Source organism: Photobacterium sp. ABD4_091 (assembly GCF_056160145.1).
The window spans coordinates 1-230,686 of the sequence record NZ_JBSWWQ010000004.1; the positions used below are offsets into that span (position 1 = coordinate 1).

The following is a 230,686-nucleotide window of genomic DNA, read 5'->3' on the forward strand; positions in this document are numbered from 1 at the left end:
TGAGGGTTCTTTTAACATGTCGAGATATCCATATTTCGATATCTCTATTAGATCAAAGGCCTAGCTTAAAAGCCAGACCTTTGTCATCAGTCTGAGCACCGCTATGCGGTGCTTTTTTATCTCACACTTATCCTGCTTTTTTGCTAAAATCCCGCCTCTTTTGAATATTGTCGGTATTGTGCATGTCTTTCCAATCCCTGGGGCTTAATAGCCAACTCGTTGAAAATGTCTCTTCACTCGGTTTCGAAGTACCGACTCCGGTGCAGTCTCAGGCTATCCCAGAAATATTGGCCGGCCATGATGTATTGGCAGGTGCCCAAACCGGTACCGGAAAAACCGCTGCATTCGGGCTTCCATTGCTACACCGCCTATTGGAAGAGCAATCGGACGCTACAGAGGCCAAGCAGGTTAAAGCATTGATCCTGACCCCAACCCGAGAGCTTGCCCAGCAAGTGTTCGATAGCTTGAGCCTTTATGCCAAAGAGACTGGGTTGAAGGTTGCTGTTGCCTATGGTGGCACTAGCATGAAAGTACAGGTTAAGGCGCTGGAGTCTGGCGTTGATATCTTGGTAGCGACTCCAGGCCGACTGCTTGACCACGCCCATGTACGTACGGTTGATCTCCGCAACGTGAATTACTTGGTACTTGATGAAGCTGATCGTATGTTGGATATGGGCTTTATTGACGATATCAAGCGTATTCTTAAGCGAATGCATACCGAAAGGCAGACGTCTTTTTTCTCGGCAACATTCGGCAAGCAGGTGAAAAAGCTGGCATTTGATATTCTCGATGATCCCAAGCTGATTGAAGTGACACCGAGCAACAGCACGGCAGTAACCGTGGAACAGATGGTTTACCCGGTCGATAAACACCGTAAAAGTGAATTGCTTGCTTACTTGATTGGCTCTAGAAACTGGCAGCAAGTGCTGGTGTTTACCAAAACCAAGCAAGGCTCTGATGAGCTAGCTAAAGAGCTTGGCAAAGACGGCATCAAAGCGGTTTCAATTAACGGTGATAAAAGCCAAGGTGCTCGCCAGCGTGCTCTGGACGATTTTAAGTCGGGTAAGGCGAGGGTGCTGGTTGCCACTGATGTTGCAGCCCGTGGCATAGACATTGAGCAGCTGGAATACGTGGTGAACTACGAAATGCCTTTCAAGGCTGAAGACTATGTGCACCGCATCGGCCGTACAGGTCGCGCTGGCCAAACCGGGCATGCCATTTCCTTGATGAGCTTGGACGAAGAGTGGGCGTTGCGTGCCGTTGAAGAACTGTTAGATACCCGCCTGCCACAGCAGTGGTTGGAAGGTTATGAACCGGATCCTACGATTGAGCCACCAGAAAACCGCCGACGTGGACGATCCAGTGATAAAAGGCGTGCCAAGGCGAAATCTCAAATTCACAAAAACCGTGGACGCCATAGAGGCCGGAAATAGCCCTAAGCTATATTTTTCAATGATAAATAAGTGTCACTAATAGTGGCGCTTTTTTGTGTCAATAAGGTGAATTTATAGGGTTTGCACGTATAATATCGTGACTACTCACTGGTTTTTTAGTTATTATTTTTCTTCGCTAATTTAGGCTCTTGGTAAAGACTCTTCTGTTTGCTAATGTGTCTATGTATTTCCTTTTTAAAATCATGTTGCTGCCCGTGATTGGTATGATTGAGCATTCGTAGTCGTAGGTATTCTGTGGACAAATTAAGACGACGTATACGGGTAGCGGCTTATTTCCTGCTAACGTTTTCATTATTTACTTTTCTTTTTCATACTTTGGGCGGGTTCGATAAAGAACTTAGTATCAGTGTGAAGAATGCAACCTACTTGAATATCGATGACAGCGCACAGGACGGTAACAGCCAATCCTCTATTGACTACGATGGAAAGTCTATTGACTTAGATTGTGAGATTGGCGATCAAGGTAAATGGCCGTTTTGTGAAATCTCGATATCTCTGGGCAAAAACTCCAGAGGGCTGGACTTATCCTCTTACCATTCGGTCGGCATTGATGTCGATTATTACAGTTTGATTGAAGGTGAGCGCTTGCGGATTTACCTGCGCAACTTTGACCCGTCTTACTCACGTTCTGATGACCCTGTTTCTTATAAGTTCAATGCTATTGAATATGCGCCAGGTATAGGGAATGGGATGAAAGTGATTCCATTAAAATCGTTTCAGGTTCTCTCCTGGTGGATAGCAGATTATGAAGTGCCGATTGAAAATTCTGGCCCGCAGTTTGACAACATCGTTCAGATTGAAATAGCAACAGGTAGCAATATCAAGCCTGCACACTACTCAATCAAGCTTAACCACATAGTGTTTTATGGGCACTGGCTATCGGAAGCTACATTATTAAGAATCAATATTCTGATGTGGGGGTTGGCTGCTGTCTACTTTCTGATTGCAGAGCGCCGTCGACTTGCTGAGCAGGTGATTGAGATGGGGGCGAAAGCGGAATATCTCAAGCAAGCGAATCAGCACCTCTATCAGCAATCTTTGGCATTTGAGGAGTTGGCGTTTACCGATAACCTGACAGGAACGCAAAATCGCCATGCGGTGGATCGCTGGTTAAATGATATTGTTGATTTCTCACAGAGAAACTGCCACGCGCTCTCGCTAGTCTACATTGATATTGATCATTTCAAGAAAATCAATGACTCTCTGGGCCACCATGGTGGTGATGAGGTGCTAAAAGAGTTCGGCCGAGTCCTTAACTTACGCTCTCGTAAAACAGACGTAGTTGTGCGCTGGGGGGGGGAAGAATTCATTATATTCTGTCCAGCGACCAACTTGCGGGGCGCAAAAGAGTTTGCCGAAATGGTTAGGGTCATTGTGGAAAGCTACCAGTGGGCTAATGGACTTTACATTACTTGCAGTCTTGGTGTAGCTGAATATGTTCCAGGTGAGGATATAGAGGCATTTATCCAGCGGGCAGACAGCGCGTTATATAATGCGAAGTCGTTGGGGAGGAACCGTGTTGAAGAAGCCATGTCATAGAGCATTGTTGACCAAGCCTTGATGAAGAAGATTAAATACCAGCGAAGAATCCGCTGGTATTTTATTAGCTATATGGCAATTTATTTAGCGCAATGCTTAATGGCATCTTCTAGTAGCTCAGTCGCCGTTTGGTGGCACTCTGGCAATGAAATATCGGTTTCGTGTACAGGGGTGACACGTTGGCCCCATTTGATAACCGAAGCCCCCCAAGTCAGCCCCGCACCAAAAGCAGCAGACAAAATAGTATCCCCAGGTTTGATTCGCCCTTGTTCCACAGCTTCACATAACGCAATAGGAACGGTAGCTGCTGAGGTATTGCCGTATTGGTGGATATTAATAAAGGCTTTCTCTAAGGGGATCCCAGCGTGATCGCATAAGGCTTCAATAATGCGTTGGTTTGCCTGGTGGGGGATGACGACATCGATGTCATCCTGGCTTAAATTGGCACGCCGTAATACGGTATTGGCTGCCGTTCCCATTCCGCGTACGGCACGGCGGAAGATTTCTCGGCCAACAAAGTTGAAGGCAAAGTGTCCGGCGTCGGGATTGAAACGATCCATGGCGGTACCAAACTCTGGTATAGCGAGGACATCACGCCCTTCGGGATCGCAGCCTAACTGTGCATCAAGCAGCCCCGACATCTGTGTTGAACGGCTTAACACCGCAGCACCGGCTCCATCACCGAAAAGCACTGCTGTATCACGCTGGCTCCAATCAAGGTACCACGAAAGGCGTTCGGCACCGATAACCAGAACATGCTGGTAGTTTCCAGCCTGGATCATTTTAGTGGCTGTTTCCAGGCCATAAAGAAAACCTGTACAGGCGGCGTTCATATCAAAGGCAGCGGCTTTGGTCGCACCGAGATCGAGCTGTACTTTCGATGCGATATTGGGTACAAGGGTATCAGGAGAGCAAGTGGCGATAATAATTAAATCGAGCTCTGAGGCATCGACCCCTGCAGCGGCAAGCGCTCTTGCACCTGCAACACGGGCGAGCTCTGAGGTGTTCACATGACTAATGCGCCTTGATTCGATTCCGGTACGCGTTCGAATCCATTCATCTGAAGTATCAACAAATTGACTGAGCTCGTTATTGCTCAGCTCTGTGGGGGGAAGGCATTTGCCCCAACCAGTAATTTCCGCGTAATACATAGCTTCACTCGTGTTCATTTCGACATAATCAAAATAACCATAACCGACTGTTAACACAAGACATATACTCATTTACATGCGGATATTGTGGTTATGTCTACTATAAGTATTTGTTACACTGATGGTAGCTTATAACCACAAGGAAATGACCAATGATTCGTTTGGGTGTGATCGGTACAAACTGGATCACGGAGCGCTTTATCAGTGCGGCACTTTCAACTGGCCAGTATCAATTAACGGCGGTGTATTCCAGAACACAGGAAAAAGCAGCCGAATTTGCAAGCAAGTATGGGAAAATCGAATGTTTTGATTCATTGGATGATCTTGCAAACAGTGATGTGATTGATGCGGTATACATTGCCAGCCCTAATTCATTGCATGCCCCGCAAGCGAAGGTGTTCATTAACGCGGGTAAACATGTAATCGGTGAAAAACCGCTTGCTTCAAATATTACCGAAGTGCAGGAGCTAATCGAGCTTGCGGTTGAAAAGCAGGTACTTCTTTTTGAGGCAATGGTCGCAACGTATATGCCTAACTTTGAGGTCATTAAAAAAGCATTACCAAAGCTCGGGAGATTACGGAAAGTACATTTGACGTATTGCCAGTATTCTTCACGCTACCAGAAATATTTAAACGGCGAGAACCCAAATACGTTTAACCCTGAATTTTCCAACGGCTCTCTCATGGACATTGGGGTTTACCCGCTGAGCAGTGCCATTGCATTGTTTGGCGAACCAAGCAGTATGACTGCGCAAGGTACTTTGCTTGATTCTGGTGTTGATGCCCACGGAACTTTAGTGCTGCATTATAAAGACTTTGACGTCACTGTAACCCACTCAAAAGTCAGCGATGGTTTTGTTCCGAGCGAGATACAAGGCGAGCAGGGGACGTTGCTTATCGACTTTATCTCTCAGTGTCGAGGGGTAAAACTATGCCGTCGTGATGAACCTGAGGTGGAGTTGACGGTCGAGCAGGACGAAAATGCAATGCGCTATGAAGCAGAAGAGTTTGCCCGCTTATACCATGCCGGTGTGGTTAACCATGAAGGCCAGCTTCGCACCCAGATAGTGAGTGCCATTACTACCCAGGCTCGCAGTATTATTGGTGTTCGTTACCCAGCTGATGAAATCTAAATTAGTTTCATAAAAATACAAAAGGGTGGTCATTGACCACCCTTTTTATTGTTGGTTTACAAAGTGATGTTCTATTACCAGAACAGGTATGCCAGCGCAGAGAGAGCCGCGATACAAAGGATGTTCAAGTAAATGCCGACTTTCATCATGTCAGATTGTTTGATATGACCAGAACCAAACACGATGGCATTCGGTGGTGTTGCCACTGGCAGCATGAATGCGCAAGAAGCGGCAACGGCAATCAGGGCTGACAAAATAACAGGTGAGACGCCAAGTGCTTCAGCGACTGTCGCAAAGACAGGAACCAATAGTGCCGCACTTGCTGTATTACTCGCAAACTCAGTCAGGAATACTACGAAACCGGCGATAACCAAGATAGTGAAGAACAGGCCAGCTTGCTCAAGGAAACCACTCAGGCTGTGAGCGAGGAAGACGCTGGTGCCTGTCGCTTTTAGTACGTTACTCAGGCAGATACCGCCACCGAATAGTAGCAAGACACCCCAGTCTGTTGATTTCTCGATATCTTTCCACTGAACAACGCGAGATGCGCCTAGCATAACGATTGCCGACAGGGCGACGAGGGTATCGAAACTCTTGAACCCACCCAGCATGCCGTTGATTGGCTTGCTGAAAATCCACAACATTACAGTGATACCGAAGATAACCAATGTGGCTAATTTGCTGTTATTCCACTCTACAGGTTTATGATCCAACTCGAAGGTATGGTTAAGGTTAGGCTTTAGCATGAAGTAAAGCAGGGCAACGGTAATTGGCAGCAAAACAATGGATACAGGTAAACCAAATGCCATCCACTCAGTGAAGCTCAAGCCAACTTCTGCCGCTGCAATTGCGTTAGGGGGGCTACCTACCACTGTTGCGATACCGCCGATGCTGGCACAGTAAGCAATACCCAGAAGAACGAAGACATAAGTACTGCGTTCGCTTTTAGCGTTGACTTTATTAAGTACACCAAGCACAAGTGGCAGCATCATAGCAGTAGTTGCTGTATTACTGATCCACATTGACAGTGCCGCTGAAACACCAAATAGCATGAACACGGCAACAGACATTCTGCCTTGTGCAATAAGCAATACTTTGTCTGCGATTGCTTTATCTAGCTCTTGTTTGTGTAGCGCTGCAGCCAGTGCAAAGCCACCTAAGAACAGGAAGATGATAGGGTTAGCAAAGTTGCTTAGCGCCGCAGGGGTAGGGAATATATCGAAGCCGACAGCAAGGATGGGTACCAAAATCGCGGTAATACTCACATGCAGTGCTTCTGTCAGCCAAAGTACTGCAACGAAAGTAAGAATACTTAGACCAACAACCACATCTTTTTCAAAAGGTAATGTATTTAAAAGTAGGGTAAAAAGGGCGATGTCTGCCAGCAGAATAATACTGTTCCGGTCAAACAGCCACTTGCGTAGTGTCATAGTCAAGGCTGTCATAGTTGTTTCCTTTCATCTGATTATAGTTATCACATGCAATCTTTTGCACTAAGGTGACTCGAGATAAATGTTACCAATTGTTTTTGTATTGTTAATGCTTGAGTGTCTAATTGTTGTGCGTTTGGCGGTTTGATTTAATGAAGTGTGAGTTTGTGAAGAGTGAATGTGTGGAAAAGTACCCATTTTATTATGTGGTACATGGTAGAAAATAACCGCATTGCAGCTTGGTTCGACGAAAATCACTTAAGTTTGTGATGTCGCTCTAAATGATAGATTCCTTTACTCTGCGCCTGTTTTACTGCTCTTATGCTAGGGGTATCATATTTTCAGGATGTAATATGGCACAAAACTAGGTTTGGCAGGAATTATGAAACAGCAAGGGATTCAGAAGCGTGTTCGGCAGGATGCCCAGGTGCATTTACGAAATGTCAGGGCAAAATTTATCAAGTCGTTAGAAAGCACACCAAAGGGAAGCCAAGGACAACCCGCTGCTAAGTCTGCCATCTCGAAATAGCAGAGGTTGGCCAAATTACATTACGAAGTGTTTGTGCAGTGAGCTACCATCACTGGGGGAGCTCAGGGCCTTCCAGTTCAAGCTGCTGATTGGAAATAGGCTCTTTGGGGCCAGAGAAGCGTGGTTGCATATCCAAGATGAAAACATCAATCAAAGCTTTGATCCGTGCTAACACTTCCCTGGTACGGATCTTCAAACCAGCCAAACCTTTAGGCTCAGGAACTGCAACGCAGATTGCATCAATTTCATTTCTACCAGCAATAAATAGCGCACGTTCGCAATGAAAGCGTTGGGTAATGATAATGAAGTGGTTGGCGTCGAAAACACTTTTAGCCCTGACTACCGAGTCAAGTGTCCTAAAGCCAGCATAATCGAGAACAATGTCTTGCTCAGGAATACCGGCTTTGAGCAAGTCGCGCTTCATTGTCCATGGCTCATTGTACGAACGATGGGCATTGTCGCCACTAAGCAAAAAGATATTGATCTTTCCTTCGTTGTAGAGTTGAAGAGCCGCGTCCATACGGTATTGGTAATAAGGGTTAAGCGATTTGGCGATATATTTGCTGGTGCCAAGAACTAAACCAACGGAACGGGGTGGGGCAACCTGCGTGTTATCAAAAATACGAGAAGAAGCTTGATCGGAGAACCATCTGTCGATCAATAGAATGCATGAAACGATGAGAATGCAGCCAATTGCACTTAAGCGTATGATATTCAATAACTTCATAGCGTTCCGAACAGTGACTTGGCGGCTAAACTGGCCTGAGAGATAATGCTTCTCTGGCTAACGAAAAAGTACATGTGTTTCTTAATTCCCTTGTGTCGCTTGTAGCGAGAATACAATGCAGTGATGCGTTTCAGTAGTTTAACCTAATCGATTGAGTCTGTTGTGTAAAATCAGCGTCAAATGCGTCTTCATTTAGCAATACGTCAGGAATTGGATAGTGGGTCAGGTGGCAGGAAAGCAAAAACCTTTTGGTCGGACATACTGGATTCGAACCAGCGACCCCTACTCCCCCAGAGTAGTGCGCTACCAAACTGCGCTAATGTCCGCCAAAAGGCTTTATATTCATTGTGTTAGCAAGAATTTTCTAAATACTACAATACCAAGGTTATATTGCAATAGGGGTATTGACGGAAAAACCATACCTGTCTCTCATTATTCAACTTAACTTGAACTGATTGTTTTAAAAACACTCAATCTTCTACTTTTGCGTGGGCGGGTGGTACTCTCACTTTGACGTAGGGTAGTTTCTTATCAGCGTTAGGCTTTGGGTGTGATTGGTACCTAGGTATTGGGTACATTTTTTGAAGTGACAGGTAGACAGAGACTGAAAGTGCAACACATTGTAAGTCAAAAGGTTATAAAGCCAGTGACGCCATAGTATTGAAGTGATGAGCCTATATTATATATACCCAGCTACTTGAAGGTGCTGGTTGAGCAAGAATTTACAAGCTTACAGGCTTGGTATTGTTTTGAAGATCTAGTGACTCTATATCCAGAAACAATAACAGGGTATAGAAGCTTAGTTGCCAAAGTGTTATCCCTAGTCCACAATAAAAATATGCTACCAAACCTAGCTGATTGCTGAATATTTGATAATTTTCCTAAATTTGTGTTCACATGGATTCTAACAAGAGGTATTATCAGCCTATCTACCCTTAGTAGTCCCTAACTATTGCCACTCTTTGCTTCTGACAACCTATGTGCTGCAATGATTGTGGTTCAATATGAAAGAATGCTTTGCATTAAGTGCAAGGTAAAAACAATTTAAATGTTATTTGTTTATCATCATCACATCGCTTTTCCGTCTTATAAATAAGCCTGCGATTGTGGTGAATGGTATTCAGTTTAAGAGGTAATATAGATGGATAACTTTGCAGCTGCTGAAAAAGCATTATCCGCAATGCTAAATAGTGTTGAAGCGAAAACTGTTAAAGTTGATACAAAAACAGGTGTTGTAAAAGAAGAACGAGTTGATTACCGTCAAGTGCTTATCGATTTTGCTGATGAAGTACCTGGTCGCCAAAAGGCTGTGATTAAACGCATGCCGCTACACAAAATTAACAACCTTATTGCTGTTCTTCATGAGTTTAAAGAAGAAGCTCGCCAGGTTAGAATGATGGAAATTCTTGCCCTGATGGAAAAAGATGGTGTAGCTCCTGATGATTTGGTTGAACAAATCGAAGAATAACATCTCGTTTTAACTGTTTATTGTAGATATTAGCCTGCTATCGGTAAGTGCCGATAGGCTAGTTGAATCACTCTCTGAACATCTCTGTGCTTCAGAACTATTATTCTATTTATTGTAGAATAATCTCGTATACCTCTTAAATGTGCCAATTTAGCCATTGGCACATCTCTTTCTATATTTCATATGCAAGCTGTTACTTTGTAATGCGCAATGTCACCAAATACATATACCCGTATCCATATTAACGGTATTAGGGAGAATGTGATCCTGCTAGTATGCTTGGGTATATATGAGAAAAAACATTAGCTGAAAAGGTTAAATAGTGGATACGTTGGTTGAAGCACGACAGCTTGGAAAAACTTACGGTAAGTTTCGAGCGTTGATGGATATTAATATGACCATTCAACCGGGGCAGGTTTTGGGGATCCTCGGCCATAACGGTGCCGGTAAATCCTCGTTGATCAAATGCTTACTGGGTGCTCATGACTACGATGGCGCATTGAATGTCTTTGGATTGGAGCCAAGAAGTGAGCGGGTGAAGATAGTCCGTGACTTGGCTTATTTATCTGACGTGGCTGTACTCCCTGAGTGGATGACAGTGAAGCAGATTGTGAAATATAGTGCTGGGGTACACCCTAAATTCGATCTTGCACTAGCTAAGCAATATTTATCCCAAACCGAAATTCAGCTATCAACGAAGATTGGACGACTTTCGAAAGGAATGAAAGTACAACTTCATTTAGCTTTAGTTATGTCGGCTGATGTCCGGTTGCTGATATTGGACGAGCCGACACTTGGCCTTGATTTGATGTTCAGGGATCGTTTTTACAACCAGCTGATGGATTGGTTGAATCAAGGTGAGCGAGCCATGATTATTGCCAGCCATGAAGTTGACGAAGTATCCCACTTGTTGACAGATTTGCTGATTTTAAGAAAAGGTAAAGAGGTGGCAGCTGGAGCTGTTGGCGAGATCAAAGGTCGCTTCCAAAAGGTTTGTGTCAGCGAAGAGCACAAACGTCAAGCTAACATGGCGAGGCCCCTTTATATTCAACAGGGGGGAAAAGAATCGATGTATATTTATCAAAACGGTGATGCTGAGAAGTTATCTTTTTTCGGGGAGGTGAGTGAGCCTTCTCTGTCTGAAGTGTTTATTGCCCTGCAGCAGGAGGAAGCATGAGAGCCTGGCTTACCTTGCTGGAAAAAGAGCTGATCGAGCACCGTATTGTGATTCGCCTTCCTCTGTTATTGCTGGCTTTTGCCATCATTAATTTTGTTTTTGTTATGCAAGGCGATAATGTCTCATTCTCTGTTCAGTCGAGTGGGCAGGGCATCATTGACTGGGGTATTGCTCAAGGCACATTTGCAGGCCTCATCGGCAAGCTCAATGAAATTGTGGCAGGTATTGTCTATTTAGTATTGTTTTTTATTTACGTACCCAAAACGTTGCGTAAAGAGAAACAAGAGGGCAGCTTGCTATTTTGGCGCTCAATGCCGGTATCAGACTTTCAGGCCATTTCGGTGAAACTGGTGTTTGCTTTGGTGGTGATCCCACTCATTGCATCCATTCTAATGCTTGCTGCTGATTTCATTGTCTGGCTGCTAGCAACCATTTGGTTACCTCAAGACATGATGGCGAGCTGGGGAATTTCTTTTGCTAATTTAGCCTCTCATTGGTTTGATTTCCTTGGGCGACTGGCTTTGATGAGCATTGCACTTTTCCCCCTTGGTGCAGGTCTTATGGCATTGTCGCAACTGACTCGTTACCCTCTGCTTGCTGCTATCTTGGCAGTGATCTTGTTTAAGATCGCGATGTTCCAAGCGACAGGTTCAAGTGAAGTTGGAAATGTGCTTTCTGAGGTATATGGTCTACCTTTCTCCATTTTGACGGGCTCATCTGCCCTAAGTGAATTTACCGGTTTCGGTGTCATAGCCCACTTGGTGATGTTTAGTGTTGGTGTGGGGTTTTACCTGATGAGCTGCTGGTTGAGAGGGCGGGATGATATGTTGCGAATGACATAGTGATTTTGTAGCAAGTTAATCCGCTTGGGTAACAGATATAAAAAAACGGAGAATGAAATCATTCTCCGTTTTTTATAGGTTCAAGCGGGTTAACTATGCCGCAACTACAGTGTTCAGGTATTCTACTTCACGCTTGTACTTACGTACGTTGCGTGAAAGTGTACCTTTTGGCACATCGAAACGCTTCTCAGCTTCATAGCTAGATAGGCCTTCGAAAATTACAGCTTCAACAGCAATACGCTGGTTCTCAGATTTGAAGATGCGCTGTGCAATAATTTTATATTGTGAACGGTTCATGTGTTGTGTACTCGCTAGGCAAAAAACATTCCCAGAGGAAATCTCTAAGGAAGAAAAGTTAGTTCTCATTTATGATTGATGAGATTACCAGCTGAACCCTAACAGAACCTTAATCGATTAAGCGTAATCCTGTTGGTAGTGCATCACCGAATACGCGCTTAGTTTCACTCTCCGTCAGCACTTTGACGCTTGATACCATTTCTATCCAACTTTCTGGCGCTTTGCTCGATTTTAGCTTCATGATTACGTCATTTCGATTATTTTCATCAACGTCCAAAGTGCGGTCTCCGGTCATTCGACACATCATTACAGCGGCAAAAGCGATGTTCGGATCTTTACGCCAGTCGAAGTCCATAAGCTCTGGCAAGCAGTAGGCAACATGCTGCGGAGTGAGCAAATTATGTGCACTGCCATAAAATGGGCTGCGTGTTGCAATACGCCCAATTGCCCACCAGTGGGCCTGTGAATATTGCGATTTTTGTAGCCGACCAAAGATCCATTCAATCAGTTGAAGCTTTTTATCAAACGGAATATTTTCAAGGCTTGCCGCCAGGCGAACCATATCCTCATAGCTTCGCTCCTGAAGCTCTTTAGCCAGTTTGCTATTGCGGCTAGCGGCAGGATTGATGTATTTCGCAATATCCTTATAGATAACCAACTGCTGTTCCTGGCTTAACCCACCGGCGATACGGCGCCAGAACGTCCACCAATCGCTCCAGGTTTGTGCGCTGGTATTTGACTGTACACCGTGTTGGTAAAGCTGCCAGACTTGCTCCATTCGCCACTCATCTGATGGATAGCCAAAGCCCGGGCGCATGGCAAAGCCGGTTAGTTTCAACCAGTTCCTTTCATGAAGATCAGAGCGGCGGCGTCTTTTCTTACTCTCTAGCAACGCATTGGCCAACTCGCGAAGGCAAGGCGTTTCCCAGTTGTCTCGTTTGCCGAGGGTTTTCTCTAACTGGCTACGCAGCGTCTTGATGGTTTTAGGATCATTGTTTTTGGTGCTACCACCGTAAGCTTGTTTCACCAGTGAAATAGCGTCATCCATACGGGCCGGTAGCGCAGATTGTGCAAGGGTAGAGTCACCATCTTCGCGGCTGAGTTTGGCTAAATCTTTGCGGATCGCAAACTCGACTTTCCAGCGCTTGTTTTCATCATGGATACTGACACATTCCAACTGCAGTGTACCGACTTCAGTAAGATGGCACGCCAGGGTGACTTCTTCCCGATCTTTTTGGTTTGCGGCAAGTTCGGCACGATCACGGTCACTGTCCAGGGTTGCAATGAAAGGAGGCAAAGAGACAAAGCTCTCTTCGTCAATCGTGAAAATTTCGCCAGCTTGGGTATGGCTGTCATCGGTCGATGACACCAAGTTGAAACGCACTGGCTCACCCAGTGTAAGGGCGAATTTACGATCCTTGAGGCGAATCTCAGTGCTCTCATCAATGCCTTTTGGTAACAAGCATAGGCCCTGTTTTTCACGCTTCTTGTTCTCAAGTACCAAGAAGAAAGAGCGGGCTGAACCACCACCAATTTTGAGCTGTGCGCCATGGCGTGCTTTGGCATAAGCCGCCGCACCGTAAGCGACAGCCAAGTCAGGATGGGGGTTATCCAGCTGGGTGATACTGTCACCTTTCCAGTTCGAAAAAGTTTCGAGTACGCGGTTAGATAACAGCGGGCTGTTGAAAACACCACCGTTGAGTAGCACTGCAACCGGAATCGCGGGTTGATCGGCTGCAGGGGCTTGCGCGGTATCATTTAAGGATTCGCGGCAAACGGAATCATGCAAGGTAATGAACTGGGCAAGGTGCTTACTGATTGCCGGATCAGCAGCGTACGGTAGGCCAAATTCGATAACGGCAGCTTGGCGATGGCTAGGCTGATCGGTGAAGTCGGTTTGAGGGAAGAAGCCATCCAGCGCGATTTGGTGGACTTCATCTCTCGTCATATCAATGCTCTTTGAGCCACCAATCAAACGTGAGCCGCTACCAAGCATTGTGACTTTAGCGGTATCAGGCGCATTACCAGAGAGCAACTGTTCTTTGACTTTGCGTGTTTGCTGGATCAGCTTGAACAGTCCTGATGCACTTAATTTTTTGCTACCGCCATGTAGGCGTTGCTCGGCGATGTGGGCAAGGGCAAGGTCAATGTTATCACCACCTAACATGAGATGATCACCGACACCAATACGATCAAGGGTGAGTTTTTCATCCTTGGTACCAACTTTGATCAGGCTAAGGTCGGTAGTACCACCACCCACATCACACACCATCAACAGTGGAATATCTTTGAGTAACTCCTCGGCGTTTTCTTTGTTCTTGGCATACCAGTCGTAACAAACAGCCTGTGGCTCCTCAAGCAATAAGATATCGCCAAAACCAGCCAGCTTTGCGGCTTCCAGAGTCAGCGCACGGGCTCCCTCATCAAAAGATGCCGGAACAGTGATCACGACTTCTTGATCGCTAAGTTTGTCACTCGGGTGATGGTAATCCCACGCCTGACGAACATGGTTGAGGTAACTGGCACTGGCAATAACCGGAGAGACTTTCTCGACACTGCTATTTGATGACCAAGGCAGAATAGCTTCTGTTCTATCGACACCGGTATGCGATAACCAACTCTTTGCACTGACAACTTGGCGACCTTCAACCTTGGCCCCCATTTCCCGGGCAAGCTCACCAACGATGGCATGGGGTATATCACCGTCAACAGGCTCAATATCCCAAGGTAATACCATTAAAGCTGGATCGATTTCACCGTCAGCAGGGTGATAGCGGAATGAAGGAAGAAGAGGTTTACGTGCAACCTCGCCAGGGGCGATAAGTTGGTCAATTTCAAAAATCTCGATTGGGCTCGATTCAAGGTTATCTGAGATCGGCGTAAAGGCAACAACGGTATGTGTTGTACCGAGATCAATACCGACAAGGTAGCGAGGAGAAGTCATGCATTACTCCAGACGTGAGGTTTTAATACTTTTTAAGGTTTTCGATAGTATCCCAAAAGGACATAGAGTGCATTAATGAAGACGCCATCTTTGAGGATCAAATCTTTGATTTCAAAAAAATAATATACACTGTTCCATGATGGGGGAGAGGGATGTAAAAACGGCGCCTTAAGGCGCCGTTTTTGATAGCAATGTGTTACTTCTCTCGAACGTCGAATTCAACCTGCCATTTCTGACCGCCGTCGGTCGGAATGGCTTCAAGACACAGTGTACCCAGTTCAGTCACTCGTGAAGCAAGACGAACGGGAACAATTTCACCTGCGGTACGGCCTTCAGAAACAGGCAGAGTCACCTGAATGGCTGGAAGCTCTTCCAATTCTTCTGGCTGCCACCAATCCAGATGCGTACCCGCTGGGTCATCGCGACGGACTGTTGAACCGAAGAACTTGAACTGTACCGGTTGGCCAATAACCAAACCGAATTCACGGCTCGGTACATCAGAATGGGTACCTTCTTCCATACCAAATGGCGCGACACAAAGTGCTTCCAGTGGTGGCTCCATGCCAGGGATTGCAGGCATAGCGCTTTCGATACCCACGTAGTAGCTGCTTGCGATACCACCGCGGATACGAACACCTTTACCTTTACGGACTGAGCCGTAGTAGGACGCACCACTTGCAACAGCAAGATCAAGATCCAGACCTTCAAGTAACTTGGCTTCTGGGCTACCAGCGGCTGTTAGCCAGCTGTTGATAATGGAAAGCAGACGCTCAGAAAGCAGATCAGATTTCAGTACGCCACCGTTAAATAGGATAGCGGTAGGGCGGATAAAGCCCTCGTGCAGCTGATCGTATTTTTCAAACAGCTCATCAACCGCTGACGACTGGCGGCTTAAGAAACCTGCCACATGGCGTGAAACAGCAGCATCTTGCGCATATGGCAGACCCATCTGGGTCAGGGCGCCACGCTGCATTTCGACAGGATGTTGCTCGATAGTATTACGCGGGAAGAAACCTTCAACCAGCGTTTGCTGGACTTCTTCTTGAGTAAGCTCAGTTTGTAGCGTGCCGCCAAGCAGTTTAGAACCACGGCTTGGGACGACAATCGGCACAGCCTGAAGCTCAGCATCGCTTAGCAGGGCTTCTTTAGCATCACGACAAGCGTGGGTAATAGCTTGGATCTGCCAAGGCTGAAGCTGTTTGCCTTCTTGAGCAAGTTTCATCTTCAGGCGGTAAGCCAGAGCAAGGTCCATGTTGTCGCCGCCCAGCAAGATATGATCGCCGACAGCAACACGGTTAAGTGTTAGGTTACCGTCATCTTCAGTTACTGCAACCAAAGACAAGTCAGTCGTACCACCGCCGATATCGACGACCAGAATAACGTCACCCACAGATACCTGATCACGCCAGGTGTCATCGTTGTTCTTCAGCCAGCTGTATACTGCTGCTTGCGGCTCTTCAAGCAAGGTCATGTGCTTGAAGCCTACTTCACGAGCAGCTTCTGCTGTTAGATCTCGTGCTGCAGGGTCAAAGGACGCAGGTACAGTAATGGTTACGTCTTGCTCAAACAGTGGCGTTTCAGGGTGCTGATGATTCCACGCTTGTGCAAGGTGAGCAAGGTACTGGCGGGTTGCTTCAAGTGGTGAAGCCTTGATCACTTCGTCTGGGCTGTTCAAAGGCAGGAATGCATCACGGCGATTCACACCACCGTGGCAAAGCCAGCTTTTTGCACTTGCAATCAAACGGATAGGGGTCTTACTACCTAGATTGCGGGCCATCGCACCGACAATCGCGTTAGGCTGCGCAGACCATGGCAGTGCCGTGTCACCTTCTGCCAACTCAGATTCATGAGCTTGGTACATGAAAGAAGGCAGTTGGCTTTTCTCTTCGACATTACCCGGCGTAGTTAGCTGGGCAATAGGCATGACGTTAACGCTGGCGTCTTCGTCTTGTAAATCAACATACGATAATACGCAGTGCGTGGTACCGAGGTCGATACCAACACTGTAACGGTGTTCTTGAATTTCTTGCATCACAGTTCTACCTCAGCGGCGGCAACAATTTTTGCATCGTGACCTTCTGCCAGTTTAGGCAGTTTAATGTCAGTCACTTTCCAGCCACGGTGGATTAGGGTTCCGGTAAATGGCGCTTCGCCAACAACATTACCTGTTAGGCGAACTTCAGAAGCGTTGAAGCCTTTTGGTAATGTAATACGTGTTTCTTCTTCTTCGGCACGTACAGGGGCAAAGCTGAAGTATTCGGATAGTACTTTCTGACCGCCTTCATGAATTACGCGGGCAGCAGCACCGATTTCAGCATCGCTGAAACCTTTTAGGTCTTCTTGCATGAAGTCGATAAAACGTGCTTCTTGCTGAAGCAAAGAAAGAAGTTGCAGTGCCGCATCAGGTGTCGAAGTTTTTAGCTTAGGCTCAACTTCAATAATCTTCTCGACTACTTTTTCAACTTCTACAACCTTTTCGACTTCGACGATTTTCTCGACAGGTTTTTCAACCTCTACGATTTTCTCGACTTCTTTCTCAACAACTTTCTCGACTTCGACCGGTTTACCTTTTTTCGAGATATAAAGTACCAGCATGACGAGCACCAAACCGCCCAGCCAAGCATGTCCCATATCAATCGTTGTCGGCATCGCCGATAAGTCCACAGTTAATTCAGAAAAATCAAAAGCCATATGTCGTCTTCTCTATATAGTGAGAGTTTAATTCACAAATTAGGGCGAATATTATCATAATCAAGGTGCAATACATCTCAGAGGGGTATTTTTTTGCCCTCTATTAAGCATTTAGCTACCTTGTCGCTCAATTTAACACCAAATAAGGTTTACATTGCTCTGTCATTTGGTCGTTTATAAAATGATACACTGTTTTTGCTAAGCTTTTTGCATAAACGTAGTACCTATTTTTAACCCTGAGTGTTTCATTCAGTGAGACTATTCATGAATTTGCTATTGTTTAGCAGCACTGTATGGTGAAATCCTATAAACTACCGGCGAAATCAAATCAATCCTAGGTGAGAGAATGTCTTCTGATTTTTATGGCACCAGTGCCGCTTATGCCCGTAAAGAGCAGGGTTACCGAGAGAAAGCACTGAAACTATACCCTTGGGTATGTGGCCGCTGTACTCGCGAGTTCGTTTATTCCAATTTGCGCGAGCTAACGGTGCACCATGTGGATCATGACCACACTAACAACCCTGAAGATGGCAGTAACTGGGAACTGCTATGTTTGTTCTGCCATGACCATGAGCACGAAAAGTACACTGAGCACGATAATCAGATGGGTAGTGTGGTAAAAGCAGGTGACGATGATCATCAGGCTGCGACATTCAATCCATTTGCTGATCTTAAAGCGATGATGGAAAAGAAAAAGTAGCCCGTGATGGGTTAGCAGTGCTTAAGGGTAATTCAGTACCCGTTTAATTTCTGCAATATTCTCGGCGATCCACGTTTTGTTGATCGCCCCCCAATCTTCTATTTCATATCTCCCACTGCGATTACGTTCGCCTTTGGTTTGTTTGAAGGTACATACGATATCAAGGTCAGCAAGGCTTTTGATGGTATCTTGCGCCGTTCTTCGTGGCATGCCGGTGTATTCCAAAATACCTGGCACTGTAGCTATACCGGTGTCAATCAGGTGCGCGATATAGAGCCGTCGGTAAAAGCTTGACTTGGTTTTGCTGATAGTCATTCCATGACTCCTTTCTAAACAATCTCTTACCTCTCACACTATCATTAAACTCACTGGTGTTGCACTAATTAATCCCATATCAACTAATGCGACTCATTATCAATTAACGTTTTTAATCTCATCAAGTTATCAATTTCTCGGAAGCTAGCTAGAGTTATAGGTATCCAACAAATTTGGAGATTGAAATGAGTGATGCTAATCAGCACCGTTCTGAGTTAAAGGCTTTTCTGTTTATTACCGTTGTACTGTTTCCCATTCTTGCTGTTGCCGTTGTTGGTGGCTATGGGTTTTTTGTCTGGTTTTTACAGGTAGTGACAGGCTAGAAATAAGAATAATCAACAGCTTGTGTGATTGTCTTTACCGTGAAGCAATAGTTGAGTGAGAAAACAATGAAATGTTCCCGGCGTAAGTTTATCAAAGCACAGGCCGCGGCCAGTGCAGCCGCTGCTGCGGGTATATCCATACCTGTCGTAGCAAGTAATGTTGTTACGGATGCATCGAAAACCCAGATCAATTGGGAGAAAGCACCTTGCCGATTCTGTGGTGTGGGGTGCTCGGTGAATGTGGGTGTAAAAGATGACAAGGTGGTTGCTACCCACGGAGATATCAAGTCACCCGTTAACCGTGGCCTCAATTGTGTGAAAGGCTATTTCTTGTCGAAGATTATGTACGGTGATGATCGCCTGACCCAGCCGCTGCTAAGGATGAAAGACGGAAAATACGATAAAGAAGGTGACTTCACCCCGATCAGCTGGGATCAAGCTTTCGACATCATGACCGAAAAATGGAAGGCGGTGCTGAAAGAAAAAGGGCCAGAGGCCGTTGGTATGTTTGGCTCAGGCCAGTGGACTATCTACGAAGGCTATGCAGCTGCAAAGCTGATGAAAGCTGGCTTCCGTTCTAACAATATTGACCCAAATGCCCGACACTGTATGGCTTCGGCCGTAGTGGGTTTCATGCGGACCTTTGGTATCGATGAGCCGATGGGCTGTTATGATGATATCGAATCAGCAGATGCCTTCGTGCTCTGGGGCTCAAACATGGCAGAAATGCACCCGATACTCTGGACGAGGGTAACGGACCGCAGGCTGTCTAACCCTGATGTGAAAGTGTCAGTACTCTCTACTTTTGAACACCGCAGTTTTGAACTGGCCGACATCCCCATCATCTTCGAGCCGCAAACGGATTTGGCAATCCTCAATTTTATTGCCAATTACATCATAACCAACGACAAAGTGAATAAGGACTTTGTCGACAAGCATGTTAATTTCCGCCGTGGTGCAACCGATATTGGCTATGGGCTACGCCCTGAAAATCCTCTTCAGCAGCAGGCTAAGAACCCAGACAGCGGCGATTCTGACCCAATGACTTTTGAAGAGTTCAAAGAGTTTGTCTCAGAGTACACGGTTGAAAAAGCCAGTGAGATGTCAGGTGTTAAGCCTGAGCGACTCATCGAGCTTGCAGAACTCTATGCTGATCCTGATACCAGGGTAACTTCTTTCTGGACCATGGGCTTCAACCAGCACACCCGAGGGGTATGGTGTAATAACCTCGTTTATAACATCCACCTCCTTACCGGTAAAATCTCCACCCCGGGCAACAGCCCATTCTCGCTGACTGGTCAGCCATCAGCCTGTGGTACAGCTCGTGAGGTCGGTACTTTTGCTCACCGTCTGCCAGCCGATATGGTGGTGAATAACCCTGAGCACCGTAAAGTCGCCGAAAAAATCTGGAAACTGCCTGATGGCACTATTCCAGAGAAAGTCGGGGCACATGCGGTATTGCAAGCTCGAATGCTAAAAGACAGTAAGATCAATGCGTATTGGATCCAGGTCAACAATAACCTGCAAGCGGGTCCGAATATCAATGAAGAAATCTTGCCTGGCTACCGCAACCCGGACAATTTCATCGTTGTTTCTGACGCGTATCCAACAGCAACCGCACAGGCTGCCGATCTTATTTTGCCCACCGCAATGTGGGTAGAAAAAGAAGGCGCATATGGTAACGCAGAGCGTCGTACCCAGTTGTGGCACAAAATGGTCGATGCGCCGGGAGAGGCGATGTCTGATCTGTGGCAGTTGGTTGAGTTTTCAAAACGCTTTAAAACTGATGAAGTGTGGCCGAAAGAGCTGCTTGATGCTAACCCAGACTATAAAGACAAAACGTTATATGACGTGTTATTTGCCAACGGTCAGGTGAACCAGTTCCCACTGGAAGACATCACTGAAGGGCACAGCAACGACGAGTCAACCCAGTACGGTTATTACTTGCAAAAAGGGCTGTTTGAAGAATACGCCCAGTTTGGCCGTGGCCATGCCCATGATTTAGCGCCGTTTGAGGTTTACCACGAAGTACGGGGACTACGTTGGCCGGTTGTGGATGGCAAAGAAACCCTGTGGCGATTTAAAGAAGGCTATGACCCTTATGTCAAACCTGGCAGTGGTTATGAGTTTTACGGCAAACCCGATGGTCGAGCGGTTATTTTCGCGTTGCCTTTTGAGCCAGCAGCAGAAAGCCCGGATGAAGAATACGATCTGTGGCTATCTACTGGCCGGGTGCTAGAGCATTGGCATTCGGGATCAATGACCCGACGCGTGCCTGAGCTACATAAATCCTACCCTAATGCGCAGGTGTTCATGCATCCGGATGATGCAAAAGAGCGAGGAATGCGCCGTGGGGATGCGGTTAAAGTCGTTTCACGTCGTGGTGAGGTACTTACACGTGTTGAGACTCGTGGTAGGAACAAGCCGCCTAAAGGCTTGGTGTATGTTCCATGGTTTGATTCCAGCCAGTTGATCAACAAGGTGACGCTGGATGCGACTGACCCTCTTTCCAAACAGACAGACTTCAAAAAATGTGCTGTCAAAGTGGTAAAGGCATAGGAGTTTAGCCATGAATAAAATACTTGCTGTGCTGCTACTCATATTTACCACCGGTGTGGTCATCGCGGCGACAGGGGCTATTAAAGGGGACGAGCTAGCGACGACCCGGCAATATGCCCTTGACGGTGAGCCTAAACCGCCAATGATGAACAAAACCATTAACGACGATAGGATCCCTAAGCGTAACTACCCAATGCAGCCGCCAGTGATCCCACATAAGATCGATAATTACCAAGTAGATTTGAATGCGAACAAATGCATGGCTTGCCATGCGCGTAGTCGGGTGGAAGAGACCCAGGCGAGAATGATCAGTGTCACTCACTATATGGATAGAGACGGTAACTTCCTTGCGGAATTGTCACCACGGCGATACTTCTGCGAGCAGTGTCATGTGGTACAGACTGATGCTAAACCATTGGTTGGTACTTCATTTACCGATCTCGATACGCTGCTCGATCAAGAGAAGTAAGGGAGGAAGCGTATGTGGCAATGGTTGAAAAAATGGTGGACACTAATCCGTTCACCGGCAAAGTATTTTAGTCTTGGTTTTTTAACGCTCGGTGGCTTTATCGCTGGGGTGATTTTCTGGGGGGCGTTTAACACAGGTATGGAGTTTACTAACTCAGAGCCATTCTGCGTTAGTTGCCATGAGGATAATGTCTACCAGGAAATTCAGGGAACCATTCATTTCAATAACCGTACAGGCGTAAGGGCGATCTGTTCTGACTGTCATGTCCCCCATGACTGGACAGATAAAATGGCCCGTAAGATGCAGGCCTCTAAGGAAGTGTGGGCTTGGGTAACAGGCGCGATTTCTACACCTGAAAAATTTGAAGCACGCCGTTTACACATGGCGGAACGCGAATGGACAAGGATGAAGAAGAGTGACTCGCTAGAATGCCGTAACTGCCATGAGTTTAGTTATATGGACTTTACGCAGCAGTCACAACGTGCATCGGTACAACATTCAAGTTCGTTGGCTGACGGCTCTAAAACGTGTATTGACTGTCATAAAGGGATAGCTCATCGCTTACCTGATATGAAAGGTGTTGAGGGCTTTTAGAGGCTATATTTATCAATATCTATCGTTCTTGAACTTTTATCGTTACTAAGCGGATAAATTTGACACATTTCTTTCAATGTGATGAATTTTCCGCTTTTTTTATTTTAATGTGAAAAAGAAAACATCGTTCATTTTCATTGGTTTATGGCTGGTGTTTTGTTTTTGTTCGGTATGCTCATTAATTTTTAATTAACCATTAAAAAGCTGTGTTTTTCATGTTGGGCAGCGTATGATTGCCAAGGCAATTTACAGCTTTTAATCAACTGTAAATGAATCTTGGTCCCTACTTGTTGCGATAATATTTATGAGCAAATTTGCTGCACCTTGCTTCTCTTGGAAGTTTCTTAGCCCGCGTTATTGGCCGACATTATTACTCATACTGGTGATGTATCTGTTGAGCTTGCTCCCTTATGTGGTTCAACGCCGTTTAGGGCAGGGGGCTGGCCGTTTGGCTCTGGGGCTAATGAAGAAGCGCCGCTTTACGATTGAGCGCAACCTTGAGCTTTGCTTCCCAGAAATGGCTGAAAGCGAAAAGAAAGATATCATTAAGAAAAATATTGATAACTCGGGTTTAGCCTTGTTTGAAACCGGTATGGCATGGTTCTGGTCAGATGCGCGGGTTAAACGTCATGTTCGTATCGAAGGAATGGAGCATATCGAAAAGCTTGAGAAAGAAGGCAAAGGTGCGCTGTTTGTTGCCGTACACTCCTTGAACTTAGAGCTTGCGGCACGTGCGTTTGGGATTCACAAATCAGGTACAGGGATATACCGCCCGAATAATAACCCTTGCTTTGATTTTGTCCAATATCGAGGGCGAGCGCGTTCCAACCGTACATTGATTGACCGTAAAGATGTCAAAGGAATGTTGAAGGCGCTGAGTACTGGATCTCGTGTATGGTACGCTCCTGATCATGACTACGGTCGCCGGCGTTCTACGTTTGCCCCATTGTTTGCTGTTGAGAAAGCCTGCACGACGACGGGTACCAGCCTGTTAGTAGACAACAGTGGGTGTGAAGTGATGACATTTAGAATGGTGCGTGTAACCAATTCTGGTGATTATTTAATAACCATTGCACCGCTGCAGGAAGAATTCCCACGTAATGACCCAGAGCAGGCCGCTGTTGTCATTAATAGAGCAGTTGAAAATGCCATTCTAGCTGCACCGTGCCAATACATGTGGTTGCACCGTCGCTTTAAAACACGCCCGGAGGGAGAGCCTTGCCTCTATAAAAAAGAAGGGTCAGAGTTGCACGCTTCAGTCGCGTAATTTAGTTTTGAACTGTGTCTGATTGAATAGGATCCAGGTGGCTTCACTGAAGCCACCATCCTCAATGATATCGTATTTACCTCTTTCGTTTATCTCCCTTTAGCTCAAGCCCCATCCCTTTATATAGCCGCTGAATTTACAAGCGCTCGCTTCTTAACCCAAAGTTGCCTCTCATTTGTTCAAACATACCTAAGTTACCTTTAAGCCTCTTGGGTATACTTAACCTAAGCTGAAAAAAATAAGTACAAAACTTCATCCTCTTGCATAGCCTGTCACCACGCAATAGAATGCAATGTTTGATATAAATTCCGTCAATGGATTTTTCCTGGTTGTTTCTTGTTTAAATGAAATAGTGATGTGAAATAACAATAATAAAGGGATACCCTCGTTTATGAGCAAATTTACAGCGCCAACTTTCACGAAGTCTTTACTGCATCCAAGATATTGGCTTACCTTGTCAATGATTGGCTTGATGTATCTGATTAGTTGGTTGCCATACTTTATTCAGTTTCGTATGGGACAAGGGTTGGGGCGCCTAGGGATGCGAATTATCAAAAAGCGCAAGAAAACCATCGCCCGAAACTTAGAACTCTGCTTTCCTGACATGCCGCGAGAAGAACGCGATGAGTTGATGAAGAAAAATATCGACAATACAGGGCTGGCGCTGTTCGAAACCGGTATGGCATGGTTCTGGCCGGATATCCGTGTTGAACGCCATGTTGATTTTGAAGGTTTGGAGCATATTCATCAGCTGGAGGCAGAAGGGAAAGGCGTTTTGCTGGTGGCTGTCCATTCGTTGAACCTTGAACTTGGCGCACGAGCGTTTGGAATGAAAACGCCAGGTGTAGGTGTTTACCGCCCAAATAAAAACCCTTGTTTTGATTATTTCCAATTCAAAGGCCGTATCCGGTCAAACAAGTACATGATTGACCGCAAAGACGTAAAAGGCATGCTACGTGCTCTGAGAAAAGGTGAGCGTGTATGGTACGCCCCTGACCACGACTATGGAAAGCGCCGCTCGACGTTTGCGCCATTGTTTGCGGTAGACAAGGCATGTACAACAACAGGAACCAGTTTGTTGGTTGATGCTTCACATTGTGCGGTGGTTCCGTTTGCCATGGTGCGCATTACTGATTCCGGACGCTATACATTGAAAGTTTTCCCACCATTGGATGCGTTCCCACATAATGATCCTGATGCTGCGGCAGCCTATGTAAATAAAGCGGTTGAACGCTCTATTCTGGAAGCGCCGGAGCAATATATGTGGTTGCACCGCCGCTTTAAAACTCGCCCTGAAGGTGAACCATCGTTGTATGATTAACCGCTCAGTTTGATTTGATAAAAAGCTTCCTTGGGAAGCTTTTTTTATGCCTGACATAATGCGCTTTCCTTGCCTAATTAGGAGAGTTTCCTGCCACTCATCGAATTTAGTATTTATCTACATTGTTTATATCCATATCCATATCCATGTTGAAGTTATAGACAAGGCCGCCTATGTTTTTGTGATAAGTAAATAAAAATAGTGAGGATAAGGATGGATTCAATCGCGAATTTTGTCTCAGCCATAAACGGCTTCGTGTGGGGTGTTCCCATGCTGGTTCTTATCCTCGGGGTGGGGATATATCTTACTCTTGGCTTAAAGCTCATGCCGATTGCAAAAATTGGAGCCGGCTTTAAGTTGCTATGGACAGGCAGGATCCCCGAGAAAGAAGAGGAAGCCAAAGGGGAAATTAGCCCGTTCAATGCCTTAATGACCTCTCTTTCAGCAACTATCGGCACCGGTAATATTGCAGGGGTCGCAACAGCAATATTTTTAGGTGGCCCTGGCGCTTTATTTTGGATGTGGTGCACGGCATTAGTCGGCATGGCGACCAAGTTTGCTGAAGCGGTTTGTGCGGTGAAATACCGTGAGACGGATGCCAATGGCAATCACATCGGTGGCCCGATGTATTACATCAAAAATGGTCTTAGCAGTAAGTGGGCTTGGCTAGGAACGGCATTTGCCATTTTTGGCGGCTTAGCCGGGTTTGGTATCGGCAATACGGTACAGTCCAACTCTGTGGCAGCGGCGGTTGAATCAAGTTTTGGTATATCACCAATGATTTCCGGCTTGGTGATGATGATCTTGGTCGGGCTGGTACTCATGGGCGGGATCAAGCGTATAGCCGATGTGGCTGGTAAGCTAGTGCCATTGATGGCAGCGTTTTATATCGCCTCTGGCCTTATTGTTCTGATCATGAATATTTCTGAAATACCGGCCGCTTTTGGTCTGATTGTCAGTAGTGCCTTTACCCCAGTCGCTGCGCAAGGTGGTTTTGCTGGTGCTGCGGTATGGGCGGCGATTAGGTTTGGTGTGGCTCGAGGCATTTTTTCCAATGAGGCCGGGCTTGGCAGTGCCCCGATAGCCCATGCTGCCGCGCAAACGAAAAACCCCGTGGCACAAGGCCTGGTGGCAATGCTTGGTACTTTCATAGATACCATCGTTGTTTGTAGCATCACCGGTTTAGCCATTGTTGTCTCTGGGTCATGGTTAAGTGGAGAAACTGGCGCGGCACTGACATCTGCAGCTTTTGCTTCTGCACTACCGGGTATAGGCAATTACGTCGTTGCCATCGCATTGTCTATTTTTGCTTTTACCACCATATTGGGCTGGAGTTTTTATAGTGAAAAATGTATCCAATACTTATTTGGTGTAAAAGCGATAGTTCCTTTTAGGGTGCTATGGATCATTGCCGTACCGATTGGGGCGACCAGTTCGCTGGAGTTTATTTGGTTACTGGCAGATACCCTAAATGCCATGATGGCGATTCCAAATTTGATTGCACTATTGCTGCTAAGCCCTGTGGTATTCAAACTGACCAAAGAATATTTTGAATTGCTAGCGCAAGAGAAAATGAAAGGGTCTGATTCGGACTGATCATAAACTCATGCCGGCTTACACAGGGGATGTTGTAAGTCGGCAAAAGTTTCTACCAACGCATTTTATATCAACACACCTTAGATCAATGCATCTTATACCAATGAACCTTATACCAGTGTACCTTGTTGGTAATCTTGTATTGCTTGTTCAATCTCATCCATGCTGTTCATGACAAACGGGCCGTAATGCACCACCGGTTCGTTAATTGGTTGCCCAGATAGTAGCAACACGCCAGCTTGCTCATCAGCTGAAATGGCCAAGCCCTCCCCATTGCCAAGTATGGCAAGGTTTCCTGCACTGACTTCTTTCCCTTCAACACTGATAGAGCCCCTGTAGACATAGAGCATGGCTTGGAAATCAGGGTTTAGGCAGCTGTTGAGGCTAGCCGCTTGTTCAGCTTGCCAGTCTACGATGGTAACGGGAACACCTGTCTGCTGCAGTGGACCCGCAAGTGTCGTACCATTGATGGTTAAGTCACCGGCAATAACACGGATCAGGCTCCCATCTTCCTGCCGGTGCTGGGTGATCACATCCGATTGGAAATCATGGTAATCCGCAGGCTGCATTTTTTTTGCTGCCGGTAGGTTTATCCAAATCTGAAAGCCGTGCAGGTTGCCGTCTGTCATGATAGGCATTTCACTGTGGATCACTCCGCGGCCAGCGGACATCCATTGCGCGCCACCATCACTAAGCTCGCCCACATTGCCCATATGATCTTTGTGCTGAAAGTGGCCTTTAAGCATGTAGGTTAAGGTTTCTATGCCACGATGAGGGTGGGGGGGAAACCCGCCTACATAGTCAGCAGAGCTTTCTGATTTCAACTCATCAATCATCAAAAAAGGCGAAAACTGCGTGTTGTTGAAGCCATGAACACGCTGGATTTTAACCCCATCGCCATCAGAGGAAGGATGAGATTGAATAACTTGTTTGATATGTCGGATTGCCATAGTTGCCTCCCAATTACATTCTTTTCTGTAGTTTAGAAAGCAATGTGGGCTGTAAACAGGGGGTAAAAACGAACAGCTTGTTTGAAAAATTTGAACGACTATTAGGTAAAGGAGCGCGGAAACGCGACTGGACATCTAATCGAGTGACTTTTCAAAACTAAAGGTTATTCGTATTTTTCTAATTTAAGTGATTACTCTTGCAAGATAGTGCCTAAAGTGTATTAGTTCCGACTAGATCTGACACTTCAATTGAAATGAAGAGAGTTACCCACTTTGATTAAAGGTGCTGAATCCGTAATCAAAGACAATAAGAGGTAACTCTCATGCTTCATACTAGCAATCCAATCATCAAACACAAAGCTGGGCTTCTCAATCTTGCAGAAGAACTCGGTAATGTATCAAAAGCTTGTAAAGTCATGGGTGTCTCAAGAGACACTTTCTATCGTTATCAAGAGTTGGTAGAAACAGGTGGTATCGATGCTCTGATTAATCAAAGCCGCAGAACACCAAACTTAAAGAATCGTGTCGATAGTGAGACTGAGCAGGCTGTGCTCAAATACGCCATCAACTTCCCTGCGCATGGACAAGTCAGAACAAGCAATGAACTGCGTAAACTAGGCGTGTTTATCTCTCCAAGTGGCGTACGCTCAATCTGGCTCCGCAATGACCTAGAAAACTTCAAGAAACGTCTTATCGCACTGGAAAAACAGGTCGCAGAGGACGGTATAATCCTAACGGACGAGCAAGTCGCTGCCCTTGAGCGCAAGAAGCATGATGATGAGGCCTGTGGTGAGATAGAAACTGCACACCCAGGTTATCTCGGCTCTCAAGACACGTTCTATGTTGGCAATCTGAAAGGTGTTGGACGCATCTATCAGCAGACGTTCGTTGATACCTATAGCAAAGTTGCTTTCGCTAAGCTCTATACGACAAAAACACCTATCACCGCAGCAGATATGTTGAATGACAAGGTTCTACCGTTCTTCGAGACTCACGAGTTGCCAATGCTGCGAATCTTGACTGACCGGGGTACTGAATACTGCGGTCGAGTTGAGCAACATGACTACCAACTTTACTTAGCCATCAATGATATCGATCACACTAAAACTAAAGCCATGTCGCCACAGACAAACGGGATCTGCGAGCGCTTCCACAAGACCATATTGAATGAGTTCTACCAAGTGACGTTCAGAAAGAAACTGTATGGCTCAATGGATGAGTTGCAGAAAGATCTGGACGAATGGGTGGACTACTACAACAATCATCGTACCCATCAAGGAAAAATGTGCTGTGGCAGAACGCCCATAGAAACATTAGAGGATGGGAAATCAATCTGGGCCGAAAAGAATCTAGCCCAGATATAATCTGACAGGCACCAAGTCGAAAGTGGGTAACTGTCAGATCGGGTCTGAATTAGTACACCTAAAGGATTGTTGACTCGATTGGTAATACGGAAGTGCTTCATTTCGTGTTTATTACGATACCACTGCCAATCCGTTAAGAGCATGTTTGGGTAATCTTTTCTAAGCTGAATGTGGCTATAGTCGTCAGGCCTTACCAAATGGTGGCATTCGCAGGGACGATTGTGGTAAAGCCCCAATTTTTTCGCGTGGGGCTTTTACTTTTTGGGTTACCGGGTTACCACTTAATCGCAGAACCATCAAAGACGCGAAAACTGCCTGAAGTTTCTAACGTCATAGATTCAGCAACATTTATGATTCCGGCAACACTTTCTTGTGGTGTGAATGTCGCGTCTTTACCGCCCATATCGGTTTGTACCCAACCAGGGTGAATTGCCACTGTTTTAACGCCTTGCTCGACTAGGTTTTTCGCCGCCGATACTAGGATTTGATTAAGCGCCGCTTTTGATGTGCGGTAGCTGTACATGTTACCTGACCCGTTATCACCAATACTTGCTACGCGAGTCGAAATACCAACGATGGTTTTATGTTCACTTGCTGCTACATTTTCTCTTAACGCCTGAATAAGTAGAGCTGGTGCTACGGTGTTAACATTCAGAACTTCTAACCATTTTGATTGGGTCATTTCACCCAGTTTCGCACAGTCGTCACCCAGTACACCTGCATTTAGGATCAGGTGATCAATCGCTCTACCTTCAAGGGTTTTACCGAGTTCGTTGATGTCTTTCTCTGAAGTCACATCAAGCTTTACTAGCTCAACATGACCTACATTCGACAGCGCAATTAACTCGCTTGCTTGTTGCGGAGCACGACAAGCTGCCAGCACTTTCCAGCCTTTATCAAGGTACTGACGAACAAACTCTAAACCAAGACCACGATTTGCACCGGTAATTAGTACAGTAGACATTTTTCTTCCTCATCTATTTGGAAGGGGCAAGTGTAGAACGCCTTACTCTTAATGTTACTTAATGAAGAAGAATATCCAGCAAGATTCGACATTGTCGAATCTTGAGTTAGTTGGTGAGAGCAGAGTTACTTACTGAGGAATACGGAAGCAAAATGCTCAAGGTGAGGTTGATTTAGCTCGTTTGCATGCCCGCTAACACCCGCGACAGCGGCCAGACTACCATCAATGTATAGCGGGATTGCTAAGCAATTGAGGTTGGCTTCTGCTTGCTCTAAATCAAGTGCAAAACCCTGTTGTTTCACTTTAAGTAGTTCTTGTTCAAGCGGAATATCGATTTGTTCTTTGGTACGTAACTCACGCAGCAGATCGTCGTCGAACGCTAAGAACACTTTACCAATAGCAGAAGAGGTAAGCCCTTCACGCCGCCCTCGCGGGCTTCGTATGGTAAGTGGATTGTTTCGCTCTATGGCATCAATATACAAATACTCTTGTGCGCCACTTTTTACTGCTAGATAAGCGGTGTTATCGGTAAGGCTAGCCATACGTTGGAGTAGAGATGAGAAGTGGGTTCGAATTGCTTCATCGTTTTGTTCAAGCGGTTTAGATAGCTCACGTAAACGCAGACCCAGACTGTAACCTTGTTTGCTCTTTGTGACATACCCAAGCGAGCGTAGCGTTGCTAGTAGCCCATGAACCGTGGTCTTACTTAATTCTAATTGTTGACTGATATTTTGTAGAGAAAGGGGCTCATGATGCAAAGAGAGCATCTCGAGAATGGCAAAGGTGCGCTCGACAGACTGAATATTACGGTTTTTTGTCGCCATGTTGACTCTGTGTGTTGGATAGACACCTAGAGTATACCCTCGGTTATATGTACAAGCAGTATTTGAATAGTTGATGCTTCAGAGAAGATGATGCTTGGGCTTTTATAAAAAAGGCCATCAAATGATGGCCTTGAGAAGGTTTATACTGATTGGCTTACTGAGCCAAAGAGTAGAAGATCGCTGAGATAGAAATCAGGCCGATAACAACGATGAATACGTTGCTGATTGCACCTGAGTATTTGCGCATCGCCGGTACTTTCTTGATAGCGTACATCGGCATAATGAATAGCAGCATCGCGATGATTGGGCCGCCTAGGCTTTCAATCATACCCAGAATACTTGGGTTGATAGTGGCTACTGCCCAAGTTGTGATAAGCATGAAGCCAGCAGTGAATGCGTTTAGGGCTTTCGGGCCGATTTCTTTACCGCGGCTGCGCGATACCTTAACAACCAAACCGTTCAAACCTTCGCTTGCACCTAGGTAGTGGCCTAGGAAAGACTTAGTAATGGCAATAATCGCAACGATAGGCGCAGCGTAAGCAATCATTGGCGTTTGGAAGTGGTTAGACAGGTAAGTCAGGATAGACACGTTCTGTGCTTTCGCTTCTGCCAGGTTGGCAGGGGACAGAGACAGTACACAACTGAATACGAAGAACATAACGGTTACAACCATCATGATGTGCGCGCGCTGAAGTACACGGCGTGCCTGAGGCTCTGCGTTGTCGCCGTGTTCTTTCTGCATCGCTACCGCGAAAGAAGAGATCACAGGCGAGTGGTTAAATGAGAATACCATTACCGGTAGGATCAACCATACTGCCATGAATACAGATGTCATACCGCCTTCAGCAGGCATAACATGATTGAAGATCTCGCCGTTCCACTCAGGTACTAGGTATAGTGCAAGCGCTAGAAGAACTGCAACGAATGGGAATACCAGCATACTCATTGCTTTTACAATCAGCTCTTCACCCAGTCGAACAATCGCCATCAGGCCCACAATCAGTGCAAGAGCAAGAATCCAGCGAGCAGGAGGAGTGATGCTTAGCTGGTTGATCATAAAGCTTTCTACGGTGTTGGTTAGGGCAACACTGTAAACCAGTAGAATTGGGTAGATAGCAAAGAAGTAAAGTAGGGTGATCACTTTACCCATGCCAGCACCAAAGTGTTCTTCAACCACTTCTGTGATATCAGCGCCAGGGTTGGAGCTTGAAAGCACGAATCGAGTCATACCGCGGTGTGCGAAGTAGGTCATTGGCAGTGCAAGGACTGTCATTACCAATAACGGGATTAGGCCACCTACACCGGCGTTAATTGGCAGGAAAAGTGTACCTGCACCAACAGCGGTACCGAAAAGGCCAAGTACCCAAAGGGTATCGGCTTTTTTCCAGCCCAGCTTTGCTTTTGTGGTTGATTGAGAATGAACGGTATTGTTTTTCACAGTGTCCATTATGGACATCTCCTTTATAGGTATAGTTTATATAGCCTTCAAAGGGTTCTCTTCTGTGTATCTTCCCTGCTTTACTGATGGAACGTCAGTAAAGGAGCCAGAGCAGTTTTGCAAATAACTATTTGCAGTTCAGGTGAACAAAATAAGAAGCGTATTGTGGGGGAGGATCATTTCAAACGGGGAAAGTGATCATAGTGACGTCCTGGGTCTATAAGCGCTAATTCCATGCATGCACAATGCTACTTGGTAATGACTGCTCTAAATCTCTAAATTATTAAAACCTTTAATAATGACAATTGGAACCCTAAATAGGACGCGGGCAAGTATAGGGGATTATCCGTATCACAACTATGGTTTTTCGCTTTTAGGCGTCTGTTTGCACAATAATCAGACACTTGTTTATAACGATAAAATATCCAGTTATGGGTTTTTATGTCTAATGGTGAAAATGTATTAATTATTGTTAATGGTGATTGGTGGTAGACGTTTATATGATTGCTGGTTGTTTGTTATTTGAGCAGGAAAATGTGCATTGCTGCTGTTATTAGCCAATGGGATGCTCGAGGTGTGTTTTTGCCTAGTCAAAAAGGAGTAGTTTGATTGGCGATTAATTTAACAACGGAAATTAAGTGATATTGATTTATGAATAGCCAAACAGACGCAAGAGTTGCGGCATTAAAGAGCTTTGAAGGTGCACGATAATTTTATGAGAGTTATTAATAAAAAAACCGCCAGCTGGCTAACTCCTATCAATTAAGATGTACTAATTCAGACCCGATCTGACAGTTACCCACTTTCGACTTGGTGCCTGTCAGATTATATCTGGGCTAGATTCTTTTCGGCCCAGATTGATTTCCCATCCTCTAATGTTTCTATGGGCGTTCTGCCACAGCACATTTTTCCTTGATGGGTACGATGATTGTTGTAGTAGTCCACCCATTCGTCCAGATCTTTCTGCAACTCATCCATTGAGCCATACAGTTTCTTTCTGAACGTCACTTGGTAGAACTCATTCAATATGGTCTTGTGGAAGCGCTCGCAGATCCCGTTTGTCTGTGGCGACATGGCTTTAGTTTTAGTGTGATCGATATCATTGATGGCTAAGTAAAGTTGGTAGTCATGTTGCTCAACTCGACCGCAGTATTCAGTACCCCGGTCAGTCAAGATTCGCAGCATTGGCAACTCGTGAGTCTCGAAGAACGGTAGAACCTTGTCATTCAACATATCTGCTGCGGTGATAGGTGTTTTTGTCGTATAGAGCTTAGCGAAAGCAACTTTGCTATAGGTATCAACGAACGTCTGCTGATAGATGCGTCCAACACCTTTCAGATTGCCAACATAGAACGTGTCTTGAGAGCCGAGATAACCTGGGTGTGCAGTTTCTATCTCACCACAGGCCTCATCATCATGCTTCTTGCGCTCAAGGGCAGCGACTTGCTCGTCCGTTAGGATTATACCGTCCTCTGCGACCTGTTTTTCCAGTGCGATAAGACGTTTCTTGAAGTTTTCTAGGTCATTGCGGAGCCAGATTGAGCGTACGCCACTTGGAGAGATAAACACGCCTAGTTTACGCAGTTCATTGCTTGTTCTGACTTGTCCATGCGCAGGGAAGTTGATGGCGTATTTGAGCACAGCCTGCTCAGTCTCACTATCGACACGATTCTTTAAGTTTGGTGTTCTGCGGCTTTGATTAATCAGAGCATCGATACCACCTGTTTCTACCAACTCTTGATAACGATAGAAAGTGTCTCTTGAGACACCCATGACTTTACAAGCTTTTGATACATTACCGAGTTCTTCTGCAAGATTGAGAAGCCCAGCTTTGTGTTTGATGATTGGATTGCTAGTATGAAGCATGAGAGTTACCTCTTATTGTCTTTGATTACGGATTCAGCACCTTTAATCAAAGTGGGTAACTCTCTTCATTTCAATTGAAGTGTCAGATCTAGTCGGAACTAATACAATTAAGATGTTTGGAGCGAACCACATAGCGGGTTTTACTGATACGAACGGTCCTTGATTTGGGCCGTTTTTTTCGTTCCGGCAAAATATAACGTTTCACTCTTTCCCGCATTGCCCTTAACTTCTTGGGTATTGAACCGGGCGATGCGATTGCACACCACATTAGTTCATCCTGGATATCCCTCAACGCCATCATGAAACTGATCCGTAAAGGCGACACTTTAGCTTCTTTTGCTATCCTGCTTATTTCCAACCGGACTAGGTTATAAGCAATTAAAATGCCCCAGATCTCCTGCTCAACACCTTCGATTGATTGACTACGGAGTAGGATCTCATCTTCAAGCATGTCATGCTTTATCTCCCCATAACTGTTTTCGATTTCCCATCGTTCGAAGTAAACATCAAGTAAGGATTGCAGGTCATATTTTTTGTCTGTTAGGGACGTCAAAACCCCTTTTATATGATTGGGTTGCTCTTTTTCTGGATAAAGCGCAAGCCTAGCTTGCCACTTTTCAGGCAGATGAGGATCTTTTTTGCGAGCGTGTTGAGAAACATTCATTTCGACTATCAAGTCACGCCCGTCTTCATCTAACTGCTCTATGATTGTGTACTTTGTATTGGATTTTATGGGGGTCATCCAGTGGCTAGAACCATGTTGGTTTTGCCAGTTAATCATTAACTCCGCACCTAAATAACATCGGTCGAAAATAGTAAGAGAGTTGGCCGTTGCAGAGGAAATGAGTTGCTTGGCGTAGCTTTCTTCACCGTTGTAGCTAGGGCCAAAAGCGACATTATGGATTAGGCGACTTCGAAGGGAGCAAAGTGCACATAGCCTTACAACTGGGTATTCAGTATGGCGTGTTTTACTGTGCTTAACGTATTGAAAATGCTCTGCAAGAGCTGGGGTATCGTGGGTTCTAAATTGCGTACCATCAACAGAGAAAAGCTTTAATCCGAACCATGTATCATCACTATCTTCTGTTTGTGCCCAATGTTGTGCAGTTAATGTAAATAAAGCTTCGAGAGGCTTAGCCGTTAACCGTTTTCTTGCTTGGGGGATCGCACTTGGAGCAATGGATTCACCTAGAGAACTGGAAAGCTTCAGATCTAACTTATCAAGTACATCGGTAATCGGTCTATCGCGGTATAAACCAATCCCGACAACGAGCCAGACCACAAGCTCAGCCGGTAACTTCCGTCGCCTCAAGCTTGCTTTATTGGTGTCATCGAGTGCCTGCTGAATCCACTCAAGCGGCAACTCTTTCTGAAACAAAGAGAGTGAGTCAGGTGAAGCAAAATCATCAACATCTATAAGCCAATGTGCCAACATAAAAAATACCCCCAAACTTAATGTCTGGGGGTATTTTCACTCAACCGTAGGATCATTCAACTGATCAATGGCTTAACTGATCGGTGTTAGCCAGCTGGCGGTTTTTTTATTAGCGATCGGCGAGTGGCTTAGTCGCGGAAGTTATCGAATTGGAATGATTGGCCAAGCTCTGCACCACGTACCAGTGCCATTGCTGCTTGTAGGTCATCGCGTTTCTTGCCTGTTACACGAACCTTGTCGCCCTGGATAGAAGCTTGTACTTTTAGCTTCTCATCTTTGATCATTTTAACGATTTTCTTTGCAACGGTCGTATCTACGCCTTGCTTGAACTCAACATTACAAGCGAAAGACTTACCAGTGCGGGTCGTCTCTTTTTGATCCATAGATTGCGCATCAACATGGCGCTTAGCTAGGTTACCGCGCAAAATAGTGACCAACTGGCTTAGCTGGTAATCAGATTCCGTGGTGATTTTTACAACTTCTTTTTCTAGCTTGAAGCTAGCTTCGACACCACGGAAATCAAAACGAGTGTCTAGTTCACGAGATGAGTTTTCTACCGCATTTCGGATTTCAACGAAGTCGACTTCAGAAACAATGTCAAAAGATGGCATGTGCGTAATCCCAATTTGTATGTTGATGTAATTGTAATATAAGCGGGGCCGCGTTTGGCCCGGCTATTGATATTATTGTTGGCTGCCTACGGCTTCAGAAAGCATGTCCAGCATGGTCACGGTATCGTCCCAGTTAATGCATGGGTCGGTAATAGACTGGCCGTACGTTAGCGCGCATAAATTGTCGGTATCAACTGGCTGGTTGCCTTCCACAATAAAACTTTCCGCCATAATACCAGCAACGAACTTACTGCCAGCCTTAATTTGCTGGCAAATGTCGGCTGCAACATCAAGCTGGCGTTTGTGCTGCTTCTGGCAGTTTCCGTGACTGAAATCGACAACCAAGCGAGTTGGCAGGTCGAAGGGTGCCAACGTATCGCAAGACGCTTGGATATCTTCAGCATGGTAGTTAGGCATTTTGCCGCCACGAAGAATAACGTGGCCGTGCGGATTTCCCGATGTGCGGTAAATCGTCATTTCACCGCTTTTTGCTGGTGAGCAGAAAACGTGAGATGCACGGGTAGCACGGATTGCATCAATAGCAATTTTGATGTTGCCGTCAGTGCCGTTCTTGAAACCAACAGGACAAGACAGGGCAGATGCCATTTCACGGTGGATTTGAGACTCAGTAGTACGTGCCCCAATTGCGCCCCAGCTAATAAGATCAGCCAGGTATTGGCCAGTGATCATATCTAGGAATTCTGTCGCTGTTGGCATGCCCAGCGCGTTGATATCCACAAGTAATTTACGTGCTGTATGCAGGCCTTTTGCAAGATCCAAGCTACCGTCAAGGTTAGGGTCGGATACCAGACCTTTCCAGCCGACAACCGTACGCGGTTTTTCGAAGTAGGTACGCATAACAATGAATAGCGTATCTTTGTATTTTTCCTGAACGGCATGAAGGCGTTTAGCGTAGTCGATGGCTGCGTCAGGGTCGTGGACAGAGCAAGGACCAACGACAACAAGAAGACGGGAGTCCTGGCCCGTTAGAATCGCTTCAACTTGACGACGAGAGTGGGCGACATGCTCCGCAATTTCATCTGTGATTGGGTAAGCAGCTTCTACCGCAGCAGGCGTTGGCATTAGCCCAAGGCTAACGGTGCGGAGTTCATCTGTTTTCATTGGCATAGTGTTGCCTATCTCGGTATTACAAAAATTATTGACGCGTAAAGATAGCCCAAAAGTCGGCAGGAATAAACCAAACTTGTGATATCACTTAGATTTTTATTCTAGCGCTTTCTGTTTTACTTCGCCTTTTCACAAGATAGGTCAATGATTGCTGTCATTTTACGCAGTGACTAAAAGCAATGTCTTGCTGGTGTTTTGCTTTACTGGTGAATGGCTTTGTTTGTGAATTGTTTTGATCGTGAATAGTGACACAGCGGTTTGGAGAACCATGAGAGTCGACATGCTTAACCAGTCAAAGTGATAAAACTTTCTGGTTACCTACTTGCGTCGCGAGGGTTGAGTCAGTATGTTGGGACTACGTGAATATCTACCCAACGAATGTGGGTAATAATGGAAGTCGATATACAAACGGAATCACACGCCTTGGCGCTCGGATCTATCTCTATATTTTCTTCCTGATTGATTAAAACCAAGTTAAAGCAGTTATGGTGGTTTATGACAAACAGCGCTCAGTCAGGTCTTCAATTTTCTGAAATTCTTAAGTCTTCAACGCAGATTGCTAGTTTAGAGGCAGAAATCGGTTTGGTCTCTGTCGATGATCTTCTGCTCGAAGTTGGGGTTCACCCTTATGCAGCGGCGTACCCTGCAGAGCTTCCGGAAGGCATCCAGCAAAAGTTGTTAAAGAAAACTGACAACAACCCAGCCGAGTTTTTGGTTTCTGCTTTGGCAGAAAAGCTGATTTCTGCGGCTCAAAAAGCAGGGGATAAACCGCTCAAAGTCAGATTGGCTGGTGCGGATTCTCATCAAAGACTGACGTTACTTGGCTCAGAGCTTGAGAGCCAAGAGGTTAATCCACTGATTGGTAAGCGAGGTGTTTCTCGTTGGGCTGATAAAGCAGTGCGTAAAGCTTTTGAGCTGGAATGCGAAGCAATCAAACGCGCGCGTATTGCCGAGGGGATGACGAATATTGAGTTGGTCATTCCGTTTGTCCGTACATTTAGTGAGTCAGCGACAGCGATTGACCTGCTTGCAGAGCAAGGGCTGTGCCGAGGTGCGAACGGGCTTCGTGTCCACTTGATGGCTGAATTGCCAGCCAATGCGTTGATGGCTGAAAAGTTCCTGCAGTATTTTGATGGGCTGGTGGTCGATATTGATCAGCTGGCACAATTTGCGTTGGGGCTGGATCAGACTCACCCTTCCCTTGAATATCTTCACGATGATCAAAACGAAGCGGTGCTGGCACTCATCGACCATGCCCTGAAAGCGGCTTCTTCAGCGAAGAAACCCTGTGATTTGGTCAGCCATTACATCAACAAAGCGCCGAACTTACAGCTGTGGTTGCTTGAGCACAATGTGTCTACGGTGATCACGCAGTAATAAACGAAGGGATTACTGTCCTAAAAGAAACCCGGCACTCTGAGCAGAGTGCCGGGTTTCTTGTTATCTCAGGAGCCAATTCCTAAGCGGCGTTTTATCAATAAGTACGACTAAGCCGTAGCTAATGACACAGGTAAGAACAAATCGCAGAATATCATTGGCATAGCCAGAGAAGCCCATCATCGGCAATAGGCGCATGAGGTAGATAATAATCAGCAGGTGAATGAGGTAGATGCCCAAAACATGTTTGCTGATATTCAGGCTAACTATCGCCTGGCCAAACTGTGGCCGCTGCTTGAGCATGAAGAAGATGCCCGTTGCCCAAAGCGGCGTACCGGCTAAAAAGTCATGCATATTGAACGGTACATCGAAGCGGAGTAAATACGTTGCTTCAACTAAGTGCAACCCCATTCCCACTAAAGCGAGCAAGAAAGCTTTGCCAATACTCAGTTGCCAGCCTTGCTGCCTTATTAGGAAGCCTATGGTAAGCATCAGGGTACTCATGAAAGGCCCGTTACGGGTGAACAGCGGTGACTCGATGCCAGTGAGTGGCGCATAACTGCCAGCGGCTAAACCGAAAAGGTAGAGCGCAATAGCGACAGGCAGGAGTAGGCTGAGCTTCTTGGCATGGCAGCACAAGGCAATGATCAACAAGCCACAGATCAAACCTGGAATATACCACAGGTGGACTAAGCTGCCTTCAAACAGAGTATTGAGCGGTTGGGATAGCAAGAACTGCCAATAGCCGCTGCGCTCTGCAAGGTAGCCCGACTCCCACGCTAGCTGCAGGTTGAATGGCACGAGGAAAATGATCGCACTCCAAACCAACCAAACCTTCAGCAACGGTAAGCTGTATTGCTTGATGGTGTGTGTCGGTGTAGCCAACAGCTTCGGTGCAATGAAGTATCCCGCCATGATAAAAAACAAGGGAACGGCGAAGCGGCTAAGCTGATTGATAAGAAGCCCTAACCAAGGTTGATCATGGATTAAAGGGGCAGTCATAAAGAGTTGGCTGTGAATAGCGATGACGCCGAGAAGGGCAATAAGCCTACCGGCTTCGAAACTGGCAATGCGGTTGTTTGACATGGTTACTACTGCTAAAAACGTGTCGGACGACTTTACCAGAGATACCTACCGGAATTGATAGGTATCGTTTCCTAGGGGGAGAGTGTTTATTTGATTCGTGAACTATATCTCAATGCTTTTGCATCAAAAGCTAGGCTAAAAGTAGTTAATTGCTATGAAGAGCAGCTAATTTCCAGCTCTTTACCCCATTCAGGCGGGCGTGCAGCAAAGTGAGTTAACTCTGGGTGTTCATCAAAGGGGGCTTGCAGTACCGTTATGAGTTGCTCAATCATTGCGAAGTCACCTTCTTCTGCGTGCTCGATAGCTTGCTGGGCGAGGTAATTTCTCAAGATGAACTTAGGGTTGGTAGATCGCATCAGATCAAGTCGATCACTGTCAGCACAGGACTCTTTCTCAAGTCGCTGCGAATACATTGCAAGCCATGCCTCTAACGGAGCGCTATCCTCGACTATGTCTCTAAACAGGTGACCTGAGGTTTTTAGATCAGGGTGCGGTATTGAAGATAAGGCTCGAAAAAAAAGGGTGTAGTCGACGCTTTGGGATTTCAGCATATCAAACATCGCTGAAAATAGCGGGGTATCTTCTTCGAGCTTCTGCTTGAGGCCGAGTTTAGCACGCATTTTGGCACTGTAAGCTTTTTGCAGGGCAGGTTGGTATTGCTCAAGTGCTTTATCAAGCTGCTCTTTATCGAGTAATGGGGTAAGGGCGTAACCGAGTGCAGAGAGGTTCCACAACGCAATGCTAGGCTGCTGGTTAAATGCATAGCGCCCTGAATAATCGGAATGGTTACAGATAAAGCCGGGCTCGTAGTCATCAAGGAAGCCATATGGGCCGTAATCGAATGTCAGGCCCAGTACAGACATGTTATCGGTATTCATTACCCCGTGGGCAAATCCCACAGCTTGCCAGCAGGCAACCATCTCGGCGGTCAGGCCGATAATCTTGGTGAACATCTGGCTGTAGCGGCTTGCTTCATCCTGTTGTATGTCGATCTCAGGAAAATGGTGCTTGATGAGATAGTCGGCCAGCATTTTCAGTTCGGTGTGTTGCTGGGTATAGAAGAAATACTCGAAATGGCCAAAACGCAAATGACTTTCAGCAATACGGATCAGGGTTGCCCCTCGTTCGACGGTTTCCCTATAAACGGGGGTATTGCTAGAAAGTACTGCCAAAGCGTGGGTGGTTTTGATGCCAAGCCCAGCCATTGCGGTGCTGGCTAGATATTCACGTATAGATGAGCGCAATACCGCCCGGCCATCACCTTGGCGGGAGTAGGGGGTGAGGCCAGAGCCTTTTAAGTGTATATCCCACTTCTTGCCCGATGAGGTCTGTACTTCTCCCATCAGCAAACCACGACCGTCGCCCAAGTCGGGATTATATTGGCCGAATTGATGCCCTGTGTACTTCATGGCAAGGGGAGACATCGCAGGGTGGTCATCATTACCGGTGAATAGATCGATAAAGTACTGGGTGTGAGCCTGAGCGGGATCCAGCTCGAGCATTTCACTGACTTTTGGGTTCACACTGACCAGGAATGGGTTATCAAGCGGCTGGGGCTGGATAAAGGTACCAAAGCTTTTTGGCAAGGTGCTGTAGGTGTTGTTGAAAACAAGCTCGGACAGTTTTTTCATAAAGGGATCATCACAATGGCTTCCCTTTAAGCGTACCAACTGCCCGAGAGGTTACAACGGAGAGAGTGTAGGGTTATTCCCCGCTATAGGTCTCAATTGGCTCAATATCGACAATTTTCGAGCGGTTCATAATCACTTTCCAGCGCTGGATCGAGATGGTTTTATCATCCACTTTTTCGCGGGTTACTAGGTTGATCAAGTGGCGTTTTTCTACCGATTCCTTGGAGACTTGCCCGTCTTTAAGCTGGTAGATTTTCTGCGAGCCTTTTTCCATCAAGCGAGTGATCGTACGGAGATCCAGCATGATAGATTCACGGGTCTGCTCATAGCCGGTCAAGAACTTGGTCGGAGACATCCGGGTTGTGCTCTTGTAATGGAGTACTGTTTCCTCATGCTGGGAAACCTTGTGCTTGCGTATTTTTCTGATTTCCTTATCGAGGGTCTTAAAGGCACAGTATTCCATCCATTCAAGCTGGCGGCCAATTAACTGGTTGGAGTTAACATCGAAAAACTGCTTGCGCCACTTGGGCTTGCCCTTGCGCACCCAGCGCCAGAGTATCGTTTTCAAGTCATCCTTGAATACTTCACGCGCGGCATAGATAACTGACAGCACCAGGATGAAAGAGGCGGTAATATCGCCCAGAACACCTCGGGCTTTAATCAGCATCAAGGTGACGAAAATCATCACAAAGCCCGCCGCAAAACCAGTAACGATTTTGCGGGTGTTCTGGCCTAGCTCGCTGGTCTTCTCCTTCATGGTGACCGGGTATTCAATCAAGCGGCGCAAAAGGCGCATCTTGTTCGACATCCGGGTCGGATCTTCCATGGCTTTGGATGAGTTGTAGTTATGCTTACTGCGGTGCTCCGACTCTTTTTCACACACCTCAAAAAGCAGTGCTTTTATGTCACTATAGTCACTGCTTCGTGGCAGGTGGGCGACAAGCTCAAGCAACCGCTGCTCGGTAAACCAAGACAGGTAGTTATCGACATTCTCGTAGTACTTGAGCAGCTTCTTGTCTGTTGGAATGTTCCGGCGCAGTCGCTTGAGGATCCGCATCGTGAGCTGGGCAACTTCTTCGACTTCCTCTAGGGAGCGTTCCTCTTTGTCATCGAGGAGCTGCTGGGTCGTCTTCTCGAGTGCCAACGCATACTGGTAAGCATAAAGGCTCAAGCTCAAGCGGTACTGTTCAGTCGAGAGTTTTCCCCGGCTGGCAAGGCGGCTGTGAACCAGCGGCAAGTGGTTCACGTCACTGTAATAGGTACGCTTACCCTGGATGGCATTATGGAAGAACTCATCTTCGGCAATGATGTTGCTGTTGAGGCCCAGTTCGCCGGGAACAAAGATAAAGAGATCCAGTTGACGGTTGGTTGTTTCAGGGATGACGTGGGATATTTTAAGCTTATGCCCGTCTTTTTTTTCAACTGTGATCACTCTACTACATTACCTCTCAAGGGATAGGGAATTGAATATGCAACGCTGTAAACTTAGCGTTAACTATTGGAATTAAAATTAATTTTAGATGAATTAGCCTGTTAATAGCAGTGATAATTAGTAATTGCAGCTTTATTAGGGTGAAAAGTAAGCAAAAAATGAAAGATAGGTCAGGCGGTTTGGGTTAACATCACGTATAATGCGCCGCCTGATGTTACGAAGAAGGCATGGCGTATCAACGCATGCTGTCGGCTGTGAGATAAACAAGCCGTTTTATTTACCCAGAGAGTGTCGAAAGAATGATTAGAATTGGACAATACAACACGCTAGAGGTCGTCAAGCTGGTAGATTTTGGCGTATTCCTAGATGGTGGTGATGACTTTGGCAATATCCTACTGCCTAAAGCGTCTGTTCCTAGTGGCACTGAGCTGGGTGATAAGCTGGAAGTCTTTGTTTATTTCGACTCTGAAGATGACATTATTGCCACCACCAAGCAGCCTTATGCTGTAGTGGGTGACTTTGCCCTGCTACGCGTTGTCGGTATCTGTGGTGTGGGTGCATTCGTTGATTGGGGCCTAGAGAAAGATCTTCTGGTGCCTTTCAGTGAGCAGCGTCGCCGCCTGGAAGAAGGCCAGGATATCATGGTGCGTGTATACACCGACAAAGCTTCAGGCCGTATCGTAGGTTCTACCAAATTCAACCGCTTCCTGGACAAGACACCTGCTAATTACAAAGTGGGTGAAGAAGTGCAGGTGCAAATCGCCGAAATTACCGATTTGGGTTACAAGGCAGTGATTGAAGAACAACACTGGGGACTGCTGTTCAAGACTGAATCATTCGGTAAGCTATTCCCGGGCAAAAAGCTAAAAGCTTATATCAAAGAAATTCGCCCGGACGGTAAGATCAACCTGTCGCTACAAAAAGCGGGTAAGGCCAAGGTTGATGACTTGGCAGATAAAGTCCTAACGACGCTTGAGCGCAAGGGTGGTTTCGTGCCATTGAGTGATAAGTCATCACCGGACGCGATTTTCAAAGAGTTCCGTACCAGTAAAGCGACGTTCAAGAAGACCATTGGTGGCCTTTACAAGAAAGGGCTAATTATCATTGAGCGCGATGGAATTCGCCTGAATGATAGCTAACCAGTAAATGGTTATGATATTGATTCAAAAGCCGGAGTTTATCTCCGGCTTTTTTGTGAGCGGCAGCATATCAACCAAGTGAATATCTGTGTATGTTAAGAGCGGTTTAACCCTTTTACACCCATTTCATACACACATCACAAGGATAGATTATGCAAGGAAGTAAGCTAACAGTGATCGCCGCATCTGTCGCTCTGTTAACGGCAAGCCCTTCTTGGGCTGCAGATGTTCCCGCCAATGTGTCGTTAGCCAAAATGCAGGAGATAGTTCGTGGTAATGGCGATGAAGTTCCGACGTTAGACCCTTCTTATTCCTCAGATACCTCAAGTGCCCGTGTTATTGCCGATATGTTCGAAGGGCTAGTGACCCAAAGCCCTGATGGCGAAATCATTCCTGCGCTGGCTACGCATTGGGAGCAATCAGCAGACGGTAAAGTCTTCACCTTCCACCTGCGCGATAATATTAAATGGTCAAATGGTGAGCCGATTGTTGCGAGTGATTTTGAATACAGTTTCAAGCGAGTCGTTGCCCCTGAAACGGGTGCGCCTTATGCGTGGTATTTGAGTACCGCCCATATTCTTAATGCAGATAAAATCAATGAAGGAAAACTCCCGGTTGATGAACTTGGCGTAAAAGCGCTAGATGACAAAACCCTGCAGGTTACCCTTGATAAACCCGTGCCGTATTTCGTGAAAATGATGGTGCATGAGTCGACATTCCCTGTTTACCGACCAGCTATCGAAGCCCACGGTGACGCATGGACCAAGCCAGAAAACATTGTTACCAGCAGCGCGTATAAGCTTGCAAACTGGACGCTTAACGAGCGCATTGTATTAGAGCGTAATCCACAGTACTGGAATAATGAAAAAACAGTCATTAACCAAGTTACGTATTTGCCAATCGCAGATATGACAGCCGAGTACAACCGATTTAGAACCGGCGAAATTCATATCACCTCGTCATTCCCGCTAGAACAATACAATGCGATCAAAAAGCAGCGCCCGGACGAGTTGTTGACCATGCCATCACTCGGTACTTACTACTACTTATTCAATGTCAGCAAAGCACCATTTGATGACCCAAGGGTTCGTAAAGCTCTGGCGTATGCGATTGACCGTGACGTTGTCACCAAAGTGATCCTCGGCCAGGGCCAAGTACCGGCTTATGGGGTAACCCCTCCTTCAGTTGACGGCTTTGTACCGCCGAAACTGGCATGGGGACAGTTAAAGCAGAAGGAACGTGAGCAGAAAGCGAAAGAATTGCTTGCCGAGGCCGGTTTCGATAAATCCAACCCTCTGTCGTTTGAGTTGGTGTACAACACCTCTGAATCCCACAAGAAGCTGGCGATTGTGATGTCATCAATGTGGAACAAAACCCTGGGTGCCAAGGTTAACCTGGCTAACCAAGAGTGGAAGACGTTCTTGCAGAAACTTGGTCAGAAAGACTTTACGGTTGCCCGTTATGCATGGGTAGGGGATTACAACGAAGCGTCAACTTTCTTGTCATACTTCGAAAGTACGGGTATGAACTACTCGCGTTGGTCGAGTGATGCGTATGACGAAGCAATGGCGAAAGCGATTCAATCGCCAAGTAATGATGAGCGCAATAAGTATTACCAGCAGGCTGAGCAGGTATTCTCCGAAGAGATGCCAGCCATTCCGCTCTATCACTACACGCGCTCAGTACTGAAGAATACCAAAGTCGGTGGTTACTCGAAGACAAATGCGGCTGAAGCGCGTTATACGCGTGATCTCTATTTGATGCAGTAAGTTGCTTTGAATTAGCGTTCACTGAATATAAAGCCGGACGATGGTCCGGCTTTTTTATTGCTTATTGCTTAATATCTAGCGGTTATGAAAAACGGCTCTTTTGCTCAGCATTATCAATGAAGGTTTGCCTGCTTGGCATCACTGCAACCGCCGCCATCGACAGGCACATTACTCCGGCCAACAGCCAATACAAGGGTGAGAAATGGTTAGTGTGTTCACTATGGTTTGAATAGTTATAGGCAATCAACCAATAGGCTACGGGGCCTGTGGTGAAGCTCAGCATATACTTCACGGCGTAGACGGTTGAACGCCATTTATCTGAGGTGCTCCTGCCTATTAGCCAATCGTTAATCGGGATCTGAGCGTAGGTGCTGAAAACGAGTCCAGTTAAACAAAGTACGAGAGTCCATCCAGATGCTATTGAAGCCAATAATAGGAAGGATGCCTGGCCGCCGACTACACAGAATAAGAGTAGTTTTGCTGATACGCGATCGAGCAACTCGCCAATGATAAGCTGGGCGAAAGCCGCCAGTGTAAAAATACCTGTTGCGAGTAATCCAATTTGGCTCAGTGGCAAGGTAAAGGTGTCTTGCAGGATCTTTGGCAGTGCAGCCGTGATGGTTTGAAAAACGAGCCCGCCAAATGTGGCTATGATGGCAATCGCCAAGAGCAAACGAAGTAGTTTATTTTGGTTCGCTGATGTTTGTTGTGCTTTATTCGGCTGGTGGTAGGACACATTCTTTGACACCTTGATGTAGGCCACACCGGTGAGAACGCAAATGATGCCAGGGAAGAGAAAAGCAGCTTGCCAGCTAACCGTTTGGGTCAAATAAGCAGTCACCACAGCAGCGCAAGCAAGCCCGATATTGCCAGCCAGTCCATTGACGGCAATAGCTCGACCTGTTTTTTCGGTGGTGGCAAATACTAAGGCAATGCCAACCGGATGATAAATAGAAGCAAACAATCCAATGGCGATGATCCCGAGTGACAGTTGCATGGCGGTTTGCGCGAATGCCGTAAACATTGCAGCTAGCCCCATGCCGAAGAAAAACAGTACCATCATGGCTCTTTTGCTCCAGCGATCGCCCAGCCAACCGCTGGGTAAAGATCCAAGGCCATAAGCCAGCATGCCTAAACTGCCCAATCGAAGTAACTCGTCGTAAGGCATTCCCCAGTCTTGCTGGATCCCTAAAACTGCTGTCGGAAAAATCAGAATGAAGAAGTGGTTCAGTGCATGCCCAAGGTTCATGAGCTGGAAATGGTATTTGTGCATAAGCTTGTTTCTAACAGTGAATCGATAGAAAACAGTTTACAGAGCTAGGTTTTGTCTCATAGTCTGTATCAGGACGACTTATTGCTCATTTGAGACACGTGGCAGATGAAACGAGAGATCATTTTTCCACAATCAGATATACCTGTTGTGGTGGTACCGAAAACTTACCCCGATGGACATACCATCGATTGGCACAACCACGATTATTACCAATTAGTCTATGCCTGCAGCGGGGTGATGGTGGTCGAGGCGGAGCAAAGCATGTGGGTGATCCCACCGCAAAGGGCGGTATGGATACCGGCTGGAATTAGCCACAAGGTAGCAATGCATGGGCGTGCTGAAATGAGGAACGTATATCTTCAGTGCAATAGTTTGGCTCGACTTCCCAATAGCAGCACCGTAGTAAATGTGTCGAGCTTATTGGGTGAAATCATTGCGTTTATGGCCTCAAACCGTTTTGAACAAAGCAATACTGGCGAGAAAGAAAGGTTGATTGCCGTGCTGTTGGATCAGCTTAACATTGCCGATCAAGCCGAGCTTAGTTTGCCGCTCGCCAAAGATAAAAGGCTCGCAGCCGTGTGTGATTTGATAATGGCGCAACCAGCGGATAGCCAAACACTTAGTGAATGGTCAAACAGCCTGAACATTAGCAGTCGCACATTGAGCCGGTTATTCCGCCAGGAAATGGGCATGTCATTTGTTGAATACCGAAATCAGGTCAGGTTATTTGAAGCCTTGAAGCGCCTTGCAACGGGACAACCCGTTACAGCAGTGGCACTTGATGTTGGCTTTGTTAGCTCGAGTGCTTTTAATCGCTTGTTCAAAAGGCATTTTGGTAAAACGCCTGGCCACTATTTCGAGCGCAGTGGTTAGTTAGGGCCAAGCAGGCACAGGGCAAATAAGTAAATACTATTTTGCTAAACGCTATTTAGGCACTTGATTAAGCAGTTCTCTGGCATCATGTATGCCCTGAATACCCATCTGCATACCGATCACGGTAAGGATCAACCCCATTAGGCGGGTAACAATACTGATGCCATTCTCACCAAGCAGGCTCACCAGTTTCTGGCCATAAATAAAGCACACCAAGCTGATAAGGCACAACAGTGCAAAGGCTGAAATGGTAACCGCAATACTTAAAAAACCGCCTGCCGCGGAATAGTTCATTGCCGTTGCTATAGTACCGGGCCCCGCAAGGATAGGGAGAGCAAGCGGTGATATTGCCACGTCCTGACCATCTCCTGGTGCTGAATTTTTGCTGTCTCCCTCTGATTGTTCACTGTGCATTGAAGAGCTACTGCCTTGCAACATGTGGTAACCCACTAAGAACACCAAGATCCCCCCTGAAATGCGAAGTGCGGGTAGGGTAATTCCAAAGACCTGAAAAATCCCTTTTCCGAGCAAGCTGAAAGCAGCAACAATGCAGAAGGCAGTAAATAGCGCTTTGAACGCTGTTGCCTTTTGTTGCTGGTGGGTTTGGTTGCTGGTTAAGCCGATGAATACAGCAGTGTTAGCGATAGGGTTCATGATGGCAAAGAAACCCATAAAGACGGTAACGCTAACAGTCAGTATGTCGTGCATTGGAATGCCCTCTAAGCTTAAGTTTAACTTGTTGTTTTAGAAGCTTAGTTCGAATGCTGATGGGGTAAAGAAACTTGGTGATAAATGAGAGGGGTTTATCATTTCAGAGATAAGCTGGCGTTATGGCGCCAGCTTATATGGACAATTTACTGTCGGATTACGAATTCACATCAACGTTCTTCAAAATGAAGTCTGACTCATAAACAGGAAGGTTACTTTCAGCGGGCTTCTCGTTCATGCCGATCACCTCAACCATCACAGTGGTTTCTGAAATTGTGCTGCCGATACCGTATAGGAAATCGTTGCTTGAATAACCAATACCAGAGGAGCTGCCAGTCTGATCACGGAAGTTTTGCTCGCCACGAAGAGCAAAGTAAGGGTAGCCAGCACCCTGAGCGAGTTCTGCCGCTTTGTGAAGAAGGTAGTTTCTGGCTAGGGTACGGTCGGTGTTTTCGTTACCGATGAAGCTGATTTGCCAAGTATCTTGTGCAAGGGGAGTCACTTCAAAGCCTTTGCCGAATGACCAGAAAGAGTCACGATCGGTATCATACGGGGTTGCACAACCTGCAAGTAGCAATGCACTCAAACCACACGCGATTAGTCCCATTTTTTTCATTATATGCGCCCTATAAAACACTGTTCATTATGTTTTTGGGATAGTAGCACTAATTTAATATTATTCATTGCCCTGATCGGCAATCCATACAAAACCATACATTTGGTGAATGTCAGACGATGGGCTTAGATGTGTTAGCTCAGCCCAAAAGAATATAATATACCCAAGTGACTTCAAGTTGCTGAATTCAGAGCAAAACGATGAGTGGTTGATAATGGACAGTATCGAAAATATCTGGCACGAACTGAAACCTTATGCAAAGCGTATCGAGTTAAAGAAAAAAGAAACTGTTATCGAAGAGGGGGCAACAGCAAAATCTATCTATTTCATAGAGGATGGCTGCTTGCGTTCTTGGTTCAACCATGACGGAAAGGATGTTTCTTTCCAATTCTTTTTGGATGGTCAATTTGTGTCATCGTTTGAAAGCTTGATGTTCAATGAACCCAGTCCTTATACGGTTGAGTCTATTTTGCCATCCACAGTCTATGAGGTTTCGGTTGAGAACTTGAAGCGACAGCTTGACGTGTCAGGTCCGTTCAAGGATGCAATGTTCCAGTTGATGTCTGAACGGTTAAGGCACTATCAAAGGCTTTTTCTTTCTCGAATAAAAGATACGCCTCAGCAAAGATATCAGGAATTGGTCAAGCAATATCCTGAGCTGATACGAAAAGTACCGCAACACTATATAGCGTCTTATTTGGGTATTACCTCAGTGTCTTTAAGTCGGATACGGTGCCGAAAAGAGTAGATTGATAACATATGTTATCGTTGTTATCCCTTTAGCTCTCTTAACATAGCTGCAATTGCTATTGAAGAAGAGAGAGTACCATGCGTGTTTTAATTGTCTTTAACCACCCTTATGAAGGTAGCTTTTGTAATTCAATTTTGGAATCAGTGAAAAAAGGGCTGTTAAAAGGGCGCCACGATATTGATGTGATTCATCTTGATAAAGATGAGTTTGATCCTGTGATGAGAGCGAAAGATCTACAAGCCTTCACCTTGGCAAGAACCGAACCGCAGAGGGCTTACGGCATGCTTGATCAGCAAGTGTTGGATTACAAACAACGGATAGAGCAGGCAGATCATGTGGTGTTTATTTTCCCGATTTGGTGGGAGCTGATGCCGGCGTTGACGAAAGGATTCATCGATAAACTTATCTTCCCCGGTATTGCCTATGACTATAACGACAAGGGCACTCGAATGTTTAGTAAGCTGCCCAAGTTAAAAGGCGTTACCATGATCACCACCATGAATACACCGTCTTTGGCTTATCGTCTGTTGTTTGGCAATGCGATAGAAAAAGCGATGTTGTTGGGGACTTTTTGGAAAATAGGTATCAAGAACCGTAAATGGATTAATCTGACCTATGTGAAGTTTACCAATGATACTAAGCGGGCGAAGTGGCTTAGTGAGATTGAAGGTAATTTTGCCACGATTGGCTGAGGATAATCGCTCAATAGCGTGAATAACAAAGCCAGCCTGTTATCGGCTGGCTCAAAGAAATTAGTTACCACACACACTACAACTTGGTTGCTTACCCAGCTTCATTTCCCGCCAGCTCATGGTCATGGCATCGAGCATAAGGATTTTGCCTATTAACGGTTGTCCCATATTGGCGGCTACCTTAATGGCTTCCATTGCTTGTACCGCACCAACAATACCGACAACAGGTGACATGATCCCGGCTTCTACACAAGTCAGGGCCTGTTGGCCGAAAAGGGCGCTCAGGCACTGGTAGCAAGGCTCATCGTCTTGGTAGGTATAGACACTGATCTGGCCTTCCATACGGATGGCAGCACCAGAGATTAAAGGTGTTTTGGTCTCGAAACACAACCGGTTTAGCTGGTTTCGGGTATCCACGTTGTCACAGCAGTCCAGCACCATATCATGTTGCTCGATAAGGGCTTTCAATGCTTCGTCATCAAGGCGCTTGGCGACAGTGTCAATCGCTGTATTTGGGTTGATTGTCTGTAGGGCCTGCTTGGCAGAGTCGACTTTCAACATGCCGACCGTGCTGTCGTTGTGCAGAACCTGGCGTTGAAGGTTGGACACCTCAACGTTATCGTCATCAATCAAGGTTAATTTGCCTACACCTGCCGCAGCAAGGTATTGGCTAGACGCGCAACCTAATCCACCAGCGCCAAGGATAAGCATGGAAGTGGCTTTCAGTGCTTCCTGACCGTCAAAGTCAAATTGCCTAAGAATGATCTGGCGGTTGTAGCGCAGCATTTCAGCGTCGGTAAGTTCTACCACTTTGTATTCCTGTAGGGATTTCTATATTGAAGCAATGTGCATTGGAAAAAAGTGTCCGCCAAACACAGCGGACACGATTTTCGATATTAGTACATCGCGTGGTTGAAGAGTTCGATAGTGACGTCTTCGCCTGGCATTACACGGCCACGATCTTGCTCGAGTACCACAAAGCAGTTAGCTTGGTGCATCGAGCTAAATGCGCCTGAACCTTGGTTGCCCGTTGTTGCGACTTCTACTTGGCCATCGCTGTTGATTTGGTAAATGCCGCGTTGGTAATCAGCTCGGCCAGGGCGCTTTTTGAAAACCGAAGTTGCTTTGGCCTTCAGGCGTTGTGGTGGCTGGTATTGGCTGTGACCCGACAGTTTGGCAAGCATTGGTTGTACCAACTGGTAAAGCGTTACCATTGCCGAAACTGGGTTGCCCGGTAGTCCACAGAACCAAGTGTCTTTGATGGTGCCAAAGGCAAAAGGTTTGCCTGGTTTCATCGCAATCTTCCAAAAACCGATCTCACCCTGTTCATCCAGGATGTCTTTGGTGTAGTCTGCTTCACCAACGCTGACCCCGCCGGAAGTAACCAGCACATCAGCTGTAGTGGCTTTATCAAACGCTTCGCGCAGTTTTTCAGGGCTGTCTGGAATAATGCCTAGATCCATCACGTCACAGCCGAATTTTTCCAGTAGTGCTCGGATACCATAGCGGTTGCTGTCGTAGATCTGGCCAGCGTCCAATGGCTCACCCACAGGGCGAAGCTCATCGCCGGTAGAGAAAAATGCAACAACTGGGCGGCGGTAAACTGGTAGGGTGGCAATACCCAGTGAAGCCAGTAGTGGCATTTCGCGGGCAGTGATACGGTTACCTTTGGCAACAACCACATCTCCCTGGTGGACGTCATCACCAATAGGGCGGACATTTTCACCGTGGGAAGCTTTAGCCGTGAAGCGGATGTTGTCGCCGTCGACTTCGGTTTCTTCCTGCATGATAACGGTGTCGGCACCTTCTGGCATTTGGGCACCGGTCATAATGCGGATACATTCGCCTGGCTGGCATACACCGTCGAATGGAACCCCGGCAAACGACTTACCTGCCATACGCAAGGTATCGGTGTTTGCCAAATCTTCACTGCGCAGGGCATAGCCGTCCATTGCCGAGTTAGCGAAAGGGGGTACGTTAATTGGCGAGCAAATATCTTCAGCAAGCACCAAGCCCATGCCATCAGAAAGAGCAACTGATGTTACGTATTTCAATGGTTCCACTTGGTCAAGAATTTTAGTCAGTGCGGTTTCGACTGGCATTAAGCCTGGAGTGTCACAACATCCCATAATAGGTATCCGTCTATCGTCGTTATAGGTTTTAGTGGGGTAATTATGACAAAAAAAGGTCAGTAGCACTAATACCTGACTAGTTTTGTAGTGTAATTTTGATCAATTACGGGTATCCTTCCGTCTCAAAGTTTGCTGGCACTCGTATTTGGGCACGTTTTATACATATAAGTAACTAAGATTACTTGATGTTTGCCTTAAGCCCAGCCGGTTGGAGGAAAAGAATGACTGCATTTAGCGAATCTGCATTGAAGGTGCGCCAAGCACTGGTTGAGCGTGGCTTAGAAACCCCGATGACTGACAAGGTGGTAAGCCGCGAAGAGAAGAAAGAAAAAATCGAGTATCACATGCGTGAGATCCTCGAGCTTCTTTCACTGGATCTAACCGACGATAGCTTGGTTGAGACTCCCCATCGAATCGCGAAAATGTATGTTGATGAAGTGTTTTCTGGCCTAGACTACGCCAACTTCCCAAAGATCACTGTCATTGAAAACAAGATGAAGTGTGATGAAATGGTTCGTGTGAAAGATATCACCCTGACCAGTACCTGTGAGCACCACTTGGTGACTATCGATGGTACAGCGACCGTTGCCTACATTCCTCGCGGTAAGATTATTGGTCTGTCTAAGATAAACCGTATTGTCCGTTTCTTCGCCCAGCGCCCTCAGGTTCAGGAGCGAATGACACAGCAGATCCTCGTTGCCTTGCAGACATTGCTGGAAAGCGATGATGTGGCAGTGACGATGGACGCTACCCACTACTGTGTGAAAGCGCGCGGTGTGATGGATGCGACCAGTACGACAACGACGACAGCCCTGGGCGGTATTTTCAAGCGAAACCCTGCCACTCGCGCTGAATTTCTGCACGGCCTACGTTAATCTTTATTTGACGCCCATTCAGAATAATTTATTATGAAACAAGCCAGTAGATAATCTACTGGCTTTTTTGTCTCATCTGGATACTAAGGCTTATGGATTTAATCAAACTGTCCCGAATCAGCATGAAGCATCTCATCACACTGCATGTGATGCTAGACACGCTCAGTGTCACAGCCAGTGCTGAGCGGCTATGCCTTAGCCCATCTTCCGTTAGCAAAACTTTGACCCAGTTGCGGGAAAGCCTGAATGATGAGTTGTTCTACCGCCATGGTAACCAGCTTGTCGCCACGCCTCTTGCTCGCCGTCTGGGCCCGACCGTCCACCAGATGATCAATGAGATGAACCAGATGCTGACACAGGAGGCTTTTGATCCCGCGTCATACCAAGGGCGTTTTTCGTTGGCGATGCGTGAAAGTACCTTCGAGCTATTGGCTGCCAAACTCAGTGCCAGAGTGTTGGAGCAAGCGCCGGGTATGCGGTTGGAAATCTGGTCACGGGATAACATGGGATTTGATAGTCTAGCCAAAGGTCAGTTGGATTTTGTGATTTTGCCGCATGATAAAAGCCAACCGCCGAGCACCCAGAACAACCTGGTATGGGAAACCTTACTGGATGATGAAATGGTGTGCTTGATGAATCCCAATCACCCGTTGGCAGATAAAACCCTGACTATTGATGATTATTTGAGTTATGGCCATATCGGTATTACCGATAATGATTTGAATGTGCCTTTTTTCGAACTTCAGCTCGCCCAGCAACACCAGAAACGCAGAATTGCAGTCAATGTGCCGGATTTCGGTGGGGCGGCGCTAATGTGCCATCATAGCGACTTGCTGTTCACTTGCTCGCGTCAGTGGGCGGATGTCGCGTTGCAGGCCAAAGATTTGATCACCAAACCACTGCCTTTCAATTACGGTGAAGTCTCATACAGCCTTGTTTGGCACCAGCCGAGTATGAACGATCCCGCTCAGCGTTGGCTGTATGAGCAGATCGTTGCAGTATCCCATGAGTCCGAGTCAAAAGGCTAGGCTTTCAAGCCTGGCTATCCACACAATTAAGATTATCCCAATGGCTCCCGGTATAGGGTTTCTATCCCTCTGTGGCGCAGGGCACTCGCTAACGATTCAATTTGATCTTGGCTACATGTATTCCATTTCAACGCTTCACCGACCACACCATGATGCTGAAACGCATTGAGCCTTATTGATGTTCTTTCTGGCAGTGCTAACAGGTAATGGACTAGGGCATCAATCTCCTGGTCATAGTCGGTGATCCCCGGAATATGCAGCAATCTAACTTCTTCCAGTTTATCGTGTTTGCTAAGCCAATCTAAGCTTTGCATGACCCTATGGTGGCTGCGGCCTGTGAGCCACCGATGGGTCTCTTCCTGCCAAGCTTTCAAATCCACCATGGCGCCATCCAGAACGGGTAGTAGTTTTTCCCATCCGGTTTGGCTGAGACTTCCGTTGGTATCAACCACGCAAGTCAGATGCTGTAGCGCTGGATCAGCCTTAATGGCGCGGAACAACTCAACAATGAAAGGCAGCTGAAGCGTTGCCTCGCCACCGCTAACAGTGATACCCGATAAAAACAGCTGATGCTTGCGGACAAGTTGCAGTACATCCTCAACACCCATTTGCTGGACCTTGGGATTGGATTGGTTCGGACAAGCTTCCAAGCAGCGATCACAATGGGTACACAGCTCGGCATTCCAGCGTATTTTACCTTCGCTTATCGACAGTGCATTGGCTGGGCAAGGGGCTACGCAATCCCCGCAATGGTTGCAGTTACCAATGGTGTGCGGGTTATGGCAATTCTTGCACTGATAGTTACACCCTTGCAGAAAGATGACGAGCCTGTTGCCAGGCCCGTCGACACACGAGAAGTTGAGGATCTTACTGACTGTCGCAGTAGCGCGGCGCTTGCTCATGGCTCACAACTCGTGGTTTGCGATTAAGGATACCTGTGTTCGCTGCAGCTTCTGCACCCAGACCAGTGGTGTTGGTCCGAGAGCCTTGCTGTTTGAACTTGGCAATATCAGACAGTTTGATCATATAACCCGTCACGCGCACTAAGTCGTTGGAGTGTACGTTTGCGGTAAACTCGCGAAAGCCGATAGCCAGTGCTCCTTTGCAGAGCTGGTACATAGCTTCAGGGTTTGATTTGACGGTTTCATCAATAGTCAAAATATCGCTGATGCCCGATGTGTAGTACTGGTGATGTTCTGCTAGCGCTTGGATATGGCTAACCGGATCCGGTTCTGTGCCATAGGGGATACGCACACCTGGTGTGACACCGTCATCAAGGCTGATACCGCCTTGGGCGTGAAGCAGGGCACGGTCATGGTAGCCATATTTAACCGGTGTAGATGTGACGATGTCATTCAGGGTTTTGGAAATACGATGCCCTAGCTCATTCGCGGCTTGCTGATGGCCGTATTGACCATCAAGACCCTCTTTAGCAACCAAAATATTAACTGCTTCTGCCATGCCATAGATGCCGAACATAGGCGCGAAACGATCTTCAGCAATCAGACCTTCCTGAACCAAGAAACTGTTAAAGAAGCCAGACTCTTCATGTAGGTAAGCTGAGCGAGCTTCAATTAGCTCGTACATGGTTTGGCAGTAGTTCGGCAAGACTGTGCGAAAAAAGTCATCATTAGAAGAGGCTTTACTGGCGACTTCTTTAAGGTTCATGCGAACCAAGGTATTTGCACCGCCCGCTAAAGGCAGAGAGTTGTAGCAACTCACGATACCAAAGCCGCTGTTGTCATAAGCCTCAGCGTGGATTGGGTAGTTCGCAATATGCGGTTTACTGCACTCGCAGATATTGTGGCTCGCCTGGCGAAGTAGATCGTCTGGGGTGATCTCAGGATCATACATAAAGGTCAGGTTAGGGGCGACCTGCTTGAGCTCGGCATCCACACGCAAAATAGTTCGGCAGATAACATTATCGGTCGGGCCGATATTCACGTGCATAAAAGCATCTGGCAGGGTGCGGTCAAGCATGATCCAGAACAGACGCAACTTACGGTAAATGGTTTCTTCATCTAGGTCTTTTGCATAGGGCAGCAAGACATCATCGAGCTGGCCGAGGTAGACCGGGATATTGGTGACCGATGGCACATGATGGTAAATAATCGATAGATGGTTAAGTGCTTCGTCAAAGTCCTGTGCCGGTGGTAATTCAAGATATTCAGAGCCTTGTTGTAGAAACTTGGCGTAATCAGGTAGCACGTAGCGAGGCTTGAACGGGGCATTGCCTTCAAACATATCACACAAGATGTTGTCTTCGATGGCGGTTTTGACCGATTCCGACACGTCTAGATAGGGCAGGCTTGCGTCTGCTTCTAACGCTAGGTATTGGCTTTTCTGCTTAGGAGAAAGAGTGGGATCTGTGATGATCTGTCTGAATTTATCTTGAATGCTCATGCTATTAACCATGTTTGAATTATGGTTAATAGCATAAGGTGGGGCGCTGTTTTCTTGAAATGAAAAGAAATCAAAGGGTGGTTTCTTTAATGGAAATCCAATGCTTTAGATAACATCTGTCGCTTGAAATTGCGTGGGTAATACGGAGGCTTTTTCAGCTTTCGTATTTATTGTTCGAATTGTCATTTTTGGAACATGACTAAGTTGTCATTGTGTCATTATTTTGACTAGAAATAATAGTAGGTGGTTCAAACAGGACGATCTTTCCGCCACAAATTTCTCTCACGGACAGAGCTTGATTGTTGGTCTTCGACCTTAGCTCAGGATATAGCGATGACTTGTTCATATACCAAGCATTATCGATTAAAGGTAGCGGTTGCCATTGCTTCTATTGCCGTCAGTAGCCAGTCTTTGGCACAGGCAGTAGAAAATACAGGTTATGCCGCCCTTGTTGATTATGGAAATCATTCTGGTTACAGCCTGCAAAGCAGCTCTCTTGATTTGTCATTGCTGTCCAAAGTCGACTTGTCCAGCCACCAAGCGCTATGTGGTTTTGCTCAGTCAGGGCTCTGTTTCACCCTTGATGTACAGCGGATCTACGCAAGAAATGATTATATGCCTTTATGGAGAGAGGCTGAGTTACGTGAAGCATTAGATATTAGGCTTCGGACATTGGCACATTCAGGGTTGGTTCCCGGGCTTGAGCGCCGTATCAACGAGTTAGCAGAGCTGGAGAAGAAAGCGGATCAGCGTGCTTTCGATATGCTGTCGACAGACTCTTACCTGCTGTATGAAGCTTTGGCACATCAGTTATACAGTGAGCCGAGTATGATGTTTCGCCACCGCCAGTTATCCCTAGATTTTGATAGTGAAAATAGCGGCCTGCCTGGCACGGTGGCAGGGGCTGTGGTTAATGAAACTTTTTTATCTTCACGTCTTTTAGGAAAAGGCGACAGTTATTCGGTAGCCAAGCGTGTACTGGCTGAAGTAGAAAGATTTAAGCAGTTGCCACCTAACCGATATCAAACGCATGGTCGAAAATTAATAAAAACGGGCGAGCTTGTCCCCAATGGCTTGGCGATGATCGAAGTGCTCAATACCTATGGGGATCTGAGTGATGAAGCTTTTTACCGGCTAACGGCAGAGCGTTCGCTGTCTAACCAAGGTGAGCTGAACCAGGCGGTTAGGCGTTTTCAGCAACGAAACGGACTGGATGCGGATGGGATCATAGGCCCGGCGACAACCCGCCAGATGGCTTTGTCTTACAATGAGGTGGCTCGTTTATTGGCACTGAATCTGTATCGAAGTCAATTAGGGGCGTCGGGCGATGAGCGCCCGAGTATCCGGGTCAATATCCCCGATTACCGATTGCAGATCACCCACAAGGACGAAGTTGTCTTTGAGTCAAAAGTGATTGTTGGCCGTACAACAAGGCCGACTAACCTCTTTTCTTCCTCGATGAACATTATGGTGGTTAATCCACGCTGGAATGTACCGGAAACCATCAAGAAGAAAGATGTGATCCCGGGGATGAAGGCATCGCCGGATTATCTGCAGCAAAAGAACTTAACAATGATCCGTAGCTGGCGCGATCGTACCGAGATCTCACCCGATATGGTGGAGTGGAGCAACGTAAACCCCCATACGTTCCCCTATGAGTTTATGCAAAGGCCGGGCAGGGGAAATGCGCTGGGGAATGTGAAATTTCTCATGCCAAATGATTACTCGGTATACTTACATGACACGCCATCAAGAAGCCTATTCAACAAAGCCAAGCGTAATTTGAGCTCCGGGTGTGTGCGGGTAGAGAAGGCGGCAGAGTTGGCTGATTTTGTATTGGACTACCAGCAACGGCCAAGCTGGCGCAACTACCAGCAACTGGTTAGCGACAGAAGAACCGACACTATCACCTTGCCGCGCAGGATTGATGTTGATGTGACCTATGTGACGGCATGGCTTGATGACAATGATCAGTTGCAACTGCGCGAAGATATTTATGGCTACGACAGGCCAACCCGACGTCCTGTTGATCTGAAATATTCTACATTGAAAAACTACAGGCAATAGAGCCAGATCCCAAGCATTCCGGCACATGGGGGACCGAGGCGATGTTGAGCAACAGAGTTAACGAGTTAGTTGAAAGAGCCTTGTTAGAAGGCGATATCAAAGCAAAAGTTGCGATAGAGAAAATCAACCAGAAAGCCATGCTTGAGGTTGAGGCTCCCCCCATGGTTCCCCGTTCTCCATCTGAAGAAAAAATGATGTTGGATATCGAGATGCAATCAGAGCGGCTCAAAGAGAATGCAGTAAAAGTCGCTCGTGTCGTTGTAAGCCTTCCTTTTATCCTGTGTGTAATGAGTTTTGTTGGCTAGGGAATAGGCGAATCCTCCAGAGTTTATCGGACTAGTTGTTTTTGCTCATCTTTTATTTCACGTCTTGGTATACAATTTCTTATGCATTAATACCTATGTTGCCTCCCTGGCTATGCAACTGGAGTTGTAAGGCCGAAGATATGCTTCGAGAACCATCAGGGCCATCATAGGATACACGTAATAAAAGGAACTCTAATAAATGCCACTGCTGCAACGCATTAGTCTTACCATTGTTTTAATCACCTTTCTGCATGGTTGCGCATCGCTTTCCGATGAAGTTACTCACTCTTCAGAGCCGCCTGCTGTGGAGCAGGAGACGACTTTATCAACACTGGCTAATGCCCATCAGCCTGATAACGCTTTGCAAGCGGCAAGCGGGGTTGTGATGCAAGATACCGGTTGGGATGCATTGGCCCAACGGTTAGCCCTTGTCGAAACGGCTGAGCAAAGTATTGATATCCAGTACTATATTTGGAATTCAGACCGGTCAGGAAGATATCTAGCATCTCGTTTGATTACCGCAGCAAATCGTGGGGTAAAAGTGCGTATCATGCTTGATGATATCAATCTCAATGAACGAGAAGATATGCTGTCAGCGCTCGATGCTCACCCATTTATTGAAATACGCGTATATAACCCCATTCCTACTCGACGAGGCGTTGCTAAGTGGCTCAATGTTTTGGGGGATTTCTCTCGCTTGAATCGCCGTATGCACAACAAGTCCTTCACCGTTGATGGTGCGATGTCTGTTGTTGGCGGACGAAATATCGGTGATGAATACTTTGATCTTTCCGATGAAATCAACTTTCGTGACCGTGATGTGTTGGTTTCGGGGGCGGTAGTCAACGATATTCAAACCAGCTTTGCAGAATATTGGGACAGTCGCTGGTCTTATCCTGTCAGCATGTTGGGTGGGGAGGCGTCCATCGAACTGGCGGAATTAGACCGAATTTACCCTCCACGGTATAAGTACTATCCGGCATTGCCTGAAGGAAAAGAAGCTGCCCAGCGTTTTCTCGAGGCGTTGATGAGTGAGATCACTTGGGTCAAAGCGCGTTATGTGGCCGATCAGCCAGTTCCAGATGATTTGGCAAATACCGACACACCCAAGAAGACGGCAAGGGTGTTGGCGGATTTAGCCCTGCAGTCTGAACAAGAAATTGTCGTAGAATCGGCTTATCTGGTGTTCGATGACGGTCATTTGGATAGTCTTCAAGATCTAATGAATGATGGTGTTAAGGTAAGGGCACTGACCAACTCTATGGTCTCGAATGACCTTATCACCAACCATTCAGGCTATGCGGGGCGTCGTCAGGATATGCTCGAGCATGGCATGCAGTTGTTTGAGTTAAAACCAGAAACCAAGCTATGTGAGCAATCGACAAAAGATGCGGCTAAATGCGCACCGACAACACCTTATGGCCTGCATTCAAAGTCTGTTGTGTTTGACCGGCAAATCGCAGGGGTCGGCTCCTTCAATTTTAATCTGCGTTCAACCTATCTCAATACAGAATCTATTTTGGTGATAGAAGATGAAAGTGTTGCTGATGCATTGGCAGACGATATTGAGGTAGCGATGGAAGAGGAGAACAGTTGGCGGCTTGGTCTAGATGGCGGCAATGTCAAATGGTATTCCGGTACGCAAACTTGGGACAGCGAGCCCGATACGGGCAAGTGGGAGCGAGTGAAATCGCGTTTTTTACAGCTTTTTCCGATTGAAAAATACCTCTGAGTTAAGCTGAACAGCAAGGGTTCAGGATAAGATGGTAAAACTAAGGCAATCCAAAATAATAGGAATAACAATGAAAAAGACACTTCTGACTGCAGCGTTATTGATTTCAGCCCCACACGTTTTCGCAAGCGATAACGCTGAAATGTTCCCTGAAATGCCGGGCTTTACCAAGCACGTCATTCAGCTTGATGCGGTTGAGAACGAAAGCCTAGAGCGCCGCGTTCAACTTGTCGCTAACAGTGTTATGAAGGTAGATTGCAACATCAAAGCCCTGCCGATGGATATCGAGCGACGCTCGCTGGAAGGGTGGGGTTATTCTTACTACGTACTGGAAAAGCAAACTAACTATGCCAGCACTATGATGGCTTGCGAGAAAGAAGCTGCTGACACAGAGTTGCAGTTCCACAGTGATTTGCTGCGTTATAACTCAAAGCTTCCTTTGGTTGTTTATGCCCAGGAAGACGTAGAGGTTGATTACAAAGTCTGGGCACCTGTTGAGTAGTCGCCTTTAGCAGTATTAGACGCCAATACCCTAGGGGTATTGGCGTTATTGATTACATAAAAAACAATTCTTCTTTAACCCCGCCTCATATCCAAGATAGCCCCACATTCAATACAACCTTGGCTCTGACAACTTTCTATCCTCATAGCTGGTGTAAGAGGAGGTTGCTATGGCTAACCGTTCGTTTGACCTGCCAATTCAACTTACAGGTTTTGATTTTGATATTGCCGCTTTGTTTTTACTGGCGCTGAAAAACTACAATGGTAGTTCGGGTATCGTTCAATTTGGTGAATTTGCCCGTTGCCTGAGTGCAGATATCAGTCTTGACTACAAGCGGCAGCGGTTTGATGTTGCGCTTGATCGTATTACAAGCCAAATACTTGCAGGTAAGCATCATTGCCATCATCAGCCCGTTTTTTCCTCATTGTCTGTGGACATGTTTATCTCATCTGCACTGGGTCTAGACAGCAAGGCCACTATTACTTTCAATGACTTTATCGCCAGTGATATTGAAAATCATCGCCGAATGCTGCCAAGTTTATTGCCACTCATTCAAACAGATAGCGTTGGCTGTATCGCGCTATATTGTGAGCTCGTTAGCCGGCCAGATAATACCGATATAAAAACGGTTAAAAGGCTTAGATTGGAGCAAATATTGGTGGTCAACGGCGAGGCGTATTACAGCTGCATCAAACAGGAATACCTGATCCCTGCGCTTAAGTCGATTTTATCGGTAACCGGGCAGCGTTTTGAAATAGCGAGTGAAGTGAAATCTAACGACACGACGCAAGCTGTGGTGTTTAAAGAGATACGAGCCTGATGGTTCAGAACACTTATTCACTGATTTAAAAAGGGAATAAATTTGTTGTTTTAACTGGCTTTAATATTTTTTGGCGCGAATTGATAAATAACCAAAAGAGAGGGGAATTATTGTAATGGCATAGCCGAAAACGAAGAGGAGCTGTGCTATGTCTCATCAGTTTAACCAATACCGTCAATTACTTAACCAATCATTTGATCACGCTGTGGCTTACCTAGAGTCATTACCTGAGCGTCCGGTTGATAAGCATGTGACATCCGATACATTGCGCCAGTCCATCGGTGGTGAATTGCCTCTCACTTCAAGTTGCCCTGGTACCGTGCTTAACCAACTCGCTGTTAATGTGGAGCAAGGGTTGATTGGCTCAGGAGGATCGCGATTTTTTGGCTACGCCATTGGTAGTTCATTCCCGGTTTCCATGGCAGCCGATTGGTTGGTCAGCGCCTGGGATCAGAATGTCCCTTATTATGTTTCTAGCCCATCAATGGCCATTGTTGAAGAAACCGCAGCTGAGTGGGTATTGGAATTACTTGGCTTGTCCAAACACGCTGGCCTGGGCTTTACCTCTGGTGCACAAGAAGCCATCTATACCGCGTTAATTACTGCGCGTAATACCTTGTTGCAGCGTGCTGGCTGGGATGTGGCAAAACAAGGACTATATGGCGCTCCGCGTATTCAGGTTGTAGTAAGCGATCAGATCCACTCGACGATCAAGCGTGCCCTGTCGATGATCGGTGTTGGCCTTGAAGATATCCATACTATTCCAACCGACAACAACTTGAGGATCATCGCCGATCATATCCCTGACGTAATGTCTCGCTGCGATGGGCCAACTCTGGTTTGTGCGCAAGCCGGTTGTATCGACTCCGGTGCCTTTGACCCGTTTGATGCACTGGCAGATGCCGTTGAAAACCACCCTAATGCTTGGCTGCATGTAGATGGGGCTATTGGACTGTGGGCGGCAGCGAGTGACAAGCAAAAGCACCTTGTTAAGGGTATTGAGCGGGTGGATTCCATCGATACAGACGGCCACAAGTGGTTCAACATGCCTTATGACTGTGGCCTGGTGATTGTCAAAGATGCATCGGCGTTGGCACGTGCCATGGGTGGCAGCAACATGGGTGACTACCTCAATGATGCTATGGCCAAGCCGGATCGTAACGCGATTAACTTTGGTATTTCGGCATCACGACGTGCCCGTGGGGTGCCGGTCTATGCGGCAATTAAAGCCTTGGGTAAATCCGGTATTGCCCAGCATCTTGATAACTGTTGCGAGCTTGCCCAGCGCATGGCTGATAAGTTACGTGTAGTAGAGGGGATCACCATCCTTAATGATGTGGTATCTAACCGCTTCTCAGCACAATTCGGCACTGGCAATGAGGAACAACGCAATCAGCTCACTGAGCGTGTGGTGCACCGCTTGCAGCAGGAAGGCTTCTGTTACCCATCTACATCTGGCTATAAAGGGTTAAAAACCATGTTGTTCTCGGTGTTGAGTTGCCATACCGACCAGCAGGATATTGACCGCTCTGCCGAGCGGATCATCGCGGCATTTAACATTGAGCGTGGGCTTTTCAACCAAGAAAATCAGCGGGCACAAACTAAGGCGGTTGAGCATGCTGAATGCTGAATATCACTTGTAAATTGTGGGTTTTAATTGTCTGTGATGGGAAAAGAGATGAAAGTATTAGTTAAAAATGCCGCCTTGTTTGACGGTGAGAACGAAGCGTTACGCCATGAATGCAGCTTGCTGGTGGAAGATGGTGTAGTCACTAAAATTTACCAGTATGAAGCCGTGTTCGAAGAGGTTGATCAAACCATTGATGCCGCAGGCTACACGGTAATACCAGGGCTTATTGATGCCCATACGCATATTGCGCTGTCTGACAGCTTCGACAAGATAGACTTGATGAGCTCGGAAGAGGTCGCCATCCGCTCGACCGTGATTGCCAAGGAGATGCTTGAGCGTGGCTTTACTGCGGTGCGTGATGTCGGCAGCAATTGTTATGGCTTAAAGCAAAGCATTGATAATGGTTTTGTGCCGGGGCCGAGGATCTATCCGAGCTATGCAGGGATTTCCCAAACTTGTGGTCATGCGGACTACCGCCAGAACCGCGTGCAGCGCTCTAACTTCAACCAAGGGATTGAAGATTCCAGCTTTATGCGTCAGCAGCACCTGATCTTGGCTGATGGGGTGCCAGAATGCCTGAAGCGTACCCGTGATCAGATCTTCAAAGGTGCGTCGCAGATCAAAGTCTTCGGCGGAGGTGGCGCTTCATCTTTGTTTGACCCGCTAGATACGATCCAATATACCCGCGATGAGCTACGAGCCATCATAGAGACGGTAACCAACTACGGATCGTATGTTTGCAGCCATATCCATGCCCAGCCTGCGATGAAGATTGCGGTAGAAGAAGGGGTGAAGTCACTTGAGCATGCCACTTTTATGGATGACGAAGTCGCCAGCATGTGCCTTGATAAGGATGTATGGGTAGTGCCGCAATACGCGACTGCAGAGCTGATTGCCAATCGCAAGATCCCTTTGGGTAGCGAAATCTTATACCAGAAGACGGAACGTGTTGGTAAAGGTTTGCTCAAGCAGGCTGAGCTAGTGGATAAATACGGCCTGAAATGTGCTTTTGGTACCGATTTGGTAGGGACGCCGGAAGTTCATGCCAAGCAGAATATGGAGTTCTCGGCACGCAAGAAGTATTTCGGCTCGTTTAGGGGGATCAAGCAGGCTACATCAGATACTGGTGAGCTGCTGAAAATGTCCGGGCTGCTAGATCCGTACCCAGAGGGCAAGCTAGGAGTTCTGTGCCAAGGCGCATTTGCAGACATGCTATTTGTTGAGGGTAACCCAGTAGGTGACCTCGATATTTTGGCTAACCCTGACAACATCAAAGTGGTGATAAAAGGTGGGGTGGTATACAAAGACACTAGGGATCATGAGTTGAACAGATAAACGGCGTAAGGTTAAGCCGGTAAAGAAAACCGCTCACTATATTAGTGAGCGGTTTTTTGTTAGCTATATACCCAAGCTACTTCAAGATACCGGATTCAGAGGTAACTTGGATATAGCTATATTGTTATGACACTTTCAGCTCTCGGGTTTTCCATAGCGAGCCGACAATTGCCGCGCTGATGGCTAGCACGATCACACCCAGAGAAACCGGTGTTGGGATCGCGTAGCTGGTTTCCATCAACAGCATCTTGATACCGATGAAGCTCAAGATGAACGCCAATGCTGGGCGTAGGTAGCAGAAACGGGTCAGCATGCCTTCCAGTACAAAATACAGCGAACGCAGGCCAAGTAGCGCGAACACGTTAGCGGTCATCACCAGGAACGGCTCTTTGGTAACGGCGAAGATGGCCGGGATAGAATCCAGTGCGAACATCACATCGGTCAGCGCAATCACTGCGATCACAATCAACAGTGGCGTCGCGATCCAGCCCTTGCTGTCTTTGACGAAGAACTTATGGCCCTTGTATTCATCAGATACCCGGAAGCACTTTTTCACCAAGCGCACTGGCAGTGACTGGGAAAAGTCCTCTTGTTCTTCTTCGTCTTCACGCCATAGCTTGTAACCGGTGTACAACAGGAATGCTGCGAATACATACAAGATCCAGTGGAACTGGGTTAGCAGTTCTGCACCTACGGCAATCATAATTGCACGCAAGATAAGCGCACCCACAACACCAAGCATCAGCACCCTAGGGCGAATCGATTCAGGCACGGCAAATTGACTGAAAATCAGAGCAAAGACAAACAAGTTGTCGACACTCAAAGATTTTTCCAGCAAATAGCCGGTAAGGAAAGCCGTCGCTGCTTCGCTGTTGGTGTAGCTACTCTCTGGCGCCATCAGCGGCCAGTATAGGTAGATAACGACATTGAAGGCCAAAGCCAACACAACCCAGAACACACTCCAAAGTGCGGCTTTTTTAATGGTGACTTTGCCACCGCGGGTTTGGTATAAGTCCAACGCCAACATAAAGAGGGTTAGAACAGCGAAGCCTTCATAGCTTAAAAGGCTCATAGATTACTCCTTTCACGATCGAGTGCGCGAAAGGGACAGGATCAGGGGAGACCAGACCTTTCGCGCATTAATGTCACGGGCTACCTCGCTGCGGTTAGGCAAACAAAGATAACCCTGCACAGATGTGCATGATTAATGGCGTTGGTCTCGTCAGGATGGTGTAGGGTTGGTGCTACAAATCCACCCTCGGCTGCCGGAAGCGTAAGGCTTCGAGATGACGACAGACGAACAATTGGTGACTACTCCCCAAAGCAGGCGCATTCTAAAAGCAAATTTCTCAATGCGCTAGTGATAATTTACACCGATCACATAAAAAATAAATTCCTTATACAAAATAATCTTTAACGTATTGATTAAATGGCACTGATTGGGCTCTGGATAAAGGGGGTACCGGTCAAATTCACGTTTTTATCAAAACACATTAAATCAATCTGTTTGTCATAAAGCCTTCACAGACGGGCGCTAATTTATCGTCATTACTTTGGTCTATACCAAATTAGGTGGTGAATAATGCTCAAGGACAATGATAACTTCCAGCCATATTGGTTTGCCCAGGCGATGGGAGTTGAAGTATCAGCTCAACCCAATGTGCTACAAAATGATATCCAAACCGATGTCTGTATCGTCGGTGGCGGGTACACTGGTCTGTGGACTGCTATTAATCTCAAGCAACAGCAGCCAGACCTAGATGTTGTTGTGATCGACAAAGGGCTTTGTGGCAGTGGGGCTTCTGGCCGAAACGGTGGCTGTATGCTTACCTGGTCGACAAAATACCTATCGATGAAAAAGCTCTATGGTGAAGAGAAAGCTGCTAAGTTGGTAGCGGCCTCAGAGCAAGCCATCTATGAAATCGAAGCGTTCTGCAAAGAGCATGAGATAGATGCCCAGCTTCGTCGTCATGGCACCATATATACCGCGACCAATAGTGCCCAAGAAGGTTCGATGGAAGGTGTGCTCGCGGCATTGGACAAACAGGATATCAATAGCTGGCAAGCGTGGGAAAAAGACAAAGTCCAGCTTGATGCTGGCTCCTCTGTCCATAGCGAAGGCTATTATTCACCGGCTGCGGGTAGCGTTCAGCCTGCAATGCTTGCCCGGGGCCTTAAGCGTGTTGCCGAGCGGTTGGGGGTAAAGGTTTATGAAAACACCCCGATGGAAGATATCAACACCGAAATCCCCATCACTATAACCACCCCGCAAGCGGATATCTTTGCCAAGAAAGTGGTGCTGGCACTCAATGCGTGGATGCTAGAGCAGTTCCCTGAGTTCAAGCGCAGCGTGGTATTAGTCTCTTCTGATATGGCGATCACCAAACCTGTACCAGAAAAGTTAGACGCGATGGGGCTTAAAGACGGCAAGACAGTCGTCGATTCGCGTACCTTTGTCCATTACTACCGCTCTACGCCTGATGGCAGACTGATGCTGGGCAAAGGCGGCAACCATTTCTCATTTGCCAACCGTATTAGCAAGCTATTTGACCAGCCAAGCCGTTACCAGCCATTACTTCGGCGCTCATTCGACCGGTTCTTCCCGTCGTTGGCAGACCAATCATTTGCCACCACGTGGACGGGGGCGTCGGATCGCTCGGTGACCGGAATGCCGTTTTTCGGCCAGCTCAAGCAGAACAAAGACATTGTCTACGGCTTGGGGTATTCCGGGAACGGTGTTGCACAAACTTGGATTGGCGGAAAAATCCTATCTTCAATGGTGCTTGAGCAGCAAAACGAGTGGACTGAATGCGGTTTGGTATCAGGCCCGAAAGGGTACTTCCCGCCTGAGCCTATTCGCTGGACAGGTGCAATGATGGTACGCAATGCCATTCGCCGCAAAGAAGCCGCGGAAGATGCTGGCCAAAAACCATCATGGCTAGATAAACAGTTGGCTAAGTTTGCCGATGCAGCTGGTAAAGCCGACAAAGGGTAAGGCGGCTTGCACTTTCTCACCAGATGAAAATAGGTAAAGAGCCTGAGGGCTCTTTATTTGATCATAGCCAAGTAACTTGTTTAAAAAGACATAACTTGTAACACAACCTGCTATTTAACGCTTCCCAGTTTACAGTCGCAGATTATAATGTCCTGAGTGTCCATATTGGGTAAGTTGTATGTTGATTAGGCGTCTTTACACAATTTGTCTGCTTGTTTTATTGTGGTGTGCAAACACTGCGATAGCGCAGCCTATTGAGCCGTTTAATGACAAGGTGACAAGCCCGGCTGTTGTAACTGATTACATTGGTCATTCGAGCCATCTAGGTCACTTAAACCACTTAACCCAGCTAATAGGGGTTCCATGGCAGTGGCCAGTTCAAACCACAAATGTGGTAACCATTACTCAGGACGACGATCGCTCTGTCTTTGATGAAGGCCATGAGGCCTACTTCTTTAATGCGCTAAGGCGGATAAAAAGCGTTGACCACTATGCGGGGATGGGCGTCAAACCCGTTTTCTCCCTTGTATTTGAATTTCACTCTCCTTCCTACTTATCTCGCGCGTTGAAGCCAACGGCTTTACCCCCTCTGCAATCGCACTGGGTTGGGAACATCCCCCACAACCATAACCGTCTTTCCGGCTGGAAAGAGGGTAACTTGCTCTATAGCCACCGTTTCGGCTAAGTCGTTAGTTCATATCTAAATCTTGTTATTTGAATTTATCAGTAGCTGATCTTGCTTGGTCGCTACTGCGTGTTACAGGCTCTTTGAGATAAGAGCTTTAGAAAACAAAGGTATGACAATGGAACGTACTTGGACTTCTCAGCAGGTAATAAGTGCATTGTTGAACTGGTGGGTGATTGTCTTGGTTGCGATCGTCTCTCTACTTGTTCTTTTTAATTGGCCAGGCTCATCTATTAGCCATTCATCGGTGCTAGTCAATGACTACATCCACAACGTATTGGCTGAAATGCGAGTTAACCAAGAAGGGAACCTAGCTTCCCGGATGCTAGTGGATTTGATTTTTGGAAACGCTCGCCATTAACCAAAAAGCCAGTTTCGGTTTGTTTGTTCATAGGCAGTTTTTAGGCCGGGAAAGCCGGTAGTTACATGTTGGAGTAGTATATGCAAGAGATGTTATTGGCTATATGGCATCATGATTTTGAAACCCTTCAGCAAGTGAGTTCATTGCAATGGTTTTTGGTGTTGCTGACGCTTATCTTGCTTTTGGAGTCGAGCTTTGTGTTTTTACCGCTGCCCGGTGATGGGTTGGTGTTGTTCGCAGGCGGCATGATCGGGCTGGGGATTTTAGACTTCCCAACCACAGTCGCTGCATTGTGTTTTGCTGCCACCTTTGGTGGCTTTATGGGTTATCTACAAGGAAGGGTGCTACACCGGACTCGGTTCGTGGATTGGCTCGAGCGTATGCTGCCTGATGATGCACTGCCGAAAGCTAGGCGGTTACTCAATAAATACGGCTTTCTCTCGCTGTTCATTTCGCGCTTTGTGCCTTTTGTCAGGGTGCTAACGCCAATGCTAATGGGAATTGCCAAACTGAGTGCCTGGCGCATGGTGGTGATCAGTGCAATGAGTTCGCTGATCTGGTGTCTGATCTTGTTGCTGGCGGGCAAGTGGATAATGCTTAGCCCAATGCTGAGTGAATACCAAGAACTATTGACCAAAGGGCTAGTGATGCTGAGTTTTACTCTGATGATTTCGGCTATCGTTGGTCTGGTCTATCGCTATGCTAGGGCCAAAGTTGCTCCTAAGCAGGCATCTAAGGTTTAGCTATAGCGGAATGTAAAAGCACTGAAGATACTTAAGCCTGAATACCCTGATGAGTAAGTAGAACTATATCAGAGGTTATTCAGGCTTTTTTGTTTTGACTCTTAACCCAAGAAATTATTTTGACAGTTGGGCTACCGATTCAATACAAATTGCATCGTGGCGCCAATATTCCAAGTCACAGTCAATCACGTTGTCATGCTGGTCATAGTTGAGGCGCTCGACTAACATCGCAGGGCTTCCCGCGGTTGCCCTAAGGTGCTGCGCAGTGTCACCGAGCAGGGACGTGGTACTGACACGGTAACGGGTTTTGGAGTAGATCACACCGTACTCTTCACGGTAGAGGGTAGTGAGTGAAGAGGTGAAAGACTTTTCGAGCAAGTTCGGAAAATACTTCGGCAAGATGAAGTTGGTAACCACCACAACAGGGCGTTCATCGAGAAAACGCAGGCGATCGACACGGTATACTTCCGATAAGGGTGGCACTTTGAGTAGCGAGGCAGCCCGACGGCTGGCAGGCATTAGTTTGGCATCAATCAAATCGGTACGGGCAACACGCCCTTGCTCTTTGGCCATCTGAGGGAAGTTAGTGGTGTAGGTAGGGTCATAGCTCATAGGCGTCGGTGATACAAACCAACCCCGGCGATCTTCCCGGTATAGCTTCCCTTCTGCTTCCAATAATGCCAACGATTCTCGCAAGGTTACCCTTGTGGTATTGAATGATTCTGCGAGTTTACGTTCGGCAGGTAATTTGTTACCTGCGGCAAGAAGACCAGCATCAATCTGTTCGTTGATGGCTTCCATGATTTTTAGATATTGCACAATTGACCCTATGTAAAATGCAAATTCGATTACCTTTGAATCACTATCGCCGTTAAGGACAAAAGTAATCGGACTGACATTATATCGTTATGTTGTGGTGATAACAGCTATATCACAAAAACCAGTTCATAAGTTACTGTATAAAAAGAATAAACGGTAGTAGACGTTATAGTAGTTCTATTACCGTTTAGTGAAAGCCATCACATATATGAATGCTTAGGGGATTTCGTTTAGGGTGTTTCTGATTTTTAGCGCTTACGCCACGCCTGGGTGTATCGCTCGATGAGCTGGATAGTCCCGACATGAGTCAGTTTAACCAGCGCCGCGGTGAGCAAAATCATGACCGCCATTGCCGCTGCTGGGCCTGTTTGACCAGCATCGTCCATGTTAAGTACAGAAACCGAGGCTGGCATTGTGTTGGTCGCATACAGGAAGACAATCGCTGACGTGGTGGTCATGGCATTAACGAACATATAGACCGCAATCTCCAGCACTGCAGGTAGGCAAACAGGTAGGGTGACTTTGAAAAACACCTTGTACTGCGGCATTTTGATTGAGGCTGAAATTGCCTCAACTTCCGCGGGTAGCTGCTTGAGCGCCGTCAGTGCTGTCATATGGCCGACGGTGTAGTAGTGGATCACGGTGTTGAGCACCAAGATAGCCATCGTGCCGTATAGCACCGACATTGGGTTTGCTTGGTTGTTAAAGAAGAAGATGTAGCCAAGGCCAAGTACCATTCCTGGGACAGCCATTGGGATAATGGCAATCATCTGTAGCAGGTTACGGATTGGGGCAAATGCGCGGCCTTTTTCTACACAGTACGCACCAATGAAGATAACAACGGTACCAAATACTGCGACATAGCTGGCAAGCTGGATAGAGTTGAAATAAGGCGCCCAGCCATAAGTACTGAATTGACCGAAGTTATAGTTGTTCAGGCTCAAGGTAAGGTTCCAAGGCCAGAAGGTCACCAGTGAGCCATAGACAGCCATACCGATAACCGCCAAGATACACAGCGAGATAAGGCTGCAGAACAGGAAGCACAGGCCGTCACGCAGTTTGTTCGGTTCAGGTGTGTAGGCTACGGAGCGAGAATCAAACAGGCCTTGCTGCTTTTTTTTCACCCAGCGGTCAACCGTGAAAGCCAAGATAGCAGGAACAAGCAGGATCACACTGGTCACCGCACCCATAGAGAAGTTCTGTTGGCCGACAACTTGCTTGAAGATATCCGTTGCTAAGACGTTGTAGCTACCGCCGATGACTTTAGGTACACCAAAGTCACACACTACCAGGGTAAAGACCACAATCAGTGCACTGATCAAGCCGTATTTGGCCGCAGGTAATGTAACGATAAAGAAGGTCTTGAACGGTGAGGTATTCAGTGCTTTTGCTGCCTCGTAAAGGCGTGCATCGGATGTTTTCAGTGAGGTCGTCAGGATCATGACTGCATGCGGGAAGGTCCAGAAGATCAATCCGATCGCAATACCGATTGGGCCATATACCGAGTGGCCCATAAGCATGTCTTTAGCAATACCTTGGTTACCGAAAAGATAAATCAAGCTGATAGCCGGAAGCAGAGATGGCGCAAGAATCGGCGCAGCGCCTAGGACATTAAATAGCCCTTTGAACGGCATACAGCTTCGGGTCAGGGCATAAGCGTAACCAAAAGAAAGAAAGCCAACAAAGAAAGTCACGATCAAACCAATGTTGATGGTGTTCTTTAGTGATTGCCACAAAGCTGGGGAAGAGAAGTAGTTGGCAAAGTTCTGTAGGCCAACGAACTCGCCTTGGTTGTTCAGCACGCTTTTTTGCAGCATAGCGAACATTGGGCCAAGTACGAAGATCCCCATAATGATCAACAGCATCATGAGAATAACACCCAATGTGATGTTATCTCGGCTTAGCGAGTTCTTAAATATAGTGACGCGCTGCGCTAGGCTTAGTTTGTGCGCTGGCATTGCACGCTCTTCAGAAATAGCATTGGTGATTGCATTCATGTCAGTATCCATGCTCTTTATTGCGCTTGAAAGATATGGGTGTGTTTCTTGGACATGTTCACGTAATGGAAATGACCACGTTCTAGTTGGAGTTCACGGAGTTCACGGATGGGTACGTCAACCTTTAACATATTGCCTTGATATTCGCCTTGCAGCTTGCACTCAGCGCGGACAAAGGTACCTTGGAATTCCAACTCTTCAATTTGAACAGCAAAGCTTGATTCACTTTTCTTACCTACTTCCAAAAAGTGCAGATCTTCAGGGCGCAGACCTAGCTCGACTTGCTCACCACGTTTTAATGTATCGCTCGGTTTAGGTAGCAGTGATTCGCCAATACGGATTTGGCTGTCGCTCACCACAGAAGCCGGAATGAAGTTCATATTGCCAACAAAGTCTGCGACAAAGCGGGAGGCTGGGTTCTCGTAGATTTCTTGTGGTGTACCGACTTGCTCGATAACACCATGATTCATCACCACAATACGGTCTGCCATCGCCAGGGCTTCGTCCTGATCGTGTGTCACCATAATGGTAGTAATGCCAAGTTGGCGCTGTAGGCGGCGGATCTCTTCACGCAGGTGAGATCGCACTTTTGCATCCAAAGCAGACAGAGGTTCATCAAGCAGTAACAAACCTGGTGATAATGATAGGGCACGGGCAAGGGCAACACGCTGTTGCTGGCCGCCAGACAGCTGGTTCGGATATTTCACGCCGGAGTCTGGCAAGCCGATGACTTTCAGCCAATGGTTGACGGTATCGCTAACGGTTTTGTTGTCTTTCCCCTGGTTGCGCAGGCCAAGGCTGATATTTTCAGCAACGGTCAGGTTCGGGAATAGGGCGTAGGACTGAAAGACGATACCGAAGTCGCGCTTTTCCGGTGCAAGGTAAGTTGTTTCTTTTTCGCCCTGGGTGATCTTGCCTGAAGACGCCAGATCTAAGCCGGCAATGGCACGTAGCAAGGTGGTTTTACCGCAGCCCGATGGACCCAGGAAGCAAACAAATTCGCCTTTTTGGATATCAAGGGAAATGTCGTCCAGCGCGGTAAACTGTCCATATTGCTTGCTGACATTTTCAATCTTCAGATACGTTTCCATGGTTCTAACTCACTTGAATTGGTATATACCAAACATAGTTGCAGTCAGTTACAGTTAAATGACATGGATTTTACGAAAAAAAGAAACTTCATTTCTGGAAAAAAATTTCCGCTGGTTCATACTTAACCATTTCTGAATATCGCATTCTTTTGCCATGCTAAAAAAGAATTTGATTGGGATACCACTTTTTCATCTTGTCAAATTGATATTCTTATACCCAAGCTACCTCAAGATGCAGTTTCAGCGAGAATTTCTAAGCTTATAGACAAGGCATTGTTTTGAAGATCTAGTGGCTCTAAATCGAAAAACAATAACGCGGTATAGAAGCTTATAAAACTCGCCCTTCGGGAGGGTGTCAGCGCATTCACTCCCTCGTTGAAGCTATTTGAAAGGGAATGCCATTCCTGCATAGCTTCGCCTTGGATTGAATCCGCTGGTAACCCTCTGAGTTCTGCTTCTTGAGGTAACTTGGGTATAGATCTAGACTTTTATTCTATTCTTGTATTTTTTTGATTGAGGCAAAGCATCATGGAAAGAAAAATGTTGATCCGTAATATTTCTTATATGGAACGTGAGCTGTCAGAAATGAAAAAAGAACTGGCTAAGCTAGATGCTCAAAACGAGCAGCAAGAAGGGCTGGAAAGCCAAGAGAGAATGACATCTCGTCAACCTTATTTCCAGCTTTAATACCTTTAATTTAGATATATTGATACATCACATATTTAATTAGGTATAAAACAAAAATAGCGTGACAGTATTACCGTCACGCTTAGCGAATTACTTTTTTGTTCTATTCAATGAATGCTAATTAAGAGCGAGGCTCAGACTTAGCATCAAACTTATCAGACCAAGTCTTCAGGACATCTTCGCGGCTCACAGCCATCTTGCCGAAGTCCATATCAACCATCGCGTTTTCTACATCTGGGTAGTTCTTCACTTCTGCATTAATAGACTTGTGGCCAACAACAGGGTAGAACTCATTGTAAAGCTTGTTCGCTTGTTCAGAGATAGACCAGTCAACCAAGCGCTTGGCCGCATCAGACTCTGTGTTTACCAGGCCAACGGCTTCAGCTTCCCAGCCCACGCCACCTTTTGGCATGATGATATCGATTGGTGCGCCTTGGGTTTTCAGTGTTGCGCCACGGATAGCCATTGAAATACCGATAGCCACTTCGCCCATACCTGCCTGTACACAAGGCTTAGAGCCCGAGTGGGTGTAGTGTGCGATGTTGTCGTCCAGCTTTTCCATGTACTGCCAAGCTGCATCGTCACCCATAGATTGGATCCACGCTGATACTTGCATATAGCCAGTACCTGATGAAGCTGGGTTTGGCATTGCGATGTGGCCTTTGTACTCAGGCTTTAGCAGATCTTCCCAGCTTTCCGGCTTTGATAGGCCTTGTTGCTCAGCGACGATTTCGTTGAAACAGACGGCATTAAAGAAAGCATCGTTACCAAACCATGCTTTGTCATCTTGTGGGTCAACCAGGTTTGCACGGATTTGATCAAGACCTTCTGGCGTATATGGCTTCAGTACGCCTTCTTCTTTAAGGAGTGCCATTGAAGAACCCGCTAGGCCCCATACGACGTCAGCGTGTGGGTTACCTTTTTCTGCCAACAACTTAGCTGTCATAATACCGGTTGAGTCACGTACCCAGTTAATTTTGATATCTGGGTTAGCTTGCTCAAAACCGTTTTTGAATTTAGCCAGCATGTCAGTTTCGAAAGCGGTGTATACCGTTAGTTCCTCAGCAGCAAATGCAGAAGAAGCGGTAAGTGCAGCAATTGCAGTTAGAGGGGCAATCATCCAACGGTTTTTCATTTTGTCATCTCCATAAATATTTGGGTAACCAAACAAGAGTATTTAAGTAGGCTACTTGGTCTGTACCAGATTGTTTCGACATGGGAGATGCTAGGCACGAAATATGACACTTCAATGATTGTGATATTTCATTTTGCTAACAGTTTTGTTTGACCTTTTTGACAGTAAAAATTCAGACGTAAATAAAGGACAAGATAAAAAAGCAGAACAATATGAAGCTTTTGTTAATTGTTAGCTGAGGGGATTTACAGCGATCAGCCAAGATCGTTATAGTTCATCGCAACTGGTATAGTCCAAATTGGAATCAAGACAATGGAAAACTTGGATAATCAATATCTACTACTTACCCCAGGCCCGCTATCAACGAGCCGCACTGTTCGCGAAGCCATGTTAAAAGACTGGTGTACTTGGGATGACGAATACAACAAAGGCATTGTAGAAGTGATCCGCAAGCAGTTAGTGGAACTGGCTACAGATGTTGAAGGTTATACAAGTGTACTGATGCAAGGCAGTGGTACCGCATCAGTAGAAGCAACAATCGGTACTATTATTCCGCAAGGCGGCAAGCTGTTGGTGGTCAACAACGGTGCGTATGGCGAACGTATTGGCCAGATTGCACAGTACCTAAACATTGCACACACCATTATCGAGCTTGGTGAAGTTGCCCAGCCATCTGCTGTTCAAGTCGCAGAAATCCTAGACACTGATACAAGTATTACCCATGTGGCAATGGTGCACTGCGAAACCACAACAGGCATGTTGAATCCGGTCGAAGCGGTATGCGATGTGGTTAAGTCACGTAACAAGATCATGATCTTAGATGCTATGTCTAGCTTTGGCGGTATTCCTCTGGATATCGGTAAACTGGGGATCGACTTTATGATTAGCTCTGCCAACAAGTGTATTCAGGGTGTGCCTGGCTTTGGCTTTGTGATTGCCAAACAAGCTGAGCTGGAAAAGTGCGAAGGTCGTGCCCGCTCGCTGTCGCTGGATCTTTATGATCAGTGGCAGTGCATGGAGAAGAACCATGGCAAGTGGCGCTTTACTTCTCCAACCCACACCGTTCGTGCTTTCCACCAGGCAATGCAAGAGTTGCAAGAAGAAGGCGGTGTAGAAGCGCGCTACCAACGCTATGCATCAAACCAGCAGATTTTGGTCGCTGGAATGGAAAAGCTGGGCTTCAAATGCTTGCTGGATAAGTCGTTGCACTCGCCAATTATTACGTCTTTCTACTCGCCGGAAGCGGGGGAGTATGAGTTCAAGAAATTCTACAACCTTCTGAAAGAAAAAGGCTTTGTTATCTATCCAGGTAAAGTGTCGAACGCTGATTGCTTCCGTATCGGTAATATTGGTGATGTGCATAATGAAGATATGCATCGTTTGATTGATGCGATCGAATCTTCGATGTACTGGGCATAAGGGAAGTGTCATGACTGAGATTACGGCATCACAACAACACGGTTCAGCACTAACTGACCAATCTCTGCGTAGCGAAGGTGATACCAATATTACCCCAGCCCGTGTAGCTTGGACGAACAGCATTGCCGATCAAAAAACGCAGCAAATGCTGGAGGAAGACAGCAAGGTGTTTTTGCACCAGGCGATGTCGACGCCATGCTTGGATGCATTGGTTGGTGCCGATGGCATCTATATAGAAGATGCGGCTGGCAAGAAATACATGGATTTCCATGGCAACAATGTTCATCAGCTGGGTTATGGACATCCTCATGTTGTTGGCCGCATTCAACAACAGTTGGCGGAATTGCCGTTTTCGCCGCGCCGGTTTACCAACCAGACGGCAATTGATTGTGCCAAGAAGCTAACCGATATCGCTGGCGGTGATCTAGACCGAGTGCTTTTTGCCCCTGGCGGAACATCGGTGATTGGCATGGCGTTAAAGCTTGCTCGTTATGTCACCGGAAACTACAAGGTTGTGTCTTTGTGGGATTCATTCCACGGTGCGTCACTTGATGCCATTTCTGTCGGCGGCGAAGCATGTTTCCGTGAAGGCATGGGGCCATTGATGGCAGGTGTTGAGCGCATTCCCCCTGCGGTGAGCTATCGCGGTGCATTTCCATCGAATGACGGAAGCGATGTTCACTACGCTGATTACCTCGAATATGTGATCGAGAAAGAAGGGGGCATCGGTGCCTTTATTGCAGAGGGTATTCGCAATACCGATGTGCAGGTGCCGAGCAAGGCCTACTGGAAACGGATCCGTGAGATCTGCGATAAACACAATGTCATGCTGATCATCGATGATATCCCAAATGGCATGGGCCGTAGCGGGAACTGGTTCACCTACCAGGAGTTTGGTATTGAGCCGGACATTCTTTGTATCGGCAAAGGGCTTGGTGGTGGGGTAGTGCCGATTGCTGCCATGATCACCAAAGATAAATACAACACGGCATCACATGTTTCACTAGGTCACTACACGCATGAAAAGTCCCCGATAGGCTGTGCTGCTGCGCTGGCGACGATCGAAGTCATTGAACAGCAAAACTTGCTGGCCAAAGTGAAAGCTGATGAAGCGTACATGCGGGATCGTCTAGAAGGCATGAAACAGAAATACCCATTAATCGGTGACGTTCGCGGTGTTGGTTTGCTTTGGGGAGTAGAGTTGGTGACTTGTCGAGCTTCCAAAGAGCGGGCATTGAAGCAAGCCGAACAAGTTATGTATCGATGCCTTGAGTTAGGCATGAGTTTTAAAGTGTCACAGGGTAACGTATTGCAGCTAAGCCCGCCGTTGATCATAGAGCGCGAAGAGTTAGCACGTGCCATGGACATGGTCGAGCAAGCCATCAGTGAAGTACAAAGCCAATAGTTGAAGGCAATCAACCTCTATTAAACCATTATTGATATTCTGCTGGCCGCCAAACGTGTGCCAGCAGATAAATAGATTTAAAAGGAAGAGAAAAATGACTAAGCAAGTTCAGGCAGTGATCTTTGATTGGGCGGGTACCGTTGTCGATTTTGGCTCGTTTGCACCAACCACTATTTTTGTTGAAGCGTTCCGCCGTGAATATGATTTTGATATCTCATTGGCTGAAGCCCGTGTGCCTATGGGCCTAGGCAAGTGGGACCATATCAAAGCCGTTGGTGAGTTGCCTGAAGTGAGCAAGCGTTGGCAGGAAAAATTCGGCCAGACGATGCAAAAAGAAGACATCGATAAAATCTACCAAACATTCATGCCCCTTCAGATTGCCAAGGTCGGTGAACATGCCGATTTGATCCCAGGTGCTAAAGCGGTCATTGATGGCCTGCGCGAAGAAGGGGTCAAAATTGGTTCTTGTACGGGTTACCCGCGCGTTGTACTTGATGCGCTGATCCCAGCGGCGAAAGAAAAAGGCTACAGCCCAGACTGCTCAGTTGCAACGGATGATCTTGCTGTTGGCGGCCGTCCGGCACCTTACATGGTATTGCAAAACATGATTGAACTTGCAGTCACAGATGTAAAAGCCTGTATCAAAGTCGATGATTCAGTACCGGGGATTACCGAAGGTTTGAACGCAGGTATGTGGACAGTTGCACTACTGCTTTCTGGTAACGAGGCCGGTTTGACTCAAGCTGAGTTCGAGCAAGCTGACGAAGCGACACTAGCTGGTGCACGTGCAAAAGCTATCGATGCCTTTGCCCATTCTGGTGCACATTACCAAATCGATACCATTGCAGATTTACCTGAAGTGGTTGCTGATATCGAACGTCGTCTGGCGGCGGGTGAGCGCCCTTAACTGCGAATGTACAAAGTGTTCGCCAGAAAACAGCATTCATAACAATAACGAATTTGAACGAACAATACCTGAGAGACGCAAAATTGCTTGTGGTCATCTGGGGTATAAGTTGCCCTTTTGGTGCGGTCATACACCAAAAGGGCTTTTTTTGTGCAACGGTCTAAATTAACGCCCCATTTTAGTGCGATAAAGAAGAGGGAAACAAATAAATAAAAATTATTTTAATACTTTCAGTTGCTTATATTCATATATTTGTGGCGCATATATTGCTCATTACTTTTTGTCTGACATTGCGCTAGGGGGAGAGTATGAAAAAGGAAGCGATTACCGTTATTTTGGCTGGTGGAGTAGGTTCAAGGTTGTCACCATTAACTGACCACAGGGCCAAACCTGCTGTACCATTTGGCGGTAAATACCGCATCATCGACTTTACACTGACTAACTGCCTGCATTCTGGTTTACGAAGAGTGCTTGTGCTTACTCAGTATAAGTCTCATTCCTTGCAGAAACATTTGCGCGATGGTTGGTCGATCTTCAATCCTGAATTGGGCGAATACATTACTGCGGTACCGCCGCAGATGCGTACGGGTGAAAGTTGGTACCAAGGCACGGCAGATGCGATCTTTCAAAACCTCTACTTATTAACCCGCAGCGAAGCCAAATATGCTGTCGTGCTTTCTGGCGATCATATCTACCGGATGGACTACGAGCCAATGCTAAAGCAGCATGTTGAGAATGAAGCGGAATTAACTGTTGCTTGTATGGAAGTCCCCAAAGCGGAAGCCAATGCCTTTGGTGTCATGTCGATTGATGAATATCAAAGGGTCTATTCGTTTACCGAAAAACCTGAAAGCCCTCAGGCAATCCCCAATAATCCAGAGGCCTGTTTGGCTTCGATGGGTATCTATATTTTTTCAATGAAAGCATTGGAAGAAGCCTTGGAAAAAGATGCACTTAACCTGGAAAGCAGCCATGACTTCGGAAAAGATATTATCCCTGGCTTGATCGATGGTGAACGGGTGTATGCGTATCAGTTTGGCGGCTCGGCCGGCCGGGTTAGCCAAGATGCATACTGGCGTGATGTTGGAACCATTGACTCGTTCTATCAAGCAAATATGGACTTGCTGTCATACTACCCACCTATGGATTTGTACCAAAAAGAGTGGCCGATCCGTACGTATGAGCAGCAGTTACCGCCAGCGCGTACCGTATCATCCCCGGTGGGAAATGAAGGGATCTTCATCAACTCGATCATTTCCAATGGCGTCGCGATCAAAGGCGGATCAGCACAAAACTCAGTATTGTTCCCCAAAGTGAAAGTCGAGAATGCAGCCGTGGTGATAAACAGTATCGTTTTCGAGGGCGTCGTGATTGGTGAGGGAGCCCATGTTGAGAACTGTATTATTGATAAAGACGTTGTGATCCCTCCTGGAACTGAAATAGGGGTCAACCCTAAGCAGGATGCGGAGCGGTTTGTTATGTCTCCTAAAGGGGTTGTTGTTATTCCGTCAGATTATCAATTTTAATATCGATATTACATCAACAAATAAAGAAGCCGGCAAATATGCCGGTTTTTTTATGATGCGATAATGTTGCATTTATGTTTGCTGCAATTGGCTGTGGAAATAATTAATTCTGTCAATTATCACTATATGAAAATTATTTATTTATCAAGATAGTGATCACTATGTGCGGAACGTTTTATTGATGTTAATCAATTGTTTTGTGGTTATTTCCACCTTGATTTTTTGCTTGCAAAAAGCAGATCAAGGCCATATTTTCAGAAATTAGACATAGCTCATACTTAAGTTAGTCGTATAGTGGTTATTAGCTAACAGTATATTTAGCCAGATGCACATGAGTTATTAACAACAGTGGTAATGTTTCTAAAGGGATGAATATGGAAACATCAGTTGAATTCTCAAACCCAGATAATGTTGTATTTGATTACACAACATTTTTATCAGCATCATGCAAACAGAGAGTAACACTTGTCGATGCGCTTAAAGCGCTGATTCCAGCATTTGAAATTACATGGACTTCTTCAATGCCGCATGGAATGACAGACTCAGAGAAGTTGCAGTTGCAGGCACTTAAAGTGCTATCAACAAACATAAGTGACACGAACAACCTGATCCGTTTGCTGAGGCTTGCACGGGCAGAGCATATTGATGAGCTAATGATTAAGCTGCCTTATGCGCTAGAGGAAATTCAGCTCGTTGAGATTGAAAGCAAAGCTGCGTGCAAGATGATCAAGCTAGATGATGATGGAGAAGTACTTAGGGCGCATATGCTCTAAATCTTCAGTTGTTCAAGTTAAAGAACAAATCGTTCAGGTAAAAGAAAAGCCAGCGTAAGCTGGCTTTTGCATAGTTAAATCATGCCCTTCCAAAGCATTCCGACCGCAATACAAGCGGCTGCTGTCAGTAGGCTGGCTGCCGTCATTTCTTTGCCGACAAACGGGCGGGTTTGCTGCTCACGCTTAGCTTTTATATAAAAATACAGGCCTGGAAGATATAGCAAGGCAGAAAGGAGCAGGTAGTTAAGGCCAGATGCATATAACAGCCATAGACCGTACAAGCTGGCACAAAACCCGACAATAAACAGCGAGCCACGATCTTTACGTTCAATCGCTAGTTTCAGCGTGTAGGCCCCAACGAGGAAGTAAGGCACAAGGATCATCTCTGAAGCGATAGCCAGTAGGGTGTCATAGGTGCTGCCGGCAAACATGACAAAAATAAGGCTGACCTGAATACAGCCATTGGTCAGTAACAGTGAGTTGACTGGGCTGCCCGCATCATTTTGCTTGGCAAAGCTTTTAGGGAACATTTTATCCTTGGCGCCTAAGAAAGGTGCTTCAGAGGCGAGCACTGTCCAGCTGAGGAACGCACCACATACCGAAACTAGTAAGCCAGCACCGATAATGTATTTACCCCATGGGCCCAGGATCTCCGTTAGAACTTTGGCCATTGAAGGGTTCTGGTAGGTGGCGAGTTGCTCTGTACTTACCACGCCCATAGACAGCAAGGTCACGAATACATAGATAGTTAATGCAGTGAGCAGACCAAGAATCGTCGCACGACCGATATCTTTACGATTTCTAGCTCGGTTTGACACAACCACTGCACCTTCAATACCGATGAATACCCATACGGTGATCAACATGGTCCCTTTTACTTGGGATAGTAAATCGTGTTGCTTACCGAAATGCAGGCCTGTGAAATCAAACACGAAGGTATCCCAATGGAATGCGATAAGGGCAGAGAAAATAAACAGGAACAGCGGGATCAGCTTGGCACAGGTAGTGATCAAATTGATCATCGCAGCGGTTTGTACCCCGCGTAATACCAAGGCGTGAACCAGCCAAAGTAATACGGATGAGCCTATCACCGAAAGCCAGGTGTTACCGTCACCGAAAAGCACCATGTTTGGGCTATCGAACAGCATACCTAATGTACTGAATACGATGACTAAGTAAGAGACATTTGCCAGCATCGCACTAAGCCAATATCCCCAAGCCGAGCAGAAGCCGACAAAATCGCCAAAGCCAGCTTGGGCGTAGCCAAAGACACCGCTTTCGATTTCAGGCTTGAGTCGGGAAAGGTGCTGAAAGGATAAGGCAAGGAATATCATTCCGATACCTGTGATTGTCCAACCGATCATTACTGCTGCGGGGCTGGCAACAGCAGCCATATTCTGAGGAAGGCTGAATACACCTGCACCTATCATTGAGCCTATGACCAAGGCGGTTAGCGATCCTAATCCCAGTTTTTTATCCATTTTTACATCCGGTTATAACGACTGAATTTTTATAATTTTCAGGCGTATTATGATGGTTTTTTATGTTATTGCACGCTCAAAGTGATGTATCTCACGCAATTAATAGTTAATTACACCATTCATTGTACTGGATCAAAAAAGCCATCAGGCTTAATGATGGCTTTGTAAGTATAGGAAAGAATTACCTATTGGTTTCAGGGCATAAATCTGTGAGTGTGCTTGGTATTCAGTGATATGTGATACGTGATTTCTCATCACGGTTGATTACAAACGCAAAGCTTGCGCCCGCATCAGACGCATCGCGCATGGCATAACTTGCGAAGTGCTGGATATCACCTGTTGCTATAACTGCACTGCAGTTTCCACTGCGTAAAGCTTTTTCCATCAATTCCTGATCAGTCTTGCCTTTTTTGTTAGTTAGCACCAATACCTTGTTTAAATCAATGCCAGCACTTTTTAGCAAGTTTTTATCAACCACTGCATTCTGCCCAATGAACATGATCCAGCGGCTCTGTTGGCTTGCTTGCTTAAGGATTCGTAAGAAGTAGGCCAGTTGAGCTTGGCTCTCATCATTAAACGATACTTCAATCGGACAGCTTACTGTATGAGAAGCGGCATTGCCCTCGGCTGTAGCGTTAAATGTTGCTTTGTAGACCTGAGAAGCAGAAACCGTGTTTTGATGTTCAAAGTAAGCAGCCATAATCCATCATCCTCAAACAGTGTTTATTTATACATGCTGTATGTCTATACAGTAGTGTTAATCAGACGCTGTTGCAAGTGTTTTTATATTAAAAAATGAATATGGTGATGTGGTTGGACTCGGTTTATCGGTCAAATCGGTGTTAAATTATTGATTTTATAGTATTTATTGTTGTACTCAAAATGAGTTGCATGTTTTTCTAAAGAAGTAGAATTCGATTGGGGGTACAAAAATACAGCCATAACCAGTACTGTATACAGGTATTAACTACTGTATAAAGTCACTGGATATACAGTAGTAGGTAACAGATAAGAGAGTAATTGTGGAAGCTCACTTAGCAAGTTAGGTGAAAAATGAGTCAAAAGTGATGGATTTTTGCCACATTTCCTTGTTTGATGTGAAAACGACCGATTTTTCAATGTGATGGTGAAACAGCTCAAATAAATCATATAGATAAACAGGTATCATATCCCTGCAAGTAAAATAGCGCGTAAGAGGGTTAGGTCCTAACGGCGGTAGCGTGCCATTAGATCTTACCTAATGGGCTTTTGACGCCGCTGAAATGTGTGCCGACGACATGAGTATAAATTTGCGTTGTTTTTATATCTGAATGGCCGAGCAACTCTTGGATATTCCTTAGGTCTGTACCCGCTTCAAGCAAACGAGTTGCGAAAGAGTGCCTGAATGTATGGCAGTTCGCTTTCTTTAAAATTTTTGCTTTTTTGACCGCAGTGGCAATGTGCAGTTGAACACTGCGATCAGTTAGGTGGTGGCGCATCATTCTGCTTGAACGGGGATCTTTACTGATATTCTTTGCTGGGAAGAGATACTGCCAGCCTAGCGACTTTGCGTGATTAGGGTATTTAAGCTGTAAAGCGTAGGGCATGTATACTGCACCAAAAACATTCTTGATATCAAGTTGGTGTTGGACTGTAACTGATTCTATCTGTTGGTGAAGATCAGTCTGAATATGTGGTGATAATAAGGACTTTCTATCTTTATTCCCTTTACCGTTTCTTATAGTGACACTCAGACCATCAAAATTTATATCATTGATCCTAAGTCGAAGTGCTTCATTCACACGCAGTCCACTGCCGTACATTAATTGTGCAACAAGCCGATAAGGATATTGAAGCAAGCTAATGACTTCCATGGCTTCTTCATGGCTAAACACCTCTGGTAATTTTGTTGAGCGCTTCGAACGCTTGAAGTTTAATAAGCTTGTGTCTTGGTTGAGCATTTCTCTGCAGAGAAAGACTAATGCGTTCAAAGCTGTTTTTTGGGTGTTTGGGGCAACATTTTTAACTGTCACTAAGTGCTCAAGGAAAGGTTGGATGTCCTTCGCATTGATTTGGCTACGGTGTCGATATTTAGAGAAAAGGATAAAGCGCTTGATCCATCCTAGGTAGGCTTTTTCGGTTGAATAAGCCAGCCCCCTGGTACGAATGAAAGTGGTGACCTCGGTTAAAAATGGGCTTTTAATATTAGATAAAGGCTGTGGGATATCTCTCATATCATCATTGTGTTTATATACATGTATTCATGACTGTATGAACACATTTGGTACATGACTAAGAAATTTAGAAGAGAGTTCGCTTATTTGCTGCTGACATCACATTGCGTAGAAAATTTGTTGTTTGTTAGTATGTTAACTGAGATGGCTAGGGTGGGATATGCGAAATAACTTCGGAATAGAAGCGTACAAGGGATTGAAACGTCGTAACTTGTTGATTTACCTTTAGTTGGATAAGCGAAGTAATTACGTAAAATAAAATGTTATATTTAATTCGCATAGCAATTCTCAGGAAGAACGTTGAAAATTCTAAACATAATTATTCTCGGAATACTTATACTTACGTTACCCATAACTGCAATAGGAATACTTTTCGGGTTGGCGGGAAGTGCGTCCCATTTCATTATGATCATTTTGATTGGGTATATTGTAACAATTGTAACTGGTGTTCTAAGCTTTTTTTGGAAAGCATTCCGCTATTACCCACTAATCGGGTTGCTGTTAATTGCTATTGGTTTCAGCCTGGATCATCAATACTGGAAGCAACATAATATAGATTTGTGCTTAAAGCTAAGAGCAAACCCCTCTTGTATTGAAGATAATATCGGCTTCGATTGTTCGAACTTTGAAGGTCACAGTTTTTCGACTGGAAAAGGTATATGTAAGAATGTACCAGAAAAAATATAACAAATTACTTAACAGGGACTCCTAACGCTTGGCGACTTCAGTCGCAATTTTGGCTCTGTGTTTATGGCACAATATTCAAGTTGGGCGGAGCCGCGTTATCGCCCGTTAGTAAGGCGTTATATATATTTGGCTACGAATGGATATGTGAAATTATGGAATGTAAACAGTGTAGACTAGAAATTGATGAGCGGGCCAAGGTATGTCCGCATTGTCAAAGCCGTCAGGATTGGAGGTCACATTTACAATTTAGTAATGTGTTGCTAGCTTTATTAGTTGCCCTGATATCTGTTACTGGTGCAACCCTTCCGGTTGTAGCGGACTTTCTGTTGCCAAAGCGAGCTAACCCAGACATCTTACAACTTCACGTAAAAGATGATCGTTTGTCATTAATCGTAAGTAATAGTGGTTCTCTGGCAGCAGCTTTTAACGAAGCATATATAGAGTTAACAGTAGCGATTAACAATAATCCAAACACTACAAATACAATGACATTTCCTTTGAAAGTGCAAGATGGTTCGATAATCGTGCCTCCTGAAAATCTACATCAGCTAGACCTGATATTGCAGAACGATTTCCATGCATATGGCAACGATCGTACCGCTTTATATCGCGGCTATGTGATTTCTTGCGACTCGAAAATTAAGTTTGTTGGACTTGGCTCCGAGAATTTTGAGTTTGAGTACAAGGATCGCAAGCAGTGTAATAATATTTTGAATATGATTGAATCAAAATTCCCGTTTGAAGAGATAGTAAAATAAATATATATAACAAACTGTTTAAGAGTGATTCGCAACGCGTGGCATTTCTACTATGCGTTGGTTTTAGTGTTTAAGGTGGTATGCGGCGGCTTCGGTAATGCGTTGCTCACACCTTAACAGGGCGTTATGTTTACTTGTATTTCAAAGGCTTAAATGTCTTAGGCTCTAGTTCTTTGTCCCTTTGGCAATTTGTTCCGAGTAGACTCAGCAAATTCGCATTGTCGGCCTAAGCTCTTGAATCTCTCAGCCCGTAAAACATGCCAATGTTCGTGGGTTGCTTCATTGTCAGGTCGTGGCGGTCGGTTTCTTGTTTAACTGGCTCAAAGTCGCTTTTAGGTTCTTAGTCAATCAGCATTTCAACTTGGCAGTTGCCTCGGCAATTTTCTATTGTCTTGCGCTTTGGTTGGAAAGAAAGGGCGCTTGTTGAAAGAGAGCAGGGTTGCCTCATTGGGCAGGGAAGTGGAATTACTTGTTTTAGGTTGGTCGCCTTTGTCGGTCAAGTTGGTTTCACCCTTGTGGTTTGCTTCAGAAAACTAGTTAAAAATAGAAGTTCTTTCTCAAGTAAATCATATGTTTGTGGTAAAACATAACAAACAATTCAACAGTGATTCGCAACGCTTGGCGCTCTCACTTCGGGTTGAGCTTAGTGTTTACGGCGCAGTGGTTAAGTTCAGTGGCTGCGCTGCTCACACGTTAATTGGGCGTTATGGCTACAAATTGAGAATCAACGTATTCGAAACATATGATGAGCTATGTAAAGCTCATCATAGTTATTACATGATTAACCCTGAATAATTGTAACCTTACTATATTCTCTTAGTGCTCGACTTCCTTCTGAGCAGGTAAGGTTGATCAAGTAGTCATTAGTTGCTAGTAAATTTGCAGCTTCGGTCAGGCTATTAACAAGAGTTTTGTTTCTTGCTTTGTTGGTTGAGTTTCCATCAGTTGGAGAGCTGACTTTTTTATTGAGAACATATTGGCCTTCCGCATTGGCTTTTGCTGCAAACTCAAGCCCTTTGACTTTTCCACGAGTACCAATTGCGCTAATTTTTACAACATTTGTATATTTCATGTATGACCCACAACAGTTTTGGTTTCTGTTTGAGATCTTAGGGTTAGTTGTCTGCGTATTCAAATAAATATTATTTTATTACAATCAATGGTCTATGGCTGATGTTCAGGTTTTTATTTTTAAAATTAGTACTTTTTGTATGTAAATAGCGCCATTTTTCTCAAGCGAACGGTGGCGATGTGGCCATAACAAAAACATCAAGTTGACGCTTTTTACTGCGCATTTTTGGTATGGAGTTAGTTGCGCTTGGTGAGTTTAGTGGGGCGCAACTTATGTTAGGCGTTATGCCTCAAAGGAAAATCATGAAATCTAGCGACATAGTTGAAAACTGGAAACGTTTTGCTGCTGCAATCGACAAACTTGGTGGCGAAGTTCAATCACTATTTATAGATGAGCCAGCAACGAAGAAAGAAATAGCAATTCTTGAAGGTAAGCTTGGTTTCGAGTTGCCTCTATCTTTAAAGGAGGTATTACTTACCTTTTCAAAGAAAGTAGAGTTTCGTTGGTTCTTTCCTGATGGATATGAGCTTGATGGGGCTCTTTCACAAATATTCTCAGGTGATAGGCATTGGTCATTGGATTGGATAGTTCAGTTTAACGATGATAAGAACGGCTGGAAAGATGAAATGTTTCCAAACATGGATGATCCATATGATTTGGTTTGGCATAACAAGCTAGCTTTTCATGAGGTCGGTAATGGTGATTATTTAGCTATTGATTTGGCGCAGCCAGGTCGTGAACCAGTTATTTACTTGAGTCATGATGATGGCGAAGGGCATGGAATAGAACTAGCTGAAGATTTCAAAGAATTTCTCTTAGTATCTAGTCGCTTAGGCTGTGTGGGCGCAGAAGATTGGCAGTGGCTACCATTTACTGAAGCAAACAAGGGGTTCATAAATCCAGACTGTGAAAATGCAAAGAAATTCAGAGAGGCCTTGGGCGTTAAGGCATAACAAAACAATTAAGGTGATGCGTTACACTCGGCGGTTTTGGTATGGAGTTCAGTGCGCTTGGTTAGTTCAACGTGGCACACCTTATTGTAAGCGTTAAATGGATGGAAAAAATATTGAATAACGATGTTGGAATTGAAATTCTAGAATCATTGAAAGATATGAAGCCGGATCTCAATGAAAGAGATAATTTGTCTTTAATGCTTCACTTTGTAGTATTTGACACTCAACGAGCAATATTTGACTTAGTCAGGTTGAAGCACTTAGGTGCGGCGTCTGCCCTCCTGAGAGTTCTATTTGAAAGCCATATAAAAGCTGAGTGGTTAAAGGTGTGCGCTTCGGAAAAACAAGTAGAACAGTTTAAACGCGATAGTGTTAAATCAGCAAAAAATTCTAAGTATTCCATCAGCTTCCAAGAAATGATTGCCGATCTAGAGAATAAGAAACCACATCTCAAAGGTTCATTACAAGCTTTCAAAGATTATCATTGGAAAGGTCTAAATAGCTTTACACACTCAGGAAGTATGCAGTTGAACCAATTTCAACGGGGGCTTGCCGGAATAGAAGAAACGGGAAGTAATACAATTGATTTTGCTAACCGTTTTGCCATTAGCTCACTAGGCTCTGTTGGTGAACTACTGAAAGATACTAATGTACTTCAAAGACATATATCTTTGGCTGATCGCTTTCTGGGAATATCCATTTAACAAACAATTTAAGCAGATTAACAACGCTTGGCAATTTTGGTTTGAATTGGCTTTAGTGATTACGGCACAATGGTTTGGTTGGGTGGTAGCGTTGTTCACTACTTAATTGGGCGTTATGCATATAGTTGAAATGATCAGATTCTTGTACAGTTAAATTTGGAAGCAGGATATTTGTGAACCTCGTCCAGTTGTTCATTCGTGCTGTAAATTAAATCGATTGATACTTCGATGGCTCCACCAACTTGCTTGATCCTTAAGTTTCTTTGTTCTGTGCTAACATCTCCACTACTTAGTGTAGTGCTTCTTTGTAGCTTAATTTCGTAGTCAAGTTCACTACTGAAGGGATTCGCAATAAAGGCTTGCTCATCGATCGATATAATATCATATTCTGTATAGCTTGGCGTATATTGACCACTACCAACATTTCTCTTGAGCATTTTTTCACCTTGAAATATATAAGTGTCGATTAGTCCATTACTGTCTTTACAAGTAGTCATCCATGAAGCATGAGTAAAGGGAGAGAACAACAGTAAAAGTGTTAATAATCGCATAAATAGACACTAATTGAGGCTGAAAACCGCATTTTTACATCTAAAGTGTTCTATGGCAAAGATTCAATTGTAACCTGTTGTTAGCATAATAAGGCCATCAAGGGTGACGCATTACACTCGGCAGTTTTGGCTTGAAATTCAACTGGTTTGGTAAGCTCAGTGGGGCACACCTTAATGCGGATACATGGACTCCCCCGGTTGTCAACAACAGCGTCAGGTAATATAAGGTTTGGGACTGCCGCTCTACATTCGGTCTGTTTATTGGCTTTCTACGCCATGACCCTGATGACACTACGCGGTTGCGGTTCCTCATTCGTTAGAAGGCATCTACAGTGCCCGCCGCATTACCAGGTTTTCCCGCAAAAGGTCTGAACCTTACATCATCATTGGCTATTGCAATGACCCGGTGAAGTCAGCTATTCCGTTAGAAAACAATTTGGTTTTATAGTGGTTGATATTCGGTGTCGTTACTCAGTAGCGACCAGATAATTCGTGCGTTATTGGCTGCCAGAGCAACAATAGCACGCTTGAAGCCTCGCCGTTCGACTAGGTTTTTACACCATAAACTCAAGCGGTCGGTCTTGTTGCCGATGGCTGAAATAACTGCTCTAGCACCATGAACTAATAATGTCCGAAGGTATTTATCGCCTTTTTTGGTTATTCGGCCAAGTCTGGGTTTACCGCCGGTTGAGTATTGAGAAGGGACAAGCCCGAGCCAGGCAGCAAAATCGCGGCCTTTATCGAATTGCTCACCTTTACCAATACTGGCGATAACAGCAGTGGCAGTAATGGGGCCGATGCCAGCAACTTTCATTATTTTCTGCGCATTATGGCTACGAAAAACAAGCATGTTAAAGCAGTTTTCTTGGTCGGCAATACGTTGGTTGATGCTGAGTAAGTGATCGTAGCTATCGGAGAGGATAGCCCTTGCTAGATCAGGCAATTGATTTTCAGCATCTTCAAGTGCTTCTGGAATGGCGGTTTGTAACGCGTACCTGCCTTTAGGTGCGATGATGCCAAACTCGGCCAGCATTGCTCTTATTTGGTTAAGCAAGGCTGTTCGCTCATGAACCCAGTTATCACGAGCGCGATGTAGCAGCAGGATAGCTTGCTGCACAGGTGATTTGATTTTGACGAAGCGCGTTGAAGGGCGGGTGACAGCGACGCAAATAGCGACGGCATCGTTGAGATCGTTCTTGGCACCCGTCCTGAAAGGCGCCACATATTTGGATGCCATGATTCTCGTTGTATGGCCTAACTTGGCTAACTCACGCGCCCAATAGTGTGAAGCACCACAGGCCTCCATTCCTACAATAGCTGGCGATATATTGGCAAAGGTAGAAAGGACTTTTGACCGAGTTACTGTTTTATGGATCAGTCTCTTGCCATGCTCATCTTCGCCATGGATACTGAACGAATGTTTGGCTAAATCAATGTCATAAATTGATTGTGACATGGTGGCCTCCATGAAGTGTAGTCAGACTTACCAAGTGTGGCAGAGCCTGATGAGGGGGAGTCCATGTCATTCGTTATGGCGCAAGCCAGATTTTGAAGTCAGTCGCAGCGCTTTAATCACTATTCTCGATAAGTCGTGATATGGATTTGTAAACCTCCCCTATAAAGATGGTATCCCAAAGACTATCAGTGTGGGCAAGACCCACTCAACAGTACTGAGCAAAAGGAAAACGGTAACCTTGTATATTAGTGCTGATGGTGTTGTTGAAAAATCGTCTGAAGGAACATCTTCAAGCACTAAAAGAACAAAAAACAAGAACTAGTCGAACCTTACGGGCGATGTGTTTTTTGAAAGGAGAACAGTATGCGAGATTCTTTGCGAGAGCGAATAATATCAGTCTGCAGCAAGAAAATATCGCAGAAAGGAAACAATGTCGGTGTGTCTTTTTATGCTTTCTTTGCCAATAAGAATGATGATCCTGAATTGTTGATGGAGGCGGCGAATGGTGGATCCAGACACATGAACTCGATCACTTTGAAAAAGCAGTAAAAATTATGGCTATGGTTACTGATGGCAAGTAACTATGGTGAAGTTCCGTAGTTATTGAGGAGGAAATAACCTCTCTTCATCGTTTTTATTCCAGAGCGGGTATTGAGTCATCGCGATTGAATAAAGTGGGTTCTGGTAGTGAGAGGTTAACCAGCGCTGCAGGTTTGGGTAGGGCGCGTTTAAATACCACTTCTTATCTACACGAGAAAACTGGCGGATGAAGGGTAAAATGGCGTAATCAGCCAAACTTGGGCTATCAGCGATTAGGTATTCATGATCGTTTAAACGGCTTTCTAGTGTGGCTATAAATTGCTCGCATTGATTGCGGTGATATATTTCATTCTCATGGTGGTAACGGGCGGCGATTTTGTACCTATCTAGTTGTGGTACAAAGTTACTATCATTGCCACGTGCTAATGCCATCATAGCTAGTTGAATAGAGTAGGGGTGTCTGCGCAGTAGGAGATCATGCGGGTCGTTAATCTCAAGTGCCCACATCATTATATCTAGGCTTTCATCAATAACCGCTCCATCATTGCATACCAGTACAGGAACAGTACCTTTGGGGGAAGCAGTTAGCATTTCATCTGGAAAGTGGCTAGCGACGACATCACGCAACCTGACAGATTGATTGGCCATTATAATAGCGAGCCTTGCCCTTACGCAGTAGGGACACCGCCTAAGTGAGTAGAGTATAGGGAGTGACATGCAATATGCTCTGTGACTTGGATACCTTGTATAGATAAAGATTATAGCCGTTAAGTGCCATAGAGCTCTGCCTCAGTAAATAAGAGGCAGAGCTCTTGCCAGATTAATGGGCAATCTTGGCCTTTAGCTGGAGAAAAGTATCACTATGATGATCTTCCTTGCGGCAGATGCTGAGAAGATCGTCAATAAAGTGATAAAGCGCTCGCCGTTCGATCCTTTCGATTTGCTGTTGCTGCTGTGCGGTTAGCATGTGGTACATGCTTGCCGCACCAAAATCACCAAAAATAATGTTCCCCTCATCATCGAAGAGGGTGTTATGGGCATATAAGTCCCCATGACAGACTTGGTTTGTGTGCAAGTGCGTAAAAACCGCTTCCATTTGGGAAATGATTTTCTCAATTTCCTCAATACTTAGCGTGAAGCCTGGTGGAAAGGTGTCTCTAGTACAGCTTTTAAAGCAAGGGGGTAGCCCCAAGTTTTTGTAATGAGACGGGATCAGGTTCATGATTAGCGCTAGATAACTCTCTTCAACGACTTGCGCCAGAGACTGTACCAAATTGGGGTGGTTGCCCACTTTTAAACATGCTTGTAGTTCATCTTTTGGGTAGCCATCGCTGGTCACTTCGCCCTTGAAAACTTTCACTGCTATCTCATCAGGGAAGGCAGTTTGAGGTTGCTGCCATACCGCTTTAGAAATCACACCCGATGCGCCTTGCCCCAGCACTTGCTGTAATGAGAAGTCAGCAGACGAGACTGTTGGAACGGCTTGTATAGAGATATCCGTTTGACAGAATGGGTTGCCTGCAAAAGCAAACCAAGCAAGCTTGGGCAAGTTGAGCAACTGCTCAGGGCATTCTGTTAATGCATTGGCGGAAATACGCAATAGCTCCAGGTTATGTAACTGGGCCATGGTTTGCGGCAATGCCTTCAAGCGGTTGCCAGCCAATGCCAGTTTTTGCAGGCGTGGCCTTTCCCCTAGGGTGTCCGGTAGCGTTTCAATTTGGTTGCTGGTCAAGATCAGCCAGCGTAGCTTCGGGGGCAAAGAGTTGGCCGGAACGTGGCTAATCACATTGGATTTGAAGCCGATCATTTCCAAATTTGGACAGTGTCCAAGTACTTCAGGCAGGGATTCGAAGTTATTGTTGGAGGCAAAGAGAATTTTAAGCTTGTGCAGTTGGCTAAATTCATCAGGAAAAGCACTAAGCTGATTATCTGATAAATCGAGGATTTCTAAGCTATCTGCGAGCGTTAGGATTTCTTGTGGGAACTCGGTCAGGTTTTCGGCCAGTTTTAAGTGCTTGATACCTGCCAGTTCGCCTGATTTTAGCTGAGAAAGTGACTGCAAAATGATCAATCCATGCTGGGGTAGAAAGGAAAAAAGGCGAGTAGTCTACAAGAAAAGTGAATCCAATGGGTAGAGTTCACTTTTTTGGATCTAAATCAAGAAACAATAGCGCGGTATAGAAGCTTAGAAAACTCGTTCTCTGAATCCTGCACTTTGAGGTAACTTGGGTACATAGTTCACAAATAGCAAACGGGAAAAGAGTAGTTTCCCAATACTTGGCTTTACTGTATGTGTGTACGGAAAAGGAGTTTCCCGGTGACATTAGAAATATGGTTTTATTATGTGCTCGCTGTGTTGGTGTTAACCGCGTCGCCAGGCCCGAGTTCTTTGCTATGTATGACCAAGGGAGTGGTTTGTGGCTGGAGGGTGGGAGCTTATACCGCATTAGGTAGTTTGACTGCAATTACGGCTATCTTAACCCTGTCCTTTACAGGGTTAGGGATAATTATTTCCTCTTCTGAACTCATCTTTAATCTCATCAAATGGGTTGGGGCTGGTTATTTGGTTTATTTAGGAATAAAAGCCATATCATCCCAAGAACACAACATTGCAAGGCCATCCCTCACTGCCACAGAATCACCAAGTTTTGTCGCCCACTTTGTCAGTGGGTTTATCGTTGGGGCTAGCAACCCAAAAGCTATATTGTTTTTCACCGCTCTCTTTCCGCAATTTATCAACCCTTCAGAAGCGTTGTTTCTTCAATATACCGTTTTTGCTGCTACCTTCATTGTGTTCGAACTATCATGGTTATTGTTCTATGCGTATATGGGGGCAAAATCATCCAATTGGGTATTTGCATCGGGCAGAGCCAAACTCTTCAATCGTCTGACAGGCGGTGTTTTTATCGGAGCGGGTGCGTTACTTTCCACGACAAGTCGTACGTGATGATGACAATGTCACTATTATCGAGCCGGTTAATGTCTCTGGTTGCTCTCACTGCCAGCGCCAATAACTGAACCTTCGTCCTTTCACCTATAATGGAATTCTTCTGTATCTCTACGAAGGGTCCTATGAACACGTCTCTTGCTAGGGAGATGATGAAAGATATAACCGAAACAGGTATCTATGCGGGAAATCCTGCACGAAGTCTTAGAGAAACCCCATAGATTCACAGAAATTGGCTTGATAAAACAGCAGAGTACAAATACTGGCAATGACTTGAGGCGGTAATTTGTACTCTGAAGTTTTGTTTTACCCGTGGCTGGTTTCATAAGCGAAAGTAACTAGTTCACTTCTTCGACCTTCAGTGTTACATATCCTCGGTTATTACCATAGAACCCCCATGCATCATTGGGGAAACAATAGAGATATCCCGACTTCTTCACCTCTATCGTTGCTTCCGAACCGATACTGAATTGGCGGAGTGGGCAGTGTGTACCGTCTTTGTTGGGGTTGCCACCATTAGCGATTGCACCCATTAAGCAGAAGTAAGGCGCTTCTTCTACACGCTTAGTGAGAACAAAATTCGCATCTGGTTTATCGAGTAGCTTTTTATATAGCCTTTCTACAAAACCAAGGCCTTCACTGGCTATATGGGCGATTTCACCGAGGTAGAACCGGCCATCATTGGTTCCTGCTGGGCCGCAAGGAACACTTTTATCTACCCACTGACCAGTTGCTGTAAAGCGATAGCTTTTGCCTTCTTGCAGGTATATCCCAGTCCAAGACCATGGGTGTTTGGCATAGATATCAACTTCTATCGCGCTTCCTTCAGTGAAGGACTGTGTTAAGCGGTAGGGGCCTTGCTTAATCGGGGGCTTTGCACGTCTTTCAAGCGCTGACTCATGGAAGTCACGAGTTTGTTTTTCAAAGCACGGTATACTGCGAGGAGCTGTTACTAACACCTTCATAAATCCAACATGCGAATCATGAAGTTCCGCGGCATGGTTAGGCTGGATTTGTTTCAGCATGTCCTCGTGCCAAATAAGATCATCCGTAACATTTTTCAGTTCATTGATCATCCAGCTAAGGGCTGTATCTGAGAGCCCATCTTCTTTATATCCTCCCCCAATATCACTATGTACACCAGGGAACCATAATTGTTTCATTGATGGGTGGCTGTTGCCTTCCCATAACGTAGGGCTAAAGCTACCTCTTTGCTCATCTATGGCTACGGCATGTCTAGCATGCTCGACTCTTGAGCTGAGCTTAACATCATGGAACTGGTATTTCTTGGGGTTATCAAACAGATCAGCAACTGCTTTATCATTCGGCACGCCTAGTGCACCAACAGTATCCCAGACACCGAGGAAGAACACTGTGTTGGAATTATCATGAAACTCAATGTTATGGTGGGCTTTTAAAAAATCAGCCGATTCATCTTCTCTATATCCTTGGGTGTAAACCGTTTTTATTGTTTCGTCCCATTCTGCTTCATTGTGTTTGTGGAGTTTGACTATACCCAATTTGCAGATCATTCCAGCCAAGCTGCGTGCTGTGAAAGCGCCTCGGCTAAAGCCGGTTAAGATGATTTTATCGCCAACTTTATATTTGTCGGCTACCCATTGGTAGCAGTCACGAATGTCTTCTGAAATTCCGAAACCGAAAATACCACCAGTGAATTTATCTATTCCCCCCTCGGTACCGACACCAGCCTGGTAGCGCTTACGCTGAATGCCTGGCTTTTCAGATAGTACATCAAAGAGCTGTTTAACATTCGTTGGAGCAAGTTCTCCTTTGTCTCTGTTATCTGGATCATTCCAAGTGCCATCACAACACACAATTAAGTAAGCCATTTTACTCTCCTTGTTTTTGGGGGGAATGTACGGAAAGCTTAGTGGTTAAGATGTGCAACCGGTGTGATATTGGTTCAATATGTGATTTACAAGATTTGATGCAAATCAAAGCTAGGGTAGTTGTATCCCTGAATGATGATAAAAGTATTTATGTGGGAAGGGAGTACTTTCTTGAATAGGTAAGATTGGTGCGGAGGGAGGGACTTGAACCCTCACGTCCTTGCGGACACTAGCACCTGAAGCTAGCGCGTCTACCAATTCCGCCACCACCGCATGTCATCTTACTCATCAGTACCTATTTTAGCGCTGAGCGCTTGGAGCGAACAACGGGAATCGAACCCGTGTCATTAGCTTGGGAAGCTAAGGTAATACCATTATACGATGCTCGCGTATAAGTTACTGATTACAAACAAACGATAAGCTTGTATCGCTTTGCTCGCAATCTTATAAGATGAAATTTGCTACACCTATCACGCTTTGGTAGGCGTGATTAATGCGGTTGATTGTTTATTGAACAGCTCACATATTGTCAGCTAAATGCGCGTTACTCGTTAATGTGTTCGAGTAAATCAAAGGTATTTAACAAAAGATAGCGTTCTCATCGGGGGGATATACTGACTAACCTAGGCTAAGTTTACTTGGGTAGATCATTTCATTTTGATTCGGAGGGAGTGTGTATGGTTCGCCGTCATGCAACATCAATAGCGCTATTGCTGTTAAGTGGGGTTTTATTGGTTGGCTGTAATGATTCTGCTGAGCCAATGGCAGGAGCCGATGAAGATGAGCATGGGTGCAAAAGCTCCGCTGGATACCGTTGGTGTGCCAAAACAAAGCAATGTGAGCGCCCATGGGAATTAGCCGAACAACAGGGCTTTGATAACACCGAAGAAGCCTATGCGCTCTATTGTGCTGCTGAAGAGGAAAATGACTTTGGCTAACAAAATTAATAGGCTTTGTTATGACTATTTTTACAAATAAAAACGCCCTGCTAATGCGGGGCGTTTTTATTTGTAAAATAATCAGCAAGATTATGCCCTTCTATAAGTTTTGGTCTAATTATTTATATAGGTGTGCATGTGTATATGGATGTGCAAAAAATTAAACATTGCTGTTTAGGTATGGTTGTTTTGTAAATTCGGTCTTCGAATTTGCATGGAGATAGTTTGATATTGCTCTGTATTCTAAAAAAGAATTGTTACATTTGGTAATTTTTTGTGATTTATTGACTGGATTGTTATTTATTTTCGACTTTTTACGTGCACGACACAGGGAGATAAAAATGAGTCACTCAGAGACCGAACTAAAAAACCTCAATCGCCGGCAATTTTTGAAAACAACAACTGGGCTAGCGATTGCAGGGGCAGGCAGTGCAGTATTTAGTGGGCAGGCATTAGCTGCTGATGATTTAACCGACTGGCAGTCTCTAAAACTAAACAGCAAGGATGAAGAATTTTGGCGAGAAGTACGGCGTCAATTTATCCTCGACCGAAATTCAACTTATATGAACATTGGAACCACTGGCTCAATGCCGAAACCTGTTTTGCAGGCATTTCACGAAAATAACAAAACGGTAGCTAAGCATCCATGGGATATGGAAGGAAAGTTTGGGGGCTGGCCTTATGTTTCAGAAATGGTTGAAGATGTCGCAGCAGGTTTTGGCGCTGATCCTCATGAAATTATTTTAAGCCGCAATACCACAGATGGTATGTGTTCGATCATCAATGGCCTACACTTTGAGCCCGGAGATGTCATTCTCACTACACACCATGAACATGTTGCTGCCACATCACCATTGAATGTGGTCAAACAACGATTTGGCGTTGAAGTCGTTGAAATTGAGCTACCTGTTTATACCGGTACAGAAAAGGTCACAGAGCAAGATTATGTGAAAGCCTTCAGGGCAGCATTGAATGAGTATGACAATGTAAGGTTGATTACATTCTCTCATATTACCTATAAAACCGGTACACGGTTGCCGGCGAAGAAAATATGTAAGCTTGCGAGCGATTACAAGGTGCCTACGTTGGTCGATGGTGCTCATACCATAGGCATGATGGATCTAGACTTCCACGACATGGACTGTGATTTTTATGCGGGTTCTGGGCACAAGTGGCAGTGTGGACCTGGGGCGACAGGGATCTTGTATGTGCGCGACAATGCAAACCGTTTGGATGATTACTGGTCAGATCGAGAAAATCCGCTTTGGTATATCAATTCCTCGCTTTCTCATGCTGGCTACCTAGGTACCCAGCTGCAGATGCAATATATAGGCAATGACAATTATCCGGCAAAACAAGCCTTGGCTGATAGTTGCAAAATGTGGGATGAAATTGGTCGTCGCCGTATTGAATCGCGCATTCTGTCTTTGAGCAAGCTTTGCAAAGCCTTGCTATCAGAGGCATTACCCCAAGCACTGGTATTCTCCCCTGATGTTAAAGGGCTAGATAGCGGGCTTACGACGTTCAACCCGTTCCCATTTAACGCTAGCGATAGCGAGCGACTGACAGAGTTCAGGGACAGGCTGCGGGAAGAGTATGGATACATCATTCGTACTACTGACTTCAAGCTATATAAAGACGATGCAGAGTCTACCTATGCATTGCGTATATCAACTCACTTATTCCACAACGAGAGAGATGTAAAAGGGTTAGTGAAAGCGATTAAGCATCTATACGAAGTGATGGCTTAACGACAACGCCCAGTTTACTGGGCGTTTATCCCTAATCAAGAAAGAAGGTAGGGCTTAATGACACGTACAAAGCAATCTTTTAAGGCACTTGTAGCAGTTACGACGCTTGCTAGTGGGTTAGTTTTTAGTGGCTATGTTGCAGCTGAGGATCTTGCTGACATCAAGGAGCGTGGCGTTCTTAGGCATATCGGTGTGCCGTACGCGAATTTCGTTTCTTACATTAAAACAGATGATTTTGAATCCCTCAGTGGGCTGGATGTCGATATCGTGAAAGGGTTTGCGAAATCTCTAGGTGTTGATTATGAGTATATACCTGCCCAGTGGAACAGTGTGGTAGGAAAGCTGACAGGGCAAGATGTGCTTTATGCCAATAATCAATTCGAATGGGGGCAGATAAAGCCAATTGAAGGAGACATTATCGCCAATGGTGCAACAGTGCTAGATTGGCGAGAAGAGTTAGTCGATTTTTCTGATGACTATTTTCCTTCAGCGGTATGGCTGGTGGCTCGTGAAGACTCTTCTCTACAGCCCATTAAGCCAACGGGTAACATTGATGACGATATTCGGCTTGTAAAAAGCCTGATTGGAAACAAAGATGTGCTGGCAATGGAGTACTCTTGTCTTGATCCTAACTTGTACAAACTTTATGAAACCGGGGCAAATATCATTCTTCCTGAGCCTGGGCGAAAATTAAATGAGATGGTACCGGCGATTTTAAATAATGATGCGGAAACGACATTATTAGATGTGGCAGATACCTTAATTGCGTTAGAAAAATGGCCGGGAGAGATAAAAGTTATTGGGCCAATATCACAAGAACAGAGAATGGCAGCAGCTTTTAGGAAAGATAGCCCCGAGTTACGTCATGCATTTAACCAATACTTAACTAAGATTAGAAAAGATGGAACGTATCAGACCCTTATAGAAAAGCATTACCCATCGGTTTTCTATTTCTATGGCGATTATTTTCGGGAAAGCAATGAAGCTGATTTATGAAGAAATGGATACAAAAGCGATCAAGCAGTAATCTGATTATACTCGCCGCAGTATTGCTGGCGGCATACTTGATTTTGATACTAGCTGTGACCAACCTTGGTCAAACCAGGTTGAATGAATCGCAGCACCGCGAAATGACGCTTAAAGTAGAAAGCTATGCCAGCTTGCTGGAGTATTTCTTTACCGTCTCCAGTGAAGAGATTGCCGATTTTGCCTCGAATAGATCTATGTCGACGTTCTTTGCCAACCTTGCATCAGGCATGTCGATGGAATATGGCCTTGGGGCAAGCCTGTTGAAGCTCGACTATGAGCTGGATAAATTGATTGAAACCAAGTTAATCAATGGGGTACCTGTATATGAACGTTTTATCCTGAGCAGTTTTGACGGCTCAGTGATTGTCGATACAGCAGAAAAAATTAGTAAGCATATTGATACCAAGCGCTTTAATAACACTGGCGGAGTCGAGCATGTATTGCATGCGAGCCATGAGCCGAAAACCCCGCACATTGAAATATACAAAACTGTCTATTATTCTGGGCGTCCTGTTGGGTATTTAATTGCCGATGTAAATATATCGGTAATTATTGAGCAGCTAACTGCGCAGGAATATGAAGGCAGTAGAAGTAGAATGATGCTCTCTACGGAAAGTGATGACATATTGGTTTGGGACTCTATATCTAACGATGTTTTTGAAAGCTCAGATATTGTCTTTTTTGAAATACCGATAGAAAAAACACCCTATTATTTAAAAGGTTGGTTTTCCCCAGTTAATGAGAAAGATATTTTTACTTCTGGATGGTTCGTTGCAGGTATATCTTTTCTGGCTGTACCTGTGATTATCGGCGTTTTTTATACCTTTAATATAAATAGCGCAAATATTATTTTAAAAACGAAGTTTGAAGAATCGCACAAGCAACAGCGCTTACTCGCGGTACAGAATGAACGGTTGATGGAAGAGGTCGACCGGAGAAAAGCCTCTGAGCAGAAATTGGCCTATCAAGCCACCCATGATGTACTGACTGGTCTGCCTAACCGCAAATACGGTAATGAACAGCTAGAGCGTATTATCGCTAATGCTGCTAACCATGATCATAATGTGCTGGTAATGTTTATTGACCTCGATAATTTCAAGCAGATCAATGACACATTGGGGCATATGGCGGGTGATTATATCCTAACCGAAGGGAGCCAACGCCTATTGTCTGTGGTGGGCGAGTCAGCGGAGTTGGCAAGACTGGGAGGGGATGAGTTTTTACTGATTATTCCAAACCTGAGTAGTGAAGAATACGCGCAAGCTTTGTCCGCGGCGATACTCTCCTTGTTTGAGCGGCCGTTTATCTGGAATAACCAAGAGTTCTTTATTACTACCAGTATTGGGATGTCTATTTACCCATTGGACGGTGCCAACACCCACCAGTTGCTAGCTGCAGCAGATACAGCCATGTACCGGGTTAAACAGGATGGGCGTAATGCTTACCGATTCTATGATGCGAGTATGATGACGGATGTGCAGCGCTCATTAGATCTTGACGGTAGGCTTCGTCAAGCGATTAAGAATAACCAGATAGTCATGCATTACCAGCCGATATTTGATTTGAAGACAAATCAAATCGTCGGTGCCGAAGCATTGATGCGCTGGGAAGATGAGAAGTATGGCTTTGTTCCACCCGATGAATTCATTGTGCTGGCTGAGAAAAATGGTTTGATCCACCGGTTAGGTGAAATCGCTATTTCCCAGGCTTGTGAGAGTGCAGCGCGCTGGCAGAGTATTCTCCCTATCAATATGTCGATTAACTTCTCAAGTGTGCAGTTCAAGTACTGTGACAAGTTATCGGCTCAAATTGAAAAAGGACTAACCCGATCAGGGCTTCCGCCTAGTAAGCTCGATATAGAAGTGACAGAGAGCCTGCTTTTCGACCACACACAAGAGGCTGTGACTTTGCTGAATGCGCTTCGCCGTCGCGACGTAGAGTTAACCATCGATGACTTCGGAACGGGTTATTCAGCCTTGAGCTATTTGCAAAAGTTCCCTTTCGACAAACTAAAGATCGATAGGTCGTTCTTGGTCGATATTGATAACAATGCATCGAATCGCGAGCTGGTGAATGCGATTATCGCAATGGCGAAGGCGTTGAATATCCGTGTAGTTGCTGAAGGGGTCGAGACCCAATGGCACACAGAGTATCTGCTGGAGCATGGCTGTGATTACGGGCAAGGCTACTATTTCAGCAAGCCTTTACCTGCCGATGAGTTTGAGTCACTGCTGGCAAAGTCGCGCGTGCCTCAATCAGTGGCTTAAACTCGCTGCCTGCCAGAAATTCTATCAACGGCAGAGGGCATGGTGTGCTCTCTGCGCTGATAGGAGTTACCGTTATCGTGGCGGCTACCGCTATAGTTTTTCTACGTTACAGCTTTTCTAGTTTAAAGTGCTCACGAGGCTCAACAATTTCGCTTTGTGCTGCGATGGTTTGAAGCTCCCATTCGCCACGCTGTGAAGTTGTTTTCAATACGGCATAGCACGCATCGTTACAGTGGCTGAAAGCCTCTTCAGCATTGCCTTTGGCGAGGTATTGGCCGGTAAATAGCGCTGAAATTAAATCACCAACGCCAACAGGCTGTTTGTCGAATTCCAGGTGAGGACGTTGCGCTAACCAGCAGCCCTCTTGTGTCGCAAGCATCATTGAGAATTTTTCGCTTGAAACACTGTGAAGGTGTTTAACCAACACCATCTTAGGGCCTTTTTCCAAAGCAATCTGGCATGCCTTAATGGCATCGTCCAGGGAGTTTATTTCCATTCCAGCAAACTGACTTAGCTCAAACTGATTAGGCACAATGATGTCGGCCATAGGCATTAGGGTATTGATAAGATTATCCGCGATACCAGGGGCAACAATACAGCCTTTGTCTGGAGCGCCCATCACAGGATCACAAACATATAATGCACTTGGGTTGGCCGCTTTGACCTTGTTGACTGTTTCTTGAATAGCCAGGCACTGCTCAGCGCTACCTTGATAGCCGCTTAGAACAGCTTCGCAGTTCTCTAACTGACCAATCGCTTCCATGCCGGATACTAGGTTGGTGATGTCTTCTGCAGCGAAAGCACGCCCGGTCCAACCTTCTTTATATTGGGTATGGTTTGAAAATTGAACCGTGTGGATTGGCCAAACTTCAAACCCCATGCGCTGAAGTGGAAAAACGGCTGAGCTGTTTCCTGCGTGCCCATAAACGACATGTGACTGAACAGAAAGAATACCTTTCATTATTTTAATCCTGTTGGGGTATGTATACGAGGTCGATAATAATGTGACAAGCCGCTTATCACAATGTATTAATAAGAAAGCTTGGATAGAGGGTTGCTGGTTATCCTTGCTAGGTAAGCTATGTCATGTCAAATTGGTTTATATTTGAACAGCGTTATGGGCTGGAAGCGGAGGGAAGGAGTTTACATGGATGTTCAGGAAATAGTGACAACCGCAGAGGTTGAACAGGGCTTAATTGATATTTTAATTGAATGTGTAAATGACGGAGCCTCTATCGGTTTTTTACCTCCAATAAAGAAAGTGGAAGCCATTTCTTACTGGCACAATGTTGATGCTGAACTTACGAGGGGGGAGCGGCGCCTGTTTATAGCTACAGACGGTGATAAAGTGGTGGGTGTCGTACAATTAGCATTATGCCAAAAAGCCAATGGCATCCATCGGGCAGAAATTGAAAAGCTAATGGTACTGCCACAGCAAAGAGGTAAAGGATGTGGGCGAGCCTTAATGGCCGCTGTGGAAAATGCCGCTATTAAGTTAGGTAGGAGTTTATTGGTTTTAGATACCCGAAAAGGAGATGTGGCTTCAAAACTGTATGTTCAGATGGGGTTTGAGTTTGCGGGTGAAATTCCGAATTTTGCGATAAGTACCAATGGCGGCCTAGACGCAACGCTGCTTTTTTATAAGCAACTGCAATAGAGAATTTGAACTTATATAGAACAATCCCTCGGTATCTATTCTTAATGGCCAGCTATGCCTGTCCATACTGATTTCATGATAGATATGGCCTTGTCACTTCCTCTTGTCTATTCACCTTGTCACTACACCTCATCAATTCACTTTATTAAGGAGTTGTGGCTAATAAATAGCCACAACTCCTGTTGTATAAAATATTCATCATACAATACGGCCTGTTTGAGCAGTCCTAACCGTTATTAATGTCTTTATTATTTCTTTCTTAATCAGCTGCTTATTGGCGTTTTTATATCAATATCACATATATGCAAAAAAGTGCGTCAAGCATAGGTGGTTTGTTGAATAAGTTGCTTTTGATCATGAAATTTTAAGTTGTAAATTGCTAGTTTGTGCAGTGCATAATATTGAAGGAGTATAATATGCAAGACGCAAATTCTAGATTCCCTTTTATCGCTAGAGTTCTTATCTTAAGGCAGTTTCTCTGGGGTGCAGCATTCTACGGCACCTACGTACTACTGACGAAGTTTTTTCTTGATGAGCTAAATTATAGCGAAGCAGAAACCATTATGATGATGGGTGCTTTCGGCGCTGTGGGGCCGGTTTTTTCAGCTGTTGGCGGCTTTGTTGCTGACCGATACATTGGTTCATTTCGTGCGGTATATATTGGCTACACCACATACACCATAGGTTTCTTTATATTAGGTACAGGTGCAAGTTCGCTGAATGTGCCATTGAGTATTTTTGCTATTGCCCTAATCGGCTATGCAAGGGGACTTTCAGCTACTAGCCCAACAGTCCTATTGGGTAATTCCTATGCTGCGGATAACCGAGACTCGTTCCAGCAGGGTTTGACGGTTAACTATTCCATTAATAACTTAGGTTCTTTTTCATCAAAATACCTGTTCCCATTCATGGTGGCGTTTTTAGCGTATCAAGGAAACTTTTATATTGCGTCTGGGTTAATGTCTATTACCTTGGTTCTATTCGTGCTATTTCGTGATCGTTTGATTGCGGTGGGTAATGATATTGACCGTCGGCCTGTGTCTATGAAAGTGTGGGGGGCTTTTGTACTCGGCTCTGCAGTTATGCTGGGTTTAGTGTTCTGGGTATTCTCGAACCTCGATGAAGGTAAATACCTGCTGTATGCACTGGGTGCTGGCGCTATTGGTTATTTCATTTTTGAAATCACCCGAGCTAGCACCGCGTTCAAATACAAAATGTGCGGGGTGTTGATCCTTATTTTCATCATGATCGTGTTCTACTTCTACTACGGCCAGATGCTGACATCGATGAACATCTACGCGATTAACCTAATGGGTGACCACCTATTTGGCTTGATCCCAATTCGCCCTGAGTCCAATGCCGCGTTTAACCCACTATGGTGCTTTGTATTGGGTGGTCCGGTCATCTTCATTTATGGTTGGCTTGAGAAAAAAGGCATTTCTCCATCCATTCCAACTAAGTTCGCAGCGGCGTTTATTTTCAGTGCGATTGCGTTCTCATTGCTAGGTTTGTCTACTAGTTTTGTAGGTGAAAACGGTAAGATCTCTGCGGATTGGATCCTGTGGGTGCACTTCTTCCAGTCTTTGGCTGAGTTGATTGTTGGTGCTCTGGGTGCTGGCTTTATTTTCGAGATGGTGCCACGCTATTTGTCTGCATTCTCAATCGGTCTGCGTTCGGTCGCACTATCACTCAGTGGAATTTTAGCCGCGGTTATCTCCACCAAAATTGCACTGCCAAAAGATGTTGAGCTCACTCAAGAGCTAATCGAAAGTGTTTACGCGAGCTACTTCTTCAACCTTGCTATATTGGCTGTTGTTATGGCATTCGTAACCTTGGCGCTTTCCAAAGTGATCACCAAGCTGATCCGAAAAGGTGAAGAATTAGAGAAGGAAAAAGAAGCCAAATCACTGACACCTCAGCATTGATTCTGATATTGCGGAGTCCGATTTAGTAGAGGCTGAATGAGTACAGTCTGACTATTCGATAGAAGCTTTCTAAAAGCCAAAACGCCAGCTGATCGCTGGCGTTTTTTTGCTTAGGAGAGGGCGGCTACCTATTAAGCGTTTGAATAGGATTTTACCACTTGTACTATCAAGCGAATTGGTGTGATATTAATCGTATGAAAACACACGGGATAGTGGAGGGTGTGTGAAAAAAGTTATGCTAGCCGCAGTACTTGGTACTGTGATGTTGACGGGGTGTGGAGAGGAACTGGAAATTACCGCACAACCAGTCAAAAATGTTGATGATGTGAAATACCACGATGGAAATGTGGATGTGTATTGCCTGACTGGGATCTGCCAGTTTGAGTTATCGTCCAATAAAGATGTGGATTTGACCGTCACTATGCATTACAGCGAGTCACGCTCTTTTGACAAGATTGAAGGGGTCAGTGTGACTGGCCGCGGTGGTTCAACAGTACAGATGCAAGGCGGAAAAAGCTTTCAATTATCATTGGAAGGCAATCAAACACCCAGCGCTATTCAAGTCGTCGATTACTACCGTAATTAATTGACTATTGTTGATTTAGCTTGCGTTTGTGCCGATTAGAAGCATTCGGTGCCGGTTTTACTGGTACCGGCTTTTTGCCTGCCACTAAATGGCGAATAGCAAGGATAGGGTGGTGATAGAGCATTTTCGGGCCACTGTAGCGCATGATGGTGCGTGATTGCTCTTTGTAATCAGCCTTGTAGCAATGTATCGGGCACAATTTGCAAGTAGGTTTACCTTCCCCGTACGGGCAGCGATCAAGTTTTGTCAGTGCATAGGCTAAGAAGTCGACGCACTTTTCACATAAACCTGGTACTTTGTGATGATCGCGGCAGTAGATCTTCACCATCGCCTCAATCGTTTTATATTCTGTCTTTAGACTGCCGGTTAAGACAGTGGCGTCTATTTTGTGGTCATTCATGGTCACATCTCTTACTTCGAGCCAAGGCGAAATCAATAAAGTTACATTTAAAATGTAACTTATTGGCAAGGTGAAAAATATGACATAAGTCGTCATTTTCCTTATAAATGCCCTCAATCTTGTTAAGAGAACGAAAAAATTACAGATTTCTGCCAAGAATACCCCTTGGGTGGGTTGATTTCGGCGTGTATGAGCAGTAGTATCCGCACCTCTTTTTTTGTGGTGGTGTATATGAGCAGATTTGAGTGCCTAGAAAGAATCGTCGAAGAATATCGTAAGAAAGTTCGCGACGCGGAGTTTAATAAACAGAATGACAGTGAAGTCGCTAAAGTGTTGGTTCTGCTTGTTGGAAACTCTATGTTCAACTTGGCAGATGAATTTGCAGATTGGGTAAATCGTGGTGGTGACCGTAGCTACGGCGGTAAGTTTTTCGTATCTAAGCAGCTTATGACGTTGCTTGAGCCGGTAACTTTCCGTGGTGTAACTGTTCGCCGTGACTCGATTAAGCTATTCCGAATTTCATAATTCGCTAGCATTTATCGTTTATTCAATGACTCTCATAAAAGAAAATTGAAGAACAGATTTTATACCACGCTACATAAATCGTTGTTCGGCGTTACTGTTTAAAATGCTTGCTTGCCTCGGCAATGACAAATATTTTTCCGGCGTAACACCCAAACAGGGACTTATACCAGATTGGTATTAGCTGGGTTTGCCTTTGAAATCTAGCTAACGGGAAAAGGTGCTTCGGCACCTTTTTTTGTATTCAAAGCCTGTGTGTTTGTTGTGCGTTGTGTTCGTTTTCTGTGCTTCGCTGTGGCCGGTTATCTTTACTATCAATACCAAGGCTCGTGTTGTTAGGTAAACGCTCGTCTCAACGCTTTACAGGCCTATTTATCGCTCCGTTTATGGATGCACCGGTGGTATAAGTTGGATTAGCCATATCTAGCCAAGTCTGATATAAAGCCCACAGTCAGTTTAAAAAAGAGAAAATGATCAATGGATGCAGAGTTTTGGCATAGCCGCTGGGCGGAAAACCGAATTGGTTTCCACCTTGATGACACTAACCCAATGCTTGAGAAATACTGGCAAGAAGTACAACCTACTTATGAAGATTCGGTATTGGTACCTATGTGCGGTAAGTCAGTTGATTTGACCTGGCTTGCGACTAAGCACGAAAAAGTAGTGGGCATCGAGCTGAGTGAGATTGCCGTTCGTGCTTTCTTTGCTGAACACTTTTACACCCCGATGGTGATCCCTGTGGGGAACGGCCAATCAATCTATGAGTTTGATGAAATTACCATCCACTGTGGTGATTACTTTACTGCCAACGTCGATCCGGTCGATATCGTCTACGATCGTGCAGCACTGATCGCGATGCCCCAGGAAATGCGTCAAAGCTATGTGCAGAAGTTACTCTCAATGGTGAAGCCGGGCGGCCGTATTTTGCTTATCACCTTGGATTACCCACAGCACGAAATGGACGGCCCTCCATTCTCTGTCGTAAAAGATGAAATTGAAGCCCTTTTTTCCGGCTGTGAAATCCGCCACTTGGCCCGTGATGATGCTGATGAAACACACCCTCGCCGTAAGCGTGGACTGACGCGTTTTGCGGAAGAGGCGTGGTTGATCAAAGCTTCTTGATCAAAAAGCTTTCCTGATTAAAAAAGGAGCCATCAGGCTGTCTCTTGATCACATCTCATCAGAGGTAAAGGATTGGGCTATAAGGTATCCTTCTTGAATTGCTGCTAATTTATACCAGCCTCGCCATAGGGCGGCCCAACCGGGCCGCCCTGTTCGCTTACTGTCATACCATCCGCCTAGCCTTGCTAATGTAACTCGAGCCCATTTCAGATCTGGAGCTGTTGTTGGTAAGGGCTTATTTTCTTGTTTGACCCATAATAATTTCCAGCATATTCCGGGTAGAACAGACTCACAGCTACTGGTTTCTTGTCCGCGGCTTTCTGCTCTAAGTTGTAACAAGCGGATAGCGATAAACGCTTGAATGACGGCAACTCTCTCCAGGTTGTCCTTTGATTGAAGTTGCAGTGCTTCGACATCGGTTCCATCACTTTTCCACGCCTTGTGGAACTCTTCAACCAACCAGCGCTGTTCGTAGTAACTGATTATCTCCTGGGCTTTCGCTAACGTTGTCACTGGCTCTGAAGTCAGTAAGTGCCACTCCAATTTTTCGTTGTTGTCACCTCGCTCTTTACAACCAACATAATACAGAGAAAGTGACTTGCCACACTTATTGGCTGGAACCTTAATCGTAATAGGAGCAAAGCATACATCTAATGTTGCTTTACGCGCTTTGCGACCACCCCGTTGAGCAATATGGACAGTTCGTTGTCCCGATGGGGATAACTCCTTTGCATAATCATGGAGCTTATAACCACTTTCCTCAATGCAGCGACTATAGGTCGAGCGCACAACAAAACGCTGCTGGTTGGTCAGCTTGTAATGTAAGTATTCGTAGATGTCTGACTCCCTATCACACACTGAAATGACTCGGGCTTGGAGTTGACCTAAACGTTCAGACATTGCGGTTGATGCCTGTTGCCACTTGAAGGTCTCCTTCTCTTCATACGGTCGCTTGGCGAACTTATGTCCCCGGCCTCGAGTCGCAATATCCCTCGTCCACCGCTGTTGTTCGATTAGCCCCACAACCTTTTGCTCGCGTGGTGCAAACAACAGAACAGAGTGAGCTAGCATCCCCCGGGTTCGATTTCCCGAGTTCACGTGACCAAGTTCATCGGAGAGGCTTTTATGCGTGTAGGTTAGAGCGGTGGAGTCTTCAAGGGCAAGTAATAAGTCATGCGCTTCAGCCTCGTTAGTTGTTGCCACAAAACCGGCTTCAGCTATCGCATTGGCTTCAACATCAGGGTTACGGATGAGGCGATATGCCCCTTCAATAGAGGCGGGATTAGGGCAGGCTTGCACAATAGACACTCCAACATTAGATGCCATATCACTGGCTAATTGGACTAGTCGTTGTGTACGTCTAGAGTCGCCAAGCTTGGCATGCGAAAAGGTTTGTTGAGCCCATTCTAAAGTAGAATTCCCTATCATGATGATGACCTTTACTCATATTGTGTAAGATCGGATCGCAATAAAGAAAAAGAGTTCAAAAAAAGCCCCCGCCATGAGGCGGGGGACTTGTGTATAAGAGACAGCCATCAGGCTCCTTTTTTGTATCAGTTAACTAACCCAACAAGTGACTAGTACACAACCTTGATGTCAGCTGCTGTTGCAATGGCATCTTCAACTGCATTTTCAGTACTTTCACGGCGAGTTAGCGCAATACCCAAGCGGCGGCGGCCGTTGATTTCAGGTTTGCCGAACAGGCGGATCTGGGTATTCGGACGAGCCACGGCTGCCGCAATGTTGTCGAAACGAATATCCTTTGAAGTACCTTCACCCAGTACCACCGCAGAGGCTGATGGGCCATATTGATGAATAGTGTGAATCGGTAGGCCAAGGAAAGCACGAACGTGCAGGGCAAATTCTGATAGCTCCTGCGAAATCAGCGTAACCATGCCGGTATCATGCGGGCGAGGGGACACTTCATTGAAGATGACCTGGTCGCCTTTCACGAAAAGCTCGACACCGAAGATACCGTAACCACCCAGTGCATTGACCACTTTCCCTGCAGCGTGCTCAGCGGCTTTGATTGCTTCTTCTGACATCACTTGTGGCTGCCAAGATTCGCGGTAGTCACCATCTTGCTGGCGGTGGCCGATTGGCGCACAGAAATGGGTGCCGTCTACCGCACGAACGGTCAGAAGAGTGATCTCGTAATCGAAGTCGATGAAGCCTTCCACGATCACACGTCCTGCGCCGGTACGACCGCCTTCCTGGGCGTAATTCCAAGCTTTCTCGATATCTTCTTGTGATTTGATGACACTTTGGCCTTTGCCCGATGAGCTCATTACGGGTTTCACGACACAAGGGATCCCAACGTGCTCTACAGCGGCTTTGAAATCGTCGTAGTTGTCAGCAAAACGATAAGGAGAGGTAGTAAGCTCAAGCTCTTCTGCGGCAAGGCGACGGATACCTTCACGGTTCATGGTCAGCTTGGTGGCATTGGCTGTTGGCACAACATTCAAGCCTTCAGCTTCAAGCGCCACTAGCGTATCCGTTGCAATGGCTTCAATTTCAGGGACAACGTAATCAGGTTTTTCATCGGCAATCAGTTGCTTCAGGGCTTCACCGTCAAGCATGTCGATAACATGGCTACGGTGGGCAACATGCATAGCAGGTGCATCGGCATAACGGTCAACGGCAATAACTTCCAGGCCAAGGCGTTGGCATTCAATGGCGACTTCTTTGCCTAGCTCGCCAGAGCCAAGAAGAAGTACACGCGTTGCGTTCAAGCGGGTTGCAGATCCTAACATTGGAATTCCTTACTGGAGGTGACGTGAAACTAGTGCGGATCATACAGTAATTTTACTTTCGCGCAAACGTTTGCGCTTGGTTTTATTCAGACATTTATGCAATGTGCTGAGGAAGAAAAAAAGCATAATTTTAGAATCGTTTATAACAACATCGGGCTGGTGGTTTTATCGTCATCGAGCTTGATTTTGGCGTGACAACAAAATCACAGCAATATTCTGTCATGATTGTCAAAGTTATGTCATTAGTCAGTTGTCAGGGTCGAAATGGCTCGGCTTTGCGGTTAGATTAGCCGCAGTTTTGATTAGCCACGACAATGATTACATCATGAAAAAATATCTGCTAGCACTGGGACTGATGATTGCAGTTCCGTTTTCGGCTCACGCATCTCAAGCTGTCGGTATCTTCTTCGGTAGCCCGATGTCGGGTATCCAATACAAGCACAATGATCTGCGCTTCTCATTGGGTATTGACGATTTTGGCTTGGCTTTCGACAAAACCTTCAACCTAGGCTCGCTGACCCAAGATCCGGGTATGAACAACTTATACACCTTTGTGGGTGCACAGTACGTTGACAACAAGTACAACAAACTGGGTGTTCGCGGTGGTATTGGTTTCCAGGTACCGGTGAACAGCTTTGAATTCTACGGCGAAGTTGGCCCAACTTTGTATGTAGTTGAAGATGTCGACCTAGACCTTGAAGGCCAGCTAGGTTTCCGTATCCGCTTCTAATTAATAGCTAGATACTGTTTGCCCAAGTTGTTTGGGGAAAAAGCGAGGAGCATCGTTAAAACGGGCTCCTCGTTTTTGTTTGTGAAGGTTAATTCATTATTACTCTTCTATGAGCTTAGCTTCCAGGTAATATTTTCTTGCCCCATCGTGGAGTGGTGCGGTGAGGCCATCTTCGACCATTTGTTCTTTGGTGAGGATGGCAAAAGCCGGGTGAAGCTTTTTGAAGTTTTCGAAGTTATTGAACACCGACTTCACCACTTCATAAACGATGCTTTCATCCACTGCGGCCGATGAGACAAAGGTGGCGCCGACACCAAAGGTTTGCACGTCACCTTCATTGCCCCGATACATGCCCCCCGGTACAGTCGCTTTACGATAAAAGCTATTTTCTTCGACTAGCTTATCAACAACTGGGCCTGAGACGTTAACAATGACACTCTCACAGGCAGACGTCGCTTCTTTTATTGCTCCGCTCGGGTGGCCGACGGTATACACTATTGCATCGATTTTGTTATCACACAGGGCTTTGGATTGCTCAGAGGCTTTGAGCTCAGCCACCAATTCAAAATCATTCTCCTTCCAGCCATAGGCTTTCATCAGCACTTCCATTGTCCCGCGTTGACCTGATCCCGGATTACCGATATTCACCCGTTTGCCTTTGAGATCCTCGAAACTCTTGATACCGGAATCTGCCCGGGCGACCACAGTGAAAGGCTCTGGGTGAATAGAAAACAATGAGCGCAGTGATTTAAACGGTCCTTTGGCTTCGAATTTATTGGTGCCATTGTAAGCGTGGTACTGCCAGTCTGACTGGGCGATCCCCAAGTCTAAATCGCCCGCACGTATGCTGTTGATGTTGTAAATAGAGCCGCCGGTAGATTCAACTGAGCATCTCACGCCGTGTTTTTTCCTGTCTTTATTGACCAGACGGCATATGGCACCGCCTGTTGGATAGTAGACACCGGTTACACCACCGGTACCGATAGTGACAAAAGATTGGGCTTGCGACACTGAAGAGAGTGATAGCAGAGCGCCACCAAAAAACGAGAAAGCTAAAGCGCGCCAAGACATTCCGAAAACCTCACATCTGATTGGTTAGGGTGATTGTAGACGGTGGATAAATGAGATTTGTCGTGCGATTAAGACAACCCCCGGTTGCTTTAGCTATTAAAGCAACCGAGGATTGAGTTTGAATCAGGGGGGGATTTGGTTCAGCGATTTAACTTTCCGTCTATCGCGCTTTTTTGTTCTCCCACTGGGTAATGAAAGCAACAGAAGCAATAATAACCGCAGCGCCTAACCACAAGCGCCCTGGTGGCACCCAGTCAAAGACCAGCCAGCCGCCAAGGACATTGAGCGGTAATTTAGCGTGATCAAAAGGCTGTACAAATGAAGCGTCGGCGATGGCATAGGCTTTGGCGATAGCCCACTGTGCTAGCGCTGTTAGCAAGCCTGCTGCGCCAAGCAATAACCAAGTGAAACCGGTTTGCGGCAGAGTGAACTCCGGCACAGCAAGGAATAGGTTGTAAGGCGTGATAAGGATCAGCAGGTACACCACAATCGTTGTTGGTGATTCACTGGCCGACATCTTCTTGACCATCAACGAGTAGCATGCCCAGAAAAACGCAGCGGCTACTGGCAATAATGTTGCCCAGCTAAAGCTATCAGACCAAGGTTCGAGGATGATCATGGCACCACTGAATCCGGCAAGTGTCGCCAGCCAGCGTGCGGTACCGACGTTTTCTTTCAGGATTATGCCAGCACCAATGGTGGCAAATAGCGGCGAAGTCATGAGTAGGGCGATACCCTGCCAGATAGGCACAGGGTAGGCCAGTGCCCAAAGCCATAGCTGGATACCGATAACAGCCAGCAATACGCGAAAACAGTGCTGGCCGAAATGCTGGGTGCGCAGGGCGTTGCGAAGCCCTAGGGTTCTTAGCCAGGGAAATATAGCGACCAAAGCGATGAAATACTGGAACAGAGCAACAGTGGTTGATGGAATATGGAGGACCATACTCAGGTACTGTGCCAGGCTGTTGACGATGGCAAACGCCAAGCCAGCAGTGATCATCCAGCTGGCTCCTTGGATCGGGTTATGTTGATGCGACATGAAATAATGATTGATTGAGTTTATAACTTGAAAATCATACTCCTACCGGTAGCAAGAGAAAACCACTATGTAATAGAAAAGAATCAACAATGAAAAAAAGCACAGATATAAAAAAACCGCCAATTGACGGTTTTTTTAAGTTATCTGGTTTATACAGTCAGAAAAAGTTAAGCAGCAACATAAGACAGCGGAATATCCGGGTTCAACGCTTCCAGTGTGGTTTGCGTGTCAGAGAGGTGGCTGATAGTGCTGTCTGCTTTTTCTACCAATGCGGCTTCTTCAATCTCTGCCAGTGGGTAACCTGCCATGTTCATGTTAATCAAAGCAACCTGAAGCGGAGGAAGGCTAGGGTTAAACGCCGCGTTCTCGGCATACATACCGATGAAGGTTTTACCGTCTTTGGCTTTCAGTGCCACACCGCTGAAGTTCTTGGTGTAAGGGGCATGGGCACGGTTAGCTGCTTGGCAAGCAAGCTGAACAAGTTCTTCAGACGCTTCGGTTTCAATACCGTTGTCCACTTTGGTCAGCAGCGCATCGGTAATGTTCAAATCGGCAGGGCCAAAAGATTCCGGTAGGTATTCTTGCAACGATTTTGCTGCGCGCTCAGGGAGTTGTACAACTAGCTCTTTAGCCGTTGTTAGCTCGTTCATGAACTGACGGCAGTGACCACAAGGGCTGTAGTTAATGGTGATATCAGAAATACCGGTTTCACCTTTCACCCAAGCGTGGCTGATAGCAGATTGTTCGGCGTGAACCGTTTGAGAAAGGCAAGCACCAACAAATTCCATGTTAGCACCGAAGTAGAGCGTACCCGTTTCACCGCGTACAATTGCGCCAACATAGAAATTAGAAATAGGAGCAACAGAATAAGCAGCGGCAAGCGGAAGTAATGCAACACGCAATTCACTGTCAGTCATGTTGGTTGTCGACATTAACTGAGCAAACACCTCAGGGCTTAAGGTGGCATCGAAATTCTCGGCTTCTAACACAGGTTTGATGGCAGAAGCTAGATCAGCGGGTAGAGCGCCTAAAGCATCCATTACTTTAGTGTGCATGAGTTTTCACTCCGTCTTGTGTATGGAGAAACATTGTAGGCTTGGTAATTGTATATTTGAGTGATCTTGATCACATTTATCAATGTATTGTTGCAGTTATTGCATTAATGCGAGTCGGGTCACACAGGTTCTAAAAAAATTATAGAATATTATCAGTGATTTAGTTTTGTATTCGATTACTAGCACAAGTTAGCTAAACACTGCCATGATGAGTGGAAACAATAAAGGCGCTAAAATTGAAGTGATTACACCGCAAATGACCAATGCTAATGAACTAAATGCCCCTTCCTGATAATTCTCTTCTGCCGCCTTTGCCGTGCCCAATGCATGGGAAACTGTCCCCATGGTCAAGCCTTTGGCAATAGGGGCTTTTACACCGATTAATCGAAACAGGGGATAACCCAATACCGCACCAAACAAGCCAGCAATAATCACCATGATTGCGGCAACAGACGGTAGTCCGCCAACTTGCTCTGCAACGGCCATAGCGATAGGTGTGGTGACAGATTTAGGCAAGATAGAAGCCGTTAGCTGGGCATCAGCACCTAATGCCAAAGCGATACCTGCGCCGGTAATCATAGAGAGTACACTGCCCACCAAGCAGGCCGAGAATATGACCTTCCACTTCTTGCGGATCTGGCTCAACTGCTCATACAGCGGGAAGGCCAAAGCAACCACAGCGGGCTCCAGTAGCGCGTTAAGCCATTTGTTCTGTTCGAAATAAGTCTCGTAGGGGACTTCGAGCCACATAAGCAGCGGAATGATCACAAGCAGACAGATAAGAAGCGGGTTAACGATCGGGTGCTGGATATGCTTGGAAATGAAACGCGCCGTATAGAACACGACTAAAGTTGTCAGCAGCCAGATCATTGTTTTTCCTTATAGTGAGTTGCCAAGCCAATTACAACGAAAACCACCACGCTACTACCGATAGTGCTAAGAAGAATGATAAGGGTGTTATTGGTAAGGAGATCGAGGTAGTTCATCAAGCCGATGCCGACAGGCACAAACAAAAGTGCCATATGGCGGATAAGCAGGTGGCAGCCTTGCATAGCCCAGTGAGCTGGGATAAGTCCCATAGAGAGGACGGTAAATAAAATCAGCATGCCGATGATACTACCCGGGATGGCTAAACCGGTAAGGTGTTGAATGCCTTTGCCTAGTATAAGGCAGGCAAAAATAATAAAGAAAGAACGTAGATATGCCATGAGCCCTTCAGGTCTGGATGAAGAAACTCATTTATCATACAAAATAAATGTGATCTAAGCCACACTTAGTTGCTTCGGATTTTCCCAGTTATGTTTTGGATTTCTCCAGTTACAAATAGTCCATAAAAGAGGCAGTAATAACACCCAGTGCCATTATCACCAATGCCGCCACAGATATTTTGTGCACCACACTGGTTTTTACTATTTCTTCTGTTGCCGACTGAAACTCTTGATTGTCCTGCTCTTGAGTAGGAGGGGCTTCAGGGCTTTCTGTTTTATCCGGTTCATGTACCAGCCGGCACATTTTTTCCGGCAATGGCACCCGGAAGCCAAATGGTGCAACCACTTCTATGTTGATTGCCATTTTTCCTTGCTGCTCGAGCTTAGCGGCTAATGTTTTAAGCACCGTGTTGAGGTCGTAGTGATGGTTACCGCTATCTTCGTAAGGGTCTAGCTGGCTGAAGGTTTTGTTGTGTAGTTGCTCATGGCTTATCACTTCGCCTGCGCAATAACACAGCGCCTCGAGCAAGCGAGACTCATGCAAGGTAAGTGAAGTTTCTGTTTTGTCCCGCCATACCAGCAAGTGGACATCTGGCTCGAAGTCGACATTAGGAAACCGGAAACAGCGTGTTAAAGATTGTGTTGTCATATCAATCACTACAATTCAGCCTTCGAATCCATGAATGACAATTATTAAATATCCATCTTATTTAGTGTTGGTGCACATGCAGTGTTGCGCAATCTCACAACGAAGAAACATGACAGTTAAAAAGCCCCTTGGCTGCACGAGTACAAGGGGCTGATTTTTTCTGATTAGATTTCAGATAGCTGGCGACGAGTCGACAGCTCGCAATAGTGTCTAACTTATACGAGTGTTTGTACGTAATCGTAGACAGCCTTTAAGATCTTCATGTTCTTCTCGCTCGATTGGTGCTCCATGGCAACATCTTCGAGGTTTTGCATGTAGCCCGGTAGGTTCTGTTCAAAGAAATCCTGGCAGTGATGCTTCCAACGCTGCTGCTCTTGGTAATCCAAGGTCATTGGGAAGTTTCGGGCACGGTAGCGGAACAATAGGGGCTTGATACGTGCGTCACTGACATTGAGCTCTAGCTTGCCCAACTCTTCTTCTGGCGTCTTCTGGATGATATCGATGGTCGAGCGATCAGCGTTGGAAAAGAAACCGTCGTAGAGCATGGCATCGACATTGTCGTGTTTTTCAAACTCACGCTCGACGCTGTAAATAGCCAATAGTTTCTCGCGTACTTCTGGGTGCGCCTTCAAGGTTGCCAGGTTCTTCAGGCAAGCTTCACGGTCGATACCGATACGGGCAGCATCTTCAGCGCGCAATGTTTTCGCCGGTGCAAGTACTGGGCACTTGTTAAGGTGAATAAGCTTGAGAGGGACTGGTAGCTCGTCTGGACCGAGATCTGCCCGCTTGGTATAAAGGCACTCACGCAGCTCATCGGCAGAGAGTTCGAGAAGCGGGGTAGGATCCATCGCCAGGTTGACGGTAATTACGGCATTCTTGTTATCCGGATGCCATGCCATCGGCACAATCCAGCTGGTATTGCCGCACCCTACGCCGAACATACCAGACACATGCATCAGCGGGGTCATTTCGACGATATCAACCAGCTCTTGCAACTTACGTTTGTTACGTAGCTTGAAGAAGTAGTCAAACAGCTTTGGCTGGTTTTGTTTGATGATTTTTGCCAGCTCGATAGTGGCGTATACATCGGCCATCGCATCGTGCGCATTAGCGTGTTCGATACCGTTGGCAACAGACAGGTGCTCCAGCTTAAAGCTTGGCAAACCTTCTTCGTTGGTCGGCCAGTTCAAACCGTCCGGGCGCAGCGCATAACACGTACGCATGATATCCAGTAGATCCCAGCGTGAATTACCGTTCTGCCAGCTCCAAGCATAGGGATCGTAGAAATTACGGTAAAGCGTATAGCGGGTAACTTCATCATCAAAGCGCACATTGTTATAGCCAATCACGCAGGTATTCGGCTTGGACAGCTCTTGGTGAATGCGAGCAATGAACTCAGGCTCTGACAGCCCTTTCTCATGGGCCTCCTGCGGCGTGATCCCGGTGATAAGGCAAGCTTCAGGTGAAGGTAGGTAATCCACAGGCGGCTTACAGTAGATCACCAGCGGCTCACCGATAATGTTCATATCCATGTCGGTACGCACACCAGCAAACTGGCAAGGGCGGTCTAGTGCCGGGTTGGCACCGAAAGTTTCATAATCCAGCCAAAACAGTGTCGGCTGACTGTCGTTATTGCTCATTATTATCTTCACACGGATAAAGTGTCATCTGGCTTAATGATAACAAAGAATTAGGGGGAGGGGCATGGCTAATTTTGTGCTCAAAACCTCAACAGTTTCTGATGTCGTGTACTTTATGGCTTCTAAGTTAACCTAGTTAAACCAAGTTAATATGGGGGCAGATTAGTGGAATTAGCTTCTGTAAGCCGGCACTATAGGGGCATTGAAAACTAACATTTTTTCGACATAAAGAGGGTTTTCTTTTTTAGATGTGATGAAGAAAATTATAATTAGAGCCTTGATATTCTGATAATATTATCTTTATAAAGTAATACTTTAAAGTTACCATTTCCTTCTCTAAAGACACCTCTTTGCTCATATAACTTATTATATCCATATCTTATATTTCTTGGCTCGATGATGAATTTTTTGCCAGAAATGAAAAATTCATTAGTGATATACTTTTTTCTACCAGGATAGGACTTAAAATTTTCTACTTTACCAACTATCACTTCACAATCAGAAGGGGTACATTTTCCATTGAGGGCACTTTGTATTGAGGAGTTGATCGAATAATTGTCAATAAATGCAATCATAGAGACCGTAAAAAAGAATGTATAACCGATTTTTTCTTTTAATGCACCTGTTTTATATCTTAAGATATACACTACTAAGGATAACATTGATATTAATAAAAGATGAATGTTATCATTAAAATAATCTGGTGCTTCATATAATAGCATTTACCTTATATCCTTTAAGGTGTTAATTTATCATTTTTAAAATACCATACCAGTTAAGTGCGAGCAATTATTTGTATGGGTGATATTGTGTTCTGCCAGTGAAAAACACAGATAATAAATGGATGATCACTTACTCACAATCCTTTGTTTTGTATCGACGGGCGTTAAATGCTTTACCTTTGGCGCCAACAGAATAGAAGGTTGTAATGGCATTATTTCTGGTGCTGACGATGACTGCCGTATGGGCGGGGTAATCATTGGTTTCAGGGATGTCCAGGAAGCATCCTTTTCTTTCGTTTAGCTTGAAGTATCCTCTAGTTGCCTCATAGAGGATCTCATCGGCGTTCATTTCGAGGTTATAACCGTTCACTGGCTTCCAGCCTTCTCTACTATCGGGCTTTATGTAACTTACAGGGACAGAATATATGCCTTTATCCTCTATAATTTCATTTTTGGACGGGTCAAAGCATTTAGTTGTCCCTAGCTTACACATTGATATATGATTTTGTTCAAAAAGCGCTTTATATCTAGGGGCGTAATGTAACCCGCCAAGTGAGCCATCTTTCTCTCTTTCACCACAGAATATGTGCGTAAAGCCATCATTTTCAGCCCAAAGCCTGACAAGTTTTTTTTGAGTAAGAGAACTGTCTATAGTTAGTAACCTATCAGTAAGGTCAGGGTGTCTATTAAACAACGACTCTAAATCATTGTTAGTCACGACATAGCCCCAGTCACCGCATATTTCCAAGACATCCTTATCTATAGGCTTATATTCGAAGTTGTATGTAGGGGCATATTTCGTATTGGGATCATTATCAAAGAAAGGTACGCGGGTGTCGGCAGTAACTTGACTACTGAAGACGATAAAAGAGGTTAGCAAGATTTGAGTTTTCATATGCAATCCCTTTTCAACTCATTTCGTGTAATTAATGCCAACTAGAAAATTGTTACACAGATAGCTTAGCAACGACTCATTTACTTGGGTAACATACGTGCCTTCAACGTTGTGGACTGTTGTAGGTTAAGTGTGGAATTAACAATAGATATCGTCGCGATTTTCTTTCTTGTAGCCCTGATTGCTGGGTTTATTGATGCAATTGGAGGTGGAGGCGGGTTGATTATTCTCCCTGCGCTACTATTGGCTGGCTTGTCACCTGCACAGGCTTTGGCGACGAATAAGTTTCAGGCTATTTTCGGCAAGATTTCTTCAGTCGGCTATTTTGCCAAGCAGGGTATGATTGACTTCTCGAGCCTGAAAGTGCCTTTGATACTCTCTTTTGTCAGTTCGGGTTTTGGTGCCTTCCTGGTACAACGTATACCGTCTTCGGCTTTGAGTCAGTTTTTGCCGTTTATGATCTTAGCGGCCATGGTGTATATCTTGTTCTCGCCACGGATTGCAGATTTTGATACCCAAAGCCGGATATCGATGGGGATGTATGGTTTTACTTTCGGGGCATTGATTTCTTTTTATGATGGTTTCTTTGGTCCAGCATCAGGCTCATTTTTCGTTATCAGTTTTGTCTCCTTGCTGGGGTTCAGTGCAGCCAAAGCGGTGGCCCATGCCAAACTGTTATTGCTGGTGACCAATTTGGCCGCTGTGATGGTATTCATGACTGGCGGTGAGATTATCTGGTTACTGGGTTTGGCAATGGCTGCCGGTCAGTGGATTGGTGCTAAATACGGCTCAAAGCTGGTTCATCATAAGGGTAGCAAGGTGGTTAAGCCGGCCTTGATAGCCGTGTGTACGGTTATGTTGGGAAAACTGGTTTACGCCAACCTGTTTTAAACCATTTAGGCTTGCCACTTAATACCTGACTATCAGCAATAGTGGTAAGCCTTTGGTCGACATGTCACAAGCTTTGTTCACAACGCCGATATCCTAGTTACAAGTCCGAAAAAGAACGCGAGGTAACAGCTAAATATCACAATAACAGGCAAGTACTTTTTCATTCTAATCCCCTTAATCATCCCTTCTCTGATAGCCACATTGTCATTGCTTTCTACGTAGATATCCATGGGTTTGAGTAATTCATATTTGGCGGTATGCGTAGGTTTATCTAGTGCAGGTTTGAATTTCTCTAATTCATCGATTGGGGCGGCGATGTGCTGAATAATGGCGACACAGTCCACAGGTCATTAATCAAACCGGTTATCGGAGTCATGATGAAAAAGAAATTGTTACGCACTATTGTTCCAGCATTATTGGTTAGTATGTCTAGCTCACCTGCACTGGCTAACATTACTTTAGATGAACGCTCTATCCCGACACCAGTGGGCATTTCATCAGAGATGGCGACAATAATTGAAAATCGTGAACAGCCACCAGTTATGCCTGTTCCTGAGTCAACAGAAGAGTGGCTGGCCTTTCAAAAAGCATTCAATGCACCTGGGATTGAGTTAGCCCATACAGGTATGGAGCGCTTGGGTGTGACGTACGAAGCGAAAACCTATGCTGGGGTGGAGACGTTCTTTGTGACACCTAAAAAAGTTGCCCCAGAGTATAAAGACAAAAGGTTGATCCATATTCACGGCGGTGCTTTTGTGTTTGGCGGGGGGGATTCAGCACTTCGTGAAGCAGCATGGGTCGCTAACGGTCTTGGCGCGCAAGTTATTTCTATAGATTATCGTAAACCACCACTCAGCCCATTCCCGGCAGCATTAGAAGATACAGTCGCTGTTTGGCAAGAATTAACCAAAACGCAAAAGCCAGAAGCGACAGCAATATTCGGTACCTCTGCAGGGGGCAACCTAACCTTGGCGACGGTGCTGAAATTGCAGCAAATGGATTTACCGACACCGGGTGCAATTTACGCGGGTACGCCGGCAACGGATTTAAAAGAGATATCGGATTCGTGGTTAACGCTGAAGGGGTTAGATCCTCTAGGGAAGCGCGATGGCCTTATTCAAGCGACGTTTGACTTATATGCAAACGGTGAAGATTTAGCAAACCCTCTATTGTCACCGGTATATGCCGAAATTGATGATTTTCCACCGACGCTGTTCATAACGGGTACACGTGATTTGTTATTGAGTGATACGGTTCGTATGCACCGTTTGCTACGCAGTGCAAATGTAGACACCCAATTGCACGTGTATGACGGCCAGGCGCACGGTGATTATATTAGCGGTCTAGTAACAGACGTGCCCGAGTCTGATGATGCTATAAGAGAGATTAACAAGTTTTTCGCCAAGCACCTCAAGTAGTTGTCCTTATAGGTTGTTCTTGGAATAAAAGCGCTCACCTGAGCGCTTTTATCTCTTTAGTTAGTTTTCAAAGCAGCGAGTTGTTTCAAGAAACAGGTCAAGGGCACAATCATGAAATTAGTATTACTCATTCGGCGTTCATTGTTCTTTTTCATGATGCTATGTAGTGCATCAACTCTTGCTCACTCTCCGTTTTCACTCGCCGACACGTCTAGCCCAAAGCACACCTTAGTTAATTTCCTGTACTACTCGGAGATAGTGATAAAACACTGGCAGGCTGAATCGTTGGAGTCCAAAGAAGCAAAGCACGCATACAATCAGGCTATCAGAACAATGGATCTTTCTTTGGTGCCTAACCGTACTCGAACTGTGGTAATGATGGAGCGAATTATCTTATTGCGGGAGATCCTCGACAGGTTCGATAGCACAGTGTTACAAGCCGCACCTGATCACGAAAAGGCCCAAGATATTAGCTATTGGCGTTTCGCAAACTCGGATCTGTCTATCGTGCGGTTAGAGACCGGTAATAGACAGACCGGTAATAGACAGGGTCAATTTGTGTTCTCGGCCAATACGGTTCAGCAATTGTCGTCTTGGTACCGCAAGATGGAAGCTATGCCTTATGCCTTGGCATCGCGAACTGATTACTATCAAGAGTTTCTGGTTACGCCAGGCCCTTTGTTTTCTAAAAGTTTCATCTATGCACTTCCCGATGATTTTGTCCAGCTCTATGGTCCGCTGCCTTTATGGCAATGGTTCGCTTTATTGGGCATTTTCGTGCTCTGTAAATTGCTTATAAGAGTGAGCTTTAAGTTAGGCGAGTGCTGGAATAGCTATTGGGAGTCTAGAGGCCAACGCTGGCAATTTGGGCGGTTATTTTCAATGCTTAGCGCAGTAGTGATCCTGTTGGTAACACGCTTAGTAATCGACAATGGTATATGGATCACTGGTAATGTGTACCAGCTGCTGTCTACGGCTTTTTTGCTCTGGCAGTTTTTCTTTACCGCCTGGTTAATCATGGCATTGTTCAACTATATAGCGACCTTGTATGCCTATCATAAGCATGGGGGGAAGCAGGTCGACTCCTCGTTAATCACCGTATTGGCTCGCATCTTTGGCGGCTTAACGATCGCAATACTGGCTATTTACGTGGTTGAGTTTATGGGGTTCTCTATTTCTCCAATAGTTGCTGGCCTTGGTGTCGGTGGTTTAGCCGTTGCATTGGCAATCCGCCCAGTGTTGGAGAATGTGATTAATGGATTAACCCTATATGCCGATGGGGGCATTAAGATTGGTGAGCTTTGCCGTTATGGTGACAAACTTGGCACTATTGAAAGTATTGGTTTACGTTCGACCCGGATAAGAACCTTAGAGCGTTCACTGATCACTATTCCTAACTCTGAGTTTGCCAATATGGAGATAGATAACCTAGAGCGGCGGGATAAACGACGGATGGAGCATACCTTCAGAGTGCGTGCTGAGTTAACTAGGGATCAGCTTAGGTTACTCTTGGTAAATATCCGCCGGGTACTTTTAAGACACCCTCAGTTAGAAGCCGAGCCTCTGCGAGCACGTTTCATGGGGGTAGGTGAGTATGGCATTTTGGTGAATGTGCTTGCCTATATCAGGTGTCGTGATCATGATGAGTTTATGGCCGTACAAGAAGATGTTTTGTTAATGGTGATGCGGCAAATTGAAACGGTAGGGGCGCAACTAGCTTTTTCTAACCAGTATCAATTTGCAGGAAAGGTATCTGCGATAGATGAGGAATTAAAAGAGAAAGCCTCTTCAACGGTGAAACAATGGCATGAAAGCAACAACTACCCATTCCCTGATTTTAGCTTCGAATATAAATATGAAATCAAGGACACCATTATTTATCCCGCTCAATCCTCGGCAACTAGAAAAGATGCTACGGCATAGCTTGTTACATTCAAGTGAGTTAAGGCAGGTGAGCATTAATCACCTGTCTTTGTTTTATCTATTCGGGTTGGATGAGATCGTCAAAGTAGGTTTGCATTATCTGGTGCAGTAATTGGTTGAGCGGGAAGCCTCGCTTCGACTGCAAGTAGCCACCGCTAACTTGAATTTGGCGAATTTCCTTGGGCACTGTCGGTAATGGATAGGTACTCAATGTAGGGTCCAGCTCTAACATAAACGAACTGCCATATAGTATCGCATCGGTATTTTTTAATTTGCTGAAGATGACACGAGCACTGTGTGATACTAGCTCGATGTTTGCTTTGTAGCCTTTAGATAGATACAGCTCTTCTACCGGCGAGCGCTTAGAGTTGATGCCGTCAACAATACCTTTAGCGATGGGCAGTTGGTGAATACGTTCCCATTCACTGCCATCTTTTAAAATCGGGTGATCTTTGCGAGCGACTAAGCAAAGTTTGATTTCCTTTATCCTATGTTGGTAGATATCTTGTGGTAACGGAAAGGCTGAGAAATGGATCATATAATCGATATGGCCGTTTAGCATTTCGGCGAGCGAACCCTCTTGCCAATATTTTAATTTGAATTTGGCCTTGGGAAGGGCTTCCCTTAATGCGGTAAAAATACCTTCGCCACAGATCTCAAGCAGGAAGATGTTTAAGGCGATAGTGACTTCACCATTGAATGTTTGAGGATCGAAGTCGCGGTAAGAGTCGACCACTTTGATTATTGGATTAAACATTTCATTTGCGGCTTCAGCAAGCTTTTCAGCCAGTTCAGAGGGCTGTATACCATGGGCTTTACGAATAAAAAGTTGATCGCCAAAGGTTTCCCTTAGCTTTGCCAACCCTCTGCTGACACTGGTCTGTGAGATCCCCAATTTATCGGCAGCCGCATGTGTGTTTTGCGTTTCAACCACGGCTTGCAATAACTTTAGAAGGTTTAAGTCTAAATCACGGATCTCTTTCATCGAATACCCTTTGCATTTCTTATCTAGTATCTAACTTTGAGTTAACTGTACTTGTTTAAGAATAGATTTAGGGCGCTTTATTTCAATAGCTTAATGAAGAAAGTGTTATCTTCATAGAAGTTGGTAGATGTCTTGGACAATCTCTTCAATACCCAGAGTAAAGAACTGTACCCCCATACAAATAAGTAGGAAGCCCATAATCCGGGTAAAGGCGTTAATACCGTTTTGGCCAAGGGCTTTGAGCAAGGGATAAGCCATACTTAGGGTAAATGTAGCGATTATAGCAACGACAGCGAAACCGGATAATACCCCACTATATACACTTGGCATGTGCAGGTCATCTCCATGACTCGCTAATTCTGCTGCAAGGCTAATGATCAATGCCATGGTACCGGGGCCGCAGAGTGATGGAATGGTTAAAGGTACCAAGGCGATAGAATCTTGTTCTGGAGGGCCATTGCTCGTGTCTGGCTTGGGAAAGAGCATGTTGAAACCGATCGCAACAATAATAATACCACCGCCAAGGCGTAAGCTTGGTATCGAGATACTAAATAGCTCTAATATTGATGCGCCAATCAAAAAGGTGATACACAGGGCGAAGAATAAATAAACGCCGACCGTTTTGGCTTGAGAAACGATGTAGCTTTTATCTTTTCCTTTACTTAACCCCAGCAATACTGTGGCGGCTGCAGGTGGGTTCATCATCGGTAATAGCCCGATAACGGTTAATGTTAGGAAGGTGAATAAAGTTTCAATATGCATAGGCGAACTCTTATTAGTGGGTATTGCGTGATGCGTTTACAGTAAGAATAACTGCGCGAGATAGAGGACACTGAAGAAGGAGATAGCGTCGGTTAATGTGGTTAAAACAGGGCTAGACAACATGGCGGGGTCAAGGCTCAAGCGCCTTAAAAGCAACGGTAATGTACCGCCAATAATGACGGCGAGAGTCGATGAAAAGGCATAGGCGATACCAATGAGCAGTGGTAGGCCGATATGCTCACTGCCATGAGTCAATAAAGTCAGTACGGCTAAAACAATGCCAATGAGAATGCCGTTGATAAGGCCGATGGGGATCTCTTTGCTGACAACGTAAAACAGATCTTTGGCAGTAAGGTGGCCGACGGAAAGCTCTCTTATTGATACCGCGACCGCCTGGTTACCCGCTGCTCCCGAAAGGTTAGCAACAAGCGGTAAAATGGCCGCCAGCACCGCTATCTGTTCAATGATGGGCTCAAAAGCGGCAATGATAGAGACCGCGGCGTAGCTTAAAACAACGGAAGGTAACAAGAAGGCCAATCTGCGCAGATTGCGGGTTATTGTCGACATGGTTCGAAATTCATCACCGCCAAATACACCGGATTGTTCAAGCAGTTGGTGTTTAGATTGTTCATAAAGGGCTTCGTTAACTTGCTTAAAGCCAACTGTGCCGATTTGAAACCCATATTCATTCACTACGGGAATAACCGGGTGTTGAGTTGTATCTAAGATGATTTTTAGGGAATGGAGCTCAAGCTCTGGTTGAGCCACCGGAATCGATGGGTCTATATGTTGCTTGAGAGGGGTATCTGGAGATTGAAGGAAAACATCTCTCAGCCTTAATGCGCCAACGAAGGTTTTCATATCATCACGCAAATAGATATAACGCCATTCCAAGTGTTCTGAGTTTGGATGTTCAGTGTAACGCTGCGTTTAAATCCGCGACCGTTGCCTCCTCATGCAGCTTGATGACTTCATTCTTACATATACCGCCAGCTGAATATTCCGGGTAGATCAGTGCTGCTCGTTCTTCATTGCGCCATTTCTGGGGTAAAGCGAGTTTTAGTTGCGACTGAAGGTGACGCGGTAACTGGCTTATTAGCAACCTTCTATCTACCGAGGGGAGATACTTAAACAGTTCGATGGTGTTTTCTAATGGGAGCTGGCGGAATAGCTCGAGCAATTCATTATCAGTAAAAAGATCAAGAAGGTTGGCAGCGAACTTTGGCGACTGGCTGCTGAGCAGTACCCAAACAGTAATGCGGTCATTGTTTGATAATTGCCTGAATGCCAATGTAACTGCCTCAGGTGAGGCGGACTCAACATATTCGTGCAGCAACTCAGCGCTCTGAGTCTCTATGCAAAATCGCAATAGCTCACTGAACTGTTCGGTGTCGTTTAGTTGTAAGGGTATTGAAATAAGTGTCATGGTTTATACCTTGTCGATTTTAAGAAATTGTTGCTTTATCCAATGTATAAATAAGGTGATAAGCGCTATCATCAAACCAATAAAGCTGAATATTAAGAACCACTTAGTGATGAGCTCTTGATAGATAGCCATAAAAGGAAGTTTCATGGCTTGGGTACCAATGATCACTAAGCTCATGGCCCAGATTAATGAACTGGTGATACTGATAAGTACTGCACGAATAAAATCGAACAGTGTCGCGCCCATTAACATCGGGGTTAATACACGCACAAACGGTATATAGCGTGAAATAAACAGGACGCAGAACCCATACTTGTCTAGCATCCTTGTTAGTCTTGGTAGAGCATTGGCGGGGAGGCGATGTACAATGTTGTGCATCAAGCTTGTGCCATACAGACAACGCCCCTGCAGATAGGCCAGGATGGTGCCAATAGAAGCGGCAGTCGACAGCAGCAGTATTGCATTGTAATGGTCAACAGCGCCTACACTAACTAGCCCACCAATAAATAATGCTAAACCCACACCAGGTAGCGGTAAAAACACTAAGCTGAACTCTAGAATAAGCACAGTACCAAGCAGCAATAGCAAGAGATCTATTGGGTTGATGATTTGTAAAGAATCAAAGTCTTGTAGCCAAATAGCCATTAGGATTTGTTGCATCATCTAGCCCTTACCAAAATTGTTTTAATCAAACATCAGGATGATGTAGGCGAAGAACAGAATGAGGTGGGTTGCCCCGTTGAGTGAGTTGGTTCTGCCACTGCTGAAGCTCACGCTGGTCATTAACAGGGTAGCGACAAGCAGTACCATTTCTGCGGGGTCTAAACCTAATCGGATGGGCTCGTTTATCACCCCTGAAACTAGCAATACAGCGGGTATGGTCAGGGCGACGGCAGCAAGTACCGAGCCAAAGAACAGGTTCATTGCGCGCTGAAGGTGATTATTGATTGCCGCTTTCAATGCGCCGGAGGCTTCAGGAGCAAGAATGATCAGGGCGACCAATAAACCGCCCAAGGCTGCTGGCGCCCCCATTACGGTGATACTGTCGTTGATTGGAACGGCTAAGCTTTTAGCTAAAACGGCGACCACAAACAAGTAACTGACGAGCATCATAGAATGGAAACCATTGCTACTGAGCTGGCTTAGGGCGTTATGCTTGTCTTTATTGTCGGCGTCAATAAAGAAGTGGGTATGGCTTCGGGTTTGGACAAAGAGAAAAACGCCATATAGGGCAAGCGATGCGAGGACAAGCGTCCAGGTCAAGCCCACCGACATACCGCCAAAGTCATCCATGCTGGTGAAATTGGGTAAAATTAAGCTCAACATGGCCAGTGGGATAATAGCGACGATATAAGCTTTAATACCATCTATATTGTAGGTCTGAGTGTGATGCTTTACACCGCCAATCAAAAGAGCGATACCGACGAATCCATTGAGTACCGCCATTATCAAGGCAAATAAGGTATCCCTTGCCAAGACGGGATTTGAGTCACCTGTGAGCATCAATGATGAAAGCATAATGACTTTAAGTACGACGACAGATAGCGTCAAAATAAGCGTGCCGTAGGGATCGCCGAGCCGAATTGCCATGGCATCGGAGTGGCGAACAACGGCAAAAATAGCGGTCATTACCACGTAAAATAAAATGCCTGTGGTGAGCAGGTATAAAATAGGGGAGCTATTTCCATCTAGCAGGGAATTGCCAGCCATTTTAAAAAATAAAATGGCAAGCATACCGACAACCAGAGTGTATTCTTGTTTTAGTATTTTTAACATATCAGCCTTTCGAAGGTATCCCTACCGCGCGTTACCATCCTTTAGCGAGGTAATAGGGCTGGAAAGCTACTGGTTCCATTCCAGTAGTACTTAAGGCGTACATTAGAGAGGTTGGGGGAGTGAGGCGATGAATTAGTGAAATTCATTCATGGTGTTCGCAGGAATAGGTATTACCCAATTGCCTATTTGGATGAAGAGCAACATCTGAAAACGGGAGCGCTACCAATTAACGCAATCTATCTCGTTGGGTTAATTGACAGAAAAGTATGGGGGCTAGCTCGGTCTTGAGCTTGGCTTAATTGAGCCTGAGCTAATTGAGTCAACCAAGCCTCAATCGGCTGCTGGTTGCCCAGCCAGTTTTCAATCTCGTTAACGTTAACCAACAGCGGCATCCGGTGGTGATAAGGTCGGCAAACCTCATCAGCCGTAGTGGTAAGGGTGACTAATTCGGGTGTTGTGCCGTTTATAGGCTCAAACCATAGCCCTGCCATGTACAAGGGCTTACCGTCGCTATGGCTGAACAGGTATTTCTGTTTTCTTGATCCCCCTTCATCACGCCATTCATACCAACCCGAGCAAGGGATAATGCAACGCCGGTGTTGCATTGCGTTTTTCCAGGTGGGTTTATCCAGTGCAGTTTCAACCTGGGCATTAATCAATAGCTTCTTTGCCCAGGCGGGTTTGATTCCCCATGTCATATCAAATTGCTGTAGGCCGGTGTTGCCGTTGATAGGGCTAGATCGACTGCAAATCGTCGAAACGGTTTGGCTGGGGCTGAGGTCAGGATTATCACTCGTGTAATAACGCACTCTCAGCTCGTCAGGTACCTGATTATTCAGCATGTTAGCGAGAATGTTCAGTCTTCCACACATGATTTGCTCTCCAAAATTCGCTCAACAGCCGCTTCCATAGCGGTGGTGGTGATAAAAGCAGCTATTGATCAAGGTGCATCTTGACCATCCTTGAGTCTAGGATAACAATGATACTGTATAAATAAACAGTATCTCGTGAATTATGAACTTTATTCCATTTTATGCCAGTGCGGGGATTACCGGATTCGAAAGCCCAGCGGCGGATTACCTGCAGCTTCCGTTGTCGTTGGATGAACTGCTGGTGGAACATCCCAGCGCCACTTATATCGGTTTGGCACAAGGCCGGAGTATGGAAGGTGTTGGTATTTATGATGGGGATGTGCTGATAGTAGACCGCCATATCGAGGTGAAGGATCACGATGTGGTGGTGGCAAACCTCAACGGTGAATTTGTTTGCAAGCTTATTGATACCAAGCAGCGCAGGCTACTGTCGGCAGCGTCAGGTTACATGCCGGTGTTTGTTACGCAGCATGATCAATTCACCTTGGAAGGGGTGGTGACTCGTTCTATCCGTTGCCATCGTAAGAGCCATATCTTTGGTGGTGAAAGCTGATGTACGCGCTGGTAGATGCCAACTCGTTCTATTGCTCGGCAGAGCAGGTGTTCCGGCCAGATTGGCGCGGTAAGCCGATGGTTGTTTTGTCGAATAACGATGGGTGTATTGTCGCGGCTAATCGGCAGGCCAGAGAGGCAGGGGTTGAGAAGTTCAAAGCCTATTTTGAAATGCGCGGCTTGTGCGAGGCGAAAGGTGTGATTGCCTGCTCGTCGAACTATGAGCTCTATGGTGATTTGTCGGCAAAAATGATGGAGGTCATTGGCCGTTTTGCCCCAGAGCAGCATGTGTATTCTATTGATGAATCTTTCCTGGCTTTCCACCACTGTCGGCAAGCCATTCCGGATTTACCCCTCCATGCCCAGAAACTACGAAGAGCGGTCTGGCGCGAGTGTCGCTTGCCTGTATGTGTGGGAATCGGCTCAACGTTAACGCTTGCCAAGGTGGCTAACCATGCTGCCAAAAAAGTGCAGGGCTACCAAGGGGTATGTGTTATTGAAACCGACGCTGAACGGCAGGCGATTTTAGCAAAGATGAAAACTTCGGATGTTTGGGGGATCGGTCGGCGGATAGCCAAACGGTTGGAATTTATGGGTATCAATACAGCGTTGCAGCTTGCTGCGATGAAGCCGGGACTGGCAAGGAAGTCATTCAACGTCGAGGTAGAGCGCACCGTTCGTGAGCTTAATGGCGAGCCTTGCAAGGGATGGGATCAAGCACGGGCGGATAAGAAACAGATCTTTTCTACCCGTAGCGTCGGTGAGCGTATTACTTGCCCTGACAGCTTGCGCCAAGCCCTTTGCAAGCACGCGGGAATTGCAGTAGAGAAACTGAGAAAACAACGTTCCCTTGTGCGTGTGATGATGGTTTTTGCTTCGAACTCGCCTTACGATGAGCGGCCGCAGGGCTTTAAGCAAATTTACCGCTTTGCGTATCCCACCGATGACAGCACAGCCATCATCAGGGCTGTAGCTTCATTGCTCGATCAAATCTATGCTCCGGGCATACGCTATTACAAAATCGGTGTCGGTTTGATTGATTTGGTTAGTGCAGAGCATGTGCAGGGTGACTTATTCGATGAGTCAGCCACTAACCCGGCTTTGATGAAGGTTTTCGATAGCCTCAACCAGCGCTATGGCAGGGATAGCTTGCTTCTTGCTGCTCAAGGGATCAACCCCAAGTGGGCGATGCGGCGGGAGTTATTATCACCGCAATACACTACACGGTGGCGGGATATTCCTCGGGTGAAATGCTAACTAAGGGCGATCCTAGATTTTGTATCATCTTGGATGAGCATTGAAATGCATATTAAGTGGCAATATCATTGATTTAACTTGGTACATAAAAGGATTAATGATGATTAAGGCAGTACTGATGAGTGTGTTGTGTATGGTATCCGTTCAAACATTGGCTGTTTCTTCTGCCAGTGCGCATGCCAACGCGCTATTTAACGCTATCGCCCAGCGGCTGAGTTATATGGAAGACGTGGGGCTCTATAAAGCGAATCATAATCTGCCCATTGAAGATATTGCCCGTGAAGATGTGGTGATCAGCAAGGCGTCGCAGTCGGCAGCGGAAGTCGGTCTGGATAGCCAGAGCGTTGAAGGTTTCTTTCGGGCTCAGATTTCCGCAGCCAAGGCGATTCAATATCGATACCGGGCTGATTTACTTAATGCACCAACAAGCCGCGAGCCAAGAGATCTTAAAACAGTTGTCAGGCCTGCGCTAATTACCCTGGGTGATCAAATCAACCAAGAGATCCTTGCTTTCCTTCAAGCAGGAGGGAAGTTGACTGAAACAGATTGGCAAGGCTTTTCGAACGCACTTGATATGCAGTATCTATCCGAGGCCGATAAACGCGCGCTATTTGATGCACTGTCAGGTATCAAGTTGAAATAGCTCGTCTGCCTTTGCCTTGCCATTACTTGTTTTGGGGTTGATAATTGATAGTTAATTATCGCAATTATTCGAAATCGATTGATAATACCCGATGAATATTGAACATTTGAAATTGTTTGTTCGGCTGGCGACAACCCATAACATCAGTATGGCAGGGCAAGAGCTAGGATTGTCTCCGGCAGTATCAAGTGCCCATATCAACAAGCTTGAAGAAGGGCTTGGGGTAAGGCTGGTCCACCGCACGACACGCAAAGTGTCATTGACGGAGGAGGGACAAGCTTTTCTTCCCCATGCCGAAGAAGTGCTGGCGAGTGTCGAAGCGGCCAGAGCCTCGGTCGGTGCGGGCAGCGCATTGCCTGTCGGTACGCTGCGGGTTACTGCCCCAGCTTCTTTTGGTCGCCTTCATCTTATTCCCGCCTTGAAAGGCTTTATGGCCCGTTATCCGGATTTAACCGTCGACTTTCGTTTTAGCGATACCATTGTCGATATGGTCGAGGGGGGCTTTGATGTCGCTATTCGTGATGCCGAACTGCAAGATTCGACACTCATTGCCCGTAAGCTCGCGCCGGATAATCGTATTATCTGCGCCTCACCGCAATACCTTGAAATGCATGGTGAGCCTGAGACGCCACATGATCTGCGTGAACATCAATGTGTGAATTTAGCAGGGTTAACCACTTGGGTGTTTGACAGCAAAGACGGCCCGATAAGTGTAAAAACCAAAGGCTGTTTCCGAACCGATAACGGTGATGCGATGCGTGATGCTTGTACCGATGGGCTGGGTATTGCGATTAATTCAACCTGGAGTGCTTATAAGCAGCTGGAGCGGAGGGAGTTGGTTCAGATCTTAAAAGATTATCCATTGATTTCTGATACGGCAATTTGGGCGGTATATCCGAGTTCGCGTTTGCTGGCACCGAAGGTTAGGGCCTTTATTGATTATCTCAATGAGTATTATGGTAACCCACCATACTGGGACAAGTAGCTTAATCCTGGACAAATAGCTGAATCGAGTTTGCAGAGTTCAATTTTTCAAAAACGCCGACATGGAGAGTGATACTTAATGCCGGCGTTTTTTAATTACCAAGAAAAAGTTTGAATAACGTTTGCTTGGGTAATTGGGTTAGTGGCAATCGCATTGTTAACCTGTCCGAGGAATGGCTTCTGATAGGTGGGCAGCATGCCTTTCAGTGACACGATGTTGTTGCCGTGATCACCCCAATACATGGTCTCGAAATCAAGGTGCTCAAGCAGGTACTTTTCCTCTTCGAGAATTTGCAGTGGGGTTGGCAATACAAATTCACCACGTGCGACTTCTCGCTCCAACTCTGTTCCGGTTTCATTTGGTTAAGCAGTTTAGTGGTTTCGATAATGTGTTCTTTAGAGCGCTCTCGTCCACCCAAACCGAAGATAAACGACAGCAACATCTCGATACCGGCTTCTTTAGCGAGTGCCATACCCTCAAGCGCTTGCTCGGGTGTCATACGCTTTTTAATCCGCTCAAGCACCACTCGGTCACCAGACTCAAGTCCGGCATAGGCCATACTCAGTCCTGCTTGCTTTAACTCTTTCAGCTCGGCTGGGGATTTGCGTCTTAGATCGTTCAGCCCGCTATAGAGTGATATCTTCTGGCATTCAGGAAATGTTGCTTTGATCTTTTCAAATATCTTAAGTAGAAAGTCCGTGCGTGCTGCCATCACATTGCCATCGATTAGGAAGATAGACTCAACATGAGGGTAGAAGCGTCTTGCCGATTCGATGTCTTGGAAAATGTCGTCGATATCGCGAATACGGAAACGCTTATCACTGAACATATTACAGAAGGTGCAGTGGTTCATGCTGCAGCCCAAGGTCGTCTGAATCAATACGCTGTTTGCTTCTGTCCAAGGCCGGTAAATCTTGCCCTCATAATGCATAGTGTGTCTCCAATTTGTAAGAGGGAGAAGCATAACAACCTATACTCATGATGATAATTGGCCGCTATAGTGAATCAGTTTATAGGTTTAATTGATAATGAAAACTAGAGAAGCGTGTGATTGAATATATTAACTGTATGCAAAAAGCCCATGACCAAAAAGGCCATGGGCTTTGAGTGATAACTCGTGGTTAGCTATAGAAGTGGATAATCTACTATCTACTTCTGGAATTTTTCCAAGGCTGCATCCATTGCAGTCATGACGGCTTGTACTTTTTGATCGTTTAATGCATCGGGATGCGGTTGACCGAACTGGCCGATATCGTTGTCGAAATAAAGGCCGTGAGCGTTGGCAAATTCATCAGACAGGGCGCCACGTACCAGTATGTCAGCCCCGACACTCAGATCACTCCCTGCAATACCAAATGCGCTTTTCACCATTTTGCTGCCAAGCAGTGATTTAGGGTTTACCGAGGCAATCATAGGGCCACTTTCTTTTAAAGCGAGCCCTAAACTGCGTGACCACATGGTAATGGCCAATTTACTCTGTGCGTACGCATCCCCGGCTGATAATGGTTTGTCGCCAGCGAGTGCGGCTAGATCAACCGTTGCCTGGGCGGCAGAGGAGAGGTTAATCACTCGACCGCTTTGACCAAGTAAAGGCAGTAATGCTTTGGTCAGTAGGTATGGGGCAAAGGTGTTCACGGCATAGCGAACATCAAAACCATCATCGGTTGTCGATACTGGTGCATTATAGACACCGGCATTGTTGATCAGGGAATCGAGTCGAGTGTGTTTGGCTTTGATCTCGCTTGCCAGCACGTCAACATCCGACAGTTTTGATAAATCAGCGACATACGTTTCAATTTTTGCGTTACCTTGTAACTGGCTGAGTTGATCTTCTACGTCTTTGAGCTTGGCAGGATTACGACCATGCAAAAGCACATGATGTCCTTGGGAGACGAGCATTTTCGCTGTTTCAAATCCGATGCCGTCGGTTGAGCCAGTAACAAGAATCACTTTTTGCATTGCTGTATTCCTTGATGAAGTAATCTCAGAGCTGGAGAGATAAAGCGTGGTATCCAGCTACGATGTTAGGTAACGCTATGAATAATAGCAGCTTTGGAAACATTGATAATGAGAGAGGCTAACGAAACAGTTTAAAGAAAAAATTGATAATGGCGTTTATATTGATAACACCGGATAGCTATCTGCATGGGGATACAGAGTTGCTATCCGGCTGCTTACTGTGCGGTTGAGTTGCTTCTGCCTTAGAAGCGGTAAAGTAGCCCTACACTGAACAAATTGACTGTAGAATCATAAAAGTTAACGTCACTGTCGTTATCGAACCAAGCCACCGTGCCATTTGCTAGCCAGTTCTTCCAACCAAACGGACTGGCATAAAAGGTCGAGAAGCTGGCGCCAAGCTGGCTGCTGTCAATCTTTCTATCATCGTATAATGGGTGTCCTTCATCAAAGGAGAGTTCAGAGATGTAGAGGTTTGTTACCAAGCGCCATCGGTTAATGGAGTAGATATAGTTTGCACCGAGCGAGTAACCGTCATAAGCCATCGCATCCCCGTCGGCATCTAGGTCGAAGACAGAGAACAACGGCACTAACCGGTGCCTAGGGGAGTCCCATGTGAACGTGTATTGCGCAGTAAAACGATGAAAATCGCCATTACGGTTGAGTAAGGCAAGCTCTTCAGATACTAAGCCTTGCGAAACACCGCTTAGCTCATCATCAATATCGACATCACGGTAAGAATATCTGAGCTCTAAACCGGTGCCATACATCCGATCCCAAATCAGTCGATAGCCGTTGGCTGTACGATCCGTTTTCTTTCTTGGGCTACCTGTTAAAAACGGATCTGCCCATACTTCCGTTGCCATTGGGGTATAAAGAAAGCTGGCCCCTAAGACGCCGGCTTTCCCTATCTCTTGTCTGATACCAGCCAAGGTCGAGAAATCAAAACGGATATAGTCTTCTAACTGGTTACCAATAAATATTTGCGTGCGGGAATTTGCAAAGGTATAGGCAATCTCAGCGGCAATAACCGGTATTGCTGAGTCTTCACTGCTTGGAGAGCTGTTAATTGAATTGATGGTGTTGTTACTTAAATCAACTGAACCAAATTGGGCTAACGTATTTGATTCCACACTCATGCCGCCGACACCGACATTCACGAAACCAGAAAATCCATCTTTGGTAGGAATAGGTTCTATGGCATAAGCACCAGAGATAAAAGTGGTTGTAATGGCGAGAGGCAATATCGGCCGCATCATATAGAAATCCCAATATGGTTTACGATTGTTGTGTTAAAAAATTAGGAGATATTCTCAAAGTTGTAAAATGTAGGCGGAGTTGTTCTTATATTTAATAAGTCAGACTCATAACTGAGGATGGCAAAATGCAAGCAGTTCATCACTGCTAGTCTTAAAGATAAATTTGGAAATAAGCAGGGGGGGTGGTGAAAGTAGCGCTTATCTCTGTCTTCATTTTATTTGTAAGCTCAGCGCACAGTGCTGCGCCGGTATTTACCCGTTTATTTGCAGTTGCGGACAGCGCAGAAACCGCTTATTTAACCCCAGCAGGTATGACCCGCCTGAATGAACATTCGCTGGTGGTGTCTGGTTTGCTTTTTCAGTATCTCGGTGAGTTTGATATTGATGAAGAGCTAACGACAGTGAGTGGCGGTACCCCAGATAGTGGCGATCCAATACTGGTGCCTTCAATTTATTATGTCCGGGTTTTAGATTCGAAATGGCGTGCTGGTGTGGCACTAACCGTTCCGTCAGGGTTTGGCTCATCGACCGGTGGTAGTTGGGCTGGACGTTACTACACCACAGACTCGAGTTTGATTTTGGTCAGCCTAAGCCCCTCATTGGCTTACGTGCCAAGAAAAAGTGTTACAGTTTCCACAATTTGCAAATCCAGTTCCTGAATTTACAAGTGTCAATTTATCTGACGTTAAGCTTCAATATGAATGAGAAATAACTCAATAATACCTAATAACGTTGTAGACATATTCTGAAGGAGATGGAAATGGCTACTGAAACTCTATCCTATCAAAAACCAACTTTAATCCAGCGTTTATCAACGATATGTACCGCATTGGTACAACGTTATTTACCTGATCCATTCTTATTCGCCGCATTACTCACTTTTGCTGTATTCCTTATTGCTATGCCGGTGACCCAACAAAACCCATTACAAATGGTCAATGCTTTTTCTGGTGGTTTTTGGTCATTATTAACTTTTGCTATGCAGATGGCTCTGGTCGTTGTAACTGGCCATGCAATGGCATCAGCTCCTGTGTTTCGGCGAGGCTTATCGTATCTTGCGATGACAGCTAAAACACCAGGGCATGCTATTTTGATCGTCACTTTTGTTTCAGCGATTGCATGTTGGATTAACTGGGGTTTTGGCTTGGTAGTTGGTGCTATCTTCGCACGTGAACTTGCAGCCAAAGTAAAAGGGGTTGATTATCGACTACTCATCGCGTCAGCATATACTGGATTCTTATTCTGGCATGCAGGCCTTTCCGGTTCTGTTCCGTTGGCTCTAGCTTCGGGCAGCAATTTGGAATCTGTAACTGCTGGTGCAGTGTTGTCACCTGTTTCAACCGGAGATACGCTGTTCTCAAGCATGAATATCGTTATTCTGTTAGCAATGCTGATTACAATTCCATTATTGAATCGCTCTATGCACCCATCAGCTGATCAAGTCGTAACAATATCTCCAGAGCTATTGTCATCACCTGGCACTCAGGAGAGAGAGGAAGAAAAAGAGTTAACCCCTGCCGAGAAACTGGAGCAGTCTCCTTGGGTAAACCGCTTATTGGCATTATTAGGCTTTACTTACATTGTGATGTATTTCAGTGAGAATGGTTTTGCTCTTAACCTCAATATTGTTAACTTCATTTTTCTGTTTACTGCAATCCTGTTGCATGGGACACCAAAACGGTTATTAAAAGCTGTTGCTGAGGGGACGAAAAATACAACAGGTATTTTACTTCAGTTCCCATTTTATGCTGGCATCATGGGTATGATGGTTGCTAAAGGGCCTGACGGAGTGTCTTTGGCTGGAGGAATGTCTGATATGTTTGTTAGTATTTCAAATGAATATACCTTTCCGCTGTTTACCTTCATCAGTGCTGGCATTGTTAACTTCTTTGTTCCTTCAGGAGGCGGTCAGTGGGCTGTACAAGCTCCAATAATGATGCCTGCTGGTGCAGAGTTGGGTGTTCCAGCGGCTAAAACGGCAATGGCTATTGCGTGGGGAGATGCATGGACGAATATGATCCAACCGTTTTGGGCATTGCCCGCCTTGAGTATTGCTGGCCTGAATGCTAAGGATATCATGGGCTTTTGTATCATTTCCTTGTTTGCATCCGGGACGATCATTGGGCTGGGGTTATTAGCGTTTTAATGAAAATCACTGCCTTTACATCGTTTCTCTCCGAGGCCTTGTGACTAACATTCGTTAGTGAGGCCTCGTGAGAGTGCTGTGTTCCATAAGTATTAATAAGGACTCACAGTAGGGTTTGATATTGTGTAGGCAACTTCGCCTAATTCATCAAAACCTTTTGCTTGTGCTTCCAGTGTTCCTTCCAACCAGATTGCATCGCGTAGCAATAAATTTTCAACCCCGTCAGGGTACTTCACGTGAACCATCTGGTTTGCTGGTGGCGGCGGCATATGGATACAGGCACCAAAATAGGGCACAAGTAAAAACTCAGTCACTGCATAGTCATCCCACTCGAGCGGTACGACAAACCCTGCCAGTTTAACGTCTTGTAAAACGATATCTTGGTTGATATTGGCAAATCCAATGCCCATCGATTGTGCCTGGGGGCCAGTGAGATCATCATGGTACTCGTTAGCAAAGGCTCGCTCTTCTTCAATGAGGGCAAGGATAGTTTCACGCTGGTCATTAGGGATTAATTCTGACCAGTCTGTTGGATTCAATTGGCTTTGTTGTGATTGATTTAAGCAACCAGAAAGTAGGCTGACTAATAATGTCGTAAAGAGTGCTTTTTTCATAATGTATTAAAGAGGAGAGGCAAAGCCTCTCCTTGAGTAATGTTATTTTTTGATTAGGGCAAAACGACCGTCTTGGTCCACTTTAGCCCAGAAGGTGTTATTTGACTGTCCGACTGTCCATTGTTCATCACAACCCAGCCCAGCAATGTCTTCAGGCTGCTCGGTGAGGAACTCCTTGTTATAAGCTTCTTGGCTGATACAGTGGTCATCAACGAGAGGCTTCCATTCGCCATTTACGTCAATCGCTAGAGTAAGCTTGTCGGCATCCAAACCTTCAGGTACAGCCATTTCAAGTACGAAGTCATCAGCTCGCACTGAGTCGTCAAGTATCCAGCTTCTGGATTCGTTCAGGCGGTTAGGGGATTTTTCGGCAAGCAAACCATCATAAACCAAAGGTTGTTTTTCTATGGCATTTAGGTTTTTGTGATCGCCATCAGCTTCAATATCCTCCGCTGACGTACCCGGCCAACCTGGCTCGATAGTGATGTCTTTTTCTGCGCCGAAGGCGTTGGTGTAGGTACCTGTCTGGCTCTGAATACCGCTGACAATCAAGATATCAGACTCAGTAGACTTATCGGCTTCTAGCCAGCTTAGGCTTACCAGCTTCTTCATATCATAGGTCGCTGGATACCAGCGCATGCGGCCTTCATCGATTTCAAAACGCTTAGCATGGTTGTAATTCAAGCCAGAGCGGCCGTCTACCACAAAGTCACGATCTGATGGTTTACCGTCAGGGCCTGATTGCGAGCTGCGAATACTTGGTTTAGTCAGCATGATATCCCACATACGAGCCATAGCATCTGCATCTGTCCAACCCATCCATAGTGCCCCTTCAAGCGCCTGATCGACACGGTTGAATACTTGGTTGTTACCATCAATTAGGCGAGCACGGTGGCTATTCTCGGAATAACAATTGACGGTACGGTAGTTGGTATCAACAGCGCTGTAGTAAGTAGCTGAGAAAGGCACACTGGTTGGATAGACGACCTTGTCACAACGTTGTGGTGTTCTAACGAAGCGGTCAAATAGTTTCCAATCCGCACTGGTGAGTAGATCTGAAGACTGAGTAAAGGTGTCGTAGAAGGCTGAATACTGGATCTCTTTACCATTGATATCAAACCATGAGGCATTCACCATTAAGTCGCCCGTTGCCACGCTATCACGGTCGATCATTTCCTGATCCCACTCTGCACGGTCATCAAGATCTGGGATTTTCGGGCTAACATAGCGAGTTTTGTACATCACCATGCTCTGAATGCGTTCGAACTCTCCGACTCGGTTGTAATAACCTTTTTCAGATGCGTTGCCTGTTACGATATGATGGAAGAAACGGTGGTTTGGCTCAGCAGAAGGCTCCGTATTGAAGCTTTGAGTATCAGGACCAGCACCGTTATCCCAAATAACAGAGCGGCTGTATTGATGGTCATGGCCAGAGACGAAAATGACATCGTTATCAGTAAACAGCTTGCGCCACTTTTCTTGATCTCGGGTATACATGTCGTTTTCACGTTGATCGTTCCAACGGGCAACGACTCGCTCCATCATTACACCACCACGGTATGGACCCACGAAAGGGCTATGGCTAGAAACAAAGACATGATCGATATCATCGGTTTTGTTGGCGATGACTTGTTCGGCCCAATCGTAGGCATACGGCATATCCTGATCGGAGATTTGTACCATGAGTACATTCTCATAGCTATAAGCGTAAGTTTGGTACTGACGGCCAGGCATATGGTTGATGTTATCTTTAGGGATGAACTCTTCCATAATTCGCTTCCAAGTATAGTTATCTCCTGGTTTACGGTCATGGTTGCCCATGAGTGGAAGGAACGTGATTTGATGCGAGTATTGGCTAGCTAACTCTTTCCACTGTTCGTATTCGTGCTCGGTATTGCTGTTGGTCAGGTCGCCAACTGCAATGACGATATTGACGCCGTTATCACGGTACAAATCAAGGATCGCTTCCATTTGATTGACAGCAACAGCATCGCCACCTCCTTGAGTATCAGTCAAGATGCCAATACGTGTACGATCAAGGTCAGGGTTAGTGCCTGATTTTCCCGAGTCTGAGTTACTGCTATTACAGCCTGCAAGTAACGCAGCAGAAACAGCGGCTGCACAGAGTGCTTTGTAGAAAGGTTGCATAGTTTTCCCTGTTAACTAATTAAGATGACAGGGAGGATATAAGTTATGCTTTATCGCTATATGAGTAATGTGTGATTTTATTTTGAAAGTTCGACTGCAACAGTTGCAGAGTTAATGTCATTAGTCTTTCACTCTTTGTATTAGTTAGATGACCAGTTTTCTTAAAGAGTAATAACAAGCTTCCCCCTGACAGAACCCTCTTTACTCAACTGGAAAGCGTCGAGGTGCTTATCAAGCTCAAAGGTATGCTAGAAAGTTTCAGCGCATCTATGGGAATGATAGAAAAGCAGGCTTTCGCCTGCTTGGTATAACTGCTTAGTCAGAGATAAGTGCCGTTTGATGGTTTAAGTTAACTTGTTTTTTAAGCTTCTCCATCAAAACATCACGCTTGAAAGGTTTGGGCAAATAGTCGTCCATGCCACTATCGAAGCACTGCTGTATATCATCGTCGAGAATGGAAGCCGTTAGGGCGATAATATGTGACTTTACTAAGTTCTGCTGTTGCTCCCACTGCCTGATGGCTTGCGTTGCTTCAAAGCCATTCATAACAGGCATCATGCAATCCATTAATACCAGATCAATATCTTGGTGATGCTGTTGATATATCGACACAGTCTCTTGGCCATTATTGGCAATGAGGTAGTGGTAGCCAATTCGCTTTAAGTTAATACAAACGACTTGCTGGTTTACTTTATTGTCTTCAACAATCAGAATCGTTTGCTGTTTGGCCTTAGTCTCTTCATCTATGCCTTTGTGATGCTGGGCGATGACTGTTTCGCTGTCCTCTTCTGTTGGGTGGTTAACAAAAGCGGTTTTTAAAATGTTGTTCAGGCGCATGCCAAACAACGGAGCGGTAACGAGAGCAACCACATTTTCAGCCGTTTCATGGACAACTTCATCATTTTGACGCACGTAGACTATCTTCTGCTGTGGCATTTTGGTCGTTGTTGCACTTAGCATACCTGGCTTGTCGATGAGGACAATAGCAGAGGGGTTATCGACAGCCAGTAATGCGTCGACAGAGTGGTAGTCATACACTTCATAGCCAAAGCGCTTTATCTCAGTAACAAGCAAATTATTTGGTTTTTTGGCAAGGTAGAGAATGGGCAGGCTTTGCACCGTGTCGATGGTTTGCTCGTCATTCTGGAAAGTCAGAGTAAATGAAAAAGTGCTGCCTATGCCCTTATGTGAATCAAGTTGGATTTCACCCCCCATCATTTCGACAATTTTGGCTGAGATTGCCAACCCTAAGCCTGTTCCGCCATATTGCGATGATGTATGGCTCGTCTCTTGTTTAAACTCTTCAAAGATATGCGCTTGCTTATCTTCTTCAATACCTATCCCGGAATCTTGAACCGAGAAGAATACCTCAGTATGTGATGGCGTCTGGTTTAACAGCCTTGCTGTGAAGGTTATTGCTCCCGATTCGGTAAACTTGATCGCATTAGAAGCCAGGTTCATTAATACCTGGCGGACTTTTTGTTCATCCGCTTTAATGTAATCGGGTAGAGATGGCTCAATATTAACCACTAGCTCAACGCTTTTTTGCTGGGCCTTAGGTGCAATCAAAGCGGCTGTATCGAAAACAATCTCTTTTAGGGCACAGGATGAGGCGCTATTTCTAAATGGCCAGATTCTATTTTAGACAGGTCAAGGATGTCATTAATGAGCATCAGCAGGGTTTGCGACGAGGCATTGATCGTTGACAGGTAGTCTTTTTGAATCGCACTTAGTTTTGAGTCAGATAAAATTTCTGTCATCCCCAATATGCCATTTAGCGGAGTGCGGATCTCATGGGACATATTGGCAAGGAAAGCACTCTTTCCCTTGTTGGCCTGCTTTTCATGTTCACGAGCATTGATTAAATCTTGCTCAAGTTTATTGGTCTGCCTAATTACGTATATCAATACCAAAATGATGGCGAGGCATAAACCAAAAGCAACAGCGCGTTTGTAATTTTCATATTTAATCATTACCTGATCAATTTGCTTGGGCGTTTCTATAAACAGGACATTGAGGGTATTTTCCAAAGAATGAATGGTGCTGCGGAGCTCACCGTGCATTCCGTCATTATGTGAATAGCCGAAAGCCTTATAAGTTTGCTGAAGCTGGTAAAAGGCCTGCCTGAAAGCACGAAAGCTGGTGGATGAGTTTTGTAGTGCCGAGGTGCTTTCAATTACTGTAGCGATTGCATGTAAGTTGCTTTCTATTTGAGGCAGTAATTGGTCGTTAAAATCACGGAAGAATTGATACATCAGGTCTTTTGTAGAGAGCGAAAGCGTATCAAGTTCTGGCGAACTGCTATAAATGAGGCTTGCTTCGAAGGCGAGGGCACGATCTTTTAGTTGGTCAATAAGATTACCCGATCCTTGCTCACCGAAAATGATATTTACGGTGTGGCTCATTGTTTCGAATTGCTGGTGGTAGCTATCAATGTCAGCTATTGCTTGTTGGCCATTATATCCGGTAGAAATACCGTGCTTTTCGATTGCTTGGTTGATAACGGTGACGCCCTCCTTCAAACCAGAATAGGCTTCGTCCATTTTCGATAAATACTGTGAGTCGACTCGAGCGAGATAATCTTTTTCATGGCGACGCATCATAAGCATGCCATTAGACGCCGACTGTATGCTGCTTTGCAGCGATTGAAGTTGGGTATAGGTGCTGTGAATCGTATGAACCGTGGCAAAGAAGGCAAAAATAAGGACAAAGATGGCGACCGATCCTGAAATGAGAAGGCGTTTAATAGATTGTGTTTGTGGGGTGCGTGGAACTGCCATGTAGTCATTAATCCCTGAATGCAGAAACATTGACTCCAGTGTATGGTGAAAGCTATGTAAAAAGGTGCTTTCTTATCGACAAGGAATTAATTTGTTTCAAAATTGTTACGTAGTGCGGGGCGCACTGAATAAAAAGTGATGGGAGAGGTGATTATAAGGAAGCGGGCACAATAGATAAGACACAAAAAAGGGCGCCAGAAGGCACCCTTTAGAAATTCTTCACGTTAACGCGAATTAGATGCGCTCAACGTTAGCAGCTTGAGGACCTTTCTGACCTTGTTCGATGTCGAAAGATACTTTCTGGCCTTCAGCTAGAGATTTGAAACCTTCACCAGCGATAGCACGGAAGTGAACGAATACGTCAGCACCGCCGTTGTCTTGAGTGATGAAACCAAAACCTTTCTCGTCGTTGAACCACTTAACGATACCAGTTGCTTTAGACATGTGATGTCTCCTGAATAAAATATGTAAAAAACGCTTGTTGCGTACTTAAGCCATCATAATGAATTACTTATGGACAAAAGAATGTTGAGCTCTTCAGGACAACGTCGCTCGGTGAAGCGGTGTAACGAAGTTTTCTATTTCAATTTGTTGCATAAATAGGTCTGCATTTCAGGCCAAGCACATTAGGCCACACGAGAACTGGGCTGGCAAGCAAATACTTTAAAATTTAAATATTTATATTGAAAAGTGTGATTCATTTGGCAGCAAAACCAGTGGTTTAGCATGGTTAAACAAAAGGTTATCGTGATTTTGGTTAATATGGCAGCGTATTAGAGTGAAAGGTCGATTTCAGAACAGTTGTTCTAATTCAGTGCTTGGTGGGGGCAGTAAGGTATTAATCAGAAAGTAAAAAAGGGCCTAAACAGCCCTTTTATGCAAGTGGGAACAAAAATTAAATTTTTTCCACGTTCGCAGCTTGTAAACCTTTTGGACCTTGTTCAGTTTCGTAACTTACTTTTTGTCCTTCCGCTAGCGTTTTGAAGCCGTCACCAGTGATCGCACGGAAATGAACGAATACATCAGCACCGCCGTTGTCCTGTGTGATGAAACCGAAACCCTTTTCTTCATTGAACCACTTAACGGTACCTGTTGCTTTAGACATGTTGTCTCCTGAATAACTTACATCTGTACATATGCCAATACTATTTAACCTTACCCGGGTAACAATTGAATCCTTTTGCTCCAGTTGGACTTGCAAAAAAAATTGCTAGATGAAGCGATTCAGAAGTCACTGTTGTATCAACGCCAAACATTACTGGTCAATTCAAAGATTAGGCAGCATTGGGCTAATTGCAAATAAAAAAATAAGAATTTTGTGGGGGCTTTCACAGGATTTTCAGTAAGCTGAACCGGCACTGAAATAATCTCACAAGTTTGACTTAGTCTTACTTTTTGATTTCATCGATTTGTGATGTATCTGTTGTATGCCTATGTGATGACAAGAGTTTCCTCGGCAGCGGCTTGTAAGCCATTGGCGATATCTTTACTGAAACTGAAATATGTCAAGGAAGCAGCCAGTTTTGGTTTAACTGCTCAAAATGTGACTTGAGTGGCAATACAACTTTCTGCTATAACGGGGGCAGTTAGGTTTTGTAGATTCATATAAGGACAAACAATGAACACTATCCTAGAGCTAGTTCGTCAAACTCGTCGTAAGAACAAGCTAAAGCGTGAGATCCTGGACAACGACCGTAAAATTCGTGACAACCGTAAGCGTGTTGAATTGCTTGAAAACCTACTTGATTACATCAAAGCTGATATGACGCATGATCAGATCGTAGAAATCGTTGAGAACATGAAAGGCGATTACGAAGACCGTGTTGATGACCACATCATCATCAGTGCTGAGCTTTCTAAAGAGCGTCGTGAAGTTAGCAAGAGCGTTAAAGACCTGAAGAAAGCAGAGATCGCTTCTCAGCAGTAATTCTTCAAACCTTTTTATAAAAGCCCGATCAATATCGGGCTTTTTTTATGCTTTTTTTACCCTGACACGACAATAATGTACTTAAATTCAGGTATATATAAGTATCTAATAGCTACTATTATTGTTACGGTTATTTTTGAGGGTCATTGATTGTCTAAATGTCTTGGATTCATCGCTTGTTTGCCATTGGTGGCACTTGCTGGTGAAACAGAAAGCCAACAACCAGCGTCTATTGACGAGGCGAAGCCTTTGGGCTTTATCTCTGTGGATGATCTACGCAAGAAAAGGGATGGTGAACAGAAATGGGGGATCGCTGCGGTTATGCGTGGTGCAACCATTCCATATGCCACAGACACTGTTGTCGAGGATTCTACGGTATCAACCTTTGTACCTATGATGTTTTATCAGGGAGACCGTTTATTCATTAACGGTACTGAAGGTGGTCTCAACTTATACCGTGAACAAGACTGGGAAGTAAACGCCCTCATTCGGATGCACTTTATCGATATCCCTTCTTCTTTTCAGAATGAGATAGGCGGCGACACGGCTGATTATGGTTTTCAGTATAAGTACCGATGGGATGAGAGCTACTATACCGATTTTGAAATACTGTCAGATCCGAGTGGGCGATATAGCTCCCAGCTAACCCTCGGGGGTGACTATCAATACAATGATTGGAGATTCCTGCCGAAGGCTTCTTTGACTTGGAAAGATAGTGATTACAACAGCTACTATTATGGCCTTAACTTTGAAGATATTGATTCGGGGGTCGACCTAAAAGTTGGCACAGCTTTTAGTTACCATGTAACGTCAAATCTGTATCTTTTAGGTGGGGCTTACGCGCGTTACTTTGATAGTAATGTTCGGGACTCAGCCATTGTCAGTGATGATTGGCAGGGTGAGGGATATATTGGTTTTGGTTTCTTCAACGATGCCAAGAAGCCAAGAAAATTGAGTATCAGCAACAAACCATATATCCGTATTGCTCATGGTTGGGCGACGCCATCCAATATTGGTGAGATATTTTCGGGTAATAGAGAGAAAGATGAGTTTAACAACCAACTCACGTCCGTGTTCTATGGTCATCCTTTAACCGATGAACTATTTGGCTTACCTCTTGATATATATTTAACGCCTGGTTTTGTGTGGCACTGGAGCTCTGATGTTCAAAGCTCGACTCAAGAGTACGTCATGGCTGTGAAGGCCTATTATACCTTCAACTGGCCTGTTGAGTGGCGCTTTGGTGTGGCTGAAGGCCTTTCTTATGTTAACCGAATTACATACATTGAACAGTCTGAGATGGATCGTAAAGGTTATGAACCGAGTAAATTACTGAACTATCTCGACTTCTCTTTTGATGTGAACTTGGGCGATGTTTTCAACCACAAGCCGTTGGACGGAGTATGGTTAGGTTATAGCTTGCACCATCGCTCGGCTATCTTTGAAAGTGCTTCCCAGTTTGGTCGGATCAAGGGGGGGAGTAACTACAACACGGTGTATGTGCAGTTCGATTTTTAAGGCTATTTCAGTGTAAAGATAAGATCAAAAAAGCCTTACCCATCAGTAAAACACAGTAGCGAGAATGGGTAAGGCAATGATGTGGGCAGAGCCGCGAGAAGGCACTGCCTAATTTTTTCTAGGCGTACTATCGCGCCAATTTAATTCGCTAAACTCTCTAGCTCTTGCTTCGCTTGGGCAATACCTTTCGCCGCCATTTCATCGCCCATTGCAAGGGCTTCGCTGTAAACGACCTCGACATCGGTTAGGCCAACAAAGCCTAGGAAGGTTTTCAGGTAAGGAACCATGATGTCCGTGTCGCCGCCTTTATGCATACCGCCGCGGGTGGTTACGACAATGACTTTTTTGCCAGTAAGTAGACCAACGGGGCCGTTCTCTGTATAGCTGAATGTCACACCTGCACGTGCAATCAAATCAAACCAATTCTTTAGCTGGGTCGGAATAGAAAAGTTGTACATAGGTGCGCCAATCACAATGGTGTCGCTGGCTTTAATTTCTTCGATCAGCTGATCAGACTGCGCGAGTGCGGCTTGCTGCTTTTCGCTTAGGTTATCACCGCCACGAAGGCCACCGGCAATTTCACCATCTAGGACTGGCAATGGCTGGGCTGCTAGGTCACGCTCGATAACAGCGGAGGTGCTCATCGAATTAACCAGGTGATCGATAAGACCGTTTGATTGTGAGTAGTCACCGAGAATGCTTGATTTTAGTACTAGAACGTTTGACATAGTATGCTCCTTGAAATGCATTGCCGTTTGGCTTGGAACTAACTATACGAGTGGACAGCATTGTAAGAAAGCGGAAAAAATCGGTGAAGTCATTCGAAAAAATCGAACGGAATGTTATGGTGGTAACTATCTAATTTTAAAAAGATTACATAAGGCCGCTATAGCGGGGTGGTAAAAGTTCGCTTAGGGTATGAACGAAAAGGACGGCAGATTATGAATGACATCGCAGAAGGTATAAGGCAAAAAATAGCCCGAAACGACTCCTGTTTCGGGCTTAGGGGAATGGCTCGTGAGAGCCTTGCGCTAACTGGTTAGTAAATGGAGATCAATTACAATTTCAATGTTAGTTCAAGCAGTATGATTTGCCAGTTTTACCACTAAGAATGTTATTCATCTCTGATACTTAACAAAAATATCCTGTTATTCGACCAAAACTGTTGTAGTAACTTAATGCTAGTAGTTACAGCTACAATTTACTTGCTCAAAATGTGGAATTAGATGTCAAATAAGTTGGTATCTCTCACCAGTTCGCGTGGCAATCCATTTTTGATGCGGTTACCGACCCACTTACCAATACCGATTGGATAATCACGGTAAGTGACAATCACTTCCCCTTTGCCGGATAAATCCTCTGGGCGGATATCGCGGCCCATAAACCATTCTTTAGCCTGCGCAGCGGTAAGGGCGACAGCGGTTTTCTCTTGCCCAGTCGCCAGGGTCATAATGGCTTCATGCTGCCAGCGGTATCCTTTTTTATGTTGCTCTGCTAGCTTGATACCAATACGCTGGAAACGGATCTCACTAAGAAGTTTGCGCAGTTTTGCTGGGAATAACCATACTTCTTTGTCACGCAGCCAGATCTCACTGTCCGCTGGAATATTCAAGTCAATATCTTGTTTGAATGCTTGAGCAATAGCCTGGCTATCTTTGTCTGACGCAGGGCTAAATGGGAATTTACCCTTACGCTTTTTAACTGCAGGAGATTCAACAGCAGCAAGTTTGCGAATACGTGCAACGAAGAAGCCTTCACTGTCGAAAATCTGCGGGTAAACGTGAAGGAAGCCTTCTTCGGTTAGTGCCTTCTCTGCACCATCAAATAAATCAGAGAGCGATTCAAATTCAACAGCATCTCCGAATGTGTTTTTGAGGTGCCGGCAAACTTTTTGGTTCTCGCTAAGGTTTAGCGTACACGTAGAGTAAACCATGACTCCACCGGGTTTCAGGGCTTGGAATCCGCTGACGATAAGGTCTCGTTGCACAGCAGCGATGTCTTCGACGGAATCTAGGCTCCAGTTAGCCATTGCATCATCATCTTTACGGATGGCACCTTCACCGGAACATGGTGCATCCAGTAGAATTGAATCGAAGGATTCAGGCGCCCAGCCACCGAAGACGCAACCATCGAAGTGAGTCAGGGCGGCATTGAAAACGCCACAGCGCTGGAGGTTTGAGTGCAGAACCTTGATACGGCTCGCAGCCAGTTCATTGGCGACCAAGGCACCTTGCTTGTTCATCGCACTGGCAATTTGGGTGGTTTTGGAACCAGGCGCCGAGGCCATATCAAGGACGCAGTCTAGTCTGTCGTTGTCTTTTAGCAGCGCGACAACAGGCATCATCGAACTGGCTTCCTGGATATAGAACAGGCCAGCCATGTGCTCTGCAGTGTTGCCTAGCGAGACCGATTCTTCATCTTCACGTTCAATCCAGAACCCGGTTTCACACCAAGGAACAGGAGTGAGAGTCCAATCTTTATCGGCCACACGGGCAAGAAAGTCTTCTATGCTGATTTTCAAGGTGTTAATGCGAATGCTGCGACGCAAAGGGGTTTTACAGATAGCGATGAACTCATCCATGCTCAGGTGCGCTGGCATGATTTGACGAATTTGCTCGATGAATGCGTCTGGGATATGGATATTAGGATGCAAGGGAATGTCTCGATTATCTAGCAGTGGGGCGGAAGTCTATCATTTATAGGTAGATAGGTAAAAGAAAGGGAGATAGAGCCCTTATTTGAAACTCTTCCGGGTGGTAGGACGAAATTTTAAAAGCGCATAAATACATCCGTGTAGCTCCAACTCGCCGTCCATGGCGAGTAGGTTTTAAAATTTGACCTACCACCCAGATATATATTGAAATTTACCTGCTTATACGAAAAAGGAGCATTGCTGCTCCTTTTTTACCTTTGCATTTACCTTCGTGGTCAGTGTTTCGGTATGGCTGTTCGCCAGGTTTTCCACTCGGGTTTGGCGGTATTGTGCAGCAGGAAGTGGCTGTTGCTCTTGGCAATCGGAGAAAGCGGTTGGCTTTCAGGTGTTGAGAAAGCAATGCCACCGCGGATCAGGCTATCTACTGTTCCGCTCTGGACAGATGCGCCAGTCAGGCCAATCGTCACATCGATGCCGGACACATTCCAAAATACGCTGTCCGTTCGGACGAGGTGGCTGAAGTCCTGTTCGACTTGCGCTTCGATAATCACTCTGTCGGCCAGTTCGCCAAGGCTGACTTTTACCACTTCACCCACTTGGATATCACGGTACAGCAGTGGGGTACCTTCACTGATAGAGTTACGCTTTTCAGTTTCCAAGATCACACTCAGCCCTTTGTTTTGCAGTTGAGCATTGCCAAGGGTGAAGCTCTGAGAATATGAGCCCTTGCCTGGCGTTACGGCAATATAGCTGCTGAGCAGGGTATCAAGGTTCTTGGCGCCGGTGATGCTTATTTTCGGGCTGACAATCCAGAATTGACTATCCGCTTTTGCCAACAGCTCAGCATATTTAGGGAACAGGCGGGCTTTGACAATGACCTTACCGGTGTCGAAATCAGGCACAGTCTCAACCACTTTACCGACATTGACGCCTTGGTAACGAATATCAGTATTCACTTTGATGGTTTTTGCATCGGCGGCAATCATGGTGACCAGTAGGCCGTAATCTTTGGCTTCCTTATAGCTCTTGTAGAGCTTATAACGGTTTCCACTACGGCCAGAAATACCTTCTAGCTCGTCAAAGGCAATACCGCCTTTAATCAGAGTACTGATAGGATCCGCTTTAATTTGCACGCCATCTAGTCCTGCATCGACTTCTACACCAGAACGGTTCCAGAAAACGGTGTTAGCCGAAATGAGGTGGCGATATTTATTGTCGATTTTGAGCTTAATCGTGACGCCGTCACGGGTGAGGGCGTAACGTGAAACTTCACCCACTTCCATATTTCGGTATAGCACTGGGCTACCTTCTGAAATAGGGGGGAGCTCGTCGGCATAAAGGCTAATCGTTGCAAACCCTTTGGCCTTTTCCGCTGCCAAGCTGGCAAGCTGACGGCTCTTGTACAGTGGGTATTGGCCAAGTACTTTGCTGTTGCCTGAGCTGGTAAAGCTAATACTTTGACTGATCAATTGATCTGCCGGCGGCACAGAGACGTCTAGCCCTTGGGCGCTTAAATTTGCCTGGATACCACCATCAATATAAAAGCGGCTGCCTGAGCGGACGAGTTGGGTGTATTCAGGGCGGACAATCACGTTAAAACGGACTTTGGTGCCGTCCAGCCTGACTGACTTGACCCGGCCAACTTCCAGGCCCCGGTGCTTGAGCTTGGTGCCACGCTTGATACCATAACTGTCGTCCGCATAGAGAGAAAATGAGGCGACACCAGGCTGTTGCTCCTGAAGCTCATCTTGGTTAATCGCCACAAACTGCCGACTGGTTTCACCTGAGCCTGGAATAAGGGTAAGGAAGTTACCTCGTAACAGGTTGCCGATGTTTTTTACACCATTAAGGGAGAGTTCGGCCTCCTCGAGCAACATCTTTGAACCTGTGGTCAGCAGATCACTCATCATGGGCTCAATAGCCGCGTGGGCGACAATGGTGCCTCTTTCCTTATCTAGCCGGATATCGGAAATCTGACCAATCTGCAGGCCACGGTAAACAATCGGTGCACCACTGGTACTGATGTTGCTGTTTTCTGGTAGGTCGACAGTGATCGCAATACCACGCCCTGCGGTGTTCAGGTCTGGATAGAGGCGGAACAGGTGATCGGGCTCGATAGGCAACCCTTTATCTGGGGAGTCAAAGGCAATTGCACCGCTGATCATCGCTGACAGGCTCTCAAATTGCACATCGACGCCGTTAAAGCCGATATTGGCGCTCATACCGCTGACATTCCAAAAACGGCTTTTGTTTGTCACCAAGTCGGCGTATTGCGGTTTGATCAAGACATCGATAATAACCTGTTTGTTGTTCTGGCTCAGGCTATGGTTGTATACCTCACCAACAGGGATCTTCTTATAGAGCACTTGCGAACCTATGTTGATAGATCCCAAATGCGGTGCGCGCAGCTGAATTTTTAAGCCTTCTCCGACTGGCGTATCTGCTGGCTGGCTGTCTAGTGCGTTGAACTCATTGGCAAATTTACCTTCACCGGGCTGCAATGCAATGTAGTTACCAGAGACAAGGGCATCGAGGCCAGAAATGCCCGTAATAGAGGCTTTAGGCTTCACCAGCCAGAAACGCGTACCACTACGAAGGGTCTGTACGGCCTCAGGGTAGATATCCGCTTCAACAAAAATGCTTTTTAAATCGTTTGATAAGTTGACGTCACGGACGATACCCACTTCAAGCCCTTGGTAGCGGATAGTCGTCCGCCCGGCAACCAAGCCAGCTGCATCATTGAAGTGTATTTTTATCCGTTCACCGGCCTCATTGACGGCTTTGAAGACAAGCCATCCGGCAAGTACCAAAGCAAGCACGGGCAAGATCCAGAGCGGGGAAATCCCGCGGTCGCGCTTTATATTGACCGGTTTAGGTTGTTGGTTGTTTGGTCCGTTGTTCATAGTTGTCCCATATCAGACGAGAATCCAAGCTTTCAGCGGCTAGCATTGTCAGTACCACCACGACACCAAAGGCAATTGCGCCCGGGCCAGGGGTAAAATCGAGTAATTGATCACGGTCGATTAAGGTCACCATGATCGAAATAACAAAGAGATCCATCATTGACCATTTACCAATCCATTGGATAAAACGGTAAAGCTTCATGCGCTGCAGGTGATTGACGCTGCGCTTGAATTGGATGGTCAACAAGATAAAGGTCAGGCCAAGGATTTTGGCTACAGGCACGACAATACTGGCAACAAAAATAATGATGGCAATACCTAGCATATCGGAGTTCACCAGCGAGGCGACACCGGAGAAGATGGTATCTTCGACACGTTTGCCATTATTAAGAAAGATAGAAATTGGATATAGGTTCGCTGGAAAGATAAATACCGTCGCAGCGATTAAGTAAGCCCACGTTTTCTGGATAGAGTGTGGCATACGTTTGTGAAGCGGGAAATCACAGCGAACACAATATTCATGGTCGTCTTGTGTCATGTGGCAGTGATGGCAGTGGCGAGCATGGCTGGATTTCTTGTGCTCGGTCTCAGGTTGCCATGCTTCCCAGTAACGATTGAGGCTGATACGGGTAAGGAGCAGGGCAATGAGCAACTGGAGCAATACCAAGGAGTAAAGCCCAGGGCCTACGAAGATATCGGCGTAATCTTGTACCTTAAAGCACGAAATGCCAAGGCTGACCAGGAAAACATCAAACATAGCCCAGTGTTTTAGGTGCTCGATAAGCCATAAGGAACGACGAAACAGCTTGATCCGGCGGAATTTCAGGCCTAGTTGCGCGCCGAGTACAGACCCGCACACCAATAATGGCGCGATGGAACTACAGAATAAGATCAGCAGCGCGACAACTGGGAAGTTGGGGGCAAGCGAGAAAGTACCAGAGGTCAGCGTTGCCGGGATCATGACACCGAACAAGCGGATAGTGATCAATGGGAAAATATGAGCCGGGATGAAAAGGATCAGACAGGCAAGGGCGATAGCGAGTTCGCTGGAAAAACGGAAATGACCACCACGGTACAAGCGGGTGTTGCAGCGCGGGCAGTAAGCACTTTGCCCATGTTCAGCGACTTTCGGCAGCAAAGGTAAATCGCAGCCGGGGCATAGTCTCGCTGTGGTCATTAACGTTTATTCCTTTAAAAATGGCTTTAAATGAACACTATATTATTATTTTAGGTTCATTCTGGCTACAGGTACTTGCGCAACTGCATCATTTTGATTTTCAGCTGATTGTACAGAGCCATACAGTGTTTGGTACAGGCCTTCTTCGTTAACCAATTCGTGGTGTGTCCCACTTTGGCTTACTTGTCCATCTTCAAGCACGTAGATTACATCAGCTTGTTTAACCGCAGATAAACGGTGAGCAACAATCAGCGTGGTTCGATCAGCCAAAAATTGGTTTAGTGCTGTGTGCAAAGCGGCCTCTGTGGCAGTATCGAGTGCCGATGTCGCTTCATCCAAAATAACGAACTCAGGGTTAGTTAGCACCATTCTGGCAATGGCCAGCCTTTGACGCTGACCGCCAGACAGTTTAATGCCTTGGCGACCGATTTCTGTATCCAAGCCTTCTGTTAGGCGTTGGGTGACATCGGTCATCTGAGCAATTTCCAGTGCCTGCCACAGCTGTTCGTCTGTGTAATCACCACCTAAAGTAAGGTTGTGGCGCATAGTATCATTAAATAATACAGGGTGTTGTAAGACCACTGCCATTTTGTTACGCAGCGCTTCATAGCTTACGTCTTCTATCGGGTGACCATTGACCAAGATATCACCGGCATCTTTTTGGTAAATACCAAGCAGAAGCTGGATCAGTGTCGACTTGCCACCGCCAGAAGAACCAACCAATGCAACCCGTTTACCAGCAGGGATATGCAAGCTCATGCCACGTAGGACTTCTTTATCTTCATCATAGGCGAAATGGATATTTTTGACTTCAATATCAAGGCTATGATCACTGCTGAATGGATTCACTCTCTGGACTGGGCGTACTTCTTCTTCAATGGCAATAAGCCCATTGAGGCGTTGCATAGCGGCTGACGCGCTGTACCAGGCGAACTGGATACCTAATAGTTCCTGAACCGGGCCGAGCATGAACCAGAGGTAGCCAAACACCGCGAACATTTGCCCAACGCTCAGATCAGAAAATAGCACCATGATCATTGCCATCGCCCGGAACAGCTCGAAGCCCACGAGGAACAGCAAGAAGGAAATACGGCCTGCGGCTTCTGATTGCCAAGCATATTTATCGGCATCGTGGCGGATATCATTGGCGTTGGATTTTAGCTGGGCAAGGAAATCACGTTCACGGTTCGCGGCACGCAACTGGTAGATACCGTCAAGCGTTTCAACCAAACGTTGCTGGAATCGCTCGAAGGCCTGGTTTTCTTTCTTCTTGAGTGTTTTTACCCGGTTTCCCATCAGCTTAGAGGCATACACGACAACAGGGTTGACCAACAAAATGAAGAGGCCGAGCTGCCAGTTTAGCCAAAGAAGAATGGCAGCGGTCCCAATAACGGTAAGGAAACCAACCAAGAATCGACTTAGGGTGTCGCCAACAAACTTATCTATGGTTTCGACATCGGTAATAAGGTGGGAGGTAATACCGCCACTTCCGAGCTCTTCATACTGACGCATGCTGATACAGCCTAGCTTGTCGATCAGATGCTGCCTCATATTGTAGGTAATATCTTTGGCCACCAAGGTAAATTGGCGGCTTTGCAGGATATTTAGCGCTTGGCTTCCTACACGCATCAAGACAACAAACAACAGCACGAGCATGATATAAGCGGTTGGCTGGTGTAACGACTCAGGTAAAAAGTGGTTCAGAAACTCGATGCCACCTGCGGGTTTGCCGAGCAGGATCTCATCAACCATTAGAGGCATCAGCAGTGGGATAGGGACGCTGATAAGAGTCGCGACAACTGCAATGATATTGGCAGCAATCAAGCGAGGACGATGATGTTTTGCTTGCTTTAATAGCCAAGACCAGTTAATCATTTGGTTTGAATCGTTTTTCACAATGATAATGATTCCCATTATTGATAAAAAGCCATTTTAGCGGCTATAAAAGGAGTAAGCCATGGAAATTGGATCAGTGAATTACCAAACGCTGACGAAACAAGCGGTAGCATTGGTTGAGGGTGAGACTGATCTCATTGCTAATATGTCTAATATTAGTGCGTTACTGGCCATGGAGTTAGAAGAGATTAACTGGGTTGGCTTTTATATTCTAAAAGGTGACCAGTTGGTATTGGGGCCGTTCCAGGGTAAACCTGCCTGCGTGAGGATCCCTGTGGGGCGTGGTGTATGCGGCACGGCGATTGCCGAGAACTGTGTTCAGCGGGTTGAGGATGTACATCAGTTCGAAGGGCACATTGCCTGTGATGCTGCGAGCAATTCTGAGATTGTTATCCCGTTCTCGGTAAAAGGTGAATTGTTCGGTGTATTGGACATTGATAGCCCAATCTTATCAAGATTTAGTCAATCCGACGAAGATGGACTAGTTTCTTTGTTAGAAGAACTACAAAAAAGACTCTAATTGCATGCTTTCGGTGGTTTTTCAGCGTTAGGTAACTATAATAGCGGAACAATTTCTTTTTGATTAAAGTACTAACGGCGAGGAAACTCGCTTTTGTCAGGAAAGTCCATGGAAAACTCTGAAAAGCTAACGAACAGTAAAGAAGTCATTGCCTACATTGCTGAGCGTTTCCCAAAATGTTTTACTGTTGAAGGTGAAGCGAAGCCACTTAAGATTGGTATCTTCCAAGATCTGGCTGAGCGTCTAAGCGAAGACCCTAAAGTAAGTAAAACTCAACTGCGTACCGCTCTGCGTCAATACACTTCTTCCTGGCGTTATCTTCACGGTGTAAAAGCGGGTGCAAACCGCGTTGACCTTGATGGCAACGATTGTGGTGTGTTAGAACAAGAACACGTAGATCACGCGAAACAAGCACTTGAAGAAAGCAAGGCTAAAGTACGTGCGCGTCGTAAAGAGCAAGCAGAAGCAAAAGCAGCTGCTGGCAAGGATGGTGAAGCAAAGGCGAAAAAAATTCGTCAAAAAACTGCTAAACCAAAGAACACAAAACAAAAAACGACTAAGCTAAATAAAAAGCCTGCAGAAACGACCCGTGCACTGACTGCTGATGAAGTCGTCGTTGGCAAGAACGTTAGTGTTAACATGGGCAACGGAAACATGCCGGCAACTATCGTTGAAATTAATAAGGACGATGTGCGTGTTCGCCTATCAAATGGTTTGACCATGGTAGTTAAAGCGGAGCACCTGCGTTCGTAAAGGAGAATGCTCGACGCATGAAAGGTCGATTCCGTTTCTCACTGATTGCTGCTGGCATGATGCTAGCAGCTTCAGCACAAGCCCTAGAGGCAACATACACGTTAAGTGATCTACCGCAGCTGGAACCAGAAAAACAGCATGCGACTGCCAGTAAACGAGTGGCTTCACGCTTTACTCGATCACATTACAAGCAGTTTTCACTTGATGACCAATTTTCTTCCAGTGTCTTTACGCGCTATATCGAGATGCTGGACTTCAACAAAAGCTTCCTTACTGCTTCTGACATTCGTCAATTTGAAAAATGGGAAGAGCAGCTAGATGATCAGCTCAAAAGAGGTGACACATCAGCGGCTTTTGATATTTTCAATACATTGCTGAAGCGTCGTTACGACCGCTATCAATACGCACTTACATTACTTGACCGCGAAATCACATTTGATGTTGATGAAGATATGGTGCTAGACCGCTCCGAAATGGACTGGGCTAAGGATCGTAACGAGCTCAATGAAATTTGGCGCAAGCGGGTAAAATATGATGCGTTGAATCTGAAGCTCGCGGGTAAAAAATGGGATGAAATCAAAGATACCTTAGGTAAGCGTTATAACAACGCGCTTAAGCGTTTGACCCAAACTCACAGTGAAGATGTATTCCAGATTTACATGAATGCCTTTGCTCGAGAGGTTGACCCTCATACCAGCTACTTGTCACCGCGTAACGCTGAGCAGTTCCAGTCTGAAATGAACCTTTCCTTGGAAGGCATTGGTGCTGTATTGCAAGTGGTTGATGATTATACCGTTATTCGCTCTTTGGTAGCGGGCGGCCCGGCCTCAGCTTCTAAAAAGCTGGCAGCAGGTGACAGAATCATAGGTGTCGCGCAAGACGGTAAAGACATGGTCGACGTGATTGGTTGGCGACTAGATGATGTCGTACAGCTGATCAAAGGCCCCAAAGGCAGCAAAGTTGTTCTGGAGATACTTCCAGAGGGGAATAACGCCAAAAGTTACGATGTCACAATTGTCCGTGACAAAATCCGCCTAGAAGATCGTGCCGCGAAATCTTCGGTTGAAATGGCAAACGGCAAGAAGATTGGGGTTATTGAGATCCCGAGCTTCTATGTGGGTTTGTCAGAAGACACCAAGAAGGAATTGGCGAAATTAAACGATCAGCAAGTCGATGGTGTCGTGATCGATTTGCGGAATAACGGTGGTGGTGCACTGACTGAAGCAACAGCGCTCACTGGTTTGTTTATCAACAGTGGTCCGGTTGTCCAGGTTCGTGATAGTTACGGCCGGGTGAAGGTGAATGGTGATTCTGATGATCGCGTTTACTTTGATGGCCCGTTAACGGTATTGGTTAACCGTTACAGTGCATCGGCGTCTGAAATTTTTGCAGCAGCAATGCAGGATTATGGACGTGCAGTTATTCTTGGTGAGCAATCATTCGGTAAAGGCACGGTACAGCAGCACCGTTCACTGAACCACATTTATGATCTGTTCGACAAGCCTTTGGGTCATGTTCAATATACTATTCAAAAGTTCTACCGCATTAATGGTGGTAGTACCCAGAATCTAGGTGTTGTGCCTGATTTGGCTTTCCCGACAGCGGTTGATCCTTCTGAAACGGGTGAGAGTGTTGAAGATAATGCATTGCCTTGGGACAGTATCAAGGCCGCTGATTATCAGAAGCTCTATAACTTCTCGACGGTTTTACCTTCGTTGAAAGCGAAGCATGACCAGCGGATCAGCAAGGATATGGAATTTGGCTTTATCCAAGATGACATTGCTAAATACCGTGAAGAGAAAGACATTAATACCATTTCTTTGAATAAGAATAAGCGTATTGCTGAGCAGGACAAAGATGATGCAGACCGCCTAGCAAGGCTTAATCAGCGTCAGAAGGCCGATGGTGAAAAACCTTTTGCCACATTGGATGATGTGCCAAAAGACTACGAAGCCCCTGATGCTTACCTTGAAGAAGCGGTTGCTATTACCGCTGATTTGGCAAAATCGCAAAGCTAGTCTGTGAGAATAGGCAAGACCTCTATAAAAAACGGCACCCCTGGGTGCCGTTTTTATTTGTTCTAACATAATCATCTTTAAAGCATAATTACTGTTTCAGCCCTGAGACAGGCGAAAGATAAACACTGATCTATCTCAACTTTTACACTCGGTTAGCCAATTGGCGTCTAGGGTTAAATGTAGATGATCAATTCTAGTTTTAGGGGAATGCTATGCTGAAACATGTAATTATCGCTGTAACCCTGTTTTTTACAACATTTGCTGTCAGTGCGAAATCGACAGATTTGACGGAATTTGATTATCCTTTACTGCTAGGTGATTGGTATTGGTTCAGTAACACCGATGAAGGGGTTGAAAGTGAAGGTGCTAATTACCGTGCGATGAATATCAAATTTAAATCCAACTACAGATTTGTTATCCGCCTTCTCCAAACGGACGGCAATGTTGAAGAGTGGGATGGGACATACGATATTGACGAGACGACAGTAACCTTCCTATCACACGGACAACCTGAGCAGCAGCATAGCTACATGTTAAGTTACAACCAGTTCTTGTTAGATGGCGCGCGCTTTACCAAGCTTGCACCAGAAAACCTACCGGGAAACTGGCGTTCATCTCAAATTTCGGGGACAGATGTGGGAGACGGTGTCTCTGAAATTGCATTATCGCTTCGCCCCGATTTTTTGTTCTCCGCAGAAGTGTCAGGTAAAAACGGTAAGAAGAAAGAGCACCGTGGCATTTATTTCATTGAAGACGACCGCATTGTGCTGATATACGAAGATGGCCAGCAAGATAGTCAGTTTAGTCTGGGCAGCAATACGCTAACGCTGAGTAATAAGCAATTTGGAATGGAAGCGGTAATGAGAAGAGAGTAAGCAGGCTTACCGACACCGCGCTAAAAAAGCTCGAACAGGACAAACAAAAAGCGAGGTTGATACCTCGCTTTTTCGTTGTCTATTCAGGCTTAGCTGACAATTTTAAAAGCCTGTCGGAGTTGTGACAGGTAGTTTTCATCACGACAAATACTTTTTCCCGGCTCGTCAGAAATTTTAGCGACTGGTCGGCCTTCGCACTCTGTAAGCTTAAGCACGATATTCAACGTTTTCACGCCCGGTAAATCACAAGTGAGCTGGGTACCGATGCCAAAGCTAATATTGATGCGGTGGGCAAAGTGCTTGTAAATGGTTAATGCTTTGTCTAGCGTTAGGCTATCCGAGAACACCAGTGATTTTGTTTTCGGGTCAATGCCAAGTGACTGGTAGTGGGCAATGGCTTTTTCGCCCCAGGCAATCGGGTCGCCGCTATCATGGCGCAAGCCAACAAAGCGCTCGGACAAACGCAGGTCAAAATCACGTAGGAAAGCATCCATGTTGATGCAGTCGGTGAGGGCAATACCCAGAGAATCAGGGTATTCCTGAAGCCAACGGTTGAGCGCAAGTTGCTGTGAATCAGCCAACTCACCAGCAAGCTGCTGATGGGCCTGGAACCATTCATGGGCTTGGGTACCGACAGGCGTCAGGCCACGGGTACGAGCCAAGTGATAGTTAGACGTTCCCTTGAACTCTGGCATGTGGTCTTTGAGGTAATCAACCACTTGATGCTGGACATGACGAGAGAAACGACGGCGTGAGCCAAAGTCAACCAAAGAGAAAGCGTCAAGGTTAATGTTTTCATCTTGGGCTCTCTGATAGAACTCAGCTAATTTCAGTTTCAATGAACCCAGGGCATCTTCAGCCGTTGCTTCTGGGTAGCAACGCTGGCAGCGTACTTCACAAATGATCGCGAGAAGTGGAACTTCCCATAGAATGATATCAAGCCACTTCCCCGTGATGGTTATCGCAAGTTGTTCGCCTGATGTATCAATGTGAACTTGTTTGCTATCAAGCTTAAATGACTTCAGGAACTCAAGGAAGTCAGGCTTGAAAAAGCTAAGGGTAGAGAGGAACTCGATTTCTTCCTGGGAAAAAGAGAGACCTGCAAGTCGATCGACTTGATCTTGAATCTCTTGGCTGTACGGACGGAGATCTTCGTCGCTTCGGCAGTGAAACTCTGCAACCGCTTCAACATTGGGGTATTGATGAAAAATGGCTTGCTGCATGTGCAATTTGTATGCATCAGTATCAAGCAGGGAGTCGATAATCCCAGTGTGTCCAAAATGATTCATAACTAGTTTGGTTGTTTTTTGCAATCCGGAGATTTTACCCTATTTTGAGACTGGGTTGTCTCAAAATGTTTCAGATCGTTGAAAAAATTAGGGGCAGTACGATACGCCTAAAAGCCACTAACGGCAAGCCTACAGAGGACATTTTGTGTTTTTTGAAGGTGTTCTGTTAACGCATTGTTTGCGTGGTGATCTTGCTGTAAAGCGTAAATTAGGTAACCATTACTGCTCGTAAGCTAAGTATAGTAAAGATGATAAGCTAGATTTCAAAGCCCAACCAGCAAAATCGAAGGTTGGTTGTGTGTTAATTGACCGACAAATATGGCAATTGAGAAACATATCGTCAAAACAGGGTATTAAACTTGTCTGTACCGGGTTAACGCAGAATAATGGACACATACCGCAAGATAAATAGCGGAAAGAGAAGGAATAAACATGGCCGAACAACCAACAATCCAGCCAACGGCAAAATACCGTTCAGATTATAAAGCACCAGAATTCACGATTACCGATCTCTCCCTCGAATTTGACCTGCATGATACCGCTACCCGTGTTGTGGCAATCAGCAAGGTTGAGCAGCAGGTGGAAGGTGCGACATCTTTGGAACTTGATGGTGATGCGCTTACCTTGGTTCGCATTGAAATCAATGGCGAGAGCTGGACCAATTATGCGCAGAGCGAAGGGATGCTCACTATCAACGGTTTGCCTGCCTCGTTCGATATGCTGATTGAAACGGAAATTAACCCTGAAGCAAATACCTTGCTTGAAGGCTTGTACAAATCTGGCGGTGCATATTGCACCCAGTGTGAAGCAGAAGGCTTCCGCCGGATCACTTATTACCTAGATCGCCCGGATGTGCTAGCGCGATTTACCACCAAAGTGATTGCCGACAAGGAACTGTACCCATACCTGTTGAGTAACGGTAACCGCATTGATGGCGGTGACCTAGAAAATGGTCGCCACTGGGTACAATGGGAAGACCCGTTCCCGAAACCAAGTTACCTGTTTGCATTGGTTGCTGGTGACTTTGATGTCTTGCGTGATAAATATACGACCGTCAGCGGTCGTGATGTTGCATTGGAAATTTTTGTCGATAAGGGCAACCTTGATCGTGCTGAATATGCAATGACGTCTTTGATTAACTCGATGAAGTGGGACGAAGAGCGTTTCGGCCTAGAGTACGATCTTGATATCTACATGATCGTCGCCGTTGATTTCTTCAACATGGGCGCGATGGAGAATAAGGGGCTGAATGTCTTTAACTCCAAGTTTGTTCTGGCGAATGCGAAGACGGCAACCGATACCGACTACCAAGGAATTGAAGCGGTGATCGGCCACGAGTACTTCCACAACTGGACAGGTAACCGAGTGACTTGCCGTGACTGGTTCCAGCTTAGCTTGAAAGAAGGCTTGACCGTTTTCCGTGACCAGGAGTTCTCTTCAGATTTGGGCTCTCGCCCAGTGAATCGAATTAACAATGTTCGTATTATGCGTGGCCCTCAGTTCTCAGAAGACCGCGGCCCAATGTCTCATCCAATCCGTCCTGAAAAAGTGATTGAGATGAATAACTTCTACACCTTGACGGTATATGAGAAGGGCAGTGAAGTTATTCGTATGATGCACACTTTGCTGGGTGAAGAAAACTTCCAGGCAGGTATGAAGCTGTACTTTGAGCGTCATGACGGCACGGCGGCAACTTGCGATGACTTTGTTCAGGCAATGGAAGATGCATCCGGTATTAGCCTTGAGAAATTCCGTGGTTGGTATAGTCAGTCTGGTACACCGGTTGTGCAGGTTGAGACAGAATACCTAGCTGAAGAGAAGAGTTACCGTGTCACGGTTAAGCAGCACACGGCACCAACACCGGGGCAGGATGAGAAGCAACCGCTCCATATTCCGTTTGATATCGAGTTGTATGACACCAAAGGCAATGTTATTCCGTTACAGTGTAATGGTAAGTCGGTCCACAATGTGCTGGATGTGACTGAAGCTGAACAAGTATTTATCTTCGAGGGCGTCGAAGAGCAGCCAGTCATTTCAATGCTGCGTGAATTCTCTGCACCGGTTATCTTGGAATACGGCTATTCAGATGAAGAGCTAATTTTCCTGATGGTGCACGCACGTAATGAGTTTGCACGCTGGGATGCAGGCCAAATCCTACTGGCAAAATACATTAAACAGAATGTCGCTCGTTGTCAGGCGGGTGAGTCGATTGAGTTGCCGGAAGCAGTAGTTGATGCTTTCCGCGGCGTACTGCTTGATGAAAAACTGGATCCAGCCTTCATTGCTGAAATGCTAACGCTGCCAAGTGAAAACGAAGTAGCGGGTTGGTATAAAACCGTCGATGTTGATGCAATTAATACCGTTGTCGGTGAGCTTGAAAAAGCACTGGCAGTAGCAATGGAAGATGAGTTCAGTGCAATCTACCATTCGCTAGCGCAAGCAGCTTACACTATCGAACACGAAGCAATGGCAAAACGTTCTCTTCGCAATACTTGCCTAGGCTACCTAGCGTTTACCGAGCAAGGTAATAACCTAGCCGCTAAGCAGTACAAAGTTTCTGACAATATGACAGATACTATGGCGGCAATGGCAGTGGCGAACAATGCTGAGCTAGCTTGCCGTGCCGAGCAAATGGCAGACTTCAGCGATAAGTGGACCCACGATGGTTTGGTGATGGATAAATGGTTTATGCTGCAAGGTAAGAACCCGGCGGCAAATGCACTCGACAATGTGCGTGAAACCATGAAGCATGCAGCTTTTGATATCAAGAACCCGAACCGTACCCGCAGTTTGGTGGCAAGTTTCTGTGCTAATAACCCAGTTCGTTTCCATGCTAAAGACGGTTCGGGATACCAGTTCTTAACTGAAATCCTGACTATCTTGAACACTAGCAACCCGCAAGTAGCTTCTCGTTTGATTGAACCGTTCTTGAAATACCGCCAGTATGATGAACAGCGTCAGGCACTAATGCGTACTGAGCTGGAAAAACTGTCTCAGCTAGATAACCTAGCAAAAGACTTGTTTGAGAAAGTGCAGAAAGCGTTAGAGCTTTAATCTGAAGATCTCATAGAGAAAGGGGCAAGCTAGCTTGCCCCTTATTTTATCCAAATCTAACTACCTTAAACGAAACACACATAACGATCACCGATATGAAATTTTATACTTTCTCGATGCACATAAGTTACCAGCAGTTCCTCCAACATTATTCTGGCGCTGCGAGCAACGTCCTTGTGATGACTGATAACGGTTTGCGGCTTCAGTTACCTGCTTCTCGCTTGCGCCCATTCCTCACTCAAATCGGTATCCGTGGCCGTTTCAGGGTGGCGGTTTCGGAGGCGAATAAACTGCAATTCATTGAGCAAATCATGTAATCGGGAAATGATGAAAATGTAACATTTGATTTTGGTTGGCATGTAAACCATGGTACCAATAAAGGAGGCTAATACCTATTTCGTATAGTTTTGACATTAGATTTAATAATCTTATGAAATAAGAAAAATAACCTTAAAAATAATTGGTTATACCAATTCCCATTAGTCTAGCGCTATCCTGATGCTAATTTCACCAACCTCAGATTATCCCGCCAGCCAAAATATCTACCTCAGTCACATATTCGATTTTTTCCTGCTTAGCTAGAGTAATTAACGTAACTATTCCGCAACAAAACACCCTACAATAGCAGTCACGCAGGAGAGCGTCTTCCGACGGTATGTTCCCCTGATAACCAACCGTTGGATGCTTTATAAAAACTCTATACTTGATTGATAATATTATAACGATGGAGCATTGCTATGACCGCACCTGACCCTATAGTGCCGGTACTGCTTGAGAAAGTGTATACCTTAATCCAGGATAAGATTGAGACACCTCAGCAGTCATTAGTAGAAGTGTTTGCTCAGCGATTGTTAGGACAACTGGCAGATGATGATCTGCTTCAACGGAATGAATCTGACCTTTATGGTGCTGTACTGAGTTTATGGCATCACCTTGTACAAAATAAGCCAGACCAAATCTCTGTTCGTGTTTATAACCCAACTCTTAGCCGCTATGGTTGGCAGTCTCCGCATACCGTAGTTGAAATCATTACGCCGGATCGTCCATTCTTGGTTGATTCTGTTCGTATGACCTTAACCCGCTTGGGTATTACCAGCCACATGATGCTTAACGGCCCGTATTTCTTCAAACGCAATGGAGAAGGTACGATTACAGAGGCATGTGGTAACGATGGCGACTTGCAGACACTCTTTCATATTGAGGTTGATCGCCTAAACGACAAGAAAGAGCTCAATGCATTAAAAGAAGAACTGGAGCTTGTCCTTCAAGATGTTGATTTGGTAGTTAATGATTGGCAGTTGATGCAAGCCAAAATGCAGACGATTGTCAAAGATCTTAAAAAAGCCGATCTTCCAGTAAACAAAGAGCACCGTGAAGAAGCCATTGCCTTCTTGGACTGGGTGACGCACCACAATTTTACTTTCATGGGTTATCACAAGTACGATCTTGTACCTGTGGAAGGTGATTACGAATTACGCCCTTGCGATGAGCCGGGGCTAGGGCTTCTAAGCAAATCTAATAAAGTCAGAACTCTTCGCCTGTCACAGCTTCCCGAGTCTGCCCGTATTGAAGCCCGTAAACCCGACTTGCTGATCCTAACAAAAAGCAATGGCAAGTCGAAAATCCACCGTCCGGCTTACACCGATTACATCGGTATCAAGCGTTTTGACAAAGACGGTAATGTTATCGGTGAACACCGCTTTACCGGTCTATACGCATCGACGGCTTATCACCAGTCGACCATGAATATCCCGCTGATCAGCAATAAGGTGACGCGGATCTTGGAAGAAAGCCGATACCCAGCAGGCTCTCACTCTTGGAAGGCGCTGAATAACTTACTTGAAACGTACCCGCGTGACGAGCTTATCCAGGCCAACGAAAAAGAGATGCTGGACGTTGGTTGTGGTGTGGTTCGGATGCAAGACCGGGATTTGCTGCGTCTATTCGTTCGCCGTGATCCATTCGGTCGCTTCTTCTCTTGCATGGTGTATGTCACCAAAGAACGTTACAACACCGAGCTACGCCGCAAGACACAAGAAGTGCTAAAAGACTACTTTGCATCAGAGCAGGATGTCGAATTCACCACCTTCTTCTCAGAAAGTCCGCTGGCGAGAACGCATTACATCGTGCGAGTAGAAAATAACAATTTTGATGTGGATATCAAAGCTATCGAACATAACCTCGTTGAAGCCGCTGCATCATGGGATGATCGTTTGAGTGCATCGCTTATCGCCAACTTTGGTGAAAGCAACGGTACATCGCTGGCGAAAAACTATGGCAGCGCATTCCCGCGTTCTTACAAAGAGCAGATGTTACCAGGTTCAGCTGTGGCTGATATCGAGCAGCTTGAAAATCTTAGTGAAGATAACAAGCTGGGTATGTTGTTTTATCGCCCACAGGAAGAGGCCAGTGATTCACGTTTTGTGAAACTGAAATTGTTCCATCGCGATGAGCCAATCCACCTTTCTGATGTCATGCCGATGCTGGAAAATTTGGGTCTTCGTGTGATTGGGGAATCACCGTACCAAGTGATCACCAAGAGCGGAACGGTTTACTGGATCCTTGACTTTGCCATGCTACACAATGCTTGCACAGGGATCGACTTGGGTGAAGCACGTGATCGTTTCCAAGAAGCCTTCTCGGCAATTTGGCATGGTGCACTAGAAAGTGATGGCTTCAACCGCTTGGTATTGTGTGCGGGTTTAACCGGTCGCGAAATTACTATTTTGCGAAGTTTTGCTCGTTATATGCGCCAGGTCGGCTTCCCATTCAGTCAGCATTACATCGAAGAAACGCTTTCAGGACATAGTGATTTGGCAAGATCGCTGGTTGAGTTGTTCTCGCTACGCTTTGACCCAAGCCGTAAGCATTCTGAAGCAGCAGAGATGGCGTTGATTGCCAAGCTCAACGAGAAGCTTGAGCATGTAGAGAGCTTGGATGATGACAGGATCATTCGTCGTTACATGGAAATGATCCTAGCGACGCAACGGACTAACTATTATCAGCTAGATACCAATGGCAAGCCGAAACCTTGGCTGTCACTTAAGTTGCGCCCGTCGGAGATCCCAGAGATCCCAGCGCCAGTACCTTTCTTTGAAATTTTCGTCTATGCACCGGATATCGAAGGTGTTCACCTGCGTGGTGGTAAAGTTGCCCGTGGTGGCTTGCGTTGGTCGGATCGCCAGGAAGATTTCCGTACCGAGATCCTTGGCCTGGTTAAAGCCCAGCAGGTGAAAAACACCGTGATCGTTCCAGTAGGGGCAAAAGGTGGATTCGTTTGTAAGCGTCAGCCGCAACTGACAACCCGTGAAGAAATATGGGCGGAAGGTCAGCGTTGTTACAAGCGCTTTATCCGTGCTTTGCTTGATGTCACTGATAACATCATTGATGGTGAGCTAAATCCACCAGCCAATGTTGTCCGCCATGATGAGGATGACCCATATTTGGTTGTAGCAGCCGACAAAGGCACCGCAACGTTCTCAGACTTGGCAAACTCTGTATCAGATGATTATAACTTCTGGCTGGGAGATGCATTTGCATCGGGTGGTTCAAATGGTTATGACCACAAGCAAATGGGCATTACTGCCAAAGGTGGCTGGGAATCGGTCAAGCGCCATTTCCGCGAGCTAGGCATAGACTGCCAAACAACAGATTTTACCTGTGCCGGTATCGGTGACATGGCAGGGGACGTATTTGGTAACGGCATGCTGCTGTCTAAGCATATCCGTTTGGTTGCGGCCTTTAACCACATGCACATCTTCCTGGATCCTAACCCGGATGCCGCGACAGGTTGGAAAGAGCGCGAGCGCTTGTTCAATCTGCCTCGTTCAAGTTGGGAAGATTATGATGTCAAGCTGATTTCAGAAGGTGGCGGTATTTTCTCCCGTCGCAGCAAGTCGATCAAACTGACCCCGCAGATCCAAAAGCTGCTGGGTACGCGCAAGCAGAGCCTGACACCGAACGAAGTGATCCGTTTGATCCTGAAAATGGAAGTGGATCTTCTGTGGAATGGCGGTATAGGTACTTACGTCAAGTCTGAATCAGAAACCCATACTGATGTGGGCGACCGTGCTAATGATGCACTGCGCATCAACGGTAATGAGATTTGCGCCCGAGTCGTTGGTGAGGGGGGCAACTTAGGTTTGACCCAACTAGGCCGAGTCGAGTTCTCGAAGAAGGGTGGATTGGTCAATACTGACTTTATCGATAACGTCGGTGGTGTAGATTGCTCGGATAACGAAGTAAACATCAAGATCCTGCTTAACTCACTGGTAGCCAGTGGCGATCTGACATACAAACAGCGTAATGAGTTGCTGGAGCGTATGGAAGATGAAGTGGGAGAGATTGTTCTTGATGACGCGTATTGCCAAAGTGAATCGATTTCAGTCACACAGCAGCAGCAAGTTCAGTTACTTAAAGAGCAGATCCGCTTCATCCACCATCTTGAGAAAGAAGGTAAGTTGGATCGTGCGCTGGAATACCTACCAGATGACGATACGCTGGCCGAACGCGAAAAATCTGGAATGGGTTTAACCCGTCCTGAGTTAGCAGTGTTAGTTGCCTACGGCAAGATGGTATTGAAGGAAGAATTGGTCACCGAAGAAGTTGCTGATGATCCTTACCACGCGCGACTATTGCCAGCTTACTTCCCTAAAGAGTTGCAAGAGCAATACCGCAGCCATATGGAGCACCACCCGCTGCGTAAAGAGCTGATTGCCACTTCATTGGCTAACCAGATGTCTAATGAAATGGGTTGTAACTTCGTTACCCGCTTGCAAGAAGAGACTGGGGCGACAGTGGCAGAGATTTCATCGGCCTATTCTGTGGGGCGTGAAGTCTTCAACTTCGAGCAGTACTTTGATCAAGTTCGATCCTTGGATAACGTTATTCCGGCAGAAGTGCAGTACGAAGTACTTTACCGTTGCCGCCGAATGCTACGCCGAGCAACACGCTGGATCTTGCGTAACCGCGATAGGAAGTTGGGTATCGAGCAATTGATTGCCTTCTATCAGCCGATTGTGAACAAGCTACGTGAGAACCTTGAGCGTTACCTTGTCACGGAAGAGGTGCAGGAGCACAACGAGCAAGCAGATGCGATGATTAAGCAGGGGATTCCTGAAGATCTCGCTCATAACATTGCTCGTCTAAGCAGCTTGTACTCGGCGATGGACATTGCTCAAATCGCGACGGATTCCGACAAGGATCTCGACTTTATCTCGCGTGTTTACTTTGTGGTTGGTGCTGACCTGTCATTACACTGGTTCCTCAAACAGGTACACAACCAGCCGGTGGAGAACCATTGGCAGGCACTGGCACGTGCTTCGTTCCGTGAAGATCTTGATTGGCAGCAGCGTCAATTAACCCTGGCCGTCATCAGCAGTGGGTTAGAAGCACCTGATGCTGAAAGCTTGATTGAGAACTGGATGGACGAGCATAAATCAGCGATACACCGCTGGAATACGGTATTGGCTGAGTTCAAAGTGGGTACAACCCATGAATTTGCCAAGTTCTCTGTCGCACTTCGAGAGCTTATGCTATTGAATTTAAACTGCCAAACAGTAGCATAATGATGAAAATAAGCTTTGCGGGAATTTTATACCTATAAAAGCTGTAAATATCATTAAATGCCGTCCAAAAAGCCACCATTGTTGAAATGGTGGCTTTTTTCTTTGTTGAATAACACGATATAAACGTTTGCTTTCTGTGGTTGAAAATAAAAGTAACTATTTCAACAATCTAACCGCAGATTGAAGGGGATAGTGCGATTTATTCAAGATAAACTGAAATTAGTGATTGAAATATAGCGGCAAAGTGTGAATAATATCCTCCCGTTTATACGGGGCTTTTATTAGGAGGTACAATGCTTTACCGCCTCGCTCGATCCGCTATTTTCAAGCTTGATGCAGAAAAAGCGCACGATCTAGCTATTCAGAACTTTTCTCGCTTTACTGGCACTCCTCTTGATCTTTTCTATCGTCAACATGTACCTGAGCGTCCTGTTGAAGTGATGGGTATCAAATTCAAAAACCCTGTTGGCCTAGCTGCTGGCCTAGACAAAAACGGCGAATGTATTGAAGCATTTGGTGCGATGGGTTTCGGCTTTGTCGAAGTTGGAACAGTAACACCACGCCCACAGCCAGGTAATGATAAGCCTCGTTTGTTCCGTGTGATTCCTGCTGAAGGTATTATTAACCGGTTTGGTTTCAATAACCTGGGTGTTGATAACCTGATTGAGAACGTTAAGAAAGCCAACTACGATGGCGTTATCGGGATCAACATCGGTAAGAACAAAGATACGCCGATCGAAAAGGGCGCAGAAGATTACCTGATCTGCATGGATAAGGTATATGAGCATGCGGGCTACATCACGGTGAATATCTCTTCACCAAATACTCCGGGCTTGCGTACACTTCAGTACGGTGAGATGCTAGACGATCTGCTTGCTCAACTTAAAGAGAAGCAGAAAGAACTGGCTGAAAAACACGGCAAGTATGTACCTCTAACGTTAAAGATCGCGCCGGATCTAGAAGATCATGAGATCAAGCAGATCGCTGAGTCGTTGATCAAAAATAACATCGATGGTGTTATTGCTACTAACACCACACTTGATCGCTCTCTGGTAAAAGACATGCCGCATTGCGATGAGGCAGGTGGCCTAAGCGGTCGTCCACTACAGAACCGCAGTACCGAAGTCATTCGTATGCTGGCGGAAGAATTAAATGGTGCATTGCCAATTATCGGTGTAGGCGGTATCGATTCAGCCGTATCTGCTCGTGAGAAGATGGCTGCTGGTGCAAGCCTGGTACAGATTTACTCTGGTTTTATCTACCACGGCCCTAAATTGGTTAAAGATATTGTCACTAATATCTAAACAAGTGAAGTAACTAAAACCAACATATGATACTGAGTGCCTGCAAGAGCAATTTTGCAGGCACTTTTTTTATGTCGATTTCATGACGAACACCTTATCAATAGCAATTTTGTCAAAATTTCATATTTTGTATCGTAAATATCCCACATTCCTTCCTCTTTTTATTTGCGGATAGGGCAGTAGAATTTGCTCTAAAGTTTTGTTTGTTGTAGTGGATAAGCTTTGTAACGGACTACGGATATGGAGCGGTACTTATGTTGAAACCCAATAATTCATGGATGTGGTATTACGACCAGAAGTACGATGCTCTCATGTTGGACCTTGGGGACGACATGGTTTTCCGCGTTGCAGTTCCTACCAAAAACTTAATTCCTTGCGCTTTTGCTCGTTCGACGTTTACGGTTGACGATGCGTCTGCTTATCAATCTTTCCTAGAAGGGATGTCCCTTCTTGAGCTTTCTGCACCAAGAAAAGCAGAGCTTGCACTCAATGCTGTAGCTGCAAGCCGCTTTCATAAGCCTCTTATGCCGAAAAGTTGGTTTTTCAACCAGCAAGCTAATGCACATTCTCCTCAGCTAGGTGACATTGTCACACTAAACACCGACCTTGGTGAAGGCCAGTTCCTGATTATCGAGAACAGTGGCTCAGCAAGCCTTTGTATGATGGCTGATACCACCTCATTGCCTCTCAATGCCGCTAAAGAGATGTCATTCTGCGAAACCATCAAGGTCATGAACGATCGCATGGCAGCTTATGAGAGGGCTGCAGAAGCACCTATCACGCTAGCTTTGGTTGGTTAGGCCGACAGCTCTATACCTCAAAACAACCTGACTTTTCTCTTCTTATTATCCGCTTAACTGCTTCAGTAGAACCGGTTAAAAGGGTACTGGCGCTTGCCAGCTTACTTTCTGCCTATTCCTTATTGTCCCGTTCCTAGTAGCTTTCAAGCTAGTTCATTCAGATAGTAAATCCAAACCTCATACCTCATACCTCATACCCCATACCCCAATCCTCGTTCTGATTAGCAGCACCATTGAAACTGAAGCGGGGCTTATTGCTTAGTCTGAAATCATTTCTTGTTCGTTACCTGGCGCTCTATACCGAGCGTAGCGGGAGAGTTTCGTGTTGGTTGGCGGAAATGGATAGCCCAAGTCATCAAATAAAGGGTGCGAGATCGCTAGGGATAGTGATGTGGTTCACAGGTCTGTACAAGGGGCTTCTTAATTTCCTTGTTTAATAAAGCAACATTTTGAGTGATGTACTTCTAATTATTTTATCTTTTTATGATTTTTTTTCTGCCTCATTTTGCGGGTTATGCATAAAAAAACACCATAATTTTGTACCAGAAAACACAATAAATAATGCATTATTTCCCTGTTTTCCCTTTTTGTGTAACTAAGTTACATGAGCGAATAATTATATGGCTGGTTGGATTATGTCCCTACGGTCATTAATTCCCGGTGGGAAATTATAAGGGGTGGCTGGTGTTGCCTTTGTTCTGCTAGAGGTAAATACTCGGCTAGCAAGTTAGCAAGCACCTACTGAATTCTCTTGTTTCTACATTTGGGGCTGCATATAAGTATCTGATTTATAGTTTTAATTGCGTCGTGTTTCCTGTGGTGGATAATGGTTTTGTGCATTGTCTTGTTCTGTGGGTACACTCAAAGTGATCGTTTGTTTACAATAGTGCACAATCAATTTTCCTGTATTGTTTACCAATGGAAACACTAAAATTTCATCGTTGTCGTGTGATCGATGTCGGGTGAGATTACGGGTGAAGGTAGTGAGCAAAGTAAGTAATCTGGCATTAGTGGCATTTGACTGCTGTTTTTTTAGCTAAATAGCTTGGTTAGAACCTTTTATGACAAGGTATTTACTGGGTTTTCAGTTATAATTCACCGCAACATAAGTGTGAAAAGAACTCCATGAATCAATATCTAGCTATCACTTCACGAGGTCTTGAGAACCTCCTTGCAGAAGAACTTAAGCAACTTGGCGCAGACAGCGTTCAGGTTGTCCATGCCGGCGTGCGTTTCAAGGCCGAGCAAGCAACAGCCTACCGATGCTGTCTTTGGACACGTATTGCATCTCGTATCATTCAGGTACTGAGCGAATTCAATGTCCGTGACGATATGGATCTGTATTTGGGGGCTGCGGCAATTAACTGGCCGAATTACTTCGGCAGTGATACTCGTATTATTGTTGATTTCAACGGTACTAACCGCGAAATCCGCAATAGCCAATACGGTGCAATGAAAGTTAAAGACGCCATTGTTGACCGCTTCACTAAGGCCGATTTGCGTCGTCCTAGCATCGACCGTGAACGTCCAGAGCTTCGCATCCATATGCGCCTATCTGGTGAGAAAGGTGTGCTGGGCCTTGATATGGCGGGTAGTGGCTTGCATCAGCGCGGTTACCGTAGCGAAGCGGGTAAAGCACCGCTTCGTGAGACCCATGCTGCAGCATTGGTGATGAAATCTGGCTGGACCCCTGAAAAGCCTCTGTTGGATCCGATGTGTGGCTCAGGCACCTTGCTGATTGAAGCGGCTCTGATTGCTGCCAATATTGCACCGGGTATCAAACGCAAGCGCTGGGGTTTCGAAGCGATCAAAGATTTTGACCGTGAAGGCTGGCTAGAAATTCATGCGGAAGCAAAAGTAAAAGCACGCCGTGGCCCAGGTAATGTAACGACTAAATTCTTTGGCCGTGAAATGGATCGCCGCGTACTGAGTATCGCCCGAGACAATGCTGGCCGTGCCGGTGTTAAAGACCTGATTGACTTCGAATACGGTGATGCGACTCAGCTAACGTGCCCTGAAGGTTTCTCTGAAGGTGTGATCCTGTGTAACCCTCCTTACGGTGAGCGTTTGGGCACCACGCCTGAGCTGATTTCTCTATATAGTGATCTAGGTAACCGTTTGAAGCTTGCGTTTGCCGGTTCAACAGCGTCTATCTATTCGTCTTCAAATGAATTGCTAAGCTGCTTGCGTATGCGTGCGGACAAGCAGTTCAAACTGCGTAACGGTGCGTTGGATTGTGTGCTTAAAACATACCTGATCACTGCTGGTGGTGTTAAGCATGTTGAAGGTGAAGCTGAAGGCCGCATCGAAGAAGCCGAAGTGGCGCCTGATTTTGCTAACCGCTTGAAGAAAAACATTGCCAAACTTGGCAAGTGGGCGAAGAAAGAAGGCCTTGAGTGCTACCGTTTGTATGATGCTGATTTGCCTAACTACAACGCAGCAATCGACAAATACAAGGATTTCTTGATTATTCAGGAATACGCAGCACCTAAGACAGTGCCGGAAGAGACAGCCCGCCGACGTTTGATGGATATCATGCGAGCGACGATTCAGGTTACAGGTGTTGAGAACAATAAGGTTATCCTAAAAGTGCGTGAGCGCCAGAAGGGTAAGAGCCAATACCAGAAGCTATCAAGCGCAGAGCGCCATATGGTCGTGAATGAGTATGGTGTTGATCTTAAAGTCAACCTGTACGATTACCTGGATACCGGCTTGTTCTTGGATCATAAAATCACCCGTCGCCAGCTAGGTAAGATGGCTGCTGGTAAAGACTTCCTTAACCTGTTTGCTTATACGGGTTCGGCAACATGTCATGCGGCCTGTGGTGGTGCTAAGTCAACGACAACTGTCGATATGTCTAACACCTATCTGCGCTGGGCGCAGGAGAACATGGAACTGAATGGCCAGGTTGGCCGTCAGCACCAGTTTGTCCAAGCTGATTGCTTGCAGTGGCTGCAAGAGGCCGATGGTGAATTTGATCTTATCTTTATTGATCCACCAACGTTCTCTAATTCGAAGCGTATGAAGCAGAGTTTTGACGTTCAGCGTGACCACATCATGCTGCTTGAAAACCTCAAACGTATGCTTCGCCCGAATGGCGAAATTGTTTTCTCGAATAATAAGCGCCATTTCAAGATGGACTTCGAGAAACTTGAAGTACTTGGCTTACAAGCGAAGAACATTTCTGATAAAACGTTGCCAATGGACTTTGGTCGCAACAAACAAATTCATAACTGCTGGATCATTACCCACAAGGAAGGTTAAGTGCTAATTACTCTGCATAGCACAGAAGGGTGTCATCTTTGCGAGCAGGCTTACAGCCTGCTCGTTCAAGCCGGTGTAGAAGAGCGCGTTCAGGTGGTAGATATTGCCTTTGATGACGCGCTCTTTTCTCGTTACGGCGTCACAATTCCTGTGCTTTCTATTCTTAGTCCAGATTCAGATTCAAACAGCCCTGAGCTCGGTTGGCCTTTTGATGCCGACGAGTTGGCACAATGGTTAAACAACAATGGCATTAATTAATATCAGTAACGCCCAGTTGGCGTACGGTGATCATGCACTGCTAGATAAAGCAGAGTTTCTTCTACAGCCAAATGAGCGCGTTTGTTTGGTAGGTCGTAACGGCGCGGGTAAATCTACTTTAATGAAAGTGATTGCCGGTGATGTGCTGCTTGATGATGGCAGCATTCAGCGTGAATCAGAATTGCGTGTTTCACGCTTGGAGCAGGATCCACCGCGTGATGCAGAAGGGACGGTATTTGATTATGTTTCAGAAGGCTTGGCTGAAATCGGCCAGGTATTGAAGGAATACCATCGCCTGCTGGACTTGATCACCCATGATCCTTCCGAGTCTAACTTCTCTAAACTAAACCGTGCCCAAGAGAAAATTGATCACGCGGACGCATGGCAGTTCGATAACAAGATTTCTTCAGTGCTTGAGCACCTGCAGCTACAGCCACAAACCTTGCTAAAAGATTTGTCTGGTGGGTGGCAACGAAAGGCAGCATTGGCCCGTGCATTGGTGTGCGATCCTGATATTTTGCTTCTTGATGAGCCAACTAACCACCTTGACGTGTCAACCATCGAATGGCTTGAGGGCTTCCTGAAAGAATACCGTGGTGCCATTATCTTCATTTCTCACGACCGGGCATTTATCCGTTCTATGGCAACCCGTATCGTTGACCTAGACCGTGGCCAGTTGGCATCTTTCCCTGGTGACTACGACAAATACCTTGAAGAAAAAGAAGAGATGCTGCGTGTTGAAGCCGAGCAAAATGCCGAATTCGACAAAAAGTTGGCTCAGGAAGAAGTATGGATCCGTCAGGGCATCAAAGCCCGCCGTACTCGTAATGAAGGCCGTGTTAGAGCATTGAAGCAACTGCGTCGGGAGCGTAGCGAGCGCCGTGAAGTGGTCGGCAAAGCCGATATGCAGCTGCAGGAAGCCCAGCGCTCGGGCAAGATTGTGTTTGAAGCAGAGCATATCAGCTACAGCTACGGTGATAAGCCGATCATTAAAGACTTCAGCTTCAATGTGATGCGTGGTGATCGTATTGCGCTTATCGGCCCGAATGGTTGCGGCAAGAGTACACTGCTTAAGATCATGCTGGGTGATTTGAAGTCACAGGGTCACTTCCACTGTGGTACCAAAATTGAAGTCGCGTATTTCGATCAGTACCGTGAAGTATTGGATCCAGAAAAGACGGTAATGGACAACCTTGCCGACGGCAAGCAGGAAGTGACAGTCAACGGGCGTACCCGCCATGCATTAGGGTACCTTCAGGACTTCCTATTCCATCCACGCCGCGCCCGTACACCGGTGAAAGCACTATCGGGTGGTGAGAAAAACCGCTTGTTGTTGGCGAAACTTTTCCTAAAGCCTAATAATTTATTGGTGCTTGATGAACCAACTAACGATTTAGATATCGAAACATTGGAACTTTTGGAAGAAATTCTTGCCAACTATCAGGGTACTTTGTTGTTGGTAAGCCACGACCGTCAGTTTGTTGATAATACTGTGACAACAAGCTGGATTTTCGAAGGAAACGGTGTCATTGACGAATACGTTGGCGGCTACCACGATGCTCAGGAACAACGTGCTAATTCGCTAAGTCAAATAGCGAAAGAGCAGGCTGCTCAAATTGAAGCAGCCAAAAAGAAAGAAGAGAACAAGCAGCGTCAGGCTGCCCGTCCTAAAGCTGGTAAGAAGCTCTCTTACAAGTTGCAAAAGGAACTGGAAGACCTGCCGTTACGAATTGAAGAACTGGAAAACGAAATTGCGCAATTGCAGGAGTTAATTAACGATCCTGCTTTCTTCCAGGATGTGAAAAATGACACTCAAGCCACGCTGAACCGCCTAGCGGAAGTAGAAGCGGAGTTTGAGCAGGCATTTGAACGTTGGGAAGAGCTTGAAGCAATGCAGAAGGAAGCTTAATGCAACATAAGACTTTAAAACTGTCTGCACTGGCCGTATTGGTGGCCGGTGCAACAGGCGCCAATGCCGCTGTTTACCGTGTGGTTGAAGTGACGGATAACTCTGATATCACGACTCAACGTTATTACAGTAACTTAGAGTCCCAGATTAATCAGAAAGTAGAATTTTACGGTCAGGGTATTACTGCTTCTGCTGATGGCGATAACTGTTTTAACGGCAACTGTAACGAGGGTAACTATTCGGTCTTCGGCGAAAGCCGTTTTGGTGCCGATGGGATCAACTACCGCGATGAAGTGCCGTTTATCCTTGATAACTTGCAGCGTATCAACGATGAAGACCGCCTTTATAGTTACTGTGACCGTAACCTAGGTCCGAATACGTGCCGTGAATGGGCGCGTACTCAGTTCTATGGTAAAGGTTACAACACCAATGACATTTCAGACCGCAGTGGTTTCGGTGGTTTGATCCGCGAGCAGGAAGCGTGGGGCATTAACTTCTACTCGAATGCGACAGCACTAAATGGCGCATCATCTCTGACAGAGGTTGAAACATTCGCCGATGCTGCTGATGGATACGATCCTACGGTTCAAGGGGCATTGGGTGAGTTTGTTACTGATCGCAAGACAACAAACAGCGTGATTAACGCCCAGGGCACAACCGAAGCTGGCTCTGAATTTGTGCTTGGTGTAACTTCAGGTGCCTTCTTCAAGGGAACTGATACCAACGACTCAACCCGTTATGCTCGTCAGTTCAACAAGCGTGGCTTTGTTAACTTGGGTGACGCGAAAGTGGGCCTTGCGCCAGCAGGCTCAGACTCGCTGACTACAACCGCCGGCCAAACGTTGGCCTGGGATGCGGTTGAATATGATGGCAACCTACTTGTAGTCGGTAGTGCGTCTTACGCGCGAAGTGATTTCAATGACAGTGATAACAAGGTACCGAATAACCGCAGCGAGCGAAATGATCCAACCTTTAATGAGTCTAACTTCCGAGCCTGCCCTGAACGGTTCAGTGAAGGGTTAGATAGCTTCTACGGTACCAAAGAGTGTCAGTTGTCTGTATTTGCCAATGACGGTGTATTCTGGACAGTAGATGATACCACTTCGGGTAGTGTTGACGCCCAGCTGCTCACCAAGAATGACCTAGCTACACTAGACCCAGACAACAAAGACCGTTCTTTCCAGGCTGCTGCCCGTGCCGTTGAGCTGGTTAATGGCCAGCCAGTCGTGGTGGGTTACACTACTCAGAACTACGACGGTGACTACTATGCTATGCAAGCGGCGATTTGGGAGCTGCCTGCAGGAAGTGAAGCTAACGCTGAGAACTTTACTCGAACCGTAATTCCGGGGCTACCGTTAGAGAATGGTGGTGATAGGCTCTATAGTTTTACGATAGCGACAGATGTCAATGCTAACAATAAAGTAGTGGGTTTCTCGAAAAACTGGAATGCTGATAACCGTTCATACGCAGAACGTATCTTTTACTATGATAATGCTGCAAAGCCAGGTTCACCGGTTTTCCTTGATACTTTAAGCGAGACTTCAAAGATTTTCTTCAGTGGGGCAAATGGATATCCTGAAGCGATTAACAATCATAACCAGATTGTTGGCCGCCTAGATAGTGAGTCAGTAAACCAGGTAGATGGGCGTTTCCGTCGCCAGCGTGCTTTCACTTATGCAATGAGTGAGATTGAAGGCTCGGTTGCGTTGAACAAAGGCGATGTATATTTCCTTGATGACCTGACTAATGATGGAACTATCAAAGGTGATAACGTTGCGAATGCATACCGTATCTTCAATGCGACGGGTATCAATGATGCTGGCGTTATCTCTGCGACGGCTTTCAAATGTGAAGGTGGCTATGACGATCTGACAACAGACTCTTTCTGTCAAGGTGGGGAACCTGGCGTAGAACGGACAGTGGCAGTTAAGCTGATCCCAATTTCTGCGGCAGATGAACCAACTGTTCAGACTCGCCCAGAGTCAGAGTCTACTATTAAGCGAAGCGGTGCATCACTAGGTATGCTAGTGATGGCTTTCCTTGGTTTCCTAGGGTTCCGTCGAAGAAAGTAATTTTTTGTCAAAATTGGTCAAATTACACTCAGGCTCACAATTTGTGAGCCTGTTTTGTTTTGGGAGTTGATCTCCGCTTCTGTTTAGCTAATTCTTAATAGTGGAGACACCATAGCTCCATCATTATGCAATAGTAATGAATGTAAATGATAAGGATGAGGATCGAACTTATGAAGAGACAAAAGCGGGATCGTCTGGAGCGCGCACAATCTCAAGGCTATAAGGCTGGCATAAATGGTCGTTCCAGTGAAGACTGTCCGTACCAATCGACAGAGGCCCGTACGAACTGGCTAGGTGGCTGGCGAGAAGCAAGAGAAGATCTGCAATCTGGCCTGTTTAAATAATAAACCTCCCTTCATATCTCCCTTATTGAGCCCCTCTTAGGAACAGGGGCTCTTTCTATTTCAGAGTTCCTAGGTGGCTAGACCCTAGATCCTAGGGAAGCTAAGGCCAAAGTATTTGATTTTCTAGTAACTAGGATCTAGGAACTTAGGAGCCAAAAAAGGCCGCCAGTGGCGACCTTTAGATACTCAGAACTGAGTTTGATTAGAACGATGACGTATCTTTGAATAGGCCAACTTTCAGATCTTTAGCAACGTAAATCTCTTTGCCATCAACCAAGACACGACCGTCTGCAACACCCATGATTAGCTTGCGGTTGATAACACGCTTAAGCTGGATTTCATAGGTTACTTTTTTCGCTTCAGGTAGGATCTGGCCAGTAAATTTCACTTCGCCTACGCCCAGAGCACGGCCTTTGCCTTCGCCGCCAGCCCAACCTAGGAAGAAGCCTACTAGCTGCCACATTGCATCAAGGCCAAGGCAGCCAGGCATTACAGGGTCACCTTTGAAGTGACAATCGAAGAACCATAGGTCAGGGCGGATATCGAGTTCTGCTTGGATGAAACCTTTACCGTGATCACCACCTTTGTCGGTGATGTTTACAATACGGTCGATCATCAGCATGTTGTCAGATGGCAAGGATGGAAAAGCAGGACCGTAAAGTTCGCCTTTACCACATGCAACAAGTTCGTCGTAATTATAAGATTGCTGGCGTTTCATCAGACTTTAAAGCTCCTTAAAAAGTATGGAGGCAATTTAGCTTACACATGTACGCCAGACAACTCGGATCAGTGCTGGACAAACCAGTGGCGAAGTCGCGTTAACAAGCCGACATGCTTAACTATTTCACCGTTATGGAAGATATCAATTCGCTCAGCGATTTTCGCTAATAAGGTATCAGCATCCTCATCATCACTGCGGAATGCTTGGCCGGTAAGTAGAGGTAGTGCGTCATCAACGCTTTCAGCGGTCCACAAGTGGAATTTCCCGGCTTTAATGGCATCTAACACTTCGTCATTAAGGCATAGGTTAGTTAAGTTTGTTTTCGGTAATATGACACCCTGGTTACCGGTAAGGCCACGGAATGCGCACACCTTATAGAAACCTTCGATTTTCTCGTTAATACCGCCAACAGCCTGTACACGTCCAAATTGGTCTACAGCACCTGTAACCGCGATTTGTTGGTTAATTGGCTGCATTGAAAGGGCCGAAACCAGAGAGCATAGCTCTGCTAAAGAAGCACTGTCGCCATCGACTTCTGAATAGGATTGCTCGAATACGATAGAGGCCGAAAACGGAAGTGGTTGATCGAGATCCAGTGCAGTACTTAGGAAGGCTTGCATGATCATCATGCCTTTGGCGTGGATATTGCCGCCCAGTTCAGCTTTACGTTCAACATCCGAGATATCACCGTCACCAAAGTGGACGACACAAGAAATACGCGCCGGCTCACCATAGGCGCGAGGGTGGCCTGGCACTTCAACCACAGTCAGGCCATTGACCTGGCCCACTTCCTCTCCCTGGCAGTTAATAACAACCTGACCATGGTGGATGTCTTCAATTGCCCGCTCTGGCAGGTAAGACTCGCGGTATTCACGGGCCTCAATAGAATCTTTCAGGTGCTTAGCACTGATTTTGCTACCCTGAGACTCCAACGCGGCTTCACACAACAGGCTTTGGTGCCAAATAGGACAAAGTGGTACACGAGTTTGGTCTTCAGCGTAGCGAGCACCGGTTTTTAGCACCATCTCTAGTGCTTGTGTATCGGCAAGATCAGGCAATGAGGCTTTTTTGATAATTGCTTTTAGGTAGGCAAGATAAAGCGGCAGGTTATCTTTATTGATCACCAAGTCCTGCTCGAACTCACCGTACATGGTAAAGCCAGAAGAAATATCAGGTTCGGCATTTTCCAGCTCGGCCATCAGGAAGCGGTCGCCAATTAGCACTAGCTTGATATTGAGCTGTTCTGCTGGTGGCAGTGGATATAACGACTTGTTAGAAGCCGCTTGCCATTCCAGCGTGCCGTTCATCAAAATGCTTTTCAGGCGAGGCCAAAGGCTAGGGTTGGCAAGAATGGCACCGACGGACAGCACTAGGTAGCCATTGTTGGCTTGGTGAACGAGCCCGTGCTTCACCTGCTGTTTGTTGATCTTGTTTTCTTCAACTGGGGGATAAACGGCGCCAAACAAACTTTGTTCGGTAACGTTCTCGCCAGCAACAATAACCGGTGACTCATTCTTGGCTTCGGCTTGTTGTGAAATCAGCTCAATGACATAATCACGGTATACCTTGTTGTCAGGTGCCGTGATACGCAGAACTCGTGGTTGAAGTTCAACTGCAGTAAACCGGCGCACAGCATCTGAAAGACGATCTTGCAAGGTTCCTGTTTTTGCCGGAAGAAGATCATCGTACTGTTCAAGGATGGCTTGGTACTGAGAGTAGTCTGGAGTCATCGAGCGCCAGTTTTGTTCATGCATGGGCGTGTGCTTTATTTCGTTAATGTGAAAAAGTCAGCAGTATAAATGAATCAATGGCCTCATAATAGCTTAGTGTGTAATGTAATTGACACGATTTGCAGTTCAGTTGAGATCGGCTTAAAAACAAACGCTTAAAGTTCAAAATGGAATTGAGCTTTGGCAGTCTTACAGTTACACTGTCACCACTTAAGTTTAGACTTATCGAGAATCTCTGACGACTATGAAATATCAGCAGCTTGAAAACCTTGAAGCCGGATGGAAATGGAATTACCTAGTAAAAAAATGGAAAGAAGGTGAGGCGATCACCGGGTATATAGATACCAGTGAAGCAAAAGCCGCTGTTGATGAACTCCTCGCTATCGAACATGAGCCAACCAAGGTACTCAAGTGGATAGATACCCATATGTCGCCTGAGCTGGATAAAAAGCTTAAACAGGCTATCCGTGCTAAGCGAAAGCGTCATTTCAATGCCGAACAAGTTCACACCCGCAAGAAATCGATTGATCTGGATTTCCGTGTATGGGAGAAGTTGGCGGAAAAGTCCAAAGAGCTAGACTGTACCTTGTCTGACACCATTGAGTACTTGCTGAGTGAGTCGAACAAGACTGAGCAGGCGAGTAGAAAGGTACTGGATTTGAAGCACGATCTTCATGAGTTGCTTGACCTAGAGTAAGCCTAACGGGGAGCGGTGTTTGTCGCAGAGTTGTTAACTGGGCTCAGGCGCGTACAGCTAACATGTTGTAAAATATGACTGAGGTGTGCTGGTTTCTACGTGTATCTTTTATCGACCATTTTGTAGAGCTAGGCATGAAAAGGAACTTATAAAGGAGCTATGCATGGAATTCGTGCTTTATGTGATTGCCCTTGCCGTTATTGTCTTTGTCTTTGTGTTCAAGGATCGGCCGATCATGGTGCTGACCTTCGAAGATGGAAAGCTCACCCAGCAGAAAGGTCAGATACCCAATGGCTTTTTGGCGGGCTGTAAAGATATTGCGCATAAGCAGCCATTCTCTGGCAGGATCAAAGTTTATAAGAATCGCTTTACCACTAAGCTGGTGTTCTCAAAGTCGGTGCCCTCTAAAGTTAAACAGCGCATCCACAATGTATTCCCTTATAGTGGTGGCTCTAAGAAGCGCGGAAGACGTGCTTAACTCCCATGATGGCCATCATTGATTTTAGAAAGCTCTCCAAAACGGGGAGCTTTTTTGTACAGATAGATAAAGGTAACCCAAATGCTTACACCTCATGCATTTCGTTTAACACTTGGCACCGATTTGAAGCAGTCTATTTTGGCCTATGTGGAGCAAAAAGACATTAAAGCAGGGTCACTGTTAAGTTGTGTCGGTTGCCTCTCTCATGCGTCTATACGGCTTGCCAATGAGTCTGAAAGCCTGGAGCTTGCAGGACCATTAGAAATTTTGACACTCAGCGGGACTTTGACTCCAGGTCATGTGCATTTGCACATTTCTGTTGCTGATAAAACGGGCCGTGTTTATGGCGGACATCTCCAAGATGGCTCAATCGTTTCTTTTACCGCAGAGGTTTGCTTGGCTGAATATACCAATTTGTCATTCTCGCGTGAGCAAGACGATACTACCGGGTTTACAGAGCTGGTGGTAAGGCAAATAGGTTAGCGTTATAACACGGATGCCTACATCTGTAGCTGAGCTGTATATACTTGTTAGTATTAAGAATGTGTATATACGGGAGGTAAAGGAATGGATGAGGCCACAGAAAAACGGGAAGGCGATGCTTTATCGTTTCAAGCCCAGATAACAGGGAATCATTGTTTCGGGTGCGGGACAGAAAACTCCCACGGGCTTAAGATCCAAAGTTATTGGGGCGCAGATGCTACGACAGCATGTTGTAGGTTTACGCCTGAAGCTCACCACTGTGCAGCTCCTACGCATTTTCTAAATGGTGGCATTATTGCTACTGTGATTGATTGCCATTGTATTTGTACCGCCATGGCAGACGCTTACAGGCGCTCTGGGAGGGAAATCGGTGAAGGGGAGCAGATATGGTATGCAACGGGCAGTCTGTCTTTGCAATACCTGCGTCCCGTTTCTATTGACGCCGAAATCGTATTGGAAGCGGTTGTGGTGGCATTCGAGGAGCGTACAACCGAGTTGACATGTCGTCTTACTGCCAATGGGAAAACAGCCGTAGAAGCGAGCCTGACGGCTGTTAGAGTCCCTAAAAAGTGGATGTCCGTTTAGCGAGCTTTTTTGCGTTCAGATGTAGCAACGTCGAGTAAAGCTTGATGGCTGGCAAGGTAGTGTTTTATTTTTTGTTGTAGCTCGTCCAAAGCTTGCTCTGCCTTTATTCTTTTTTCCCTTTCTTGTTCTAATTCCTTTCCAAGTTCGACGGCCATATAGCCGCCTTTGATTAATGCTTTGGTTGTGACGTTGCTCTCAGTAATCGACTTCAGTTCTTCGATCATGTAATAGTGATTGTCGATATCTCTTATTGTAATTGCCATGAGTAGAATAACGCTTAAAAGATAGCATTATGGTCGAACCGATATTTCTGTCAATATCTTTGATGGCTTTTCTTGCGGGAGAAATATTATTGGAAAATCAATTTTGCAATCAAAACACAGTTTCCTAACAATGAACGATATTAATAATTCAACCAAGCATTATACCCGGTAGCGATTATTTGCTGCTTTGGGCTATTGTCGATACAGCTCGACAACGATTAGAATTCAGTATTAGCGCTAAAGTTGGGTAGTAAGGATTAAGGGTGAACCAGCAACTAAGTCAAGTTAAACGACGAGCGATGGAAAATCGCATGAGGGAGCAGTCTAAACCTTCGCTACCAGGTTTGATGGAAATTACCCATGGTAGTGAAATAACGCTGAGTGTAAAAACGCCAGTGGGGCGGTTATATCAAGTCAGTTCCATCTTTATTGGTACCAATGGTAAAGATAAGTTGTTTATCGAACTACCTAAAGTCAATAAAGTAGAAAGAGAGCAATTTTTCCAATTGGGTTACCGTATGACGATTAAAGCGGTTTCAGAAAAAGGAGAAGGTGCTCTGGTTAATGTTAGAACGAAGATCAGCCATATTCTGTTGGATCCGGTTCCGCTATTGGTCGTTGATATCCCACCGCAAATCGACGTCGTTCAGCTTCGCAAAGAACCCCGTTACAATGTGAATCTTGAAGGTAAAATCATTCTTCCTTCACGGGCACTTAACGTCATGCTTAAAGATCTTTCGTCGTCTGGTTGCAGTTTTTTTATCGAGGCGAATGGACCTCTGATAGAGATTAATCAAGTTGTGACTGTGGAAGTTCGGCATCCCCAAACAGAGGCGGTGTATCCACTTTCGGGAAAAGTGTGTAATCGTCAGCAACTAGGTGTCAATAAGCAGCTTGGGATAGAGTTTGACGAGCGAGGGCAGCAAGCGGTGAGAGATTTGATGAATAAACTTATTTTTGATGGGGCTAAGCTGTCATTTAAGCCATAACGACAGCGTCACTTATTCTTGGCCTTGACGATCAAAACATGACACTGTCACAAGTTATTGGGATCAATCGTCACTCAACTGCAATATATTCAGCTTTTCAAGACAGCGTTGAACCTTTTGCATTGAAAGCGGTTTAACCAAATAATCGTTAGGCTTATGGGAAATGACTCGCTTAACCGTATCCATTTCACTATCACCTGTTACAATAACCACGGGCAGAGAGGGGTATTGCTGCCGAATATATTGCAAAACGTCGATACCATCTAATGGTTTGCATAAGTTAAGATCGAGAAACACACAATCAACCTTATTCTTAAGCAAGGTATTATAGGCGTGTTGCGCAGTGGGTGCGTAAAGCAGCTTTTGGATAGGGACGCTTTTTCTTAGCAGCTCGGCCATAATTTTGGCCATCATTTTATTATCTTCAATGATGAGAAACTTATTCATACTGTTTTTCCTTAAACTCATCGTGTTATCGCTAAGTACAACAAAAGCACTTATGTATCCCAAGATAACGACAGGTGCTTGAGTAATATTATGATAGGGAAATACAGTAATCAACTGATGCAATAATGAAAATTATTGTGATCTCTGTCTGTAATACAATACCTCTAACGCACTATAATTTTTTAGTTGTCTATTTTTAAATCAATTAAAATCGGTATAAATAGTAGGGCTAATAAGGCGATAAAAGAAGCTACCCAATTGATAGCTTCTTTGCTTTAGCTGACGAGAGGGCTTCCGATCATCACACTGTTTAAATATAGTGGTCGGTTATCTCTGGTGATGAACATGCCTCGTTGATCAGAAATAAACGCGGCTTTGTCGGCGGATTCGATGATATAAAAACTACGTGCAGTCAGAGACTGTCTGTTGTCGGCCGTATCTTGCTCTTTGGCAATCACCAGATAGTGAGAGCCATAGCGTAAGAAAAGGCCATAGAATTGCTTGGCAATCGTGATTTTGTCTGCAGTGTTATAGCCAAGGAAGTTCATCTTGATACGGCCGTGGGTCATAACTGTTGCAAGTCGTTCATGACCGACGCCGGGATAGCTAGATTCGAATTGATACCGGCTATTCGTAGTGAGTGCTGAAGCAACCCCTATACATAGCGTAAAAACTAAACCTAAGAAAACACCCAATAAAGCCTTCTTCATGAAATTACCCATGGCAATCACCTTGTTCGATGCGTGAAGATAGATCGGTAAAACCAGTTTGTTTATCAATGGCGATCAGCTGGTAACTGTCACACATGCCACCTACAGGATAAGCGATCATTCGGGCTTTAGGATCAGCATTGCTTTTGATTGCATTTACAACGGCTGGTGGAATTGCTTGGCCATCGTAAAGTACCGAATGCTTGTCGATTCGGGTGCTCTCAACGAACAGAGCCATTTGAGACAAAGTAAAAACCGTTAAGAAAAACGCCACTATTGTGACGAGGTAACGCTGGGAGAGTGTAAATAACCGTGAAGTTAGGTTAATACCTACTGGTTGCCTGGTGACTTGCTCTACGGAGCTATCTACGGCATCTGACTCAGCTAGATCGGTGAGATCCGATATTGCTGGTGGCTCTTCATTAGCAATATCGCCGGTTTTTTTCTTCGTGTTTACGCGGATCAGGTAGCCTTTTTTCGGCTCTGTCACAATGACGTCATCGGCACCTAGCTGGGAAAAGGCAGAGCGAATATGTTTTATTGCTACGGTAAGGGAGCCGTTCGTGACAACCTTGCCAGTCCAACAAGTTTCTAGCAGTGTATCACGGCTGACAGCGACATTAGGCTGTTCCGCTAACATACAGATAATTAAGGATTCCGAGCGCGAAAGTTTGACACTTTGATGATCAGTGGTGCGGATCAATACTTGTGTAACAGGGTCAATTTTAAAATCCCCGAGTAAAACCGGTGTTGTTATGTCACGCATTATTTTCCTCATATTCACCACTTTGAGCTGGGGATTTTAGGGGAACACATAGCTCAAAACAATGTTGCGAAGGGTAAAAATCTAAGATTTGAATAACGATATCGCTGTGTAAGGCCGAGCTTTGGTCAAAGCCCGGCTTTTGATGCACTAAATGTTTAACTTATAGCCAAGGTACATGATGTTATACGAGGCGCTTCCGGTCTTAACGGCTTCAAGCTCTTGAGCTATTTCTTGAAGATGCTCTTCATCTTTGGCTTGAACAGCAATCGAGTAGGTTGGTTGCTTCATATTGCCATCAAATTCCTGGACGCTGAGATAAGCCGATGTGACAATGCCTTGCGCGTTCCAATTGACGACTTTTTGCAGATCTTTGCCCAGTATTTGATCTACCAATAAGTTTTGTTGCGGTTCTAACCAAGTAAGCTCTAGCGAGTAGGTGTTTTGAACCATTTCCTTGTCCAGCCATTTAGTGCCAATATCCCTGATCTCACTGACTTTTACGACGTCATCTTTGAAGAAAGGCAACGGCTCAAGGCTTTTTAGTACCTGTTCGGCAGAGTCGGCTTCCATAACAAAGTTGATGATTGGAAATTGCTTGCCATCGATCGTCGAATGTCGAACAAAGAGATCATGGATAACACCTTGTTCTACCAGTTTCGAAAATTCGCTGCGTTGGGCACTCATGCCTTCAAAAACGGCCTGCGCATCACTTGTATTCCATTCAAGACTGACACCATAGGCAGCGCTGTGAGCAGGAGTAGCTGACAGTGCTAAACCAAGTGCAAGAGGTGCAAATTTCAATAGCTTCATACTAAATTCCTTTTAGTTTCTGATGACTTCATATAATGACGGGTAAAACTCTACGCCGGGGATGTCCAAAGGTGATACTGACTTGTTCATTGCACGAATCGCAGATTGGAAATCTTCTACAGAATCCCATTTTGCGACATTGATGTAGTGAAATTGGCTATTTGGTTGGATAGAGCGGTGTAAACTTGTCGAAATATAGCCGGGTTGGATTTCGAGAAAGTCCCTCGCTTGCTCCCAATGCTCGAGTACTGCCTGTTGATGAGCTTCTGGGACATGTAAAGGATTGATGAGAGTGACTTCTGCACTGGCTGAAGCAATGGCTGCGGCAAAAAGTAGGGTGGGGATGACTTTACTGAGCATTTGGATCTCCTTGTTATTGTATAGCGTTCGAAATTTAGCACATACAATAATTAGAAAACCCAAATTGTCAGTTAATTAATATTAATTATCGTTGAATTATGAAATATTAAACTGATATCTAGCGCCAAGTCGGAAGTTCATCTCTTTCAATACCGGCAGCTCAGCCACTGCAGTGCTACCTAAATCAATAGCGCGGTGAGCAACATTTGCTTCGAGGCTCCATGCATCTGACAGGTGAATTTGGTTATCTAAACGAAGTTCGTACAGCGTCTCTTCAAAGGTCGCAATGCGAATAGCGGGCTCTGCTGTCCAGCGTTTGATAAGGTTGAATTTACCACCGATCTCCGCGGTAAATGCAGTATCTGAATAGGTTGTCGAAACATTTGAAAATAATGGGTTCGAAAGGTCGAATTCAGCCGATAGTTTTTCAGCGCCAAGCATTGCGTAAAGCGAGCTGTTTTTACCTACTGGGGTGTAGTAACCCAGACCTATTAGCGACTGGCTGAAACCAAGACGATCGCGAGATACATCATCGTAACGGCCTTCCAGGAACACCTGGCCAACAGGGTTGATACTTGCCCGGGCATAGTAACCCGACATGTTGTCATAGCGACTGTTTAGATCAGTCGGAAGGTATTCGCTAAATAGCGAATATTGGTAACCTGCCGAAACGTAAGAATAGTTCTGCTGAAGCTCAACAGGGCTTGCGATTGCTGATGTTGTAATGGCACAGCCAAGGGCAAGTAAAGGTAAAGTGTTTTTCATTGTGTTCATCTCCTAAAGCGGTGCGGAGATTAAATGAGAGCGAAGCAGATGGAAATATTTGTTGGCGATAATTAATATGAATTAATTTATTAATTATTACAAGGTGCTGATTTTTAGTCGTTTAATTGAGGGTGTTAACTCTGATGCACTATAATTTATTCTTGGTTAAAAAAGAAAAACACCCTAGAACATATGATTACATCCCTTGTTACAAAGACGAATAGTGCTTTTTAGAAAGGGGAGGATGAAAGCGAAAAACAAACTTCAAATAAAGCTCCGGTTCTTGGGAAAGTTCAGCATTTCGGCTTCCCAAACCAACATTCACGATATTGTTCATACTTTCGCGTCAAGTAAAGAGAATAACAGCAAGCACTATTCGAAAATGGTGTCGAAGTGGTCTGGCTTTAGCGAGCAGCAGAAACTCAACATGCAAGATAACGATACGGCGACTTCCATTATAAGGGCAATGGCAAGGATGGAAGTAGGCCACGACTATTCGCGCAAGGAGTAAGGAAAGGAGTAAAGTTAGTATAACGAATTACAGTGTCACTTTTTGTGTTTAGCGCTTAGCTCTTAGTGACACTGTAATTTTATCGGAAAGCCATATTCTGCTCAGCAGGAGAGATCAGTTCAGCTCCACGGATCCCCACATGTACGTTTCTTTGGCTTTTCAAATGCGTTTTAGAGATGGACTGTTCGACCTGCGGGCAAAGCTACGGCTTACCATAGCAAAATATTGAGGCTATGGAGTAAGTTTGGCCTACACTCAATCAATATGTTCCATTGTGGGCAAGAAGTGTCGAGTACCATCATTGATTTCTTCCTGTACGCGTGTGTCATGATGCAAAAAGCCGATGATAGTGACCTTTATTAACAACAAAAGCAGGAATAGTAGCCAGTGAAACAATCCCGCTGAAGAAGCTCAAATACATCTCGTAAGATGGTTAAAAGTAGCAAAAGGGAGCTATTCGTTGGCAGTGTAAAGTCATGATTAAGCCAATTATTACTAGTGAGTTTATGCAGTTTTACAATTGCCAAATGGGAGAAAAACAGGCCATTGAATATGGGTATAAACTACTAAGTACACTGGATAATATTGCCGACAAGATCAAACTTGAGGTAGGTGAGGAGGGACTTGAACTGTTAACTTCGTATTATCCAACCCGCTGGGCGTTACTTCGCTATTTATCTTACCTTGAACAATCAAACCAAATGCTTACTGTCCTAGATGCTGAAATATTTGCTACCTATATGTTCACTAAATTACGTGATTTTGAGCAGTTAATTGATGAAGAATTCAGCGAATATGGATTTTGATTTAGGAACAAGTCTCAATAATTTAATAATAAGTGATCATCCATTGGCGGAGAGTCTCTCGTGAGACTCAAATGCCATGGCGCTTGGTGAGTTTTTCGTAGGCTAATGTTGAACCAAAGTCAGGGGTTTTTGATTGAGCAAACGATAACAATTACTATCAAGACGGTCTCCCTCGGCGTTGATGGACAAGACCAGCGGCACCGGATTCACGAAAACGTGTCACTAAACGTTGTACCTGGCGAACGCTGAGTGTAAGGATACGTGCAGCATCGGAACGACGAATACGGTGTTCACACACATCGCGGATAGCACTCAGGCGTAAAATCTCTTTATCATTCATGGTTACCAACATCTTCAGTTCATCTCACACAGATCAGACAGGGTCTGATCAACATAGGAAAAACAGGACATTTTCACTTTGTAGAAAAGAGACACTTTAGCTTTGTGGCTACACCCTTCAGTGCGCATTATGTACCATGTGGTAAACCACTGATTTGTAAGGCTATGCAGGCTTTCCTTCACCTAAGGCATTGATAAGGCGGGGGTTTTTATATTTGTCTTCTAGTAGCCCGTAAACTACTTTTTGATCATTAATTTCAAGTAAATCAGCGACTTGAAAGGCAACGTCCCAATCCATAGAGTTTAGTTCATTTCTCCATTTACTCAAACGAGAGCGGCTTACCCCAAGTTTCTGGGCAAGTTTATAGTCCGAGGGCAGGCCGTACTTGGCTTTGACCATATCCAACAATTCATTTGTGTAAGTCATAAATTACCCACGAAAATCAGCTAATTGTTAAATTTTAGGCTAACAAAATGTCTAAAACCACAGTTGAAGCCATGTTGACGTCGAATTGATATTGACTAATCCTATTGTTGCATATCAAAAACTTGCTTGTATGGGGATACAGACATGGACAACGTCAAAAAAGCTATTGTAAATCCGATTCATCGACCCTGCCCAGATATGGCTGGGTGTATTAATCCAAAACCTGAACTCACTCAAAAATCTCTCGAAACCGTTCGCCAACTGCGCGAAAAATTCGGCTTCAAAACAACCAAACAACGCGCCAAAGAGCACCGCCAGTACCTCAAGCAACTCGCCGTCTTTCAACACAACCGTGATTTGATGGCAGGAGGTGCACGATGAAATTTCCTTCAATGCGCGAGCTATACAAATCATTTTACGAACTGCAACGAGCAAGCCGAAAAGGACGATTTTGCTATGGTCATTTTCTTCAAATGACAATTCTAATAGATGACGCATATTTTTGTCGGCGTGAAGCTAATACAACGAAGATGCTGTCTGATGCCCAAGCTGCAGCAAATGAGGTAATGGTTAATCGAATAGTAAAACACGCAGTACCTCAATCTCCCAAGTTGCAAGCCGCCTTAGCAAAATTCCACAAGGGGGTTTAATCATGAGCATTATTATGAACTGCCAGTGTTGCGGTGAACCTGAAGCATGTTACGAGTACCAAACAGACGACTCTTCAGTTTGGATTTGTGATGCTTGCTCAGATGACAGCACTAAGTGCTCCTCATGTGGTGTTATTGCAGGGTATTACGAACGTGATGAAATGGGGTTCATTGTTTGCCCTGACTGTTTAGATAAGGAGTCAGGCCATGCATAACCAAGTACTTTGCCAAGATTGCTTAGCAGTAAAACCATATACAGATGCCCGTCATCTTGGTGATGATAAGTGCGAGTGTGGTGGTGACTTTTGTGGTTGTAGTGATTGCAGCAACCAAGCCTATCAAAGCCAAATCCCTAAGCAAGTAGCCAAAGCCCCCAAGTTGGGGGCGGCGGTTTCTTCCATGCCATTACATGATGTGACCATTCCTTTGGATAAGCCTGTGACGGCTGACTTTATGGCGCAACATGCACTAGATGAGTGGCATCGTTCAATGGAATTAGTCAGGCATCATCAGCGTTTAGGTGATAAAGAAGCTTCAGCATTTTTTCTTAACGATGCTGCTGAGTTTCGCCGTATCTATGTTGCGTTCCGGCGAGCAGTCACAGAAATGGGAGGACTTTGATGCTCCCCATAAACGATCTCTTGTATGTGGCTGGCTCCGTCCAGCCACATGACATTACCAAAAAGAACATTGCCAGCCATGAAGCTGGTTTTTTTGGTTCCAATTCCGCTGAGTGGTTAAAACACGAGCAGCAAAAACTTAATCAGTTTGCCCAACTTCACTATGTGCGCACTAAAGCGATCGCCGAACACGCCCGCGAAGCGGCGGCACGAAGTGACGGAGACAATAGGCCTGTCCAAGGGCGCAAAAGTCCGACACACCCGAAAGTGGTTAATTTATCCAGCCGTGTGGGCAGGCTACGTAAGTCACAGCGCCGTGATATCGAGTTGGACAGCACCGAGTCCCACTACAACCATGACCGCCTGTATGATCTTCCTGATGCGCCTATGGACAAGCGATTATCAACCGTCCGGTTGATGCACCGTGAATGGTCGGGCAGCTATCGCATTTTGCACCACACCCAAACCCGGCCGGGTGATGCACCAGACCCGCAAAGCGGTGAACGCTACACCGAAAAACTTACCCAACGTGCCGTAACAAAGATTTTCGAGTCGGGGGCTTATGTTGCCGCTTGTGAAGGAGGGTTCACCACGTTTCTTACACTGACTTTTACCACTGAGCAGCGCAACGCCATCTTTGGTGGTGAAACTACGTTAGGCCGTGAAGTCTCGCGGTTTCTTGATGGCATCAAAAAGATGTTCCAGCGTGGCTGGCACGGCATTGATGCAGATGGCGAACCGTTCGAGCTCGATGGCAAAGCCGAGCCATTCCATTACATCTGGGTAGCTGAGTGTCCGGCCAATGATGATGGTGAACCCAATCCGCACGTCCACTTAATCATGAACTGGAAAGTGGATAAGCAATATTTCCAAGCCTGGTCTGAACGATTAGAAGGTATTTGGGGTAATGGGTTCGCCCACTTGGAGCGAATCCGCCAACCCAAAGCGGCTGGATCTTACATCATTAAGGCTGTTGGCTATGCCGCCAAAGGTGAGAACGCCGACCAAGGGTTAATCAAAGGCAACCGCTATAACATTGCTCGTTGTAGCCGTGCCCCCGGTTGGGATTGTTTAGCCAATTTCGAAGCCCATAACATGGCTGCGATCATCAAAGAGTGTGGTTACAGGCTGGAGCATTGGAAAAAGCCATTACAGCGCAGCCTTTATCGTTTGGATAAACAAAAAGAACGCGCCATTAAGGCCAAAGCGATTGCTAAAAAAGCCCAACGACCAAAGGCGGCAATCCAAAAGCTGACCGTCTTAATTACCCGGCTTGAAGGCCAACAGCAAGCCATCCATAACCAAATCAAACAGCGTGGCATTCATGCCAGTACCAAGAACCGGTTCTGTATGTCGTTTGAAGGCGAACAGGCCGAAGACAAAGCCTACGATTTTCTGCTTTGGGCAGCAGGTGCTCGAGGATGGTCCATGCTGCCCAAAGATGATGATCTCGATTATCAGCAAAACGTTTCTGAAGCCAGAGCTATCGCCCAACGAGAGTACAGCCAACAGTACCAGCGCTTTTTGCTCAAACAGGCTTATTGGGAATCAGTCTTGAATGACCCGCTTGCTCCAAACAGGGAAGAACCCACCGAACTCGATGTGTCAGCCGCCAAAGCTGATCTCGAATGGTATCAAAATCAGCAACTAGCCGCGTAAAGGACGCTAACACATGGAAGAACTGAACCAAATCACTGACCAGCTCAAAGGCGAAGTAAACAAGGCGGCGAAAAACCCGTTCGCCAGCAAAATCATGTCTCCGCTCCGTTTGGTGCTGGTCTGGATGCAAGGTGTAAACAACAAACTGATGGAATTAGAGCAAAGGGGGAAACATGGCTGAATCAATGCCCGTTCGTGCGTCGGCCAACAAGGTCGAAGGGATTAATCGGTGTGAGTGCGGCAATGTTCGCACCATCCACCGAGCAAGGGGTAAGCGTTCAAAGTACCTATATGCGATTTGTGATGACTGCGGTACTAACCAACAAACCGGAACATTCTGGCAGTCACGCTTTGAGCAGCATTACCCAAGTATTGAAGCACTGCAAGATGCTGAGCAAGCCCCGCCATCCGTGGAATCAGTAGCCGAAAGGGAGGCGAATATCGAACCGGAACAAGCCGAGCTTGGTATTGATAGCACCAAGGATGAACCGCAATCAAGCCAAACTGAACCCAAACCAGAAACCCAACAGGATGCAAAACCGTTCAGTTGGAAATCAATCATTGCTGGCGTCGTACTTGGTGCACTGACTGGCGGTGCGATTGCCCGATTTTAATTATTAGAGAGATAATATTATGGAAACCGAACAACTAGCCGCCAATGAAGACGAGCTAAATACCAACGAAGGGTTGGAAACCCACAATGAGCAAGATGAAAAAGACTTCATCAACAGCTTGGATGAAGACTTTGACCCAACCGCCGCCGATACCCAAGTACAGCAGCAGGAAATGGAAACTCAGGCCGCTAGCGCGATGGTGTTTGTGGGCTTGATGACTATCGAGCAGACCATGAAAACCATGGTTCACCCACGGTTTGAATTTGATCCGAAACAGGCCGAAAGCGTAGCCGAAAAGATCGCACCGCTGATTGTGAAATACGGCGGCAATCCGCCGCCTTGGTTGGCTAAGTACATGGATGAAATCATGGCTGTAGCTGCCATTGGTATGCTCGGCTTATCGAGTTATATGCAGGTTCGTAGCCTTAAAGTTGAAGATATTGAATTGGCTAAAAAGGCCAAGAAAGCCGCTAATGATGATAAACAGCAGGAGGCCGCTTGAAACTACAACCTATCAACCAAAACAATGCGCTGAGTAATCATCATGTCTATGTGGTTGGTATGTCTGGCTGCGGGAAAACTTCCGCAGCCAAAAAGCTGTTTATCAAACCAACCGACCAAGTTGCCATTTTTGACCCACTGGGCGATTACGAAGGACAATTAGCCGGGCGCCAGGTTCGCATCTATGCCACATTAAAAGCCTTTGCTGCTGCGTTAATTGCCGGGCGCAAGACCAACCAAGGCTTTAAGATCGCCTACTATCCCAAGCACGAAACTACAGAGGAAGATTTCGATAAATTCTGCATGGTCGTTTGGGGAATGGGGAATGGTAAGCACAAGAAACCACTAAAGGTGATCTGCGAAGAAGTTGCCGAGCATACCAGCACTGCTGGCAAAGCCACGGGCTACCACGGCAAAATCTTGAGGCTAGGGCGTAAGTTTGGTCTTCATTCCATCAACATGTTCCAGCGTGGGCAGGAAGTATCGAAAACAATTATTGATAACTGTCAGTTCGCCTGTGTGATGATGCAGAAAGCTGATGATAGTGCGCGGTACTTGCAGCAAAAGACAGGGATACCGGCAGGTGATATTACCCAGCTAAAAAAGCTCCAATATATTTTACAAGACGGAAAAGAATATGTGACATCGGAGATTTCATGGTGAGAAAGGTAACGATTTCAGTCTTTTAAATGAAATGTTCATTTACAAGCCCTTACATATGCGCCATCATACACATGGCTTGGCTAATGACAGAGACCTAGTTTGACTGGGTGATGGTAATAAATAATGATTTTTAATCATTGAGGGGATAGTAGATGATATTATTTCCCTCCTGGCTATATCTTGATATAGCGTTAATGCTTAGTAATTAATCCATTAGTCAAGCCCTTTAACTTAGGGTGGTAACATTGTCAAAGCTTTCAGATAACATTTGGTTTACAAGAATTGCGAGAATACAAACTTCGCAAAGGCTACTAGCAAAAGAAAAACATTGTCAGGTATTACTAATATCGTACTCTTTGTTGAGTGTATGTCTATCGGTGATTTTTTTAGTTTATAAATCAACGAAGTTTGATAATGTTGCTTTGTGTTTATTAAGCACGATTATACTTGTATTATCATTATTTATTTCAAATAGTAATTATAAAGGTCGCGGCGTCGAGCTAAAAGAGAATTACATAAACCTACAGAAGCTATACTATTTAGCAAAAGAAGCAGAAGATACAAAAAACAACATAGAATTAAAAATAATTAGAGAACAATATTTTAATCTATTGCATCAGACAGAAAATCATTCAAGTATAGATGATATTAAAGCTAGGTTTAATAAGGCTGGAATAACAAGACCTTTAAAAGAATCTGAGCGAGAAATGCTAGATGTAGATAACAACTTAAGTCTATTGGGCTTTATTTTATCATGGGCTCCTTTTGTAGTAGGTGTAATTTATGGCCTTGCAACCTTATCTGGTCTTTAATAGAGATTTTAAAACAAAGAATATAAAGGATACATACCTAAACTATATTCATGGTAGTGGGACTATTGGTAATGACGGAGTTAGCTCTGATATTTTCATTAAAAAAATTGATGAGGAAACTGAAATAATCAATAGGAAAATATTTAATAGAACTTATAAGTTTACACAATATAAAGAAAAGCTTGTATCTAAAGGTTCATGTAAGCCGCCTAGACAAATATCAATACCTACAATTCGAGACCGTATAACCCTTAAAATTCTGTCAAATTACCTGCAAGGAATATATAAAAATGATGTTATTCAAGAAATACCCAAAATAAAAATAGAAAAATTAAAGGGTGAAATTGAAAAGTCAAACTACAACACTTTTTTGAAAATTGACATACAGAAATTTTACCCATCGATAGAGCATCATATTTTACTAAAAAAGCTTGGTGTAAAGTTTAGGAAGAAAGAAGCCAAAGAGATAATTTTAAGCGCTCTAAGAACTGCAACTGTAGCAAAGCCAGACAAGTCGGCGCCTTTTAATACAAGAGGTGTTCCTCAAGGATTAGCGATTTCAAATATATTAGCAGAAGTCTATCTCAAAGACTTGGATGATAAAATTAAGAAATTAAACTGCTACTATCTAAGATATGTTGACGATATAGTGATTTTATGTAATGGGAATACTGTAGATAGTATTCTCAATACACTCTCTGATGAATTTGAAAAGCTAAACTTAGAAAGTCATTCCCTTGATGATGAGAATGATAAAAGCGAGAGGGGGCACATATCCGAATCCTTTTCTTACTTAGGGTACCTTTTTAAAGATGGTGATATAACAGTTAGAAAGTCAAGTGTTTACAAGCTTGAATCTTCCCTAGCTAAGATTTTCACAACATTCAAATATAAAACCAAACCATATCGTTCATTGAGCACAAAGTCTGACATAGAGCAATTTAATCGCCATTTGTCAATTTTGGAGTGGCGATTAAATTTACGTATAACGGGCTGTATATTCCAAGATACTAAAAGAGGGTGGCTTTTTTATTTCTCACAAATAAATGATATGCAGTTGTTACGGGAAATGGACTTTACCGTTCAAAAGTTATGTGCTCGATTTGGTGTTCAGGGAAAAGTAAATGTTAAAAAGTTCGTCAAAACATTTCATGAGTCTAAGATAACAGATAAAAGAAAACATAGATACATAGTTAATTTTGATGAGTTTGGCGTTAAGGATAAACGAACAGTACTTTCGACATACTTAGGGATGAAAGCTGTTGATAAGCTTCCAGACACAAAAGTCGATGAATTTTTTGGAAAACGAATATCTACAATAGTTAAAGAATTAGAGAGCGATATTAGCTCTATTTCTTGATTTATTTCACACAATCTTCAAGCCCGCTAACCTATAGCCTTAGCGGGCTTTTTTGTGCTTGCCTTAAAACCAAATCACTTGCTTTCCTGATGGGGAACTTTTGTTAACCAACAGAGAGCAAACATCATGAGTGCAAAAACTAAGGGCTATGTGATCACCGGGGTGATCGCTTTAATGGTCGCTGGCGCGGTTGTCTGGGCATCGAACAACGTTGATGCCGTTGAAGACGCAATCGGATAAGGGGCTGCATTATGGAATTAGTGCAAACCCCATTCGCGCCACGCCCCAAAGAGCTAGACCCGGTTGAGGGTGTAGGTTGGGGCAACCGTGCGTCACTGCGTCTGGTATCGGGACCAACGTACCACAGCATTGAACTGGTTACGGACATTACCGATCCAAGCGACATTGAACGTATTGAAGTGTCATTGAATGGTTCGGCCAAAATCAATATCACTGGTGAAACGCTGGTCAAGCTACAAGCCCACCGCAAGAACTACGCTCAAGACGGGCGCTATGTCATTTCCTTTGGTGATGCCACGCTGCGCACCAAGATTGGTGTACGCCAAACTGACCTTGTCACCTTGGCTGGGGAAATCTGGTTTGTGTATATCACCCTCAAGTCAAAACTAGCCGGAACGACCGCGCCAAGTATCCGCGCCCGTGCCCATGTGCTGCCAGCACAATCGGTTCGTTACTACATGCCGCGTATCTATGAACTCACTTGGTTTGCTTCGGCAACAGGCCGCACGCCGTTTGATTTCTCTGAACGTAGCCCGGCACTGAACCTCAAGCGCATCCATTTCCTTGATAGCTCCGTCGATCGTGTTCGCGTTCTGCGTGACAACTTCGAAGAAATGAACGTCACCAAAGAAGATAACGCTTACGACTTGGCGCAGGCCAAGAAAGAGCAAAACCCTGATTGGTTTAGCCTCGATTTCATCCGTTACGGCTTTGGTGCTGATGGCATGTTGAATACTGCCGCCCGTAGCCAACTCGCATTTGAGCTGGATAAATCGGAAGTCGGTAGCGTACCGGTGATCATCGAAGCCGTCGAACAGGTAAACGCATTGCCGACCAAAGGCTAAGGGGGCGCGATGAGTCTACTTGATAGCCTTGGGGAAACACTGGGCGGGGTTTGGGATACCGCTGCAACAGGTGGTGAAGCCTGGTTAGATTCTTGGTTCGATAACGAGGCTAATAAAGTCGCCTCGGCTGCACCGGAAGAAAACCGGACACCTCAACATCAAGAGCCAGCACAGCAACCGACAGGACAACCGATTTATACCATGCCATCAAACAACACTCCCATGATGCTGATGGGGGGCGGTATGGTTTTGCTCGCTATGGTTGTTCTGCTTAGGGGGAAATAATGCCGTTTCTATTTTGGCCTTTACTGACCGGAACCATTGGTTATGTCACTGGTTTGTTTAGCGGCGAATCCTTCGCTCGTACTTTCAAAATCTTGGTGGCTGTTCTGATGTTGCTATGGCTGCTCAATATTACAGGAGTCGTGAAGTAATGTTTGGTGCAATGACCTCACTAACTGGCGGTGGTGGTTTGCAAGGTGGTTCGGCAGGGCCATCTACTGCAACCAGCACAACAACCAATAGCAATTCAACCAGCAATGAGTCGGGCTTCAAAGGTGGCTCAATCAACATGGGCAGTAACAACGGTATTCCAACGTGGGCATTGTTACTGGCGGGTGTCGCCGTTTTCTACATCATGGTGAAGAAATGATTTTGAAGCCATGCACATGGAAAGAAGCGATCCCCTTACTTGAATCTGCATTGGGTGATTATGCCAAAGAGGCTTACAGGGAAGTACTGGCAGGCAGGGAAGCTGTTTATCAAATCGGGGATTCTTACGCGTTAATTAGGGTTGAGCAATATCCCAATGATGACCTTGAACTTGTCGCCGTTGCCTTTGCTGGGGATTTGAAAGCGGGAGCATTAGCACTGTTTGAATATGGTCGGCAGCTTGGCTGCCGTTTCATCCGGTGCCATACCATGCGCCCAGCTCAACTGCGTTACTTACGCATGATCGGCTTGCCAGTGTTTGAAGATGGTAAGGACGGGGAAGGATATTTGATGATTAAGGCAGATTATGGGCGGGAAGAGTAAGAGTAGTAACAAGACTACCACTACAACCAATACCACGAATAACACCGACAACATTAGCGGTTCGGCTGCTGCCAGTGGTGATAATAATGGCTTGATGCTATCCGGCGTCAATGATTCCGATATCAATGTCACGATGACCGATCATGGGGCCATGGAACGAGCGGCCGAAATGGGAGAGCTTGCATTAAGTAGCAACACCCAAGTCACCACAGAGGCATTGAAAAGTAACACTGAAGTATCTAAAGCCGCCTTAGATATGGGAGAGCGCTCGGTCGATAAGGCACTCGGCTTTGGTAAAGATGCCATCGATGAAGCCATGAACTTTGGCCGTGATTCGCTAGAAGGTGCGCTTCAATTCGGTGGTGATGCGATGCAGCTTAATGCCGAACTAAGCAATAACGCCATTGAAGAAGTGAGCCAAGCCCACCACGAAAACCTGCAAATGGTCGCCGGATTAGCCGGAAGCCAAGCCGCACAGAACACAGAAAACCTAGAAGCCTTAACGGAACTGGCAACAATGAACTCCGATGGCGGCCAAGTGGCAACGAGCCGACAAATGACCATCGTTGTGGGTTTGGTAATGACATTCATGGCGATCATGATGCTTGGGGGTAAGCGATGAACTTTCACCAAATCATGCAGCCGCGCCAGCGTTCACAGTTTCAAGCCGTGGGCGAGTTCATGTATATCGAGGCGTGTACTGAGTCGGTATCTATCACCACTGAGCGTGGCGATTACCGCTTGAAGCAGGGCGCTCAGATTATCGACCCGCAACTGACAGGCCGCGTGACTGTTGAGAACATGGGCGAGGCTGGGGCAGTCACCATCATTTGTGGCTTTGGCCGCTATATTCCGCCAACTGACGGGCAAGAAGTAGCGGTTACACAAATGCCATCAGTGACCCTGTCACCCGGCCAACAGGTAAATGTTGCACAGCTACCGCAAGTGGCATTAGTGGACGGACAGGCGGTAGTGGTATCGCGGTTACCTAAGGTGGAGCTTGAGGCGAACCAGTCAGTCAATATCACCCAGCTTCCTAAGGTGGAGCTGGAAGACAACCAGCAAGTGACCGTGTCACAACTTCCTGATGTCTCGTTGGCAGCAGGCCAGCAGGTCGCCGTGACCGAACTTCCCCGGGTCAAACTGGAAAGCGGGCAAGCGGTTCGCGTCTATGCCACCACGCCAATGCTGACCAAACCCGTTGGCGGCGAAAGCATGGCAGCCAGTGAATTGGCTATCACTGAGGGCGTCGCAGAGCTGAATGCCAATACGTCACGCTGTCACGTTTTGTTGAAAGCCAGCTCAACTAACGTAGATGCAATCACGCTAGGCACTGGCTGGACATTGGCAGCAGGCGAACAGCTCAAACTTGAAACCACCGCCGCACTGAGTTTTGCGGGTACTGACGGTGATGAAATCCAAATTATCGAGGTCACACGATGACAGAAAAGACATTAAAGGAACGTCTGCCCGTAGGGAGTCCACGGAACAAAGTTGAATACTTGGCAGAAGAGTTCGAACGCGTTGCCAATGACTTGTACAGCCGTTTGCAGAACAAAGCAGTCAACCTGCTGGCTAACCCTCAGTTCAATGAGGTATATGAATCACAATCCAATGTGACCGACTTTAACAAAATGACCATGGTTGAAGGTCAAACGCCGAACCTGGATTTAGCCATTGGCAATGGCCGTGGTTCAATGCTGGTCAGCGACAGCTGGGCGGTCGAGCTGCCGTATGCTGAAAGTCAGGAGGCGACTTTCTATAACACAGGCCGCTATTTCACTTGGGCTGATACCTTTGACCGTGCAAGTGGCGTACTAGAATGCAGGGCAAAAGCGTTTACTTTGTATCAGGTGGCAACCGTGCCATTCAATGGCCTTGACCATGACAAGCTCAAAGCGCGTTTTTCGATAACGGGCTGGTCAGGGACAAAAGTCAAAGTCGGCATTGCCATGATGAAAGTCGACACAGACGGCACGATGAAAGTGGATTACGTGGATGCCGTTCGCGAGTATGAACTCAAAGACAATGTCGCTATCGATAACCCGATGACGGTTGAATCTGGGGAAATGAGCCTCTATATGCATGGTGTCTCGCCACGCTGTATGGTGGCGCCGTTCTTGGAAATTTCTGATGCACGGGGTTATTGCTACGTTTACAACGCCGCACTATGGCATGCCACTATTCATGGTGCAGATCCGAAAGCGTTCATCAACCAGACCAACCCGCATGGCTACTCGCAGTTCATTTATCATGGGATGTTTCCGGAATTCGAGTTCTTGGACAACAACCAAGTTTGCTACAAAAATAGCAGGCATTTCCCGTATTTCCATAACCCGCGGCAGCACTTCATTACCAATATCAAGGACTACCAAAGTGCGGAAATTATTGATATCAAGCCTGACTCGTTAACCGTTCAATATAGCGTTGATGAGTATCAGGCGTTACAGGCCAATCCCGTCTTATGGCATATCTGGTATCAGTACAGCATGATGCCCATCGGTGTCGGGTTCTATCAATGAAATGGCTGATAGCACTTGCCATGGTGCTGTTATGGCTCAATAGCCGCAAAGAGCTGGTCGCTTCAAGTGACCAGCCACGCCAACCAACAAATAACACATGGATGAACGAAGACATGACTACCGGAATGCCGCGGGGTATCCGCAACCACAATCCGCTAAATATCGAATACAGCAAACACAATAACTGGCGCGGCCAAGTGTCGAGCGATGGTCGCTTTGTTATTTTCGAAGATGATAAATGGGGCTTCCGAGCCGCAGCCCGCATCCTGCGCAGCTACCAAAAGCGCGGGATCACAACGATTAACGATATCATCCACACATTCGCGCCGAGCCATGAAAATGACAGTGACCATTACGCCAATATGGTTGCCAGCTGGACAGGTTACGGCAAGTACCAGGCTCTCGATGCGACCAACGATAACACCGCTGCAGTGTTGATTCAGGCCATGGCCCGGATGGAAGTCGGCCGCCAGTATCAAATCAAGGACGTCATGGAAGGAGTCGCATTGGCATGACAACCAAGAAAGCCGCTACTTCGGTAGCAATCAGCGTTGCAGGCGTGATTATCGGCGCGTATACACTCAAATTTCTACGTAAAAAAGGATGGTTATGATTGATTTGAAACAGTCCAGTACCAAAACTGGCTTGATGTTGCTTGGCAGTGCTGCGGTTGGTTTACTGACAGGCAATAGTGATTTGGTCACCGTGACAGTCGGTGAATCCGGTGCGCAATTGGGCGGTACAATCCCGGTCATTGCTGCCATGTTTATCGGCTTGTTCGACACGGTTCGCAAGGAAAAAGGCTAGGGGGCTTGTGTGGGAGAGCTGCTAAAACTCTTTACCGAAATAGGCGTTAATCCGCCCACGTTAATCATCTGCTATCTGTTATTCCGATCAGTTAAGGCACATGAGGCTGTTTTAACCGAACTAAAAAAAATGATAACGCATCATGAAAAACGTATCTTGAAGCTGGAATGGCAAAATGATGAACAACGCTAATTTTGGTGTATTGAAGCCCGCATTTCTGCGGGCTTTTTGATTTGCTTAGTTTAGAGGGACAGAACCCCACATATAAGCTTCTTTACCATCGTTATAGATGAAACCTGCCAAGTATTTGGTGCTATCCACGGTTACATTAAACGCCATGCCTTCATAGCTGCCATTAAAATCGGTATCTGAACAACCTGACGCATCAACATCTACCGAGTGATAGAACGATACTTCACTAATCAGTTTGCCGGATAACGTGCAATTAGCGTTGATTGTTAGGTTCGCAGCGCTATCGAGTGACCAAGATTCACCCGTCATAGGATCGGTAAAAGTACCCACAAGGTTATCTAGCGATTCAAGCGTATTGCTTTGGCGATCAAACGAGTACACAAATGGTTCGTTGTTTATGGTGGTAGAAACCGTTGCTGTATTACCGTCATAGTAAATATTAACGACTTGCTCAGGGTCGTAGAAATATAACCCATCAGCAATAGCAGCAACACCGGTTAACCTCAGTTCATTGCCAATCGTATAGATACGGTCAAAGTACAAAATGGCCGAACCATCAGAGATGAGAACTTTGCCAGCATTCGCTTTATCAACCAGCATGACAGCTTCACCAGATAGAAATAGGCCATCAAATTGTGTACCTGATTCTGTACCAGCGTTAGCTTCACCAGAAGCACTTGAACCAGAACCGCCGCCACAAGCTGTGATTAAGACAGCAAGCAACAATACAAATATTTTTCTCATCGGATCATCCTTGAATGTGTAATTGAGGTTCCAAGTATGCAAATGAAGAACTACTTGGGAACGAAATAACTCATTAGTTTAGAGTCAGTTAACGGATCAAATAGTAAAGGCTAGGGAGCTTACTTCTTAGCTGCGTGCTTGGTTTGAATACTCCGGTACTTTTTCTTTTTGTCTTTGCTGACAGTCTCGTGCATGGGTTGTTTGAGCCGTCGGCCGCCACGGAACGGTAACGGCGTGACCACATTTGAACGAACGGGCACATAGTCCAATTCGTAGAGTCGTTTTAACGCGTGGTATTCATCATAACGGAGTGCCCAAGACATCAGTTCTTTGGGGCTGAAGCGGCGACCATCTGGCGTGACGATGACACAATAATCTTCATCAATTCGAAATCCTTGCCAGCGAGTATCATCGGGCAGATAGCCACGAGCTCGAATAATCAGAAGTTTTTCGGCCATAGGGTTAACGTCGATTTGGCCGGATAACCAACGTTTGACGGTGATGGGACGAACGTGAAACCACGCTGAAGCTTCAGCGATGTTGTCGAAGTGACGCCAGAACAGCTTGACGAAGGATTCATGTAGCATGATGTGCCTCGCAAAATTATCGTTTATTGAAAGTTCTTTTCGATTAATCAAACGCGGATTGATAGACAGCACCGATAAACGTAGCCAACGACAAAATATCGGACATAACCAAACGTTTGTGGCCACAAGACGCTAAGCGATTATCTGAGAGATAAAAAGGTACGCGTTCTAGTTTAACTAACTGTTTCCAAGACATTTTAAACCTCCAAAAGTAGACGTTTCTGGCTTGACCCATAAGCCACAAGAACCTGACAGACATTGTTAATATTTTATCCCTCAGTGCGCATTATGTACCTTATGTTAAATAAGACATCTAGAAACGTGTGTATCTACAGTGATTTCCACGTACTCGCTTGCCCTGCTGTCTCTTCTAATGATGCGGCCTCTCATACTACTGTACAATTTAACAGTATTGGCTATTTACCATAAAATAGGTAATTAACACCTATTTTTAAGTACTGCTGCAAATGGTCAGTTTGCAGCAGTACTTAAAAACATGGTGTTAATTACTAGGCTTGATTTCATCAAGCCTAAAGAAAAACCGCCGAACTCTTTGAGCTCGGCGGTTTTTAGTCAGTATGTTTACGTTATTGCTGGCTGGCGATTAGCAACTGGTACTTTGCCAGCATTTTATCGAGCTCTTCGGCTATGATTGGTTTGGCGATAAAGTCATTCATGCCGGCTTCAAAATAAGCTTGCTGATCTGTCTTCATGACATTAGCAGTCAAAGCTATGATTGGAATGCCCGCGCCATTGCTTCTTAAGATCTTTGTCGTTGTTATCCCATCCAAAATCGGCATGGAAATATCCATCAGAATAATATCGACTTGGCTTAAACTGGTATCATCTAAATCCAAAACCTCTTGCCCATTGTTGGCTATCTTTACGCTATGGCCTCGTTTTTCCAGCATCAGCTTAGCGACTAACTGGTTTGTTGGGCTATCTTCTGCCACCAAAATATTAAGCTTTGGTAGATGCTCAACATTGGCTATTGGTATTTCAGCTTCAATATCTTCGACTTCATGGGTGTCTAGCGGCAAAATGACTGTAAAGCAGCTACCTGTGCCGAGTTGGCTCTGGAGCTGGATTTCACCCTGCATCTTTGTGATCAAGTGCTGGCTAATCGCCAAACCTAAGCCTGTGCCGCCATATTTTCGGGTAATACTGCCGTCAGCCTGTTTGAATGGCTTAAACAGTTGCTTCTGAGCTTCAGGTGAAATACCTATACCTGTATCAGAAATCCTCATTTCTAGCTTGTTATCTACCTTGCTTACGTCAACTGAAACTGAACCATCATTGGTAAACTTGATGGCATTGCCTACAAGGTTGAACAAGACTTGTGAGATGCGATTTTTATCCCCAATGATGTGTTCTGGCACACTCTGACTGATACTGCTGCTGAGGTGAATCCCTTTTTTATGAGCTTGGTCATGCAGCTGAGTAATGACGAGATCTATACAATCAGATAGGCAAAGTTTACTGTTAAACAGCTCAAAGCTCGTTGATTCGATTCGTGATAAATCCAAAATATCATTGATGATAGTCAGCAACAGCTGAGCTGACTGATCCATCTGATTCACCCAGCTTTGTTGCTTGCCATCCAAACCAGAGTCACCAAGCATATCTAATAAGCCAAGTACGGCATTTAGCGGTGTTCGAATTTCGTGGCTCATCATGGCCAGAAACTCTGATTTGGCCTTGTTGGCCTCTTCTGCTTGTCGTCTCGCTTGTTTGATCTCTTCGATTTGTTGTTTTCGGCTAGTAATGTCTTTTGCTGTTCCCCTGTAGCCTAGCAACTGCCCTTGCTTGCTAAAGTACGGCGTGCCGCTCAAACTGATCCACAGACCGCCTTCTTCTTCGGGGAGACGCCATTCTAGATCTTCAAACGCGATTTGTTGCTCAAATATATTGAGTAACCGGTTCCGGTATTTGTCAGCGCTCCCAAAAATATCGAGAATGCAATTACTATCAACGATATGATTGGTCAGGTTCGGGGACGATATATAGGTAAACCGGTATTCCGGGTCGACTTCCCAGAACCAATCACCGACGGTTTTCGCAAAATCTTTGAATCGCTGCTGACTATGGGTCAGTTCTTGCGTACGTGCAGTTACTAAAGACTGCAGGCGCTCGCGGTAATCAATGTCAATGATCGCGCGCTCAAGCAGCGGCCTGAACCTTTCAAGTACCCTACGGCAATTTGGCGTAAACTGTCCTTTTTGTGAGTGGAAAAACAGTAGCAAAGCATCACCAGAACTTACCTTAACCCCTGTTAGTAACACAGACTGACAAAACGGTCTCATCTCAGCAGAGAGTTCTTTGAATTCATGAACTTGGTTTGGATCATACAATGCGATACTGTCGCCGTTCATTGAACGGATGAAGGTATTGCCTATCGGCCAAATGCTGGATTCAAAAAAGCGGCAAGTTGTTACTAGCTCTTGTAACGGTGCGGTCTCATCTTCACGGGTTAGAACAAGCGCGTGTTCAAAGCCAATGTACTTCCTCAACACAGACAATAAGCTGTTAAAGACCTGGCGTTTGTTATTAGCACCAGCCATAGCCGCTATACCTGCCAAAATGGCAGTGTTTTCATCGCGTAATTGCTTTTCTCGTTCTCGGGTCCTTAGTAAATCAAGCAATGTTTCTTGAAGTTTTTCGGATTCATAGTTCGCCATTGCTTAATCCTTATGAAACAAAACAGCAGAGATCATTAAGTTACCATGGGCATTCTCGCCACCCACAAATTGCCCTTGTTCTCCAAAGGTAAACGGCGCAACAAATGGAGCTGTTTGCATTGCACTCTTAACATAATGCGCCACTTCTTCCATGCGGTGCTGTACACGCAGCATACAACCGGCACAGTATATAGTGATTCCCCCAATGGGATTAAGGTTGGCATCATTTGCATAGATATTACTGGCCGCATTGATGACTCGACCAGCTCGGGTAATGAGGCGTTCTTCAGTGCCTTGCATGAAATACAAGGTCTCGCCGACTTCCACTTTAGCAAACAGTGTTATGCCACCCCGCTCCGTCGTATTTAGGGGGTGCGCTAATTTAAAATACGGTAGTTCATGCACAACACCGGCAACACGCCCCAATGGGTTCAAGCTGCTGTTGCTGATGATACTTTCTCCCTCACCCAAGGTTTCATCCATCCATTCCTGGTAAACCTCTATGGCAGGTCTCCCATCAAGCTCTATCAGCTCCCTGCCCTCAACTCTGGTTGCTTTGGCTGACTGCCCCGTGCTGGCATACCCAGAATGGAACGAATAGCTAATATGGCAAGACGGGTATATTACACTGATCCCGACACCTTCTTGCGCGTGTTGTTCTTGAGTAAAAATGGACCAGTTTCCCTGAATATGATCATCAGCCGCACTTCCTCCAATGATCGGTACCGATGTACAGAGTTCGTCTTCAATTCCCTGAATGATTTCCTCTTCGTGACCCGGGCTGGCATGCAATACGATCAGGGCCGGGAGTTCGCCAAAACGTCCGCTATTAGCGATTGCTTTAAGCAAAGCTTGTCTTGCCATGTCATATTTTGAATTGTTTGTTGAAACAATTGCTGTTCCGTAGGCACCATGAAAATCGGAGATAGCCCACAGTGCGACACCTTGGCCATGGTGATACCCACCTTCAGTCATAACACCCTGGCATGAGGTACAACCGAGAATTTGAGCATTAGGAAAGGCAATGCTCAGTGCTTCCTGAAAAGTGACAACGTCATATTTTTCTGAAAAGTAAACAAGGATTAACTTTGGGTTGGCAAGCTTTGCTTGTAAATGTTTGATGGCCTCTTGAATGGCATCAGATGTTGTTGCTTGTGAAGAAAAGCTTGTTGCGATATCCATGGGGAAATTTTTCTATAGATTTATTAAGTTTTTAACGTTATCGACTAACTTCAAGGGGAACCTAATGGAATACAACTCAATTGAAGCTATGTAGGCTTATTCTTACATGCATCAGTTAGAGTGTCTGCTTTTTTATTGTAATTAATTAAAGATCTGGATGTAATGACCGTTAATGTTAGATATACCCAGTACTATTGTGGGTATCAGTTGTAAGGTTGATGAATGAGGGATCGATGGAAAGCAAAGTGGTATTGGTAACAGGCGGTGCAAACGGAATTGGCAAAGGGATAGCTGATTATCTTTCTAAGAGTATGTTGGTGATAGCAGTCGATATTGATGAAAATGCTGGCTTCCAATTGGTTTCTGAAAACCCTTTAATTCGCTATAAACAACTTGATGTCACCAATGAAAAACAAATTGTTACATTAATTGACGAGATAATATCACAGCATGGGCGCCTAGATGCAGTGGTTAACAATGCTGCCATTGCTGATCCTTATAATGCCCCTATTCATGAATTAGATATCTATGACTGGAATAAAACACTCGCGGTAAATTTAACCGCGCCTGTCTTATTTGCAAAATATACCTCGCAATTACTTAAACAGACAAATGGATGCATTGTAAATATTGCTTCTACTCGCGCCCTACAATCAGAGCCAAACACTGAGGTATACAGTGCAACCAAAGGGGGAATTGTTGCTTTAACACACTCCCTAGCCTCCAGTCTTGGCCCTGAAGTGCGTGTGAACTGCATTTCTCCGGGCTGGATCAACACAACTGGTGAAGAACTCAGTGACATTGATCATCACCAACATATCGTCGGTCGCGTGGGGAATATTAAAGACATTGCCTCAATGGTTGCTTATTTGATTTCGGATGAGGCGGGATTTATTACCGGGCAAAACATCGTGATTGATGGTGGTATGACGAAAAAGATGATTTACAGCGAATAAATTATGACTTTTCATCCAGTATGCTAATATAAATAAAATTGTTAATTACATGTGGATTATAGGGTTTAATCTTATAAACCCTATAATTTTAAGGTTAAGTTTATAAGCTATTTATTCTAAATGACTTTTTACTATGAAGTTGGCAATTATCTTTTTCTCGCCTTGGTTGATTGTCACTGCCCACTGCATTTCATCATGCATACATTCTGGGACAGTAAATCGACCTAACCATCCTTCTTGTGTATTTTCAAAGGTTACTGGGATAACACCCATGTACATTCCCACACCTTCCACCGTCGCTTCTGGTTTAACATTTGTGTTATTAATTTGTATTGTTGCTTCTTGGTTTGCAGCCACTGGGTAAGGTGAGATTGAAATGTTTAGATGGCTATTATCCTGCGTATTAATACACTTTTCTGCTGTTAACTCGCAAGTTACTGCATTTATATCTTCACCCTTGTTTTGTTCATAGGTAACTGTTCTCCATACAAATGCTGTGATTAACACAGTCAAAAGGAAAAGGATCTGGATAAGTCTGCCTTTGGTAAGTTTTTCTGCAGCCATGATTTTACGTGCTTCCCATGTTACAGAGGTCAAAGTTTTCACATAAATGTTGCTTAACCGTAAACATTGTGTGGGCTTGACCCTGTCAATCATTAGTTATCTAAAGTAGTATAAGGCACTGAAAATGCCACTTTTACAACAAAATAGCAATTTAATTACTGGGGTGTTTAAAAAAACAACACTGTAATTATTGAAGCTTTGGGTGGCATTGCGACAACTTGTTGTTCGCACAAGGAAAAAGAGTGTAGTTGAACAATTAAAATTGGAAGCATGCAACATGAGCCAAGTAAAGCAGCTTGAACAAAACTACAACTATACGGTCGTTCGTCAATTTACCTTAGTTACTATCCTTTGGGGAATTGTCGGAATGGGCGTTGGTGTATTGATTGCCGCTCAGCTGGTATGGCCGGCACTAAACTTCGACCTTCCTTGGTTGACATATAGCCGTTTACGACCGCTGCACACAAATGCAGTGATTTTCGCATTCGGTACCAGTGCGCTATTTGCTACGTCTTATTACGTAGTACAGCGTACATGTCAGGCAAGACTATTTGGTGGGAAATTAGCGTCGTTCACCTTCTGGGGCTGGCAAGCTATCATTCTATCCGCGGCAATTTCATTGCCGATGGGATGGACTTCCGGTAAAGAATACGCAGAGCTGGAGTGGCCGATTGATATCGCCATTGCTGTTGTCTGGGTAGCCTATGCCATCGTTTTCTTCGGTACAATGATCAAAAGAAACACGTCGCATATTTATGTGGCTAACTGGTTCTTTGGTGCCTTCATCCTAACCGTTGCTGTTCTGCATATTGTTAACAGCATGGCTATTCCACTGTCGATGACTAAATCCTATTCGGTTTACTCAGGTGCAGTCGATGCCATGATCCAATGGTGGTACGGACATAACGCGGTAGGCTTCCTGCTTACAGCGGGCTTCTTGGGGATGATGTACTACTTTGTACCTAAGCAAGCAGGTCGTCCTGTATATTCTTACCGCCTGTCTATCGTTCACTTCTGGGCGCTAGTCTCACTTTACATTTGGGCAGGCCCACACCACCTTCATTATACCGCTCTTCCTGACTGGACTCAGTCTTTGGGTATGGTGATGTCGTTGGTTCTGTTTGCGCCATCATGGGGGGGAATGATCAACGGTATCATGACGCTCTCTGGTGCGTGGCACAAACTACGCTATGACCCAATCCTTCGCTTCTTGGTGGTATCTCTATCGTTCTACGGTATGTCGACCTTCGAAGGCCCAATGATGTCTATTAAGACAGTTAACGCCCTTTCTCACTATACCGATTGGACTATCGGACACGTTCATTCTGGTGCATTAGGTTGGGTTGCAATGGTATCGATTGGTGCTGTTTACCACTTGATCCCTAAACTATTCGGCCAAGAGCGTATGTACTCTATCAAGTTGATTAATATTCACTTCTGGCTATCTACAATTGGTACGGTGCTATACATCGTTGCAATGTGGATTTCTGGTGTGATGCAGGGTCTGATGTGGCGTGCGGTTAACACCGACGGTACTTTGACTTACAGCTTTGTTGAATCGCTACAGGCTTCTTACCCGTTCTACTTCGTTCGTTTCGTAGGCGGTGCAATCTTCTTGGCAGGTATGTTCCTAATGGCATACAACGCATATAAGACGATTCTTGCGCCAAAAGAAAGTCTGAAAGCCACAGAGCAACCAGCATAAGGAGCACCGACAATGGCTAATAATCGTCATGAAATTGTAGAAAAAAATGTCGGCCTTCTTGCGATCCTAATTGTGATTGCTATCAGTTTCGGCGCCTTGGTAGAGATTACTCCATTACTTTACCAAGACCAGACTACTGAGCCGGTTGAAAACCTTCGCCCTTACACCGCATTGGAGATGGAAGGCCGTGATGTATACATCCGCGAAGGTTGTAACGTTTGTCACAGCCAGATGATCCGTCCATTCCGTTCTGAAACAGAACGCTATGGCCACTACTCAGTTGCTGGTGAAAGTGTTTGGGAACACCCATTCCTTTGGGGATCCAAACGTACTGGTCCTGATCTCGCTCGTGTTGGCGGCCGTTATTCAGATGACTGGCACCGTGTTCACCTGCGCAACCCTCGTGCGGTCGTGCCAGAGTCGAACATGCCTGGCTACCCTTGGTTAGAAGAAAACGTGTTGGACGGCAAGTTGACATCGAAGAAGCTAGCAATCTTCAAGAACCAATTCGGCGTACCTTACACTGATGAGCAGGTTGCTAATGCCGGTGAAGAAGTGAAAGGTAAGACCGAAATGGACGCAGTCATTGCTTATCTTCAGTCACTCGGTCACGCAATGAAATAAGGGGGCACCATGGATATTGGAACCATTCATAGCATTTGGACATTAATACTGTTCGGTAGCTTTATTGGTATTGTCCTTTGGGCTTACAGTAAGCGCCAAAAATCTCGTTTCGATGAAGCTGCAAATCTTGTTTTTGCAGACGAAGAGCAAGATACGGCAACGCGTGAGAATGACAGGAGTTAGGAAACATGACTACGTTTTGGAGTCTATGGATAACAATCATCACGCTGGGTACCCTAGCCGGTATTGCTGCCCTACTAGTTTGGTGTAGCAAGGACAAAATGGGTGTTGAAGAAGGTGAGGATATGGGTCACGAATACGATGGTATTCGTGAGATCAACAACCCGCTACCAAAATGGTGGTCCTACATGTTCTGGGGCACCATTATTTTCGGCCTACTTTACCTTTTCCTTTTCCCCGGTTTGGGTAATTACAAGGGCATGCTTGGTTGGCAGAGCTCGGATCAAACCGTGCGTTCTGTCGAGGAATCTAAACTGGCAATTGCTAATGCGCAGAAAGAGCAGCGCTTGAACCAATATGCAAAAGAGTTAGACGATGCCGAAGCTCGCTTCGGTGAAACGTTCAAAACGCTAGCATATGATGAGTCAGGTAACATGCTACTGCCAATCACTCAGATTGCTCAAAGTGGAGAAGCAATCAAAGTTGGCCAGCGTTTGTTCTTGCAGAACTGTGCACAGTGTCACGGGTCTGATGCCCGCGGCCAGCTTGGCTACCCTAACCTAACTGATGGCGCTTGGTTGTACGGCGGTGAAGCTGAAGCGATCAAGACGACTATCATGGAAGGTCGCCAAGGGGTTATGCCAGGTTGGATTGATAGCTTGGGTAAAGACGGTGTGACCGAAGTGACCAGTTATGTACTAAGCATGTCTGGCCGTAGCGTTAATGCCAAAGAAGCGGCTGCTGGTAAACAGAAGTTTGTTGTGTGTGCGGCTTGTCATGGTACAGATGGTAAAGGTAACCCTGCATTTGGGGCACCGGATCTAACTGATAACACCTGGCTATACGGTGGCTCTCGCCGTGCGGTTGAAGCAACAATTGCTCACGGCCGTCAAGGTGTGATGCCGGCATGGAAAGATATTCTAGGCGAAGAAAAAGTGCAGATTATCTCGGCCTATGTTTGGAATCTAAGCCAAGACACACCACAGTAACAATCCAGCCAATGCTCAGTTACAATTTGTTCAATTATTTTGTACAAATATCTGAGACTTAACGACTAGCCCCTGTTATCTTCAGGGGCTAAATCCCTCTAAGCGACATAGGTAATCAATATGGGTAAACCTTGGTATAAGCAGTTCTGGCCTTGGTTCGTTTTTGCCATTCCTGCGACTTCAATTGTGTATAGCCTGACAGCCGTCTATATCTTTTCTCAGAATAAAGTTGATCTCGTGGCCGAGGACTATTACAAAAAAGGCAAGGCTATTAACCTTGACCTCTCCCGCCTTCGCGTCGCCGATGCCTTGAGTCTGAAAGCGCAGGTCGCCGTTAGTGATAATGATATTAGTGTTTTTTTCAATAAAGGTGATCTAGATAACTATCCAAATTTGCGTGTGACATTCACACACCGTACTCTAGCTAATAGAGACTTTACCCAAATGGTGAGCGCCGATTTATCAGGGACTTATCGCTTTGAATCACCTGAGCATTTAGAAGGTCCATGGTTTGTAGAGCTAGAGCCATTTGATGGAGACTGGATGTTACAAGGACGTGTTAACCTGCCAACATCCGACCCGATTTCGCTGTACGGGCAGATTAAGGAATGACGAAAGACTGTTACCATTGCGGCGATCCTGTTCCACAGGATTGCCATCACCATGTAGAAATTCTTGGCCAAATCCGTGAGATGTGCTGCCCTGGCTGTGAGGCAGTTGCACAGACCATTGTCGATAGTGGTCTCACCTCATACTACGAGTACCGCACTGCCCCGGCCGAAAAAGCGGATTTGGTACCTCAGCAGTTACAATCCCTCCTCCTCTATGATCACGATGAAATTCAACAAGAATTTGTCCGTGAGAGCGAGAATTGCAAAGAAGCGTCACTCTCTCTGGATGGTGTTTCCTGTGCCGCCTGTGCATGGCTTATCGAAAAGCAGTTGATGCGCGAGCCGGGCGTAGTATCAATCAAGGTTAATACTACGACTCACCGGGCACTTTTAGCCTGGGAACCTGAAAGTGTAAAGCTCAGCCACCTATTGAGTGTTATCCACCGTTTAGGCTATAAAGCCGCCCCTTTTGAAGCTGATGCTCAAGAACAACAATACCACCGCACAATGAAGGGCTATCTCTACAGGCTTGGTATTGCGGGTATTGCGACAATGCAGGTGATGATGCTAGCGGTGGCATTGTATTTTGAAATCTTTGGCGACTTAGACGCAGAGTTCAAAAGCTACCTCCGCTGGGTCAGTTTAATCTTCGCAACCCCTGTCATGCTCTACTCGGCACTTCCATTCTACCTCAATGCATGGCGTAACCTGCGGGCAAGAACATTAGGGATGGATGTCCCTGTTTCTATTGCCATGCTATTTGCCTATGTGGCAAGCCTTTATGCAACCGTAATGGAAAAAGGCGAAGTCTTCTTTGAGTCGATTTCGATGTTCGCTTTCTTTTTATTGCTTGGTCGATTTCTTGAAATGCGCGCAAGACGCCATGCCGCTGCCGCCAGTGCTAACTTGTTAAAATTGGTTCCAGCAATGGCGACCTTGGAAGACGGCTCACAGGTCGCTGCCAAGACACTGAAGGTGGGTGACGTTGTCACGGTGTTGCCTGGCGAAAGCCTGCCTGCAGACGGTGAAATTCTAAAAGGCCAAACGGCTATTGATGAGTCCATGGTGACGGGTGAATCGATGCCTGTTTCAAGAGTCGTGGGTGATGCAGTTTATGCGGGTACTATCAATGGTGACAACCATATAACCCTTAAGGTAACCAAAGACCGCCAGAACTCGCTGATTTCAAATATCGTTCGTTTACAAGATGAAGCGCAAAGCTCTAAGCCAAAGGTGGCTGAAGTTGCCGATGTTGTCGCGCGATACTTTGTTGCGGCTATTTTAATCATTTCTGCGGGTACTTGGCTCTACTGGTATCAGCATCAGCCAGAGGATGCATTGTGGATCACCTTAGCGGTATTGGTCGCTACTTGCCCATGTGCTTTGTCTCTTGCAACACCGACCGCGCTAACCTGCTCTACTTCAAGCCTTGGGCGTTTGGGGATTTTGCTGCGCCGTGGCCATGTTTTGGAAACGCTGTGTAATGTGAACCAACTTGTGATTGACAAAACAGGTACTTTGACCGAAGGCAATATTCGCCTTGTGGAAACGCAGACCTTCAGCAATTACCCTGAAGAAAAAGCAGTGGAAATGGCGGCAGAACTAGAACGCTTTGCTAACCACCCTATTGCAAGGGCGTTTTCTGTTTACCGTAATGAAAAGCCATTGTTCGATGATGTTGAGAATGTCATTGGTAGCGGCTTGTCGGGAAATGTTGATGGCAAGGAGTGGCGCATTGGTAAAGCCGACTTTGTCCTGGAGCTGAACCCAAGTAAAGAGCAACTACTTTCGGGGTGTGATAACCGGTTTCAGGTATGGCTAAGCTGTAACGGTGAGCTTGTTGCCAGCTTTATGCTAGATGATCCAATCCGTAAAGACAGCCCAGAACTTATCAAGCAGTTCCAGTCTGAAGGGATTCAAGTCACCATGCTGACCGGTGACCATTCAGCATCGGCACAGGTCGTTGCCGATAAACTGGGGGTCGATAACCTTGAAGCAGGCGTTTCGCCTGAAGGCAAGCTGGAATACCTCAGAAGCCTAGAAAAAAGCAAAGTCGCTCTGATGATTGGTGATGGTGTAAACGATGCCCCAGTGCTCGCAGGTGCCCACCTTTCTGTTGCTATGGGCGGTGGTACCGATATAGCCAAGTCATCAGCAGATATGGTATTACTGGGTGACCAGTTATCTCGGATTTTACGTGCCAGAAAACTGGCTCAGAAAACGCGTAAGATTATCAGGGAAAACCTAGCTTGGGCGCTTGGCTACAATCTAATCATCCTACCGTTGGCCGTTGCAGGCTTTGTGGCTCCATACATTGCTGTCGTTGGCATGTCAGGTAGTTCGATCATAGTTGTTTCAAATTCTTTAAGGTTATTAAAAGAAAATGGCTAGTCTTTACTTGTTAATCCCAATTGCGATTGTGCTCGTATGTATAGCTGTCTGTGTGTTTCTTTGGGCTGTCCGCAGTGAGCAGTTTGAGGATCTTGAGCGCCAAGGCTATGACATCCTGTTTGATGAGGATGAGTCAAAACCAGCCGAAAACAAGGCGAATGATCTAACAAATCAAACAAATGGTGAACCGGGTGGGCGCTGATTTCTATGCTGCCTTCATAATAGGCCTGATGGGGGCCGGACACTGTTTGGGCATGTGTGGAGGGGTTTCAGCAGCTATCACCCTTGGCATCCAGAGCAATCAGCAGACTTCCCGTTGGCCATATTTAGTGTTATATAATTTTGGCCGAATCGCGTCGTACATGATTGCCGGAGCGATTATTGGCGGCGCCTTTGCCAATCTTGCAAACTATGGAAGCCAAGTAACTGCGTTAGCCACTTTACGATTGCTTGCAGCTACTATGATGATTTTACTCGCATTGTATATCGGCCAATGGTGGCATGGTGTGAGTAAAATTGAAGTGATAGGTAAAGGCCTATGGCGATTTCTATCACCAATGGCAAAGAAACTACTACCGCTACGTAGCCCTTTCGCTGCAATACCTTTTGGAGCATTGTGGGGATGGCTTCCATGCGGGTTGGTGTACTCCACTTTGAGCTGGGCGGCAGTAGCAGGTAGTGCCACCTCGGGTGCAAGTGTGATGCTAGCTTTTGGTTTGGGCACCTTACCGGCAATGTTCGCAGTAGGAACGATGGCTAATCAACTGCAGAAGTGGCTTAAGAATCTTTACTTTAAGAGAGCGAGCGCCTTGCTGTTATTGGCTTACGGGGTTCATACTGGTTATATCGCAATCAAACAAATAATGTAGTCATTTTTAATACTCGTCATAATGATTCATATTATGTTAAAATATTGACCTACATCAAATTGGTTAGACAGGCTTATGATTTCAGACAAACTAACAACCAAACGTATCCAATCAGGCGGATGTGCGATCCACTGTCAGGATTGCAGCATCAGTCAGTTGTGTATTCCATTTACGTTGAATGAGTCTGAGCTAGATCAGCTAGATCAAATTATCGAACGCAAGAAGCCAATCCAGAAAGGCCAAGAGCTTTTCAAGGCTGGTGATGAACTGAAATCGCTGTATGCAATCCGTTCGGGGACGATCAAAAGCTACACTATCACTGAGCAAGGTGATGAGCAAATTACTGCTTTCCACTTGGCTGGTGATCTGGTTGGCTTTGATGCTATCAATGAAATGATGCACCCGAGCTTTGCTCAGTCTTTGGAAACATCAATGGTTTGCGAGATTCCATTTGAAATTCTCGATGATCTGTCAGGGAAAATGCCAAAACTCCGTCAGCAAATTATGCGCCTGATGAGTAACGAAATTAAAGGCGATCAGGAAATGATTCTGCTGCTGTCGAAGAAGAACGCTGAAGAGCGTCTTGCAGCCTTCCTGTACAACTTGTCTCTGCGTTTTTCTCAGCGTGGCTTCTCTCCTCGTGAATTCCGCCTGACAATGACACGTGGTGACATTGGCAACTACCTAGGCTTGACAGTTGAGACTATCAGCCGTTTGCTTGGTCGTTTCCAGAAGTCTGAAATGCTGAGTGTTAAAGGTAAGTACATTACTATCCTTAACCATGAAGATCTTGCAAAGCTAGCTGGTGTGAACAAAAACACTATTGCCTAAATGCTTAGCTTAATTAGATGATTTGAAAAAGTGATACGCGACCCGTATCACTTTTTTTATATTAATTTCCCGACGTTACTCCCCTATTCTTACCCTTTACGTTAAAGTTATTAGTAGCCAAAGACGCTTTTTGTGACATTTTCATAACAAGCAACTGATTTTGGTAAGATAACTCTGAATGTTTCTCTGCCCGAAAGTGACAGATAGATATCATTCCTTTGAGGGAACAGAGACTGGTTTAGATGCCAACACGGTTTGTGTAAGGGGGCAGTTATGACCAAATACAGCAATATCCTCGTTGTTGCCGATCCGGCGCAGGATCATCAACCAGCATTGTCTCGCGCTATTCACCTTGCTCGTCGTTCCGATGATGTAAAAATCACCCTTTTCCTTGCAATCTATGACTTCTCGTATGAGATGACATCCATGCTATCTGCTGATGAAAGGCAAGCGATGCGTCGTGGTGTTGTTATGCAGCGTGAAGAGTGGTTGAAAGACTTGATTCGTCCTTATACCGATGACGGTTTTAATATTCAGTTGACGGTTGTGTGGCACAACCGTCCCTATGAAGCCATTATTGCCGAAGTGTTCAGTAATCATCATGACCTAATTATCAAAGCAACTCATGACCACGATAAGATTGGATCTGTGATTTTTACACCGACAGATTGGCACCTGTTGCGTAAGTGCCCGTGTCCGGTACTTATGGTGAAAGATCATAGTTGGCCAGAAAACGGAAAAATCTTGGCTAGTGTTAATCTTGCCGCTGATGATGAAACCCACGACAAACTCAATGACTCTATCGTTGATGAAGCTAAATCTATTGCTGATCTGCTGGGTGCCGAAGTTAACTTGGTTAACGCCTACCCTGCGACGCCAGTTAACATCACTATAGAATTACCTGAGTTTGATCCTGCTTCGTATACCGATGCAGTCAGAGGGCATCATCTCAAATCGATGAAGGCGCTACGCCATAAGCACGGCTTACCTGAAGAGCAGACACATGTGCTTGAAGGGCTTCCGGAAGATATTATTCCCCAGGTTGCTGAAGATATCGATGCGGAATTAGTTATCTTGGGCACCACCGGGCGAACTGGCTTATCAGCTGTCTTTATTGGTAATACCGCAGAGCATACCATCGATAGCCTCAATTGTGACTTACTGGCACTGAAGCCTGAGGGATATGTGAGCCCTTTGAGCCCTAACCTGCCATAGCCAGAAAAGAAAGAGTATCAAAATAAAAAGCCTCGAAAGAGGCTTTTTATCGCAATTCGATAGGCTGGACCGGCTGAACTTGATTGCTGGCGGGTTTCTCTTCAGCGTTAGCCAGTTTTTTCAAAAAGGCCGTGAGATACAGCTCATTTCTAATTTTATCGCAGTAAGCATGGCTGATATTCCTGCGGTTCCACTCACTGGCAATTGCAACTCGCGTATGGGTAGCTCTGCGCCCAAAAGCATAGGTTTCACAGATTTCGAGGTTACTCATTTGCTGCGGGGTTTTGGTAACAGTACTACTGCGCATACCTAATTGCTGGGATTGCGATGATGAGCAGCCTGCCAAGCTTGATAAGCAAAGCACAACAAGCGCTGTTTTGAGCGGCTTTGAAGAGCGAGTCATGAAAGGTATAAGCATAATATTGATTTATAATGATTTGTTGTCTTCCGCCATTATAACTGATTACAACTTACATCCAATTTAAATTCAGTCCCTTTTCTGTGAGCCAGGTGCACAATGTGAAACGCTGAAAATTAAAAAGGGCTGATTAGTATATATACCCAAGTTACTTCAAGATGTAGGATTCAGAGGGCTGTCAGCGCATTCAATTCAAGGCGAAGGTTTGCAGGAATGGCATTCCCTTTCAAAAAGCTTCAACGAAGGAGTGGATGGGCTGACACCCTCCCGAAGGGCGAGTTTTCTAAGCTTCTATACTGCGTTATTGTTTTTCGATTTAGAGCCACTAGATCTTCAAAACAATGCCTTGTCTATAAGCTTAGAAATTCTCGCTGAACCTGAATCTTGAAGTAGCTTGGGTATAACAGCCCTTAAAGGATTCGATTTCTGGGTTAGTTAGCAGTATTGAAATGATACTCGAACACAGAAGTGCTTGAGTCGTGCACTTGACCATCACCGACGTGGCCTGCCGGCATTGAAGCATCACCTGATGTGGTCAGCTGAGCTTCCATCACACTCATTGCCGGTGTATTTGCCTGCTGAATTAAGTGTGTTGCTGGCGCTGTACGCTCTCCTGCAGTTGATAAATGGTAGTCCAATACATCATTTGCCATTGCTTGTGAAGACAGAACCAAAGCGCTGATGATAACGAAAGCTGATTTTTTCATAACCTACCTCTGTGTCTATTATCAGTACCCTCAGTCCTTGAGAGTGTTGAGAAATCTTCTGTGAGGTTTGAACTCCCTCACTTGATGTACACATTGTAGTGCTATGAATGTCTTAAACCCATGGCAGAAATGGATTAGTGAAATACCAAGAACGCATCTCTGAATGAAGGCTTAATGCTAAAATGTCATTTCTAATGCTCAGCTATTGCGTGGTAACTTTTAGTCGTTTTATTTCACGCTCTAACCAATGGTATTTCTCTGTGTTCCAATGTTTTTGGTTATAGGCCATGACAATGTCCATAATGTCTCGCCGTTCAGGCTGGTCAGCCTCATCCATTTCTACAAATTGGAAGGTTTGCTGATCAACGATTTTGTATAACTCCCTTGGGGCAATAAACAGCATGTCCTCGGTCTTTAATGCCTGAAGAATTGGATGAGCATGCTGACTTCGGAAGGCGGGTTTCTCTCTTAAATTGGCATATTGTTTTACCAGTTCCATTTGCTGGTTGAAACCAGGCACCACCATTGCTGCCCAGCGGTAATTATCGAGTTGCTCAATCGGTATCGGCTGACTTTCTGGGACAAAACCACGCCGGCAGATAAAACCAATTTGGCTTTTTGCTATGTTCTTTTGGTAAATGTCTTTGGGCGTAGTGAGTGGTTGGTAGGTGATAGCCAGATCGCATCGCCCATCTTGCAACTGAGCAACGGTACTCGATCCAAAGCTGTAAAGCTCCAATTCAACCTTTGGGCATGCACGATTGAACAGTCGGTAGATTTCGGTGCCATAACTCTCGATTAAAAAGCCATTCAAGGCAATCCGAAAACGCCCTTCCATATAAGCAGGGTCAAACTGCCGACTTTCCAAAGCTTTTTCTAGCTGTGAATAAATCCCAGGTAATACCGAGTACAACTCTTCTGCTCGTGGTGTTAACTTTAGGCCACGATTATGGCGAACAAAAAGCTGGTCATCGAATGCTTCACGTAGTCGCCCCAATGCGCGGCTGACTGCAGGCTGGCTAGTCTCTAGTTTCTCAGCAGCTCTATGAGTATTTTTTTCTTCCAGGAGTACTAGGAGAACCTTGAGCAGATTAAGGTCGAGATGATGAAGGTTCATAGTATGCCCTTTAATAACAAATGCGCTTAAGGATTATCGGGTTGTCTAAAGGGAATGTTAATAGGATTGTAGAATGAACTCTAGAAATTCTAAAACTTCCCGCATAAGTCACAGCTGGAGGGTTTCATATCACTTGGCTTTAATTGGCAAGAGGAACAAGTTTGCGCAAATTTAACCAAGCTTTGGCGGTAAGCGTAACGCTTTTCCTTTGCGGTTAGCTTATAAAGGTGTTCAGCTGGAAACTGGGCATGATAGTCATTTCTTATTGCTGATAACACACTACTTGAAATGGAGTCATTACTGTTTATGAGCGCATTTAGTCTGCCATACATGGAAGTACTTGATGTCAAAGCTTGGGTGGCATATTCATGCTGATCATCCCATTTTGCTATCAAGGACCAAAGAGAAAGGCATAACTGAGCCAACAGTACAATGGATGTGATAATAACCAGTGTTGCTATAGTGATGAAGCGTTGGCTATTAGTAAAAGCGACAATCATGACAAGAACAGGAGATGCTATCCCGCATAAGGTGATTAAGTAACGCAACCGGTGTAATCTGGATTTTCTTCTTTCAAAGATCTTTATTGCCCCGTAAGTATAAAACCGCATCTCCATTAAATGAACTGGCATCCCTACCTCACAAATAGTCATTCCATTTAGCAATAAGCATATTATAGCTCTCGGTTAAGCATTCATGACGATTCTAGAGATAGAGTAAAGAAAGTCGTAAAGAAAAGAGATTCAATCAGGTAGGAGTAGCGTGAGGATATCGATAATGGCATTAAAAAAGGGAGAACATTGATATTCTCCCTTTTTATAGATTAGATGTTGGTTACATCAATAAACATCGATTCATCGATATTGGTCGATGAGACCACTGCTTCGCTAAATTCGTATTCTTCACGCTCGCCTTCACGATCAAGTGGCAAGTTAACGAAATCAAACAGGTTACGGTCTGCTAACTGGCTAGGGCTAACATTCTGAATTGATTTGAAAATACTTTCTACACGGCCCGGTGTCTTTTTATCCCAGTCAATCAGCATTGCCTTGATTGCCTGGCGCTGCAAGTTTTCTTGCGAACCACACAGGTTACAAGGAATGATTGGGAACTCCTTGTGCTCAGCATATTTGATCAGATCTTTTTCACGGCAGTATGTCAGTGGACGGATCACAACATTACGGCCATCGTCAGAACGTAGTTTTGGTGGCATCGCTTTAAGGCGTGAACCGTGGAACATGTTCAGGAACATGGTTTCTACGATATCGTCCAAATGGTGGCCAAGCGCTAGCTTGGTGGCGCCAATTTTCTCTGCAAAGGAGTACAAGGTACCACGACGCAGGCGGGAGCATAGGCCACATGTTGTCTTGCCTTCAGGGATCTTCTCTTTAACTACCGAGTAGGTATCTTTGTCTACGATGTAGTAAGGGATGTTCAGCGTTTCAAAGTAATCCGGCAGAATATGATCTGGGAAGCCTGGCTGCTTTTGATCCAAGTTAACGGCAACAACGTCAAATTTGATTGGCGCAGCTTTTTGAAGGTTCAACAGGATATCCAGCATCGCAAATGAATCCTTGCCACCACTTATGCATGCCATTACTACATCATTTTCTTCGATCATGTTGTAGTCAATAATGGCATTACCAACATTTCTTCGAAGACGCTTCTGAAGCTTGTTGAACTCAAGTGTTTCTTTTCTAGTATCTGTTTGATTCATTGCGATTACTCACACTGCCGACAGAGTCGACGGTTGATTTCCTGATTGGATTTTCGTAAGGGGGGGATTATACGGATAGAAGAAAGCCGTATCAATGGATACGGCTTTATCATTGAGCGTCAGTGCTCTTTATTACTTGAACAAGCCAATAAAGAACAGCTTGATGTAGTCAATCAAACGGCTGAATAGCCCGCCTTCTTCAACTGACTCCAGAGCAACCAGCGGCACTTCGGCAACGTCTTCACCATCAACTTGGTAGAAAATCTTACCAACGATTTCCCCTTCACTGATTGGCGCTGTTAATTCTGAAGTTAGCTCAACAGTTGCATTCATCTTGCTCACATCGCCACGTGACAAGGTCACGTAAGTATCTTCCATTGTGCCCAAAGAAATCGTGTCGGTATTACCCATCCACACTTTCTCGTTGATAAGCTCATCGCCCTGCTTGTGCGGTGATACAGTCTGGAAGAAGCGGAAACCGTAGTTCAATAACTGCTTACTCTCTGCTTCGCGTACTTTAGGGCTACTTGATCCCATCACGACAGAGATCAAGCGCATGTCTCCCTCAGTTGCTGAGCTAGCCAAGCTGTAGCCTGCACCACTGGTGTAGCCAGTTTTCATACCGTCTACATTTAAGCTGCGGTCACCCAGTAGACCATTACGGTTACGTTGGGTGATGTTGTTGTAAGTAAACGAACGCTCGCTATAGATTGCGTAGATATTCGGTAGATCTTTGATCAGTGCGCGACCAAGCAGTGCAATATCGTATGGGGTGGAGTAAAGCTGATCGCTATCCAATCCATGCGGATTAGAAAAAGAACTGTTGTTCATGTTCAGCTTTTTTGCCCACGAGTTCATCAGGCTAACAAACGCGCCTTCAGAGCCTGCTACATGCTCGGCGATTGCGACACTCGCATCATTGCCAGATTGGACAATCAGGCCACGGTACAGATCCATCATGTTGACTTCGGTATTTACCTCAATAAACATCTTTGATGAATCTGGGAAGTTCCGCGCCCACGCATTACGGCTGATAACGACCAGATCTTCTTCACTGATATTACCGCTCTTCATTTCCTGACCAGCCACATAGCTCGTCATCAGCTTAGTCAGGCTTGCAGGATTTAGTTGCTCATGGGCATTTTTTTCAACCAAAACCTGACCAGTATGGTAATCCATCAATACATAACCGTTTGCGCCCAGTACCGGGGCATCAGGGATGACTGTAGGTGCAGCAAAGGCAGAGGCCGAAAGACAAAAAAGAGTACCTGCAGCTAAGGTGCGAAAAGTGTGTTTCAGTTGTATATTCATTTTTCTCGCCGTCGATGGTGTTATTGAGAGCAGTATATCTAACCTAAGAACGAAATCTTGTCTGCTTTACGAAGTCTTACGTTAATGTAAAATCCGTTACAACTGCCTATTTAAGTTGGTGTCTTTTTAACCCAAGATATAAAAAAATAAGCAATATTTCACGTTCTACATCTCGTAATTCGACGCTGATCGCTTCTACTTCTCTTCTTAATCAAGTATCAAGTCATAGCGCATGCGTTAAAATGCCGTTAGGATAAAGTAAAGTAACATTTTCTCAGGCAGAGATAAGTCAACATAAAGGAATGACAATGACTTTCTATGAAAAACTAGTACACCATAATAAAAAGATTTCTCGGCTTGAACACCTTGCAGCCATTTGTGGCTGGGACCAGGCTTCAATGATGCCTGAAGGGGGAAATACGGCACGGTCTGAAGCATTGGCAGAGCTTGCAGTGATTAAGCATGAGCTTTCTACAGCCCCACAACTTTCTGAGTGGTTTGAGCTAGCTGAAGGTGAAAAACTGGCTGCAGATGAAGTAACCAGCTTGAACGAAATGAAACGCAGTTGGCAACAGGCCAACATATTGCCCGCTGATCTGGTTGAAAAGAAATCTCTGGCATGTTCCAAGTGTGAACACGCGTGGCGTTCTCAACGTGAAAAAAATGACTGGCAAGGTTTTAGCCAAAACCTAAAAGAAGTTGTCGAGCTAACCAGGCAAGAAGCTCAAATCCGTGCAGAGGCAACAGGACTAAGCCGTTATGATGCCCTACTCGATTTGTACGAGCCCGGCATGACGACAACTGAGCTTGATGAACTGTTCAGTGAAGTAAAGAGTTGGCTGCCTGAGTTGATTCAGAACATTATGGAACGCCAAAGCCAGGATATCACTATCCAACCTGTTGGTCCGTTCCCGGTAGAACAGCAAGAAAACCTAAGCCGTTCATTGATGACTAAGCTCGGGTTTGACTTTAACCATGGCCGCCTTGATAAAAGCGTTCACCCTTTCTGCGGTGGTGTGCCTACTGACGTTCGTATTACCACCCGCTACGATGAGGCTGACTTTACTTCGGCCTTAATGGGCGTTATTCATGAAACAGGTCACGCCCGCTATGAGCAGGGTCTACCAGAAAAATGGGCTGGATTACCCGTGGGCACCGCTCGTTCGATGGGTATCCACGAATCTCAAAGCTTATTTTTTGAAATGCAGTTATCACGCAGTGAGTTGTTCATCGATATTCTTGCCCCGCTTGCCGCTGAGACCTTCCAGCGCAATGATGACCCAGCTTTATCTGCGGAGAACCTGACTCTGCTCAATACGCGGGTTAAGCCTAGCTACATCCGTGTTGATGCCGACGAAGCCACCTATCCTGCCCACGTGATTTTGCGGTATGAAATTGAGCGTGATCTGGTTGAAGGTAAGATTGAAGTCGAAGATATCCCAGAACTATGGGATAAGAAAATGTCTGAGTATCTAGGGCTTTCAACCAAAGGAAATTTCACCGACGGTTGTATGCAGGACATCCATTGGACGTTCGGCGCCTTTGGTTACTTCCCGTCTTACACGCTAGGTGCAATGTACGCGGCGCAGTTTATGGCGGCAATCAACAAAGAGATGAATGTTGATAACCTGGTTCGTGAGCGAAACTTCCAGCCTATCTTTAACTGGCTAGACCGCCATGTTTGGAAACGCGCCTCGACAGTCTCTACCGATCAGCTTCTGATTGATTCGACAGGAGAAAGGCTTAATGCCAACTATTTCAAACAGCACCTTGAACAACGCTATTTGAAATAAATAAGGTTTGAATTAAAGCATTAGTAATGCATAAAAAAGCCGCTAGATAGTAGCGGCTTTTTTCAAGAAGGTGATTTGTGCTCTTGTGGTGGTTAGCTTTGACAATGCGTATTTCAGCTTTGCTTCGAGCCTTTCATGCTCTAATGTCGCGTGCTTGATGCCTTGTAATCCATCCATTGACTTAGATTTTCTATATAGCGATGTGCTTTGCGCGATTTTACATTCTGCGACCTTCAAGCTTACTTTAAGCTCTTCTGCTTGCAGCTTCCATTCATGTGCTTCTAACTTTAGAAGCTGTAAAGTACCGTTAATACCGCTTGATGATTCTGCTGACATACTGCTCATAATGTACATAATGTTTCCTCATCGCTAGTTGATGGCGGTAGATTACCAGTACGAAAAACCACCACTTACCATTTTGCGCCAGCCCGCTTTTTCATTATCCGGCTTATACTGATCACACCTTGAGCTTTTGGATACTGACAATGAAATACACGGCAGGCGATCTTGATTACAAAGGTGAAGAGTCAGGGGTTCATAACTGGATCACCAAACAAGGCATGAGTTTTTATTGGCACCCTGATTGGCTTCATATTGCTGAAGACCAAACCGGCCTCCACGCCAAGCAGCAGTTAGAGATTGAGGAAGATGAAAAAGGAACCAAAGATCACGCGGTGCTCGCTATCTTGAAGCACCTCAATGATTGGATGGTGGATGAAATAGAAAAACACCCGGAAGTGAAGAACCAACCTAAGCTGTAGGCCAAGTACTTAATGCAATCCCACTAGAGGCACTGGACATGTTCCAGTGCCATAAACTCTAAGACTCTTAAACTCTTAAACTAAGTTAAGCTCAAGAACAGAATTGACCGAATCACCATTCCACTTATAGGTAAAATGCCTGCTCTGGCATACTTTATTGACTAATACTGGCTTGTACAGTACGTAGCAATCATGACCTTGATGCCGTACCGATTGGTAAACGATACCGTCTCCTTTCGCCACTTTGATATCGCTGGCCAGTGCCTGTGAATGTGCATAATTGGTCGGGTGATACAGCGTAGAATCTAACAGGTGCTGTTCACGCAAATCCACTAAGTCGGCATTGAACCAAGCATCAATGCAGCGCATCTGGATATCCTGAGCTGGCTCATTGGTATAGCCCATCACCCGCTCCATATGGTGCACAGTTTCTTTGATCGCAGTGTTCACTTCGGGAGAAGCATAGTAACCACCAAAATCAGATGTGTTGAACCTTGCCCCGTCAGGATTCACATGAGTAAATGCTGCCATGATATAGCTACAGTGGGGGATCCCGACTAATCGCTCTTCAGGGGGGATACGCCCGAAGTCCCCTGTCTCTTCTACTAACCTTGGGTTGGTGATTGCCTCAATGGCGAAAATTGCTTCAAGCTGTTCCGGCTCGGCAACATCCTCATAGAGGTTAATCGGTGGATATTTTGAAGGGATTAACCGGTAACAAAGCTGGTCAGAAAAAGACGCTTTATTCATATTATTAATTGAAATGTCCATTTACGACTGTCCGCCCCGCCATGCATTTAACCTAGTTGCGACGTGGTAGAGGTCAACAACTTTGCCCT

The 230,686-nt window shown here is 45.6% G+C and carries 219 protein-coding genes, 3 tRNA genes and 2 pseudogenes (1 of these 224 cut by a window edge); 121 read left to right on the plus strand and 103 right to left on the minus strand.

From position 1 onward, the window contains the following. Positions 1 to 182: 182 nt before the first annotated feature. Both ACXAGQ_RS24370 and ACXAGQ_RS24375 read left to right on the plus strand, forming a co-directional pair. Positions 183 to 1,433, plus strand: a complete 1,251-nt coding sequence (locus ACXAGQ_RS24370) for a DEAD/DEAH box helicase (RefSeq protein ID WP_475257447.1) — start codon at positions 183 to 185, stop codon at positions 1,431 to 1,433. 255 nt (positions 1,434 to 1,688) lie between these two features. Next, a complete protein-coding gene (locus ACXAGQ_RS24375; RefSeq protein WP_475257448.1) occupies positions 1,689 to 2,993 on the plus strand; it encodes a GGDEF domain-containing protein in 1,305 nt (434 codons plus the stop codon). An 80-nt stretch (positions 2,994 to 3,073) separates the two neighbouring features. Here ACXAGQ_RS24375 and ACXAGQ_RS24380 read toward each other — a convergent pair whose 3' ends face one another. Then, a complete protein-coding gene (locus ACXAGQ_RS24380) occupies positions 3,074 to 4,144 on the minus strand; it encodes a beta-ketoacyl-ACP synthase 3 (RefSeq protein ID WP_475257449.1) in 1,071 nt (356 codons plus the stop codon). A 152-nt stretch (positions 4,145 to 4,296) separates the two neighbouring features. Here ACXAGQ_RS24380 and ACXAGQ_RS24385 point away from each other — a divergent pair, with 152 nt between their 5' ends. Continuing rightward, positions 4,297 to 5,277, plus strand: coding sequence for a Gfo/Idh/MocA family protein (locus ACXAGQ_RS24385; protein WP_475257450.1), 981 nt, complete (start codon positions 4,297 to 4,299; stop codon positions 5,275 to 5,277). A 74-nt stretch (positions 5,278 to 5,351) separates the two neighbouring features. On the opposite strand, the gene ACXAGQ_RS24390 is transcribed toward ACXAGQ_RS24385, so the two are convergent. From ACXAGQ_RS24390 to ACXAGQ_RS24400, 3 genes are all read right to left on the minus strand, one after another. Next, positions 5,352 to 6,722, minus strand: coding sequence for an SLC13 family permease (locus ACXAGQ_RS24390; RefSeq protein ID WP_475257452.1), 1,371 nt, complete (start codon positions 6,720 to 6,722; stop codon positions 5,352 to 5,354). 563 nt (positions 6,723 to 7,285) lie between these two features. Further along, positions 7,286 to 7,963 carry a SanA/YdcF family protein gene (locus ACXAGQ_RS24395; protein ID WP_475257453.1) on the minus strand — a complete coding sequence of 226 codons (678 nt, stop codon included), beginning with the start codon at positions 7,961 to 7,963 and terminating at the stop codon, positions 7,286 to 7,288. 249 nt (positions 7,964 to 8,212) lie between these two features. Further along, a tRNA-Pro gene (locus ACXAGQ_RS24400) sits at positions 8,213 to 8,289 on the minus strand. Positions 8,290 to 9,104: 815 nt separating this feature from the next. Here ACXAGQ_RS24400 and ACXAGQ_RS24405 point away from each other — a divergent pair. The 3 genes from ACXAGQ_RS24405 (at position 9,105) to ACXAGQ_RS24415 (ending at position 11,450) form a co-directional block, all read left to right on the plus strand. Continuing rightward, positions 9,105 to 9,431, plus strand: coding sequence for a hypothetical protein (locus tag ACXAGQ_RS24405; RefSeq protein WP_475257455.1), 327 nt, complete (start codon positions 9,105 to 9,107; stop codon positions 9,429 to 9,431). 382 nt (positions 9,432 to 9,813) lie between these two features. After that, positions 9,814 to 10,608, plus strand: coding sequence for an ATP-binding cassette domain-containing protein (locus ACXAGQ_RS24410; protein WP_475258063.1), 795 nt, complete (start codon positions 9,814 to 9,816; stop codon positions 10,606 to 10,608). Beyond that, complete coding sequence (locus tag ACXAGQ_RS24415) at positions 10,605 to 11,450, plus strand: ABC transporter (RefSeq protein ID WP_475257456.1); 846 nt, start codon at positions 10,605 to 10,607, stop codon at positions 11,448 to 11,450. Before ACXAGQ_RS24410 ends, ACXAGQ_RS24415 begins: the two co-directional genes overlap by 4 nt. Before the next feature lie 93 nt (positions 11,451 to 11,543). Here the strand turns inward: ACXAGQ_RS24415 and ACXAGQ_RS24420 are convergent, their stop codons facing one another. The 4 genes from ACXAGQ_RS24420 to ACXAGQ_RS24435 form a co-directional block, all read right to left on the minus strand. After that, positions 11,544 to 11,747 carry a helix-turn-helix domain-containing protein gene (locus ACXAGQ_RS24420; protein ID WP_107298297.1) on the minus strand — a complete coding sequence of 68 codons (204 nt, stop codon included), beginning with the start codon at positions 11,745 to 11,747 and terminating at the stop codon, positions 11,544 to 11,546. A gap of 109 nt (positions 11,748 to 11,856) precedes the next feature. Then, positions 11,857 to 14,691 (minus strand): Hsp70 family protein, encoded by a 2,835-nt coding sequence (locus ACXAGQ_RS24425; protein WP_475257457.1) that lies wholly within the window; start codon positions 14,689 to 14,691, stop codon positions 11,857 to 11,859. Between the two features lie 196 nt (positions 14,692 to 14,887). Next, complete coding sequence (locus ACXAGQ_RS24430) at positions 14,888 to 16,723, minus strand: Hsp70 family protein (RefSeq protein WP_475257459.1); 1,836 nt, start codon at positions 16,721 to 16,723, stop codon at positions 14,888 to 14,890. Continuing rightward, positions 16,723 to 17,382 (minus strand): DUF2760 domain-containing protein, encoded by a 660-nt coding sequence (locus ACXAGQ_RS24435; RefSeq protein ID WP_475257461.1) that lies wholly within the window; start codon positions 17,380 to 17,382, stop codon positions 16,723 to 16,725. Before ACXAGQ_RS24435 ends, ACXAGQ_RS24430 begins: the two co-directional genes overlap by 1 nt. Positions 17,383 to 17,728: 346 nt before the next feature. On the opposite strand from ACXAGQ_RS24435, the gene ACXAGQ_RS24440 reads away from it, so the two are divergent. After that, positions 17,729 to 18,082 carry a YajD family HNH nuclease gene (locus ACXAGQ_RS24440; RefSeq protein ID WP_475257463.1) on the plus strand — a complete coding sequence of 118 codons (354 nt, stop codon included), beginning with the start codon at positions 17,729 to 17,731 and terminating at the stop codon, positions 18,080 to 18,082. 21 nt (positions 18,083 to 18,103) lie between these two features. On the opposite strand, the gene ACXAGQ_RS24445 is transcribed toward ACXAGQ_RS24440, so the two are convergent. Then, the gene (locus ACXAGQ_RS24445) at positions 18,104 to 18,397 is read right to left on the minus strand and encodes a winged helix-turn-helix domain-containing protein (protein WP_475241180.1); all 294 of its coding nucleotides are present in this window, start codon (positions 18,395 to 18,397) and stop codon (positions 18,104 to 18,106) included. Between the two features lie 185 nt (positions 18,398 to 18,582). Here ACXAGQ_RS24445 and ACXAGQ_RS24450 point away from each other — a divergent pair, with 185 nt between their 5' ends. From ACXAGQ_RS24450 to ACXAGQ_RS24480, 7 genes are all read left to right on the plus strand, one after another. Further along, positions 18,583 to 18,720 carry a periplasmic nitrate reductase, NapE protein gene (locus ACXAGQ_RS24450; protein ID WP_107298293.1) on the plus strand — a complete coding sequence of 46 codons (138 nt, stop codon included), beginning with the start codon at positions 18,583 to 18,585 and terminating at the stop codon, positions 18,718 to 18,720. Between the two features lie 66 nt (positions 18,721 to 18,786). Beyond that, positions 18,787 to 21,279, plus strand: coding sequence for a nitrate reductase catalytic subunit NapA (gene napA, locus ACXAGQ_RS24455; RefSeq protein WP_475257464.1), 2,493 nt, complete (start codon positions 18,787 to 18,789; stop codon positions 21,277 to 21,279). 10 nt (positions 21,280 to 21,289) lie between these two features. Continuing rightward, entirely contained in the window at positions 21,290 to 21,748 is a 459-nt protein-coding gene (locus ACXAGQ_RS24460; RefSeq protein ID WP_475257465.1) for a nitrate reductase cytochrome c-type subunit, read from the plus strand. A gap of 12 nt (positions 21,749 to 21,760) precedes the next feature. After that, the gene (locus ACXAGQ_RS24465) at positions 21,761 to 22,342 is read left to right on the plus strand and encodes a NapC/NirT family cytochrome c (RefSeq protein WP_475257466.1); all 582 of its coding nucleotides are present in this window, start codon (positions 21,761 to 21,763) and stop codon (positions 22,340 to 22,342) included. Between the two features lie 304 nt (positions 22,343 to 22,646). Next, on the plus strand, positions 22,647 to 23,609 hold the full coding sequence (gene lpxL / locus ACXAGQ_RS24470) for an LpxL/LpxP family Kdo(2)-lipid IV(A) lauroyl/palmitoleoyl acyltransferase (RefSeq protein ID WP_475257467.1): 963 nt from the start codon (positions 22,647 to 22,649) through the stop codon (positions 23,607 to 23,609). A gap of 391 nt (positions 23,610 to 24,000) precedes the next feature. Next, positions 24,001 to 24,930: an LpxL/LpxP family Kdo(2)-lipid IV(A) lauroyl/palmitoleoyl acyltransferase gene (gene lpxL / locus ACXAGQ_RS24475; protein ID WP_475257468.1), complete on the plus strand. Its 930-nt coding sequence runs from the start codon at positions 24,001 to 24,003 to the stop codon at positions 24,928 to 24,930. 213 nt (positions 24,931 to 25,143) lie between these two features. Next, positions 25,144 to 26,526, plus strand: coding sequence for an alanine/glycine:cation symporter family protein (locus tag ACXAGQ_RS24480; protein ID WP_475257469.1), 1,383 nt, complete (start codon positions 25,144 to 25,146; stop codon positions 26,524 to 26,526). A 110-nt stretch (positions 26,527 to 26,636) separates the two neighbouring features. Here ACXAGQ_RS24480 and ACXAGQ_RS24485 read toward each other — a convergent pair whose 3' ends face one another. Beyond that, a complete protein-coding gene (locus tag ACXAGQ_RS24485; protein ID WP_475257470.1) occupies positions 26,637 to 27,476 on the minus strand; it encodes a pirin family protein in 840 nt (279 codons plus the stop codon). A gap of 323 nt (positions 27,477 to 27,799) precedes the next feature. On the opposite strand from ACXAGQ_RS24485, the gene ACXAGQ_RS24490 reads away from it, so the two are divergent. Beyond that, positions 27,800 to 28,840: an IS481 family transposase gene (locus ACXAGQ_RS24490; protein ID WP_475251940.1), complete on the plus strand. Its 1,041-nt coding sequence runs from the start codon at positions 27,800 to 27,802 to the stop codon at positions 28,838 to 28,840. Positions 28,841 to 29,114: 274 nt separating this feature from the next. Here the strand turns inward: ACXAGQ_RS24490 and ACXAGQ_RS24495 are convergent, their stop codons facing one another. The 7 genes from ACXAGQ_RS24495 to ACXAGQ_RS24525 all read right to left on the minus strand — a co-directional run bounded on the left by ACXAGQ_RS24495 (position 29,115) and on the right by ACXAGQ_RS24525 (position 37,106). Further along, the gene (locus ACXAGQ_RS24495) at positions 29,115 to 29,804 is read right to left on the minus strand and encodes an SDR family oxidoreductase (protein ID WP_475257471.1); all 690 of its coding nucleotides are present in this window, start codon (positions 29,802 to 29,804) and stop codon (positions 29,115 to 29,117) included. A 125-nt stretch (positions 29,805 to 29,929) separates the two neighbouring features. After that, positions 29,930 to 30,628 (minus strand): IclR family transcriptional regulator, encoded by a 699-nt coding sequence (locus ACXAGQ_RS24500; protein ID WP_475257472.1) that lies wholly within the window; start codon positions 30,626 to 30,628, stop codon positions 29,930 to 29,932. Positions 30,629 to 30,782: 154 nt separating this feature from the next. Beyond that, positions 30,783 to 32,075, minus strand: a complete 1,293-nt coding sequence (locus ACXAGQ_RS24505; RefSeq protein ID WP_475257473.1) for a serine/threonine transporter — start codon at positions 32,073 to 32,075, stop codon at positions 30,783 to 30,785. A gap of 816 nt (positions 32,076 to 32,891) precedes the next feature. Beyond that, a complete protein-coding gene (locus ACXAGQ_RS24510; RefSeq protein ID WP_475251940.1) occupies positions 32,892 to 33,932 on the minus strand; it encodes an IS481 family transposase in 1,041 nt (346 codons plus the stop codon). Between the two features lie 88 nt (positions 33,933 to 34,020). Further along, complete coding sequence (locus ACXAGQ_RS24515) at positions 34,021 to 35,367, minus strand: IS4 family transposase (protein ID WP_475257474.1); 1,347 nt, start codon at positions 35,365 to 35,367, stop codon at positions 34,021 to 34,023. A gap of 128 nt (positions 35,368 to 35,495) precedes the next feature. Beyond that, on the minus strand, positions 35,496 to 35,978 hold the full coding sequence (locus ACXAGQ_RS24520) for a YajQ family cyclic di-GMP-binding protein (RefSeq protein ID WP_107298283.1): 483 nt from the start codon (positions 35,976 to 35,978) through the stop codon (positions 35,496 to 35,498). Between the two features lie 72 nt (positions 35,979 to 36,050). Further along, entirely contained in the window at positions 36,051 to 37,106 is a 1,056-nt protein-coding gene (locus tag ACXAGQ_RS24525; protein ID WP_475257475.1) for a 3-deoxy-7-phosphoheptulonate synthase, read from the minus strand. Between the two features lie 495 nt (positions 37,107 to 37,601). On the opposite strand from ACXAGQ_RS24525, the gene ACXAGQ_RS24530 reads away from it, so the two are divergent. Beyond that, the gene (locus ACXAGQ_RS24530; RefSeq protein ID WP_475257476.1) at positions 37,602 to 38,483 is read left to right on the plus strand and encodes a putative PEP-binding protein; all 882 of its coding nucleotides are present in this window, start codon (positions 37,602 to 37,604) and stop codon (positions 38,481 to 38,483) included. A 63-nt stretch (positions 38,484 to 38,546) separates the two neighbouring features. Here ACXAGQ_RS24530 and ACXAGQ_RS24535 read toward each other — a convergent pair whose 3' ends face one another. The 3 genes from ACXAGQ_RS24535 to ACXAGQ_RS24545 all read right to left on the minus strand — a co-directional run bounded on the left by ACXAGQ_RS24535 (position 38,547) and on the right by ACXAGQ_RS24545 (position 42,632). Beyond that, entirely contained in the window at positions 38,547 to 39,569 is a 1,023-nt protein-coding gene (locus ACXAGQ_RS24535; protein WP_475257477.1) for an acyltransferase, read from the minus strand. Positions 39,570 to 39,721: 152 nt separating this feature from the next. Further along, positions 39,722 to 41,200: a protein adenylyltransferase SelO gene (locus ACXAGQ_RS24540; RefSeq protein ID WP_475257478.1), complete on the minus strand. Its 1,479-nt coding sequence runs from the start codon at positions 41,198 to 41,200 to the stop codon at positions 39,722 to 39,724. A gap of 73 nt (positions 41,201 to 41,273) precedes the next feature. After that, positions 41,274 to 42,632, minus strand: coding sequence for a hypothetical protein (locus ACXAGQ_RS24545; RefSeq protein ID WP_475257480.1), 1,359 nt, complete (start codon positions 42,630 to 42,632; stop codon positions 41,274 to 41,276). A 299-nt stretch (positions 42,633 to 42,931) separates the two neighbouring features. Here ACXAGQ_RS24545 and ACXAGQ_RS24550 point away from each other — a divergent pair, with 299 nt between their 5' ends. Together ACXAGQ_RS24550 and ACXAGQ_RS24555 are read left to right on the plus strand one after the other, a co-directional pair. Then, positions 42,932 to 43,771 (plus strand): CvfB family protein, encoded by an 840-nt coding sequence (locus tag ACXAGQ_RS24550; protein WP_475257481.1) that lies wholly within the window; start codon positions 42,932 to 42,934, stop codon positions 43,769 to 43,771. A gap of 152 nt (positions 43,772 to 43,923) precedes the next feature. Beyond that, positions 43,924 to 45,540 carry a peptide ABC transporter substrate-binding protein gene (locus ACXAGQ_RS24555; protein ID WP_475257482.1) on the plus strand — a complete coding sequence of 539 codons (1,617 nt, stop codon included), beginning with the start codon at positions 43,924 to 43,926 and terminating at the stop codon, positions 45,538 to 45,540. A gap of 82 nt (positions 45,541 to 45,622) precedes the next feature. Here the strand turns inward: ACXAGQ_RS24555 and ACXAGQ_RS24560 are convergent, their stop codons facing one another. Continuing rightward, positions 45,623 to 46,813, minus strand: coding sequence for an MFS transporter (locus tag ACXAGQ_RS24560; RefSeq protein WP_475257484.1), 1,191 nt, complete (start codon positions 46,811 to 46,813; stop codon positions 45,623 to 45,625). Positions 46,814 to 46,918: 105 nt separating this feature from the next. On the opposite strand from ACXAGQ_RS24560, the gene ACXAGQ_RS24565 reads away from it, so the two are divergent. Further along, on the plus strand, positions 46,919 to 47,686 hold the full coding sequence (locus tag ACXAGQ_RS24565) for an AraC family transcriptional regulator (RefSeq protein ID WP_475257486.1): 768 nt from the start codon (positions 46,919 to 46,921) through the stop codon (positions 47,684 to 47,686). A 51-nt stretch (positions 47,687 to 47,737) separates the two neighbouring features. Here ACXAGQ_RS24565 and ACXAGQ_RS24570 read toward each other — a convergent pair whose 3' ends face one another. Beyond that, on the minus strand, positions 47,738 to 48,394 hold the full coding sequence (locus ACXAGQ_RS24570) for a MarC family protein (RefSeq protein ID WP_475257487.1): 657 nt from the start codon (positions 48,392 to 48,394) through the stop codon (positions 47,738 to 47,740). 157 nt (positions 48,395 to 48,551) lie between these two features. Further along, positions 48,552 to 49,010 carry a CC0125/CC1285 family lipoprotein gene (locus ACXAGQ_RS24575; RefSeq protein WP_475257489.1) on the minus strand — a complete coding sequence of 153 codons (459 nt, stop codon included), beginning with the start codon at positions 49,008 to 49,010 and terminating at the stop codon, positions 48,552 to 48,554. 214 nt (positions 49,011 to 49,224) lie between these two features. On the opposite strand from ACXAGQ_RS24575, the gene ACXAGQ_RS24580 reads away from it, so the two are divergent. Together ACXAGQ_RS24580 and ACXAGQ_RS24585 are read left to right on the plus strand one after the other, a co-directional pair. Then, positions 49,225 to 49,758, plus strand: coding sequence for a Crp/Fnr family transcriptional regulator (locus ACXAGQ_RS24580; protein WP_475257491.1), 534 nt, complete (start codon positions 49,225 to 49,227; stop codon positions 49,756 to 49,758). 80 nt (positions 49,759 to 49,838) lie between these two features. After that, a complete protein-coding gene (locus ACXAGQ_RS24585; RefSeq protein WP_475257493.1) occupies positions 49,839 to 50,453 on the plus strand; it encodes an NAD(P)H-dependent oxidoreductase in 615 nt (204 codons plus the stop codon). 60 nt (positions 50,454 to 50,513) lie between these two features. On the opposite strand, the gene moeB is transcribed toward ACXAGQ_RS24585, so the two are convergent. Both moeB and moeA read right to left on the minus strand, forming a co-directional pair. Then, a complete protein-coding gene (moeB, locus tag ACXAGQ_RS24590) occupies positions 50,514 to 51,263 on the minus strand; it encodes a molybdopterin-synthase adenylyltransferase MoeB (RefSeq protein WP_475257495.1) in 750 nt (249 codons plus the stop codon). An 86-nt stretch (positions 51,264 to 51,349) separates the two neighbouring features. Next, positions 51,350 to 52,582, minus strand: a complete 1,233-nt coding sequence (moeA, locus tag ACXAGQ_RS24595) for a molybdopterin molybdotransferase MoeA (protein WP_475257497.1) — start codon at positions 52,580 to 52,582, stop codon at positions 51,350 to 51,352. 224 nt (positions 52,583 to 52,806) lie between these two features. On the opposite strand from moeA, the gene folE reads away from it, so the two are divergent. After that, positions 52,807 to 53,460 carry a GTP cyclohydrolase I FolE gene (folE, locus tag ACXAGQ_RS24600; protein WP_039456800.1) on the plus strand — a complete coding sequence of 218 codons (654 nt, stop codon included), beginning with the start codon at positions 52,807 to 52,809 and terminating at the stop codon, positions 53,458 to 53,460. Positions 53,461 to 53,552: 92 nt separating this feature from the next. Further along, positions 53,553 to 54,488, plus strand: a complete 936-nt coding sequence (locus ACXAGQ_RS24605) for a LysR family transcriptional regulator (RefSeq protein WP_475257499.1) — start codon at positions 53,553 to 53,555, stop codon at positions 54,486 to 54,488. Positions 54,489 to 54,520: 32 nt separating this feature from the next. Here the strand turns inward: ACXAGQ_RS24605 and ACXAGQ_RS24610 are convergent, their stop codons facing one another. Beyond that, positions 54,521 to 55,390: a YjjW family glycine radical enzyme activase gene (locus ACXAGQ_RS24610; protein WP_475257501.1), complete on the minus strand. Its 870-nt coding sequence runs from the start codon at positions 55,388 to 55,390 to the stop codon at positions 54,521 to 54,523. Continuing rightward, complete coding sequence (locus ACXAGQ_RS24615) at positions 55,356 to 56,891, minus strand: YjjI family glycine radical enzyme (RefSeq protein ID WP_475257502.1); 1,536 nt, start codon at positions 56,889 to 56,891, stop codon at positions 55,356 to 55,358. The genes ACXAGQ_RS24610 and ACXAGQ_RS24615 overlap by 35 nt, the downstream gene beginning before the upstream one ends. A 333-nt stretch (positions 56,892 to 57,224) precedes the next feature. On the opposite strand from ACXAGQ_RS24615, the gene ACXAGQ_RS24620 reads away from it, so the two are divergent. The 7 genes from ACXAGQ_RS24620 (at position 57,225) to ACXAGQ_RS24650 (ending at position 65,282) form a co-directional block, all read left to right on the plus strand. Next, positions 57,225 to 58,958, plus strand: a complete 1,734-nt coding sequence (locus ACXAGQ_RS24620; RefSeq protein WP_475257503.1) for a L,D-transpeptidase family protein — start codon at positions 57,225 to 57,227, stop codon at positions 58,956 to 58,958. A gap of 41 nt (positions 58,959 to 58,999) precedes the next feature. Continuing rightward, complete coding sequence (locus tag ACXAGQ_RS24625; protein WP_475257505.1) at positions 59,000 to 59,263, plus strand: hypothetical protein; 264 nt, start codon at positions 59,000 to 59,002, stop codon at positions 59,261 to 59,263. A gap of 199 nt (positions 59,264 to 59,462) precedes the next feature. Beyond that, positions 59,463 to 60,995 (plus strand): phospholipase D family protein, encoded by a 1,533-nt coding sequence (locus ACXAGQ_RS24630; RefSeq protein WP_475257506.1) that lies wholly within the window; start codon positions 59,463 to 59,465, stop codon positions 60,993 to 60,995. Positions 60,996 to 61,065: 70 nt separating this feature from the next. Beyond that, positions 61,066 to 61,497, plus strand: a complete 432-nt coding sequence (locus tag ACXAGQ_RS24635; protein WP_475257507.1) for an ecotin family protein — start codon at positions 61,066 to 61,068, stop codon at positions 61,495 to 61,497. 169 nt (positions 61,498 to 61,666) lie between these two features. Next, positions 61,667 to 62,317: a hypothetical protein gene (locus ACXAGQ_RS24640; protein ID WP_475257509.1), complete on the plus strand. Its 651-nt coding sequence runs from the start codon at positions 61,667 to 61,669 to the stop codon at positions 62,315 to 62,317. A 148-nt stretch (positions 62,318 to 62,465) separates the two neighbouring features. Further along, the gene (locus ACXAGQ_RS24645) at positions 62,466 to 63,947 is read left to right on the plus strand and encodes a pyridoxal phosphate-dependent decarboxylase family protein (protein ID WP_475257510.1); all 1,482 of its coding nucleotides are present in this window, start codon (positions 62,466 to 62,468) and stop codon (positions 63,945 to 63,947) included. Between the two features lie 48 nt (positions 63,948 to 63,995). Further along, complete coding sequence (locus tag ACXAGQ_RS24650; protein ID WP_475257512.1) at positions 63,996 to 65,282, plus strand: metal-dependent hydrolase family protein; 1,287 nt, start codon at positions 63,996 to 63,998, stop codon at positions 65,280 to 65,282. Between the two features lie 124 nt (positions 65,283 to 65,406). Here the strand turns inward: ACXAGQ_RS24650 and ACXAGQ_RS24655 are convergent, their stop codons facing one another. Then, positions 65,407 to 66,354 (minus strand): TerC family protein, encoded by a 948-nt coding sequence (locus ACXAGQ_RS24655; RefSeq protein WP_475257513.1) that lies wholly within the window; start codon positions 66,352 to 66,354, stop codon positions 65,407 to 65,409. 510 nt (positions 66,355 to 66,864) lie between these two features. On the opposite strand from ACXAGQ_RS24655, the gene ACXAGQ_RS24660 reads away from it, so the two are divergent. The 4 genes from ACXAGQ_RS24660 to ACXAGQ_RS24675 all read left to right on the plus strand — a co-directional run bounded on the left by ACXAGQ_RS24660 (position 66,865) and on the right by ACXAGQ_RS24675 (position 70,066). Continuing rightward, on the plus strand, positions 66,865 to 68,277 hold the full coding sequence (locus ACXAGQ_RS24660) for an FAD-dependent oxidoreductase (protein ID WP_475257515.1): 1,413 nt from the start codon (positions 66,865 to 66,867) through the stop codon (positions 68,275 to 68,277). Positions 68,278 to 68,455: 178 nt separating this feature from the next. Continuing rightward, positions 68,456 to 68,962: a hypothetical protein gene (locus ACXAGQ_RS24665; protein ID WP_475257516.1), complete on the plus strand. Its 507-nt coding sequence runs from the start codon at positions 68,456 to 68,458 to the stop codon at positions 68,960 to 68,962. Between the two features lie 118 nt (positions 68,963 to 69,080). Continuing rightward, a complete protein-coding gene (locus ACXAGQ_RS24670) occupies positions 69,081 to 69,323 on the plus strand; it encodes a hypothetical protein (protein ID WP_475257517.1) in 243 nt (80 codons plus the stop codon). A gap of 80 nt (positions 69,324 to 69,403) precedes the next feature. Next, positions 69,404 to 70,066, plus strand: coding sequence for a DedA family protein (locus ACXAGQ_RS24675; RefSeq protein ID WP_475257518.1), 663 nt, complete (start codon positions 69,404 to 69,406; stop codon positions 70,064 to 70,066). Positions 70,067 to 70,180: 114 nt separating this feature from the next. Here ACXAGQ_RS24675 and phnR read toward each other — a convergent pair whose 3' ends face one another. The 3 genes from phnR to ACXAGQ_RS24690 form a co-directional block, all read right to left on the minus strand. After that, positions 70,181 to 70,885, minus strand: coding sequence for a phosphonate utilization transcriptional regulator PhnR (phnR, locus tag ACXAGQ_RS24680; RefSeq protein WP_475257519.1), 705 nt, complete (start codon positions 70,883 to 70,885; stop codon positions 70,181 to 70,183). Between the two features lie 248 nt (positions 70,886 to 71,133). Next, positions 71,134 to 72,843, minus strand: coding sequence for a putative 2-aminoethylphosphonate ABC transporter permease subunit (locus tag ACXAGQ_RS24685; RefSeq protein ID WP_475258065.1), 1,710 nt, complete (start codon positions 72,841 to 72,843; stop codon positions 71,134 to 71,136). 56 nt (positions 72,844 to 72,899) lie between these two features. Next, the gene (locus ACXAGQ_RS24690) at positions 72,900 to 73,973 is read right to left on the minus strand and encodes a putative 2-aminoethylphosphonate ABC transporter ATP-binding protein (protein WP_475257520.1); all 1,074 of its coding nucleotides are present in this window, start codon (positions 73,971 to 73,973) and stop codon (positions 72,900 to 72,902) included. Between the two features lie 540 nt (positions 73,974 to 74,513). On the opposite strand from ACXAGQ_RS24690, the gene ACXAGQ_RS24695 reads away from it, so the two are divergent. Then, the gene (locus ACXAGQ_RS24695) at positions 74,514 to 74,660 is read left to right on the plus strand and encodes a hypothetical protein (RefSeq protein ID WP_475257522.1); all 147 of its coding nucleotides are present in this window, start codon (positions 74,514 to 74,516) and stop codon (positions 74,658 to 74,660) included. Between the two features lie 121 nt (positions 74,661 to 74,781). On the opposite strand, the gene ACXAGQ_RS24700 is transcribed toward ACXAGQ_RS24695, so the two are convergent. Further along, positions 74,782 to 75,795: a putative 2-aminoethylphosphonate ABC transporter substrate-binding protein gene (locus ACXAGQ_RS24700; RefSeq protein WP_475257523.1), complete on the minus strand. Its 1,014-nt coding sequence runs from the start codon at positions 75,793 to 75,795 to the stop codon at positions 74,782 to 74,784. 321 nt (positions 75,796 to 76,116) lie between these two features. On the opposite strand from ACXAGQ_RS24700, the gene phnW reads away from it, so the two are divergent. From phnW to ACXAGQ_RS24725, 5 genes are all read left to right on the plus strand, one after another. Next, entirely contained in the window at positions 76,117 to 77,214 is a 1,098-nt protein-coding gene (phnW, locus tag ACXAGQ_RS24705) for a 2-aminoethylphosphonate--pyruvate transaminase (protein ID WP_475258066.1), read from the plus strand. 10 nt (positions 77,215 to 77,224) lie between these two features. Further along, a complete protein-coding gene (locus tag ACXAGQ_RS24710; protein ID WP_475257524.1) occupies positions 77,225 to 78,619 on the plus strand; it encodes an aspartate aminotransferase family protein in 1,395 nt (464 codons plus the stop codon). Positions 78,620 to 78,713: 94 nt separating this feature from the next. Further along, positions 78,714 to 79,526: a phosphonoacetaldehyde hydrolase gene (gene phnX, locus ACXAGQ_RS24715; RefSeq protein WP_475257526.1), complete on the plus strand. Its 813-nt coding sequence runs from the start codon at positions 78,714 to 78,716 to the stop codon at positions 79,524 to 79,526. Positions 79,527 to 79,834: 308 nt separating this feature from the next. After that, positions 79,835 to 81,052, plus strand: coding sequence for a glucose-1-phosphate adenylyltransferase (gene glgC / locus ACXAGQ_RS24720; protein WP_475257528.1), 1,218 nt, complete (start codon positions 79,835 to 79,837; stop codon positions 81,050 to 81,052). Positions 81,053 to 81,426: 374 nt separating this feature from the next. Then, positions 81,427 to 81,825 carry a hypothetical protein gene (locus ACXAGQ_RS24725; protein WP_475257530.1) on the plus strand — a complete coding sequence of 133 codons (399 nt, stop codon included), beginning with the start codon at positions 81,427 to 81,429 and terminating at the stop codon, positions 81,823 to 81,825. Positions 81,826 to 81,899: 74 nt separating this feature from the next. Here the strand turns inward: ACXAGQ_RS24725 and ACXAGQ_RS24730 are convergent, their stop codons facing one another. The 3 genes from ACXAGQ_RS24730 to ACXAGQ_RS24740 all read right to left on the minus strand — a co-directional run bounded on the left by ACXAGQ_RS24730 (position 81,900) and on the right by ACXAGQ_RS24740 (position 85,519). Further along, positions 81,900 to 83,306 (minus strand): basic amino acid/polyamine antiporter, encoded by a 1,407-nt coding sequence (locus ACXAGQ_RS24730; RefSeq protein WP_475257532.1) that lies wholly within the window; start codon positions 83,304 to 83,306, stop codon positions 81,900 to 81,902. A 226-nt stretch (positions 83,307 to 83,532) separates the two neighbouring features. Next, positions 83,533 to 84,006 carry a cell division inhibitor SulA gene (locus ACXAGQ_RS24735; protein ID WP_475257533.1) on the minus strand — a complete coding sequence of 158 codons (474 nt, stop codon included), beginning with the start codon at positions 84,004 to 84,006 and terminating at the stop codon, positions 83,533 to 83,535. A gap of 526 nt (positions 84,007 to 84,532) precedes the next feature. Continuing rightward, positions 84,533 to 85,519: an integron integrase gene (locus ACXAGQ_RS24740; protein WP_475257535.1), complete on the minus strand. Its 987-nt coding sequence runs from the start codon at positions 85,517 to 85,519 to the stop codon at positions 84,533 to 84,535. Positions 85,520 to 86,358: 839 nt separating this feature from the next. Here ACXAGQ_RS24740 and ACXAGQ_RS24745 point away from each other — a divergent pair. Next, positions 86,359 to 86,964: a hypothetical protein gene (locus ACXAGQ_RS24745; protein WP_475257536.1), complete on the plus strand. Its 606-nt coding sequence runs from the start codon at positions 86,359 to 86,361 to the stop codon at positions 86,962 to 86,964. Positions 86,965 to 87,745: 781 nt separating this feature from the next. On the opposite strand, the gene ACXAGQ_RS24750 is transcribed toward ACXAGQ_RS24745, so the two are convergent. Further along, positions 87,746 to 88,036, minus strand: a complete 291-nt coding sequence (locus ACXAGQ_RS24750; protein WP_475257538.1) for a hypothetical protein — start codon at positions 88,034 to 88,036, stop codon at positions 87,746 to 87,748. 302 nt (positions 88,037 to 88,338) lie between these two features. On the opposite strand from ACXAGQ_RS24750, the gene ACXAGQ_RS24755 reads away from it, so the two are divergent. Further along, on the plus strand, positions 88,339 to 88,989 hold the full coding sequence (locus tag ACXAGQ_RS24755; protein WP_475257540.1) for an SMI1/KNR4 family protein: 651 nt from the start codon (positions 88,339 to 88,341) through the stop codon (positions 88,987 to 88,989). 113 nt (positions 88,990 to 89,102) lie between these two features. Continuing rightward, positions 89,103 to 89,693, plus strand: a complete 591-nt coding sequence (locus ACXAGQ_RS24760) for a DUF6988 family protein (protein WP_475257541.1) — start codon at positions 89,103 to 89,105, stop codon at positions 89,691 to 89,693. 134 nt (positions 89,694 to 89,827) lie between these two features. On the opposite strand, the gene ACXAGQ_RS24765 is transcribed toward ACXAGQ_RS24760, so the two are convergent. Both ACXAGQ_RS24765 and ACXAGQ_RS24770 read right to left on the minus strand, forming a co-directional pair. Next, complete coding sequence (locus ACXAGQ_RS24765; protein ID WP_475257543.1) at positions 89,828 to 90,244, minus strand: hypothetical protein; 417 nt, start codon at positions 90,242 to 90,244, stop codon at positions 89,828 to 89,830. Between the two features lie 442 nt (positions 90,245 to 90,686). Beyond that, complete coding sequence (locus ACXAGQ_RS24770; protein WP_475257545.1) at positions 90,687 to 91,700, minus strand: IS110 family RNA-guided transposase; 1,014 nt, start codon at positions 91,698 to 91,700, stop codon at positions 90,687 to 90,689. 363 nt (positions 91,701 to 92,063) lie between these two features. On the opposite strand from ACXAGQ_RS24770, the pseudogene ACXAGQ_RS24775 reads away from it, so the two are divergent. Then, positions 92,064 to 92,281 (plus strand): annotated as a pseudogene (locus ACXAGQ_RS24775) (DUF6500 family protein). Between the two features lie 19 nt (positions 92,282 to 92,300). Here the strand turns inward: ACXAGQ_RS24775 and ACXAGQ_RS24780 are convergent. Both ACXAGQ_RS24780 and ACXAGQ_RS24785 read right to left on the minus strand, forming a co-directional pair. Next, on the minus strand, positions 92,301 to 92,957 hold the full coding sequence (locus tag ACXAGQ_RS24780) for a glutathione S-transferase (protein WP_475257546.1): 657 nt from the start codon (positions 92,955 to 92,957) through the stop codon (positions 92,301 to 92,303). Positions 92,958 to 93,060: 103 nt separating this feature from the next. Then, positions 93,061 to 94,302, minus strand: a complete 1,242-nt coding sequence (locus ACXAGQ_RS24785) for a leucine-rich repeat-containing protein kinase family protein (protein WP_475257548.1) — start codon at positions 94,300 to 94,302, stop codon at positions 93,061 to 93,063. Positions 94,303 to 94,530: 228 nt separating this feature from the next. Here ACXAGQ_RS24785 and ACXAGQ_RS24790 point away from each other — a divergent pair, with 228 nt between their 5' ends. Continuing rightward, complete coding sequence (locus tag ACXAGQ_RS24790; protein WP_475257549.1) at positions 94,531 to 95,187, plus strand: LysE family translocator; 657 nt, start codon at positions 94,531 to 94,533, stop codon at positions 95,185 to 95,187. 338 nt (positions 95,188 to 95,525) lie between these two features. Here the strand turns inward: ACXAGQ_RS24790 and ACXAGQ_RS24795 are convergent, their stop codons facing one another. The 3 genes from ACXAGQ_RS24795 to ACXAGQ_RS24805 all read right to left on the minus strand — a co-directional run bounded on the left by ACXAGQ_RS24795 (position 95,526) and on the right by ACXAGQ_RS24805 (position 97,426). After that, complete coding sequence (locus ACXAGQ_RS24795; protein WP_475257550.1) at positions 95,526 to 97,037, minus strand: DUF2235 domain-containing protein; 1,512 nt, start codon at positions 97,035 to 97,037, stop codon at positions 95,526 to 95,528. Positions 97,038 to 97,223: 186 nt separating this feature from the next. Next, positions 97,224 to 97,310, minus strand: a tRNA-Leu gene (locus ACXAGQ_RS24800). A gap of 42 nt (positions 97,311 to 97,352) precedes the next feature. Continuing rightward, positions 97,353 to 97,426: transfer RNA gene (locus tag ACXAGQ_RS24805), tRNA-Gly, on the minus strand. Between the two features lie 288 nt (positions 97,427 to 97,714). On the opposite strand from ACXAGQ_RS24805, the gene ACXAGQ_RS24810 reads away from it, so the two are divergent. From ACXAGQ_RS24810 to ACXAGQ_RS24825, 4 genes are all read left to right on the plus strand, one after another. Continuing rightward, entirely contained in the window at positions 97,715 to 97,975 is a 261-nt protein-coding gene (locus ACXAGQ_RS24810) for a serine protease (RefSeq protein ID WP_475257551.1), read from the plus strand. Positions 97,976 to 98,316: 341 nt separating this feature from the next. Beyond that, positions 98,317 to 99,726 (plus strand): aminotransferase class V-fold PLP-dependent enzyme, encoded by a 1,410-nt coding sequence (locus ACXAGQ_RS24815; RefSeq protein WP_475257552.1) that lies wholly within the window; start codon positions 98,317 to 98,319, stop codon positions 99,724 to 99,726. A gap of 57 nt (positions 99,727 to 99,783) precedes the next feature. Beyond that, the gene (locus ACXAGQ_RS24820; protein ID WP_475257553.1) at positions 99,784 to 100,722 is read left to right on the plus strand and encodes a transporter substrate-binding domain-containing protein; all 939 of its coding nucleotides are present in this window, start codon (positions 99,784 to 99,786) and stop codon (positions 100,720 to 100,722) included. Further along, positions 100,719 to 103,022, plus strand: coding sequence for a bifunctional diguanylate cyclase/phosphodiesterase (locus ACXAGQ_RS24825; RefSeq protein ID WP_475257554.1), 2,304 nt, complete (start codon positions 100,719 to 100,721; stop codon positions 103,020 to 103,022). Before ACXAGQ_RS24820 ends, ACXAGQ_RS24825 begins: the two co-directional genes overlap by 4 nt. A 106-nt stretch (positions 103,023 to 103,128) precedes the next feature. On the opposite strand, the gene pdxY is transcribed toward ACXAGQ_RS24825, so the two are convergent. Beyond that, entirely contained in the window at positions 103,129 to 103,983 is an 855-nt protein-coding gene (pdxY, locus tag ACXAGQ_RS24830; protein WP_475257556.1) for a pyridoxal kinase PdxY, read from the minus strand. Between the two features lie 186 nt (positions 103,984 to 104,169). Between pdxY and ACXAGQ_RS24835 the strand changes: the two genes are divergently transcribed. The 3 genes from ACXAGQ_RS24835 (at position 104,170) to ACXAGQ_RS24845 (ending at position 107,190) form a co-directional block, all read left to right on the plus strand. Then, complete coding sequence (locus tag ACXAGQ_RS24835; RefSeq protein WP_475257557.1) at positions 104,170 to 104,679, plus strand: N-acetyltransferase family protein; 510 nt, start codon at positions 104,170 to 104,172, stop codon at positions 104,677 to 104,679. Between the two features lie 416 nt (positions 104,680 to 105,095). Then, positions 105,096 to 106,604 carry a peptide MFS transporter gene (locus ACXAGQ_RS24840; RefSeq protein ID WP_475257559.1) on the plus strand — a complete coding sequence of 503 codons (1,509 nt, stop codon included), beginning with the start codon at positions 105,096 to 105,098 and terminating at the stop codon, positions 106,602 to 106,604. Positions 106,605 to 106,827: 223 nt separating this feature from the next. Then, a complete protein-coding gene (locus tag ACXAGQ_RS24845; RefSeq protein WP_475257560.1) occupies positions 106,828 to 107,190 on the plus strand; it encodes a spore gernimation protein in 363 nt (120 codons plus the stop codon). A 4-nt stretch (positions 107,191 to 107,194) separates the two neighbouring features. Here the strand turns inward: ACXAGQ_RS24845 and ACXAGQ_RS24850 are convergent, their stop codons facing one another. Beyond that, entirely contained in the window at positions 107,195 to 107,590 is a 396-nt protein-coding gene (locus tag ACXAGQ_RS24850) for a nitrous oxide-stimulated promoter family protein (RefSeq protein ID WP_475257561.1), read from the minus strand. A gap of 231 nt (positions 107,591 to 107,821) precedes the next feature. Here ACXAGQ_RS24850 and ACXAGQ_RS24855 point away from each other — a divergent pair, with 231 nt between their 5' ends. Together ACXAGQ_RS24855 and ACXAGQ_RS24860 are read left to right on the plus strand one after the other, a co-directional pair. Further along, on the plus strand, positions 107,822 to 108,115 hold the full coding sequence (locus ACXAGQ_RS24855) for a hypothetical protein (protein ID WP_107348508.1): 294 nt from the start codon (positions 107,822 to 107,824) through the stop codon (positions 108,113 to 108,115). 474 nt (positions 108,116 to 108,589) lie between these two features. Next, complete coding sequence (locus tag ACXAGQ_RS24860) at positions 108,590 to 109,234, plus strand: thiopurine S-methyltransferase (protein WP_475257562.1); 645 nt, start codon at positions 108,590 to 108,592, stop codon at positions 109,232 to 109,234. Between the two features lie 48 nt (positions 109,235 to 109,282). On the opposite strand, the gene ACXAGQ_RS24865 is transcribed toward ACXAGQ_RS24860, so the two are convergent. Then, positions 109,283 to 110,662: an IS4 family transposase gene (locus ACXAGQ_RS24865; protein WP_475251517.1), complete on the minus strand. Its 1,380-nt coding sequence runs from the start codon at positions 110,660 to 110,662 to the stop codon at positions 109,283 to 109,285. Between the two features lie 149 nt (positions 110,663 to 110,811). Then, on the minus strand, positions 110,812 to 111,987 hold the full coding sequence (purT, locus tag ACXAGQ_RS24870; protein ID WP_475257563.1) for a formate-dependent phosphoribosylglycinamide formyltransferase: 1,176 nt from the start codon (positions 111,985 to 111,987) through the stop codon (positions 110,812 to 110,814). A 325-nt stretch (positions 111,988 to 112,312) separates the two neighbouring features. On the opposite strand from purT, the gene ACXAGQ_RS24875 reads away from it, so the two are divergent. Further along, positions 112,313 to 112,717 (plus strand): hypothetical protein, encoded by a 405-nt coding sequence (locus ACXAGQ_RS24875; protein ID WP_475257564.1) that lies wholly within the window; start codon positions 112,313 to 112,315, stop codon positions 112,715 to 112,717. Positions 112,718 to 112,816: 99 nt separating this feature from the next. On the opposite strand, the gene ACXAGQ_RS24880 is transcribed toward ACXAGQ_RS24875, so the two are convergent. From ACXAGQ_RS24880 to ACXAGQ_RS24920, 9 genes are all read right to left on the minus strand, one after another. Next, positions 112,817 to 113,788 carry a TAXI family TRAP transporter solute-binding subunit gene (locus tag ACXAGQ_RS24880; protein WP_475257565.1) on the minus strand — a complete coding sequence of 324 codons (972 nt, stop codon included), beginning with the start codon at positions 113,786 to 113,788 and terminating at the stop codon, positions 112,817 to 112,819. A gap of 160 nt (positions 113,789 to 113,948) precedes the next feature. After that, positions 113,949 to 114,827 (minus strand): DMT family transporter, encoded by an 879-nt coding sequence (locus ACXAGQ_RS24885; protein ID WP_475257566.1) that lies wholly within the window; start codon positions 114,825 to 114,827, stop codon positions 113,949 to 113,951. A gap of 167 nt (positions 114,828 to 114,994) precedes the next feature. Then, positions 114,995 to 115,882, minus strand: a complete 888-nt coding sequence (cdd, locus tag ACXAGQ_RS24890) for a cytidine deaminase (protein WP_475257567.1) — start codon at positions 115,880 to 115,882, stop codon at positions 114,995 to 114,997. A 189-nt stretch (positions 115,883 to 116,071) separates the two neighbouring features. Then, positions 116,072 to 116,749, minus strand: coding sequence for a CidB/LrgB family autolysis modulator (locus tag ACXAGQ_RS24895; protein WP_475258067.1), 678 nt, complete (start codon positions 116,747 to 116,749; stop codon positions 116,072 to 116,074). After that, positions 116,749 to 117,090, minus strand: coding sequence for a CidA/LrgA family protein (locus tag ACXAGQ_RS24900; protein WP_475257569.1), 342 nt, complete (start codon positions 117,088 to 117,090; stop codon positions 116,749 to 116,751). Before ACXAGQ_RS24900 ends, ACXAGQ_RS24895 begins: the two co-directional genes overlap by 1 nt. Before the next feature lie 109 nt (positions 117,091 to 117,199). Further along, positions 117,200 to 117,739 carry a winged helix-turn-helix domain-containing protein gene (locus ACXAGQ_RS24905; RefSeq protein ID WP_475257571.1) on the minus strand — a complete coding sequence of 180 codons (540 nt, stop codon included), beginning with the start codon at positions 117,737 to 117,739 and terminating at the stop codon, positions 117,200 to 117,202. A 215-nt stretch (positions 117,740 to 117,954) separates the two neighbouring features. Beyond that, positions 117,955 to 119,379: an exodeoxyribonuclease I gene (gene sbcB / locus ACXAGQ_RS24910; RefSeq protein ID WP_475257573.1), complete on the minus strand. Its 1,425-nt coding sequence runs from the start codon at positions 119,377 to 119,379 to the stop codon at positions 117,955 to 117,957. Between the two features lie 269 nt (positions 119,380 to 119,648). Continuing rightward, entirely contained in the window at positions 119,649 to 120,101 is a 453-nt protein-coding gene (locus ACXAGQ_RS24915; RefSeq protein WP_475257574.1) for a hypothetical protein, read from the minus strand. Between the two features lie 130 nt (positions 120,102 to 120,231). Then, entirely contained in the window at positions 120,232 to 120,996 is a 765-nt protein-coding gene (locus ACXAGQ_RS24920; protein ID WP_475257576.1) for an EndoU domain-containing protein, read from the minus strand. Between the two features lie 132 nt (positions 120,997 to 121,128). On the opposite strand from ACXAGQ_RS24920, the gene ACXAGQ_RS24925 reads away from it, so the two are divergent. The 3 genes from ACXAGQ_RS24925 to ACXAGQ_RS24935 all read left to right on the plus strand — a co-directional run bounded on the left by ACXAGQ_RS24925 (position 121,129) and on the right by ACXAGQ_RS24935 (position 125,228). Beyond that, entirely contained in the window at positions 121,129 to 121,887 is a 759-nt protein-coding gene (locus ACXAGQ_RS24925) for a TSUP family transporter (protein ID WP_475257577.1), read from the plus strand. Between the two features lie 377 nt (positions 121,888 to 122,264). Further along, positions 122,265 to 123,305, plus strand: coding sequence for an alpha/beta hydrolase (locus tag ACXAGQ_RS24930; protein ID WP_475257579.1), 1,041 nt, complete (start codon positions 122,265 to 122,267; stop codon positions 123,303 to 123,305). A gap of 111 nt (positions 123,306 to 123,416) precedes the next feature. Beyond that, positions 123,417 to 125,228, plus strand: coding sequence for a mechanosensitive ion channel family protein (locus tag ACXAGQ_RS24935; protein WP_475257580.1), 1,812 nt, complete (start codon positions 123,417 to 123,419; stop codon positions 125,226 to 125,228). A gap of 58 nt (positions 125,229 to 125,286) precedes the next feature. Here ACXAGQ_RS24935 and ACXAGQ_RS24940 read toward each other — a convergent pair whose 3' ends face one another. The 7 genes from ACXAGQ_RS24940 to ACXAGQ_RS24970 all read right to left on the minus strand — a co-directional run bounded on the left by ACXAGQ_RS24940 (position 125,287) and on the right by ACXAGQ_RS24970 (position 131,049). Then, on the minus strand, positions 125,287 to 126,213 hold the full coding sequence (locus ACXAGQ_RS24940) for a LysR family transcriptional regulator (RefSeq protein ID WP_475257582.1): 927 nt from the start codon (positions 126,211 to 126,213) through the stop codon (positions 125,287 to 125,289). 111 nt (positions 126,214 to 126,324) lie between these two features. Beyond that, entirely contained in the window at positions 126,325 to 126,975 is a 651-nt protein-coding gene (locus ACXAGQ_RS24945) for a MarC family NAAT transporter (protein ID WP_475257584.1), read from the minus strand. Between the two features lie 36 nt (positions 126,976 to 127,011). Next, on the minus strand, positions 127,012 to 127,836 hold the full coding sequence (locus ACXAGQ_RS24950; RefSeq protein ID WP_475257585.1) for a magnesium transporter: 825 nt from the start codon (positions 127,834 to 127,836) through the stop codon (positions 127,012 to 127,014). A gap of 52 nt (positions 127,837 to 127,888) precedes the next feature. Next, on the minus strand, positions 127,889 to 128,401 hold the full coding sequence (locus ACXAGQ_RS24955; protein ID WP_475257587.1) for a magnesium transporter MgtE N-terminal domain-containing protein: 513 nt from the start codon (positions 128,399 to 128,401) through the stop codon (positions 127,889 to 127,891). Positions 128,402 to 128,404: 3 nt separating this feature from the next. Beyond that, a complete protein-coding gene (locus tag ACXAGQ_RS24960) occupies positions 128,405 to 129,064 on the minus strand; it encodes a DedA family protein (RefSeq protein WP_475257588.1) in 660 nt (219 codons plus the stop codon). Positions 129,065 to 129,085: 21 nt separating this feature from the next. After that, entirely contained in the window at positions 129,086 to 130,177 is a 1,092-nt protein-coding gene (locus ACXAGQ_RS24965; protein ID WP_475257590.1) for a calcium:cation antiporter, read from the minus strand. 236 nt (positions 130,178 to 130,413) lie between these two features. After that, complete coding sequence (locus ACXAGQ_RS24970) at positions 130,414 to 131,049, minus strand: SOS response-associated peptidase (protein ID WP_475257592.1); 636 nt, start codon at positions 131,047 to 131,049, stop codon at positions 130,414 to 130,416. Positions 131,050 to 131,191: 142 nt separating this feature from the next. Between ACXAGQ_RS24970 and umuD the strand changes: the two genes are divergently transcribed. The 4 genes from umuD (at position 131,192) to ACXAGQ_RS24990 (ending at position 134,486) form a co-directional block, all read left to right on the plus strand. Beyond that, complete coding sequence (gene umuD, locus ACXAGQ_RS24975) at positions 131,192 to 131,602, plus strand: translesion error-prone DNA polymerase V autoproteolytic subunit (protein WP_475257593.1); 411 nt, start codon at positions 131,192 to 131,194, stop codon at positions 131,600 to 131,602. Next, positions 131,602 to 132,858 carry a Y-family DNA polymerase gene (locus ACXAGQ_RS24980; protein WP_475257595.1) on the plus strand — a complete coding sequence of 419 codons (1,257 nt, stop codon included), beginning with the start codon at positions 131,602 to 131,604 and terminating at the stop codon, positions 132,856 to 132,858. The genes umuD and ACXAGQ_RS24980 overlap by 1 nt, the downstream gene beginning before the upstream one ends. Before the next feature lie 100 nt (positions 132,859 to 132,958). Then, positions 132,959 to 133,501, plus strand: a complete 543-nt coding sequence (locus tag ACXAGQ_RS24985; RefSeq protein WP_475257597.1) for a chorismate mutase — start codon at positions 132,959 to 132,961, stop codon at positions 133,499 to 133,501. Between the two features lie 91 nt (positions 133,502 to 133,592). Next, positions 133,593 to 134,486, plus strand: coding sequence for a LysR family transcriptional regulator (locus tag ACXAGQ_RS24990; RefSeq protein WP_475257598.1), 894 nt, complete (start codon positions 133,593 to 133,595; stop codon positions 134,484 to 134,486). Between the two features lie 95 nt (positions 134,487 to 134,581). On the opposite strand, the pseudogene ACXAGQ_RS24995 reads toward ACXAGQ_RS24990, so the two are convergent. The 3 genes and pseudogenes from ACXAGQ_RS24995 to ACXAGQ_RS25005 all read right to left on the minus strand — a co-directional run bounded on the left by ACXAGQ_RS24995 (position 134,582) and on the right by ACXAGQ_RS25005 (position 137,701). Continuing rightward, a pseudogene (locus ACXAGQ_RS24995) lies at positions 134,582 to 135,417 on the minus strand (B12-binding domain-containing radical SAM protein). 218 nt (positions 135,418 to 135,635) lie between these two features. Beyond that, positions 135,636 to 136,445 (minus strand): SDR family NAD(P)-dependent oxidoreductase, encoded by an 810-nt coding sequence (locus tag ACXAGQ_RS25000; protein ID WP_475257600.1) that lies wholly within the window; start codon positions 136,443 to 136,445, stop codon positions 135,636 to 135,638. 242 nt (positions 136,446 to 136,687) lie between these two features. Next, positions 136,688 to 137,701, minus strand: a complete 1,014-nt coding sequence (locus tag ACXAGQ_RS25005; RefSeq protein WP_475257601.1) for a DUF2860 family protein — start codon at positions 137,699 to 137,701, stop codon at positions 136,688 to 136,690. 185 nt (positions 137,702 to 137,886) lie between these two features. On the opposite strand from ACXAGQ_RS25005, the gene ACXAGQ_RS25010 reads away from it, so the two are divergent. Both ACXAGQ_RS25010 and ACXAGQ_RS25015 read left to right on the plus strand, forming a co-directional pair. After that, positions 137,887 to 138,360: an outer membrane protein transport protein gene (locus ACXAGQ_RS25010; protein WP_475257603.1), complete on the plus strand. Its 474-nt coding sequence runs from the start codon at positions 137,887 to 137,889 to the stop codon at positions 138,358 to 138,360. A 101-nt stretch (positions 138,361 to 138,461) separates the two neighbouring features. Beyond that, positions 138,462 to 139,847, plus strand: coding sequence for a short-chain fatty acid transporter (locus ACXAGQ_RS25015; RefSeq protein ID WP_475257604.1), 1,386 nt, complete (start codon positions 138,462 to 138,464; stop codon positions 139,845 to 139,847). Between the two features lie 92 nt (positions 139,848 to 139,939). Here the strand turns inward: ACXAGQ_RS25015 and ACXAGQ_RS25020 are convergent, their stop codons facing one another. From ACXAGQ_RS25020 to cspE (ACXAGQ_RS25045), 6 genes are all read right to left on the minus strand, one after another. Next, positions 139,940 to 140,461, minus strand: coding sequence for a DUF3299 domain-containing protein (locus tag ACXAGQ_RS25020; protein ID WP_475257605.1), 522 nt, complete (start codon positions 140,459 to 140,461; stop codon positions 139,940 to 139,942). Positions 140,462 to 140,503: 42 nt separating this feature from the next. After that, positions 140,504 to 142,609: a metallophosphoesterase family protein gene (locus ACXAGQ_RS25025; RefSeq protein WP_475257607.1), complete on the minus strand. Its 2,106-nt coding sequence runs from the start codon at positions 142,607 to 142,609 to the stop codon at positions 140,504 to 140,506. 315 nt (positions 142,610 to 142,924) lie between these two features. Further along, positions 142,925 to 144,178, minus strand: a complete 1,254-nt coding sequence (locus tag ACXAGQ_RS25030; protein ID WP_475257609.1) for an ATP-binding protein — start codon at positions 144,176 to 144,178, stop codon at positions 142,925 to 142,927. Positions 144,179 to 144,204: 26 nt separating this feature from the next. Then, positions 144,205 to 145,389, minus strand: a complete 1,185-nt coding sequence (locus ACXAGQ_RS25035) for a histidine kinase dimerization/phospho-acceptor domain-containing protein (RefSeq protein ID WP_475257611.1) — start codon at positions 145,387 to 145,389, stop codon at positions 144,205 to 144,207. Between the two features lie 234 nt (positions 145,390 to 145,623). Continuing rightward, complete coding sequence (gene cspE, locus ACXAGQ_RS25040; protein WP_036830632.1) at positions 145,624 to 145,833, minus strand: transcription antiterminator/RNA stability regulator CspE; 210 nt, start codon at positions 145,831 to 145,833, stop codon at positions 145,624 to 145,626. A gap of 451 nt (positions 145,834 to 146,284) precedes the next feature. Further along, the gene (gene cspE / locus ACXAGQ_RS25045) at positions 146,285 to 146,494 is read right to left on the minus strand and encodes a transcription antiterminator/RNA stability regulator CspE (RefSeq protein WP_047874816.1); all 210 of its coding nucleotides are present in this window, start codon (positions 146,492 to 146,494) and stop codon (positions 146,285 to 146,287) included. 513 nt (positions 146,495 to 147,007) lie between these two features. On the opposite strand from cspE (ACXAGQ_RS25045), the gene ACXAGQ_RS25050 reads away from it, so the two are divergent. Both ACXAGQ_RS25050 and ACXAGQ_RS25055 read left to right on the plus strand, forming a co-directional pair. Further along, positions 147,008 to 147,316: a DUF496 family protein gene (locus ACXAGQ_RS25050; RefSeq protein ID WP_475257612.1), complete on the plus strand. Its 309-nt coding sequence runs from the start codon at positions 147,008 to 147,010 to the stop codon at positions 147,314 to 147,316. Positions 147,317 to 147,565: 249 nt separating this feature from the next. Continuing rightward, positions 147,566 to 148,834, plus strand: a complete 1,269-nt coding sequence (locus tag ACXAGQ_RS25055) for a MipA/OmpV family protein (protein WP_475258068.1) — start codon at positions 147,566 to 147,568, stop codon at positions 148,832 to 148,834. A gap of 140 nt (positions 148,835 to 148,974) precedes the next feature. On the opposite strand, the gene ACXAGQ_RS25060 is transcribed toward ACXAGQ_RS25055, so the two are convergent. The 5 genes from ACXAGQ_RS25060 to ACXAGQ_RS25080 form a co-directional block, all read right to left on the minus strand. Next, on the minus strand, positions 148,975 to 149,562 hold the full coding sequence (locus ACXAGQ_RS25060) for an FMN-dependent NADH-azoreductase (RefSeq protein ID WP_475257613.1): 588 nt from the start codon (positions 149,560 to 149,562) through the stop codon (positions 148,975 to 148,977). Positions 149,563 to 150,056: 494 nt separating this feature from the next. Continuing rightward, a complete protein-coding gene (gene rsmF / locus ACXAGQ_RS25065) occupies positions 150,057 to 151,487 on the minus strand; it encodes a 16S rRNA (cytosine(1407)-C(5))-methyltransferase RsmF (protein WP_475257615.1) in 1,431 nt (476 codons plus the stop codon). 275 nt (positions 151,488 to 151,762) lie between these two features. Then, the gene (locus ACXAGQ_RS25070) at positions 151,763 to 154,390 is read right to left on the minus strand and encodes an MlaD family protein (protein WP_475257617.1); all 2,628 of its coding nucleotides are present in this window, start codon (positions 154,388 to 154,390) and stop codon (positions 151,763 to 151,765) included. Next, positions 154,359 to 155,567, minus strand: a complete 1,209-nt coding sequence (locus ACXAGQ_RS25075) for a PqiA/YebS family transporter subunit (RefSeq protein ID WP_475257619.1) — start codon at positions 155,565 to 155,567, stop codon at positions 154,359 to 154,361. The genes ACXAGQ_RS25070 and ACXAGQ_RS25075 overlap by 32 nt, the downstream gene beginning before the upstream one ends. 45 nt (positions 155,568 to 155,612) lie before the next feature. Then, positions 155,613 to 157,481, minus strand: coding sequence for an ABC transporter ATP-binding protein (locus tag ACXAGQ_RS25080; RefSeq protein WP_475257620.1), 1,869 nt, complete (start codon positions 157,479 to 157,481; stop codon positions 155,613 to 155,615). Positions 157,482 to 157,524: 43 nt separating this feature from the next. On the opposite strand from ACXAGQ_RS25080, the gene ACXAGQ_RS25085 reads away from it, so the two are divergent. From ACXAGQ_RS25085 to ACXAGQ_RS25100, 4 genes are all read left to right on the plus strand, one after another. Further along, positions 157,525 to 157,983, plus strand: a complete 459-nt coding sequence (locus ACXAGQ_RS25085; RefSeq protein WP_475257622.1) for a GAF domain-containing protein — start codon at positions 157,525 to 157,527, stop codon at positions 157,981 to 157,983. Positions 157,984 to 158,091: 108 nt separating this feature from the next. Further along, complete coding sequence (proQ, locus tag ACXAGQ_RS25090) at positions 158,092 to 158,736, plus strand: RNA chaperone ProQ (protein WP_475257624.1); 645 nt, start codon at positions 158,092 to 158,094, stop codon at positions 158,734 to 158,736. Between the two features lie 17 nt (positions 158,737 to 158,753). Further along, on the plus strand, positions 158,754 to 160,754 hold the full coding sequence (prc, locus tag ACXAGQ_RS25095) for a carboxy terminal-processing peptidase (RefSeq protein ID WP_475257625.1): 2,001 nt from the start codon (positions 158,754 to 158,756) through the stop codon (positions 160,752 to 160,754). A 212-nt stretch (positions 160,755 to 160,966) separates the two neighbouring features. Then, a complete protein-coding gene (locus ACXAGQ_RS25100; RefSeq protein WP_475257627.1) occupies positions 160,967 to 161,629 on the plus strand; it encodes a lipocalin-like domain-containing protein in 663 nt (220 codons plus the stop codon). Positions 161,630 to 161,718: 89 nt separating this feature from the next. Here the strand turns inward: ACXAGQ_RS25100 and pncB are convergent, their stop codons facing one another. Beyond that, positions 161,719 to 162,918, minus strand: coding sequence for a nicotinate phosphoribosyltransferase (pncB, locus tag ACXAGQ_RS25105; RefSeq protein ID WP_475257629.1), 1,200 nt, complete (start codon positions 162,916 to 162,918; stop codon positions 161,719 to 161,721). 432 nt (positions 162,919 to 163,350) lie between these two features. Between pncB and pepN the strand changes: the two genes are divergently transcribed. From pepN to rmf, 10 genes are all read left to right on the plus strand, one after another. Next, entirely contained in the window at positions 163,351 to 165,972 is a 2,622-nt protein-coding gene (gene pepN, locus ACXAGQ_RS25110; protein WP_475257631.1) for an aminopeptidase N, read from the plus strand. A gap of 95 nt (positions 165,973 to 166,067) precedes the next feature. Further along, the gene (locus tag ACXAGQ_RS25115) at positions 166,068 to 166,289 is read left to right on the plus strand and encodes a DUF2835 domain-containing protein (protein ID WP_475257633.1); all 222 of its coding nucleotides are present in this window, start codon (positions 166,068 to 166,070) and stop codon (positions 166,287 to 166,289) included. Positions 166,290 to 166,709: 420 nt separating this feature from the next. After that, positions 166,710 to 171,539: an NAD-glutamate dehydrogenase gene (locus ACXAGQ_RS25120; RefSeq protein WP_475257635.1), complete on the plus strand. Its 4,830-nt coding sequence runs from the start codon at positions 166,710 to 166,712 to the stop codon at positions 171,537 to 171,539. A gap of 293 nt (positions 171,540 to 171,832) precedes the next feature. Then, the gene (pyrD, locus tag ACXAGQ_RS25125) at positions 171,833 to 172,843 is read left to right on the plus strand and encodes a quinone-dependent dihydroorotate dehydrogenase (RefSeq protein ID WP_475257637.1); all 1,011 of its coding nucleotides are present in this window, start codon (positions 171,833 to 171,835) and stop codon (positions 172,841 to 172,843) included. Positions 172,844 to 173,097: 254 nt separating this feature from the next. Continuing rightward, positions 173,098 to 173,643: a cell division protein ZapC gene (locus ACXAGQ_RS25130; protein ID WP_475257639.1), complete on the plus strand. Its 546-nt coding sequence runs from the start codon at positions 173,098 to 173,100 to the stop codon at positions 173,641 to 173,643. Between the two features lie 1,125 nt (positions 173,644 to 174,768). Next, positions 174,769 to 176,907, plus strand: coding sequence for a bifunctional 23S rRNA (guanine(2069)-N(7))-methyltransferase RlmK/23S rRNA (guanine(2445)-N(2))-methyltransferase RlmL (gene rlmKL, locus ACXAGQ_RS25135; protein WP_475257640.1), 2,139 nt, complete (start codon positions 174,769 to 174,771; stop codon positions 176,905 to 176,907). Further along, positions 176,908 to 177,165, plus strand: a complete 258-nt coding sequence (locus tag ACXAGQ_RS25140; protein WP_475257641.1) for a glutaredoxin family protein — start codon at positions 176,908 to 176,910, stop codon at positions 177,163 to 177,165. Next, positions 177,152 to 179,074 carry an ATP-binding cassette ATPase Uup gene (gene uup, locus ACXAGQ_RS25145; RefSeq protein WP_475257643.1) on the plus strand — a complete coding sequence of 641 codons (1,923 nt, stop codon included), beginning with the start codon at positions 177,152 to 177,154 and terminating at the stop codon, positions 179,072 to 179,074. The genes ACXAGQ_RS25140 and uup overlap by 14 nt, the downstream gene beginning before the upstream one ends. Then, positions 179,074 to 181,146, plus strand: coding sequence for a DUF3466 family protein (locus ACXAGQ_RS25150; protein WP_475257645.1), 2,073 nt, complete (start codon positions 179,074 to 179,076; stop codon positions 181,144 to 181,146). Before uup ends, ACXAGQ_RS25150 begins: the two co-directional genes overlap by 1 nt. A 170-nt stretch (positions 181,147 to 181,316) precedes the next feature. Next, positions 181,317 to 181,490 (plus strand): ribosome modulation factor, encoded by a 174-nt coding sequence (rmf, locus tag ACXAGQ_RS25155; protein ID WP_082008520.1) that lies wholly within the window; start codon positions 181,317 to 181,319, stop codon positions 181,488 to 181,490. A gap of 202 nt (positions 181,491 to 181,692) precedes the next feature. On the opposite strand, the gene fabA is transcribed toward rmf, so the two are convergent. Next, the gene (gene fabA / locus ACXAGQ_RS25160) at positions 181,693 to 182,208 is read right to left on the minus strand and encodes a 3-hydroxyacyl-[acyl-carrier-protein] dehydratase FabA (protein WP_475257646.1); all 516 of its coding nucleotides are present in this window, start codon (positions 182,206 to 182,208) and stop codon (positions 181,693 to 181,695) included. Between the two features lie 68 nt (positions 182,209 to 182,276). Further along, on the minus strand, positions 182,277 to 183,965 hold the full coding sequence (locus tag ACXAGQ_RS25165) for an AAA family ATPase (protein WP_475257648.1): 1,689 nt from the start codon (positions 183,963 to 183,965) through the stop codon (positions 182,277 to 182,279). 220 nt (positions 183,966 to 184,185) lie between these two features. Here ACXAGQ_RS25165 and matP point away from each other — a divergent pair, with 220 nt between their 5' ends. The 4 genes from matP to ACXAGQ_RS25185 all read left to right on the plus strand — a co-directional run bounded on the left by matP (position 184,186) and on the right by ACXAGQ_RS25185 (position 186,184). Beyond that, on the plus strand, positions 184,186 to 184,638 hold the full coding sequence (gene matP / locus ACXAGQ_RS25170) for a macrodomain Ter protein MatP (RefSeq protein ID WP_475257649.1): 453 nt from the start codon (positions 184,186 to 184,188) through the stop codon (positions 184,636 to 184,638). A 163-nt stretch (positions 184,639 to 184,801) separates the two neighbouring features. After that, positions 184,802 to 185,116 carry a DUF3634 family protein gene (locus tag ACXAGQ_RS25175; protein WP_411184791.1) on the plus strand — a complete coding sequence of 105 codons (315 nt, stop codon included), beginning with the start codon at positions 184,802 to 184,804 and terminating at the stop codon, positions 185,114 to 185,116. Positions 185,117 to 185,197: 81 nt separating this feature from the next. After that, entirely contained in the window at positions 185,198 to 185,599 is a 402-nt protein-coding gene (locus ACXAGQ_RS25180; protein ID WP_475257650.1) for a PPC domain-containing DNA-binding protein, read from the plus strand. Positions 185,600 to 185,683: 84 nt separating this feature from the next. Beyond that, entirely contained in the window at positions 185,684 to 186,184 is a 501-nt protein-coding gene (locus ACXAGQ_RS25185; protein WP_475257652.1) for a PaaI family thioesterase, read from the plus strand. Here ACXAGQ_RS25185 and ACXAGQ_RS25190 read toward each other — a convergent pair. Next, positions 186,181 to 186,447, minus strand: a complete 267-nt coding sequence (locus ACXAGQ_RS25190) for a hypothetical protein (RefSeq protein ID WP_475257654.1) — start codon at positions 186,445 to 186,447, stop codon at positions 186,181 to 186,183. The genes ACXAGQ_RS25185 and ACXAGQ_RS25190 overlap by 4 nt on opposite strands. Positions 186,448 to 186,710: 263 nt before the next feature. On the opposite strand from ACXAGQ_RS25190, the gene ACXAGQ_RS25195 reads away from it, so the two are divergent. After that, the gene (locus ACXAGQ_RS25195; RefSeq protein WP_475257655.1) at positions 186,711 to 187,436 is read left to right on the plus strand and encodes a PilZ domain-containing protein; all 726 of its coding nucleotides are present in this window, start codon (positions 186,711 to 186,713) and stop codon (positions 187,434 to 187,436) included. 63 nt (positions 187,437 to 187,499) lie between these two features. On the opposite strand, the gene ACXAGQ_RS25200 is transcribed toward ACXAGQ_RS25195, so the two are convergent. The 6 genes from ACXAGQ_RS25200 to ACXAGQ_RS25225 form a co-directional block, all read right to left on the minus strand. After that, positions 187,500 to 187,883: a response regulator gene (locus ACXAGQ_RS25200; protein ID WP_475257656.1), complete on the minus strand. Its 384-nt coding sequence runs from the start codon at positions 187,881 to 187,883 to the stop codon at positions 187,500 to 187,502. A gap of 275 nt (positions 187,884 to 188,158) precedes the next feature. Further along, positions 188,159 to 188,605 carry a hypothetical protein gene (locus ACXAGQ_RS25205; protein WP_475257657.1) on the minus strand — a complete coding sequence of 149 codons (447 nt, stop codon included), beginning with the start codon at positions 188,603 to 188,605 and terminating at the stop codon, positions 188,159 to 188,161. Continuing rightward, on the minus strand, positions 188,598 to 189,359 hold the full coding sequence (locus ACXAGQ_RS25210; protein WP_475257658.1) for a winged helix-turn-helix domain-containing protein: 762 nt from the start codon (positions 189,357 to 189,359) through the stop codon (positions 188,598 to 188,600). The genes ACXAGQ_RS25205 and ACXAGQ_RS25210 overlap by 8 nt, the downstream gene beginning before the upstream one ends. A gap of 147 nt (positions 189,360 to 189,506) precedes the next feature. Next, positions 189,507 to 190,169, minus strand: a complete 663-nt coding sequence (locus ACXAGQ_RS25215) for a hypothetical protein (RefSeq protein WP_475257659.1) — start codon at positions 190,167 to 190,169, stop codon at positions 189,507 to 189,509. 12 nt (positions 190,170 to 190,181) lie between these two features. Beyond that, the gene (locus tag ACXAGQ_RS25220) at positions 190,182 to 190,529 is read right to left on the minus strand and encodes an antibiotic biosynthesis monooxygenase family protein (protein ID WP_475257660.1); all 348 of its coding nucleotides are present in this window, start codon (positions 190,527 to 190,529) and stop codon (positions 190,182 to 190,184) included. A gap of 96 nt (positions 190,530 to 190,625) precedes the next feature. Then, positions 190,626 to 191,294, minus strand: a complete 669-nt coding sequence (locus ACXAGQ_RS25225; protein ID WP_475257661.1) for an outer membrane beta-barrel protein — start codon at positions 191,292 to 191,294, stop codon at positions 190,626 to 190,628. Positions 191,295 to 191,538: 244 nt separating this feature from the next. On the opposite strand from ACXAGQ_RS25225, the gene ACXAGQ_RS25230 reads away from it, so the two are divergent. Continuing rightward, positions 191,539 to 191,805, plus strand: a complete 267-nt coding sequence (locus ACXAGQ_RS25230) for a hypothetical protein (RefSeq protein ID WP_475257662.1) — start codon at positions 191,539 to 191,541, stop codon at positions 191,803 to 191,805. Positions 191,806 to 192,281: 476 nt separating this feature from the next. Then, on the plus strand, positions 192,282 to 192,611 hold the full coding sequence (locus tag ACXAGQ_RS25235) for a hypothetical protein (RefSeq protein ID WP_475257663.1): 330 nt from the start codon (positions 192,282 to 192,284) through the stop codon (positions 192,609 to 192,611). A gap of 157 nt (positions 192,612 to 192,768) precedes the next feature. On the opposite strand, the gene ACXAGQ_RS25240 is transcribed toward ACXAGQ_RS25235, so the two are convergent. Both ACXAGQ_RS25240 and ACXAGQ_RS25245 read right to left on the minus strand, forming a co-directional pair. Further along, complete coding sequence (locus tag ACXAGQ_RS25240; protein WP_475257664.1) at positions 192,769 to 192,951, minus strand: helix-turn-helix domain-containing protein; 183 nt, start codon at positions 192,949 to 192,951, stop codon at positions 192,769 to 192,771. A gap of 162 nt (positions 192,952 to 193,113) precedes the next feature. Then, positions 193,114 to 193,377, minus strand: a complete 264-nt coding sequence (locus tag ACXAGQ_RS25245; protein WP_475257665.1) for a transcriptional regulator — start codon at positions 193,375 to 193,377, stop codon at positions 193,114 to 193,116. Between the two features lie 144 nt (positions 193,378 to 193,521). On the opposite strand from ACXAGQ_RS25245, the gene ACXAGQ_RS25250 reads away from it, so the two are divergent. The 21 genes from ACXAGQ_RS25250 (at position 193,522) to ACXAGQ_RS25350 (ending at position 205,705) form a co-directional block, all read left to right on the plus strand. Beyond that, positions 193,522 to 193,758 carry a hypothetical protein gene (locus tag ACXAGQ_RS25250; RefSeq protein ID WP_475257666.1) on the plus strand — a complete coding sequence of 79 codons (237 nt, stop codon included), beginning with the start codon at positions 193,522 to 193,524 and terminating at the stop codon, positions 193,756 to 193,758. Then, a complete protein-coding gene (locus tag ACXAGQ_RS25255; RefSeq protein WP_475257667.1) occupies positions 193,755 to 194,027 on the plus strand; it encodes a hypothetical protein in 273 nt (90 codons plus the stop codon). Before ACXAGQ_RS25250 ends, ACXAGQ_RS25255 begins: the two co-directional genes overlap by 4 nt. A 2-nt stretch (positions 194,028 to 194,029) precedes the next feature. Next, positions 194,030 to 194,242: a hypothetical protein gene (locus ACXAGQ_RS25260; protein WP_475257668.1), complete on the plus strand. Its 213-nt coding sequence runs from the start codon at positions 194,030 to 194,032 to the stop codon at positions 194,240 to 194,242. Then, positions 194,235 to 194,648, plus strand: coding sequence for a hypothetical protein (locus ACXAGQ_RS25265; protein WP_475257669.1), 414 nt, complete (start codon positions 194,235 to 194,237; stop codon positions 194,646 to 194,648). Before ACXAGQ_RS25260 ends, ACXAGQ_RS25265 begins: the two co-directional genes overlap by 8 nt. Next, entirely contained in the window at positions 194,648 to 196,306 is a 1,659-nt protein-coding gene (locus tag ACXAGQ_RS25270) for a rolling circle replication-associated protein (RefSeq protein ID WP_475257670.1), read from the plus strand. The genes ACXAGQ_RS25265 and ACXAGQ_RS25270 overlap by 1 nt, the downstream gene beginning before the upstream one ends. A gap of 13 nt (positions 196,307 to 196,319) precedes the next feature. Then, positions 196,320 to 196,487: a hypothetical protein gene (locus tag ACXAGQ_RS25275; RefSeq protein ID WP_475257671.1), complete on the plus strand. Its 168-nt coding sequence runs from the start codon at positions 196,320 to 196,322 to the stop codon at positions 196,485 to 196,487. Then, positions 196,480 to 196,920 (plus strand): hypothetical protein, encoded by a 441-nt coding sequence (locus ACXAGQ_RS25280; protein WP_475257672.1) that lies wholly within the window; start codon positions 196,480 to 196,482, stop codon positions 196,918 to 196,920. The genes ACXAGQ_RS25275 and ACXAGQ_RS25280 overlap by 8 nt, the downstream gene beginning before the upstream one ends. 19 nt (positions 196,921 to 196,939) lie before the next feature. Beyond that, positions 196,940 to 197,422 (plus strand): hypothetical protein, encoded by a 483-nt coding sequence (locus tag ACXAGQ_RS25285; protein ID WP_475257673.1) that lies wholly within the window; start codon positions 196,940 to 196,942, stop codon positions 197,420 to 197,422. A 59-nt stretch (positions 197,423 to 197,481) separates the two neighbouring features. Next, on the plus strand, positions 197,482 to 198,084 hold the full coding sequence (locus ACXAGQ_RS25290) for an ATP-binding protein (protein ID WP_475258070.1): 603 nt from the start codon (positions 197,482 to 197,484) through the stop codon (positions 198,082 to 198,084). A 245-nt stretch (positions 198,085 to 198,329) separates the two neighbouring features. Continuing rightward, a complete protein-coding gene (locus ACXAGQ_RS25295) occupies positions 198,330 to 198,896 on the plus strand; it encodes an SLATT domain-containing protein (protein WP_475257674.1) in 567 nt (188 codons plus the stop codon). Next, complete coding sequence (locus ACXAGQ_RS25300; RefSeq protein ID WP_475257675.1) at positions 198,868 to 200,256, plus strand: reverse transcriptase domain-containing protein; 1,389 nt, start codon at positions 198,868 to 198,870, stop codon at positions 200,254 to 200,256. Before ACXAGQ_RS25295 ends, ACXAGQ_RS25300 begins: the two co-directional genes overlap by 29 nt. Positions 200,257 to 200,507: 251 nt before the next feature. After that, on the plus strand, positions 200,508 to 201,341 hold the full coding sequence (locus ACXAGQ_RS25305) for a major capsid protein P2 (protein WP_475257676.1): 834 nt from the start codon (positions 200,508 to 200,510) through the stop codon (positions 201,339 to 201,341). A gap of 9 nt (positions 201,342 to 201,350) precedes the next feature. After that, a complete protein-coding gene (locus ACXAGQ_RS25310) occupies positions 201,351 to 201,626 on the plus strand; it encodes a hypothetical protein (RefSeq protein WP_475257677.1) in 276 nt (91 codons plus the stop codon). Beyond that, positions 201,626 to 201,775 carry a hypothetical protein gene (locus ACXAGQ_RS25315; RefSeq protein ID WP_475240980.1) on the plus strand — a complete coding sequence of 50 codons (150 nt, stop codon included), beginning with the start codon at positions 201,626 to 201,628 and terminating at the stop codon, positions 201,773 to 201,775. The genes ACXAGQ_RS25310 and ACXAGQ_RS25315 overlap by 1 nt, the downstream gene beginning before the upstream one ends. After that, complete coding sequence (locus ACXAGQ_RS25320; protein ID WP_475240979.1) at positions 201,775 to 201,993, plus strand: hypothetical protein; 219 nt, start codon at positions 201,775 to 201,777, stop codon at positions 201,991 to 201,993. The genes ACXAGQ_RS25315 and ACXAGQ_RS25320 overlap by 1 nt, the downstream gene beginning before the upstream one ends. Continuing rightward, positions 201,990 to 202,376, plus strand: a complete 387-nt coding sequence (locus ACXAGQ_RS25325; RefSeq protein WP_475240978.1) for a hypothetical protein — start codon at positions 201,990 to 201,992, stop codon at positions 202,374 to 202,376. The genes ACXAGQ_RS25320 and ACXAGQ_RS25325 overlap by 4 nt, the downstream gene beginning before the upstream one ends. Then, positions 202,360 to 202,998 carry a chemotaxis protein gene (locus tag ACXAGQ_RS25330; RefSeq protein WP_475240976.1) on the plus strand — a complete coding sequence of 213 codons (639 nt, stop codon included), beginning with the start codon at positions 202,360 to 202,362 and terminating at the stop codon, positions 202,996 to 202,998. Before ACXAGQ_RS25325 ends, ACXAGQ_RS25330 begins: the two co-directional genes overlap by 17 nt. After that, positions 202,995 to 203,819, plus strand: a complete 825-nt coding sequence (locus tag ACXAGQ_RS25335; protein WP_475257678.1) for a hypothetical protein — start codon at positions 202,995 to 202,997, stop codon at positions 203,817 to 203,819. The genes ACXAGQ_RS25330 and ACXAGQ_RS25335 overlap by 4 nt, the downstream gene beginning before the upstream one ends. Then, entirely contained in the window at positions 203,816 to 204,898 is a 1,083-nt protein-coding gene (locus tag ACXAGQ_RS25340) for a hypothetical protein (RefSeq protein ID WP_475257679.1), read from the plus strand. The genes ACXAGQ_RS25335 and ACXAGQ_RS25340 overlap by 4 nt, the downstream gene beginning before the upstream one ends. Next, the gene (locus tag ACXAGQ_RS25345) at positions 204,895 to 205,413 is read left to right on the plus strand and encodes a virion protein (RefSeq protein WP_475257680.1); all 519 of its coding nucleotides are present in this window, start codon (positions 204,895 to 204,897) and stop codon (positions 205,411 to 205,413) included. Before ACXAGQ_RS25340 ends, ACXAGQ_RS25345 begins: the two co-directional genes overlap by 4 nt. A 94-nt stretch (positions 205,414 to 205,507) precedes the next feature. Next, on the plus strand, positions 205,508 to 205,705 hold the full coding sequence (locus ACXAGQ_RS25350) for a hypothetical protein (RefSeq protein ID WP_475257681.1): 198 nt from the start codon (positions 205,508 to 205,510) through the stop codon (positions 205,703 to 205,705). Positions 205,706 to 205,942: 237 nt separating this feature from the next. Here ACXAGQ_RS25350 and ACXAGQ_RS25355 read toward each other — a convergent pair whose 3' ends face one another. The 4 genes from ACXAGQ_RS25355 to ACXAGQ_RS25370 form a co-directional block, all read right to left on the minus strand. Then, on the minus strand, positions 205,943 to 206,641 hold the full coding sequence (locus ACXAGQ_RS25355; RefSeq protein WP_475257682.1) for a hypothetical protein: 699 nt from the start codon (positions 206,639 to 206,641) through the stop codon (positions 205,943 to 205,945). Positions 206,642 to 206,760: 119 nt separating this feature from the next. Further along, positions 206,761 to 207,228: a phage protein gene (locus ACXAGQ_RS25360; RefSeq protein WP_475257683.1), complete on the minus strand. Its 468-nt coding sequence runs from the start codon at positions 207,226 to 207,228 to the stop codon at positions 206,761 to 206,763. 587 nt (positions 207,229 to 207,815) lie between these two features. Continuing rightward, positions 207,816 to 209,906, minus strand: a complete 2,091-nt coding sequence (locus ACXAGQ_RS25365; RefSeq protein WP_475257684.1) for a hybrid sensor histidine kinase/response regulator — start codon at positions 209,904 to 209,906, stop codon at positions 207,816 to 207,818. Between the two features lie 3 nt (positions 209,907 to 209,909). Continuing rightward, the gene (locus tag ACXAGQ_RS25370; RefSeq protein ID WP_475257685.1) at positions 209,910 to 211,088 is read right to left on the minus strand and encodes an FIST signal transduction protein; all 1,179 of its coding nucleotides are present in this window, start codon (positions 211,086 to 211,088) and stop codon (positions 209,910 to 209,912) included. A gap of 233 nt (positions 211,089 to 211,321) precedes the next feature. On the opposite strand from ACXAGQ_RS25370, the gene ACXAGQ_RS25375 reads away from it, so the two are divergent. Continuing rightward, entirely contained in the window at positions 211,322 to 212,044 is a 723-nt protein-coding gene (locus ACXAGQ_RS25375) for an SDR family oxidoreductase (protein ID WP_475257686.1), read from the plus strand. Positions 212,045 to 212,155: 111 nt separating this feature from the next. On the opposite strand, the gene ACXAGQ_RS25380 is transcribed toward ACXAGQ_RS25375, so the two are convergent. Then, complete coding sequence (locus tag ACXAGQ_RS25380; protein WP_475257688.1) at positions 212,156 to 212,650, minus strand: hypothetical protein; 495 nt, start codon at positions 212,648 to 212,650, stop codon at positions 212,156 to 212,158. Between the two features lie 235 nt (positions 212,651 to 212,885). On the opposite strand from ACXAGQ_RS25380, the gene ccoN reads away from it, so the two are divergent. The 10 genes from ccoN (at position 212,886) to uspE (ending at position 222,023) form a co-directional block, all read left to right on the plus strand. Next, a complete protein-coding gene (ccoN, locus tag ACXAGQ_RS25385) occupies positions 212,886 to 214,313 on the plus strand; it encodes a cytochrome-c oxidase, cbb3-type subunit I (protein ID WP_475257690.1) in 1,428 nt (475 codons plus the stop codon). Between the two features lie 12 nt (positions 214,314 to 214,325). Continuing rightward, on the plus strand, positions 214,326 to 214,937 hold the full coding sequence (gene ccoO / locus ACXAGQ_RS25390; protein WP_475257691.1) for a cytochrome-c oxidase, cbb3-type subunit II: 612 nt from the start codon (positions 214,326 to 214,328) through the stop codon (positions 214,935 to 214,937). Between the two features lie 9 nt (positions 214,938 to 214,946). Beyond that, on the plus strand, positions 214,947 to 215,120 hold the full coding sequence (locus ACXAGQ_RS25395) for a cbb3-type cytochrome oxidase subunit 3 (RefSeq protein WP_107298146.1): 174 nt from the start codon (positions 214,947 to 214,949) through the stop codon (positions 215,118 to 215,120). Positions 215,121 to 215,125: 5 nt separating this feature from the next. After that, positions 215,126 to 216,106 (plus strand): cytochrome-c oxidase, cbb3-type subunit III, encoded by a 981-nt coding sequence (gene ccoP, locus ACXAGQ_RS25400; protein ID WP_475257693.1) that lies wholly within the window; start codon positions 215,126 to 215,128, stop codon positions 216,104 to 216,106. Between the two features lie 120 nt (positions 216,107 to 216,226). Continuing rightward, positions 216,227 to 216,718: a FixH family protein gene (locus tag ACXAGQ_RS25405; RefSeq protein ID WP_475257694.1), complete on the plus strand. Its 492-nt coding sequence runs from the start codon at positions 216,227 to 216,229 to the stop codon at positions 216,716 to 216,718. Then, positions 216,715 to 219,108 (plus strand): heavy metal translocating P-type ATPase, encoded by a 2,394-nt coding sequence (locus ACXAGQ_RS25410; RefSeq protein WP_475257695.1) that lies wholly within the window; start codon positions 216,715 to 216,717, stop codon positions 219,106 to 219,108. The genes ACXAGQ_RS25405 and ACXAGQ_RS25410 overlap by 4 nt, the downstream gene beginning before the upstream one ends. Beyond that, a complete protein-coding gene (ccoS, locus tag ACXAGQ_RS25415) occupies positions 219,101 to 219,310 on the plus strand; it encodes a cbb3-type cytochrome oxidase assembly protein CcoS (RefSeq protein ID WP_475257697.1) in 210 nt (69 codons plus the stop codon). Before ACXAGQ_RS25410 ends, ccoS begins: the two co-directional genes overlap by 8 nt. After that, positions 219,300 to 219,977 (plus strand): sulfite exporter TauE/SafE family protein, encoded by a 678-nt coding sequence (locus tag ACXAGQ_RS25420; protein ID WP_475257698.1) that lies wholly within the window; start codon positions 219,300 to 219,302, stop codon positions 219,975 to 219,977. Before ccoS ends, ACXAGQ_RS25420 begins: the two co-directional genes overlap by 11 nt. Positions 219,978 to 220,052: 75 nt before the next feature. Continuing rightward, entirely contained in the window at positions 220,053 to 220,808 is a 756-nt protein-coding gene (locus ACXAGQ_RS25425) for an FNR family transcription factor (RefSeq protein ID WP_475257700.1), read from the plus strand. A gap of 273 nt (positions 220,809 to 221,081) precedes the next feature. Continuing rightward, the gene (gene uspE, locus ACXAGQ_RS25430) at positions 221,082 to 222,023 is read left to right on the plus strand and encodes a universal stress protein UspE (protein ID WP_475257701.1); all 942 of its coding nucleotides are present in this window, start codon (positions 221,082 to 221,084) and stop codon (positions 222,021 to 222,023) included. A 46-nt stretch (positions 222,024 to 222,069) separates the two neighbouring features. Here uspE and ACXAGQ_RS25435 read toward each other — a convergent pair whose 3' ends face one another. The 6 genes from ACXAGQ_RS25435 to ACXAGQ_RS25460 all read right to left on the minus strand — a co-directional run bounded on the left by ACXAGQ_RS25435 (position 222,070) and on the right by ACXAGQ_RS25460 (position 227,293). Further along, positions 222,070 to 222,330, minus strand: a complete 261-nt coding sequence (locus tag ACXAGQ_RS25435) for a hypothetical protein (RefSeq protein ID WP_475257702.1) — start codon at positions 222,328 to 222,330, stop codon at positions 222,070 to 222,072. Between the two features lie 542 nt (positions 222,331 to 222,872). Further along, positions 222,873 to 223,148, minus strand: a complete 276-nt coding sequence (locus ACXAGQ_RS25440) for a hypothetical protein (protein ID WP_475257704.1) — start codon at positions 223,146 to 223,148, stop codon at positions 222,873 to 222,875. A gap of 202 nt (positions 223,149 to 223,350) precedes the next feature. After that, positions 223,351 to 224,265, minus strand: a complete 915-nt coding sequence (locus tag ACXAGQ_RS25445; RefSeq protein WP_475257705.1) for a LysR family transcriptional regulator — start codon at positions 224,263 to 224,265, stop codon at positions 223,351 to 223,353. Between the two features lie 89 nt (positions 224,266 to 224,354). Beyond that, entirely contained in the window at positions 224,355 to 224,897 is a 543-nt protein-coding gene (locus tag ACXAGQ_RS25450) for a mobilome CxxCx(11)CxxC protein (RefSeq protein ID WP_475257706.1), read from the minus strand. Between the two features lie 191 nt (positions 224,898 to 225,088). Beyond that, the gene (gene ttcA, locus ACXAGQ_RS25455; RefSeq protein ID WP_107298135.1) at positions 225,089 to 225,982 is read right to left on the minus strand and encodes a tRNA 2-thiocytidine(32) synthetase TtcA; all 894 of its coding nucleotides are present in this window, start codon (positions 225,980 to 225,982) and stop codon (positions 225,089 to 225,091) included. Between the two features lie 132 nt (positions 225,983 to 226,114). Next, the gene (locus tag ACXAGQ_RS25460) at positions 226,115 to 227,293 is read right to left on the minus strand and encodes a serine hydrolase (RefSeq protein ID WP_475257708.1); all 1,179 of its coding nucleotides are present in this window, start codon (positions 227,291 to 227,293) and stop codon (positions 226,115 to 226,117) included. A gap of 308 nt (positions 227,294 to 227,601) precedes the next feature. Between ACXAGQ_RS25460 and ACXAGQ_RS25465 the strand changes: the two genes are divergently transcribed. Further along, positions 227,602 to 229,086, plus strand: a complete 1,485-nt coding sequence (locus ACXAGQ_RS25465; RefSeq protein WP_475257709.1) for a carboxypeptidase M32 — start codon at positions 227,602 to 227,604, stop codon at positions 229,084 to 229,086. A gap of 42 nt (positions 229,087 to 229,128) precedes the next feature. Here ACXAGQ_RS25465 and ACXAGQ_RS25470 read toward each other — a convergent pair whose 3' ends face one another. Beyond that, on the minus strand, positions 229,129 to 229,440 hold the full coding sequence (locus ACXAGQ_RS25470) for a hypothetical protein (protein ID WP_475257711.1): 312 nt from the start codon (positions 229,438 to 229,440) through the stop codon (positions 229,129 to 229,131). Positions 229,441 to 229,571: 131 nt separating this feature from the next. Here ACXAGQ_RS25470 and ACXAGQ_RS25475 point away from each other — a divergent pair, with 131 nt between their 5' ends. Beyond that, positions 229,572 to 229,847, plus strand: a complete 276-nt coding sequence (locus tag ACXAGQ_RS25475) for a hypothetical protein (RefSeq protein ID WP_475257713.1) — start codon at positions 229,572 to 229,574, stop codon at positions 229,845 to 229,847. A gap of 75 nt (positions 229,848 to 229,922) precedes the next feature. Here ACXAGQ_RS25475 and ACXAGQ_RS25480 read toward each other — a convergent pair whose 3' ends face one another. Together ACXAGQ_RS25480 and ACXAGQ_RS25485 are read right to left on the minus strand one after the other, a co-directional pair. Continuing rightward, positions 229,923 to 230,618: an RES family NAD+ phosphorylase gene (locus tag ACXAGQ_RS25480; protein ID WP_475257715.1), complete on the minus strand. Its 696-nt coding sequence runs from the start codon at positions 230,616 to 230,618 to the stop codon at positions 229,923 to 229,925. Continuing rightward, positions 230,619 to 230,686: the end of an MbcA/ParS/Xre antitoxin family protein gene (locus ACXAGQ_RS25485; protein WP_475257717.1), read on the minus strand. Its footprint extends 337 nt past the window's final position; the window shows 68 of its 405 coding nt (coding positions 338-405); its start codon lies off the right edge, out of view; the stop codon is at positions 230,619 to 230,621.

Bases quoted from the DNA above. Each gene is read 5' to 3' on its own strand.
- ACXAGQ_RS24370 (WP_475257447.1), top strand. From the start codon at position 183: ATGTCTTTCCAATCCCTGGGGCTTAATAGCCAACTCGTTGAAAATGTC.
- ACXAGQ_RS24380 (WP_475257449.1), bottom strand. From the start codon at position 4,144: ATGTATTACGCGGAAATTACTGGTTGGGGCAAATGCCTTCCCCCCACA.
- ACXAGQ_RS24385 (WP_475257450.1), top strand. From the start codon at position 4,297: ATGATTCGTTTGGGTGTGATCGGTACAAACTGGATCACGGAGCGCTTT.
- ACXAGQ_RS24390 (WP_475257452.1), bottom strand. From the start codon at position 6,722: ATGACAGCCTTGACTATGACACTACGCAAGTGGCTGTTTGACCGGAAC.
- ACXAGQ_RS24395 (WP_475257453.1), bottom strand. From the start codon at position 7,963: ATGAAGTTATTGAATATCATACGCTTAAGTGCAATTGGCTGCATTCTC.
- ACXAGQ_RS24405 (WP_475257455.1), top strand. From the start codon at position 9,105: ATGGATAACTTTGCAGCTGCTGAAAAAGCATTATCCGCAATGCTAAAT.
- ACXAGQ_RS24410 (WP_475258063.1), top strand. From the start codon at position 9,814: ATGGATATTAATATGACCATTCAACCGGGGCAGGTTTTGGGGATCCTC.
- ACXAGQ_RS24415 (WP_475257456.1), top strand. From the start codon at position 10,605: ATGAGAGCCTGGCTTACCTTGCTGGAAAAAGAGCTGATCGAGCACCGT.
- ACXAGQ_RS24420 (WP_107298297.1), bottom strand. From the start codon at position 11,747: ATGAACCGTTCACAATATAAAATTATTGCACAGCGCATCTTCAAATCT.
- ACXAGQ_RS24425 (WP_475257457.1), bottom strand. From the start codon at position 14,691: ATGACTTCTCCTCGCTACCTTGTCGGTATTGATCTCGGTACAACACAT.
- ACXAGQ_RS24430 (WP_475257459.1), bottom strand. From the start codon at position 16,723: ATGCAAGAAATTCAAGAACACCGTTACAGTGTTGGTATCGACCTCGGT.
- ACXAGQ_RS24435 (WP_475257461.1), bottom strand. From the start codon at position 17,382: ATGGCTTTTGATTTTTCTGAATTAACTGTGGACTTATCGGCGATGCCG.
- ACXAGQ_RS24440 (WP_475257463.1), top strand. From the start codon at position 17,729: ATGTCTTCTGATTTTTATGGCACCAGTGCCGCTTATGCCCGTAAAGAG.
- ACXAGQ_RS24445 (WP_475241180.1), bottom strand. From the start codon at position 18,397: ATGACTATCAGCAAAACCAAGTCAAGCTTTTACCGACGGCTCTATATC.
- ACXAGQ_RS24450 (WP_107298293.1), top strand. From the start codon at position 18,583: ATGAGTGATGCTAATCAGCACCGTTCTGAGTTAAAGGCTTTTCTGTTT.
- napA (WP_475257464.1), top strand. From the start codon at position 18,787: ATGAAATGTTCCCGGCGTAAGTTTATCAAAGCACAGGCCGCGGCCAGT.
- ACXAGQ_RS24460 (WP_475257465.1), top strand. From the start codon at position 21,290: ATGAATAAAATACTTGCTGTGCTGCTACTCATATTTACCACCGGTGTG.
- ACXAGQ_RS24465 (WP_475257466.1), top strand. From the start codon at position 21,761: ATGTGGCAATGGTTGAAAAAATGGTGGACACTAATCCGTTCACCGGCA.
- lpxL (WP_475257467.1), top strand. From the start codon at position 22,647: ATGAGCAAATTTGCTGCACCTTGCTTCTCTTGGAAGTTTCTTAGCCCG.
- lpxL (WP_475257468.1), top strand. From the start codon at position 24,001: ATGAGCAAATTTACAGCGCCAACTTTCACGAAGTCTTTACTGCATCCA.
- ACXAGQ_RS24480 (WP_475257469.1), top strand. From the start codon at position 25,144: ATGGATTCAATCGCGAATTTTGTCTCAGCCATAAACGGCTTCGTGTGG.
- ACXAGQ_RS24485 (WP_475257470.1), bottom strand. From the start codon at position 27,476: ATGGCAATCCGACATATCAAACAAGTTATTCAATCTCATCCTTCCTCT.
- ACXAGQ_RS24490 (WP_475251940.1), top strand. From the start codon at position 27,800: ATGCTTCATACTAGCAATCCAATCATCAAACACAAAGCTGGGCTTCTC.
- ACXAGQ_RS24495 (WP_475257471.1), bottom strand. From the start codon at position 29,804: ATGTCTACTGTACTAATTACCGGTGCAAATCGTGGTCTTGGTTTAGAG.
- ACXAGQ_RS24500 (WP_475257472.1), bottom strand. From the start codon at position 30,628: ATGGCGACAAAAAACCGTAATATTCAGTCTGTCGAGCGCACCTTTGCC.
- ACXAGQ_RS24505 (WP_475257473.1), bottom strand. From the start codon at position 32,075: ATGGACACTGTGAAAAACAATACCGTTCATTCTCAATCAACCACAAAA.
- ACXAGQ_RS24510 (WP_475251940.1), bottom strand. From the start codon at position 33,932: ATGCTTCATACTAGCAATCCAATCATCAAACACAAAGCTGGGCTTCTC.
- ACXAGQ_RS24515 (WP_475257474.1), bottom strand. From the start codon at position 35,367: ATGTTGGCACATTGGCTTATAGATGTTGATGATTTTGCTTCACCTGAC.
- ACXAGQ_RS24520 (WP_107298283.1), bottom strand. From the start codon at position 35,978: ATGCCATCTTTTGACATTGTTTCTGAAGTCGACTTCGTTGAAATCCGA.
- ACXAGQ_RS24525 (WP_475257475.1), bottom strand. From the start codon at position 37,106: ATGCCAATGAAAACAGATGAACTCCGCACCGTTAGCCTTGGGCTAATG.
- ACXAGQ_RS24530 (WP_475257476.1), top strand. From the start codon at position 37,602: ATGACAAACAGCGCTCAGTCAGGTCTTCAATTTTCTGAAATTCTTAAG.
- ACXAGQ_RS24535 (WP_475257477.1), bottom strand. From the start codon at position 39,569: ATGTCAAACAACCGCATTGCCAGTTTCGAAGCCGGTAGGCTTATTGCC.
- ACXAGQ_RS24540 (WP_475257478.1), bottom strand. From the start codon at position 41,200: ATGAAAAAACTGTCCGAGCTTGTTTTCAACAACACCTACAGCACCTTG.
- ACXAGQ_RS24550 (WP_475257481.1), top strand. From the start codon at position 42,932: ATGATTAGAATTGGACAATACAACACGCTAGAGGTCGTCAAGCTGGTA.
- ACXAGQ_RS24555 (WP_475257482.1), top strand. From the start codon at position 43,924: ATGCAAGGAAGTAAGCTAACAGTGATCGCCGCATCTGTCGCTCTGTTA.
- ACXAGQ_RS24560 (WP_475257484.1), bottom strand. From the start codon at position 46,813: ATGCACAAATACCATTTCCAGCTCATGAACCTTGGGCATGCACTGAAC.
- ACXAGQ_RS24565 (WP_475257486.1), top strand. From the start codon at position 46,919: ATGAAACGAGAGATCATTTTTCCACAATCAGATATACCTGTTGTGGTG.
- ACXAGQ_RS24570 (WP_475257487.1), bottom strand. From the start codon at position 48,394: ATGCACGACATACTGACTGTTAGCGTTACCGTCTTTATGGGTTTCTTT.
- ACXAGQ_RS24575 (WP_475257489.1), bottom strand. From the start codon at position 49,010: ATGAAAAAAATGGGACTAATCGCGTGTGGTTTGAGTGCATTGCTACTT.
- ACXAGQ_RS24580 (WP_475257491.1), top strand. From the start codon at position 49,225: ATGGACAGTATCGAAAATATCTGGCACGAACTGAAACCTTATGCAAAG.
- ACXAGQ_RS24585 (WP_475257493.1), top strand. From the start codon at position 49,839: ATGCGTGTTTTAATTGTCTTTAACCACCCTTATGAAGGTAGCTTTTGT.
- moeA (WP_475257497.1), bottom strand. From the start codon at position 52,582: ATGGGATGTTGTGACACTCCAGGCTTAATGCCAGTCGAAACCGCACTG.
- folE (WP_039456800.1), top strand. From the start codon at position 52,807: ATGACTGCATTTAGCGAATCTGCATTGAAGGTGCGCCAAGCACTGGTT.
- ACXAGQ_RS24605 (WP_475257499.1), top strand. From the start codon at position 53,553: ATGGATTTAATCAAACTGTCCCGAATCAGCATGAAGCATCTCATCACA.
- ACXAGQ_RS24610 (WP_475257501.1), bottom strand. From the start codon at position 55,390: ATGAGCAAGCGCCGCGCTACTGCGACAGTCAGTAAGATCCTCAACTTC.
- ACXAGQ_RS24615 (WP_475257502.1), bottom strand. From the start codon at position 56,891: ATGAGCATTCAAGATAAATTCAGACAGATCATCACAGATCCCACTCTT.
- ACXAGQ_RS24620 (WP_475257503.1), top strand. From the start codon at position 57,225: ATGACTTGTTCATATACCAAGCATTATCGATTAAAGGTAGCGGTTGCC.
- ACXAGQ_RS24625 (WP_475257505.1), top strand. From the start codon at position 59,000: ATGTTGAGCAACAGAGTTAACGAGTTAGTTGAAAGAGCCTTGTTAGAA.
- ACXAGQ_RS24630 (WP_475257506.1), top strand. From the start codon at position 59,463: ATGCCACTGCTGCAACGCATTAGTCTTACCATTGTTTTAATCACCTTT.
- ACXAGQ_RS24635 (WP_475257507.1), top strand. From the start codon at position 61,066: ATGAAAAAGACACTTCTGACTGCAGCGTTATTGATTTCAGCCCCACAC.
- ACXAGQ_RS24640 (WP_475257509.1), top strand. From the start codon at position 61,667: ATGGCTAACCGTTCGTTTGACCTGCCAATTCAACTTACAGGTTTTGAT.
- ACXAGQ_RS24645 (WP_475257510.1), top strand. From the start codon at position 62,466: ATGTCTCATCAGTTTAACCAATACCGTCAATTACTTAACCAATCATTT.
- ACXAGQ_RS24650 (WP_475257512.1), top strand. From the start codon at position 63,996: ATGAAAGTATTAGTTAAAAATGCCGCCTTGTTTGACGGTGAGAACGAA.
- ACXAGQ_RS24655 (WP_475257513.1), bottom strand. From the start codon at position 66,354: ATGAGCCTTTTAAGCTATGAAGGCTTCGCTGTTCTAACCCTCTTTATG.
- ACXAGQ_RS24660 (WP_475257515.1), top strand. From the start codon at position 66,865: ATGCTCAAGGACAATGATAACTTCCAGCCATATTGGTTTGCCCAGGCG.
- ACXAGQ_RS24665 (WP_475257516.1), top strand. From the start codon at position 68,456: ATGTTGATTAGGCGTCTTTACACAATTTGTCTGCTTGTTTTATTGTGG.
- ACXAGQ_RS24670 (WP_475257517.1), top strand. From the start codon at position 69,081: ATGGAACGTACTTGGACTTCTCAGCAGGTAATAAGTGCATTGTTGAAC.
- ACXAGQ_RS24675 (WP_475257518.1), top strand. From the start codon at position 69,404: ATGCAAGAGATGTTATTGGCTATATGGCATCATGATTTTGAAACCCTT.
- ACXAGQ_RS24685 (WP_475258065.1), bottom strand. From the start codon at position 72,843: ATGCCAGCGCACAAACTAAGCCTAGCGCAGCGCGTCACTATATTTAAG.
- ACXAGQ_RS24690 (WP_475257520.1), bottom strand. From the start codon at position 73,973: ATGGAAACGTATCTGAAGATTGAAAATGTCAGCAAGCAATATGGACAG.
- ACXAGQ_RS24695 (WP_475257522.1), top strand. From the start codon at position 74,514: ATGTTGATCCGTAATATTTCTTATATGGAACGTGAGCTGTCAGAAATG.
- ACXAGQ_RS24700 (WP_475257523.1), bottom strand. From the start codon at position 75,795: ATGAAAAACCGTTGGATGATTGCCCCTCTAACTGCAATTGCTGCACTT.
- ACXAGQ_RS24710 (WP_475257524.1), top strand. From the start codon at position 77,225: ATGACTGAGATTACGGCATCACAACAACACGGTTCAGCACTAACTGAC.
- phnX (WP_475257526.1), top strand. From the start codon at position 78,714: ATGACTAAGCAAGTTCAGGCAGTGATCTTTGATTGGGCGGGTACCGTT.
- glgC (WP_475257528.1), top strand. From the start codon at position 79,835: ATGAAAAAGGAAGCGATTACCGTTATTTTGGCTGGTGGAGTAGGTTCA.
- ACXAGQ_RS24725 (WP_475257530.1), top strand. From the start codon at position 81,427: ATGGAAACATCAGTTGAATTCTCAAACCCAGATAATGTTGTATTTGAT.
- ACXAGQ_RS24730 (WP_475257532.1), bottom strand. From the start codon at position 83,306: ATGGATAAAAAACTGGGATTAGGATCGCTAACCGCCTTGGTCATAGGC.
- ACXAGQ_RS24735 (WP_475257533.1), bottom strand. From the start codon at position 84,006: ATGGCTGCTTACTTTGAACATCAAAACACGGTTTCTGCTTCTCAGGTC.
- ACXAGQ_RS24740 (WP_475257535.1), bottom strand. From the start codon at position 85,519: ATGAGAGATATCCCACAGCCTTTATCTAATATTAAAAGCCCATTTTTA.
- ACXAGQ_RS24745 (WP_475257536.1), top strand. From the start codon at position 86,359: ATGGAATGTAAACAGTGTAGACTAGAAATTGATGAGCGGGCCAAGGTA.
- ACXAGQ_RS24750 (WP_475257538.1), bottom strand. From the start codon at position 88,036: ATGAAATATACAAATGTTGTAAAAATTAGCGCAATTGGTACTCGTGGA.
- ACXAGQ_RS24755 (WP_475257540.1), top strand. From the start codon at position 88,339: ATGAAATCTAGCGACATAGTTGAAAACTGGAAACGTTTTGCTGCTGCA.
- ACXAGQ_RS24765 (WP_475257543.1), bottom strand. From the start codon at position 90,244: ATGCGATTATTAACACTTTTACTGTTGTTCTCTCCCTTTACTCATGCT.
- ACXAGQ_RS24770 (WP_475257545.1), bottom strand. From the start codon at position 91,700: ATGTCACAATCAATTTATGACATTGATTTAGCCAAACATTCGTTCAGT.
- ACXAGQ_RS24780 (WP_475257546.1), bottom strand. From the start codon at position 92,957: ATGTCACTCCCTATACTCTACTCACTTAGGCGGTGTCCCTACTGCGTA.
- ACXAGQ_RS24790 (WP_475257549.1), top strand. From the start codon at position 94,531: ATGTGTGTACGGAAAAGGAGTTTCCCGGTGACATTAGAAATATGGTTT.
- ACXAGQ_RS24795 (WP_475257550.1), bottom strand. From the start codon at position 97,037: ATGGCTTACTTAATTGTGTGTTGTGATGGCACTTGGAATGATCCAGAT.
- ACXAGQ_RS24810 (WP_475257551.1), top strand. From the start codon at position 97,715: ATGGTTCGCCGTCATGCAACATCAATAGCGCTATTGCTGTTAAGTGGG.
- ACXAGQ_RS24815 (WP_475257552.1), top strand. From the start codon at position 98,317: ATGAGTCACTCAGAGACCGAACTAAAAAACCTCAATCGCCGGCAATTT.
- ACXAGQ_RS24820 (WP_475257553.1), top strand. From the start codon at position 99,784: ATGACACGTACAAAGCAATCTTTTAAGGCACTTGTAGCAGTTACGACG.
- ACXAGQ_RS24825 (WP_475257554.1), top strand. From the start codon at position 100,719: ATGAAGAAATGGATACAAAAGCGATCAAGCAGTAATCTGATTATACTC.
- pdxY (WP_475257556.1), bottom strand. From the start codon at position 103,983: ATGAAAGGTATTCTTTCTGTTCAGTCACATGTCGTTTATGGGCACGCA.
- ACXAGQ_RS24835 (WP_475257557.1), top strand. From the start codon at position 104,170: ATGGATGTTCAGGAAATAGTGACAACCGCAGAGGTTGAACAGGGCTTA.
- ACXAGQ_RS24840 (WP_475257559.1), top strand. From the start codon at position 105,096: ATGCAAGACGCAAATTCTAGATTCCCTTTTATCGCTAGAGTTCTTATC.
- ACXAGQ_RS24850 (WP_475257561.1), bottom strand. From the start codon at position 107,590: ATGAATGACCACAAAATAGACGCCACTGTCTTAACCGGCAGTCTAAAG.
- ACXAGQ_RS24855 (WP_107348508.1), top strand. From the start codon at position 107,822: ATGAGCAGATTTGAGTGCCTAGAAAGAATCGTCGAAGAATATCGTAAG.
- ACXAGQ_RS24860 (WP_475257562.1), top strand. From the start codon at position 108,590: ATGGATGCAGAGTTTTGGCATAGCCGCTGGGCGGAAAACCGAATTGGT.
- ACXAGQ_RS24865 (WP_475251517.1), bottom strand. From the start codon at position 110,662: ATGATAGGGAATTCTACTTTAGAATGGGCTCAACAAACCTTTTCGCAT.
- purT (WP_475257563.1), bottom strand. From the start codon at position 111,987: ATGTTAGGATCTGCAACCCGCTTGAACGCAACGCGTGTACTTCTTCTT.
- ACXAGQ_RS24875 (WP_475257564.1), top strand. From the start codon at position 112,313: ATGAAAAAATATCTGCTAGCACTGGGACTGATGATTGCAGTTCCGTTT.
- ACXAGQ_RS24880 (WP_475257565.1), bottom strand. From the start codon at position 113,788: ATGTCTTGGCGCGCTTTAGCTTTCTCGTTTTTTGGTGGCGCTCTGCTA.
- ACXAGQ_RS24885 (WP_475257566.1), bottom strand. From the start codon at position 114,827: ATGTCGCATCAACATAACCCGATCCAAGGAGCCAGCTGGATGATCACT.
- cdd (WP_475257567.1), bottom strand. From the start codon at position 115,882: ATGCACACTAAAGTAATGGATGCTTTAGGCGCTCTACCCGCTGATCTA.
- ACXAGQ_RS24900 (WP_475257569.1), bottom strand. From the start codon at position 117,090: ATGGCATATCTACGTTCTTTCTTTATTATTTTTGCCTGCCTTATACTA.
- ACXAGQ_RS24905 (WP_475257571.1), bottom strand. From the start codon at position 117,739: ATGACAACACAATCTTTAACACGCTGTTTCCGGTTTCCTAATGTCGAC.
- sbcB (WP_475257573.1), bottom strand. From the start codon at position 119,379: ATGAGCAATAACGACAGTCAGCCGACACTGTTTTGGCTGGATTATGAA.
- ACXAGQ_RS24915 (WP_475257574.1), bottom strand. From the start codon at position 120,101: ATGCTATTATATGAAGCACCAGATTATTTTAATGATAACATTCATCTT.
- ACXAGQ_RS24920 (WP_475257576.1), bottom strand. From the start codon at position 120,996: ATGAAAACTCAAATCTTGCTAACCTCTTTTATCGTCTTCAGTAGTCAA.
- ACXAGQ_RS24930 (WP_475257579.1), top strand. From the start codon at position 122,265: ATGAAAAAGAAATTGTTACGCACTATTGTTCCAGCATTATTGGTTAGT.
- ACXAGQ_RS24935 (WP_475257580.1), top strand. From the start codon at position 123,417: ATGAAATTAGTATTACTCATTCGGCGTTCATTGTTCTTTTTCATGATG.
- ACXAGQ_RS24940 (WP_475257582.1), bottom strand. From the start codon at position 126,213: ATGAAAGAGATCCGTGATTTAGACTTAAACCTTCTAAAGTTATTGCAA.
- ACXAGQ_RS24945 (WP_475257584.1), bottom strand. From the start codon at position 126,975: ATGCATATTGAAACTTTATTCACCTTCCTAACATTAACCGTTATCGGG.
- ACXAGQ_RS24950 (WP_475257585.1), bottom strand. From the start codon at position 127,836: ATGAAAACCTTCGTTGGCGCATTAAGGCTGAGAGATGTTTTCCTTCAA.
- ACXAGQ_RS24955 (WP_475257587.1), bottom strand. From the start codon at position 128,401: ATGACACTTATTTCAATACCCTTACAACTAAACGACACCGAACAGTTC.
- ACXAGQ_RS24960 (WP_475257588.1), bottom strand. From the start codon at position 129,064: ATGATGCAACAAATCCTAATGGCTATTTGGCTACAAGACTTTGATTCT.
- ACXAGQ_RS24965 (WP_475257590.1), bottom strand. From the start codon at position 130,177: ATGTTAAAAATACTAAAACAAGAATACACTCTGGTTGTCGGTATGCTT.
- ACXAGQ_RS24970 (WP_475257592.1), bottom strand. From the start codon at position 131,049: ATGTGTGGAAGACTGAACATTCTCGCTAACATGCTGAATAATCAGGTA.
- umuD (WP_475257593.1), top strand. From the start codon at position 131,192: ATGAACTTTATTCCATTTTATGCCAGTGCGGGGATTACCGGATTCGAA.
- ACXAGQ_RS24980 (WP_475257595.1), top strand. From the start codon at position 131,602: ATGTACGCGCTGGTAGATGCCAACTCGTTCTATTGCTCGGCAGAGCAG.
- ACXAGQ_RS24985 (WP_475257597.1), top strand. From the start codon at position 132,959: ATGATTAAGGCAGTACTGATGAGTGTGTTGTGTATGGTATCCGTTCAA.
- ACXAGQ_RS24990 (WP_475257598.1), top strand. From the start codon at position 133,593: ATGAATATTGAACATTTGAAATTGTTTGTTCGGCTGGCGACAACCCAT.
- ACXAGQ_RS25000 (WP_475257600.1), bottom strand. From the start codon at position 136,445: ATGCAAAAAGTGATTCTTGTTACTGGCTCAACCGACGGCATCGGATTT.
- ACXAGQ_RS25005 (WP_475257601.1), bottom strand. From the start codon at position 137,701: ATGATGCGGCCGATATTGCCTCTCGCCATTACAACCACTTTTATCTCT.
- ACXAGQ_RS25015 (WP_475257604.1), top strand. From the start codon at position 138,462: ATGGCTACTGAAACTCTATCCTATCAAAAACCAACTTTAATCCAGCGT.
- ACXAGQ_RS25020 (WP_475257605.1), bottom strand. From the start codon at position 140,461: ATGAAAAAAGCACTCTTTACGACATTATTAGTCAGCCTACTTTCTGGT.
- ACXAGQ_RS25025 (WP_475257607.1), bottom strand. From the start codon at position 142,609: ATGCAACCTTTCTACAAAGCACTCTGTGCAGCCGCTGTTTCTGCTGCG.
- ACXAGQ_RS25035 (WP_475257611.1), bottom strand. From the start codon at position 145,389: ATGGCAGTTCCACGCACCCCACAAACACAATCTATTAAACGCCTTCTC.
- cspE (WP_036830632.1), bottom strand. From the start codon at position 145,833: ATGTCTAAAGCAACTGGTATCGTTAAGTGGTTCAACGACGAGAAAGGT.
- cspE (WP_047874816.1), bottom strand. From the start codon at position 146,494: ATGTCTAAAGCAACAGGTACCGTTAAGTGGTTCAATGAAGAAAAGGGT.
- ACXAGQ_RS25050 (WP_475257612.1), top strand. From the start codon at position 147,008: ATGAACACTATCCTAGAGCTAGTTCGTCAAACTCGTCGTAAGAACAAG.
- ACXAGQ_RS25060 (WP_475257613.1), bottom strand. From the start codon at position 149,562: ATGTCAAACGTTCTAGTACTAAAATCAAGCATTCTCGGTGACTACTCA.
- ACXAGQ_RS25070 (WP_475257617.1), bottom strand. From the start codon at position 154,390: ATGAACAACGGACCAAACAACCAACAACCTAAACCGGTCAATATAAAG.
- ACXAGQ_RS25075 (WP_475257619.1), bottom strand. From the start codon at position 155,567: ATGACCACAGCGAGACTATGCCCCGGCTGCGATTTACCTTTGCTGCCG.
- ACXAGQ_RS25080 (WP_475257620.1), bottom strand. From the start codon at position 157,481: ATGGGAATCATTATCATTGTGAAAAACGATTCAAACCAAATGATTAAC.
- ACXAGQ_RS25085 (WP_475257622.1), top strand. From the start codon at position 157,525: ATGGAAATTGGATCAGTGAATTACCAAACGCTGACGAAACAAGCGGTA.
- proQ (WP_475257624.1), top strand. From the start codon at position 158,092: ATGGAAAACTCTGAAAAGCTAACGAACAGTAAAGAAGTCATTGCCTAC.
- prc (WP_475257625.1), top strand. From the start codon at position 158,754: ATGAAAGGTCGATTCCGTTTCTCACTGATTGCTGCTGGCATGATGCTA.
- ACXAGQ_RS25100 (WP_475257627.1), top strand. From the start codon at position 160,967: ATGCTGAAACATGTAATTATCGCTGTAACCCTGTTTTTTACAACATTT.
- pncB (WP_475257629.1), bottom strand. From the start codon at position 162,918: ATGAATCATTTTGGACACACTGGGATTATCGACTCCCTGCTTGATACT.
- pepN (WP_475257631.1), top strand. From the start codon at position 163,351: ATGGCCGAACAACCAACAATCCAGCCAACGGCAAAATACCGTTCAGAT.
- ACXAGQ_RS25115 (WP_475257633.1), top strand. From the start codon at position 166,068: ATGAAATTTTATACTTTCTCGATGCACATAAGTTACCAGCAGTTCCTC.
- ACXAGQ_RS25120 (WP_475257635.1), top strand. From the start codon at position 166,710: ATGACCGCACCTGACCCTATAGTGCCGGTACTGCTTGAGAAAGTGTAT.
- pyrD (WP_475257637.1), top strand. From the start codon at position 171,833: ATGCTTTACCGCCTCGCTCGATCCGCTATTTTCAAGCTTGATGCAGAA.
- ACXAGQ_RS25130 (WP_475257639.1), top strand. From the start codon at position 173,098: ATGTTGAAACCCAATAATTCATGGATGTGGTATTACGACCAGAAGTAC.
- rlmKL (WP_475257640.1), top strand. From the start codon at position 174,769: ATGAATCAATATCTAGCTATCACTTCACGAGGTCTTGAGAACCTCCTT.
- uup (WP_475257643.1), top strand. From the start codon at position 177,152: ATGGCATTAATTAATATCAGTAACGCCCAGTTGGCGTACGGTGATCAT.
- ACXAGQ_RS25150 (WP_475257645.1), top strand. From the start codon at position 179,074: ATGCAACATAAGACTTTAAAACTGTCTGCACTGGCCGTATTGGTGGCC.
- rmf (WP_082008520.1), top strand. From the start codon at position 181,317: ATGAAGAGACAAAAGCGGGATCGTCTGGAGCGCGCACAATCTCAAGGC.
- fabA (WP_475257646.1), bottom strand. From the start codon at position 182,208: ATGAAACGCCAGCAATCTTATAATTACGACGAACTTGTTGCATGTGGT.
- ACXAGQ_RS25165 (WP_475257648.1), bottom strand. From the start codon at position 183,965: ATGCATGAACAAAACTGGCGCTCGATGACTCCAGACTACTCTCAGTAC.
- matP (WP_475257649.1), top strand. From the start codon at position 184,186: ATGAAATATCAGCAGCTTGAAAACCTTGAAGCCGGATGGAAATGGAAT.
- ACXAGQ_RS25175 (WP_411184791.1), top strand. From the start codon at position 184,802: ATGGAATTCGTGCTTTATGTGATTGCCCTTGCCGTTATTGTCTTTGTC.
- ACXAGQ_RS25180 (WP_475257650.1), top strand. From the start codon at position 185,198: ATGCTTACACCTCATGCATTTCGTTTAACACTTGGCACCGATTTGAAG.
- ACXAGQ_RS25185 (WP_475257652.1), top strand. From the start codon at position 185,684: ATGGATGAGGCCACAGAAAAACGGGAAGGCGATGCTTTATCGTTTCAA.
- ACXAGQ_RS25190 (WP_475257654.1), bottom strand. From the start codon at position 186,447: ATGGCAATTACAATAAGAGATATCGACAATCACTATTACATGATCGAA.
- ACXAGQ_RS25200 (WP_475257656.1), bottom strand. From the start codon at position 187,883: ATGAATAAGTTTCTCATCATTGAAGATAATAAAATGATGGCCAAAATT.
- ACXAGQ_RS25205 (WP_475257657.1), bottom strand. From the start codon at position 188,605: ATGGGTAATTTCATGAAGAAGGCTTTATTGGGTGTTTTCTTAGGTTTA.
- ACXAGQ_RS25210 (WP_475257658.1), bottom strand. From the start codon at position 189,359: ATGCGTGACATAACAACACCGGTTTTACTCGGGGATTTTAAAATTGAC.
- ACXAGQ_RS25215 (WP_475257659.1), bottom strand. From the start codon at position 190,169: ATGAAGCTATTGAAATTTGCACCTCTTGCACTTGGTTTAGCACTGTCA.
- ACXAGQ_RS25220 (WP_475257660.1), bottom strand. From the start codon at position 190,529: ATGCTCAGTAAAGTCATCCCCACCCTACTTTTTGCCGCAGCCATTGCT.
- ACXAGQ_RS25225 (WP_475257661.1), bottom strand. From the start codon at position 191,294: ATGAAAAACACTTTACCTTTACTTGCCCTTGGCTGTGCCATTACAACA.
- ACXAGQ_RS25230 (WP_475257662.1), top strand. From the start codon at position 191,539: ATGAAAGCGAAAAACAAACTTCAAATAAAGCTCCGGTTCTTGGGAAAG.
- ACXAGQ_RS25235 (WP_475257663.1), top strand. From the start codon at position 192,282: ATGATTAAGCCAATTATTACTAGTGAGTTTATGCAGTTTTACAATTGC.
- ACXAGQ_RS25240 (WP_475257664.1), bottom strand. From the start codon at position 192,951: ATGAATGATAAAGAGATTTTACGCCTGAGTGCTATCCGCGATGTGTGT.
- ACXAGQ_RS25245 (WP_475257665.1), bottom strand. From the start codon at position 193,377: ATGACTTACACAAATGAATTGTTGGATATGGTCAAAGCCAAGTACGGC.
- ACXAGQ_RS25250 (WP_475257666.1), top strand. From the start codon at position 193,522: ATGGACAACGTCAAAAAAGCTATTGTAAATCCGATTCATCGACCCTGC.
- ACXAGQ_RS25255 (WP_475257667.1), top strand. From the start codon at position 193,755: ATGAAATTTCCTTCAATGCGCGAGCTATACAAATCATTTTACGAACTG.
- ACXAGQ_RS25260 (WP_475257668.1), top strand. From the start codon at position 194,030: ATGAGCATTATTATGAACTGCCAGTGTTGCGGTGAACCTGAAGCATGT.
- ACXAGQ_RS25265 (WP_475257669.1), top strand. From the start codon at position 194,235: ATGCATAACCAAGTACTTTGCCAAGATTGCTTAGCAGTAAAACCATAT.
- ACXAGQ_RS25270 (WP_475257670.1), top strand. From the start codon at position 194,648: ATGCTCCCCATAAACGATCTCTTGTATGTGGCTGGCTCCGTCCAGCCA.
- ACXAGQ_RS25275 (WP_475257671.1), top strand. From the start codon at position 196,320: ATGGAAGAACTGAACCAAATCACTGACCAGCTCAAAGGCGAAGTAAAC.
- ACXAGQ_RS25280 (WP_475257672.1), top strand. From the start codon at position 196,480: ATGGCTGAATCAATGCCCGTTCGTGCGTCGGCCAACAAGGTCGAAGGG.
- ACXAGQ_RS25285 (WP_475257673.1), top strand. From the start codon at position 196,940: ATGGAAACCGAACAACTAGCCGCCAATGAAGACGAGCTAAATACCAAC.
- ACXAGQ_RS25290 (WP_475258070.1), top strand. From the start codon at position 197,482: ATGTCTGGCTGCGGGAAAACTTCCGCAGCCAAAAAGCTGTTTATCAAA.
- ACXAGQ_RS25300 (WP_475257675.1), top strand. From the start codon at position 198,868: ATGGCCTTGCAACCTTATCTGGTCTTTAATAGAGATTTTAAAACAAAG.
- ACXAGQ_RS25305 (WP_475257676.1), top strand. From the start codon at position 200,508: ATGGAATTAGTGCAAACCCCATTCGCGCCACGCCCCAAAGAGCTAGAC.
- ACXAGQ_RS25310 (WP_475257677.1), top strand. From the start codon at position 201,351: ATGAGTCTACTTGATAGCCTTGGGGAAACACTGGGCGGGGTTTGGGAT.
- ACXAGQ_RS25315 (WP_475240980.1), top strand. From the start codon at position 201,626: ATGCCGTTTCTATTTTGGCCTTTACTGACCGGAACCATTGGTTATGTC.
- ACXAGQ_RS25320 (WP_475240979.1), top strand. From the start codon at position 201,775: ATGTTTGGTGCAATGACCTCACTAACTGGCGGTGGTGGTTTGCAAGGT.
- ACXAGQ_RS25325 (WP_475240978.1), top strand. From the start codon at position 201,990: ATGATTTTGAAGCCATGCACATGGAAAGAAGCGATCCCCTTACTTGAA.
- ACXAGQ_RS25330 (WP_475240976.1), top strand. From the start codon at position 202,360: ATGGGCGGGAAGAGTAAGAGTAGTAACAAGACTACCACTACAACCAAT.
- ACXAGQ_RS25335 (WP_475257678.1), top strand. From the start codon at position 202,995: ATGAACTTTCACCAAATCATGCAGCCGCGCCAGCGTTCACAGTTTCAA.
- ACXAGQ_RS25340 (WP_475257679.1), top strand. From the start codon at position 203,816: ATGACAGAAAAGACATTAAAGGAACGTCTGCCCGTAGGGAGTCCACGG.
- ACXAGQ_RS25345 (WP_475257680.1), top strand. From the start codon at position 204,895: ATGAAATGGCTGATAGCACTTGCCATGGTGCTGTTATGGCTCAATAGC.
- ACXAGQ_RS25350 (WP_475257681.1), top strand. From the start codon at position 205,508: ATGATTGATTTGAAACAGTCCAGTACCAAAACTGGCTTGATGTTGCTT.
- ACXAGQ_RS25355 (WP_475257682.1), bottom strand. From the start codon at position 206,641: ATGAGAAAAATATTTGTATTGTTGCTTGCTGTCTTAATCACAGCTTGT.
- ACXAGQ_RS25360 (WP_475257683.1), bottom strand. From the start codon at position 207,228: ATGCTACATGAATCCTTCGTCAAGCTGTTCTGGCGTCACTTCGACAAC.
- ACXAGQ_RS25365 (WP_475257684.1), bottom strand. From the start codon at position 209,906: ATGGCGAACTATGAATCCGAAAAACTTCAAGAAACATTGCTTGATTTA.
- ACXAGQ_RS25370 (WP_475257685.1), bottom strand. From the start codon at position 211,088: ATGGATATCGCAACAAGCTTTTCTTCACAAGCAACAACATCTGATGCC.
- ACXAGQ_RS25375 (WP_475257686.1), top strand. From the start codon at position 211,322: ATGGAAAGCAAAGTGGTATTGGTAACAGGCGGTGCAAACGGAATTGGC.
- ccoN (WP_475257690.1), top strand. From the start codon at position 212,886: ATGAGCCAAGTAAAGCAGCTTGAACAAAACTACAACTATACGGTCGTT.
- ccoO (WP_475257691.1), top strand. From the start codon at position 214,326: ATGGCTAATAATCGTCATGAAATTGTAGAAAAAAATGTCGGCCTTCTT.
- ACXAGQ_RS25395 (WP_107298146.1), top strand. From the start codon at position 214,947: ATGGATATTGGAACCATTCATAGCATTTGGACATTAATACTGTTCGGT.
- ccoP (WP_475257693.1), top strand. From the start codon at position 215,126: ATGACTACGTTTTGGAGTCTATGGATAACAATCATCACGCTGGGTACC.
- ACXAGQ_RS25405 (WP_475257694.1), top strand. From the start codon at position 216,227: ATGGGTAAACCTTGGTATAAGCAGTTCTGGCCTTGGTTCGTTTTTGCC.
- ACXAGQ_RS25410 (WP_475257695.1), top strand. From the start codon at position 216,715: ATGACGAAAGACTGTTACCATTGCGGCGATCCTGTTCCACAGGATTGC.
- ccoS (WP_475257697.1), top strand. From the start codon at position 219,101: ATGGCTAGTCTTTACTTGTTAATCCCAATTGCGATTGTGCTCGTATGT.
- ACXAGQ_RS25425 (WP_475257700.1), top strand. From the start codon at position 220,053: ATGATTTCAGACAAACTAACAACCAAACGTATCCAATCAGGCGGATGT.
- uspE (WP_475257701.1), top strand. From the start codon at position 221,082: ATGACCAAATACAGCAATATCCTCGTTGTTGCCGATCCGGCGCAGGAT.
- ACXAGQ_RS25435 (WP_475257702.1), bottom strand. From the start codon at position 222,330: ATGCGCAGTAGTACTGTTACCAAAACCCCGCAGCAAATGAGTAACCTC.
- ACXAGQ_RS25440 (WP_475257704.1), bottom strand. From the start codon at position 223,148: ATGAAAAAATCAGCTTTCGTTATCATCAGCGCTTTGGTTCTGTCTTCA.
- ACXAGQ_RS25445 (WP_475257705.1), bottom strand. From the start codon at position 224,265: ATGAACCTTCATCATCTCGACCTTAATCTGCTCAAGGTTCTCCTAGTA.
- ACXAGQ_RS25450 (WP_475257706.1), bottom strand. From the start codon at position 224,897: ATGCCAGTTCATTTAATGGAGATGCGGTTTTATACTTACGGGGCAATA.
- ttcA (WP_107298135.1), bottom strand. From the start codon at position 225,982: ATGAATCAAACAGATACTAGAAAAGAAACACTTGAGTTCAACAAGCTT.
- ACXAGQ_RS25460 (WP_475257708.1), bottom strand. From the start codon at position 227,293: ATGAATATACAACTGAAACACACTTTTCGCACCTTAGCTGCAGGTACT.
- ACXAGQ_RS25465 (WP_475257709.1), top strand. From the start codon at position 227,602: ATGACTTTCTATGAAAAACTAGTACACCATAATAAAAAGATTTCTCGG.
- ACXAGQ_RS25470 (WP_475257711.1), bottom strand. From the start codon at position 229,440: ATGTACATTATGAGCAGTATGTCAGCAGAATCATCAAGCGGTATTAAC.
- ACXAGQ_RS25475 (WP_475257713.1), top strand. From the start codon at position 229,572: ATGAAATACACGGCAGGCGATCTTGATTACAAAGGTGAAGAGTCAGGG.
- ACXAGQ_RS25480 (WP_475257715.1), bottom strand. From the start codon at position 230,618: ATGGACATTTCAATTAATAATATGAATAAAGCGTCTTTTTCTGACCAG.